General features: G+C 39.0%; 217 protein-coding genes and 2 other annotated features (2 of these 219 running past the window's edge). Of the genes, 43 read left to right on the top strand and 174 right to left on the bottom strand.

Annotated elements, in window-relative coordinates; all coding sequences use genetic code 11:
- Window positions 1-427: the start of a bifunctional folylpolyglutamate synthase/dihydrofolate synthase gene (locus IGL49_RS10450; protein WP_104854158.1), read on the bottom strand. 896 nt of this gene lie to the left of the window's left edge; 427 of the gene's 1,323 nt are visible here — the first part of the coding sequence; it begins with the start codon at window positions 425-427; the stop codon falls past the left edge of the window.
- Window positions 428-675: 248 nt separating this feature from the next.
- On the opposite strand from IGL49_RS10450, the gene IGL49_RS10455 reads away from it, so the two are divergent.
- Both IGL49_RS10455 and IGL49_RS10460 read left to right on the top strand, forming a co-directional pair.
- Entirely contained in the window at window positions 676-3,240 is a 2,565-nt protein-coding gene (locus IGL49_RS10455) for a YfhO family protein (RefSeq protein WP_104854157.1), read from the top strand.
- Window positions 3,233-3,832, top strand: coding sequence for a TVP38/TMEM64 family protein (locus IGL49_RS10460; protein WP_104854156.1), 600 nt, complete (start codon window positions 3,233-3,235; stop codon window positions 3,830-3,832). Before IGL49_RS10455 ends, IGL49_RS10460 begins: the two co-directional genes overlap by 8 nt.
- A gap of 46 nt (window positions 3,833-3,878) precedes the next feature.
- Here the strand turns inward: IGL49_RS10460 and IGL49_RS10465 are convergent, their stop codons facing one another.
- The 7 genes from IGL49_RS10465 to IGL49_RS10495 form a co-directional block, all read right to left on the bottom strand.
- Entirely contained in the window at window positions 3,879-6,521 is a 2,643-nt protein-coding gene (locus tag IGL49_RS10465) for a valine--tRNA ligase (protein WP_104854155.1), read from the bottom strand.
- Between the two features lie 103 nt (window positions 6,522-6,624).
- Window positions 6,625-6,864 (bottom strand) — a binding site (T-box leader).
- A gap of 49 nt (window positions 6,865-6,913) precedes the next feature.
- The gene (gene tpx / locus IGL49_RS10470; RefSeq protein ID WP_104854154.1) at window positions 6,914-7,402 is read right to left on the bottom strand and encodes a thiol peroxidase; all 489 of its coding nucleotides are present in this window, start codon (window positions 7,400-7,402) and stop codon (window positions 6,914-6,916) included.
- A 63-nt stretch (window positions 7,403-7,465) separates the two neighbouring features.
- Window positions 7,466-8,113 carry a redox-sensing transcriptional repressor Rex gene (locus IGL49_RS10475; RefSeq protein WP_002365189.1) on the bottom strand — a complete coding sequence of 216 codons (648 nt, stop codon included), beginning with the start codon at window positions 8,111-8,113 and terminating at the stop codon, window positions 7,466-7,468.
- A 129-nt stretch (window positions 8,114-8,242) separates the two neighbouring features.
- Window positions 8,243-9,457 carry a tRNA uracil 4-sulfurtransferase ThiI gene (thiI, locus tag IGL49_RS10480; protein ID WP_104854153.1) on the bottom strand — a complete coding sequence of 405 codons (1,215 nt, stop codon included), beginning with the start codon at window positions 9,455-9,457 and terminating at the stop codon, window positions 8,243-8,245.
- A gap of 155 nt (window positions 9,458-9,612) precedes the next feature.
- Entirely contained in the window at window positions 9,613-10,926 is a 1,314-nt protein-coding gene (locus IGL49_RS10485; protein ID WP_104854152.1) for an NCS2 family permease, read from the bottom strand.
- A gap of 1,090 nt (window positions 10,927-12,016) precedes the next feature.
- Window positions 12,017-12,754: an SDR family oxidoreductase gene (locus tag IGL49_RS10490; protein ID WP_104854149.1), complete on the bottom strand. Its 738-nt coding sequence runs from the start codon at window positions 12,752-12,754 to the stop codon at window positions 12,017-12,019.
- Complete coding sequence (locus IGL49_RS10495; protein ID WP_104854148.1) at window positions 12,754-13,335, bottom strand: DapH/DapD/GlmU-related protein; 582 nt, start codon at window positions 13,333-13,335, stop codon at window positions 12,754-12,756. Before IGL49_RS10495 ends, IGL49_RS10490 begins: the two co-directional genes overlap by 1 nt.
- 107 nt (window positions 13,336-13,442) lie before the next feature.
- Between IGL49_RS10495 and IGL49_RS10500 the strand changes: the two genes are divergently transcribed.
- Window positions 13,443-14,327: a LysR family transcriptional regulator gene (locus IGL49_RS10500; RefSeq protein WP_104858173.1), complete on the top strand. Its 885-nt coding sequence runs from the start codon at window positions 13,443-13,445 to the stop codon at window positions 14,325-14,327.
- A 19-nt stretch (window positions 14,328-14,346) separates the two neighbouring features.
- On the opposite strand, the gene rbsU is transcribed toward IGL49_RS10500, so the two are convergent.
- The 4 genes from rbsU to rbsR form a co-directional block, all read right to left on the bottom strand.
- Complete coding sequence (gene rbsU / locus IGL49_RS10505; RefSeq protein ID WP_104854146.1) at window positions 14,347-15,234, bottom strand: ribose/proton symporter RbsU; 888 nt, start codon at window positions 15,232-15,234, stop codon at window positions 14,347-14,349.
- 20 nt (window positions 15,235-15,254) lie between these two features.
- Window positions 15,255-15,650 (bottom strand): D-ribose pyranase, encoded by a 396-nt coding sequence (rbsD, locus tag IGL49_RS10510; protein WP_002355102.1) that lies wholly within the window; start codon window positions 15,648-15,650, stop codon window positions 15,255-15,257.
- Between the two features lie 15 nt (window positions 15,651-15,665).
- Window positions 15,666-16,583: a ribokinase gene (gene rbsK, locus IGL49_RS10515; protein ID WP_174108245.1), complete on the bottom strand. Its 918-nt coding sequence runs from the start codon at window positions 16,581-16,583 to the stop codon at window positions 15,666-15,668.
- Window positions 16,584-16,674: 91 nt separating this feature from the next.
- On the bottom strand, window positions 16,675-17,670 hold the full coding sequence (gene rbsR, locus IGL49_RS10520) for a ribose utilization transcriptional repressor RbsR (protein ID WP_104854144.1): 996 nt from the start codon (window positions 17,668-17,670) through the stop codon (window positions 16,675-16,677).
- Window positions 17,671-17,879: 209 nt separating this feature from the next.
- Between rbsR and IGL49_RS10525 the strand changes: the two genes are divergently transcribed.
- Window positions 17,880-18,854 carry an alpha/beta hydrolase gene (locus IGL49_RS10525; RefSeq protein WP_104854143.1) on the top strand — a complete coding sequence of 325 codons (975 nt, stop codon included), beginning with the start codon at window positions 17,880-17,882 and terminating at the stop codon, window positions 18,852-18,854.
- Between the two features lie 62 nt (window positions 18,855-18,916).
- On the opposite strand, the gene IGL49_RS10530 is transcribed toward IGL49_RS10525, so the two are convergent.
- The 26 genes from IGL49_RS10530 to IGL49_RS10655 all read right to left on the bottom strand — a co-directional run bounded on the left by IGL49_RS10530 (window position 18,917) and on the right by IGL49_RS10655 (window position 46,716).
- Complete coding sequence (locus IGL49_RS10530; protein ID WP_104854142.1) at window positions 18,917-20,284, bottom strand: PTS ascorbate transporter subunit IIC; 1,368 nt, start codon at window positions 20,282-20,284, stop codon at window positions 18,917-18,919.
- A 14-nt stretch (window positions 20,285-20,298) separates the two neighbouring features.
- Window positions 20,299-20,598, bottom strand: coding sequence for a PTS sugar transporter subunit IIB (locus IGL49_RS10535; protein WP_104854141.1), 300 nt, complete (start codon window positions 20,596-20,598; stop codon window positions 20,299-20,301).
- A 1-nt stretch (window position 20,599) separates the two neighbouring features.
- Window positions 20,600-22,609: a BglG family transcription antiterminator gene (locus IGL49_RS10540; RefSeq protein ID WP_104854140.1), complete on the bottom strand. Its 2,010-nt coding sequence runs from the start codon at window positions 22,607-22,609 to the stop codon at window positions 20,600-20,602.
- A gap of 164 nt (window positions 22,610-22,773) precedes the next feature.
- Complete coding sequence (locus IGL49_RS10545) at window positions 22,774-22,998, bottom strand: hypothetical protein (RefSeq protein ID WP_104854139.1); 225 nt, start codon at window positions 22,996-22,998, stop codon at window positions 22,774-22,776.
- A gap of 46 nt (window positions 22,999-23,044) precedes the next feature.
- On the bottom strand, window positions 23,045-23,446 hold the full coding sequence (locus IGL49_RS10550) for an LPXTG cell wall anchor domain-containing protein (protein WP_104854138.1): 402 nt from the start codon (window positions 23,444-23,446) through the stop codon (window positions 23,045-23,047).
- On the bottom strand, window positions 23,427-24,560 hold the full coding sequence (locus IGL49_RS10555) for a DUF916 and DUF3324 domain-containing protein (protein WP_104854137.1): 1,134 nt from the start codon (window positions 24,558-24,560) through the stop codon (window positions 23,427-23,429). Before IGL49_RS10555 ends, IGL49_RS10550 begins: the two co-directional genes overlap by 20 nt.
- 87 nt (window positions 24,561-24,647) lie before the next feature.
- On the bottom strand, window positions 24,648-25,340 hold the full coding sequence (locus IGL49_RS10560; protein ID WP_104854136.1) for a WxL domain-containing protein: 693 nt from the start codon (window positions 25,338-25,340) through the stop codon (window positions 24,648-24,650).
- 428 nt (window positions 25,341-25,768) lie between these two features.
- On the bottom strand, window positions 25,769-26,740 hold the full coding sequence (locus IGL49_RS10565) for a dimethylarginine dimethylaminohydrolase family protein (protein ID WP_104854135.1): 972 nt from the start codon (window positions 26,738-26,740) through the stop codon (window positions 25,769-25,771).
- A 124-nt stretch (window positions 26,741-26,864) separates the two neighbouring features.
- Window positions 26,865-28,310: an alkaline phosphatase gene (locus IGL49_RS10570; protein ID WP_162782545.1), complete on the bottom strand. Its 1,446-nt coding sequence runs from the start codon at window positions 28,308-28,310 to the stop codon at window positions 26,865-26,867.
- A gap of 87 nt (window positions 28,311-28,397) precedes the next feature.
- Window positions 28,398-30,311: an endonuclease MutS2 gene (locus IGL49_RS10575; RefSeq protein ID WP_425268200.1), complete on the bottom strand. Its 1,914-nt coding sequence runs from the start codon at window positions 30,309-30,311 to the stop codon at window positions 28,398-28,400.
- A gap of 346 nt (window positions 30,312-30,657) precedes the next feature.
- On the bottom strand, window positions 30,658-31,401 hold the full coding sequence (gene dagF / locus IGL49_RS10580; protein ID WP_104854132.1) for a 2-dehydro-3-deoxy-phosphogluconate aldolase: 744 nt from the start codon (window positions 31,399-31,401) through the stop codon (window positions 30,658-30,660).
- Window positions 31,402-31,404: 3 nt separating this feature from the next.
- On the bottom strand, window positions 31,405-32,508 hold the full coding sequence (locus IGL49_RS10585; RefSeq protein WP_104854131.1) for a DgaE family pyridoxal phosphate-dependent ammonia lyase: 1,104 nt from the start codon (window positions 32,506-32,508) through the stop codon (window positions 31,405-31,407).
- Window positions 32,509-32,519: 11 nt separating this feature from the next.
- Complete coding sequence (locus tag IGL49_RS10590) at window positions 32,520-33,371, bottom strand: PTS system mannose/fructose/sorbose family transporter subunit IID (RefSeq protein ID WP_002359140.1); 852 nt, start codon at window positions 33,369-33,371, stop codon at window positions 32,520-32,522.
- Window positions 33,371-34,120: a PTS mannose/fructose/sorbose/N-acetylgalactosamine transporter subunit IIC gene (locus IGL49_RS10595; RefSeq protein WP_002355079.1), complete on the bottom strand. Its 750-nt coding sequence runs from the start codon at window positions 34,118-34,120 to the stop codon at window positions 33,371-33,373. The genes IGL49_RS10590 and IGL49_RS10595 overlap by 1 nt, the downstream gene beginning before the upstream one ends.
- A gap of 23 nt (window positions 34,121-34,143) precedes the next feature.
- Window positions 34,144-34,638: a PTS system mannose/fructose/N-acetylgalactosamine-transporter subunit IIB gene (locus IGL49_RS10600; RefSeq protein ID WP_104854130.1), complete on the bottom strand. Its 495-nt coding sequence runs from the start codon at window positions 34,636-34,638 to the stop codon at window positions 34,144-34,146.
- A 19-nt stretch (window positions 34,639-34,657) separates the two neighbouring features.
- Window positions 34,658-35,059: a PTS sugar transporter subunit IIA gene (locus IGL49_RS10605; protein WP_002365282.1), complete on the bottom strand. Its 402-nt coding sequence runs from the start codon at window positions 35,057-35,059 to the stop codon at window positions 34,658-34,660.
- A 71-nt stretch (window positions 35,060-35,130) separates the two neighbouring features.
- The gene (locus tag IGL49_RS10610; RefSeq protein WP_104854129.1) at window positions 35,131-37,944 is read right to left on the bottom strand and encodes a sigma 54-interacting transcriptional regulator; all 2,814 of its coding nucleotides are present in this window, start codon (window positions 37,942-37,944) and stop codon (window positions 35,131-35,133) included.
- Window positions 37,945-38,064: 120 nt separating this feature from the next.
- A complete protein-coding gene (locus IGL49_RS10615; RefSeq protein ID WP_104854128.1) occupies window positions 38,065-38,592 on the bottom strand; it encodes a histidine phosphatase family protein in 528 nt (175 codons plus the stop codon).
- Between the two features lie 66 nt (window positions 38,593-38,658).
- The gene (locus tag IGL49_RS10620) at window positions 38,659-40,107 is read right to left on the bottom strand and encodes an amidase (RefSeq protein WP_104858175.1); all 1,449 of its coding nucleotides are present in this window, start codon (window positions 40,105-40,107) and stop codon (window positions 38,659-38,661) included.
- Window positions 40,108-40,203: 96 nt separating this feature from the next.
- On the bottom strand, window positions 40,204-40,869 hold the full coding sequence (locus IGL49_RS10625; RefSeq protein ID WP_104854126.1) for a helix-turn-helix domain-containing protein: 666 nt from the start codon (window positions 40,867-40,869) through the stop codon (window positions 40,204-40,206).
- Between the two features lie 381 nt (window positions 40,870-41,250).
- Entirely contained in the window at window positions 41,251-42,459 is a 1,209-nt protein-coding gene (locus tag IGL49_RS10630; RefSeq protein WP_104854803.1) for an ABC transporter permease, read from the bottom strand.
- A complete protein-coding gene (locus tag IGL49_RS10635) occupies window positions 42,456-43,130 on the bottom strand; it encodes an ABC transporter ATP-binding protein (protein ID WP_104854802.1) in 675 nt (224 codons plus the stop codon). Before IGL49_RS10635 ends, IGL49_RS10630 begins: the two co-directional genes overlap by 4 nt.
- The gene (locus IGL49_RS10640; protein ID WP_104854801.1) at window positions 43,123-44,289 is read right to left on the bottom strand and encodes an efflux RND transporter periplasmic adaptor subunit; all 1,167 of its coding nucleotides are present in this window, start codon (window positions 44,287-44,289) and stop codon (window positions 43,123-43,125) included. The genes IGL49_RS10635 and IGL49_RS10640 overlap by 8 nt, the downstream gene beginning before the upstream one ends.
- 170 nt (window positions 44,290-44,459) lie before the next feature.
- On the bottom strand, window positions 44,460-44,759 hold the full coding sequence (locus tag IGL49_RS10645) for a rhodanese-like domain-containing protein (RefSeq protein WP_104854800.1): 300 nt from the start codon (window positions 44,757-44,759) through the stop codon (window positions 44,460-44,462).
- On the bottom strand, window positions 44,752-46,401 hold the full coding sequence (locus tag IGL49_RS10650) for an FAD-dependent oxidoreductase (RefSeq protein WP_104854799.1): 1,650 nt from the start codon (window positions 46,399-46,401) through the stop codon (window positions 44,752-44,754). Before IGL49_RS10650 ends, IGL49_RS10645 begins: the two co-directional genes overlap by 8 nt.
- Window positions 46,402-46,716: a rhodanese-like domain-containing protein gene (locus IGL49_RS10655; RefSeq protein ID WP_104854798.1), complete on the bottom strand. Its 315-nt coding sequence runs from the start codon at window positions 46,714-46,716 to the stop codon at window positions 46,402-46,404.
- Between the two features lie 168 nt (window positions 46,717-46,884).
- Here IGL49_RS10655 and IGL49_RS10660 point away from each other — a divergent pair, with 168 nt between their 5' ends.
- A complete protein-coding gene (locus tag IGL49_RS10660) occupies window positions 46,885-47,145 on the top strand; it encodes a metal-sensitive transcriptional regulator (protein ID WP_104854797.1) in 261 nt (86 codons plus the stop codon).
- Between the two features lie 45 nt (window positions 47,146-47,190).
- Here IGL49_RS10660 and IGL49_RS10665 read toward each other — a convergent pair whose 3' ends face one another.
- A complete protein-coding gene (locus IGL49_RS10665; RefSeq protein WP_104854796.1) occupies window positions 47,191-48,450 on the bottom strand; it encodes an MFS transporter in 1,260 nt (419 codons plus the stop codon).
- 97 nt (window positions 48,451-48,547) lie between these two features.
- Complete coding sequence (locus IGL49_RS10670) at window positions 48,548-49,756, bottom strand: pyridoxal-phosphate-dependent aminotransferase family protein (protein ID WP_002355061.1); 1,209 nt, start codon at window positions 49,754-49,756, stop codon at window positions 48,548-48,550.
- A 171-nt stretch (window positions 49,757-49,927) separates the two neighbouring features.
- On the opposite strand from IGL49_RS10670, the gene IGL49_RS10675 reads away from it, so the two are divergent.
- Complete coding sequence (locus IGL49_RS10675; RefSeq protein WP_104854795.1) at window positions 49,928-51,553, top strand: PucR family transcriptional regulator; 1,626 nt, start codon at window positions 49,928-49,930, stop codon at window positions 51,551-51,553.
- Window positions 51,554-51,670: 117 nt separating this feature from the next.
- On the opposite strand, the gene allE is transcribed toward IGL49_RS10675, so the two are convergent.
- The 6 genes from allE to sylA all read right to left on the bottom strand — a co-directional run bounded on the left by allE (window position 51,671) and on the right by sylA (window position 58,321).
- A complete protein-coding gene (gene allE / locus IGL49_RS10680) occupies window positions 51,671-52,456 on the bottom strand; it encodes a (S)-ureidoglycine aminohydrolase (RefSeq protein WP_104854794.1) in 786 nt (261 codons plus the stop codon).
- Window positions 52,457-52,477: 21 nt separating this feature from the next.
- Window positions 52,478-53,701: an allantoate deiminase gene (allC, locus tag IGL49_RS10685; protein WP_104854793.1), complete on the bottom strand. Its 1,224-nt coding sequence runs from the start codon at window positions 53,699-53,701 to the stop codon at window positions 52,478-52,480.
- A 181-nt stretch (window positions 53,702-53,882) separates the two neighbouring features.
- Window positions 53,883-55,247, bottom strand: coding sequence for an allantoinase AllB (gene allB / locus IGL49_RS10690; protein ID WP_104854792.1), 1,365 nt, complete (start codon window positions 55,245-55,247; stop codon window positions 53,883-53,885).
- A complete protein-coding gene (gene allW / locus IGL49_RS10695) occupies window positions 55,248-56,744 on the bottom strand; it encodes an allantoin permease (RefSeq protein ID WP_104854791.1) in 1,497 nt (498 codons plus the stop codon).
- Between the two features lie 593 nt (window positions 56,745-57,337).
- Window positions 57,338-57,850, bottom strand: a complete 513-nt coding sequence (locus IGL49_RS10700; protein WP_164982924.1) for a GNAT family N-acetyltransferase — start codon at window positions 57,848-57,850, stop codon at window positions 57,338-57,340.
- A gap of 18 nt (window positions 57,851-57,868) precedes the next feature.
- Window positions 57,869-58,321, bottom strand: a complete 453-nt coding sequence (gene sylA, locus IGL49_RS10705) for a transcriptional regulator SylA (protein WP_104854789.1) — start codon at window positions 58,319-58,321, stop codon at window positions 57,869-57,871.
- A gap of 191 nt (window positions 58,322-58,512) precedes the next feature.
- On the opposite strand from sylA, the gene IGL49_RS10710 reads away from it, so the two are divergent.
- Window positions 58,513-59,205 (top strand): hypothetical protein, encoded by a 693-nt coding sequence (locus IGL49_RS10710; protein WP_104854788.1) that lies wholly within the window; start codon window positions 58,513-58,515, stop codon window positions 59,203-59,205.
- Window positions 59,206-59,368: 163 nt separating this feature from the next.
- On the opposite strand, the gene IGL49_RS10715 is transcribed toward IGL49_RS10710, so the two are convergent.
- From IGL49_RS10715 to IGL49_RS10725, 3 genes are all read right to left on the bottom strand, one after another.
- Window positions 59,369-61,030 (bottom strand): SulP family inorganic anion transporter, encoded by a 1,662-nt coding sequence (locus tag IGL49_RS10715; RefSeq protein WP_164982925.1) that lies wholly within the window; start codon window positions 61,028-61,030, stop codon window positions 59,369-59,371.
- A gap of 119 nt (window positions 61,031-61,149) precedes the next feature.
- Window positions 61,150-61,821: a glucose-6-phosphate 1-dehydrogenase family protein gene (locus IGL49_RS10720; RefSeq protein WP_104855365.1), complete on the bottom strand. Its 672-nt coding sequence runs from the start codon at window positions 61,819-61,821 to the stop codon at window positions 61,150-61,152.
- A gap of 263 nt (window positions 61,822-62,084) precedes the next feature.
- The gene (locus IGL49_RS10725) at window positions 62,085-63,743 is read right to left on the bottom strand and encodes a PucR family transcriptional regulator (RefSeq protein WP_164982926.1); all 1,659 of its coding nucleotides are present in this window, start codon (window positions 63,741-63,743) and stop codon (window positions 62,085-62,087) included.
- A 127-nt stretch (window positions 63,744-63,870) separates the two neighbouring features.
- Here IGL49_RS10725 and IGL49_RS10730 point away from each other — a divergent pair, with 127 nt between their 5' ends.
- From IGL49_RS10730 to IGL49_RS10750, 5 genes are all read left to right on the top strand, one after another.
- Window positions 63,871-64,737 carry a DUF2877 domain-containing protein gene (locus IGL49_RS10730; RefSeq protein WP_104855173.1) on the top strand — a complete coding sequence of 289 codons (867 nt, stop codon included), beginning with the start codon at window positions 63,871-63,873 and terminating at the stop codon, window positions 64,735-64,737.
- Complete coding sequence (gene fdrA / locus IGL49_RS10735; RefSeq protein WP_104855174.1) at window positions 64,715-66,274, top strand: acyl-CoA synthetase FdrA; 1,560 nt, start codon at window positions 64,715-64,717, stop codon at window positions 66,272-66,274. The genes IGL49_RS10730 and fdrA overlap by 23 nt, the downstream gene beginning before the upstream one ends.
- Window positions 66,261-67,685: a DUF1116 domain-containing protein gene (locus IGL49_RS10740; protein ID WP_104855175.1), complete on the top strand. Its 1,425-nt coding sequence runs from the start codon at window positions 66,261-66,263 to the stop codon at window positions 67,683-67,685. The genes fdrA and IGL49_RS10740 overlap by 14 nt, the downstream gene beginning before the upstream one ends.
- 42 nt (window positions 67,686-67,727) lie before the next feature.
- Window positions 67,728-68,909, top strand: a complete 1,182-nt coding sequence (locus IGL49_RS10745) for a hypothetical protein (protein WP_104855176.1) — start codon at window positions 67,728-67,730, stop codon at window positions 68,907-68,909.
- Window positions 68,910-69,009: 100 nt separating this feature from the next.
- Window positions 69,010-70,449 carry a helix-turn-helix domain-containing protein gene (locus tag IGL49_RS10750; RefSeq protein ID WP_174128038.1) on the top strand — a complete coding sequence of 480 codons (1,440 nt, stop codon included), beginning with the start codon at window positions 69,010-69,012 and terminating at the stop codon, window positions 70,447-70,449.
- A 5-nt stretch (window positions 70,450-70,454) separates the two neighbouring features.
- On the opposite strand, the gene IGL49_RS10755 is transcribed toward IGL49_RS10750, so the two are convergent.
- The 8 genes from IGL49_RS10755 to gst all read right to left on the bottom strand — a co-directional run bounded on the left by IGL49_RS10755 (window position 70,455) and on the right by gst (window position 79,860).
- Window positions 70,455-73,007 (bottom strand): cation-transporting P-type ATPase, encoded by a 2,553-nt coding sequence (locus IGL49_RS10755; protein ID WP_104855178.1) that lies wholly within the window; start codon window positions 73,005-73,007, stop codon window positions 70,455-70,457.
- A 150-nt stretch (window positions 73,008-73,157) separates the two neighbouring features.
- A complete protein-coding gene (gene sstT, locus IGL49_RS10760; RefSeq protein ID WP_002355037.1) occupies window positions 73,158-74,420 on the bottom strand; it encodes a serine/threonine transporter SstT in 1,263 nt (420 codons plus the stop codon).
- A 128-nt stretch (window positions 74,421-74,548) separates the two neighbouring features.
- Window positions 74,549-74,932: a potassium channel family protein gene (locus IGL49_RS10765; RefSeq protein ID WP_104855179.1), complete on the bottom strand. Its 384-nt coding sequence runs from the start codon at window positions 74,930-74,932 to the stop codon at window positions 74,549-74,551.
- Between the two features lie 102 nt (window positions 74,933-75,034).
- Entirely contained in the window at window positions 75,035-75,775 is a 741-nt protein-coding gene (truA, locus tag IGL49_RS10770) for a tRNA pseudouridine(38-40) synthase TruA (protein WP_104855180.1), read from the bottom strand.
- 111 nt (window positions 75,776-75,886) lie between these two features.
- Window positions 75,887-77,668, bottom strand: a complete 1,782-nt coding sequence (locus IGL49_RS10775) for a DNA-binding protein (protein ID WP_104855181.1) — start codon at window positions 77,666-77,668, stop codon at window positions 75,887-75,889.
- Between the two features lie 151 nt (window positions 77,669-77,819).
- Entirely contained in the window at window positions 77,820-78,746 is a 927-nt protein-coding gene (locus tag IGL49_RS10780; protein ID WP_104855182.1) for an anti-sigma factor, read from the bottom strand.
- 2 nt (window positions 78,747-78,748) lie between these two features.
- Window positions 78,749-79,213: an RNA polymerase sigma factor gene (locus tag IGL49_RS10785; RefSeq protein ID WP_104855183.1), complete on the bottom strand. Its 465-nt coding sequence runs from the start codon at window positions 79,211-79,213 to the stop codon at window positions 78,749-78,751.
- A 137-nt stretch (window positions 79,214-79,350) separates the two neighbouring features.
- Complete coding sequence (gst, locus tag IGL49_RS10790) at window positions 79,351-79,860, bottom strand: DinB family glutathione transferase (protein ID WP_104855184.1); 510 nt, start codon at window positions 79,858-79,860, stop codon at window positions 79,351-79,353.
- A gap of 331 nt (window positions 79,861-80,191) precedes the next feature.
- On the opposite strand from gst, the gene IGL49_RS10795 reads away from it, so the two are divergent.
- On the top strand, window positions 80,192-81,595 hold the full coding sequence (locus IGL49_RS10795; RefSeq protein ID WP_241690081.1) for a dicarboxylate/amino acid:cation symporter: 1,404 nt from the start codon (window positions 80,192-80,194) through the stop codon (window positions 81,593-81,595).
- A 97-nt stretch (window positions 81,596-81,692) separates the two neighbouring features.
- Here IGL49_RS10795 and IGL49_RS10800 read toward each other — a convergent pair whose 3' ends face one another.
- Both IGL49_RS10800 and rlmH read right to left on the bottom strand, forming a co-directional pair.
- Window positions 81,693-82,535 (bottom strand): LEM-3-like GIY-YIG domain-containing protein, encoded by an 843-nt coding sequence (locus tag IGL49_RS10800; protein ID WP_104858679.1) that lies wholly within the window; start codon window positions 82,533-82,535, stop codon window positions 81,693-81,695.
- Window positions 82,536-82,582: 47 nt separating this feature from the next.
- Window positions 82,583-83,062 (bottom strand): 23S rRNA (pseudouridine(1915)-N(3))-methyltransferase RlmH, encoded by a 480-nt coding sequence (rlmH, locus tag IGL49_RS10805; RefSeq protein WP_104855187.1) that lies wholly within the window; start codon window positions 83,060-83,062, stop codon window positions 82,583-82,585.
- Window positions 83,063-83,462: 400 nt separating this feature from the next.
- Between rlmH and IGL49_RS10810 the strand changes: the two genes are divergently transcribed.
- On the top strand, window positions 83,463-84,761 hold the full coding sequence (locus IGL49_RS10810) for a S1C family serine protease (protein WP_104855188.1): 1,299 nt from the start codon (window positions 83,463-83,465) through the stop codon (window positions 84,759-84,761).
- A gap of 56 nt (window positions 84,762-84,817) precedes the next feature.
- Here IGL49_RS10810 and ytpR read toward each other — a convergent pair whose 3' ends face one another.
- The 4 genes from ytpR to pepA all read right to left on the bottom strand — a co-directional run bounded on the left by ytpR (window position 84,818) and on the right by pepA (window position 87,654).
- Window positions 84,818-85,438 carry a YtpR family tRNA-binding protein gene (gene ytpR / locus IGL49_RS10815; protein WP_104855140.1) on the bottom strand — a complete coding sequence of 207 codons (621 nt, stop codon included), beginning with the start codon at window positions 85,436-85,438 and terminating at the stop codon, window positions 84,818-84,820.
- 210 nt (window positions 85,439-85,648) lie between these two features.
- Window positions 85,649-86,104 (bottom strand): universal stress protein, encoded by a 456-nt coding sequence (locus tag IGL49_RS10820; RefSeq protein WP_104855141.1) that lies wholly within the window; start codon window positions 86,102-86,104, stop codon window positions 85,649-85,651.
- Between the two features lie 147 nt (window positions 86,105-86,251).
- Entirely contained in the window at window positions 86,252-86,566 is a 315-nt protein-coding gene (locus IGL49_RS10825; RefSeq protein ID WP_002355015.1) for a thioredoxin family protein, read from the bottom strand.
- An 11-nt stretch (window positions 86,567-86,577) separates the two neighbouring features.
- The gene (gene pepA, locus IGL49_RS10830; RefSeq protein ID WP_104858270.1) at window positions 86,578-87,654 is read right to left on the bottom strand and encodes a glutamyl aminopeptidase; all 1,077 of its coding nucleotides are present in this window, start codon (window positions 87,652-87,654) and stop codon (window positions 86,578-86,580) included.
- 307 nt (window positions 87,655-87,961) lie between these two features.
- Here pepA and IGL49_RS10835 point away from each other — a divergent pair, with 307 nt between their 5' ends.
- Both IGL49_RS10835 and IGL49_RS10840 read left to right on the top strand, forming a co-directional pair.
- Window positions 87,962-88,303: a PepSY domain-containing protein gene (locus IGL49_RS10835; RefSeq protein ID WP_002355012.1), complete on the top strand. Its 342-nt coding sequence runs from the start codon at window positions 87,962-87,964 to the stop codon at window positions 88,301-88,303.
- Between the two features lie 318 nt (window positions 88,304-88,621).
- Entirely contained in the window at window positions 88,622-90,280 is a 1,659-nt protein-coding gene (locus tag IGL49_RS10840) for a peptide ABC transporter substrate-binding protein (protein ID WP_104854469.1), read from the top strand.
- Window positions 90,281-90,317: 37 nt separating this feature from the next.
- On the opposite strand, the gene IGL49_RS10845 is transcribed toward IGL49_RS10840, so the two are convergent.
- Both IGL49_RS10845 and IGL49_RS10850 read right to left on the bottom strand, forming a co-directional pair.
- Window positions 90,318-90,869 carry a DNA-3-methyladenine glycosylase I gene (locus IGL49_RS10845; RefSeq protein WP_104854468.1) on the bottom strand — a complete coding sequence of 184 codons (552 nt, stop codon included), beginning with the start codon at window positions 90,867-90,869 and terminating at the stop codon, window positions 90,318-90,320.
- 76 nt (window positions 90,870-90,945) lie between these two features.
- Window positions 90,946-91,722, bottom strand: coding sequence for a peptidase C39 family protein (locus IGL49_RS10850; protein ID WP_164982927.1), 777 nt, complete (start codon window positions 91,720-91,722; stop codon window positions 90,946-90,948).
- A 216-nt stretch (window positions 91,723-91,938) separates the two neighbouring features.
- Between IGL49_RS10850 and IGL49_RS10855 the strand changes: the two genes are divergently transcribed.
- Window positions 91,939-92,301, top strand: a complete 363-nt coding sequence (locus tag IGL49_RS10855) for a hypothetical protein (protein ID WP_002354999.1) — start codon at window positions 91,939-91,941, stop codon at window positions 92,299-92,301.
- A 119-nt stretch (window positions 92,302-92,420) separates the two neighbouring features.
- Here the strand turns inward: IGL49_RS10855 and thiT are convergent, their stop codons facing one another.
- From thiT to IGL49_RS10870, 3 genes are all read right to left on the bottom strand, one after another.
- The gene (gene thiT, locus IGL49_RS10860) at window positions 92,421-92,996 is read right to left on the bottom strand and encodes an energy-coupled thiamine transporter ThiT (RefSeq protein WP_002354998.1); all 576 of its coding nucleotides are present in this window, start codon (window positions 92,994-92,996) and stop codon (window positions 92,421-92,423) included.
- A gap of 163 nt (window positions 92,997-93,159) precedes the next feature.
- Window positions 93,160-93,765 (bottom strand): PepSY domain-containing protein, encoded by a 606-nt coding sequence (locus IGL49_RS10865; RefSeq protein ID WP_164982928.1) that lies wholly within the window; start codon window positions 93,763-93,765, stop codon window positions 93,160-93,162.
- Window positions 93,766-93,840: 75 nt separating this feature from the next.
- Entirely contained in the window at window positions 93,841-94,626 is a 786-nt protein-coding gene (locus tag IGL49_RS10870) for a hypothetical protein (RefSeq protein ID WP_104854465.1), read from the bottom strand.
- Between the two features lie 233 nt (window positions 94,627-94,859).
- Between IGL49_RS10870 and IGL49_RS10875 the strand changes: the two genes are divergently transcribed.
- Window positions 94,860-95,594, top strand: coding sequence for a class A sortase (locus IGL49_RS10875; RefSeq protein WP_104854464.1), 735 nt, complete (start codon window positions 94,860-94,862; stop codon window positions 95,592-95,594).
- A gap of 46 nt (window positions 95,595-95,640) precedes the next feature.
- On the opposite strand, the gene IGL49_RS10880 is transcribed toward IGL49_RS10875, so the two are convergent.
- The 8 genes from IGL49_RS10880 to rpsO form a co-directional block, all read right to left on the bottom strand.
- The gene (locus tag IGL49_RS10880) at window positions 95,641-95,871 is read right to left on the bottom strand and encodes a hypothetical protein (RefSeq protein WP_164982929.1); all 231 of its coding nucleotides are present in this window, start codon (window positions 95,869-95,871) and stop codon (window positions 95,641-95,643) included.
- An 88-nt stretch (window positions 95,872-95,959) separates the two neighbouring features.
- On the bottom strand, window positions 95,960-96,430 hold the full coding sequence (locus tag IGL49_RS10885; RefSeq protein ID WP_104854462.1) for a low molecular weight protein-tyrosine-phosphatase: 471 nt from the start codon (window positions 96,428-96,430) through the stop codon (window positions 95,960-95,962).
- 40 nt (window positions 96,431-96,470) lie between these two features.
- Window positions 96,471-97,040 carry a TetR/AcrR family transcriptional regulator gene (locus tag IGL49_RS10890; RefSeq protein ID WP_104854461.1) on the bottom strand — a complete coding sequence of 190 codons (570 nt, stop codon included), beginning with the start codon at window positions 97,038-97,040 and terminating at the stop codon, window positions 96,471-96,473.
- A 177-nt stretch (window positions 97,041-97,217) separates the two neighbouring features.
- Window positions 97,218-98,639 (bottom strand): CHAP domain-containing protein, encoded by a 1,422-nt coding sequence (locus tag IGL49_RS10895; protein ID WP_164982938.1) that lies wholly within the window; start codon window positions 98,637-98,639, stop codon window positions 97,218-97,220.
- Between the two features lie 330 nt (window positions 98,640-98,969).
- Window positions 98,970-99,479, bottom strand: coding sequence for a rod shape-determining protein MreD (gene mreD / locus IGL49_RS10900; protein WP_104854459.1), 510 nt, complete (start codon window positions 99,477-99,479; stop codon window positions 98,970-98,972).
- The gene (mreC, locus tag IGL49_RS10905) at window positions 99,476-100,336 is read right to left on the bottom strand and encodes a rod shape-determining protein MreC (RefSeq protein WP_104854458.1); all 861 of its coding nucleotides are present in this window, start codon (window positions 100,334-100,336) and stop codon (window positions 99,476-99,478) included. The genes mreD and mreC overlap by 4 nt, the downstream gene beginning before the upstream one ends.
- Window positions 100,337-100,517: 181 nt before the next feature.
- Complete coding sequence (gene pnp / locus IGL49_RS10910; RefSeq protein ID WP_002367402.1) at window positions 100,518-102,632, bottom strand: polyribonucleotide nucleotidyltransferase; 2,115 nt, start codon at window positions 102,630-102,632, stop codon at window positions 100,518-100,520.
- A gap of 186 nt (window positions 102,633-102,818) precedes the next feature.
- On the bottom strand, window positions 102,819-103,088 hold the full coding sequence (gene rpsO / locus IGL49_RS10915; RefSeq protein ID WP_002354983.1) for a 30S ribosomal protein S15: 270 nt from the start codon (window positions 103,086-103,088) through the stop codon (window positions 102,819-102,821).
- Window positions 103,089-103,367: 279 nt separating this feature from the next.
- On the opposite strand from rpsO, the gene def (IGL49_RS10920) reads away from it, so the two are divergent.
- Complete coding sequence (def, locus tag IGL49_RS10920; protein ID WP_104854456.1) at window positions 103,368-103,931, top strand: peptide deformylase; 564 nt, start codon at window positions 103,368-103,370, stop codon at window positions 103,929-103,931.
- A 45-nt stretch (window positions 103,932-103,976) separates the two neighbouring features.
- Here def (IGL49_RS10920) and IGL49_RS10925 read toward each other — a convergent pair whose 3' ends face one another.
- The 3 genes from IGL49_RS10925 to IGL49_RS10935 form a co-directional block, all read right to left on the bottom strand.
- Window positions 103,977-104,753 (bottom strand): HAD family hydrolase, encoded by a 777-nt coding sequence (locus tag IGL49_RS10925; protein WP_002361040.1) that lies wholly within the window; start codon window positions 104,751-104,753, stop codon window positions 103,977-103,979.
- Between the two features lie 9 nt (window positions 104,754-104,762).
- Complete coding sequence (locus IGL49_RS10930) at window positions 104,763-105,416, bottom strand: DNA alkylation repair protein (RefSeq protein WP_104854455.1); 654 nt, start codon at window positions 105,414-105,416, stop codon at window positions 104,763-104,765.
- Window positions 105,417-105,487: 71 nt separating this feature from the next.
- Window positions 105,488-106,291 carry a formate/nitrite transporter family protein gene (locus IGL49_RS10935; RefSeq protein ID WP_002365340.1) on the bottom strand — a complete coding sequence of 268 codons (804 nt, stop codon included), beginning with the start codon at window positions 106,289-106,291 and terminating at the stop codon, window positions 105,488-105,490.
- 323 nt (window positions 106,292-106,614) lie between these two features.
- Between IGL49_RS10935 and rpsD the strand changes: the two genes are divergently transcribed.
- The 4 genes from rpsD to IGL49_RS10955 all read left to right on the top strand — a co-directional run bounded on the left by rpsD (window position 106,615) and on the right by IGL49_RS10955 (window position 109,060).
- Window positions 106,615-107,226: a 30S ribosomal protein S4 gene (gene rpsD, locus IGL49_RS10940; protein ID WP_002365342.1), complete on the top strand. Its 612-nt coding sequence runs from the start codon at window positions 106,615-106,617 to the stop codon at window positions 107,224-107,226.
- 159 nt (window positions 107,227-107,385) lie between these two features.
- The gene (locus IGL49_RS10945; RefSeq protein ID WP_104854454.1) at window positions 107,386-107,934 is read left to right on the top strand and encodes a biotin transporter BioY; all 549 of its coding nucleotides are present in this window, start codon (window positions 107,386-107,388) and stop codon (window positions 107,932-107,934) included.
- A gap of 61 nt (window positions 107,935-107,995) precedes the next feature.
- Entirely contained in the window at window positions 107,996-108,532 is a 537-nt protein-coding gene (gene lepB / locus IGL49_RS10950; RefSeq protein ID WP_104854453.1) for a signal peptidase I, read from the top strand.
- 384 nt (window positions 108,533-108,916) lie between these two features.
- Window positions 108,917-109,060 carry a putative holin-like toxin gene (locus tag IGL49_RS10955; protein ID WP_104854452.1) on the top strand — a complete coding sequence of 48 codons (144 nt, stop codon included), beginning with the start codon at window positions 108,917-108,919 and terminating at the stop codon, window positions 109,058-109,060.
- A gap of 460 nt (window positions 109,061-109,520) precedes the next feature.
- Here IGL49_RS10955 and IGL49_RS10960 read toward each other — a convergent pair whose 3' ends face one another.
- The 10 genes from IGL49_RS10960 to IGL49_RS11005 form a co-directional block, all read right to left on the bottom strand.
- Window positions 109,521-113,285, bottom strand: coding sequence for a WxL domain-containing protein (locus IGL49_RS10960; protein ID WP_104854451.1), 3,765 nt, complete (start codon window positions 113,283-113,285; stop codon window positions 109,521-109,523).
- A complete protein-coding gene (locus IGL49_RS10965; protein WP_104854450.1) occupies window positions 113,266-113,643 on the bottom strand; it encodes an LPXTG cell wall anchor domain-containing protein in 378 nt (125 codons plus the stop codon). Before IGL49_RS10965 ends, IGL49_RS10960 begins: the two co-directional genes overlap by 20 nt.
- A gap of 357 nt (window positions 113,644-114,000) precedes the next feature.
- Window positions 114,001-114,612: a YktB family protein gene (locus IGL49_RS10970; RefSeq protein WP_104854449.1), complete on the bottom strand. Its 612-nt coding sequence runs from the start codon at window positions 114,610-114,612 to the stop codon at window positions 114,001-114,003.
- A 34-nt stretch (window positions 114,613-114,646) separates the two neighbouring features.
- Window positions 114,647-115,204: a GNAT family N-acetyltransferase gene (locus IGL49_RS10975; RefSeq protein ID WP_104854448.1), complete on the bottom strand. Its 558-nt coding sequence runs from the start codon at window positions 115,202-115,204 to the stop codon at window positions 114,647-114,649.
- Between the two features lie 85 nt (window positions 115,205-115,289).
- Window positions 115,290-116,510: a peptidase T gene (gene pepT / locus IGL49_RS10980; RefSeq protein WP_104858256.1), complete on the bottom strand. Its 1,221-nt coding sequence runs from the start codon at window positions 116,508-116,510 to the stop codon at window positions 115,290-115,292.
- A gap of 21 nt (window positions 116,511-116,531) precedes the next feature.
- Window positions 116,532-118,175, bottom strand: coding sequence for a peptide ABC transporter substrate-binding protein (locus IGL49_RS10985; protein ID WP_104854447.1), 1,644 nt, complete (start codon window positions 118,173-118,175; stop codon window positions 116,532-116,534).
- Between the two features lie 49 nt (window positions 118,176-118,224).
- Window positions 118,225-118,470, bottom strand: a binding site (T-box leader).
- Between the two features lie 148 nt (window positions 118,471-118,618).
- Window positions 118,619-119,572, bottom strand: a complete 954-nt coding sequence (locus IGL49_RS10990; protein WP_104854446.1) for a siderophore ABC transporter substrate-binding protein — start codon at window positions 119,570-119,572, stop codon at window positions 118,619-118,621.
- A gap of 38 nt (window positions 119,573-119,610) precedes the next feature.
- Entirely contained in the window at window positions 119,611-120,366 is a 756-nt protein-coding gene (locus tag IGL49_RS10995; protein WP_104854445.1) for an iron ABC transporter ATP-binding protein, read from the bottom strand.
- Window positions 120,363-121,328, bottom strand: a complete 966-nt coding sequence (locus IGL49_RS11000; protein WP_104854444.1) for an iron chelate uptake ABC transporter family permease subunit — start codon at window positions 121,326-121,328, stop codon at window positions 120,363-120,365. Before IGL49_RS11000 ends, IGL49_RS10995 begins: the two co-directional genes overlap by 4 nt.
- Window positions 121,325-122,272 (bottom strand): ABC transporter permease, encoded by a 948-nt coding sequence (locus tag IGL49_RS11005; RefSeq protein ID WP_104854443.1) that lies wholly within the window; start codon window positions 122,270-122,272, stop codon window positions 121,325-121,327. The genes IGL49_RS11000 and IGL49_RS11005 overlap by 4 nt, the downstream gene beginning before the upstream one ends.
- 184 nt (window positions 122,273-122,456) lie before the next feature.
- Here IGL49_RS11005 and IGL49_RS11010 point away from each other — a divergent pair, with 184 nt between their 5' ends.
- Entirely contained in the window at window positions 122,457-122,909 is a 453-nt protein-coding gene (locus tag IGL49_RS11010) for a YueI family protein (protein WP_104854442.1), read from the top strand.
- Window positions 122,910-123,232: 323 nt separating this feature from the next.
- Here IGL49_RS11010 and IGL49_RS11015 read toward each other — a convergent pair whose 3' ends face one another.
- Both IGL49_RS11015 and gshAB read right to left on the bottom strand, forming a co-directional pair.
- Window positions 123,233-123,334 (bottom strand): putative holin-like toxin, encoded by a 102-nt coding sequence (locus IGL49_RS11015; RefSeq protein ID WP_021164442.1) that lies wholly within the window; start codon window positions 123,332-123,334, stop codon window positions 123,233-123,235.
- A 186-nt stretch (window positions 123,335-123,520) separates the two neighbouring features.
- Window positions 123,521-125,791: a bifunctional glutamate--cysteine ligase/glutathione synthetase gene (gshAB, locus tag IGL49_RS11020; RefSeq protein WP_104854441.1), complete on the bottom strand. Its 2,271-nt coding sequence runs from the start codon at window positions 125,789-125,791 to the stop codon at window positions 123,521-123,523.
- Window positions 125,792-125,961: 170 nt separating this feature from the next.
- Between gshAB and IGL49_RS11025 the strand changes: the two genes are divergently transcribed.
- Window positions 125,962-126,468, top strand: coding sequence for a cysteine hydrolase family protein (locus IGL49_RS11025; RefSeq protein ID WP_104854440.1), 507 nt, complete (start codon window positions 125,962-125,964; stop codon window positions 126,466-126,468).
- A gap of 189 nt (window positions 126,469-126,657) precedes the next feature.
- Entirely contained in the window at window positions 126,658-127,554 is an 897-nt protein-coding gene (locus tag IGL49_RS11030; RefSeq protein ID WP_002354953.1) for a YitT family protein, read from the top strand.
- A 59-nt stretch (window positions 127,555-127,613) separates the two neighbouring features.
- Here the strand turns inward: IGL49_RS11030 and IGL49_RS11035 are convergent, their stop codons facing one another.
- Window positions 127,614-128,474, bottom strand: a complete 861-nt coding sequence (locus tag IGL49_RS11035; protein ID WP_240185130.1) for a helix-turn-helix domain-containing protein — start codon at window positions 128,472-128,474, stop codon at window positions 127,614-127,616.
- 199 nt (window positions 128,475-128,673) lie between these two features.
- On the opposite strand from IGL49_RS11035, the gene IGL49_RS11040 reads away from it, so the two are divergent.
- The 6 genes from IGL49_RS11040 to IGL49_RS11065 all read left to right on the top strand — a co-directional run bounded on the left by IGL49_RS11040 (window position 128,674) and on the right by IGL49_RS11065 (window position 133,454).
- Entirely contained in the window at window positions 128,674-128,862 is a 189-nt protein-coding gene (locus IGL49_RS11040; protein ID WP_104854439.1) for a hypothetical protein, read from the top strand.
- Window positions 128,863-128,940: 78 nt separating this feature from the next.
- The gene (locus IGL49_RS11045) at window positions 128,941-129,147 is read left to right on the top strand and encodes a hypothetical protein (RefSeq protein WP_241690082.1); all 207 of its coding nucleotides are present in this window, start codon (window positions 128,941-128,943) and stop codon (window positions 129,145-129,147) included.
- Window positions 129,144-130,214 carry a radical SAM/SPASM domain-containing protein gene (locus IGL49_RS11050; RefSeq protein WP_241690083.1) on the top strand — a complete coding sequence of 357 codons (1,071 nt, stop codon included), beginning with the start codon at window positions 129,144-129,146 and terminating at the stop codon, window positions 130,212-130,214. Before IGL49_RS11045 ends, IGL49_RS11050 begins: the two co-directional genes overlap by 4 nt.
- Entirely contained in the window at window positions 130,186-131,007 is an 822-nt protein-coding gene (locus tag IGL49_RS11055; RefSeq protein WP_104854438.1) for a hypothetical protein, read from the top strand. Before IGL49_RS11050 ends, IGL49_RS11055 begins: the two co-directional genes overlap by 29 nt.
- Window positions 130,988-131,905 carry a radical SAM protein gene (locus IGL49_RS11060; RefSeq protein ID WP_104854437.1) on the top strand — a complete coding sequence of 306 codons (918 nt, stop codon included), beginning with the start codon at window positions 130,988-130,990 and terminating at the stop codon, window positions 131,903-131,905. The genes IGL49_RS11055 and IGL49_RS11060 overlap by 20 nt, the downstream gene beginning before the upstream one ends.
- The gene (locus IGL49_RS11065) at window positions 131,898-133,454 is read left to right on the top strand and encodes an ATP-binding cassette domain-containing protein (RefSeq protein WP_104854436.1); all 1,557 of its coding nucleotides are present in this window, start codon (window positions 131,898-131,900) and stop codon (window positions 133,452-133,454) included. Before IGL49_RS11060 ends, IGL49_RS11065 begins: the two co-directional genes overlap by 8 nt.
- A gap of 108 nt (window positions 133,455-133,562) precedes the next feature.
- Here the strand turns inward: IGL49_RS11065 and IGL49_RS11070 are convergent, their stop codons facing one another.
- From IGL49_RS11070 to IGL49_RS11145, 16 genes are all read right to left on the bottom strand, one after another.
- A complete protein-coding gene (locus tag IGL49_RS11070) occupies window positions 133,563-133,961 on the bottom strand; it encodes a VOC family protein (protein WP_104854435.1) in 399 nt (132 codons plus the stop codon).
- 119 nt (window positions 133,962-134,080) lie between these two features.
- Window positions 134,081-134,566 carry a cupin domain-containing protein gene (locus IGL49_RS11075; RefSeq protein WP_104854434.1) on the bottom strand — a complete coding sequence of 162 codons (486 nt, stop codon included), beginning with the start codon at window positions 134,564-134,566 and terminating at the stop codon, window positions 134,081-134,083.
- Between the two features lie 158 nt (window positions 134,567-134,724).
- A complete protein-coding gene (ftsY, locus tag IGL49_RS11080) occupies window positions 134,725-136,056 on the bottom strand; it encodes a signal recognition particle-docking protein FtsY (RefSeq protein WP_104854433.1) in 1,332 nt (443 codons plus the stop codon).
- 2 nt (window positions 136,057-136,058) lie between these two features.
- Window positions 136,059-136,886: a Cof-type HAD-IIB family hydrolase gene (locus IGL49_RS11085; RefSeq protein WP_104854432.1), complete on the bottom strand. Its 828-nt coding sequence runs from the start codon at window positions 136,884-136,886 to the stop codon at window positions 136,059-136,061.
- Between the two features lie 24 nt (window positions 136,887-136,910).
- Entirely contained in the window at window positions 136,911-140,489 is a 3,579-nt protein-coding gene (smc, locus tag IGL49_RS11090) for a chromosome segregation protein SMC (RefSeq protein ID WP_104854431.1), read from the bottom strand.
- A gap of 20 nt (window positions 140,490-140,509) precedes the next feature.
- Window positions 140,510-141,202: a ribonuclease III gene (rnc, locus tag IGL49_RS11095; protein ID WP_002354946.1), complete on the bottom strand. Its 693-nt coding sequence runs from the start codon at window positions 141,200-141,202 to the stop codon at window positions 140,510-140,512.
- Window positions 141,203-141,531: 329 nt separating this feature from the next.
- Window positions 141,532-143,310, bottom strand: a complete 1,779-nt coding sequence (gene opp2A, locus IGL49_RS11100; protein WP_104854430.1) for an oligopeptide ABC transporter substrate-binding protein Opp2A — start codon at window positions 143,308-143,310, stop codon at window positions 141,532-141,534.
- A gap of 28 nt (window positions 143,311-143,338) precedes the next feature.
- Window positions 143,339-144,262 carry an oligopeptide ABC transporter permease Opp2C gene (gene opp2C, locus IGL49_RS11105; RefSeq protein WP_002365358.1) on the bottom strand — a complete coding sequence of 308 codons (924 nt, stop codon included), beginning with the start codon at window positions 144,260-144,262 and terminating at the stop codon, window positions 143,339-143,341.
- A gap of 27 nt (window positions 144,263-144,289) precedes the next feature.
- Complete coding sequence (gene opp2B / locus IGL49_RS11110) at window positions 144,290-145,252, bottom strand: oligopeptide ABC transporter permease Opp2B (RefSeq protein ID WP_002354943.1); 963 nt, start codon at window positions 145,250-145,252, stop codon at window positions 144,290-144,292.
- Window positions 145,252-146,196, bottom strand: coding sequence for an oligopeptide ABC transporter ATP-binding protein Opp2F (gene opp2F / locus IGL49_RS11115; RefSeq protein ID WP_104854429.1), 945 nt, complete (start codon window positions 146,194-146,196; stop codon window positions 145,252-145,254). Before opp2F ends, opp2B begins: the two co-directional genes overlap by 1 nt.
- A complete protein-coding gene (opp2D, locus tag IGL49_RS11120) occupies window positions 146,196-147,236 on the bottom strand; it encodes an oligopeptide ABC transporter ATP-binding protein Opp2D (RefSeq protein WP_002365359.1) in 1,041 nt (346 codons plus the stop codon). The genes opp2F and opp2D overlap by 1 nt, the downstream gene beginning before the upstream one ends.
- Window positions 147,237-147,501: 265 nt before the next feature.
- Entirely contained in the window at window positions 147,502-147,741 is a 240-nt protein-coding gene (acpP, locus tag IGL49_RS11125) for an acyl carrier protein (protein WP_002354939.1), read from the bottom strand.
- 136 nt (window positions 147,742-147,877) lie between these two features.
- Window positions 147,878-148,879, bottom strand: coding sequence for a phosphate acyltransferase PlsX (plsX, locus tag IGL49_RS11130; RefSeq protein WP_002387382.1), 1,002 nt, complete (start codon window positions 148,877-148,879; stop codon window positions 147,878-147,880).
- A gap of 102 nt (window positions 148,880-148,981) precedes the next feature.
- Window positions 148,982-151,018: an ATP-dependent DNA helicase RecG gene (gene recG, locus IGL49_RS11135; protein WP_104854428.1), complete on the bottom strand. Its 2,037-nt coding sequence runs from the start codon at window positions 151,016-151,018 to the stop codon at window positions 148,982-148,984.
- A gap of 115 nt (window positions 151,019-151,133) precedes the next feature.
- Window positions 151,134-152,810 carry a DAK2 domain-containing protein gene (locus IGL49_RS11140; RefSeq protein ID WP_002354936.1) on the bottom strand — a complete coding sequence of 559 codons (1,677 nt, stop codon included), beginning with the start codon at window positions 152,808-152,810 and terminating at the stop codon, window positions 151,134-151,136.
- A gap of 82 nt (window positions 152,811-152,892) precedes the next feature.
- Window positions 152,893-153,255, bottom strand: coding sequence for an Asp23/Gls24 family envelope stress response protein (locus tag IGL49_RS11145; RefSeq protein WP_002354933.1), 363 nt, complete (start codon window positions 153,253-153,255; stop codon window positions 152,893-152,895).
- A 273-nt stretch (window positions 153,256-153,528) separates the two neighbouring features.
- Between IGL49_RS11145 and rpmB the strand changes: the two genes are divergently transcribed.
- A complete protein-coding gene (rpmB, locus tag IGL49_RS11150; protein WP_002354928.1) occupies window positions 153,529-153,717 on the top strand; it encodes a 50S ribosomal protein L28 in 189 nt (62 codons plus the stop codon).
- Window positions 153,718-153,819: 102 nt separating this feature from the next.
- On the opposite strand, the gene IGL49_RS11155 is transcribed toward rpmB, so the two are convergent.
- From IGL49_RS11155 to gmk, 11 genes are all read right to left on the bottom strand, one after another.
- Complete coding sequence (locus IGL49_RS11155; protein WP_002361010.1) at window positions 153,820-154,464, bottom strand: thiamine diphosphokinase; 645 nt, start codon at window positions 154,462-154,464, stop codon at window positions 153,820-153,822.
- Window positions 154,461-155,114, bottom strand: coding sequence for a ribulose-phosphate 3-epimerase (gene rpe, locus IGL49_RS11160; RefSeq protein ID WP_002354925.1), 654 nt, complete (start codon window positions 155,112-155,114; stop codon window positions 154,461-154,463). Before rpe ends, IGL49_RS11155 begins: the two co-directional genes overlap by 4 nt.
- Window positions 155,115-155,137: 23 nt before the next feature.
- Window positions 155,138-156,031, bottom strand: a complete 894-nt coding sequence (gene rsgA / locus IGL49_RS11165; RefSeq protein ID WP_002359046.1) for a ribosome small subunit-dependent GTPase A — start codon at window positions 156,029-156,031, stop codon at window positions 155,138-155,140.
- Between the two features lie 248 nt (window positions 156,032-156,279).
- Complete coding sequence (ireK, locus tag IGL49_RS11170; protein WP_104854427.1) at window positions 156,280-158,436, bottom strand: serine/threonine protein kinase IreK; 2,157 nt, start codon at window positions 158,434-158,436, stop codon at window positions 156,280-156,282.
- Entirely contained in the window at window positions 158,433-159,182 is a 750-nt protein-coding gene (locus tag IGL49_RS11175) for a Stp1/IreP family PP2C-type Ser/Thr phosphatase (RefSeq protein ID WP_104806558.1), read from the bottom strand. The genes ireK and IGL49_RS11175 overlap by 4 nt, the downstream gene beginning before the upstream one ends.
- A gap of 1 nt (window position 159,183) precedes the next feature.
- The gene (gene rsmB, locus IGL49_RS11180) at window positions 159,184-160,563 is read right to left on the bottom strand and encodes a 16S rRNA (cytosine(967)-C(5))-methyltransferase RsmB (RefSeq protein WP_002354921.1); all 1,380 of its coding nucleotides are present in this window, start codon (window positions 160,561-160,563) and stop codon (window positions 159,184-159,186) included.
- Between the two features lie 5 nt (window positions 160,564-160,568).
- The gene (gene fmt, locus IGL49_RS11185; protein WP_104854426.1) at window positions 160,569-161,510 is read right to left on the bottom strand and encodes a methionyl-tRNA formyltransferase; all 942 of its coding nucleotides are present in this window, start codon (window positions 161,508-161,510) and stop codon (window positions 160,569-160,571) included.
- Window positions 161,503-161,997, bottom strand: a complete 495-nt coding sequence (gene def / locus IGL49_RS11190; protein WP_002371656.1) for a peptide deformylase — start codon at window positions 161,995-161,997, stop codon at window positions 161,503-161,505. The genes fmt and def (IGL49_RS11190) overlap by 8 nt, the downstream gene beginning before the upstream one ends.
- Before the next feature lie 26 nt (window positions 161,998-162,023).
- Window positions 162,024-164,456, bottom strand: a complete 2,433-nt coding sequence (gene priA, locus IGL49_RS11195; protein ID WP_104854425.1) for a primosomal protein N' — start codon at window positions 164,454-164,456, stop codon at window positions 162,024-162,026.
- A gap of 154 nt (window positions 164,457-164,610) precedes the next feature.
- Window positions 164,611-164,913, bottom strand: a complete 303-nt coding sequence (gene rpoZ / locus IGL49_RS11200; protein ID WP_002354916.1) for a DNA-directed RNA polymerase subunit omega — start codon at window positions 164,911-164,913, stop codon at window positions 164,611-164,613.
- A 4-nt stretch (window positions 164,914-164,917) separates the two neighbouring features.
- Window positions 164,918-165,532: a guanylate kinase gene (gmk, locus tag IGL49_RS11205; protein ID WP_002354915.1), complete on the bottom strand. Its 615-nt coding sequence runs from the start codon at window positions 165,530-165,532 to the stop codon at window positions 164,918-164,920.
- Between the two features lie 222 nt (window positions 165,533-165,754).
- Here gmk and IGL49_RS11210 point away from each other — a divergent pair, with 222 nt between their 5' ends.
- Window positions 165,755-167,236, top strand: a complete 1,482-nt coding sequence (locus IGL49_RS11210) for a DUF1958 domain-containing protein (RefSeq protein ID WP_104854424.1) — start codon at window positions 165,755-165,757, stop codon at window positions 167,234-167,236.
- 44 nt (window positions 167,237-167,280) lie between these two features.
- Here the strand turns inward: IGL49_RS11210 and IGL49_RS11215 are convergent, their stop codons facing one another.
- The 13 genes from IGL49_RS11215 to gnd form a co-directional block, all read right to left on the bottom strand.
- Complete coding sequence (locus IGL49_RS11215; protein ID WP_002383233.1) at window positions 167,281-167,586, bottom strand: hypothetical protein; 306 nt, start codon at window positions 167,584-167,586, stop codon at window positions 167,281-167,283.
- A 55-nt stretch (window positions 167,587-167,641) separates the two neighbouring features.
- A complete protein-coding gene (locus IGL49_RS11220) occupies window positions 167,642-168,526 on the bottom strand; it encodes a YicC/YloC family endoribonuclease (protein ID WP_104854423.1) in 885 nt (294 codons plus the stop codon).
- Window positions 168,527-168,542: 16 nt separating this feature from the next.
- Window positions 168,543-168,761, bottom strand: a complete 219-nt coding sequence (locus IGL49_RS11225) for a YdbC family protein (RefSeq protein ID WP_002381076.1) — start codon at window positions 168,759-168,761, stop codon at window positions 168,543-168,545.
- A gap of 176 nt (window positions 168,762-168,937) precedes the next feature.
- Complete coding sequence (locus IGL49_RS11230; protein WP_002354908.1) at window positions 168,938-169,408, bottom strand: ASCH domain-containing protein; 471 nt, start codon at window positions 169,406-169,408, stop codon at window positions 168,938-168,940.
- A gap of 163 nt (window positions 169,409-169,571) precedes the next feature.
- A complete protein-coding gene (locus tag IGL49_RS11235; protein WP_104854422.1) occupies window positions 169,572-170,225 on the bottom strand; it encodes a bifunctional 4-hydroxy-2-oxoglutarate aldolase/2-dehydro-3-deoxy-phosphogluconate aldolase in 654 nt (217 codons plus the stop codon).
- 4 nt (window positions 170,226-170,229) lie between these two features.
- Window positions 170,230-171,303, bottom strand: coding sequence for a mannonate dehydratase (uxuA, locus tag IGL49_RS11240; protein ID WP_104854476.1), 1,074 nt, complete (start codon window positions 171,301-171,303; stop codon window positions 170,230-170,232).
- Window positions 171,304-171,326: 23 nt separating this feature from the next.
- A complete protein-coding gene (locus IGL49_RS11245; protein WP_104854421.1) occupies window positions 171,327-171,779 on the bottom strand; it encodes a PTS sugar transporter subunit IIA in 453 nt (150 codons plus the stop codon).
- Window positions 171,780-171,856: 77 nt separating this feature from the next.
- Window positions 171,857-172,363, bottom strand: coding sequence for a PTS system mannose/fructose/N-acetylgalactosamine-transporter subunit IIB (locus IGL49_RS11250; RefSeq protein ID WP_002354904.1), 507 nt, complete (start codon window positions 172,361-172,363; stop codon window positions 171,857-171,859).
- Window positions 172,364-172,384: 21 nt separating this feature from the next.
- Entirely contained in the window at window positions 172,385-173,257 is an 873-nt protein-coding gene (locus IGL49_RS11255) for a PTS system mannose/fructose/sorbose family transporter subunit IID (protein WP_061866711.1), read from the bottom strand.
- A 20-nt stretch (window positions 173,258-173,277) separates the two neighbouring features.
- A complete protein-coding gene (locus IGL49_RS11260; RefSeq protein ID WP_104854420.1) occupies window positions 173,278-174,120 on the bottom strand; it encodes a PTS mannose/fructose/sorbose/N-acetylgalactosamine transporter subunit IIC in 843 nt (280 codons plus the stop codon).
- A gap of 12 nt (window positions 174,121-174,132) precedes the next feature.
- The gene (locus IGL49_RS11265; RefSeq protein WP_104854419.1) at window positions 174,133-175,236 is read right to left on the bottom strand and encodes an iron-containing alcohol dehydrogenase family protein; all 1,104 of its coding nucleotides are present in this window, start codon (window positions 175,234-175,236) and stop codon (window positions 174,133-174,135) included.
- A 14-nt stretch (window positions 175,237-175,250) separates the two neighbouring features.
- Entirely contained in the window at window positions 175,251-176,252 is a 1,002-nt protein-coding gene (locus IGL49_RS11270) for a D-isomer specific 2-hydroxyacid dehydrogenase family protein (protein ID WP_002385197.1), read from the bottom strand.
- A 12-nt stretch (window positions 176,253-176,264) separates the two neighbouring features.
- On the bottom strand, window positions 176,265-177,200 hold the full coding sequence (gnd, locus tag IGL49_RS11275; protein ID WP_162782552.1) for a phosphogluconate dehydrogenase (NAD(+)-dependent, decarboxylating): 936 nt from the start codon (window positions 177,198-177,200) through the stop codon (window positions 176,265-176,267).
- A gap of 373 nt (window positions 177,201-177,573) precedes the next feature.
- Here gnd and IGL49_RS11280 point away from each other — a divergent pair, with 373 nt between their 5' ends.
- On the top strand, window positions 177,574-178,461 hold the full coding sequence (locus IGL49_RS11280) for a MurR/RpiR family transcriptional regulator (protein WP_002383224.1): 888 nt from the start codon (window positions 177,574-177,576) through the stop codon (window positions 178,459-178,461).
- 334 nt (window positions 178,462-178,795) lie between these two features.
- Here the strand turns inward: IGL49_RS11280 and IGL49_RS11285 are convergent, their stop codons facing one another.
- The 6 genes from IGL49_RS11285 to yfmF all read right to left on the bottom strand — a co-directional run bounded on the left by IGL49_RS11285 (window position 178,796) and on the right by yfmF (window position 184,244).
- Complete coding sequence (locus IGL49_RS11285) at window positions 178,796-179,197, bottom strand: hypothetical protein (protein WP_241690084.1); 402 nt, start codon at window positions 179,195-179,197, stop codon at window positions 178,796-178,798.
- A complete protein-coding gene (locus IGL49_RS11290) occupies window positions 179,163-179,591 on the bottom strand; it encodes a hypothetical protein (RefSeq protein ID WP_241690085.1) in 429 nt (142 codons plus the stop codon). Before IGL49_RS11290 ends, IGL49_RS11285 begins: the two co-directional genes overlap by 35 nt.
- 350 nt (window positions 179,592-179,941) lie before the next feature.
- Entirely contained in the window at window positions 179,942-180,520 is a 579-nt protein-coding gene (gene pgsA / locus IGL49_RS11295) for a CDP-diacylglycerol--glycerol-3-phosphate 3-phosphatidyltransferase (RefSeq protein WP_104854417.1), read from the bottom strand.
- Between the two features lie 124 nt (window positions 180,521-180,644).
- The gene (locus IGL49_RS11300; RefSeq protein WP_104854416.1) at window positions 180,645-181,511 is read right to left on the bottom strand and encodes a RodZ domain-containing protein; all 867 of its coding nucleotides are present in this window, start codon (window positions 181,509-181,511) and stop codon (window positions 180,645-180,647) included.
- 167 nt (window positions 181,512-181,678) lie between these two features.
- Window positions 181,679-182,983, bottom strand: coding sequence for an EF-P 5-aminopentanol modification-associated protein YfmH (gene yfmH, locus IGL49_RS11305; RefSeq protein ID WP_002380969.1), 1,305 nt, complete (start codon window positions 182,981-182,983; stop codon window positions 181,679-181,681).
- Window positions 182,976-184,244, bottom strand: a complete 1,269-nt coding sequence (yfmF, locus tag IGL49_RS11310) for an EF-P 5-aminopentanol modification-associated protein YfmF (RefSeq protein ID WP_104854415.1) — start codon at window positions 184,242-184,244, stop codon at window positions 182,976-182,978. The genes yfmH and yfmF overlap by 8 nt, the downstream gene beginning before the upstream one ends.
- A gap of 208 nt (window positions 184,245-184,452) precedes the next feature.
- Between yfmF and mscL the strand changes: the two genes are divergently transcribed.
- Window positions 184,453-184,902, top strand: coding sequence for a large conductance mechanosensitive channel protein MscL (gene mscL / locus IGL49_RS11315; protein ID WP_104854414.1), 450 nt, complete (start codon window positions 184,453-184,455; stop codon window positions 184,900-184,902).
- Window positions 184,903-184,942: 40 nt separating this feature from the next.
- On the opposite strand, the gene IGL49_RS11320 is transcribed toward mscL, so the two are convergent.
- Together IGL49_RS11320 and treR are read right to left on the bottom strand one after the other, a co-directional pair.
- Window positions 184,943-185,662: a WxL domain-containing protein gene (locus IGL49_RS11320; RefSeq protein WP_104854413.1), complete on the bottom strand. Its 720-nt coding sequence runs from the start codon at window positions 185,660-185,662 to the stop codon at window positions 184,943-184,945.
- Between the two features lie 399 nt (window positions 185,663-186,061).
- On the bottom strand, window positions 186,062-186,775 hold the full coding sequence (gene treR, locus IGL49_RS11325) for a trehalose operon repressor (protein ID WP_104854412.1): 714 nt from the start codon (window positions 186,773-186,775) through the stop codon (window positions 186,062-186,064).
- A gap of 261 nt (window positions 186,776-187,036) precedes the next feature.
- Between treR and IGL49_RS11330 the strand changes: the two genes are divergently transcribed.
- Both IGL49_RS11330 and pgmB read left to right on the top strand, forming a co-directional pair.
- Window positions 187,037-189,781: a glycoside hydrolase family 65 protein gene (locus IGL49_RS11330; protein WP_104854411.1), complete on the top strand. Its 2,745-nt coding sequence runs from the start codon at window positions 187,037-187,039 to the stop codon at window positions 189,779-189,781.
- Window positions 189,782-189,795: 14 nt separating this feature from the next.
- A complete protein-coding gene (pgmB, locus tag IGL49_RS11335; protein ID WP_104854410.1) occupies window positions 189,796-190,446 on the top strand; it encodes a beta-phosphoglucomutase in 651 nt (216 codons plus the stop codon).
- Between the two features lie 352 nt (window positions 190,447-190,798).
- Here the strand turns inward: pgmB and pepG1 are convergent, their stop codons facing one another.
- A complete protein-coding gene (gene pepG1 / locus IGL49_RS11340; protein WP_002392696.1) occupies window positions 190,799-190,942 on the bottom strand; it encodes a type I toxin-antitoxin system toxin PepG1 in 144 nt (47 codons plus the stop codon).
- A gap of 344 nt (window positions 190,943-191,286) precedes the next feature.
- A complete protein-coding gene (locus IGL49_RS11345; protein WP_258078332.1) occupies window positions 191,287-191,412 on the bottom strand; it encodes a hypothetical protein in 126 nt (41 codons plus the stop codon).
- A gap of 284 nt (window positions 191,413-191,696) precedes the next feature.
- Here IGL49_RS11345 and IGL49_RS11350 point away from each other — a divergent pair, with 284 nt between their 5' ends.
- Window positions 191,697-192,230 (top strand): CPBP family intramembrane glutamic endopeptidase, encoded by a 534-nt coding sequence (locus tag IGL49_RS11350; protein WP_104854409.1) that lies wholly within the window; start codon window positions 191,697-191,699, stop codon window positions 192,228-192,230.
- Window positions 192,231-192,282: 52 nt separating this feature from the next.
- Here the strand turns inward: IGL49_RS11350 and IGL49_RS11355 are convergent, their stop codons facing one another.
- The 10 genes from IGL49_RS11355 to IGL49_RS11400 all read right to left on the bottom strand — a co-directional run bounded on the left by IGL49_RS11355 (window position 192,283) and on the right by IGL49_RS11400 (window position 205,092).
- On the bottom strand, window positions 192,283-193,254 hold the full coding sequence (locus IGL49_RS11355; RefSeq protein WP_002381060.1) for a ribose-phosphate diphosphokinase: 972 nt from the start codon (window positions 193,252-193,254) through the stop codon (window positions 192,283-192,285).
- Window positions 193,255-193,428: 174 nt separating this feature from the next.
- The gene (msrB, locus tag IGL49_RS11360; RefSeq protein WP_002354871.1) at window positions 193,429-193,866 is read right to left on the bottom strand and encodes a peptide-methionine (R)-S-oxide reductase MsrB; all 438 of its coding nucleotides are present in this window, start codon (window positions 193,864-193,866) and stop codon (window positions 193,429-193,431) included.
- A gap of 132 nt (window positions 193,867-193,998) precedes the next feature.
- On the bottom strand, window positions 193,999-194,553 hold the full coding sequence (locus IGL49_RS11365) for a Maf family protein (protein ID WP_104854408.1): 555 nt from the start codon (window positions 194,551-194,553) through the stop codon (window positions 193,999-194,001).
- A gap of 24 nt (window positions 194,554-194,577) precedes the next feature.
- The gene (gene mutL, locus IGL49_RS11370; protein ID WP_104854407.1) at window positions 194,578-196,710 is read right to left on the bottom strand and encodes a DNA mismatch repair endonuclease MutL; all 2,133 of its coding nucleotides are present in this window, start codon (window positions 196,708-196,710) and stop codon (window positions 194,578-194,580) included.
- 31 nt (window positions 196,711-196,741) lie between these two features.
- Window positions 196,742-199,318 (bottom strand): DNA mismatch repair protein MutS, encoded by a 2,577-nt coding sequence (mutS, locus tag IGL49_RS11375; protein WP_033597607.1) that lies wholly within the window; start codon window positions 199,316-199,318, stop codon window positions 196,742-196,744.
- Window positions 199,319-199,705, bottom strand: a complete 387-nt coding sequence (locus tag IGL49_RS11380) for a RicAFT regulatory complex protein RicA family protein (protein ID WP_002359008.1) — start codon at window positions 199,703-199,705, stop codon at window positions 199,319-199,321.
- A 73-nt stretch (window positions 199,706-199,778) separates the two neighbouring features.
- Complete coding sequence (locus tag IGL49_RS11385) at window positions 199,779-200,576, bottom strand: TIGR00282 family metallophosphoesterase (protein WP_104854406.1); 798 nt, start codon at window positions 200,574-200,576, stop codon at window positions 199,779-199,781.
- A gap of 159 nt (window positions 200,577-200,735) precedes the next feature.
- Window positions 200,736-202,292: a ribonuclease Y gene (gene rny, locus IGL49_RS11390; RefSeq protein ID WP_002354863.1), complete on the bottom strand. Its 1,557-nt coding sequence runs from the start codon at window positions 202,290-202,292 to the stop codon at window positions 200,736-200,738.
- A 395-nt stretch (window positions 202,293-202,687) separates the two neighbouring features.
- Window positions 202,688-203,734, bottom strand: a complete 1,047-nt coding sequence (recA, locus tag IGL49_RS11395) for a recombinase RecA (protein ID WP_104854404.1) — start codon at window positions 203,732-203,734, stop codon at window positions 202,688-202,690.
- A gap of 113 nt (window positions 203,735-203,847) precedes the next feature.
- Window positions 203,848-205,092: a competence/damage-inducible protein A gene (locus IGL49_RS11400; protein ID WP_104854403.1), complete on the bottom strand. Its 1,245-nt coding sequence runs from the start codon at window positions 205,090-205,092 to the stop codon at window positions 203,848-203,850.
- Window positions 205,093-205,282: 190 nt separating this feature from the next.
- On the opposite strand from IGL49_RS11400, the gene IGL49_RS11405 reads away from it, so the two are divergent.
- Complete coding sequence (locus IGL49_RS11405) at window positions 205,283-206,482, top strand: hypothetical protein (protein ID WP_104854402.1); 1,200 nt, start codon at window positions 205,283-205,285, stop codon at window positions 206,480-206,482.
- Between the two features lie 79 nt (window positions 206,483-206,561).
- On the opposite strand, the gene IGL49_RS11410 is transcribed toward IGL49_RS11405, so the two are convergent.
- The 3 genes from IGL49_RS11410 to IGL49_RS11420 form a co-directional block, all read right to left on the bottom strand.
- On the bottom strand, window positions 206,562-207,191 hold the full coding sequence (locus IGL49_RS11410) for an NAD(P)-dependent oxidoreductase (protein ID WP_162782556.1): 630 nt from the start codon (window positions 207,189-207,191) through the stop codon (window positions 206,562-206,564).
- Window positions 207,192-207,249: 58 nt separating this feature from the next.
- On the bottom strand, window positions 207,250-207,675 hold the full coding sequence (locus IGL49_RS11415; RefSeq protein WP_002383201.1) for an Rrf2 family transcriptional regulator: 426 nt from the start codon (window positions 207,673-207,675) through the stop codon (window positions 207,250-207,252).
- An 88-nt stretch (window positions 207,676-207,763) separates the two neighbouring features.
- Complete coding sequence (locus tag IGL49_RS11420) at window positions 207,764-208,147, bottom strand: YccF domain-containing protein (protein WP_002354850.1); 384 nt, start codon at window positions 208,145-208,147, stop codon at window positions 207,764-207,766.
- Between the two features lie 163 nt (window positions 208,148-208,310).
- Between IGL49_RS11420 and IGL49_RS11425 the strand changes: the two genes are divergently transcribed.
- Window positions 208,311-209,102, top strand: coding sequence for a hypothetical protein (locus IGL49_RS11425; RefSeq protein ID WP_104854400.1), 792 nt, complete (start codon window positions 208,311-208,313; stop codon window positions 209,100-209,102).
- Between the two features lie 54 nt (window positions 209,103-209,156).
- Here IGL49_RS11425 and IGL49_RS11430 read toward each other — a convergent pair whose 3' ends face one another.
- The 10 genes from IGL49_RS11430 to IGL49_RS11475 form a co-directional block, all read right to left on the bottom strand.
- Window positions 209,157-210,293, bottom strand: coding sequence for an ArgE/DapE family deacylase (locus IGL49_RS11430; RefSeq protein WP_104854475.1), 1,137 nt, complete (start codon window positions 210,291-210,293; stop codon window positions 209,157-209,159).
- Between the two features lie 129 nt (window positions 210,294-210,422).
- Entirely contained in the window at window positions 210,423-211,307 is an 885-nt protein-coding gene (locus IGL49_RS11435) for an RsiV family protein (protein ID WP_104858167.1), read from the bottom strand.
- Window positions 211,308-211,331: 24 nt separating this feature from the next.
- Window positions 211,332-211,829 (bottom strand): RNA polymerase sigma factor, encoded by a 498-nt coding sequence (locus tag IGL49_RS11440; protein WP_104854398.1) that lies wholly within the window; start codon window positions 211,827-211,829, stop codon window positions 211,332-211,334.
- A gap of 120 nt (window positions 211,830-211,949) precedes the next feature.
- Window positions 211,950-213,410 (bottom strand): helix-turn-helix domain-containing protein, encoded by a 1,461-nt coding sequence (locus IGL49_RS11445; protein ID WP_164982930.1) that lies wholly within the window; start codon window positions 213,408-213,410, stop codon window positions 211,950-211,952.
- Window positions 213,385-213,870, bottom strand: a complete 486-nt coding sequence (locus IGL49_RS11450) for a hypothetical protein (RefSeq protein ID WP_010827848.1) — start codon at window positions 213,868-213,870, stop codon at window positions 213,385-213,387. Before IGL49_RS11450 ends, IGL49_RS11445 begins: the two co-directional genes overlap by 26 nt.
- 101 nt (window positions 213,871-213,971) lie before the next feature.
- Window positions 213,972-215,054: a DUF916 and DUF3324 domain-containing protein gene (locus IGL49_RS11455; protein WP_164982931.1), complete on the bottom strand. Its 1,083-nt coding sequence runs from the start codon at window positions 215,052-215,054 to the stop codon at window positions 213,972-213,974.
- A gap of 106 nt (window positions 215,055-215,160) precedes the next feature.
- Window positions 215,161-215,919 (bottom strand): WxL domain-containing protein, encoded by a 759-nt coding sequence (locus IGL49_RS11460; RefSeq protein ID WP_002383195.1) that lies wholly within the window; start codon window positions 215,917-215,919, stop codon window positions 215,161-215,163.
- Entirely contained in the window at window positions 215,920-216,720 is an 801-nt protein-coding gene (locus tag IGL49_RS11465; protein WP_104854395.1) for a WxL domain-containing protein, read from the bottom strand.
- A 4-nt stretch (window positions 216,721-216,724) separates the two neighbouring features.
- On the bottom strand, window positions 216,725-217,459 hold the full coding sequence (locus tag IGL49_RS11470) for a WxL domain-containing protein (protein WP_104854394.1): 735 nt from the start codon (window positions 217,457-217,459) through the stop codon (window positions 216,725-216,727).
- Window positions 217,416-217,580 (bottom strand): LPXTG cell wall anchor domain-containing protein, encoded by a 165-nt coding sequence (locus tag IGL49_RS11475; protein WP_258078330.1) that lies wholly within the window; start codon window positions 217,578-217,580, stop codon window positions 217,416-217,418. Before IGL49_RS11475 ends, IGL49_RS11470 begins: the two co-directional genes overlap by 44 nt.
- Here IGL49_RS11475 and IGL49_RS11480 point away from each other — a divergent pair.
- The gene (locus IGL49_RS11480) at window positions 217,534-217,698 is read left to right on the top strand and encodes a hypothetical protein (protein ID WP_258078336.1); all 165 of its coding nucleotides are present in this window, start codon (window positions 217,534-217,536) and stop codon (window positions 217,696-217,698) included. The two genes, IGL49_RS11475 and IGL49_RS11480, sit on opposite strands and share 47 nt — an antisense overlap.
- Before the next feature lie 126 nt (window positions 217,699-217,824).
- On the opposite strand, the gene IGL49_RS11485 is transcribed toward IGL49_RS11480, so the two are convergent.
- Window positions 217,825-222,684 (bottom strand): hypothetical protein, encoded by a 4,860-nt coding sequence (locus IGL49_RS11485; protein ID WP_164982932.1) that lies wholly within the window; start codon window positions 222,682-222,684, stop codon window positions 217,825-217,827.
- A gap of 366 nt (window positions 222,685-223,050) precedes the next feature.
- Window positions 223,051-224,064 (bottom strand): alpha/beta hydrolase, encoded by a 1,014-nt coding sequence (locus IGL49_RS11490; protein ID WP_104854392.1) that lies wholly within the window; start codon window positions 224,062-224,064, stop codon window positions 223,051-223,053.
- A gap of 165 nt (window positions 224,065-224,229) precedes the next feature.
- Here IGL49_RS11490 and IGL49_RS11495 point away from each other — a divergent pair, with 165 nt between their 5' ends.
- A complete protein-coding gene (locus IGL49_RS11495; RefSeq protein ID WP_104854391.1) occupies window positions 224,230-224,775 on the top strand; it encodes a cysteine hydrolase family protein in 546 nt (181 codons plus the stop codon).
- 205 nt (window positions 224,776-224,980) lie between these two features.
- Here IGL49_RS11495 and lrgB read toward each other — a convergent pair whose 3' ends face one another.
- From lrgB to IGL49_RS11530, 7 genes are all read right to left on the bottom strand, one after another.
- The gene (gene lrgB / locus IGL49_RS11500; RefSeq protein WP_002372721.1) at window positions 224,981-225,664 is read right to left on the bottom strand and encodes an antiholin-like protein LrgB; all 684 of its coding nucleotides are present in this window, start codon (window positions 225,662-225,664) and stop codon (window positions 224,981-224,983) included.
- A complete protein-coding gene (gene lrgA / locus IGL49_RS11505) occupies window positions 225,661-226,080 on the bottom strand; it encodes an antiholin-like murein hydrolase modulator LrgA (protein WP_002354829.1) in 420 nt (139 codons plus the stop codon). The genes lrgB and lrgA overlap by 4 nt, the downstream gene beginning before the upstream one ends.
- A gap of 151 nt (window positions 226,081-226,231) precedes the next feature.
- A complete protein-coding gene (locus tag IGL49_RS11510; RefSeq protein WP_002367483.1) occupies window positions 226,232-226,960 on the bottom strand; it encodes a LytR/AlgR family response regulator transcription factor in 729 nt (242 codons plus the stop codon).
- Window positions 226,941-228,710: a sensor histidine kinase gene (locus tag IGL49_RS11515; RefSeq protein ID WP_104854390.1), complete on the bottom strand. Its 1,770-nt coding sequence runs from the start codon at window positions 228,708-228,710 to the stop codon at window positions 226,941-226,943. Before IGL49_RS11515 ends, IGL49_RS11510 begins: the two co-directional genes overlap by 20 nt.
- A gap of 91 nt (window positions 228,711-228,801) precedes the next feature.
- Window positions 228,802-229,620, bottom strand: a complete 819-nt coding sequence (locus IGL49_RS11520; protein WP_002375473.1) for a MetQ/NlpA family ABC transporter substrate-binding protein — start codon at window positions 229,618-229,620, stop codon at window positions 228,802-228,804.
- A 12-nt stretch (window positions 229,621-229,632) separates the two neighbouring features.
- Window positions 229,633-230,304 carry a methionine ABC transporter permease gene (locus tag IGL49_RS11525; protein ID WP_104854389.1) on the bottom strand — a complete coding sequence of 224 codons (672 nt, stop codon included), beginning with the start codon at window positions 230,302-230,304 and terminating at the stop codon, window positions 229,633-229,635.
- Window positions 230,301-230,686: the 3' portion of an ATP-binding cassette domain-containing protein gene (locus IGL49_RS11530; protein ID WP_104854388.1), read on the bottom strand. Its footprint extends 337 nt past the window's final position; 386 of the gene's 723 nt are visible here — the last part of the coding sequence; its start codon lies beyond the right edge, outside the window; it ends in the stop codon at window positions 230,301-230,303. Before IGL49_RS11530 ends, IGL49_RS11525 begins: the two co-directional genes overlap by 4 nt.

Consider the following 230,686-nt stretch of genomic DNA (forward strand, 5'->3'; position numbering starts at 1 on the left):
CTGCGATATCCACTTGTTCATTCACGAAATAGTCCAAGGCCATTCCTGTCAATGTTTCGAATTCTGTAATTCCAGCCACTTCAGTGATCTGGTCTAATTCTTTAATGATTGGTTGGTATTTTTCCACATAGGTAATCAATTGTTCGTCTGAAATCGGTTGACCATTTATCGCAATTCTTTCATTAAATGATTCAATATAAGGAGAGGTAAAGGTTCCGACTTTCAAGCCCATTTCTTCTAATAAACAGCGTAAATATGTCACGGTTGAGCCTTTACCATTGGTCCCTGCGATATGAATCGTTGGTACTTTGTTTTCTGGATGATCAATTTTTTCTAATAACGCATTGATCCGATCCAAACCAGGTCTTGAGCCAAAGGGTAACCGGCTATGAATCCATTCAATGGCTTCTTCTATTGTTAATTGCATCTTGTCCAACTCCTTGTCTTCTTCTACATTATAACCAAGTTAGGTGACTTTTTCACTCATAACCAATTGAAACTTTTTATTGAAAAATTTTTGCATTTTTCATGATTTTGCATTATTAGCGGATACATTAATGAACTTATGGTAAACTAACATTCTGGATGGTTCATTCTAGCCAGCCAATTAAAAACTATTTTTAGAGCGTTCAACACGCTTATTCATGATTTTTTTATAAAGGTGGACTTATTTTGATGAAAAACAAATCGAAGCTTTTATGGTTAGGAAGTTTTTTCTTGCCGTTTTTACTTCTGTTGCTTGTATGGATGACATTACAACTTGCGCCTTTTGGTGACAACAACTTATTAGTTAGTGATTTAGGCACACAATACATGCCTTTCTTGAGTTTTTTAAAACGCTCTTTTCATGAGGGAATAACTACATTCTACTCTTTTTCAAATGAGATTGGTGAATCGATTGTTCCTTTGGCAGCCTATTACTTACTAAGCCCTTTTAATGTGTTGGCTTTCTTTTTTCCTTATGAACAATTACCTGTAGCAATTTTATGGATTATTACCTTAAAACTTTCCTTGATGGGTACTACGATGTTTAGTTATTTAAAATACACCTATCAAAAAGTTGATGTCACCACGTTACTTTTTTCAACGTCCTATAGTTTCTGCGGATTTGTCACCGTCTATAGCCAAAATTTTATGTGGTTAGATGCACTGATTCTATTCCCGCTTATCTTATTGGGACTTCAACGTTTATGGGATCAACGAAAATGGGGCTTATATAGTATAACCCTGTTCTTAGCCATTGTGACGAATTACTACATGGGTTACATGATTTGTCTCTTTGCTGTTTTGTACAGTATCTATTGGTTCTTTAAAAAAAATACCCAAGCCCATGCTATTCGGCAATTTTTTAAACAAAGTCCGTTATTCATCCTCGTTTCTTTTTTAACTGGCACCGCAACTAGCTTTTTATTATTACCTGCAGCAGAAGGGATGCTCTATACAAAAAAAGCAGATTTTGATGTCTCGACCTTCTTTTTAACGCCTAAGTTCAACACTTCGTTCTTCTCGCAATTAGGCTTAGGTTCTATTAATTATGAGTTGCGTTTAGACCATTTACCAACCGTTTTTGCTGGATTATTCGTGACACTCCTTTGTGTTGCCTATTTTCAAACGAAACAAATTGCGTTAAAAGAAAGAATGGCTTCAGCGATTCTTTTATTCATTCTCTTTTTAAGCTTTTGGTTAGAAGCCTTTAACACTGTCTGGCACATGTTTCAAAGCCCAGCTGGTTTCCCTTACCGAAATGTCTTCATCTTTAGCTTTTTATTGATTGTCTTTGCCTATGAAGCTTGGCTTAAAAGGGTGACCATTCCTTGGTCTGCACCTATTATTTTTAGTCTGCTGTTAGTCATTGGCTACGGATCTTTGTATTATGGACCACAAAAGAACCTCTTAATTTCAATCAATTATTTATGGCTAAGTTTACTTTTTATTTGGTTGATTTTCTTTTGCTTGCGTTTAGCACACAAAAAGGCCTTAAGAAACTATGTAGTCGTGGCTTTATTCTTACTGGTCAGCACAGAATTAACAACGAATTTCTGGATTTCTTTTAAACACATGCCCTTTGGTAGCCAAGCAACATTTGCCCAAGATTATCGAAAACACAGTCAATTAATCGATGAAAAAACGGCTGCAGCACCAGAACTTTATCGCATGAAACAAGTCATTCCTTCCAAAGAAACAGGGTTCCGTGAAATCAATAACGGCTACAACAATCCTTTACTTTATGGTTATGCTGGCGTTTCTAGCTATACTTCGACTTTAACTGCCACTACCCAAGACACATTAAGTGCGCTAGGTTTATATCGTAAAAATGATCGTCGGATTGCCTATGTCGATAATTCACAACTAACTAATTTACTTTTAAATGTGAAATACGACTTTTTACCAATTGAAAAACCCACAAGTGAAAAATTGCTAAAAACAGTTGGTTCCACGAAAATCATGGAGAATGATGAAGCGATCGGTATGGGCTTTTTGGCGCCAACCGCATTAACCAAGTTAAAATTAGCAAAAAATAATCCTTTAGCTGCCCAAGAAGAACTCCTGCAAACGCTCGTGCCGATTGATAAACCTTATTTTAAAACAGCATCGTTGATAAATGAACCTCACCATACCAATGAAACAATTGAAGCAACCTTTAAAGTGAATAGCACTGGCGACCTGCATCTTTATATTCCGAATTTAAAATGGAAAAAGGTCACACAATTGAAGGTAGACCAACAAGTTATCTCGACGCCGATTTATATTGCAACCAATCAACTGTTCAATTTAGGGCATTTCGAAAAAGGAACTACCGTGACCCTGTCACTAACTGCTGAACAAGTGGTTGATTTAACCAATTGGCAGCTCCAAACTTTAGACCAAACAGCCTTTAATCGTGCGGTTGACAAATTACGCCAACAAGCTCTTCACGTGAACGTAAATAAAAAAGGCCATTTAAATGGTGCACTAAATGTAACTGGAAATGATACTCAGTTACTGTATACGTCCATTCCTTATGACCAAGATTGGCAAGTCAAGTCATCTCTACAAAAAGAACCATTAAAAACACAACGGATTCTAGGTGGCTTTTTAGCTGTTGAAGTTCCAGCTGGCAAACAGCAGTTAACCTTTACCTATCAGCCAAGAATGATTTATCTCGGCACTGCCGTCAGCGGAACGATTTTACTGGGAACGGCTGGTTATCTTGGCTTAAAAAAATACCGTCGAAAACGTCAGGAGGCCACTCATGACTAATCAGAAAAAATTTTTAAATGGACTCATTCGGTGGTTACCCTTGGTTGGACTTGTGATTTTCTTCGGCTTAATTTTATGGGGATATTCCAGAGGAATTTTTCATTCTGTTGCTTCCTTGCAAGCTTTTATTAAACAGTTTGGTAATTATGCAGTTCTTTGTTTCATTCTTTTACAAATCATCCAAGTGATTATTCCTATTCTACCTGGAGGAATCTCTTCTGTTGCGGGAATGTTGATGTTTGGCAACTTGCAAGGACTTTTGTATAGCTATCTTGGATTGATCATTGGTGAATTTATTGGCTTTTTACTGGTTCGTTACTATGGACGTAGCTTTGTAAAAATAATCCTTTCACCCAATAAATACAAAAAATTTGAAGAGATTTTAGACAAAAATGAACACAATGTCAAAAAGCTCTTAATCTTTACTATGTTAGTCCCCTTCGCTCCAGATGATATTGTTTGTTTAGTAGCGGGAATTACAGATATTTCTTTAAAGGAATTCATGAAAATTGTTCTTTTATTGAAATTCTGGTCTGTGGCTACTTATAGCTATTTAATGTTGTATTTGTTTCAATTATTTGGCAAATTATAACAAAAAGACAACAAAACCAACGTTTGGTTTTGTTGTCTTTTCTTTTTTAAATTGAACGTAATTGGGCAATCCGCTCTTTGACAGCCTCTTGTTTTTCAAGGTAGTCTTTTTCTTTTGCACGTTCTGCTTCCACGACTTCATCTGGTGCATTTGACACAAAACGTTCATTTGAAAGTTTGCCTTGCACACGTTTGACTTCTTTTGTCCATTTGTCTAATTCTTTTTCTAAGCGAGCAATTTCTTCCTCGATATTAATCAAACCAGCTAATGGTAGGAATAGTTCTGCGCCTGTTAATACAGCGGACATAGCTAATTCTGGCGCTTCTATTTCACGGCTGATGACTAATTCTTCTGGATTACAGAAGCGTTCTAAGTAGCTAGTATTAGCTGTTAAAAATTCTTCTACTTCTGTATCGTTTGTTTTAATTAACAAGGTGATTGGTTTAGAAAGTGGTGTATTCACTTCTGCTCGAATATTCCGAACCGAACGAATGACTTCTTTCAGAACTTCCATTCCTCGAGCTGCTGCTTCATCGTTAAATTCTTCATGAACAACTGGGTACTCTGCCACAACCAATGACTCACCTTGATGCGGAATTTTCTCCCAAATTTCTTCTGTTACAAACGGCATAATTGGATGCAATAAACGTAAGATTTGGTCCAATGTGTACACCAAGATGCTCCGTGTTGTTTGTTTAGCCGTTTCATTTTCTCCGTAAAGAATCTCTTTACTCATTTCAATGTACCAATCACAGAAATCATCCCAGATGAAGTTGTATAATTGGCGACCTGCTTCACCGAATTCAAAGCGATCAAACAACTCTGTCACACGGGCGACTGTTTCGTTTAAGCGCGTTAAAATCCAACGATCAGCGACAGTCTTTTCACCACTAAAGTCAATATCTGCAGCAGTCATACCTTCTACATTCATGATAACGAAGCGACTTGCATTCCAAATCTTATTGATAAAGTTCCAAGAAGCATCCATTTTTTCATAACTAAAACGAACATCTTGGCCTGGAGCTGAACCATTTGATAAGAACCAACGCAACGCATCTGCGCCGTATTTTTCGATGACATCCATTGGGTCAATCCCATTCCCCAATGATTTACTCATTTTGCGACCTTGCTCATCACGAATTAAGCCATGAATTAAGACATTTTGGAAGGGACGTTCACCTGTAAACTCTAAACTTTGGAAAATCATGCGACTTACCCAGAAGAAGATGATGTCATAGCCAGTAACTAATGTGCTTGTTGGGAAGTAACGTTGGTAATCTTCGCTTGCTTCATCCGGCCAACCCATCGTTGAAAATGGCCATAAAGCAGAACTAAACCATGTATCTAAGACGTCACTATCTTGAACCCAGTTTTCACTGTCGGCTGGTGCTTCCATTCCAACATACATCTCGCCCGTTTCTTTGTGATACCAAGCAGGAATTTGATGGCCCCACCATAATTGTCGCGAAATAACCCAATCATGTACATTTTCCATCCAACGTAAAAACGTTTGATTGAAGCGTGGTGGATAAAACTCTACAGCGTCTTCTGTTTCTTGGTTTTTCATTGCTTTTTCAGCTAGTGGTCCCATTTTTACAAACCATTGGGTCGATAAACGTGGTTCCACGACAACGCCTGTTCGTTCTGAATGGCCCACACTGTGGTTCATTGTTTCGATTTTAATTAAGCGACCTAATTCTTTCAAGTCAGAGACAATCGCTTTACGTGCGGCAAAACGATCCATTCCTTCGTATTTTCCAGCCAGCTCATTCATCGTGCCATCTTCGTTCATAACATTTACTCGAGGTAAGTCATGACGATTACCGACTTCAAAGTCATTTGGATCATGGGCAGGCGTGATTTTTACAACCCCTGTTCCAAATTCCATATCTACGTAGTCATCCGCAATAATTGGAATTTCTTTATCGACTAGTGGCAAGATAACTGTCTTACCAATAAGTTCCTGATACCGTTCATCTTCTGGATGGACCGCAATCGCCGTATCTCCCAACATTGTTTCAGGACGTGTTGTCGCAATTTCAACAACGCCAGAACCATCTGATAATGGGTAGCTCATGTGGTAAAAAGCTCCTTCAATATCTTTATGAATTACTTCGATATCAGACAATGCTGTTTTCGCTTTTGGATCCCAGTTAATGATATATTCACCACGGTAAATCAAATCTTTCTCGTAAAGAGAGACAAACACTTTACGAACGGCCTCAGATAGCCCTTCATCTAAAGTAAAACGTTCACGGCTGTAATCTAAAGAAAGGCCCATTTTTGCCCACTGCTCACGAATATGAGAAGCATATTCTTCTTTCCATTCCCACACTTGATCAACAAATTTTTCACGACCTAAGTCGTAACGTGAAATCCCTTGTTGTGCTAGTTTCTCTTCTACTTTTGCTTGCGTGGCAATTCCGGCATGGTCCATTCCTGGTAGCCATAACGTGTCAAAGCCTTGCATTCTTTTTTGGCGGATAATCATATCTTGTAATGTTGTATCCCAAGCATGCCCTAAGTGTAGTTTCCCTGTTACATTGGGTGGTGGAATAACAATTGAATAGGGCTTCGCTTTTTTGTCGCCGCTTGGTTTAAATAAATCTTGATCTAGCCATTTTTGATAACGGCCAGCTTCGATTTCTGTCGGTTGATATTTCGTTGGTAAGTTTTTTTCTTCTGACATTTTTTCCCCTTCTTTCTTAAAATACGCGATTTGGAGCGGTAATTATTTTACAAATGAGTTTTTTTTGGCTAAACACTAAAATACGCCCTAAAATACTTTCGTATTTTAGGGCGTAGATTTATCTTATTTACGCGGTACCACCTAAATTGCATTTGACTTGAATTCATTCAAATGCCACTCATTCGTGAGATAACGTTCACGAAACGAATCGTTCTACTAACGTACTGTGTTCAAACCATTGACTCACAAGCTACCTTCTCACTGGTTGTGTAAAAGTCTTGCACCTGAACGACTTTTTCTCTAAAACGACGCCAATGATACTCCTCTTGTTCGCTGTCTTTGCTTCATTCTACAATGAAGCGCAAGCAAAGTCAATTTGTAATCTAGAGGGATTACACTTTTTTTGCAGCTTCTAACGCTTGTTGATAATCGGGTTCCGACGAAACTTCTGAGACGATTTCTTCATAAACTAACGTTCCTTCTGGGTCAATCACAAAAATAGCACGTGCTAAACGGCCCATTTCTGGAATATACAAACCATAAGTTGCACCAAATGAGTCTTCAGTATCATGAAGCATCTCCATTTCGACACCCTCAGCGGCACACCAATTTGCTTGTTCTTCGACTGTATTATTGGAAATTGTGATAATCTGAATACCGTCTAATTTCGCCGCTTCTTGATTGAAACGTTTCGTTTGTAGTGAACAAACACGTGTGTCGATATCAGGAACCACACTAATTAAAACCGTTTTACCTTTATAATCTGCCAAGTTGATTTCTTGGTTGTTTAAATTTTTCAAAGAAAAGACGGGAGCTTTTGTGCCAACTTTGGGCTGTTCACCTGTCAATTCTAATACGTGCCCTTTTCTTGTAACATTCATTCTGAAATCCTCCTTTTCCACTTTCAATCATAAGTATAGTAGAGGATTTTTATGAAGACAATTTTATTGCTTTGGGCTATTTGCTAGTGAAAAAGTTTCATTAAAATAAATCAGTGTTTGCAGTTCCGTTGTTAAATCAATATACTGCACACTAACGTTGGCTGGCACACTGACACGGTCTGGCGCAAAATTTAAAATCGCAGTCACACCCGCTTGAACAATTTTATCGATGGCTTTTTGGGCATGGTGACTGGGTACTGTAGAAATGGCTACCGTAACCCCTTCTTGTCGAACGAATGCTTCTAACTCAGACATATCATGAACTAATAATCCATTAATCGTGGTGCCAACTAAAGCTGAATCATTATCAAAAGCACAGACAATATTCAAATTCTCATTGCGTCTAAAATTATTTTTTAGTAATGCCTTGCCTAAATTGCCACAACCAATCAGGGCAATTCTTTTTTCTTCTTGCGTATTTAAAATATTACTAAATACCTCAATTAAATACGGCACATCGTAACCATAACCGCTTCGGCCCAGTTCACCAACGTGGGAAAAATCACGCCGAATCGTTGCAGAAGGAATCTGGATCATTTCACTAAACTCTCGTGATTTAATGCGTTTAACACCAGAATCCCCTAACATTTTTAAATAACGTAAATAAACCGGCAAACGTTTTGCCGTTGCTTTAGGCATTTTTTTCTCCATCCTCTGTCCTCCTTGTTACCTACTTCACATATTCAGTTTATCACGGTTCCTCTCTCCGAGCAACTTGTTTGTGAAATAAGTACAAAATAAATACAGTGACGTCTAAGCGATCATCACTGTATTTATTTCTTATAGGAAATCCGCAAATTCGTCTTCTTGTTTATCTTTCGCTGTTTCTGCTGAAATCTCTGTAATTTTGAGCCCTTCTAAGGCCCGAGCCATTAAACCTTCTAAGTCTAAACGCGCTTCATAATCTTGCGCTTTATCCAAGCGAGGTCGTGTTTTCGGTTGCGGTGGTGCAAAAATTGTACAACAATCTTCAAACGGTTGGATGGCTAATTCAAACGTATCAATTTTTTCGGCAATTTCGATAATTTCTGTCTTATCCATTGAAACAACAGGTCGAATTATCGGTGTTGAGGTAACCTCATTAATTGCTATCATACTTTGAAGTGTTTGCGAAGCTACTTGTCCTAACGATTCACCGTTAATAATGACTAAACCTTTCCGCATTTCACGAATTGCATCTGTTAAGCGTAACATTAAACGTCGGGTAATAGTCATTAAGTAGCCTTGGGGAACGACTCGTTTAATTTCTTCTTGAATTTCTGTAAAGGGCACTTCAATAAATTGAATAGTTCCTACATAAGGGACTAATTTTTCAGCTAAATCTTTGGCCTTTTGTAACGCTTGTTCACTTGTATAAGGCGGACTAGCAAAATGGACAGCTTCCACTTCCACGCCACGTTTCATAGCTAAATAACCAGCAACTGGCGAATCAATGCCTCCTGACAGCATCAACATACCACGACCACTGGTGCCCACTGGTAATCCACCCGCACCACGAATCGTTTCATAAGATAAATACGCCGCATCTTTACGAATTTCAATTCTTAAGTTAATATCAGGTTTTTTCATTTGTACTTGAATTTCCGGAATGGCTTCAATAACAGCGCCACCTAATTCTTGATTCAAGCCATTGGAATCAAGTTCAAATGAATGGTCCGAACGTTTAGCAGTAATTTTAAACGTCTTACCTGGCGTATAAACTTCCCGTACAACCTCTTGAACCATTGCACGAATCGCAGGCATTTCTTTTTCAATACGAATACTTGGCGAAAAATTTTGAATCCCAAACACTTTGCTTAGTTTTGGAATCACTTCTTCGCTGTCTTCCCCATTTAATAAAATATGCATTCTGTCTCGATCTGCATGGATTTTCAATGCTGGAAAATCAGCTAACGCACGTTTCACATTTTGTGCTAACTGCATGATAAACGTTTTACGATTTTTTCCTTTAGTTGATAATTCGCCATAGCGAACCATAATTTCTGTATATTTCACTCAATTAATTCCTCTCTATTCCTGTACCTTCACAGGTCAATGTCTTTGCAAATTATACATCAAATAAGGGGCGTTTTTCTAGTGCTTAGTCGAAAAAATAATTGATTCATAAGTTCATTGTCTTATGAATCAACTATTTGATCAATTTCTCTTACTTATTTCACATTCAATATCCACATAAACCCGATAAAAACAAAGAATAAGCCATACATAATTGGCGAAACTTCTTTGCCACGTTTTGCCGCAATCATTGTAATTGGATAGAAGATAAAGCCTAAGGCAATCCCATCTGAAATGCTGTATGTCAAGGGCATCCCTAATAATATTAAGAATGACGGAATCGCAATTTCCATCTCGTTCCATTTAATTTTGCTTAAGGATTGTGCCATCAAAACGCCAACAATAATCAACGCTGGTGCTGTAACTTGCGAAGTGACAACCGCTAACAAAGGAGAAAATAGTAAGCTGAAAATAAATAAAATCCCTGTTGTAATAGCTGTAATTCCTGAACGACCACCCACAGCGATCCCCGCAGATGATTCAACATATGCACCAACTGGCGAGGTCCCTAATAGAGAACCAGCTAGCATCGCTGTTGAATCAGCCGCTAAAGCTTTCCCCACACGCGGCATTTTATTGTCCTTCATAAAACCTGCTTGATTGGCTAAGCCCACCAACGTACCAGCGGTATCAAAGAATGTTACTAATAGGAACGTTAAAACCACGACCCACATTTGAATCGTATTGATATCTTTCACATGTCCTAACGCCACTAAAAATGTTGGCTCTAAACTTGGCGCGCTTGAAATAATCTTATCGGGCATTGGAATAACGCCTGTCGCTAAACCAACAATCGTAGAAATCGCCATCCCAATAAAAATACCACCAGGTACTCGACGAACTAACAAAATTGCAGTTACGACCAAACCGACAATGGTGACCCATGTTGAGCCAACATTCAAAGGTCCTAAGCCAACGAGTGTCGCATCATTTGCCACAATTAAGCCACCTTGGCTTAAACCAAGAAAAGCAATAAACAACCCAATCCCACCTGAAATTGCAAATTTCAAGTCTGCAGGAATTGCATCAATAATTAGCTCGCGTAATTTAAAAATTGTAATTAAAATAAATATCAATGAAGCCACAAAAACGCCTGCTAATGTCGTTTGCCAAGGAATCCCCATACCAACAGAGACTGAATAAGCAAAGAATGCATTAATTCCTAAAGCTGGTGCTGTCGCAATCGGATATTTTGCCAACACACCCATTAAAATACAACCTAAGGCACTCGCTAAAGCGGTGGCAGTAAAAACAGCTCCTTCGTCCATGCCAGAAGCACCTAGTACGGTTGGATTAACGAACAAAATATACGCCATTGAGATAAATGTTGTGAAACCAGCTAACATTTCTCGTTTCATATTCGTATTCAATTGTTCAAGTTCAAAATATGAACTTATTTTTTCTTTCATGTTCCGTCCTCCTAAAATCCAGACATTTTACAATGTTCGTAAAATATTCAATTTATTAATGAAACAACGTGTTTAATCATATAATAAACCAACAAATAAGTAAATATCAAATTCTAAATTCTGTAAAAAACGAACAATCACGGTCAAAGAGGTCGGGACAGAAGTGTTTAACTCCGAGAACCGAGTAGGTACTATTCAACACTCTCAAAGGCTTAAATACATCGAGGAATCGCAGATGTCATCTATTTGCTTTGCAAATAGTGTTTCTCAGCACTTAAAAAGGCTAAACTACGACGAATGCTCACATAAGAAAGCCAATACGAAAATTGTCATAAAACACAACGAGGAACGAGTTGATGTTGCATGATACACTACACTCCGTTTTGTTCGCATCAATTTCTACGCATGGAACATGCTAGAATTGAAGGACCCGGTGTTCTATGATTTTTGGAGACCAAATAGGTATTGTTCATCACTTTCAAAGGACAAATTGCGACGATTAAACGCAGGAGCACTTGTAAGGATTGAACTACGACGAGTAACCGCAGGAGCACTTGTAAGGATTGAACTGCGACGAGTAACCGCAGGAGCACTTGTAAGGATTGAACTGCGACGAGTAACCGCAGGAGCACTTGTGAGGATTGAACTGCGACGAGTAACCGCAGGAGCACTTGTAAGGATTGAACTGCGACGAGTAACCGCAGGAGCACTTGTAAGGATTGAACTGCGACGAGTAACCGCAGGAGCACTTTCCAAGTTTTCCGTGATTCTCAACACTTGAAAGGGTTAAGATACGCCGAACACTTGTGTGAGAAAGTCAATTTCGGCTTATTGTTTTCTCGCCAAAGGCTCGTCACAGTTTTATCCTTGTAAGTTCCGAAGGGCCTTCACCAAGTAGGTACGATGATTTCATCTGTTCATGCTTCACAGTGAAACATCGCAACTCTTAGAGCTTTAGCTCTTTTGAAGGCTGGACTGTAACGAGACGTATGTCGAGAAAACACCTTAGAAGTTGTTGCTTCTGTTCCCGCCGTTTATCAATTTTTAAGCCTGGAACAAAAATCCAAAGTGATTTTTTTCCCAGGCTCAATTAAATCGTTTGTGTGGTCGGGCGAACAACCATTTCACTGATTGACATACGATCTGGCGTGTCTATGGCAAAGGCCACCGCTTGCGCAATATCTTCCGCCTTTAAGCCCCAGCTTAACTGTTCTAGATGTAACGTTTCGGCTACTACACGATTAGAAATTGTTTGATAAAGTTCTGTTTGTACAGCACCTGGTGAAATAATCGTTGATTTAATGTTATTCTCTCTTTGTTCTTGTCGCAACCCTTCCATAATTGCTCGAACAGCAAACTTCGTTCCACAGTATACAGCCGAATCTGGATAAACGACATGTCCTGCCACAGAATCAGTAGCAATAATCTGCCCTGATTTTTGTTCAACCATAATTGGAAGAACTGCCGCAATGCCATTTAAAACACCCATAATATTAATATCTAGCATTTGACGCCATTCTCCTTTTGGTGCCTCAATAAGAGGTGCCGTGGGCATAACTCCTGCATTGTTAAAAAGAACATCAATTCGTCCATATTTTTCCATTGTAAACTTGATTACACGCTGAACTTCCTCTTCTCTCGTTACATCTACTTGTTGCACGAGAATCGTTGCTTCAGGAAGTTCTTTTTTTATAGCAATTAAACGTTCTTGTCGACGTGCTGCAATGACTAACTTCGCTCCTTTTCTAGCAAGTAAACGGGCTGTTGCCTCACCGATTCCACTGGAAGCACCCATGATAACAATAACTTTTTCTGATAATGATTTCATTATTTCTCCTCCTTATCTTCCTGAATCCAACGAATAATTTTAGCTGGTGTTCCTGCAACAATAGCGTTAGCTGGCACATCTTTAGTTACAGTTGCATTAGCTGCTACGATTGCATTTTCACCAATCGTAATACCTGGTAAAACAGTGACACCCGCGCCTAACCACGCAAATTTTTTAATGGTAATTGGTGCTAGCAATACACCTCGCCGTTTCATTGGCAGTTCCGGATGATTGACACTTAAGAGATTAACGTGCGGACCAATTAAAACATTGTCTTCAATTGTAATGCCTCCTAGATCAACAAACATAGCTGCCCGATTAATAAAAATATTTTTACCAAAATGTATATTGCGTCCAAAATCTGTATAAAAAGGCAATAAAATCGTAACGGTTTCGTCAATTTTGTCTTGGATAATCGTGGCAAGAAGATTCCTTACTTCATTATGTGTATAGGCTTGTTGATTTAATTCTATTAGATAGCGACTATTTTCCTCTTGAATCTGATGAATAAGTTGAAATAGTGGTTCATCTTTGTCAATGCTACCTGTTGCAATTAATTCTTGGAGATTTTTTGTAAGCATTCCTAATCGCCTCCTTTTTCTAAATTTATCGTAATACGTGACAACTCCTCTGTCTAATACTTATAATAAATAGATAAGTATGCGTTTTAGTTATAGGAGGGAAAGTAATGGAATTACGAGTGATTCACTATTTCTTAGCAGTGGTCCAAGAAAAAACGATTAGTGGCGCAGCCAAACAATTGCATGTATCACAACCAACATTATCTAAGCAATTAAAAGAATTAGAGGAAGAATTAGGCGTGACATTATTTATACGAGGAAATCGACAAATACAACTAACACCTGAAGGAGAATATTTAGCTAAACAAGGACAAGATATTTTAAGCTTAGCGAATAAAACAGTCACCAACTTGTCGAAAAATGAATTCATTAATGGCGAAATCACGATTGGTGGCGGCGAAACAAAAGCTATGTCTTTCTTAGCGAACGCACTACAACAAATAACAAGCCAGCAATCAGCCGATATTCACCTGCATTTATACAGTGGGAATGCAGATGATGTAATAGAACGGCTAGACAAAGGGTTATTAGATTTTGGTTTAATTATTGAACCTGCACCTAAACAAAAATATAACTATTTAACATTACCAATTGTAGATACATGGGGCTTAATTACTGTGAAGGACCATCCCTTAGCCACTAAAAATGTTATTACTGCAGCCGATTTAAAAGAAGAACCTTTATTTATTTCTCGACAAGCACAAGTTCCGAGCCAACTCTCTGATTGGCTCGAAGCAAGTCTAGATCAGTTCCGAATCGTCGGAACCTACAACTTACTTTACAACGCTTCACTGATGGTAGAAGCTGGGCTAGGTAGCGCCCTAAGCATTGACGGTATTCTAGAAACAAAGCAAACAAATTTACGTTTTATCCCGCTACATCCTGCTTTAACAGCCAAAATTAGTTTAATCTGGCGAAAAAATACGGTTCTTTCCACAGCTGCTTCATTATTTTTAGAACAAATAAAAAAAAATATTCAACGACCTGAATAATAGGTCGTTGAATACTTTTTTAAATCATCACTGTGATCGTAGCTGCTGCCAAAATCAAAACTAAGCCGATAATCGTTACGGTCATTTCCTTGGCTGTTTTCTTTTGTCCTAAGAACCAAATACCTGTCAACGTTGCAAGGACAACTGATGTTTGGGATAGAATAAAGCCAGTTGCCAAGCCGTTCATATCTGGCTGCGCTGAAATTAAATAAGTTAACGCTGCAAAGGCGAAGAAAAAGCCTGAAAAAACTTGTTTGTAGGAAACAGCTTCTATAAATGGCGATGTTTCCCCACCCTTAACAGTGACAACTGCTGAGTAAATAACTGCAACAATTACCATGCCTATTGCTTGTGGTAAAAAGGCATGCATGCCATCAATTGCCGTCGCTTGGGGCGCTGCAGAGTACGCCCAATAGCCGATTTCACCAACGGCTAATAAAAGAACTGCTTTTTTCATAATCCCAGCACTTTCAGCGGATTCCGTTTCCGACCAGACCGTCATTTTGGCACCAATCATGATTAACACTAAGGCAAATGCGCCTAATAATTTAGCTGTCGCTCCTGGCCAATTTCCTAAGAAAAAGACACCCCAGAGAGAAGCACCTAGAAGTTGGAACGCGGTCGTTACTGGCATGGCACGTGATGAGCCAATCATCGTGAAGCATTTAAACGTAATGATTTGCGCACAAGCCCAACCGACACCAGATAAAATTGAAAAGAATAAATCCATGCCCGCTGGAAAAGCCAAACCATTAATCATTGAAAAAATAGCGGCGAAAATTAATGTTCCTAAACTGGTGCCAAGAATTTGATTCACTGGACGTCCACCAATTTTTGAAGCGATTGTTGGGAAAAGCCCCCAACCTAGAAGCGGTCCTAAACCAATTAATAATGCAGTTGCATTCATCTCTATTTCCCCTCTCTCGTTTAAAAGACAACGTTACTTTCTAATAAAATATTTGCGTAAGGAGTCATTTCTCCTGTCCGAATAAAGGCATGGCAATTGTTTAATTCTTGTTTCATTTCTGTATGAGGAATAAAACTGATAGGGGTTTCGGGTAAACGAGTTTTAATTGCTGTCAACATGTCTGGATTTTCTGTTTTAATTTCTTCTGCTAAATAAATTCGTTGAACTGCCAATTCCTCAAGAACATTGTTTAAAACTTCCATAAAACTAGGGACGCCATTGGTAACTGCTAAATCAATTTTTTCTGTAGTTCGAGGCACAGGCATGCCTGCATCACCAATACTTAATTTATCAAAATGACCCATTTGTGCAATGACGCGGGAAATATCTGAATTAATGACTTTTGTTTTTTTCATGTCGCTCGCTCCTTTTTATTTATCTGCCAATTCGTGTTGATAAGGAATAGAAGGTTGGGCTCCAAAACGTTGCACAGTTAGAGAGGAGGCCTTGTTTCCATAACGAATAGCTTCTTCCAAATTGCTAAAGTCTTTTTCTAATAGACTACTTAATGCGCCAATAAAAGTATCGCCAGCAGCCGTTGTATCAACCGCCTTCACTTTAAAAGCAGGCACAATACCACTTCGACCATTGACGTCATAAAAGGCGCCTTTACTACCTACTGTAATAATTACTGCTTCAATCCCTAATTGATGAAGTGTATCCGCAGCTTTACGCATACTCGCTTCATCTGTGATTTTAATGCCTGTTAAAATTTCGGTTTCTGTTTCATTTGGTACAATCATATCTGTAACGTTTAGTAATTCTTCAGGAACTTGTTCTAACGCAGGTGCAGGATTTAAAATCGTTTTGACGCCTGCTTTTTTAGCAATTTTAAAAGCTGCAATCGTACTGTCAATCGCACTTTCAAATTGGGCAATCACAAAATCACTTTTTTCAATAATTTCTTGATGTTCCTGTACTTGTTTTGGCGTAAAGGCGTTATTGGCCCCCGCATAAATCATAATGCTATTTTCACCAGCATTATCCACCATAATAAAGGCTTGGCCAGTAGCTGTTTTTTCTAAAGTGGTGACCCCAGTTAAATTAATTTCATCTTGACTCATTAAATCAGTCATCATAGCTCCAGCGCCATCATTTCCCACAGCACCAATAAAATATGTTTCTGCACCTGAACGTTTCGCTGCAACTGCTTGGTTTGCTCCTTTACCACCACCCGCTGTAAAATGTTCAATGGCGTGAATTGTTTCGCCTGGTTTTGGCATTTCTTTGACTCTTAATGTCGTGTCTAAATTGATACTTCCAATAATTGTAACCGCGTTCATTTTCATCCACCTCAATAAAATTTATTTTTCCATTCTAATTAAAACGTTTTAGTAAAACGTTTTAATTCCACAACAAAAATATAGCACACCTTGAAAGCTATTTCAAGGGTGCTGTCGAAAATCGTTCAATCAGTTGGACAGGCAAGGTTTGCTCTTCCCAATCTTTTGTAGGCTGATGGATTCTTTCTAATAATAAAGTCGCCGTAGTTTGCCCCAATTGAAAAACAGGTTGAGCAATTGTTGTTAGCGGCGGCGAAACATACTCGCACATGTCAACATTGTCATAACCAATAATACTATAATCCTCAGGAATCTTTTTGCCCGCTTCTGCTAATCCTCGATATAAACCAAAAGCAATTTCATCATTGATAGCAAAAATTCCTGTGCTCTCTGTTTTTAAAATCTCAGGAACAGCTTGGTAGCCACCAATTTTTGATAATTCTGTTTCGATCAACTGGACCTTTTCCGTATAAACAGAACAAAAACCTTTTAACCGTTGCTGAATATTGACTGGCGCATGTGGCGGCATTACCACGATGACCTGTTCATGTCGTTGCTCTTGCAAATGTTTTGCTGCTAGTTGCCCACCTCTGTAATCGTCTGTCAAAACAGCATCACTAAAGCCTTCTGCTTTTTTTTGGTCAAGTACAATAAAAGGAATCTTTTTTGCACGTAGGGTTTCATTAATCGTTTGATTGGAAATTTCAGAACTCGCAATCACAAAACCATCGACACTGCGACGAATCAACTCTGTTAAATATTCATGTTCTCTTGTAACATCTTGGTCCGCATTGCATAACATCAGTATAAAATTTTCTTTGTATAAAACACTTTCAATTCCTCGAATCAATTGCGCAAAAAATGGATTGGTAATATCAGGTACGATTACGCCAATCGTCTTACTTTTTTTCATCACCATACGTTGCGCAAAATAGTCCGGCTGATAGTTTAATCGCTCTTTTGCAGCCAATACTTTTTCGACCGTTTTCCCACTAAATCGTGCCCCGTTCCCGTTTAAAATTTGTGAAACGGTAGTAATGGAGACACCTGAGTCATTGGCAACATCTTTAATTGTAACCTTTTTATTTGTCATCCTACTTCTCTCCTTGCCGTGAACGCGCCCATTCACCAGACCTCTTAATCTCATTTAATTTACTACAATCATTTACTTTACGCAACCACAAATAAATACGTACATTCGTTTAAACCGTCCTTTCCTCCCTTCAACAAATTTCGTTATTCTACTTTTAAAATGTTATACTGTAGAAAAAATGATTTACTTTGCTGAATGGAGGGCCTCAATTGAAAAAGAAAGCGATTGGTTTGTTGTTAGCTAGCGCATATTTGTTCCACGCACGTTCTCGTCAAAAATCCTTAAAAGCTTGTCTTTTTGAAGATTCTTTACGTCTTTCCCAAATTGCTCGACTTGAACGAAATCCGAAAGTTACCAAGGCTTTTTATCATTGGCAACGATCATTAAATGAACAAGTAGCTTTGCCAAAACATTTACGTCATCTTTTTCCTCTTCAAGAAATGACTCAATTTCCTACGATGTATCGTATGTCGAACTCCGTTATTGCGCCTACCAAGAAAGCTATACTGTACCTACATGGTGGGGGCTTTACACTGAATCTCGCCTATAGCCAATTAGACTTTAGTTATAAACTAATTGAAGATCTCCCTTTTGCAACAGATTATTTTATCCCTGTATATCCATTAGCACCAAATAAGTCTTTTGCTGATATTTACAATCATTGCTATGCTGCTTACCAAGAAATTTTACAGCATTATGACCCCAAAGATGTTATTTTATTAGGTGATTCAGCTGGTGGCACATTGGTTTTAAACGTATTGCAGAACTTAGTCACTGATTCCCCTGAATGCTTACCCAAAGCTGCTGTTTTAATTTCTCCTTGGTTAGATGGACACTTAGACATTCCCGTTGCCAAAAGTTATCAAAAAAAGGACAAAATGATTGGCATGAACTATTTACAATTAATTGCTCAAGAGATTGACGACACAGCTAATCACGCCACGCTTTCTTTAAATTGCTTGTCCTTTGATTATCAAAAATTTCCGCCACTTTTTTTCGTGGGCGGCACACATGAAGTTTTTTGCCCTTCCTATCACCAATTTTTAAAACAATTAGGGCCACGACCACAAGATACTTGCCGATTGGTGCCTGGCATGCAACACGTTTTCGCAATGAAACAATACTTGCCAGAAGGACGACAAGCACGGCAACAAATTGCGCAGTTTATCCAAGAACAATTGTAAAAAGCAAATGGGACAGAAGTCGTTTTGACTTCTGTCCCATTTGCTTTTTTAGAACAAAACACTTAGTTTTCTTCAGCGACTTTTTTCTCCCGCATAGTCAAAACAGCGCTAGCCAAAAGAACAACCACTACAAAAGCAATGATTCCTCCTACTAAAAGACTCGGACCTGCCTCACCTAATTTGCCTAAAAATAGGCCTGGGATTAAATAATCTGTATCCGCAAACGTTGAGGATGCTAACTGTAGATCACCCAAGACTGGTAAAATGAATAACGGTAACCAACTAATTAATAGGCCATTAAATGCAGCCCCTAAAATCGCTCCCCGACGTCCCCCTGTGGAATTTCCAAAAACGCCTGCTGCGGCACCACAGAAAAAGTGCCCGACAACACCTGGTATAATCACGGTGGTATTCAGACCAACCATCGCTAACATTGAAATAGTTCCCACGATAAAGCTCACAAAGAACCCAATCAAGACTGCGTTTGGCGCATAAGGAAAGATAATTGGAACATCAAGTGCTGGTTTAGAATTAGGCACTAATTTTTTAGCAATTCCTTGGAAAGCGGGCACAATTTCTCCTAAAACCATGCGCACACCTTGTAAAACCACAACGAAACCAGCCGTAAAGGTTCCTGCTTGAATTAACGAAAAGATGATCGCATTTTCGCCATTACTTAACTCATGCTCGACATAGCCTGTGCCAGCCAACAAAGCCAAAATCACATAGACGATCGACATCAAAATCATAATTGAGATAGTTGAGTCTCTTAAAAAACCAAAACTTTTAGGAATTTTAATGTCTTCCGTTGACTTTTCTCTATTCCCAAAGACTTTTCCAATAAAGCCACTTGCCGCATAGCCAATATTCCCTGTATGACCCATTGCCACTTTATCATTTCCAGTAATTTGTTTCATAAAGGGCTGACAAAGAGCAGGTGTCACTGTTAATAAGGTTCCTTCAAATAAACCACCTAAAAGAATCATTGGCAAACTAACACTGAAACCGGCCCCCACTAGAATAACGGCTGTCAAACATGAAACATACATCATCGCTTGACCTGTCAAAAAGATATATTTAAAACGTGTAAAACGCGCCAACAGAATATTAACAACCATGCCCACCAACATAATCAGAGCGGTTGGTGTCCCATATTGTTGTAAGGCAATCGCTACAACCGCTTCATTACTAGGCACCACGCCTTGTGTATTTAACGCGGTTTGGAACATCTCGGCAAAAGGCGTTAACGAGTTCGCCAATAGCCCTGCTCCACCAATTAAAACTAAGAAGCCGACGAATGTTTTCAACGTTCCTTGAACAACATCAGAAAATTTCTTTTTCTGTAAAACTAATCCCAACAAAGCAATTAATGAAACCAGAATCGCTGGCTGGCTAACAATTGAAACAAATAAATTCAATAAAGTTTCCATGTTTTTCCTCCTTCTTATTGATGTGCAATGCCATTGTCATCTAAAACTTGCAAGACTTTCTCCTTCGTTTCATCGTAATCAATAATCGCATTTAAAGGAATAATTTTTTCATCAGGAATTGACCCTAAAGCATCTTGCAATGTTTTTTCGACAAAGAAGTAATCAGCCATATCGCCACTGGCACTCCCGACATCCGTGTGATCAATTTGAAAATTATCTGTGTCAACACCAACTTCCTCTAAAATTTGTTGGATATTCATTTGCACCATAAAACTTGTTCCTAAACCACTTTGACAAACTGTAAAAATCTTCATCTTATTTCTCTCCTTCTTGGATAATTGATAATATTTCTGGGACGGTTTCAGCCGCCACTAAGCGATGTAATGATTCTTTTTTTGATAGAATTTTTGTCAGGCTAGATAAGGCCCGTAAATGTGTTTCGTTATCTGAAGCAGCTAAACAGATAAAAAGGTGAATTTCATGCTTAGGGTCTTCTAATAAATCGACACTTTTTTGAATTTTTAGTAATGACATGCCTAACTGATTAACGCCATCTTCTGGTCGCGCATGAGGCAATGCTACGTCTGGACAAATATGGATAAACGGCCCAAACGATTCGACTTTTTGAATCATCGCGTCAATGTACTTTTCCGTGATACTGCCATTTTTTAATAACGGCTTGGCAGCTTCTGTAATTCCTGCTCGCCAGTCTGCAACTTCAGTCAAGACTTGGACTGTTTCTGTTGTTAATAGTTCCGATAACATTGGGCGCAGATCCTCCTCTTTTTCTATAATTTTGTTCATTTTACGATGTAAGACACGATATAACTGCGCTTCTGTGACGCCTTTTTTTAAGGAAATATAAGGTTTTAACGCATCTAAAATATCTTTAACATCTGGCATGGAAATACCTGGCAATAGCCAATCTGATTGGACTTGATGCATCAATTGATTTTTTTCCAAAGAGTTCATAATAGGCTTGGTAAGATAAACTTTTTTGGCTGTTTCAATAGGGACCGTTGAGAAAATAATGTCATAGCTTTTTTCAGATACATTCTCTATTTCCCTCACCGCATTTGTTTCTTTAAATTCAATCATTGGAAATAGGCGACGCAATTCCGATTGCAAAATCAACGAAGAACTGATCCCACTGGGACAAACAATTAGCGCTTTTAGCTTTTCTTGTCGCTGCTCATTTTTTTGGCCGAAAATTTCTCCACCAAATAATATGGTAAAAAACCCGATTTCCTCTGACGGAATGGAACGTTTCGTTAATTTTTCTAAAGGAGCTAACGCTTGTTCACAAAGATTATAAAGCGATCGATATGATTGTCGAATATCTTTAATCAAAACATTCGGTAAGTAAAAGCCATAGTTAATCCGAAAATAAGCTGGAACCAGATGATAATACACATTCATGAGCAATTCACGAGGCTGTTCAAATTGAACGACGGCCAATAATTCCATTTTCCGAATAATTTCACCAGAAATATCTAATAAAAACTCTAACTTCGTATCTCGCAATTCTCCTTGCAAGGCTGTCATTAAACAAATCGTTAAAAAAATACTCTCAGTTTCTACATTCGCCACCGGCCCAACTAAATCACTTAAAAGACGACAACTGACAGGATAAGCGCGTAAGGACTGAATCAACTGGTTCTCAGGCCAAGCAACTGTTTCATATTTACCTAATCTTTTTTGAGAAAAAGCAAGAAAATAACTAATTTCATCCAATCTGCTGGGTACTAGTTGAAGCTGTGCTTCTTGGACGGCTAATTGAATGCCGTCACGCATTTTTGCGTACTGGCTCATTTGATGCTGACTGAGCCAGCAAAATAAAGCGAAGGTGCCCGACTTTTTTTGTAAGAGGCGGGCAAGCCATTTTTTGCCGAAACGACGAATCCGAAATTCATCTCCTTCCAGGTAAAACCCTCGTTTCCGCTCGTAAGATAAAGCAATGTTTTCAGTTGCTAGTTGGTGGCGTACTTTTTTGATATCCGCTAAAATAGTGCCTTTCGAAACGTCTAAAAAATTTTGATAATGATAAACCGATAGTTCTTCGATTTCTGAATAAGTGAGTAAAAAAATGAGTGCTTGTCTTTCTGTTTCGCTATAGATCACTTGACGTTGTTGAAACAGTTGTTTCCCCCATTCATTTGCGGAAAGGCTTGGAATGCTGACGGTATTCTGTTGAACTTTTCCGCCTATTGTCGAAAGTTGCGTCACTAATTCTCGTTGTGAAAGATCGGTTACTTGTTGGGCCAAAGAGAGCGTAATCTTTTGGCCTGCATACTCGTCAAGGAGATAACTTATTTTATAATTCACAGCTGTGTCCTCCTCCTGTAATTATCATATAATGGTAGCGCTTTATTTTCTATCTAAGTTGGGTACAAATGTCTACTGTACTTTTTTGATAAATTGTACCGTTCTTTATTTTAGAGTGAATAAAAACCCGTTGCAAGTTTCTAAAAACTTACAACGGGTTGTCTTTATGTTAATTGTGTTTGTAATGCGATATTCAGCAAGATAGCTATTGCTACCCAGCCACCACAAATTAGCAGAAGTAACCAACTATACATTGATTGTTTTACTAAAGACTGCTTAGGCTTTGCCTGATGAACAAAATTCATGCTACTTACTAAGAACAGTAAAAACAAAGCAAAACAAAGGGCAGCTAAGCCGGCACAAATCCAAATCCACATCGTAATTCCCATCTATCTTCCTCCTTCTACAATTGATTTTATTTGTAAAAACGGCAGCTTATTTTTCTTTTTTCCTTTTTTTATTCAAATAATAGAAACTTATTATTACTATGAGCAGACAGACAACACCGAGACTATAAAGCCACCTACTATTTCGTTCACCTGTCCTTGGTAATGACATCTGAGCAGCAGTTGGATTTATTTTAGCAGTGTTTTTCTCGGTCACCTCTTCTTGGGGTTGTGGCTTTTTTTTATCTTTGTTAGTAATTGGCTGTTCTGTCGACTTAGTGATATCTTCCGTTTCTAGCGGTGTCTTTCCTCCATAGAACATCACACCGATATTCGTTTGCCCTGCTTCTTCCGCAAAACTCTCAGAAGAAGCGTTCAGACTCGCGATGCCGACGGTTAAAAATATTCCTAATATCATTAGAAATGAGCATTTATTTTTCGCTGTCATCATAGCGTGCTCCCTGCCTATTTTTCAAGGCTGCCTGTTTTTCTTGTTGTAAATAGACTTGTTGTTTCAGTGCCGCTTTTTGTTGTGTAAAACGCCAAATAGCTAGAATTAGGCTCACAAACGTTACAACTAACAACCCATAAAAAGCTTGATTCCACCAAGTTGGTAGGACCAATTTCACCACCGCTTCTTTGTTTAATTTTTTGGCTTCTTGACTACTGATGGTAAATTCTTGCTTAAACGGCCAAACTTGTTGTTCATCTTCTTTCAAGACTGCTTTCCCTTCAAAAATATAGGTTCCTGGACGAACATCTTCTTTCCCAAAATCTAAGTTAAAGCTCATCGTTGAATTCGGTGCAAAACGAACACTTGGTAAAATCCGTTTAGCATACTCTTTCGTTTCGCCTTTTTTCGTTACTTTTCCTTCTAAACGTACTTCAGGAAAAATAGCTGACGTTGGATTTTGAATAACCGCTTGAACCGATTTATTTCCTAAAGCGATGGTCGGAACTAACTTTGTTAATTGAAGAGTCTCTGCTAGATACATTGGTGTATCTTCTGACGTTCGTAAAGCAACCGCTACATTAAAGCCATAACGACTAGTTAACCCCGTTGATTTCCCCGTCTCTTCTTTGTTATCTTCTGCGAGCGACGCATAAACGCCACCTAAGACTAAGCCTTGGAAACCTTTCTCTGGAATTTCAATAGTCATTTTAGCTGCCACTGTTTTTCTAGCAGGTACTTTTACTTGTTCTGCAGGTAATTTCATTAATGTTGTCAGTGGTGTTTTTAAGCTTGCATCTGGTTTTTTCTCAATATCATTGTAAACAATTAAACCATTATCATTCGTAACGGCATTTGCCAAATTCAACTCAATCATTAATTCTTCATCGGTTTTATTAATTAATGATAATTCGACTTCTTGTTTCTGTCCTGGTTTTACGATGAGATCGTAATAAGATTGCGTATTTTTTGCCTGATTCTCTGGAATCGTTGGTTTAACTGTAAATTTTGTATTCATGTTGTCATCCGCTTCTTCTGCCTGTGCAACAAAAGGGATGGTTAATGCCATCACACACATAAAAACTGTGACGATTAGCCAGCGCATTCTCTTCATTGTTAGTTCCTCCTATGTATCGAAAAGGAGCCGTGCACCTCTGCGCAGCTCCTTTTCTGGTAATACAGTATTCTCGTTAGTAACTGTTTATGGCGCAGCCACTAATGTCCAAGTTACGTTACCTGTATATGCACCTGTTTTAATTTTTGAACTAGGTGTTGTTACGTTTAATTTCACATTTGATAATTCAGAATCCCATGTACCTTGTCCTTTACCCACGGCAGCTGTAGCGATTGATACGGCTGCTCCACCTACTGGAATACTTGTTCCAGCAAATTCAGGACTGCCTGGATCTGTTGCAAATGCCGCCACATCGCGTGAGTATGTTTTTGCTGTTGTATCGTACTTAGCAACCGCACCTGTTTGCGCAAAAGTAATTGAACCTTCTAACGTCGCTGTGCCGTTTTTCATTTCAGCAACACCTGCTGTAACTGACCAACCTGCTTGTGTCCCACGAACATCCCCAACACCATAGCGTTTTGTTTGCGAACCAGCAGCATCTAACGAAATTGCTGAGAAGTCAGAACCAACTTCAGTAGCTGCAAATTTGAATTCTGTTGGAACATATAACAAATCAAAGTTTGTATTTGGGTTCTCTGGATCTGGATCTGTTGTACTTCCGTCGTTATCATCACCTTTTCCATCTGGTAATGAACCATCTGTGACTGACACGCTCGCTGGCGTTGTACCTGTTGTTGTTGCGTGAGCTGCAGCTGGAGCAATGCTCGCACCTAAAATAGCCGTTCCTGCAAATAAAGTTACCAATGTTTTTTTCTTCATTTAAATCTCTCCTTTTTGTTTTGTCGATTAATGAACTGGATAAAAAAGTAAAAACTTTCCTATCGCGGTAGAACGTACTCTAAGTATAACGAAAAAAAGAGCACTTGTGATTTCAAATTTTAAACACCCTAGACGAAAAAAATGAATTTATTATAATACCAGCGTTTCGATGACTTTTATTAAAATTGAAAACGTTGTTTTCAAAGAAAACCTGACTTTTTTTTGTTATTCGTACTGTAAATATCTAAAAAAATAGCAAGAAAACGTCAAAAAGTAAGTAATCAATACTTATATTTTGACGTTTTCTCGCATTTATTAAATCGAAATTCCTTCAATTTTTTTAAAAAAAATAGTGAAAACTAGAATTATATCGTTTTCATAAACAAAATGTGCCTTTTTTCTTACAAATATCGGCAACCAGTCACTGATTATTCTCTAATCAGCGCTTGTGTTGTACATCTGAAGGAGCCACCCAACATTCTGGAAACATGATAGTCAATCGCTTCCACTTTGATGCCTTTTGCCTCTATTTGAGGAATTAGAGTTGTAAAGGATTGATCCGTTATATACGTTTCTTCGTTAAGCGGCAAACCATTCGTCACTAAATAAGCTGCTTCTTGTAAAGTAACATGGATTTTTTCCCAGTTTGCTAATTGTGCAGGAATCCCATCTAAAAAGGCTTCCTCACAAATGATCATCAAACCCTCTCTCAACAAGCTTAACGCACAATCTAAGTGGAGAATATGTGGATGCAACCGAACCGGCACCACTTCATAACCAAAATGACCAATCATTTTGGCTAACCACTGAATCCCCGCTAAATTACTCGCCAAACCAGAATAGCCTACAAAAATTGTTTTGCCTAAAACTAAAACGTCACCACCTTCAATAAAGGGACCTGCTTCACTTAAAGCACCTTCAGAAGTGTCAGGTTGTGGCGCAGCAAAATAATAGCCTTCTGCTTCTTGCACCCATTGCTGAATAATCGGACGAATCGGTAAAATTTCTTGTCGGCGGTGTTGGAATCGTAAGTTTCCTTCTATTAAGAGATTGCCAATTGTAAAAAAGGGATCTCGGGAAAAGAAGTTACTGTACCCTACGCCTAATTCTTTGCCATGTTCTTTTTCATAGTTTGTCAATAAGCGTGGTCGAAAGACTTCTACGCCATAAGATTCTAATAATCCTTGCATAACTTCTTTTTCTTTTTCCCAACGCACTTGATGTTCGGGCGCAAAGTCTGCCAAATCACGTCCTTCGTTATTCTCTGTTAAACGGGCATTTTCCTCTGTTAAAAAAGATGTATCTATTTTATTGCCTCGACTTGGCAAACAAAATTGCGATTGTGCTAATACAACTGAACGTAATGGTGCAAACTCACTTTCCACATGCATTTTTTTCATTATTTTAACCTCACTTTTATACATTTAACTTAATTATAGCAGAGATATAACAGAGACGAAATTTTATGCCCAAAACAAAAAAACAGAACGAGTAGCAATTCTGTTTTTTTGTTTTTTTGTTTTTTTATTTAACGATGCCTTTATCTTTAATCTCGGCTTTTTGCCCTGTGCCATCTACTAAGCCAAAAATAATCTTTGCTTGATCCGTATTATCAATTTGTCCTGAAAAAGCTTCTGCTTGTGGCCCATAAGCATAGACATTTACATCTTCCCCTGTGTGTCCACCAGTAGTCCAACCAGTATTCGAACGTTCATCAAAAATCTTTCTTAATGCCTGAGCGATTTTTTCAACATCTTTTGACTCCGCCGCTGTTTTCACTGCTTTCAATTCAGCCTCACTTAATTGAAAATCAATATACTCAGTCACTATTTTTTCTACATTACCATTTTTAACAATTTCTTCTGCCATAAAATCAGGCGTGCGTTTCGCCGAATGTAAAGGTTCCGTCAACCAATTGTATTGATCTCCTTTACCTAAAGACAAGCCACCAGTAGAATGATCTGCGGTTGTAACCACCAATGTTTCACCATCTTTTTTGGCAAAATCGATAGCCTTTTCAAACGCCGCTTCGAAGTCTTGCATTTCGCTCATCGCGCCAACAATATCATTGCTATGCCCGGCCCAATCAATTTGACTACCTTCAACCATCAAAAAGAAGCCTTTTTCATTTTTATCTAAACGTTGAAGAGCCGCTTCTGTCATATCAGCTAACGAAGGAACTTCCTCCGTTCGGTCTATCATTTTAGGTAGCCCACCTGGTGCAAATAAGCCTAAAATTTTGTCGTCTTGGTTCTCATGTAACGACTTTTTGTCTGTGACATGACCATAACCCGCTTGGGAAAATTCTTTGACTAAATCACGATCTTTCCGTGCAAATAATTCAGAGCCGCCGCCAAGTAACACATCGACTTTGTGTTGTCCGTCGATTTGATCATCAAAATAGTCATCGGCGATTTCTGCCATGTTTTTGCGGGAAACATTATGCGCGCCATATGCAGCAGGGGTTGCATGTGTTATTTCTGATGTTGCTACAAGTCCCGTTGATTTACCCACTTTTTTCGCACGTTCGAGCACGGTTTCTGTTTTGGACTTGTCATTATCGAGTGCAATAGCATTATTGTAGGTTTTCACTCCCGCAGCCATCGCTGTCGCTGCGGAAGCTGAATCGGTGACATTCTCTTCTTCATCTTCTGGATAAGTGGCTTGTTGTCCAACTAAATAGGTATCAAAAGCTGTTTGGGGAACACGCTTGTCTGAGTGATTGGCTTTGAAATATCGATAGCCTGTTGTATACGGATTCCCCATGCCATCTCCAATCATAAAAATAACATTTTTCACTGTTGCTTTTTCGGATTCAGTTGCCTTTGCTTCAGCAACCTCTGTTTGTTTTTCACCGTTTTTCTGTTCAGATAAATTTGTACAACCCGCTAATGTTGTGAATGTTAATAAGGTAATCCCTAGCAAAGCTCTTTTCTTCATTTCCTTGTTTCCTCCTTCATATCTACCCATACATTGACTATAACAAGTCTTAGTTGATTTCTGATAAATAACAAGTAAACAAAGTGTTAAGTTGTTGTATTGCTTCTGTTAAGTCCCTTATTTGTCACGTCTTGCAGCTCTTTTTTCGGCCTCTTTGCGTAATTGTTTCTGCGCTTTTTTTGAGCCGCGTTCAATATCTTTGAGTTTCTTTCGTTCATGGAAATCTGTAAATAAACTTTCTAAATCATAGTCTTGCGGATATAGATCTTGTGCTTTCGCTTGTAATTTCAACCGTCTTCGTGGTACATTTTCAATTTTATCATTCACAAATACTTGGATTTCTTGCTCACCCTCATCTGTAAAAACCAACCCAATTTGTTGTGTTTCTGTCAATAGGACGCGATCACCTTTTTGATAACGATCTGTTTCTTCTACAAATGTAGCAAAGGTCGTTTTTTTTGCTTTCAGGGGTTTAAATAGAATTCGATTAGTAGGGTATTCTTTCCGCTGAATATAATGAGCCGCCTTTTCAATGAGTTGTGGCTCCATCTTCATTTTACGTGCGATCCAAAGCGCCTGGCTATCGCCAACTTCACCAATTTTCAATTGATATTTTGGCGTTAATGTTTCACGATCGAAGGCCATTGCGGCTGGCACAAAATCGTCATGCTCTTGGGCAAAACGTTTTATTTCACCATAATGGGTCGTCGCAACCACCAAGGCGCCCTTTTGATACATCATTTCCATGATAGCAATCGCTAAGCCAGCTCCTTCGTTCGGCTCGGTGCCACTGCCAATTTCATCTAATAAAACAAGCGTGTGTCGGTTAACATTATGCAACATTTCCGCAATATTTTTCATGTGTCCAGAAAAAGTGCTTAACGCATTTTCCAGATTTTGCTGATCACCAATATCGACAAAAATTTCATCTAATACTGGAATCTCTGTGCCAACTTGTGCTGGAATTTGCAACCCAAATTGTGTCATGACAGTCAATAAGCCAACTGTTTTCAAGACAACCGTTTTACCACCAGCATTGGCGCCTGTAATGACAAGTCCTCGATAATCTGCTCCTAAAGAAAAGGTCAATGGTACTGCGTGTTCTAATAAAAGAGGATGTTTTCCTTGAACAATGCGCAAGCGTTCTTCTTTGTTGACTTTTGGCGTGATCCCACCAATTTCGCGACTATACTTTCCTCGTGCAAAAATAATATCTAAGGTTGTCATTGTATCGACGGCTTGATCAACAAGTCGTTCTTGCTCATTGATTAACCCGGTTAGTTCTGCCAAAATTTGATATTCTTCCGCTGTTTCTTCCGCTTTTAAGAGTGTCAATTGTTCATTTAATTTACTAATTGCTACAGGTTCAATAAAGACCGTTTGTCCTTTATTGGATTGCTCAATGATTGTGCCTGAAACCTTATTTTTATAGCTAGCTTTGATTGGTACCGTGTAATGTTCCCCTTTTTTCACCATCATATTTTCTTGAATATACAGTTGATTATTTTTATTGCGTAAAAATTTGGTGACTTTTGTTTCAATGTCTTGTTGGCATTCATTGATTTGACGCCGAATTTTTCGAAGTTGACGGGAAGCATCGGTAGCGACTTTTTGGTTATGGATTTTCGTATAAATTTGTTCTTCAATCGCTCTGAAATCAGCTAAGTGCTGACTGTAACTAAATAAACGCGGCGTTTGGTATTGATTTTTTTCAAAAAACTTCTGGATTCGCTGACTACTTCTTAAAAAGTCAGCCACCTCAATCAATTCGTTGGGTGTAAGAATTAAGCCTTTTTTCACTTGTTGAAGTAAGCGGGTAATTTGACTCAAGCCCATGAAAGGGACGTGTTGTCCGCTATCAATAATTAAGCGGGCCTCAGTTGTTTCCGTTAAGCGGGACTGCACTGTTTCTAAACGTGTCGCAGGGACCATTTTCGCCAACCGTTCTTTACTATACTCGCCAATCGCACGTGTTTGAACTTCTTTAAGAATTGTTGTAAATTGTAATTTTTGCATAGTTTCATGATTCATTTGTTTTTTCTTCCTTTCTATCGCGAAAAGAATACCTGGCGCCTTTAAATAAAAACCAGTTTCTACAAAAAAAAGAGGACAGCGTTCTACCGCTGTCCTCTTTATCATTGGATAAAGGTTACTAAAGAAACCTCTTTTAAATGAGGTATTTAGTAATTGAGATGACTGACAGGTATCACTTTCTAAGCACACCAAATAAACCTTGCTTGGTTCACTGGTTATTCAACTTATCAATTAGATACCTACGACACTCACCAAAATACCCCACATTCATTTGTTGGTTTTTATTTATTCTCCACTTGAGAGTAGCAAATCTGGCGGAGAAAGTCAAATAAAGGTTGGTCCTTTACTTATTCAATGTGTTTTTCATCATGGTTAGTAACGTTTTCACGTCTTCTGTTCTAGTGTCCCCTGTTTCTTGATCGATAATTGAGCTGTAGACATGGGGAATGATTTTTTTGACACCGGCATCCACCGCAATTTGAACAATTTCTTCAAAGTTTTCTAAATCAATGCCCCCTGTTGGTTCTAAATAAAAGTCATACTTGGCACAAGCTGCTGCTACTGCTTGGTATTCTTCTTTGTGAGTCAAGCCTTTCATTGGAAAATATTTAATGGAACTGCCTCCCATGTCTTTCAACAATTTGATGGCGGTTTCGATAGGCACTTCCGCCGCTGGCGCACCAGAGCTTAACGGACCTGTCGCAATGTTGACATAGCCAACTTTTCCTGTGGGTGATACCAAGCCATTAATCACTGTTTCGTCTTGACGAAGTAAGGCCCGCGAAGCGCCGACACCTGTGAAGACTTGGTTCACGTGTTGCGGTTGTAGGACTTCTGATAAGCGAGCTACCATTTGACTTTGATTGGGATCACCAGCTCCTAAGCCGACAGATAAAGCGTTGTTGGTTGCTGCTTGGTATTTTTTCATGTCGTCAATGGCTGCTTCATCGGTTTCATAGTTTTTTGACAGGACGCCTAACACAACATGCCCTTCTGCTGCTTCATAACAGGCTTGAGCATTTTCTACTGAATTGGCTAAGACATTTAAACAAATGCGTTCTTCTAAATAATTAGGTTTTAATGACATGACTTATTTCTCCTTTGAGTCCATAATTTCTTGTAATCGTTGCACGATTTTGTTCATTTCTTCTTGATTGACAGAACGAATGTCAAATTCAATAATGCCATTGTTGGCTTGATATTCTCGCGTATAAATGGCCGGACTTTCTGCTTTTAACGCTTGGATGACTTCCTTGGCGGTTTTTCTGCCGTCCACTTTGACACTGGCGCGATAAATGTCTCGTCCAGCGCCATCTTGGACGATTTTAGCGGTTAAATCTGACAGATTGTTGATGGCTTCAACAAACGGTTTTAAGCGTTCTTGCATCGAAGCCCCTGATTCACTGCCATGCGCCAAGTATTCTTCCACTGCTTGCGTAAAGCCCAGAATATTATCTTTACCAATTTTCATTGCTCGACCAATGCCTTTGCCTTGGAGGCGCACCCAGTCCATGTATTCTTTTTTCCCGACCACTAAACCAGCACTTGGCCCTTCAATGGCTTTGGCGCCGCTGTAAATCACCAAATCAGCGCCTGCTTCAGTGTATTTGAAAAGATCTTCTTCTGCTGCCGCGTCAACAATCAGCGGCACCTTGTGGCGTTGCGCCACTTTGGCCGCTTCGGCCACCGTCAGCATACTTTTTTGCACGGTATGATGGCTTTTGATGTATAGAATGGCCGCTGTTTTTTCGGAAATCATCATTTCTACGTGTTCTGGACTGCACATGTTGGCGTAGCCAGCTTCCACCACTTGGCCGCCGCCTTGCGCTACCATGACTTCTACAGGCGTGCCGTAGTCCACGTTGTGCCCTTTAGGTAAAACAATCTCTCGCTGTTCAATTTTTTCTGTATAGGGATGATACGCGTGGTACAAGCTGCCTTTTCCAATCAAGGCAGCCACCGATTGGGCAATCCCCGCCGAAGCCGAGGAAACGATTTGGGCATCTGCTACCTTCAACAAGTTGGCTAAAAAGGCCCCTGTTTGCACACTAAGTTCACTCATTTCAAAGAAATGTTCGCCGCCGAATCGTTGAGCCGCGAGGACTGCCTCCGAAACTTTGGAGACACCTAGAATGGTCATTTTCCCAGAAGCATTGATAACTTCTTTTAAGTGAAATTTTTCGTAACTATTCATTATTTTCTCCTTTATAACAAACCAAAGAATGAAGTGACCAAACTAACTAAGACAATCGTGCCGATAATGATACCGTAACGTGGGCCTTTTTTTACCATGAAGAAATAAATAGCCATGACGGCTGCTAAAGGAAGTAACCCTTTCATAATTTGATCTAGGATATCTTGTAAAACAATTGTGGCACCGCCAGTAACTTTAAACGTCATCGGACTAGCAATTTTAACATAACTCGCACTTAAAGCACCCATCATCATCATTCCTAAAACATTCGCTGAATAAATGACTTGCTTAATTTTGCCGTCTTTTAACAAACTTAAGATTGAATTACGCCCTAGTGTATAGGACTTATTCACTAACGTCCAACTGATGTATAACGTAATGGCTGTGTAGAGAACCAACGGACCGATACTTCCAATCACGTTACCTCCTTTAGCCATTGGAATAAAAATGGAAATGATTAACGGCATTAATGCTGCCCAAATAATTGAATCGCCAATCCCAGCCAGCGGACCCATCAGCCCAGTTTTAATCGATGTGATCGCCGTATCAGAGATCGCTGCGCCATTGGATTTTTCTTCCTCCATAGCAATTGCAATCCCTTGAATGGAAGCCCCTACTGTTCCTTCAGTATTAAAAAAATTCAAATGACGTTTTAGAGCTTCTCTTTGTTGTTCTTCATCGTCTGCGTAAAGTTTTTTAATTGCAGGAATCATCGATGCACAAAAAACTAAACTTTGAAGACGTTCATAAGAATTTGATAATTCACAGCCTAGTTGATAAATCCAAAAGGCTTTGGATAATTCTTTTTTGGTAATTTTTTTCTGTTCCAATTGTTGTTCATTTGCTTGTGTCATTTGTTCCATTACGCTGCCTCCTCACTCAATGCCTTGTTTCTAACTAAAAAGGCAATACAGATTCCTAAAATAGCGACGGCCATAACTTCTGCGCCAAAATATACTACTGCAACAAAACCAATTAAAAAATAAGGAATCAAATTTTTCTTGCCAATTACCATAATTGTTAAGGCGAATCCTAACGCTGGTAAAATACCACCCATTACTTCAAAGCCATGCATCAGCCAGGCTGGGATAACTTCTAAGACTTTATTCACCACAGATTGACCAAAAAAGTTCGCCGCAAAAACCAACGGAAAGCGAATTAAAAATCCCGCTAAAGCTGGATAAACAAACGCAGCTCGGTAAATCCCCCCATAATTTAACTCTTCCGCATATTTATCAGCCATATGCACCCAAGTCGCATTGATAGTCCGTCGTAATTGATCCATAAAGACGCCTAACACACCGAAAGGAACAGCTAGTGCAACAGCCGCCTCGGCGTTCATTCCCACACCTAAAGCAATTGGAATCGCAATTGCTGAAGCTAAAGCCGGATCACTAGGCACATTGCCGCCCGGTGTGGAGGTGACTCCTAGATAAACAAGTTGAATCCCCGCCCCCACAACCATTGCTTCACTAAGTTTTCCTGTTGCTAAACCAGCCACCAACGCTGCGCCTAATGGCTGAGACAGCATGCCTGAAAATGTGTACCCAAAACGCAAACGTGCAAACCAATAATAAAGTCCCATAATAATTGAAACACCTAAAACGCCCATTTGATTCTCTCCTTTTTCTCTGATTATAGTGATTGATATTTTTCAATTAATTTTTGAATTGGTAGGGGATTTTCTTCGGGAATCGCTTGGAAGAAAACATGGATGCCCTTCGTTAAAAGTTCAGTTAAAATTGCAACATCTTCTTCAGATAAATTGATATTTTTTAAGACATTTTTCCGATTAGGTCCACCACCTAAGCCACCAACTTGAATCTCCTCTTGAATAATTTCTTGGTCCACCATCGCTTTTAAAGTCGTTAAATCTGGCACTAAAAATAACACCTTTTTCTCTTCCTTTTCTTGCGATTCCCAATATTCTTTGGCACTTTCAATCCCTTTAATTACTACAGAAACCCCTGGAGGCGCCGCCATTAAATAAATACTTTGTAAAAACTCATCTTGCTCTAGTTCATCACTCACTACCAAAATTTCATTTGCACCTGATTGTTGTAACCACTTAGTCACTACTTGTCCATGGATTAAACGGCTATCGACTCTTGTTAATACGATTTTTGACATTCTGTTCACCTGTACTTTCTTATTTTGGAATTTCTAAAATTTGACAACTGTCTACTGCTGCTTGTTGAATCATTTCTGCGTCTTGTAAACGAAATCCAGGACCACTTTGTTTCATGACGGATTCTAATAATAACGATGTGCATAGTCCTGACACGATCAGGAGATCATAATCTTTTGATAAACGTAATGCAACATTACTAGGTGTGCCACCTTTAACATCTGTTAAAATTAGCAACTGGTTGTGCCACGTTAATTGGTCTATTTTTTCTGTGACCCGTTCTAAATAATCCCCCAACGAATCCTCTGCTTGTAATGCTACTTCATGTACATTTGTGACTTCTCCAACGATCATCTGGACGCTTTTGACTAATTCCAAGCCCCAACCATTGTGTGTTAAAAGTAAAATTGGTTCATTTTCCATAAACAAACTCCTTTGCTAATTAATCATTTTATTAAAAGCAATAAGTGTGCCAACTTTCATTTCCGTTTGAATTAAGCCTTTTCAAAAAGCAATTCATAAATATAGCGCACTTCCAAAGGTGGAATCAACAGATTATAGGACACTTCAATCGGTCGAAACGCCATTTTTATGACAGATACTGCTTCTGGCAACTCTCGGTATGACACTTCATAAGCTGTCGGGTCATATTCTGGATTTAGCAATTGCCGTTCTAACATACAGGCACAATGAATGATAAAACGAAGTAAAATCTTTTCGTTACTTTTTATTTTGGTTTGCAAGCAGATGTCTGAATAAATCTTAGCTAATTCGATCGTAATGGTTGTAGGATTCAAAACCGTTAGTAAGTCTGTAATAGCTTCGATTGATAATCCTTGAATATATTTAGCTGAAACTTTCTTTAGTAACTCTTGGTTTTGTTTTTCTTCTAAATGATGGCCTAATAATTCGAAAACAAGCTGAATGCCACGCTTCGATAGTAAATCTTGTAAAGAAATAAACGGAATATCTGGTACTTCTGTCTTTACGGTACCAATGATGCCAACGATTTTCTCTTCTTTCCGAACAAAAGAATGCAAGCGATCGATGTCTTCCACTTCTCTTTTCTCTAAAGTAATGATGCGTACATTCGTTAGTAATTCATTAGGAAAAGTTTTTAGTAACAACTGTTCAATTTTAATAGCGGTCCCCATACCAGTTAGACAGGAAATAATGAGAACTTTTGCCTCGTTGAAGCGACCTTTACTGCAAATCAAGGCGCGATGATTTTTTTCTTTTAAGACTGGTAATAGATAATCAAACGCCGTCGATTCATAAATCACTTCTCGGGCCACTTCTAGCAATGTTAAGAGATTGATATTGCTAATTAGTAGCACTTCTATTTGAAACGTTTGACTGATAGCATTACCAAAGTAAACCAGGGAACCGATGTCCACCATTAAAATAATTTTTTTATACTGATTTTGCTTTACAATTGTACGGACTTTTTCTAATGTTTCTTCCACTGATTGATTAATCGGCATATCAACTGCACGCATGACAGTTGATGAGAACAGAAGGTTGGTGTACTCAACCATACTGCTGGCCGTCGCGGCACCATGAGCAACGACGATAACGCCACAGTTTTCTTCAACTGAGTGCGCTCTTTTTTTAGCTGTGACTTTACGAATAAATAGATCGAAAAAGAGAATTTCCGTATCAGCAAAAGAAATGCCAAACAACGTTTGTAAAAAGTCCACCATGGTCTTAGCAGCTTGATACTGGGTTACTTTGCCAGAATAGATATTTTTGGTATCTGAATAAAATGTTTCATTCATTTGTGCAGAATAAAAAACAGCAGAATAAAGGTGGACAATTAAAATATTCTGGAAATCCTCTGTCAATTTTTCTTGGATTAGTTGTTCAAAAAAGACAATGGCTTCTTGAATTTTTGGCTGCAATGTTTCGTCAATGGCCTCTAAGGCTAACGGTTCTTGAGCAAAAATATCCATATCATAAAGTTGCTCGACTTTGTTTTGCATGATTGCTAGCGCATCCTCTGTCGAAAGAGTTAATTTTTTCAAATCTGCATATTCTTTCAATAGAAAATTATAAAAACGATCATTTTTCAGACTTTCTGATTTGAGTAACTCTTGACTGCTTAAATAAAAATGGTTGTATTGAATCGTGAGGCCATCGTTAGGTATCCACTCATTAAAAGCCAGCAGACTTTCTACATCAGGTTGCTCTTTGACTGTTCCCTCGTTTGCTTCAATGCAAATAGTTTCCGTTAATTGATCAAACACCTCTAAATAGGCTTGTGCGCTCATAAATTGAATCGCCGCTTTCAATTCGCCAACGTTGGCTTCAAAATGAGTAAACGTTAATTGTTTCAACGCCTCATAACGAATATGGATATTCTTTTGAATCCGTTGACTTTCTTCTAAGAAAAAGGACAAAATCAATTGAATTTTTTCTTTCAAAGAGCGCTCGGCTAAAGCTGGAATGGCTAATGTCACAGGGATCCTTCTTAAAAACGTTTTCAAAAAATGTTGGTTGACTGCTTCGGTTGTTGCAAAAATAAATTTTATCGATACATTCCTTTGTTTTTCGGCTTCACCCATCCGTGTAAAATAACCTTTATCCAAAACTGTAAACAATTTTTCTTGGCCTTCGCTCGTTAATCGATGGACCTCATCTAAAAATAAAAAACCACCATCTGCCAACTCCACTAAGCCTTTTTGGTCATTAACGGCACCAGTGAAACTGCCTTTTTTATAGCCAAATATATGAGAAGTTAATAATTCTGTATTGTTGAAATATTCTGCACAATTAAAATAAATAAACGGGACTTCTTGGTTCATTTTGACTTGATAAAATTGGTGTAATTGTTCTGCAATTAAGGTTTTACCCACCCCAGATTCTCCAGTAAGTAAAATATTCAAGCCATTAGGCGGATATAAAATAGCGGCTTTCAACTTCTTGATGGCGTCTGCTAAGCTCCCATCAAAACCAATTACGTTCGCAAATGGATTCATTTTCAGTAGCTGCTTTTTCTTATGTATCTGTTCTGTTTGTTGATAAATGTCCTCTTGCAGTGAAGCAAGGGAATCGTAGCACGTGCTACTTTTAAAAAAAGGAAACTGTTCCTCTAAGTAGTTTTTATCAAAAAATAACACCGGTCTTGATTTAACTTTAACGACTTGGTCTTTTCTCACTAATTCTGAAAGCTCTTCACTAACAGCGGTTCGGGTATAGCCAGAGGCCTGACTTAATTGCGAAGCCGTTGCAGGTAACAAGGTTTCTTTGCTACTTGGATTTTGTACGTGAAACTGTTTTAACGCTTGATGAATATTATCAATTCTCATAGTCTTTTCCCCATTTCTTTTTTGATCCAAAAGTTAATTTATTATACATTAAAACGGAAGCGGTTTCTTATTTACCCTAAAAAAATCAAGTCTTTAACCAAAAGATTAAAGACTTGATTTTTATTCTCCGTATTGTACAAGTTGTGTATTTTCACAATGAAAGTCCAAGAAATCTTGGATTTTTTTACCATTGAAGTAGTTATCAATGACTCGCATGACCGCATTGTGGCAAACAAATAGGTAAGTTTCCTCTGAAGCCAAGGCTGCCTCAATCAAAGGATAAATTCGGCCCGCGACATCTAGGACTGATTCCCCTTCCGGAAACGGCAAGGAAATCTCAGAACGATTTTCTTGGAAAGCCGTTGTTTCAATCGGTTCACCATCATAAATGCCAAAATCCATCTCAATTAAACGAGGTTCTGTTTCAATCGTCAACTGATTTCGTTCCGCAATTTTACGGGCTGTTTCTTGCGCTCGTTTTAAAGGAGACGCCAGTAAACGGTCGATTTGAATTCCTTGTTTGGCAATTTTTTCAGCCACCAACTCCGCTTGTTGGTAGCCTTTTTCGGTCAATTGCGCTTCCGCATGACCACAAATTCTACGGGCCACATTATAATCTGTTTCACCATGTCTCACTACGTACAGCATTTTTCCACCTCAGTTTTTTTGTCTTGTGTCTATTTTATCCGAAATTTGGTCACAATAACACCCTATTTAGCGGTAACTTTCTGGTAATTTAAATTTGCCTTCTTGCTCAAACTGTTCGCCTACTTGGAATAAGAGATCTTCACGTCCACGAGCAGCCAGCAATTGAATACCTAAGGGTAACCCCGTTGCCGTAACATGTGTGGGCAAGCTGATGGCTGGTTGTCCTGTCAGGTTCGCTAATTGAGTATAAGGTGTTAGCTGTAAACTTTTATCAAAATAATCGTAGATTAATTCAGCTAGCTCTGCTTCTGTTAATTCTGCTGCTTGCTCCATTCGTTGACGAATGTGCTCACTTTGCAAATCTTCGTTAATTTTTGGTGCTGAAAAAGCCGTTGTTGGTGATAAAAACAGATCAAATTTTTGGAAAAGTTCTTCCATCGTCACTGCGGCTTGATCCCACAATTGTAATGAATGAACATAGGTGGCTGCTGGAATCTTTTGCCCAAATTGATGCATGGTCCATGAAAAAGGTTCGATTTCTTCTTTGCGAATTGGGCGCCCGAGCCCCTGTTGAATGCTGTTCATCATCGCTGTAGTTTCTGCGCCGTTCATTTGATAATAGGAGCGAATCAGCGCTGCGCCATCGACTGGATAAGGAATCTCAATGATTTCATGACCAGCGGCTGCCAGAAAATCAGCCGCTTGTTTCGCCGCTTGGGTTGCTTCTGGCGAAATCAGTGAGCCGATAGGCGAAGCGGTGCACAGAGCAATTTTTAACCGCTGTTTTTTAGGGTGTGTTTGCCATTCTGTTAAAGGCGCTTGGTAGGGGGCACCACTGTGGCTACCACGTAAACCATAAAATAACGCTTTGGTGTCTCTCATAGAAATAGTCAACGCAAAGTCAATCGAGGCACCTTGCCAGCCTCGCCAGCCTTCTGGGCCGACAGGCATAGAGCCACGGCTGGGTTTTAAGCCAATTAAGCCACTAAAAGAGGCGGGAATTCGGATAGAGCCACCGCCATCGCTAGCACCGGCTATAGGAACAATCCCGCTAGCGACAACTGCGGCGGCGCCGCCACTGGAACCGCCTGGCGAATGTTCCAGGTTCCAAGGATTGCGGGCTGGCCCGTAAAGCGCAGGGTCCGTAATATTTTTAAAGCCAAACTCTGGGGCGTTGGTTTGTCCTAAGGGCATCAAACCAATCGTTTCTGCTTGTTTAACAAAGTTAGAGGTCGTTGTCGCAGTACTATTTTTAAAAAGTTGCGAGCCGGCCGTTGCTGACCACCCCGCTTTTTCTTGGCCTAACATTTTCAAAGGAAATGGCAAACCAGCAAATAGTGTGTCCTGCTGTTTATTTTTTTGATAAGTTACTTCTGCTTCTTGGCTGTCAAAAGTTACAAAGCCATTGATCTGAGGATTTAACTTTTGGACTTTTTTCTCAATATCCTTTAAGAGTTCTGTGCTACTTATTTTCTGTTCTTTTAATTGTTGTACCCAATATAGTCCGTCTTTCATACAGACCCACCTCCTATACTATTCAGTGTTAGTATAGCATGGTTTTTAGTGGGTATCCTTTGAGGATGATTTTCATTCGTCAAATGCTTCTCTATTTTAAGCAAATAATTCGCCAATGTAAGGAAGCAACTGCGGATGTAGTTTGTAGCCTTTATACCGCGTATTTTGGATACCTTGTTTTTTAAAGCCCCCTGCTTGAATTTTTTTATTTAATTTTGTCAGTTGTTTGGTCATTTTTTTTCGATTAGTGGCTGTTTCTTCTGTGTCATAGATTAATTTACAAAGGCGCTCCATTGGTAAGTGTTCTTTTGGCGTACTGTACAAGATAGCCAGTAGTGCACGTTCTGTGGCTGTTAGCTTTATTCCCTCTACATCTAACTTTTCATCTTCTCGTTGGCTGGGTTTATTTAATTCTACCAAGAGGAGATTTTCTCTTAAAGTATCCAAGGTCGCATCCAGTCGTAGCCAATTGAGAACGCCATATTGATAACTAATGCTCAATTCTTCTGAGGTAGGAATGTCTTCCGAGCGAAGAAACAACGGCGCTTTAACTCTGGCTAATTCCTTTAGATATAAATATTGTTCTTTGCGAGGAATCGTTTCGCTGAGAATGATTGCATCAAATTTTCGATAAAACAAATGACTTTCCTTAATTTCACCAATCAGACACGTCGTACAAAAAACTTGGTGATTTAAATGCTGTAAGCGATTTTGAAAAGCACTTTCTGATAAGACATTTTTTGTGATGACCATTATTTTCATTCTTGATTCCTCCTTAATTCCTGTTTCAGTTCAAAAATTTCTCAATTTTCGTGTTTTGATTTGATATATTTAGTATACTGGAAATTTTTCGAATTAAAATTTAGAAATTCACAATCAAATCAACCATTAACAGTGATTCCTCTAATCCCAGATTTATAAAGGCTTTCCGATAGTCTTATTTAAAAAATGTTTGTTATTTAATCCTCAACGTGCTATTTTTTCAATTTTTTTCTTTTTTATTTAGCTAACAAACGTCAAAAGGTTAGTAGCTAATATCAACCTTTTGACGTTTGTTAGCTATTTCCTCTTGAAATCTTTGGATTTTTTTCTACTTTTACTAAAAAAAACAGCCAAAAAATGGCTGTTTCTTGCTGTTTATACTTATTTCATAATATCGATCAAGTCTTTTTTCGAAGCTGCCGAAGCAGGAAAATAGCTAAATACAACCCCGATAAAGACAGAAATCCCGATGGCTAATGAAACGGTCATTAAATCTGGACGAACAGAAAATGGTAGTGCCATTGAGGCTAAGTAGGCAATAATCATCCCTAAAAGATAACCAGTAATTCCGCCGATTAAGGTCAAGGCAATCCCTTCTGTTAAGAATTGCTTTTTAATATCACTGGCTGTCCCGCCCAATGCACGTCGGATACCAATTTCCTTAATACGTTCTGAGACCGAAATATACATCATATTCATAACGCCAACTCCAGCAATTACTAGTGAAATAGCCGCAATTGCCGAAATAAACAAGGTTAAATTATTTAATAAAGAGCCCATTTCTTTAATGGTATCTTTAACATTATATTCTTGGTACGTCCCGCTGTTTTTCATAGTGCCTTGTTGAGAGAGAGTTTTTATTGTTTCTTTCAATACTTGATCTGGTTGGTAGCCAGGTGCTACTGTTAGCTTTAACGTAGATGTATCTTTTAGCTTACCGAAATAATGTTCATAGGTCTTTTTGGGAAAATAAAGCAATGAGTTATCATTGCTTGGGCCAATTGGTCCACTCGTATTGGTTGTCACGCCAACAATGGTAAAAAGTTGATCTTTATATGGAAAAGTTCGATTAACTGCTGCAGTCGGGTCTTGGTAGAGTTCTTTGGCAACCAGTTCATCCACCACAACTGTTTTATCTAATTTTGCATTGTCTCCATCATTCAGTTGGCGTCCCACCAACAATTCTTTAGTGGTTTTGGCGGCAAGTTCATAGGTTACGGAAAGATTTTTCGGCCCTGCTTGAAAATTCAGTGTGCCTTTTGGGGCGCCATCAACTTCTCTTTGATCAAAATCAATTTTTTCTACGCCAGGAACCATGCGCACGATCCCTAAATCATTGTCGGTAAACATTGCTTGGTCACTAAACATATCTGAAGTGTTGTAGGCCGAAAAAGATATCTTTTTCACATTTTCTTTTTGTTTTTCAGCGGATAATTTATCGACCATGTCTTCTTTAAAGCCGTTACCGATAGCCACGATGGTAATCACCGAAGCAATCCCGATGACGATCCCTAGCATCGTTAACAAGCTGCGTCGCTTATTTTTCAAAATGGAACGGAAGGCGGTTTTCCAAATAATTGAACGTTTCATGTCAGCACCTCCTCTAAAATCTTTCCATCACGAACTTTAATCAAACGATTGCAGTATTCAATTGTTTCTTCATCATGTGTCACTAAAATAATGGTGACTCCTTCATTGTTTAATTGTTGAAATAACGTTAAAATTTCTTCCGATGTTTTACTATCTAAAGCCCCAGTTGGTTCATCTGCAATAATAAAACTTGGCCGATTGACAATCGCACGCGCAATGGCCACACGTTGTTGTTGTCCTCCCGAAAGTTGTTTTGGATGCTTCTTGCCTTTATCTGGCAAGCCGACTTTTGTCAGAACTTCGTGGACACGATTTTTGGCTTCTTTTGGGGTTAAACCACTATATAAAAGAGGTAATTCAATGTTTTCTTCAACTGTTAGTGTTTCAATTAAACTAAAATTCTGAAAGACAAAGCCGACTGCTTTATTTCTAATTCGGGATAGCTCCTTATCAGAAAAGTCGCCAATTTCACGGTCTTCAAATAAATACGTTCCTTCAAACTTTTTATCAATAAAGCCTAGCAAATTAATCAAAGTCGATTTACCAGAACCCGAAGGCCCCATAATCGCTAAAAATTCTCCAGCATCTACTTGGAGATTAATATCATCTAACACATGCAGTGTTTCTTCTTCGGAATAATAATATTTATGAATATGGGCTAGCTTAATCATTGGCAGCTACCTGAACATCTTGATTATCTTTTAATTCTTTATTGGGATTGGCAATCACTTGGTCTTTCCAGTTCAAGCCACTTTTGACAACTTTACGACCTAAATTTGCTTCTGTTTCAATCGGTGTTTTTTTCGCTTTGCCCGCTTTGTAAACATAGACAAATTCTTTTCCGCCTTCTTTTTGAATTGCTGCTGTTGGTATAATCATTTGCTTTTGCGGCACAGCGATGCTGGTGGACAAGCCTTCTGCCCAAGGAAAATCACCTTCTACTGTAAATTGATAACTCACTACGGGATTGCCTTCATTTTTAGCTATGGGGGTTTGCGCGATAGAAACGATTTTGCCTGGCGCTGATTTACCTGAACCAACGGTCGTCACTGTCACTTCTTCCCCTGTCTGTAATTTATCGTAATCATACTCGGTTACTTTTCCTTGAATATTTTTCTTTTGTGTCGCAATTTTAATGACTGGTTTGTCGGTACTACTCATAGCACTAGCATCAACAGTGACTTGGCCATCAATTGGTGCTGTGACGACCGTGTTAATTTTGCCACGTGTTTGTTCAAGCGTGGTTGCTGCTCCAGCGGCATCACTGTTGGCTAACTGCAGAGCTTGATTAGCTTGGGCGACTTCACTATTCGCAGCACTAACGGCTTCATTCAATTGCTGAATTTCGGCATTTAGCGTTACTTTCTCTTCAGCCTCTTTTGCGGTGTTCAATTTTTGCTTGGCTGCAGCAACTTTGTTTAAGGCTTCATTGTATTTTTGAGTAGCTAAGTTAACGTTCTCTTGTGCTTGTTGGACTTGAAGATTGTTCCGATTAACGGCATTTGCTTGCTCTGTTTCTGTGGCTTGGATTTCTGAGTTATTATACGTTAACAATGGACTATCTTTCTTGACTTCTTTACCATTTTCAACATTTATTTCGGCAATTTTTCCTAAAGAAGGATCAAAGAAAATATCCCGAGTATCTAGAAAACTCACTTGACCATCTAATTTTAATGAGGCCATTTCTGTAATGGTATAAGTTGTATATTCAGGTTCAACTTCTTTTGAAGAAAAAACTGTTTTTGCTCCGATAAATCCGACGACGACCACTGCGGCACCAATACCGAACCACACTTTTTTATTTCGCTTCTTCTGGCCTGACTTTTTCATTTATTTGTTCCTCCTTGATTTCTGTTGACGAGTTTGTCATTTTATTTAGTATATAATGAATAAAAAAACCGGTCCCTTCATCTTCCTATCATTCCTCTTACAGTTTTGACACATCTTCATCTAACAAAAAACGTTTATCCTGCGTAAAAGGATAAACGTTTTTTGTTATTTTATTGTTCTAATTGACCCAACCAGCCAGATGTACCACCTAGAACGTTGGTTACTTGATATCCTTGTTGACTGAGAAACGCACAAGCTTGTTCGGAGCGCGACCCCATTTGACAAATCAGATAATAGGGTTGCTTTTTATCTAATTGCTGATAATTTTCAGTTAAAGTACTTAAAGGTAAATTAATGGCATTAGGTACATGCCCCAATTGGTATTCCATTTCTTCTCGTACATCAATAATCAGTAATTTTTTTTGTTTTGCTTCCTGATAAAATTCAGGCATGCCAATCGTGTTATACATTTTCTAGTTCCTCCGGTCTTACCATTCTATATAGCGCAAACGCACCATCTAAATTTTTGGCTGTGATGCCCGCTTGTTTTAGCATCCGTTCTGCAATATAACTACGCAAACCGCTGTGACAACTAACAATGTACTCCGTTGACTTGTCTAATTCCTCCAAACGTTCTCTTAACTCATTTAAAGGAATAGACACAGCATTTTTAAATTGACCATTGGCTCGTTCGGCGGGATTACGGACATCTAATAAAACAGCTCCATTAGCTAATTTGTTGGATAACTCATACCATTGAACGTTTTCACTCAATCCTTCTACAAGGTTCATCGCTGCATAGCCTAACATGTTCACAGGATCTTTCGCTGAACCAAACGGCGGAGCATAGGTAAACTCTAATTCAGGCAGATCAAAAATAGTTAACTGGCCTTTAATAGCGGTCGCAAGAATATCAATCCGCTTATCTACGCCCTTTGCCCCAATTCCTTGTGCGCCATAAATTTCCCCTGTCGTAGGATGGAAAACTAATTTTAACTGAAGATCTGTTGTGCCAGGATAATACCCTGCATGGTCTTTTCCACTGATATGCACAACAGCTGTTGTTAGTCCAGCAGCTTTAGCAGCCCGTTCGCTTAAACCAGTTGAAGCGGCGGTTAAATCAAAGACTCGCACAATGGCGGTCCCAATGCTCCCTTGATTTTTTCTCTCTAACCCAGCAAGCACATCTGCTACTTGACGTCCTTGGCGATTAGCGGGAGAAGCTAAAGAAATCAGCGCATCTTCTTGAGTGATTTGTTGTTTCACTACAATAGCATCCCCAACCGCATAAATATCGGGTTGATTCGTTTGATAGTGTTCATCAACAATAATGCCGCCACGTAAACCAGTTGCTACACCTGCTTCAACTGCTATGGTATTTTCTGGTTGGACCCCCACCGACAAAATGGTTAAATCAGAAGTTAATGTCTGACCATCTTCTAAGCGAATCACTTGTCCCGCCTTTTCAAAAGCAACCGCAGATTGTCCCGTAATTACTTGAACATTGTTTTTGCTTAATTCAGCTTTGACAAAAGCGGCCATTTCTTCGTCTAATGGCGGTAAAACATGGGGTGCCTTTTCCACGAGAGTGACTTCTAATCCGCGTTTTTGTAAGTTTTCTGCCATTTCCAAGCCAATGAAGCCTGCGCCAATCACGACGGCTCGTTTTGTTTCTGGCGTCAGGGCTGTCATAATTTGATCTAAATCAGGAACATTTCTTAATGAAAAAACATTTTTGGCTTCTGCCAATCCTGTAATTGGTGGCACAAAAGGTTTCGCCCCTGGTGATAAAATTAATTTGTCATAGTGTTCTGTTAAAATTTCTGTTTCATGTTTCACTGTGATCACTTTTTCTATTGGATCAATCGCCACGACTTCATGGTGAGGACGAACATCTAAATTAAACCGGGCCTTTAGCGCTTCGGGTGTTTGAACAAGCAGTTGCTCTCTTTCCGCGATTTCGCCAGAAACGTAGTAAGGCAAACCACAGTTAGCAAAAGAAACAAAAGGGCCTTTTTCCATGACAACAATTTCAGCATCTTCCATTAAACGACGTAAACGTGTCGCTGCTGACATGCCACCCGCCACGCCTCCGATAATTACAATTTTCATTTATTTTCCTCCTTTAATTTGACCAGACCATTGAGACATCCCACCACGAACGTTAATCACGTGATAGTTTTTTCTCGCTAAAATTTTGGCCGCATTTTTGCTGCGCATGCCGGACTGGCAAATCACATAGACCTCATTAACGGGTTTGTTATAGGCGGGGATTTGGTTAAGCGGGACATTAATCGCTTGTGGAATATGCCCTGCGCGGTATTCGCTAGGTGTCCGGACATCTAACAAGGTTATCTCTTTAGATAAACGTGACTGCAATTCCTTTGTTGAAATACTTGGAACTTTCTTAAATAATTGAAATAACATCTTTTTCTCCCTCTCTTATATACCTTATGGGGTATATTTAACATGAAAAAGTTAGACTTGTCAACTGAAGAGCTTTCTGCCATTTTTAGATTCAAAGAAAAGATAGTTGACAAAAATACCTCGTGTAGGTATATTTTAAACCAATCACTACTCTTAAGGAGGGGCAAAATGACTGAAGAAAAAAAGAAAGTGCTGAATCGTTTGCGCCGCACAGAAGGTCAAATTCGCGGGATTCAAAAAATGATTGATGAAGAAAAAGAATGTATCGATGTTATCACTCAGTTGAGTGCGGTCCGTTCTAGTATTGATCGCGTAATGGGGATGATTGTTGCGGAGAATTTAAAGCATTGTTTTGAAAATCCTGAAAAAGATCCTAAAGAACAAGAAGAGCGATTAGCACAAGCGATTAATATGATTATCAAAAAGTAAAACAACGCAAACTTATTCAGCGAAAGATAAGTTTGCGTTGTTTTTTTATTTATTAGACGAATCTGCCGCACGTTTTTTTAAATTGACAAGCATAAAAAGAATCGTGCCAATTAGTAAAATCACGACGGCGATATAAAAGCCCATGACTTTCGAACCCGTTGTGTCAGAAATTTTCCCAGTTAAAGCTGGGGCAATCACAGATGACATCATGCCGAAAAAGTTAAACACGCCCAAAGTAGTGCCAATTCCAATTTTTGGTGCATTTTCACCTAACCAAGAAATAATAATCGGCTCTACAGCTAATTTCCCTAAAAATCCATACATAATTAAAGCAATTAATAACAACGTCGCATTACTTACTTGTACAGTTAACAAAAGCATGGCTGTTGCTAAAAATTCTAAAACAACGATGAATTGAACTTTTTTATGCATGTACTTATCCGCCAACCGACTAAAAAATAACGCTCCTGGAATAGAGGCAAATGCGACCAGCGAAGAGGATAATCCTATCGCCGCTCCTTGGAAGCCACGTTCGGTACTTAAAAAATTAGGTAACCAAGTCACAATCATATAATATGCATAACAAGTGCCAAAATATAAAATATACGCAAATAGCATATGTGGCGCAAACAGTTTTTTAAAGGGCACTTTTTCTTTTACCGCTCCGTTATCTTTTTCATCAACAACGGTTGGCTGAATCAAGGCCATGTCTTCTTTATGATTGCGAATAATCACTTGAAAAGCTACTAACATACAAATAATCATAAAAGCGGAAATGTACATCATCACTTGCCAAGGCAATCCTTTTTGGGCAACTAAATAACTAGATAAAATCATCCCTAAACCTGAACCAACTGCTGAACCACTGTTGACAATAGCTGTTGCAAAACTTTTTTTGGCTTGAGGAATGTTTTGCGACGTCAACGAGTAAGCCGAGCCATAGAAAGAACCACATCCTAAGCCTGCCAATAAGCTACCTAAGTAAATTGTTCCAATCGTTTGGGCTTGGGCAATCAGTAATGCTGCCAACGCAAACAAGATAAAGCCTGGAATTAATACCCGTTTTTTTCCAATTTTGTCTACCAAGAAACCTGCAGGAATCTGCATGACTACGTAACCGAGAAAATAAAAGCTAGAAATGGACCCTAGGGCCGTATCGGAAGCGTTACCATTTAGAGACGCGCGAATTTGTGGATAAACGGGAGAAAGCGCGGAACGATAAATCCAGATTGTTACCCAGCCCATACATAGTAAAATAACGATTTTTTTCCAATAAGCCAATGAACTTTTTGTCTTGTCTGTCATTTTCTTTTCCTCCACCAATCATTTTTTTGTTAACGATTAACAAGGAACAAAAGCACTACGCTTTTTTACGTAGTGACCTTTTGTCCTACCTTCTTTTTTAGTTTAAATACTCAGCCAATGCATGAGTACTACCGCTACCACCTTCAAATTGATAGCCTTGGTGTTTCAATACAGTCTCAAAGGCACTTAAGAAATGCAACACATTGTCTTCGCGACTGCTGTACCCCATATTACCGACCCGCCAAATTTTTCCTTTTAAATCACCGAAGGAAGAGGCAATTTCAACTTTAAAATGATCCAGTAATAAGCTCCGCACTTTTTCACCATCAATTCCTTCTGGAATGACCACAGGAATGACTGTTGGTGTTTTTGTGTCTAACTTCCCAAAAATTTCTAAGCCCATTTTTTGCAGACTTTCAACTAAAATACGATCGTTTTTCCGATGGCGTGCGTAGACATTTTCCATGCCTTCTTGAAGCAACAAACGCAGTCCTTCATGTAACCCATAAATCATTGTAGTCGCTTCTGTATGGTGATTTAAGCGCTCTGGTCCCCAATATTTTTCTAATTGCGATAAATCCAAGTAGTTACTTTGAATGAACCGTTCATTCCGCGCATCCGCGCCAAGTCCTAACTCTTTTTGGTAACGGCCCGCCAGATAGTCGGCCACACGTTGGTTGTAGGTAATCAAAGAAAGGCCTGAAGGGACGCTAACACATTTTTGAGTACCTGCTACCGCAATATCAATCTTCCAATCATCGACCTTTGTTTCGACACCGCCGTAAGTCGCCACCATATCTACTACGAAGAAAATTTCATTTTCCCGACAAAAGGCGCCAATTTGATCCAGCGGTTGCATTTGTGCATTCGCCGTTTCGCCGTGGACCATCGCAACAATTTTTGGTTGATGTTCTTTAATCGCTTCAATCACCGTTGTTTGCTCAAACGGTGCGAGCCAGTCCTTTTCTAAATAAATAACTTCGGCCCGGGCGCGTTCGCAAATTTCACCTAATAAATAAGCAAACCGGCCATACGCAGGCACAAGCACTTTGTCGCCTGGCTCAATCAATGCAAATAATCCCGCTTCCAAACCTGAACGTGACGTGCCATCAATGGCAAAGGCTTGTTGATTCTTTGTGGCAAAAGGTACTTTAATCATTTCCCGAACTTCATCCATAATCTGTAGAAATTCTGGGTCAAATTGCCCTAAAATCGGTTGTCCCATTTGACGAAGTACCGATGGATGCGCTTCGACTGGTCCTGGCGTCATGATTGTTCGCCGTACAAAATTTGGTTGTTGATACATAGTAATCCCTCACTTCATTTTTAATTCTTCTCTTTTATTATCTTTGGAAAAACCCAGAAATTCATTGTTCAATTTGCACTATTTTGACTTTGTTTTTTAGACATATTCAATAACTATCTTTTGTACTCCTTTTTATTCTTCGCTATACTATAAAAAAAGGAGGTTGTTGTGATGAAAATATTAGCTGAGGTCTTGGCTTTACCAAGATTTTCTGACTTACAATTATTATCGTCTCACTCAAACTTAACACAGCCCTTGGAAAGTGTAGAAATAACGGAAACACCTGATGTGGCTGATTTTATCCCTAAAAATGTCATGATTTTAACAACGGCAATGATTTATAAAGATGATCAAGAAAAATTGAAACCTTTTATTGACTCGCTAAAACAAGCAGAATGTACGGCTTTAGGGATCAAAGTTGGGCGGTTCCTTGACGAAATTTCACCAGAAATTGTTGCCTATGCCAGTGCCGTTGATTTGCCCCTGATTAAAATTCCTAGCACACAGCCACTAGGCGGGTTGTTGCATGAAATTGTAGGCTATCTTCGCGATAGCAAAACCGAACAGATGTCTGTGGCATTTGACATCCAAAAGCGTTTTTCAACATTATTAATGCAAGATGTTGATGCTACGCGTTTCATCGCTGAATTTGCGAAAATTTTAAATGCGCCAATTATTTTATTAAGTCCTTGGCAACAGGTGATTGCCCACTCGAATTATTTTTATGGCAATCAAAAATCAGCGGAGTTTTTTATCAAACAATTATCAAAAGACCACTTTCAACAATTGGCACAAGAAAAGAAAATCTTTCGTTTACAGGATGAACGACAAGAAAACATTCAAGTAGCTGGCTTTCCAATTCGTGTGAACGATTATTTTCCCTATTATTTATTGGTCTTATCTCCTGAACAGATTCCTTATCCTATTTCTGAATTTGCCATTGATCAGGCCATTTTAGTTTTGACCTTTATGTTATTTAAAAACCAGAAAATTGCTGAGTCTTTTGAGCATCTCAAAACAGACTTTTTGGACCGCTTGCTCGATACACATCAAGAAGCGCTGAGTAAACATCAAAATTGGTTGGAACTTTGGAAAAATTATCGTTTAATCAACAGTGATTATTATCAATTAGCGATTGTCTACGGCGTGACTAAACCAGAAAACGAAACCCATATTCGTTATCAGCAAGCGGAAGGGCAACTAATTTTCCAATGGCTCAAAGAACAATTGCCGGAAATCCTGCCAGATGTCGCCTTGTTTAAATTAAAAAATCAAAATAAAAGTATCTTGATTTTTCAATCTAAGAAAAATGACCATTTGATGATTTTGCAAAATCTCGCTGAACGTTTGCAACAGGCTTTGCCTATTACCATTCGCTTTGCTTTAGGCAATGCTTATGAAAACCTAGAAGATTTGCCTAATTCTTATATTGAAGCTTCCTCGACTTTAGAGGCCTCCTTACATACTCAAAAACCAGCGACTGTGCAATTGTTCCATCCTAAAGGCTTAGCTGGACTTTTTGAAAAGATTGGCACTGAAGATGTTGAATACTTTTGCCAGCAACAATTGAAAGAGTTGGCCTACCCGACGGAACCGACGTTACAAGAATTACGAAAAACCTTGAAAGTTTTTTTAGATTTTAATTGCGAAATTACTAAAACGGCCAACGCTCTTTATCTTCACAGAAACACCATTAAATATCGCATGAATCAATGTGAAAAATTATTAGGCATCTCTATTCAAGAGCCTGAAACAAGTTTACTCTTACGGGTAGCGCTGGAACTTTCAGAAAAATAATTAACAGGAAAATAGCCGAATAAAAGTAACATCTACCAAGAAAAAGGACTCTACCGTTCACCACTGCGTGTTCAAATCCTATTGTTCCGAGGTCATTACTTTACATTCGGCTTTTCTTTATAATTCTGGTTCACGATTGGCATCTTTGGAATAAACGTACATTAGCGGTTCTTCACGGCCAACCGCATAGGCCGCTTGTGGCACATAGGCGCTCATGAAAATATAGTCCCCTTTTTCCACTGGATACCATTCATTGTCCAAATTGTACATCCCTTGGCCACTAATTAAATATGCACCATGCTCTTGGACATGCGTTTCAATATAGGCATGACTAGCACCTGGTTCAAAAGATAAGATATGCATATTCATATCAAAGTCAAACTCTTTCGGCAATAAACTCCAAAGTAAAACGTCTGTCATTCCTTCATATTCTTCGGGTTGTTGGTCATGAATTGACCCAACCACTTTATAAGGTTGCTGGCCCGCCAACGGCTGATAGCGTTTTTTATATAAGAAAACTTCTGTATCCGCTTCCTGTGCATTCGCTAAATACATTTTCATTTCAGGCGTAAAGTAGGCGTAGCCCCCTGCTTCAAGCTCATGGGTTTCTTGACCATCTGAAACGCGCAAACGACCGTCAATGACATAAACCAACGTTTGAATCCCGTCGCCACCAAAACCAGTTGTTTGTTGACCATTTTTATGAAACGTAGCAATGTAATCCACAAATGTCGCACCTAATTTAGGCGATCCCAAAATGGAAATATCGACATTTTCAAAACCAGGTACTGCATTTTGCACCAAACCATCATGGGGAATAATGGCGTAATTGTCTTTTTTTATCACAGCTCTTGATGTTAACAATTCTTTTTGGTAACCTACTCGATTATTTTTATAACCCATCACAATTCTTCCTTTTCTATCTTATTTATACGCTAATTCATATAAGGTATCTGCTAAAAGCTTGACGCCTTCAACCAAATCTGGAAATGCCGTTGCTTCTGCTGGATTATGACTAATCCCACCAATACTTGGCACAAATATCATCGCTGTCGGGTAATGGGGCGCAATAATTTGCGAATCATGCCCAGCGCCACTATGCATCATACGATACTGATACTTGCCTTCTTTGGCTTTTTGTTCAATAACTTCTACAATTGCTTGATTCATCGGTACGGGTGCTTCATCCATCCAGCGGTCAATCGCAATAGTTAAGCCTAATTCTTGAGCAATTGTCTTTATCCGTTCTTCTAATTCACCGGTAAAATGTCGTAAAAAAGCAGCGTCGGTATGACGGCAGTCAATTGTAAATTCCACTTCTCCAGGCACCACGTTGACTGTATTGGGCTTCGGAATGACTTTGCCAAATGTTAAAACTAACGGATCACCAATTTCGTTCGCACGATCAATGGCTTCTGCACAAATTTTAGCAAAACCATACACCGCATCATGACGGTAACTCATTGGCGTAGTCCCTGCATGATTAGCTTGCCCTTTTAAATTAACCGTGTAGCGACGTTGCCCCACAATACTATGAACAACACCGACTTGGAGCTTTTCGTTCTCTAAAATATTGCCTTGTTCAATATGAATTTCGACAAATGCTTCGATGTCCTCACGTCTTGTTTGCTCCTGCCGAAAATCAAAGCCTTGGCGGTGCATCTCATCAACAAACTTTTTGCCTTCGTTGTCAGAGATGTCGACCACTTCTTCACGTTTGGCTTCACCGACGACATTTTTGCTTCCCCAGAAAACCGTTGGAAACCGGCTCCCTTCTTCTTCAGCCATCGAAAGCACTTCTAAAGAACGCCGTGGCTTCCCATATTTGTCTAATAAATATTGAACAGCCGTCATGGAAGCAATAACACCATATTGACCATCTAAGGTCCCGCCATTAACTACTGTGTCGATATGTGACCCAGTTAAAATCGTTTCCTGAGGAAATTCCGTTCCTGCCACTCGACAAAACAGATTCCCGACTTCGTCAAATTGCGTTTCCAGTCCAAACGCCTCAGTTTGGCTTTGCACATACTTTTGTGCTGCCAACCACGAATCGGTATAAAGTAAGCGTGTCATCCCTCCTGCAGGATCACTCCCAATTGCTGACAACTCTTCGATTCTTTGTTTTAAAACTTTTTCCAAGTCCATCACAAAACCTCCTGACTGATTACACTCTGATTGTAAACGTTTCCCGAATGATCTTCATTGTACTTATCAAACAAAATTAAGTGTTTTTTTGTTCAAAATAACTAATGCATATCCCATAACTCGTGGACAGAGGCGCTAATTCAATCACGCTTCTGTCCCTTTCCATTTCTAAAATAAATGTTTAATTTTTGATAAATACGCCGTTAAACGCCTCGGTTACCCCAGTTTCTTGTGCGTAAATTGTTTTGCCTCTTAAAATTGTTTGAATCACTTGGGCCCCAATTTCACGACCAATGTAAGGACTAATTTTATTTCGATACTCTAAATCTTCTGCTTTTAAAATGTATGGTGCATTAGGTTTGATTAGTACAAAATCGGCATCCTTACCAATACTGATGCGGCCTTTTTGTGCTAAGTGATAACGGTCAGCTGGATTTGCTGCAATCATATCCGCGAATTGTTTCAAGGATAAACCACGTTTTTGGACGGCTTCATCGAATAACACATCGACGTTATTTTGAACACCAGAAATGCCGCCCCAAGCTTCAAAAGCATTAGTTGTATCTTTTAAGTCTGGCGTACAAGGAGAATGGTCAGAGGTTACAAACGCGATGCCGCCTGTTTGCACGTGGTTCCATAAGGCGGCTTGTTGGTCCGCGTCACGAATCGGCGGCGAACATTTGACAACTGGACCAATGGCATCAAGTTCATCCGTGGTAAAAGTTAAATAATGCGTACATGTTTCACAAGTCACATCTACCCCTTCTGCTTGGGCTTTTAAAACTTCTTCCACGCCTTCTTGACAAGCCACATGGCAAATATGAATCCGACAACCTGTTTCTTTGGCAAATAAAATAGCTTTTTGAATCGCTTCAACTTCGGTAAACACAGGACGTGTAGCTACATATGCTGCTAAAGTCGTTTCGCCATTTTGATAAGCTAACGCGCCTAATTTATCCGTAATTGGCGCATTTTCTGCATGGATTGCTAGCACTTTGCCAGTCTTGGCAACTTGTTTCATTCCTTCATATAGCGAATAATCGTCGACATTTTGAAAATCTCCTTCAATTGAACGATCGCCGCACGTTCCTAAAAAGCATTTATAGCCGGAAACGCCTCCTTCATCAAGTTCCTGAATCCCGCCAGCCAAGTTGGTCGGGGCCACGCCGCCAAATGACCCTACATCTACTTTTAGTTTATTTTCTCCTGCCTTGTATTTGATCTCAAGAGAGGTCTTATCCACAGTTGCTGGAATCTGATTTAAAGGCATTTCCATAAAGGTCGTCACGCCCCCTTTGGCACAAGCGGCCGTTCCTGTGACATACCCTTCCCATTCATCGCGGTAACCACCACCAGGATCGGTAATATGAACATGAGCATCCACCATCCCAGGACTAACGACTAAACCCGTCGCATCAATCACACGTTCTCCTGACAAGTCTTGCCCAATCGCTACGATTTTTCCTCCTTGAACGGCGACATCCGTAATGACTTCTCCAGTTTCTAAAATAACTAACCCGTTTTTAATCACTAACTCTGCTTGCATTTATTTTCCCTCCTGATAAGCTGTTTCTTTCACTTTTTTTGAATCCCAAGTCCATTTTTTTAACACTAAGTACAGCACAAAACCTGTGGCAAAGCCCACAAACCACGAAATATCAGCAATGATTTTAACCTGTGGAATAAATTGACCACTTAAGGAAAGAACCAACGCCAGAATAGTAGCGACATACGCCGGCTTGTTTAATCCGTAAAAAGGATTGGCTTCCTCTTTTTTGTGTTTATCTACGTATAAAGCATTTAAATCAATTTGTTGCTTTTGAACAAAATAATAATTCGCAATCATCACACCAGCGACTGGTCCTAAAACAGCCCCAATTGCGTTCAGAAAAATAAAAATACTATCGGCGTTTTCCATCAGTTTCCAAGGCATAATAAGAAAGCTAATAACACTGGCAATCATGACGCCTTTTTTATACGTCATTTTTTTAGGAAACATGGCCGCCAATTGATAACCTGCCGGAATAATGTTCCCCGTTGCATTCGTTGAAATAGTCGTTAATAAGAAAACCGACATGGCTAAGACCACCACCGCCACATTATCTAAACGATCAATAATGTTTAAAATATTCCATTCTTGAATCCCAAAATACAGCGAACCTCCTAACAGAATCACCACACTGGAAAAAGCGAAAATCCCATAACCAACAACTAAACCTGCTGTTTGCCCCACAACCTGAGCACGTGTCGAGCGCGCATTCTTAGTAAAATCCGCCACACTCGCACCAGGCGCTGACCAAACGGCCACAACCGAGTTAAAAATAATCAGATACGCCACCAGTGGATTGACTGAACGAATCGCACCAGAAACTTGATAGGACAAAATTGGTGTTAAACCGCCCCCAGCTCGAATGGCCCAAATCGTTAATCCAATAATAACGACATAAATCAACGGACTTAAAATGGCGGTAAAACGGTTCAAAATTTTGCTACCACCGAAACCTATTGCCACATTTAAGAGCCAGAAAAGAGTAAACGCCATTAATTCAGGTAGCCTGAGACCAAAAAACTGGAATGATCCACCAATTTCTAAAAAGTTCGGCCAAAATTTCCCGAGAATAATTAATAAAGCCAGCGATCCTGTAAATGTTTGCAAGCCAAACCAAGCAATCGCAGCCACACAACCTCTTAAGAACCCTGGCAGTTTTGCCCCAAGACTGCCGTAAGTAGACTGTAAGTGCATCGCAAAAGGAATCCCATATTTAGAGCCAGCCACGCCATTCAGATTCATGAAGGCTGCTACAATGAATGAGCTTAACACAACTGCCAGCATAACTTGCAGCGGCGATAAACCTAAGAAAATAAAGCCACCCACTGCTGCGTAATTCGGGATATTATGAATCGAACCCATCCATAATGTAAAAAAATTGTGCGCGCCCATCGTCCGTTGTTTCGGGTTACTTGGCAACAAATCTTCATTGTAGCCACGTGCTTTCATCGCTGTTTCTTCTTGAGCTGTTACTTGAGACACATTTTTCTCCACGACAAACTCTCCTTTTTATTAAAAATTTTTCTATTAAAACACCCTGCCTTCTCTTTTTTTGTCACTTTTGCACAAGCATGTGCACCTCTCTCACCACATAGATTGTAAGCGCTTTTTATAACAAGAATCATTAGTTACCCCAACTAAATAACAAACGATTCTTTGTTCACTTTGAACGAAAAAATAGCAACCTTTTTTGTATCGTTCTTTCACTCTAGAAAGTAAGAAACAAATCTTTTTATTCACATATTATGTACAACTTCTCTTTTCAAATACTAAAATACACTTATTATTAAAAAAGACACAAATAAATTATATGTTTAAATGAAATAAAACACAACATTTTTTAATCAAACACACACAAATCAGATAAATCAAGGTAGACTTTCAAGAAGAGACCCATTCTGAAAAAAGACGCTGACAAAAGAGTTTTCTCACAAGATCAACATTTTTTCACAGATTTAAAATCTTCTTTTTCAATTTTTACGTTTTAAAAAATAACATTTCTAAAATAAAAAAATACTTAGTTTTAATCAAAAAAATAAACAAAGATTTCTGATAAAATCAGAAATCTTTGTTTAGAAGTTTCCTTACTACAATTCCTTTAACAAAATAAAATCCGTCTGTTCATCGTCTCCCATAAAAAACGAATGTTGACTGTAATAGCGGTAGCCAATGGTTTTATAAAATGCCCGCGCCGCATCATTGTGTTCCCAGACACCTAGCCACAGTGCTTTTTTACCAAATTCACGAGCTTTTTCTTCCGCCAGTTCTAACAATTGTGTTCCCAGCTTCTTTCCTTTAAACGCAGGTAAAATATACAATCGCTCAACCTCGAGCTTCTCTGGCCCCATCGGTTCCGTTTGCGCCGTCTCACGATTTAATTTCATGTAGCCAGCTAATTGATTATCGACAAAGATAAAATAAAAGTCAGAGTAGGGATTAGCCAATTCCTTTTGTAATTTTTCTAAATTGTAGGCTTCTACTAAATAGGCTTGCATATTTTCTGGCGTGTTATACGGTCCAAAAGTATCTGTATATGTTTCAATGCTGATTTCTTGTAACACTGGTGCATCCTCTATTGTTAATTGTTTTATTTCTCCCATCAATCAGTCGTCCTTTCCTTAATAATTTCGGGTATTCCCTTTTTTAACAAATTCCCAATCCGCGCTAACATTTTTACGCATCCGAACTAAGTACTCTGCCAATTGTGAAATTTCCACTTCTGACATACCTTGTAAAGCCACTTGATTCGAGTGTTGATTTTCGCGCACAATGATTGGATAAACGTTTTCCCCTTTTTCTGTGGCATAAATCCGCTTAATTTTTTTGTTGCTTGCATCTTCTTGACGATAAATAAAGCCTTGTTCTTCCAAACGCTTAATCGCCCGCGCCGCTGTGGTTCGATCAACTTTAATCAGTTCGGCGATCTTTTCTTGGATAATCCCAGGATTTTCACAGACCCTGACCAAATAAAGATATTGTCCTCGTGTTAAAGATAATTCCTTAAATTCAATATTACTGATTGAATCTAAGGCGCGCGCAATCATGCCAATTTCTCTTAAAATATCTGTCACTAGGACACTTCCTTTCGCTAATATTTTATGATTGTCATTACTTTAACTTATTTTTGTTGCAAATGCAACAAAAATAAGTTAAAAACTACAGATTTAAACAATTTGAGCATTCGTGAAAATAAAATAATTATTCCTTTTGTTATATTAACAAGTAAGATAAAATTAGTTATGGCGTCTATAGGAGGAATAGTATGAAAAAATTAGTTTGGGTTATTTTAGTTATTTTTTTAACAGGTTGTAGTTCTCAGAAAGCGAATGAACCTAAAAAACAAGAAAATTCTACCAATAGAACAACATCAATGAAAAGCAGTACTAATCATTACAGTTCTAGCACAGAAACAAGCTCTAGTAATAAACTAAAAGAAACTTCTGAAAGTTCCAGTACCACTCAGGCTTCGTCAAAGTCTAAAAATGAAGTATCTACAAATGTCGAAGAAGCAAATTCTTTAGAAGCAATACCTTATGCTGTCGATCTTAGTAGTTTAAACAATCCACTCGTATTCAATTTTAAAGGAATGAATGTGCCAACTTCAATTACGTTAGAGAACTTAAATTCAACACCAACTGCTACCTTCCGAACTAAATTGTTTGGGGCTGAAAATGGTCAATTGAAAGAATCGATTAATAAATATGACCTATCTATAAATACAATTCCTACAAAAGAGATTAGAATATTTTCAGCGGGCGATAACAGTATTCGAACTGTTAAAGTAAATACAGAGTTAATTTTAGGAAATAATATTTCTTCAAACAATGAACAAAATAAATCGGGTACTTTATACTTATTCAACAATAAAAATGGTTCGATATCTTTAATCACTCCTAACTACGCAGGCAATGTTACGGATGATCAAAAAGACGTTATGCTAGAAGTAATTCAATAAATACCCTAAAAAATAATAAAGAGAAACCTTCATACTTAGAAGGTTTCTCTTTATTATTTTTTAGGAACTCCTCTAGAAACTCGTTTTAGTCCCCACTTATTTTTCTTATTTCTTCACCCATTAAGCACGCAATAGAAAATAGAACATTTCATTTGAAAATGACTTATTGTTCTGCAACATGCACTGTTTGTAAAAATTCTGCGACTGAGAAATGGTATTCTTTCTCTTGATTTCCTTGAATGGTTCGAATCATTTTTTCAACTTCTGGTTGCAGAGCGGCAAACTGAACTTGTTGTCCACGTCCTTCTGCTGCAAGACAAAATTCTTCTAAAATATCTAACGCCGTACTGTCAATGCTAGGAACTCCTCGCATTGAAAATACCACGCCACTTTTTGTTTCCAATTGCAGTAACGTTTGTTTCAATCGTTCAGAAGACATGAAAAATAACGGGCCACTCAAATAAACCACCACCCAATTTTCCGTACAATCGGTCGGTACTAGCCCCATTCTTGACCAATCGACTTCCTCGACATTAATTGTAATCACGGCACTTTTCGCAATGAAAAACAGGCAACCAGCTAAGACCCCTAAAACAATCGCTAAACTCAAGTCAAAAATAACGGTCGCTACCATCGTTAAAAAGAATAAACATAAGGCTGTGTGGAAACGTTTCTGGAAGAATTCTTTAATCACCGACCATTCATTCATTCGCCACGCTGTCACCACTAAAACACCAGCTAACGCAGGCATGGGAATTTTAGACATGACTGGCGATAAAAGCAACATCGATAACAATAAAAAGACCGCATGAAAAATACCCGCTAAACGTGTTTGCGCCCCAGATTTAATCACTACGCTCGTGCGGGCAATCGCTGCCGTCGCAGGCACGCCACCGAAAAATGGCAAAATTAAGTTGCCAATTCCTTGTGCCACTAGTTCCTGATTACTGTCTAATGGTTTCCCTGTCATGCGACCAGCCGAAGCGCCACAAAGCAAACTTTCAATCATGCCTAACATAGCAATGCTAATCGAAGGCACCAAAATATCCTGAAACGCACTTAATTGAAGCGAACCAAGTTCCAAACGTGTATCACTAAAAATACTTGTCGGAATTTTCCCTACAGTGGCCACTGGCAGTTGAAAAACCACTGTCGCTAAAGTAGCTAAAATAATCATCACCAATGAAGCTGGTATCATCGCATTCCACTTTTTCGGAAAGAACACTAATCCAAGCACCACTAAAAACGACATAACCGTCGTTGGTACACTTAAATCAAAGCCCAATGAACGATAACTGCTGATTTTCTCAATTAAATTGTGGCCTTCTGAACGAACCCCAAAGAAATTATCAAGCTGCCCCAACGCAATAATAATAGCAATTCCTGAAGTAAACCCAGTAATGACCGGTGACGGAATAAAAGAAGTCAAGCTCCCTAAACGCAAAATCCCTGCCAAAAGCAAGAAAATTCCCGCCAAAAAGGTGGCCAATAAAATCCCTTGCATGCCATGCACTGCCGCAATTGACATTAAAATAGCTGCCATCGCACCTGTTGGTCCTGAAATTTGATAAAACCCACCCGAAAGGCTCCCAATCACAATTCCAGCGATAATCGCCGTGATCATGCCAGCTGCTGCAGTCGCGCCACTAGAAACACCAAACGCTAACGCTAATGGCAACGCGACGGCTGCGACAGTCAAACCTGCCAAAAAATCTTTTTTCAATTTTTTTTGATTATACCCTTTAAACTCATCCCTTATCATTTGTGTGTACTTTTTAAACATTCGCATCCTCTTTTCATGAAATTTCCATTCTAAAGATATCATATTTTCGGAAAGATAATAAGGTGTTTTGTGAAGTGAATCGCAATTTTTTTCGTCTTCTCTCCATTATTAATGAGTTAATTGTTGATGACTAGAAGAAAAAAACTTCTCTGATCAATAAATCAATCAAAGAAGTTTTTTTCTTCATGTAATGCCACGTACAGAGGTACTAATTCTTGAAGCACCTGACAGCTTTTTTCTTCAATCGTTTCAAGCTTTTCCGTCGCAAACCACAACTTACCGATCTGAAATGAGCGATTGTCTATCCGCTCTTCTAGAATTTTCCGTTGTTTTTCATCTGCTAAATAATCTTTTAAAGGCAAATGGTCCACTAGTTCATGCTCCTCCTGCGGCCAAATATAATAGCCTTCGCAGTCGATGGTTTGACTCCAAGCTTCTAAACGATTAAGCAATTGATTGTAAGCGCCGACTGAGCCTGCCCGCTCCTCACTTTTGTAATGTTGAAACATCAAATATACTTGAAATTGCTTTTTATTTAATAACAACGCCAGACAAGCATTTTCCGCTTGGCGTTGCTCACTGCGATACGCAGCCCAGAAATGACTGCGTAAATTCCAGCCGTTGGTCCAGCTTTCGATTTTCGGCTTAGTGATGCCGAGTTCAGCTGGTAAACTTTGGGCGATGACGAGGTTTAAGGCTTTCCACTTTTCCCAATGTTGCTTGTAGGTTTGCTTTAAGGCATCGATTTCTGCTGGTGTTTGTTGCTCTTTGAGTTGTTTGAATGTGAAGATTTCACGGTTGAATAGGTTGAAGTCTTGATGGGTTAGGTTCATTTTTGGGCTTCTTTCTGGGGTGTATTTTGTTAAAATTATTTATTATATCATGATGTAATTTTTGATGATATATAAAACAGATAGTGTATAGAGACGATTGGGAACAGTGTTAGTGTAATGAAATACCCCAACTTTTTCAATAAAAAATGGCATCTTTATTGAAAAGATGCCATTTTTTATTGATTAAATTATCCTTCTTGTATAATCGTTTCTTTTAGCTTTATATATTCCATTAAATTAAAAACCGCCACTTATATTGCTTCTTAAGTTTCCACAAACAACGCCACTTCCAGCGCCAACAAGTCCACTTCCTTATCAAAATCCAACAGCACTAGCTGTTCAATTTTCTCCAATCGTTGTAACAAAGTATTGCGATGAATAAAGAGCTTTTTGGCTGTTTGAGACAAGTTTCGTTTTGATTGAAAATAGACATTCAGTGTATGGACAAAGTCGGTATGTTGCTGTTGATCACTTTTCTGTAATGGTTGAAGATATTTTTTTCTTAGAGTTGCTTGTCCTTCTGCTAAAAAATAACGTTGCAATGTCTGTCTAAGATGAAAATTCGCGTAGGAAGCAATCCTCATTTCAGGTTTTTCTACAACGAATTGGCGTTGAAAGGCTAAAACGTCAATCGCTTGTTGATAAGATTCATGAATCTGGGTCAGACCTTGAATCTTAGGTCCTATTGTTAGGAAAAGTTCCACATCTTCTTGTACTTTCATTAACTGATTTATGCTACTTTGTGCTAGGCGTTGCATCATTTTCAGATAATCGCCTTCTTTTTCAGGTGGATCTTCAACTAATAAGACAAAGGAACTGTCAATTTCAATACAAACAATTTTTTGTTTATCCCCTAAGATAACTTGGTTTAACTGGTTACCTAAAATAGACATTCTTTCTTGCCTTTGGCGTTCATTTAAGGTTAATGAAATTAGCAAAATCGCATAGGGCTTATCTATTGCCAAGCGATAATACTGTTGAAATTGTTGGAAAACAGCTGGGTCCCTCTTTTCATGCGCAATCAGCTTAAAAAATAATTCGTTTCGTTGTTGGTATTCTTCAAATTTCCGTGAGTATTCCAACTGCAATTGTAAAAGTAAGTAATGAGCTGTGATTTTAAAATGCGCCACGTCGACTGGTCGTAATGGGGCCAAGGTGTTCCAGACGAGTAAATAATATAAAATAACATTTTTCTTTTTAATTGGATAAATTTCAATTGGCACCACTTGGTTCTGGAGTTTCAACTGTAAATGAATCGGTTCTTGATAAAAGCGTAATAATGGATGACTTTGTTCAAGTAATTGTTTTTGGAACTCTGAGGTTTCTTGTCTATCTTCCAAAATGCTAGAAATACGAATTGGATTTTTAGGCAAGTCAAAAAAATTAACTCCTTCAAAATGGTCGTTTAATAATAAGACAGGATTTTGAATGGTTTCTGCTAGATCTTGCAGCAAATGAAAACTGCTACTTCCCGTTTCTAAGATTTGATAAATTTTATTATGCAATGCAGTTTCTTGCGCATTCATGTCAAATTGTTCTAACGTGACACGACTTTTCAACACGTCAGCAATTTGCGAAAAGGTGTAATTGTAAGGAATTGCCAAAATAGGTACATTCATTTCATCTGCTAATTTGATTAGGTCTGGTGGAACTTCTTCAAAATAACGTTGGGTTTTAAATCCCAAGGCAGCACAATGGTGTTTGGCTAGTTCTTTCAAAAAATTTTTCTGTAATTTCCGATCATCTTTAAATATGTACCCTGTCGTTAACAGTAGCTCACCTGCTGTTAACCAATCTAAAATATCAGGATTTTCTAAAATATTGACTTTTAAAATCGGTTGGTCCTGATTTTTATGTCCTGCTACTAAGGTAATGCCAGGTAATTCTTCTAACGTTAATAAATCACTCACTTTTAACATCATTTATCCTCCCAATGTACAAATTGTCCATTCAAACTTGTAAATCACTGTCATTTTTAGCAATTGTTTAGCCTGCTGGATTCTTTTATTATGAAGTCGTGAAAGCGCTATAAAAAAGGAGGTCGTTGGAATGACAAAAATTTTAGCTTATGACCAAACGATTTTATCGAAACTCCCTCATCAAACATTGACTAGTTTGCAATGTTTTACGCACGCTATTAATTATGGTCATGTAGACACCCAAGAAATTCTCTTGACCATTTCAACGCATCCCGAACATATAGCACCTAACACGATTATACTCGATGAAAAAAAACTTAGCCATTTCGCTGATTTACCTGTCCAAATTGAGCCCCTGTTTATCCGGTTAGGCCGACGACACTTAACCCTAGCCGATGCCCAAATTTGGCAACCAACGCCACTTTATTTAACACCCAGTAAAACAAAAATAGCTATTTTTTTAACGTATATTCAGCAAACTCGTTTCAATCCTTGGCAAGCGCTTTTTCCTGCTTCGCCGTCAACCTTTCTTTTTGATTCTTATAGTCGGACCCAGATTCAAAAAGAAATGATTTATTTTCAACAAGCTTGGGCGCAAAAATCTTTTAAAATAGCTCTTGATTGTTTAACGAAGATTTTGGGATTGGGGATTGGTTTAACTCCCACTGGCGATGATTTTATCACAGGATTACTTGCTAGTTTTTCTGCATTACAGCAACTTCCCTCGAAATTCCAACAGCTGGCTGTGCTAGCCAAGGAACGAACGAATGCGGTCAGTTATGCGGAAATCCATGAAGCAGTGAACGAGCGATTTTCTCAACTAGTTCAGCGTGTTTTTTTATCAATTGAAAGTGGAAATACAAATGAAATGGCTCAAGCGGTTTCGGCTTTAGAGGAGGTGGGCTCAACTTCAGGAAGCGACATACTTTGCGGCATTATTTTTGGTTTAAAACTATTTTGTGAGGAGAATAATCATGACAATTCAAACAGTAATTAAAGAGAACGCCTATTTTGATTCAGTTACTTTAATGACCATTTCAACACGAGCCAATGAACTGGCTGGAGTTAAAACTGCAATGATTGGGATGGGAACCGACATGAATCTTGAAGTGATTCGGAATGTTGGTTTATATACACCCGCCTTGGATCATGTTACAACGGGTGATTTATTAATTGTTTTAGATCTTGATGACCAAGCGAACTCAGAAGAAATTTTACAGCAAGTCGACGAGTTATTTACGAAGAAAAAGACAACCGCTGCTTCTGAAGTAACCTATAAGACGTTAGATTCAGCCCTTCATGAAGAGCCTGATGCCAACTTAGTTGTAATTTCTGTCAATGGAAAATTTGCTGCACGAGAAGCGCATAAAGCTTTAGATCAGCAAAAACACGTCATGCTCTTTAGTGATAACGTGACGGTTGACGAGGAATTAGCGTTAAAACAAAAAGCACACGAAAAAGAACTGTTTGTGATGGGCCCTGATTGTGGAACAGCGATTATTAATGGCGTTGGGTTATGTTTTGCTAACGAGGTACGTTCAGGAGATATTGGAATTGTCGGCGCGTCTGGTACTGGTAGCCAAGAAGTTAGTGTTCAAATCCATAAATATGGTTATGGGATTTCACAATTAATTGGTACTGGTGGCCGTGATTTGTCTGCTGAAATTGGTGGGCTGATGATGCTTGACGGGCTGGATGCTTTAATGGCTGACGAACAAACTAAGGCAATTTTGCTTATTTCTAAACCGCCTGCTCCAGAAGTCACAGAGAAAATTTTAAAAAAATTAGCTGTTTCAACTAAACCAGTTGTTATTTATTTTATCGGCAGTGAACAAACGGAACGAAAAATAGACAACGTCACTTTTGCTACTTCTTCTCTGGATGCAGTTCAAAAGGTGATTCAATTTAGTCAAACACAGGAAGCGGAAACCAGCCTCTATCAAAATCCGACAGACGCAACGTTAACAGCCATCCAACAACAACAAGCCCCTTCTCAAAAATTTGTTCGTGGGTTGTTCTGTGGTGGCACTCTTTGTGATGAACTTTTATATGCTTTAACAGAAGTCTCTGATGATGTTTATAGTAATATTCATAAAATTCCTGAACGACAATTAGCAAATCCTGACCACAGCCAAGCACATACATTGATTGATTTCGGTGATGATCGTTTCACAGAAGGCCGCCCACATCCAATGATCGATCCGACTTCTCGGATTACTCGCATTCTTCAAGAAGCCAAAGATCCTGAAGTGGCAGTTTTAGCGTTAGATTTTGAATTAGGTTATGGTTCTCACGAAAATCCTGTTGGCGTGTTAGCGGAGGCGTTAAAGGAAGCCAAAGCAATAGCAAAAGCAGATGGTCGTGAGTTAGCCATTATTGGCTATGTTTTAGGGACCGAAGAAGATCCACAAGATATTCATGAACAGCGGAAAATTTTAGAAGATTTAGAGGTTCTCGTTGTCGACAGCAGTCATCAACTTTGCGAAGCCACCAAAACTTTTGTAAAAGGAGCGAACGAACATGAGCAGAAATGATCTTTTTAACCAGCCTTTAGATACGATCAATGTAGGCATTGACTTTATTCATGAAGATATGAAAAAACAAGGGATTCCTTCACATCAAGTAAATTGGGCACCGCCAGCCAATGGTGACCCAGAGCTATTGAAATTATTGGATCAATTAAAAAGTCCAACACTTTATGAAAAAATCCAACAAGCCAACGAAGAAGCGGTTACCCGCATTATTCAATCAAAACCTATTTTAGTGGGATTTGATAAAGCAATTAATGTCATGCCCAAGATGACTGAAACGACCATTTTACATGCTGGGCCGCCCATTACTTATGAAAATATGTGTGGACCGATGAAAGGTGCCGTTCAAGGAGCGCTTGTTTTTGAAGGACTAGCAAAAGATCTAGCTGATGCCGATCGCGTTGCTCGTTCTGGCGCGATTACGTTTTCGCCTTGTCATGAACATGATGCCGTTGGTTCTATGGCCGGCGTGACTTCTCCGAATATGTACGTTCATATTATCAAAAATGAAACGTACGGCAACACGGCTTTTACTAATTTAAGTGAACAATTGGCGAAAGTTTTACGATTTGGTGCAAATGATCAATCCGTCGTGGATCGTCTGATTTGGATGCGCGATGTTTTAGGTCCATTACTTCATGATGCCATGACTTTTTGTCCAGAAGGCATTGATTTACGCTTAATGCTTTCGCAAGCCTTGCATATGGGCGATGAGTGCCATAATCGCAATGTAGCTGGAAGTACGTTGTTAGTCCAAGCATTAACGCCTTACATGGTTCAAACTGATTTTTCTCGTGAACAATTAAAAGAAGTATTTGAATTTCTTGGCAGTTCTGACTATTTTTCTGGTCCAACTTGGATGGGCGCCGCTAAATGTGCGTTAGATGCTGGGCATAATGTGGAGAATAGTACAATTGTCACCACCATGTGTCGCAATGGGGTCGAATTTGGGATTCGTGTCAGTGGAATTGGTGGAAATCACTGGTTTACAGGGCCTGCCCAACGGGTGATTGGTCCAATGTTTGCCGGTTACACACAAGAAGATGCTGGTTTGGATATGGGCGATAGTGCTATTACAGAAACGTATGGTGTTGGCGGATTTGCCATGGCAGCTGCACCAGCAATTGTCCCGTTAGTTGGCGGAACAGTGGCAGAAGCATTGAATTATTCAAAAGAAATGCTGGAAATTACTACGAAAGAAAATCCTAATGTCACGATTCCTGTTTTAGATTTTATGGGGATTCCTTCAGGTATTGATGTCTTAAAAGTCTTAGAAACAGGGATGCTGCCTGTCATTAATACTGCTATTGCTCATAAAGAACCGGGGATCGGTATGATTGGCGCTGGTTTGACTAATCCGCCAGCAAATGTCTTTAACGAGGCACTAAAAGCTTTAGTAGCTACAATAAACTAATTTCAAAAACTTAGTAAAATGTCATTTTTTTGGAGCGATCATATGAAAAATAAATCGATCAATTACAAAGCCGTTTTAGCTCTTGGTGTAAAAATTTTTTTGGGAATGTTCCTGTATTGGATCATGAATGGCTTTCGACATGTATCTAACTTTTTCCCTTACAATGACGTAGTTACCAAAGTAAACCAGCAGGGGTTTTACAAATTTATCTATTTTGTTATGAACTTCACGGAAGGTGAATTTTACGGCGGACTTTTTACAACGCTTTTCTTACTAATCGGCGGTCTGATTGCTTGGCAACTTTATCGAAAAAATTCAAAATGGCAGGGATTTGCAATTGCTGGTGGTTCTGGTATTTGGCCTTGGGTACTTGCTTCTCAGCTACTTTCCCTCTTTTTAACTATTTATGTTTTTGATTTTACACGCTTTTTTACAAAAGAAGTGTTGTGGTTACCAACGTTTATTGTGGTTGTCGGCACGCCGCCAGCTTTAACACTCGTTTACGGTCCTGGCTGGAAAAAATTAGGAACGATTTCTCTGTTGAGTGCGCTTTTCACCTTTCCGTTTGCCAATTGGCTGAATGCGCAATTGATGCCCCTTTTAAATGTACCTGGGACAGTTTCCAACGTTACCACAATGGCTTTTGTTGGCTGGATTGTTTCAGCCATTTGTCATCAACTGCCTTGGATGGTTCCTTCTGTTGCACCAATCGCTCAGAAGCGGCAAAAACAACCTAAAATTGAAAATACGCAAACCTTTCAATGGTCAATACGACGCACTTTTGCTGACTTTTCCGAAGCTTGGTTTTATGGAAATGAGTTAGTTGGAGGTTTGGTAATTCTAGGCGTTTTAACAGATTGGTTTGTCAATATTAATCATATTACAAATGGTTCTGGCTTAGTTCCTGACATTTTAATGGGACAGATGATTGCTTCGGCTGTTGGTGTTTTTCTTTATCGAAAACATTTCGCTGAAGAAGGTTGGTATCCAACGTTTATGCCACTGGTCAGTATTGTTCCTGGTGTGATTTTAATGATGGGTGGTGGCTTTTGGCTTTCCCTGACCATCGCCGTTTTAGCAGGAATCAGTGCGGCCCCTGTCGGTAACTATATTGCTAAACGATTACCTCCCTTTGTTCCTGGTGCTGTCGGCTTTGTATCTGGAATGGCTGTTGTAACTATTTTATTGTCAGCCGTTTTGCATACATTTGATATTTTTGTATAGTGAATAAAAAGAAGCGAATGACGATTCGCTTCTTTTTTTAATTGACCAATCCCCTTTTTATCCGTATTCTTAAGCAAAAGGAGGTTTTGCCATGTACTCCATGTTAAAACGTGTGATAACAGAAAAGGATTTGCTTCGGCAAATTCGTTTGTTGGAACAGTTATTAAATGTTCCCCAGCTGACAGCCAAGCGTTTAGCCACGCAAATCCAGACGACAGAGCGAACCGTTTTTTCGGATTTGCAGTATATTCGCAGTCAATTACCCGCCGACTGGTCCATTGAAACCGATAGCAGTGGTATTCGGTTACGCAATCAGGGGAATGCGCAAACCAACGAGCTTTGGTCATTATTTTTACCTCAATCCATTAGTATTCAGCTATTAAAAGAGCTACTATTTACGAAAGAGTTGGTGACAACTTCTTTTTTGAGCACTAGTGGTATTTCTTATGAAACTTTGAAGCGACATATCAAGAAAATGAATCAGGCCTTACGTGATTTTCATTTAACGATTCAGCTAACCACAACCACCATTCAGCTGATCGGGGCAGAAAGCAATATTCGGATTTTTTATCATCGTTTGTTGGTGCCTTTTACTCACAATAATTATTTTTTTGACGATTATTCTATTCATGAGGAGCATTATTTCCAATTTTTAAAACAAGTTTACAGTAGTGAGTTGACGGTGGAAACGGAAGAAATTTTTGGCGCTTGTTGGTTTTTTCTTAACACGATTCGCAACAAAGCCAACTGCCGAGTGAGTCAATTTTCTTTTGACTCAAAAGATGTCTTATTTCAACTTTATCAACCGTCCTTGGCAAAGCTTTATGCTTCTGAAGGCATCTATTTGCAAGGAGAGGAAAGTTTTTTCGCCTTCTTTTGTTTCTTAGAAAGCTGGAATTACGATAATGTCTATGGCAAAACGTTGGCTTCTGCGCTCCACACTCATTACAGTCAGCTGCGAAAGTCGTTACAGCAGTTTGTCACTAATTTTTCCACTGAAGAAGCCCGACCTGATTTAATCCAAACAAATTTATTAGATAATCTGTTATTGTTATTCATTAAATATACCGAGTCCCCAACACTTTCTGAGCAATTTCAATTGGAATATCAAGAATTAATGACCGAACAAGCCGCGGAGGACCTTGCGTTATCAAAGAGCAACCAAGAACTTTTGGAGATTTTATCTCGCTACACCACGATTGAAGAACCAACTTATTTTCTTAGTTTGGCTTCTTTGTTAGAAAAACAAGCCATTTATTCCATTCAGGCGCAAACGATGACCGCCTATTTCCTCTTTCAAGGGGAACCTGCTTGGAAAGCTTTTTTGCAACAAGAATTAGCCGCTTATTTAGGTACTCGCGTGAAATTACAAGCTATTGAATATGTGGAACTAAGCCAGTTGACGTTAAATGAAGCCGACATAATTATTTCCAATTTCCCCTTGGATCATCTTGATCTTCCTGTCTTTTATCTCTCTTTAATTCCCACAAAAAATGAACTCCGCCGACTAGCAGAGCTCACTCTTCATTCTTATTTTTAAAGGAACTAGCGAGGACATTCGCTAGTTTTTTGGCTTTCTTTCGTCATGAATCGTTTGGTTATATATTTTTCCCCTTCGACAAGGAAGAACAGACTCACAACATGGACGAAAATCATTGCTAATTGAAGGCCATTTAAAGAAGTTGTGCCAATTAATTGCTGCGCTACTGGCAAGTAGACCACTAGTGCTTGTAGTAAAAAGAGGATTCCTAATGAAGCAAACAACACTTTATTTTGGAAAAAGCCTGTGCTTAACGACGGATCAACCAACTTACGACAGTTTATCATATACGCTGCTTGTGCTAAGACGATACTTTGTAAGAGGAACGTTTGCTGTAAGGCTTGTCCCTCGAATTGTAACGCCATGAGGTAACCTGGTACCATAATGAGTACCGACACATAGACGATTCTAAAAATACTGTACTTTGTTAAAATGCCTTCATTGACATCTCTTGGTGGTCGTTTCATGGTATCAGCACTCGCTTTTTCAAAACCTAATGCATAAGACAAAGTAATCGTAGTTACCATGTTTACCCATAATATCTGGACAGGTGTCAACGGGAGAGGATGATTCATTAAAAGCGCCCAGACAACAATTAAGCCTTGTGCCAAAGAGGTTGGCAAGAAGAAGGTAATCGTCTTTTTCAAGTTATCAAAAATGCGGCGCCCTTCTTTCACAGCTTTAGCAATCGTATGGAAATTATCATCTGCCAAAACCATATCTGCGGCTTGTTTTGTTACTTCACTTCCTTTAATTCCCATGGCAATTCCAACATCGGCTTTCTTTAATGCTGGCGCATCGTTCACACCATCGCCGGTCATGCCGACAATTTCGCCATTGTTTTGTAACGCCGTGACAATTCGTAATTTATGTTCTGGCGTCGTTCGTGCAAACACATCGACTTTTTGAACGTGCTTGGCTAATTCTTCATCTGACATAGCATCAATTTCTAGTCCTTCAAGGACTTTTTTCGTATGTTTTAAACCGACCTGCTCGCCAATGGCTTGCGCTGTATCTTTATGGTCTCCGGTAATCATTTTGACGGAAATACCTGCTTCTTGAGATTCTTTGACGGCTTGAATGGCACTTTCTTTTGGCGGATCGATGATGCCTGCCAGTCCAGCAAACGTCAATCCTGACAATGTTTCATGTGTCAGTTCCTGTTGTGACGTAACTGTCTTATAGGCAAAACCTAATACTCGTTGTCCTTTTTGCGCTAATTGCGCAGCTTGTGCTTGCCAAGCACCTTTTTGATTATCAGATAACGTAGAAAGTTGTAACAATACTTCTGGTGCACCTTTGACATAAATAATTGAACCTTCTGCTTGCGGATGGCGAGTGGCCATGTATTTGTAACTTGAACTAAACGGAATTTTCTTTTCTACAGGGCGTAAAGACAGTTGATCCTGATCGATATATTGTAGTAAAGCTAACTCGGTAGGATTCCCTTGCAAGTCGGCGATTTTTTGTTGGTCTTGTAATTTCAATTCTTGACAGTTGGCCATAATCTCTTTGACAATGGTCATTTCTTCAGTCACTACATCCATTACCGTCATTTCATTTTTAGTTAGCGTTCCCGTTTTATCTGAACAGATAACTGTCATTGAACCTAATGTTTCAACGGAAGGCATGCCTTTAATAATCGCATTTTCTCTAGCCATCTCATGAACACCCATCGATAAAATCATCGTTAACACAGCAGGTAAGCCTTCTGGAATCATTGCTACAATTAATGCAATCATCGCAGAAAATAAGAGGCTCCATTCCATGCCATGACGAAAAGTGGTAAAGAAAATCAGAAACACGATCAAGACCATAATCCCTTGGAAAATTTGCTTGTTTAATTGGTGCATTTTCCGTACGAGCGGCGTTGTTTTTTGAGCTACTGACTGCAACGCGTGATTAATTTTTCCAACTTCAGTGGAATCTCCTGTTTCTACTACAACGCCTAAGGCTGAGCCCGCTTGGACAAGTGTTCCTGAAAAAGCCAAATTCTTTTGATCGCCTGTTGGCAATTCTTCATTTAAGGAACCAGTAATTTTCTCCACGGCTTCTGATTCGCCTGTCAAAATTGATTCTTCAATCATCAGATTATGAACATCAAATAAGCGCAAATCTGCTGGGACTACATCGCCAGCTTGTAACGTGACTACATCTCCCAGAACCAATGTTTCAGAAGAAACGGTTGTTTTTTGTCCATCAATTAGAACGACTGCCTCTTGGCCCATCATCTGTTTCAGGCCGTCTAATGATTCTTCTGCTTTACGCTCTTGCCAATAACCGACAAAGCCATTGACAAGTACCACTAGAAAAATGATACTTCCTTCGACCACTTCGCCTGTGGCAAATTTTAGAATTGCGGCAGCGAGTAAGACCACCATTAGTAAATCTGTAAAATGTTTGGCTAGCTTTTGCCACGTTTTCAGTTGTTGTTTTTCTTCAATTTTATTTGGACCATTCGTTTGTAAACGTTGCTGACGTTCTTCGCTAGAAAGACCCGTTTGCTTCGTCTTAGTCTGCTCGATTACTTTTGTTGAGGAAAGTTGATACCATTTCATTTCGTGTACCTCCTATTTACTTGATACCTTTATTATAGAGAGGATTTTCTTCATAAAATGGTCGATAATTTCAGTGGCCCCTGAAAAAAATGGGGCCGAGATTATTAAAAGAAAGGAACAACCCGCATTTTAGCTGGTTGTTCCTTTCTTTTAAATATTCTCTTGTTCGACAACCAATTGGCTTTTGCCAATTAACGCTTTGACATCAATAATTTCACCATTTTTACGTCGGTCTGCTAACTCAACTGAGGTGGTAAACAACAAGTCACTAGAAGAGTTCAACGCTGTTTCAATGGAATCTTGGACTACGCCGACGATAAAGCCAACGCCGACGACTTGCATGGCAATGTCATTGGAAATGCCAAATAAACTACATGCAAGCGGAATTAACAACAAGGAGCCACCAGCAATTCCTGAAGCCCCACAAGCAGAAACAGCGGCGATGATACTCAACAATAGCGCTAAATAGATTGGCACGGACATGCCTAATGTGTGGACTGCTGCCAATGTCATAATAGTAATCGTAATGGCTGCGCCGCCCATATTAATCGTTGCGCCCAGCGGAATAGAGACCGCATAAGATTCTTCATTTAAATCCATTGCTTTCGCCAATTCCATATTAATGGGAATATTGGCCGCGGAACTACGTGTAAAGAATGCGGGAATCGCACTTTCCTTTAATACAAAAAAGACTAACGGATACGGATTTTGTCGAATATTCCAAAAGACAATCGCTGGATAAACGACTAAAGCAACCACGGCCATCGTACCAATTAACAATAATAATAACTGACCATACTTGGCTAACCCTGCAATGCCTGTTGTTGCCACCGAATGAAACACCAGGCCCAGAATTCCAATTGGCGCAATGCCGATAATCATTTGAACGACCGTGGTAATTCCTGTTGAAAGGTTGGCAATCACATCCTTGGTAGCGACCGAACTTTGGCGTAACCCAATGCCGATTAATGAGGACCAAAATAAAACAGATAAATAATTGCCTTCAATCATCGCTTGAATCGGATTTTGGACAACGCTTGTTAACACATTGCTTAAAACATCGCTAAGTTGCGTTGGAGCTGCTTGCGCTTCCTGCGCCGCCTCCAAGACAATCTTAACGGGAAACAGATAGCTTGCCGTCACGGCAACAACAGCTGCCAAAAATGTCGCTAACAGATACACAACTAAAATTGATCCCACATATGTTTTCGCCCCAGCCTTTTGTTGGGCTAGCGACGCAATAATTAAGACAAAAACTAAAATCGGCGCAATTGCTTTTAAGGCACCCACAAACAATTCACCAAGAACGCTGATGAAGGTCCATTCAGGCACCAAGAAACCCAAGGTGGTTCCAATCACAATCCCTATCATGATTTTTTGAATTAACGATAATTTCCGAATCGCTTTGACCATTCACTTCACGCTCCTTTAAAATAAAATACAGTTTGGGACATACTACCATAATTATTAAGATAAAAAAAGAGTGTTTCTCAAAAAACTTTCATTTTTCGAGAAACACTTGGTCAACTAATCAATTTCGTCTATTTTTCTGAAGACTTTTCCGCCGAATGTTCTTTGTTTTTATGGTGATGGTGGTGATGATTTTGTTTAGAATACAGGTAGGATTTTGCTACGACCGAAATAAACATAGCCATAATCCCCAAGCCCACTGTAGCATAAACCATGGTGAAAATTTTTCCCAAGTCAGTGACTGGATGAATATCCCCATAACCAATCGTGGTTAACGTCATGAAACTTAAATATAATGAATCTAATGGCGACAATTTTTCCACTGTTGAATAAAAAATGGTCCCACTCAACAATGTGGTTGCCAGTAAAAAGAACAAGGCGCGAGTGTCTTCTTTTTTTAAGATACCTAAAAAAGATGAAAATAATTTTTTGACAGAAATAAGTAAAGATAGCAAAAAAATGACCTCTTTCTATTGTTAATCTCTTCTTAACGTTAGCACTTTTCAAAAAAAGTTCAACTTTTTAATTGGTGTGGTTAAAGAAAATTTATTTTTTTGTTATTTATAATACACTTCATCTAAAAACAACCCTTGTGCAGGAGCCGTTTCACCTGCGCCTTCTCGGACTTTTATTGCGAATAATTCGTCAATTATCGCTAATTCTTTGGTTCCGGCACCAATTTCTAAAAGTGTCCCAACGAGGATGCGGACCATTTTATGCAAGAAACCATTGCCCACAAAAGTGAACTGTAACATTTCACCGTTTCTTTCAATCGTAATCTTTTCAATCGTTCGAGTGGTCGATTTTTTGGTTTTTTTCAATGCTGAAAAGCCAATAAAATCATGGGTCCCTATTAATTTTTGGCAAGCTTGTTCCATTTTTTCTTGATCCAACGCTTTGGGAAAGTGAAAGCTATGATACCGTTCAAAAGCATTAGGAATTGGGCTATTCCAAACATAGTAGCTATATTGTTTGCCTGTGGCGTTATACCGTGCATGAAAACGTTCAGGCATTTCTGTGACTGCTTTAACAACAATATCGCCAGGTAAATATCGATTTAAAAAGGATAACATTTCGTTCGTTGTCAGTGAACTAGTCGTTTTAAAATTCGCTACTTGACCACGTGCATGTGTGCCAGCATCCGTTCTGCCTGAACCAATAATTTCAATCGATTCACCCGTCATCTGTGTTAAAATACTTTCAATTTTTCCTTGAATCGTTTTATCTGAATTGCCTAGTCGTTGCCAACCTGAGTATCTTTTACCATCATATTCAATGGTTAATTTTATGTTGCGCATGGGCGAAGCTCCTTCGTATTCTTTTTCTCTCTTATCATAGCAGAATTAAGTGGATTTTTCTTCTTTTCCAAGAATAAAACACCTCTTTTTCATAAAAAAGAGGTGTTTTATTTAGTTTAATCCTGCAATTTTCAATTCTTCAACATTCGCTGCTTTAGCATTTTCAGTCACTACGGCTTTAAATGACACTTGGTCGCCCTCTTTTAAGAATAGCGCCAGCGGACTGTTATTAGTTGTTACGCTAAAAATGGTTTTTTCATCTTCTAGTAAAAATGAAACTACCGTTTGCGCTTCCCCAGCTACTACTGAGACACGAGCAACTTTACCTTGCATCGTTTTCAAGTTGGCTTTGTCTGTATTTTCATTGTTGCTTCCTTTGGTTACTAACTCAATTCGGTAAGCGTCCAATGCCCCTTGTGCCGTGTCTGCATCAATCACAATATCATTATCTACAGCGTTTATATAAACATATTTTTTGAAAATCCCTTTACTGTCCATTAACGAAACAATCCACGTTGGCACGCCATCAATGTTATAAAGGACTGGCATACTAGCTTTCCATTTCTTTTCTGGATAAATTTTTGAAGCGATAGAAATGGCGCCATCACTATCCATAATGCCGACTTTAGTATCACGATAATACGTAACTTGACCTGTTCGGGCATTGATTAAGGAGTAACCTAAAGCGGAATCTTGATCTTTTTCACTACTTGTAAAGTCCGTAAAATAAAGCAACTGGTTCCCTTCCTTGTTCATCATCGGCGTAATTTGTCCTGATGCATAAATACCATTTTCAGTTGGAATTTTGACGTCTTTTTTGGCACCAAACATCGTCTGGTTCCACCAGCCTTGACTGTAACGACCAAAGAATTCATTTAAGCTATTCGCCGCTGAACTAGTAATCGGCGCATCAACGAAACTTGGGGCTTTTTGACTGTCATAAACGTTAACTTCTCCTGTTGTAGCATTTAATACTGCCGTTTTAAATTCATTATAGTGCATGCGACCAGAAACGCCATACTCTTTGTAAAGCGTTTGAATATAGTAAGGATTTCCTTGGTCGTCCAGCTCTAAATTGATTGTGCCAGTTGCTGCATAACCTGGATAAGCGGAGTAAATTTTTCGTGCGGCATCTTTGCCAAAGTAAGCTGAGGGAGTGTAAACAATTGGTTTTTCTACAAATTCTGGCTGTGCGTTGATATCTGTCGCACTAATGATGAAATAGCCAGGTACTTCCCCCAGTTTTAGCCATTTAAAGAAGCCATTAAATTCGACTGTTGCTACATAAACATACTCGCCATTGACAACTTGTGCCGTTATACCATCCAAAGTAAACATATTGGAATTGGGAATGACAGAAAATTTCTGTAACATTTTTCGTTTCGCCGTTTGTGGTGCAATCGCAATTGGCGTTTCTTTCGCCGAAGTTAAAACTTCAGCTTTTTCTTCCGTTTTTAAAGGAATCGTTTGATAAATTTCATCAATAGAAGAAATTCTGGTAATACTACTGACAATGGACAACAAAATCATTGCCAAAACGGCAACACCCATAATTTTGCCAGACCAGTCTTTGTTAGCCGTTTTGTTGGTATTCTTCCCTACTTCTTTGCGGAACTTTTGGATACCAGGAACTTCGACTTTACTAGCTAAGCGTGTACCTAATAACACCCCACTAGCAATCACTGCGCCAATCAAATTAATCCACAACACGGTTGAAAGATTTTTACTTGGCAAAGTCACAAATAAAAAGATACCTAACAAGAGCAATTCCATCACCATTAATAGAATGGTCCCCTTACTCTTTTTCCCTTTATTCGCTACAATTTTGGCGCCATTCGCAACTAAGATCCCGATACCAAAAAATAACGTTAACCCAATAAAATTAAAAAACATTCACTTGCCCTCCTCATAGATAAGTAAAAAAAGTGCTCCCACGCATTGTAGAAGCACTTTCTGTGATCCATTCTATTATAACGTTTTCTATTTTTACTGACAATATCGTTGAAGCAAAATCAGTCGGAAGGCTTAGAATTTTGAAGAACGTTTATTTCTCTGGCTGAATATAGGGAACGATAGGTGCCGTCACGCCAATTGAAGCACCACGAACAAAAGGTTCATTTTGTAAGGCTTTGAAATTTTTGGTTTGTCCGGTGAGCATGACTCCCCAAACAGGTAATTTTTCGACTTTTTTATTTTTATTTTGTTGGATAAACTTTTGGCCTTCTTGGTTGTCAGCAAACATGGGGGATTTTTCTAAGGTTTCAAAAAAGTGTTGCTTATCATTTTCAGGATCAAATATTTCGTTGTGATCGTCCATGCTTAATTGAAAACCATAAGGTAGCGTACCTGAAGGACCTTCTGTTTCATTAACCGTTTCGGAGTAAACATAGAGCCAAACTAAGTTGACATTACTTGGCAACATTTTACGGACTTCTTCATATGGATAAGGTTTATCAAAAGAAATCGCCACTTCCGCTACTTGGTTTTCCATTTTGTCTAATTCAGTTAATTCATTTTTGATACCACCATAGTAATTGGTAATCGCTGGGTTATAAAAAGACGCCACTTTCTGCTTAGTTTGGCGGTTGTATTCATAAAAATTCTTAGAAGAATAATAGCTGCCAGGATAGGCTTCATTCCAGTCAATCGAATTTCTGAAAAAGCTATATCTGCTGCGTAAATTACTCCATTCCACCGTGTAACCATCAATATTTTTTGAACGATTGGTCACAACTTCGCCCCCAAAAGGCGAACTATTAGCAATTACTTGGGAGTCTAATTGAGTGTTTGGTGAAGCAATCATTTCTTGATCATTAATTACTTCTAGTAAGGCCTGATAGTTTTTCGTCGAAAGTTTATCCATTCCCACAAAAAAACCGACAAACAATACGACAAAACTAACAACGGTTATTGCACCAATCACGAGAAATTGTTTTCTTTTCGCTTTACGAATACTTTTTTTTAAATCCACTGCTATTCCTCCAGTTCTTTTTTTAGTTTTTGACGTGTGCGATACAATTTTTTGCGAACATTTTCAACAGATACTTCTAAAATTAACGCAATCTCGGCATACGATAATTGATAATAATATTTTAAAAGTAATAGTTCTTGTTCCTCATCTTTTAAGGAATCAATCAATAATAATAACTCTTGACCTTCCATTTTTTCTATTGATTGCACAGGATGACTGTTTGCCACAAAAGTGCGTTCTCGCTTCTTTTTTCGATACATCGTAATGTAGTAATTAAATGTTACTCGGAAAAACCACGGGCGTAGATTTTCGGACGTAATTTCAGGTAATATTGAAAAAATCGTTGTATATGTTTGCGACACTGCATCTTGTGCATCTTCAAGACTTGCTCCTCGGCGAATCAAGACTTGGATGACTTCTTGCCCCAAAGAAAATAGTACTTCGTCAAAATTTGCCTCCTTTTTCATCTGATTGCTCCTTTCACTTATACAACGTTTCAACTAAGGAAAAAGTGGACAGTCCTTCGTTCATTTTTTTATGTATTTTTTCTTTCAATAAAAAATGCTCCTGCTTAGGCAGAAGCATTTTTATTTTTGCTTATTTATCATTTTCCAATAACTAATCTTCGTGTATAAACGGCTTGCCCAGAATGCATCACTGCATCATCAATCGCTGAAACTAAACGTACTTGTCTAGTCACGGGTGGGGTCCAATTTTTATCAATCACGTCTGACAATTGTTCTTCTTTGACTTGGTCTAAATAGCTTTTGGTAAGTGCCACACTAGCAGCCAAATAGTCACTAAGCAATTGCTTTTCTGCCACCACGACTTTCGCCGCTTCTTCTGGTGTGTGATGCCAGTCTTCTGTCTCATCTGGCAAATCCAAGGCAAATTTTTCTGTCCAGTGTTGACTAAGCCATAACGGATCACTATGATTAAGTGCGGAAATTTGTAGGTCTAATTCTCTGGCTGTGTGCCACATCAGCCAAGTAACAGACTTGATTAATGGCGCGGGCATCGTGTTTGCTTCAGCAACAGTCATTTGCGCAAGTGTTTCTTCAAAACGTTCGTGCGCTCGGTCAAGGGTTTCACTAGAAAGTTGAGTGACTTTCATAAAAATACCTCCTTTGTGTTGGTGCCTGTTCTTTCGTTTCTATTTTCTATTATACTGCAAAAGAATCCGTTGTAGTTCTTTTTTGGCTGCTTAATCTTCGGAAAGAGTAAGGTCACTTTCTTTCTTCAAAAATAACACCCTCCTAAGTAAAAAAGAATTGACAATTCTCGTGGTTTCCCTTAGTATGTGGAAAAGTACCTTTAAGATAGTCCGAGAGGCTAACAAGGCAAAGTTCTGTAAAATTCTGTATTTTTGTATAATGAATGATACGAGATGTCTTGCCCTTTTTTTGTGTGCAAGGCTTTTTTTGCGCGGTGCTTAATCAATTTATTTGGGAGGCAACAAAGTGGAAAAGAAAAAACGTGAAGTGAAAGGTATCTCATTTACCAAAAAAATGGTGATTTCATTGGTGGGAGGGTTAATCGTTGGGCTCGGCTTTTTATTTTTAAGAGAGCACCTTACGCGCAGCAATCAAGGCGCCGTGTGGCAGACAATCAATCAGATTCTTTTCCAAGATATTTCAGATCCTGAAAAAGGACAATCTGCGATTGGGCTTTTCTATATTATTGGTCAACTATTTATCAACGGCCTACAATTAGTGATTGTGCCGATGGTCTTTACTTCAATTACTTTAGCCATTTGTCATATTACCGATACGCAAAAATTAGGACGAATTTCTTATAAAACGATTTTTGGCTTTTTATCGATGTCACTGATTGCTCTACTAACAGCAGGAATTGTGGGCTATAGCGTATATTTAACTGGTGCTTTTAATGTGTCGTTATCTGAAACGCTAGCTCCTGTCGAAGTAAGTACAAGCGGCAATCCATTAATGGTGATTGTCAATGCTGTCACGAAAAATATCGGTTCTGCATTTAGCGACAATGGTGCGATTTTAGCAGTTGTTGTGTTAGCAGTGATTACTGGTTTATGTATTAATGCATTAGGGGATAAAATTCGTGTTTTCAAAAAATTAATTGAAGAAGTCAATGCGATGGTCACGTTATTTTTAACCTTTGTAATTACCAAATTTGCTCCTATCGCCGTCTTTATGTTGTTAGTTCGGACGTTTGCTTCTTACGGGATTGATTATTTAAAACCAGCGTTAGTCTATGTCGTAACAACGACAGCGACGCTCTTAGCCTTTTTGATGATCGGCTACCCATTATTTATCTTATTTGCGACAAAATTAAATCCTGTTCCTTTTATTAAAAAGATTATGAAAGTTGTGGTTTTTGGATTTTCTACTTCTTCTTCGGCAGCCACTTTACCGTTAAATACAAAAACGACGGTTGAAGAGTTAGGTGTCGACAGCGATGTTGCCGCCTTTGTCTTGCCGTTAGGAATGACTATCAACATGAACGGCACAGCGATTATGCAAGTAATTGCGGCTATTTTTGTGGCGGGCGTCGCTGGTTATGAAGTGACACCAGCTAATATTGCCTTGATTGCCATTTTAGCTTTGATGTCATCTATTGGTACACCGGCGGCACCTGGCGCTGGCGGGATTATCCTTTTCACTATTTTAACTGGTTTAAACTATAACAATGAGATTGCGATTGCGACGTATTCATTGATTTTAGCCATTAATCGTCCAATCGAAATGCTCGTTACTAGCCTAAACGTGGTTGGTGATAGCGCCACTGCGATTTATGTCGCACATTCGGAAGATTTGTTGGATGAAGCCACTTATCTGACTGATGTCGCTGACTTGGAAAATGCGGAAGCGGAGTAATTAATGAAAAAGCAGACTTCTTGAATGGAAGTCTGCTTTTTTCGTTATTGTTATTTTGAATATATTCATAAAACAATAATTATTTTAAATAAAAATTCTAGTTATTAATATACGCAACAGCACTACCGCTACCAAACTTAATTCCTGGCAAACATTTTTTATATAAATTGAGCTCTTTTAACGTGTCCTTTCTACTTGATAAAGATTGGAATGCATAACGAGTCAGGCCATTCTCAGATATTTTTGATTCTGAATACTTTGAAGAAACTTTGTATGCAGCAACAACAGCATTATCCGCTCCAGTGTTAATGGCTATAATATAGCGAATACGGTGTATTTTATCACGACCAATTACCCAGTTACCCAAGGTTCGCGATTTCAAGTTATCCACATCACGGAATGTATCATCTAATGGATACTCTTTCGTTTCATCCTTACTAAGGCGAAAAGCATCTCTGACTTTCACCGCTAGAATCAACTCATCTGTTGCTATTTCACTTATTGACATAGGTTGAAAACCAAAACATTCTTCAATGTCTTCCACTAACATAGCTTTAGAACCATGCCCTTTTACTAAGTTTGTCAACGGCAGCCTTTGAATAAGCCGTGCATAATTAATCAACGCATTTTCACTTGCAAAAGCCTCAGCTTCAGATAATCCATAACTAAGTATATAGCTTAGTACTTGCAACCCCAATGCATTTATCTCTTGAATCATTTTTATTTTTAATGTTCCCGCTGTTTCATCGTTTTTTAATAAATTTGATTGTCGCAACAAATTTAGCGCAGCTTGTCGATGAGCAAAAACACGATTATCTTTCCCTTTACCAATATAAAAAGGTTGGTTGTTTCTTGTATCAACCAAACAGTATACATAATAAATATGCTGATTATCTTTTTGTAACTTATTTAGTGTTGGGGCAGAAAATTTATCTAACATCTATTTTGACTCCTTCTTTCTAAATTTCCGCTTCTTAAACACCGCCCCTACTTATGATACGGTTCCCCTTTCATAATCCGAAAACCTCGATAAATTTGTTCCACTAATACCAAACGCATTAACTGATGTGGATAAGTCAAGCGGCCAAAAGAAATTTGTTGATTACTTCGCTGAAGGACTGAATCACTGAGACCTAAAGAGCCACCAATGATAAAGGTTAGGTTACTTTTGCCACTAATCCCTAATTGTTCAATTTCTTTTGAAAATTCTTCACTAGATAATTGTTTGCCATTGATGGCTAAAACAAAGACGTATTCGTTGTCATTAATTTTCCCCAAAATACGTTGGCCTTCTTTTTCTTTGACTTGAAGCATTTCAGCGTCACTGAGTTTTTCCGGGGCTTTTTCATCTGGTACTTCGATGATTTCCATCTTGGCATAGCTATTTAAACGTTTCAGATATTCATTAATGCCTTGAATCAGGTATTTTTCTTTCAGTTTTCCGACTGTTACTAGTTTAATTTTCACCTATTTCACTACTTTCTCGTTTTCTTTTCGTTCTTATTTTAGCACGAAGCTTTGCTACTTTCCACAACGTTTCCACATACTTATACACATATACACAGAGTTATCCACAGAACAAACCAGAAAATTACTTTATTTAACAGCTTTTTCAATACAAACACATATTCGCCACTTATTTGTCCACATTATCCACATTCTGTGGATAACTTTCCTAAAAACTGTACACAGACTTATTCCCGATTTGTTCACATTTTTCTGTGTATAACTTTTTCATTCGTATTTTTTCTGTAATTTTTCCCTAAGTTGTTCATAAAAAATTCAAAGCTATTCGATAGACTAAAGGAGTAGGAAACAGATATACTTAATATAGAAAATTCAGATGCACTTATTGGGAGGTTATTTTATGCAACGAAAAGATGTTACACCTAATTCAGATAAAAAAAGTTTATTGCAAAAATTTGGGATTGGTTTAGCTGGCGGCTTACTTGGTGGCGCCCTTATTCTAGGAGGCGCTTATTCTGGGATTATTCCCTCCCCCAACGGCGGAAATAATGCGGCGACGACGACATCCACTAACCACGGCGATACAAAAGTCAGCAATGTGAGTTACAATGTTTCTAGCGATGTCACAAAAGCCGTGAAAAAAGTTCAAAATTCTGTGGTTTCTGTCATTAATATGCAAAGTGCTAACAACAATTCTTCGGCAGATGATCCTTTTGGGGGATTGTTCGGTGGTAATGAAGGTTCGCAAGACTCTTCTGGCAACAATGGTAACGATTTAGAAGCAGCCAGTGAAGGAAGCGGAGTTATTTATAAGAAAGATGGTAAAACGGCGTATGTCGTGACGAATAACCACGTCGTAGATAAAGCACAAGGATTGGAAGTTGTTTTATATGATGGTACCAAAGTGAAAGGCGAACTAGTCGGAACCGATGCTTATACGGATTTAGCCGTGATTAAAATTTCTTCCGACAAGGTTGATCAAGTCGCTGAGTTTGGGAATTCTAGTAAACTCACAGTCGGTGAGCCTGCTATTGCGATTGGTTCCCCTCTAGGTTCTGATTATGCTAACTCTGTCACACAAGGAATCATCTCTTCTGTGAATAGAAATATTACCAATAAAAATGAGTCTGGTGAAACCATCAATATTAATGCCATTCAAACCGATGCTGCAATCAATCCAGGAAATTCTGGGGGCCCACTAATTAATATTGAAGGGCAAGTCATTGGAATTAACTCAGTAAAAATTGTGCAATCAACTAGTCAAGTGAGTGTTGAAGGGATGGGCTTTGCGATTCCAAGTAATGACGTAGTCAACATTATCAACCAATTAGAAAAAGATGGTAAAGTGACGCGGCCGGCTCTAGGGATTACGATGTCTGATTTAACAGGAATCTCTTCACAACAACAAGAACAAATTTTAAAAATTCCGGCTTCCGTAAAAACGGGCGTAGTAGTTCGTGGTGTTGAAGCAGCTACCCCTGCTGAAAAGGCTGGCTTGGAAAAATACGATGTTATCACGAAAGTTGACGGCCAAGACGTAAGCTCTACTACAGATTTACAAAGCGCGCTTTACAAGAAAAAAGTTGGCGACAAAATGGAAGTGACTTATTATCGTGGTTCTAAAGAAATGAAAGCAACCATCGATTTAACCATTGATAAATCAGCTTTAACGCAACAAAATAATCGCAGCAATCAATAAAAGTCAATAAAAGAAAGAAACGACCTGTTGTTCAGACAACAGGTCGTTTCTTTCTTTTATTCTCCTACCGCAAATGCAGAACCAACTTCTGCATCAAAAGGCAACTCTAAGATGCCTTTTTTAGCTGGTGCATTGGGTAAACGTAATTCTTTTGCTGAACAAATCATTCCAAAACTTTCTTCACCACGTAAAACCCCTGGCCAAATCATTAAGCCATCAGGCATCATTGCGCCTGGTTTGGCAACAACTACTTTTTGTCCTGCTTTGATATTCGGTGCGCCACAAACAATTTGTAAAATTTCGCCGTTGTCTACTTCTGTTTGTGTGATAGATAAATGATCTGAATCTGGGTGTTTTTTACATGATTTAACAAAACCGACCACAATTTTAGGGGTGTCGTCTTTTTCAATAGTTTCTGAAAATCCCGCATCTTTAATCGCTGTATTGACTTTTTCAATTTGTTCATCTGTTAAAGTCACTTGGCCTGTGCCATTAATGTCACCTAGAAGTGCTGAAGCGTTGAAAATATGCCAAGCTACCACCGTTTCTGGCGCCTCAACTAAACTTACACGTGCTACATCGCCAACACGTTTTACTTGGTTTTCCGCACCTTGATCGTCCGCAACGATGACAAGTAAAACATCACCAACGTGCTCTTTATTATATGCAAAAATCATTTCTGTTCCTCCTCTGTCGTTTTCCTGTCTTATCTTATCAAAAATTGACCCATTGTGCATACTTTTTTGTCGAAAAACTAAAAGACTTGGAAAATATGTCGCTACGACTTATTCTCCAAGTCCTCAATTTTGAGTGACAAGCCGTTGATCCTTTGGAAAAACCCAAAGAAACATTCGGTCAACTCTCTATTTAATCAATTACTTTTTTACTTATTTTTCTTCAGAGTGAACAATTAAGACATCGCAAGGGGCTTGACGAATAATGTAGCTACTGACGCTTCCCATAACCACACGTTCGACGGCGTTTAATCCTGATTGTCCCACCATAATTAAATCAACATTGTATTTTTCAGGTAATTCATGACTCATGACTTCTTTGGGTGAAGCAAACATGGTAACTGTTTCAACATTATGAAAATCAACGCTTTCCGCATACTTTTTACAATCGGCCATTAATTCTTCTGCAGCAGCTGTTTCTTGATCAATTAATTGATCATTTAACGTCGAATACCCCATCATTGTGTACACTTGATTTTCTAAAATATTTGCAACAATGACTCGGCTTCCGTTTCGACGAGCAACCTCAATTGCACGTTCATAAGCTAAATTGGCTTGATCACTACCGTCTACGCCGACAAGAATATTTTTATACATTTGTTCTTCCATTTTCGTCACCTTCCCGATGGAGGCTGATCTAAAAGGCTTCTTTGACTAATAAACTAGAGTCAAAAACGAATTTAGGACCCTTGTGCAGAACGCCCTTTTGTCCAGCTGATTCTCTCTTAATTTAATGGTTCCTCTGGTTCATGAAAATTAGCCTAAGCTAGTTAAAAATGCACTGATTTCTTCTTTTGTTTTTCGGTCTTTGTTTACTAAGCGTCCTAACTCTTGACCGTTTTCAATTACGACAAAACTCGGAATACCAAAAATATTCCACTCGGCAGCCACGTCAATAAACTGATCACGGTCGACTTCGATAAATTGAAACGCTGGAAATGCTTCTTCAATTTCAGGCATGACTGGTTTAATGAAACGACAGTCTCCGCACCAATCAGCAGTAAAGAAGAAAACATTTTTACCTTTTTCAACATAAGTGGCTAGTTCTTCTAATGAATTGGGATAAATCATTTAAACATCCTCTACTTTCCGTAAACAATTGTATTAACTGTTGATTTATCCAAGCCACGTAATGCTTGTAACAACATTTCCCGCGCTGCTTCATAATCCGCAATACTAAACATTGTTTGATGCGTATGGATGTAACGACCACAAACGCCGATGACTGTACTTGGTACACCATTATTAGTTGTGTGCGCAGCCCCAGCATCCGTTCCGCCTTTAGAAACAAAATATTGATACGGAATATTGTGTGTCGCTGCTGTATCTAATAAATATTCACGTAAGCGAGGCAATGTGATCAAACCTGGGTCGAAAATCCGTAATAACGTTCCTTCACCTAAATGACCATACGTCCCTTTTTTCGTGTGAATATCATCTGCCGCTGAACAATCCACCGCAAAGAAGATATCTGGATTAAATTTATGAACAGATGGTTTAGAACCACGTAAACCAACTTCTTCTTGTACGTTTGCTCCAGCAATTAATGTGTGGCCTAATTCTTCATTTTGTAACGTTTCCAATGCATCTAATACCAACGTACAACCATAGCGGTTATCCCATGATTTACTGATAATATTTTTGCCATTGGCTGTTTTAATCGTTTCTGTTTGTGGAACAATGGAATCCCCTGGACGAACACCAAAGCTTTCAGCTTCTTCTTTTGAAGAGAATCCTGCATCAAATAACACATCAGAGACTTCTAATTGTTTTTGACCACTCGTACCACGTAACAAGTGTGGCGGAATAGATGAAGAAATACATGGATAGTTCCCTTTACTTGTTTTTAACGTAAAACGTTGTGCTGAAACAACATAGGGATTCCAACCACCTAAAGGAACCACTTGGAATAGACCATTATCGTTAATTTGAGTTAACATGAAGCCAACTTCGTCCATGTGGGCTGCTACCATTACGCGGGGCGCTGCTTCCACTTTTGAACGTTTAAGCCCAAAAATACCACCTAAACCATCATATTGAACTTCGTCCACTAAAGGGGTGATATGTTCTTTCATATACGCGCGAATGTCATCTTCAAATCCGCTAGTTCCTTGTAATTCAGTTAATTCCTTAATTCGTTGAAATGTTTTTTCTTCCACAGATGTATGTCCTATTGCTTTTGATTTGTTGGAAATTACGCCAACCAAGCGTCACTTTTCCTCTAAAAAAGTCACTTTATCCTGTCGATAAAAATAGGTACTCCTTTCATATGATTTCACTCTTATTATAACGCAAATACTAGAAAATGCACATCGCTTTCTCTTTTTAAACGTGACAATGAGAATGCCCTAAAAGAATGATTGAAAAACTTTTTTTATTTCTCAGCGGCCCCTTCTCTATGGTAAAATAAGAGTGATACTGACAAAAGTAATAGTAAGCAGAAACCGACCAAGGGAGGTCATACAAATGAACGAAGAAAATGAGTTGACATACTTTAAAGGTGGCTTAGCGCTAGGCGTTGGTCTTGGTTTAGTAGGCGGCATTGCCTCAACCTTGTTCTACCATAAGAAAAAAACAATCTCCGCTGATCTCGTCTTAGAAAATGTAAAAGCTGCTTTTTTAAAAGAAGGACCGATTGAAGGTTCGTGGATTGAGTTTGAGAAAAAACCCTTGCGGAAATTCGCCATCCACTCCAAAACGTATACTGGCGGAATTTGTCGTATTGAAGACGACGGCATTGTTCAATACGAATTCACTGCAGATGCCTACACAGGAACTGTCATTGACATCCAACGATTAAAAGATTAAAAAGATTGTTACAAAAGCACTTATTTGCTTTTGTAACAATCTTTTTTTCTTCTCATTTCTTTTTTGTAAAAGGGATGTTTATTTTATGTCAAAAAAATCAAATCAATGATGAATAAATACTCAAAAATAGAATATTTTCTGCATGGAAATCAGCTTAAATCTTTACTTATCAACGTTTGTCCGCTTTTTTCATAAAAAAGATTAGACATTTTTTAAAAATTGATAAAAGAATAATCATTTCTAACGATTTTTTAATTTCTCCTTTTCATTTTTACATTATACTGAGAGTATTGCTAAAAATGAAAAGGAGCGTGTCAAATGAAGAAATCTGTTTTATTTACTTCATTACTTGTATTATCAAGCTTAGCTTTAGCGGCCTGCGGCGGTGGCAGTGACGATAAAGGAGCAAACAACGGCGGCGGCAGCAACAACCAAGTATTCACAATGGTTGAATCCCAAGAAATGCCTAGTGCCGATCCGTCTCTTGCGACAGACGAAGTGAGTTTTACCACTTTAAATAATGTCTACGAAGGAATCTATCGTTTAGATAAAGACAACAAACCTGCGCCTGCTGGGGCAGCCGAAAAAGCAACTGTTTCAGAAGACGGTTTAGTTTACAAAGTTAAATTGCGTGAAGAATCAAAATGGTCTGATGGCAAACCGGTTACTGCTGCAGATTACGTTTACGGTTGGCAACGAACAGTGGACCCGGCCACTGCTTCAGAATATGCCTACATGTTTGAACCAGTAAAAAATGCTGAAAAAATTTCTAAAGGGGAACTACCTAAAGAAGAATTGGGCATTAAAGCAATCAATGATCATGAATTAGAAATCACCTTAGAAACAGCAACGCCATATTTTGACGATTTATTGGCTTTCCCTTCTTTCTTGCCACAACGTCAAGATATCGTTGAACGTTTTGGTAAAGATTATACAAAGAGTAGCGATAAAGCAGTCTACAATGGTCCATTTACGCTAACTGAGTTTGATGGTCCCGGAACAGATACTAAATGGTCTTTAACTAAAAATGAAGAATATTGGGACAAGGATACAGTTAAGTTAGACAAAGTAGCTATCAACGTGGTGAAAGAAGCCCCAACTGCCTTAAATCTTTATGAAACTGGTGAAGTGGATGATACGTATTTATCTGGCGAACTGGCGCAACAAATGCAAAACTCGCCTGACTTGGTCCAATTAAAAGCCGCTTCTTCTTTCTATTTAGAAATGAATCAAGCAGATGAAAAATCACCATTGACCAATGCAAACTTACGTCGTGCTATGTCTTATGCCATCGATCGCGATTCATTAGCTAAAAACATTTTAGCCAATGGCTCTCTTCCTTCACAAGGCTTCGTCCCTGTGGATGTCGCGAAATCACCAAAAACGGGTGAAGACTTTGTTAAAGAAGCTGGCAGCGACAAATTAGTCAAATACGACAAGAAAAAAGCGGTGGAATACTGGAACAAAGCGAAACAAGAACTTGGTGTTTCCAACTTAACAGTTGATTTAATGGTAGACGACTCTGAAGGCGCTAAAAAAATGGGCGAATATCTTCAAGGATCACTGTCTGATACGTTGGAAGGCTTAAAAGTAACTGTAACGCCCGTCCCTATGGCCGTTCGTTTAGATCGTACCTTAAAAGGAGATTTCCAAATCGCCGTGCGTGGTTGGAGTGCCGACTATTCAGACCCAATTAACTTCTTAGATTTATTAGAAAGCTCAACTTCTAATAACCGTGGACGCTACAGCAATCCTGAATACGACAAATTCATCGCTGCTTCAAAAACCACGGATGTTAACGATCCTGAAAAACGCTGGGAAGATTTAATCAACGCTGAAAAAACAGTAATTGCTGATATGGGCGTTGTGCCAATTTACCAAAAAGCAGAATCACATTTACGTGCACCAAACGTGAAAGAAATTATTTATCATCCAACAGGTGCTAAATACGACTTCAAGTGGGCGTATAAAGAATAAAATAAAAGGCTCCTTCAATTTTGGAAGGAGCCTTTTATTATTTATACTGACACGTTTCTAAATGATCATTCACCAAACCTGCTGCCTGTAAAAAGGAATAGACTGTCGTTGCGCCTAAAAATTTAAACCCTCGTTTTTTTAATGCTCGACTAATCTGTTGCGATAATTCCGTGGAGGCTGGAACCTCTTCTGGCCGTTGCCAGTGATTAACGATTGGTTGCTGATCGACAAAGTTCCAAAGGTAGCGATCAAAGGAGCCAAATTCTGCCTGAATTTCTTGAAAAACTTGCGCATTCGTGATGGTCGCTTGAATTTTTAAACGATGACGAATCACACCAGGATTTGCTAGTAAAGCTAAAATTTTTTCCTCGTCATATCGTGCAATTTCCCGATAATCAAACGCATCATAAGCTGCCCTGAGCGCTTCTCGTTTATTCAAAATAATCGCCCAGCTTAAGCCCGCTTGCATACTTTCCAAGGACAACAACTCAAATAATTTCTGTTCTTCATGAACTGGACGTCCCCATTCATCATCATGATAGGCTTGCATCTCTTCACTTGTATTCATTGCCCAAGTACATCGCTCCATTGTCCTGCCTCCTTTTATTTAATAAAAAAGATGCGAATAAAGGGTCCTGCCTGTTGTTCCACACCTTTTCCTATTCCTAATAAAATGCCCAGAAGTTTAACGCTTCATTCATGACTTCTTCGTCTGTAAATGTCCGTTTTGAATGGCCCTTTTCTTCTGAATCGTTTGGATCATTAATCCAGAAATCGCCTTTTTCATCCACACCACTCATCACCATAATGTGACCCGTTGTAGTGAAATAGCCCGGTTTTACAGAAATAATGACTGGATGACCTTCCTTCAAGAAAGCGGCCACTGTTTCAATATCCCCAATTTCTTGACAGTTATAGCCTTTCATTTCAGCATATGCACCAAAAATAGACCACGCCGTTCCTTGCCCTTCCATAAAGAAGTCATTTTTTGCCCAAGCTAACACATCCAGAGGGGTAACTTCTTGGTGATCCATGTAAGAACCCACCATTGCAAGCGACACAATCGCACAGCCATTAATTTCGATTGTATTCGGCTTATCCACATTGCCAAATCCGTATGCGGTGTCTTTCCATTTAGCATCTGTCTGCAATTCTAACGGCAAATCCAGATGTCCATTATATTGCTTCTTTTCAATTTCTTGATTGACCTGTTGTCCATAGCTTAAAGGTTTGACTTTTTTCTCAATTTTAACTGGTGCTGGTTCTTTTGTTTTACTTGATTCAGCACTAGCTTTGACATATGAATCATCAAACCAACTTGAAAACCCACCCGATTTCATCGGCGAAAACTGCGCTAACAACCCGCCAAAGCCAAACGATACCAACAACACCGTGAGAACTTTTTTTTGGTAACCTGATGGTTTTTTTGACATACTATTCATCCTTTTCTATCTATTGACTACATCCAATAATCTTATGTATTTCTTATATGCTCACACATTATACTACTTTCTTTTTCGAAAAACAGAAACGTTGGTAAATTCTCATAATTATCGAAGGCGAACATATTTTCTTGAATTTTATCACAAAATTAGGTAAAATACAGGTAATTAGTCATTTGAGTTTTATTCTATTTTATTCGTAAAGGAGGCAGAAGAATGGATCAACATAAAGCTACCATCAAGAGCATTTCTAAACTGATTACGCTCTCTTCCCAACATTTCTTTTCGGCATTTTTAGAAGATTCTCAAGATCAAAAGAATAAAGAAAAGGAACGCAGTGCGCTTTTACAAGAGCTCCAAGTCGCTGCCGCCCAAAAATCCTTAGTGGTCTTACAATTGAAAGAAGTCCCTACAGCGCATAAATTCGAAACAGTGATTGGCTGGATTGTCTCAAAAAATATTTCGGACAATATCGTCGTTCGTTTACAAACGGATGAACAACAGTTGCGCATGATTCCGGTTGCTTCTGTAATGAAAGTCAGCACGTTAGCCAATCGTCACCAACGTCAAATTCACTAGAATATTGAAGTCTTTATAAAATAAATGGAAACCACCAACCATGCCAATCGCAGGTTGGTGGTTTCTTTTATTTATGACTTTAGTCAAAAGCCTCTGAAACTTCTGGCTCAGGAGCCTACTTATTTCTTAGGCACAAATAATTGCGGTGCTACTTTTGCCAATAAGCCTAGAACTAGACTCACATACAAACAATTGACGACGGTACTCGTACCGTTTAGAACAAAGGAATAGAGGTAGGGACTCATCCCTTCTGGTGCATACATGCCCCAAACCAATACCCCCGCCCAAAAATGCCAAAACCAGCGGGCGAAGACTGCGACAACACTTCCTAAAATAATCGTACGAATGGCTGATTTTAAGCGATTCGCTTGAAAATACAGTTGAATTTTTCTAGCGAATACGCCACCCATTCCTCCAAACGCAAAAGCAAAGGGATATTCAAAAATAATCTGTGGAACGGACAAGAAATTTTTCATAGCTGTACCGAGAATAATATTTAACATGCCCCAAACAAAGCCTGCTGCAACTCCGGGAAGCAACCCACGACGAAACGAATAAAGAACTAATGGGACCATTCCCAACGATAGGTCCAAGCCACTATTGGCAAATTCAATCGGTAAAAAAGAGAGGGCCATGGCCATTGCTGCGACGACTGTTCCTTCTACCCAAATACGTAAATCCATTTTTCTAGCCAAACAAATTTCCTCCTATGTTCTGACACTCTCAACCACTAATACATCGTTATTTTACCATAGGGACTTGAGAAAAACACGTTTGTCGAACAAGCAAAAAAATAGCTGGATCAGCGTTTAAGGAAATCAGCTCTTACTCAAACGCACGTCAGCTACTTTTTATCAATTAATCATCCCGCTCAGTTGTCAAAATTTTTCCAGAATGGGCATCGATTTTTACTTCTATTTTTTGTTGCCCCTCTTTCACTTTCACTTCCCAGTAGGTGATTCCTAATTCTTTCTCTAACTTCCAATCTGTTGCTTGGCCAACTTTTGCTGCTTTTTCAGCCAAGGTTGTGGCTTGTTCTCTGGAAATGATATTTGTTAAATCAAGTGCCTCTTCTTGCATTTTAACGCCATTTTGTTCATCGGCATCCAAGGTTTCGACTTTTTCTTTTGTGAATTCGCCTGTCTCTGCGTTCACTTCAACTTGATATTCTTTTTGCTGATCCACGCCTTCTATTTCATAAAAATAACGTCCAAAATCTGTATCTAACTGCAGACTTGTTAGTTTAGCTTCTGGATATTTTTTCTCAAATGCTGTCGTGACTTTTTCTAAAGAGACAGCTACCGCAGTTTTCTTCTTTGAGGTAGTCGTTACTTTTTGTTCGTTTTTTGTTGGTTCTGTCGTAGGTGTTTTAGCTGTGCAACCTGCCGTTAATAGCAGGGCCAAAATCACAGATGAACCAAGTAAAATTTTTTTCATGAAACAACCTTCTTTCTCTTTTATCATTTTATTATACTTGATTGCTTAACCAAAGCATAGCTACAAAAAAAGCTCTACTTTATTAATAAAGTTAGAGCTTTTTCAGCCTTCATGGGCCAGCATAAAAATTTCACCGAAATCATTCTCTTGTTCAATGTGCCAAGTGCGTTTTTCACTATTATAGACAAGCGTTGCCAAAATTTCTTCTTTTTGGTAAGACGTATTTTTCATTTTGCTAAGTGAATCTTCCACCAAGTAAATAGGAATCCGATATTCTTCTTTATCCACTTCTGTTTGTTGGAAGCAAAAAATAACACCTTCTTGTAAGATCCCTTTCATATTTTTAAGTAATTCAGGACTTAATTTTTCGACAGGCGTATTTCGTTTAAAGAAGGCCTTTTTCTGATTCACTTTCTCCAAAACAACACGTGTAATTTTATCAGCAAAGATTCGATAAAATTCATCAATATAACGATAATAGACACGCGTCATCTGATCTGCAAATTCAAAAAAGACAAAATCATTTTGTAGCTTATAAAAGAAAGGCGAATGCAAACTATTCTTCATGTGTCCAAAATAAAGAAGTTCCGAAATTTCTAATGGCGTTAGCTCTTTTAGCATTGTCACATCGGAAAAGTCAATCCATTTAATCTCTTCAGTCATCCAACGACGTTGAAGCGATTGAAAATAGCGATTGACGCTTTCTTCTCCACGAATTATTTTCAAACCTGAATGCATATCGTATTCGCCAGCTTCGGCAGAAGGATCTAATAATAGTAAGTTCTGTGGGTGATGCACAATTGAACGAACAAAATCGGAATGGGTAATCCCTTTAGATAAAACCGCGTTGCTGGTTACATCTATATGTACATAAATTAAATCAAGCAAATTCCCATCTCCCCTCTACTAGCCTCCTTACCATTTTACAATATTTTCAAAAGAAAAGCTTGTTTCTTTTACTTTAAAATTCCATTACAAAATGAGGTTTTTTTTGAAAAATCAATCGGTTCAGTTGTTTTTTATTAAATCAAGGTCCGACCCGCTTACCTATTCCCCAAAGAAAATAAATAGGTTTTTCAAATAAATTGTGGTAAACTTGATACATTAAAAGGAGGGAGAATATGCGCCCAAAAGAGAAAAAAAGAGGAAAAAATTGGTTAATCAATAGTTTATTAGTTTTACTATTTATCATTGGCTTGGCCTTAATTTTTAACAATCAGATACGCAGTTGGGTGGTTCAACAAAATAGTCGCTCGTACGCCGTTAGCAAGTTGAAACCAGCCGATGTGAAGAAAAATATGGCTCGTGAAACAACGTTTGACTTTGATTCAGTTGAATCTTTGAGCACAGAAGCAGTGATGAAAGCACAATTTGAAAACAAAAACTTACCTGTAATTGGTGCCATTGCGATACCAAGTGTCGAAATTAATTTGCCCATTTTTAAAGGATTGTCAAATGTCGCTTTATTAACTGGTGCGGGGACCATGAAAGAAGATCAAGTCATGGGGAAAAACAATTATGCCTTGGCTAGTCATCGAACGGAAGATGGCGTTTCCTTATTTTCACCTTTAGAAAGAACTAAAAAAGACGAAGTTATTTATATTACTGATTTATCTACTGTTTATACATACAAAATAACTTCTGTAGAAAAAATCGAACCCACCCGTGTTGAGTTAATTGATGACGTTCCTGGCAAAAATATGATTACCTTAATTACCTGTGGTGATTTACAAGCCACCACGCGAATTGCTGTTCAAGGAACATTGGCAGCAACGACGCCTATTAAAGACGCCAACGACGATATGTTGAAGGCTTTCCAATTGGAGCAAAAAACCTTAGCCGATTGGGTCGCTTAATAAAAAATCCTTGAAAAGTTTTGACACTTTTCAAGGATTTTTTGCTTTATTTCATCGCTTGGCGTTCTTGCTGTTTCAAACGAGCAAAACCATAACGAATACCTGCAAATAATAAAACTAACGGAGATAAGAAGACAGAGATCATTAACCATTCACTTGTATACATACTACTAAAAGATAAATGATACGTGACAGCATACACTAGCGGCAGACTCATTATCAACAATAAATAATACAAACTCAATTCAACAACATAGGATAAATAACGACTGTTCATCTTACTTCCCTCCTGTCTCTTTTTCCCTGAACAATTTGTTAACACTATTGTACCAAGGGGAAACAGAAAGTACTATCGGACTATAGTCCTAATCTTTCAGCTGTGCTTTTATTTTTTTCAACCATTCTGAAGTACCTGTGTCTACTAAGCGGTACGTTTCCTCAAAATCGCCAGTATAATACGGATCAGGCACGTCCATGGTTTCTTTACCAGCCACAACTTCCATAAATAAATGAATCCGTTGTTGCTCTTCTTGCGGGGCTAATGCTTTTAAATCTGCCACATTATTCGCATCCATTCCAATGATATAGTCATATTTTTTAAAATCGCTTGGCTGGATTTGTGTCGCCCGCATTCCTTGATAGGAAATCCCCTGTTCCTCTAAAATTTTTCTGGTTCCTTTATGGGGCTGACTGCCCACTTCCCAGTGACTAGTAGCTGCTGAAAACACTTGAATAGTCGCTTCTAAACCGGCTTGTTGGACTTTCTGACGAAAAATCGCTTCTGCCATCGGCGAGCGACAAATATTGCCTAAGCAAACAAATAAAACAGTTACCACAACGCTTCACTCCTTCATAAAACTTTTTATTCTTAACTTGTTACTCATTGGCTTCTTGTTCATACAAATGATAAGCCATAAATTCTGTATCTTTCGCTAAACGGAATAATTGAGTTGCCATTTCCAGAGGAGTTTGAGGATATTCCTCGAGAATCCATTTCGTTAAGACGCCGCTACATCCATAGGAAAAGAAATTCGCATAAAATTGTTTGTCTTTATCTGTTAAATGATTCTCAACATCGACTTGTTCAAATAATGAAATAAATAAGCGATTGGTCGAAGCAGAAAAAACATTAAGAAGAACTTCTGAATCTGAGGTCACCGTTGTATAGTAGAAATGACTCTTCTCTTTAATTGCTTTTAATAACTTTAGGGCTTGTTCCTCCCAGTTTTCCAAGCAGATATCTGTTTCTAAGTAAATCAATGCATCATGACGATAAATCCAACGTAACAAATCATATTTATCTGTAAAGTGATAATAAAATGTTTGGCGATTCAGACCCACTTTTTGGGTAATATCTTGGACACTTATTTTACGAAATTCCTTTTGTTCACATAATTCTATTAAAGCTGAAGCGATTGCTTGTTTTGTATCGTGCGTTCCGCTCATGCTGATTCCTCCGCTCCTAATATGTATATACCTCTATAATTGCAAAAAAACGGCCAGATTACAATCTTTTCAGATGCTTTTTATGCATATATTTAAAATTAAATGAATAAAAAAAGCGGCAACTAACAGTTTTTGTTAGTTACCACTCCTTGTTATCGATTATTAATAGATGACTATTTAGCCTGGAAAACGCCATACAACAGCGCGGAATCCTGCTGGTGGTGCCGGTGACCAGTTAGAGTTAGAAGAAACATAGCCAGAACCTCCTGGGTTGTTCGCTTCAACGATTTGAACACTTCCACCACTTACACCTGTAACTAAGACAGTATGCACGCCACCAATCCAGCTATCTGGACTATAGGCACTTTCATATTGAACAACATCACCAGGTTGCACGTTACTCCAGCTAACTTGTGTTGCGCCAGAGCCAACATAGCCACTATTTGGACCGCCGTAACCGAAGTTAATGCCGCCTGCCGCTAACCAACGACGAACAGATACTAAACATTCTCCTGGTTGATTCCAACCTGTTGCATAAGAATTACCAACATCTGCTAAAGCCGCATTAATAGCTGCTTGTTTTCCTGAAGTCACGCCACCATTCCCTGGTTTTGCTTCATTGCCTTTTTCAGGAGTCGCTGGGTTAGTTACAGGAACTTCTTTTTCTTTTTCAGGTGCTGATGCCACAGGTGTTGTTACAACACTTTCTGTTTCAGTACTTGAAGTTGTTGTTTCTTGCGTTGTGGTACTTTCAGTAGTTGTTGATGATTCTACAACTGGTGTTGCGGCTTTTTCTTCAGCGGCGGATGCTGCTGCCTCATTGGCTGCTTTTGTTGCTTTCGCTTGCTCTGCTGCCGCTTTTTGTGCTGCGGCTTGGGCTTGCGCTGCCGCTTGTTCTTCCGCTTTTTTAGCAGCTGCACGTTGGCGTGCTTGTTCTTCTGCTAAACGTTTTTCCGCTTCTTTTTTCTGTTTAATGAAGCTGTCTTTTTTCCCTTGTTCTTCAGAACGTTGCGCTTCTAAATCATTTTTAGCCACTTCTTGTTGAATCTTCAATGTTTTTAATGATTCTGTTTTGTCATTTAATTCTTTTGTTGCTGCTTCTAATTCAGCAATTTGCTTTTCAACATTCTTTGTTTTCTTTTCAACAGTCGCTTTGTCTTCTTTTTGTTGTTCTAGTAATTCATTGTTGGCGCTCATCATTGTTGAGACCGCTTGAACGCGACCAATGGCATCTGCTACTGAATCTGCATCTAAAACTGCGTCAATAATTGAATCACTTTGACCATTCACTTGGACATCGCGTGCTTGTTTTGTCATTTGTACTTCACGTTTTTGAATACGGACATTCAAATCGGAAATTTCACTATATAATTTAGATACTTCTGATGATAGCTTGTTCTTTTTAGCTGTTAATGTATCGATTTGTTTGGCCGTTTCAACCATATCATTTTCAATAGCGGCAACTTTTGCTTCTGCATCTGACATTTGGCTAGTTAACGCATTAATTTTTTGATCTTGTTGCTGAATCTTTGTATCGTATTCATCTGCAAATGCTGCGGATGGCAACGCTACGCTTGTTAATGTAATGGAACATACCATTAGAGCCGATAATACACTTTTCTTCAATCTGTTGTCCTCCGAAAATCCTTTTTTGTTAAGCTTTTTCCTTATTTATTAAAATTTGAATAAATTTCTCTTTTTCAACGATAGAGCAATTGTAGCATAGCTGTATGTCACTGAGATAATATGGATGTTACAGTAATATTTCAATTTTCTTCTTGTAAATGACAAAAAAATGATTCACTTTTTTCACAACTTTCTTCAAAAATTCAGGATAATCTTCTCATTGTTTTGTTATTTAAAAAAACAAAAAAAGCGAGAAATGCTACTCAATGAGCACTTCTCGTAAATGAACGAAATTTTCAATTTTTATTTTACGGAAAACAGTTTTTTCAGCGGATAAGATAAAATAACATACCACACCATGTTCAATAGCAGTGTAGGACCCAACACACGCGTAATAAATAAAATTGGGCTAACATCAGCTAAATGAAAGGCCACTTGAATCAGAACTGCAATAAGTTCATACAAGGTGGTAAAAATAACGATCCCAAAAAAACCAGTTAATATATTTGTTTGAATTACTTCTTTAAATGTATACATCAACATAACCGAAATCGTCAGTGCAACTGTATAAATCCCGATAATGCCAATGTAGTAGCTATCGCAAATAAAGCCTAAAATTAACGAAGTAATTAATAAATAACGTTTAGAGAAATTAGGAACGGCAAACATAAACGCAAGTAACAACAGATGAGAACTGGCGAAGTAAACATTACTTGTCCATGTTTCAAAAGACTTTGTTAAATGAGCATCGATTAACATTAAGAAAAACAAGAGAATAGGTGTGACGTATTTTAAATACTCTTTCCGAATCATTCGCTTTCCCCTGCCGATCTTTTCACGACCGTCACAACTGAGATCCCATAGACATCTGCATAAGGTTTCACATACACTTCACGATCTAAACCAAAACTATCTGGTTTCACTTTAATAACTGTCCCCACCGCTAAATCGGCTGGTGAATTACCACCTAAGCCAGAAGTCTGAACGACATCGCCTTCTTTCAGAGTGGCATCGCCAGTTAATTGCGACACAATTAATGCATTCGTCTTATTGTCGTAATTTTTAAGCAAACCAAACGATTCGCCATTTGCGGAAGTTACTCGCACAGGGAAATGGTTTGAGTTGACATTTTTAGACGTTAGTAGTTCCACTTTTGCAGTTGTTGCATTGACTTCAATAACACGCCCCACTAACCCTTTTTGCGCCATGACCGCCATGCCCGCTTCAATGCCGTCATTGGTTCCTTTATCGATAATTAATAAGTCTTGCCAAGTATCAGGCGAACGCGTAATAACATTCGCAGTTACTTTTTCATAATTCGCCAACGTTTCGTTCAGATTCAATTCTTGTTTTAAACTATCAATTTCACGTTTATAGTTATTGTTTTGGACAGCTAATTCATTATAGCTATCAATTTTTTCTTTCAGACGTTCGTTTTCTTTAAACGTGTTAATTAAATTGCCCATTGAAGACAAGCCATTTTCCACCACACGGGCTGGAAAAGAAATCACACGATCCACCATACTAACGCTATTGTTGACGCCACCTTGAACGATATTGGTTTTGCCTTTTTCAGAACGTTGCGCAGCAGTTAAACTAATAATGGTTACTAAAATAATGACTAAAATTAAGGTAATGATTATATTTTTATTTGGATTAAATTTTTTCACAAAGACACCCCAGATATTCTTCAGACTGATAGTATTAATTTTACCACTAATTGACTATAAACAAAAGAGTTGGCGATCGTCTTTAGCTTTTTTTATCATTTCTTTTTTAGGGCTTGCTTTCAACGAAAAAACCAACGAAAAGAAAGGAAGCTTCCTTGGTTTTCGTTGGTTTAAAAAGAAATTATTTTTCTTTGTTTTCTTCGTTTAATAACGCTTTTCTTGACACGTTGACACGGCCTTGTTTGTCAATTTCAGTTACTTTGACAAGGACTTCATCGCCTAATTTCACGACATCTTCAACGTTGTTCACACGTTCGTTTGCTAATTGAGAAATATGGATCAAACCATCTTTGCCTTTAATTAGGTTAACAAACGCACCAAATTTTTCAATGCGGACAACTTTTGCTAAGTAAACTTGACCGACTTCGACTTCTTTGGTTAATTCTTCAATAATCTTGATGGCTTTTTTAATCATTTCAGCATCGGATGAAGCAATACTTACGTTACCGTCTTGATCGATATCAATCTTAACGCCGGTTTCATCAATGATGCTGTTGATTGTTTCGCCGCCTTTACCAATGACATCTTTAATTTTCGCTGGTTTAATTTGAATCATTTCAATTTTCGGTGCATATTGACTTAATTCTTCACGAGGGGCAGCAATCGTTGTTGTTAATTCTTCTAGAATTTCCATCCGTGCTTTCTTCGCTTGGTCTAATGCTTCCGTTAAAATTTGTTCTGTAATTCCTTGGATTTTGATGTCCATTTGTAAAGCAGTGATTCCGTCTTTCGTTCCCGCTACTTTAAAGTCCATGTCGCCTAAGTGATCTTCTAAACCTTGAATATCTGTTAAGATTGTATAGTTTTCGCCATCACTAACAAGACCCATTGCAATACCTGCAACTGGCGCTTTAATTGGCACACCCGCATCCATTAATGCTAATGTTCCCGCGCAAATACTTGCTTGTGAAGAAGAACCATTTGATTCTAACACTTCTGCTACTAAGCGGATTGTGTAAGGGAAGTCTTCTTCTGATGGAATAATTTGTGCTAAAGCACGTTCACCTAACGCACCGTGACCGATTTCACGACGACCTGGTGAGCCCGCGCGTCCTGTTGAACCAACAGAGAATTGCGGGAAGTTATAATGATGGATGAAACGTTTGCTATCTTGGACACCCAACCCATCGATAATTTGATGTTCCCCTAAAGGCGCTAATGTACAAACGGATAAAGCTTGTGTTTGACCCCGAGTAAATAAGCCAGAACCATGCACACGTGGTAAAATACTTACTTCTGATGATAAATGACGAATTTCGTCTAATTTACGGCCATCTGGGCGAATCTTATCAATCGTGATTAACTCACGTACGACATCTTTTTCAAGATCTTCCGCAATTTGTTTCACTTCTTTTAGTAATTGTGCTTCTTCTTCGTGTTCCGCAAATTTTTCAGCGTAAACTTCTTTGACTGTATCTTTTACTTTGTCAATTTCAACTTCACGTGCTAATTTTTCTTCCGTCATTACGGCTGTTTTCATTGTATTGTAGTACGCATCAAAAATTTCTTTTTTAAGATCAGCGTCCACTTGTAATAAGTCCACGTCCATTTTTGGTTTACCTACAGCGGCAACGATTTCTTCTTGGAACGCCACTAGTTCTTTAATGGCATCAAAACCGAAAAGTAAGGCACCTAACATATCTTCTTCTGATACTTCTTTGGCACCACTTTCAACCATATTGATGGCTTCTTTTGTTCCAGCAACAGTTAATTCAATATCTGTTTGTTCCGCTTGTTCTACCGTTGGGTTTAAGACATATTCGCCATTAATACGACCAACGTCAACACCAGCAATTGGTCCGTCAAACGGAATATCTGAAATTGCTAACGCTAAGGAAGACCCAAACATTGCAGCCATTTCTGGTGTACAGTCTTGATCCACACTCATAACGATGTTCGTGATTTGGACTTCGTTACGGAAGCCTTCTGAGAACATTGGGCGAATGGGACGGTCGATTAAACGAGCAGTTAATGTCGCACGTTCACTTGGACGACCTTCACGTTTAATGAAGCCACCAGGAATTTTTCCTACCGCATACATTTTTTCTTCATAGTTTACAGTTAATGGGAAAAAGTCTACATCTTTTGCTTCTTTAGAGGCAACAGCAGCACTTAAAACGACTGTATCGCCGTAGCGTACCAAGACAGCCCCATTGGCTTGTTTGGCTAATTGGCCGATTTCTACTTCTAGCGGGCGGCCGCCCCAAGTTGTTTTAAAGACTTGTTTTTCTGTCATAATTCTTCTCCTTTACTCTTGCTCTTTGGAAAAGTCAGACGGCTACTAAACAAATGAAAAAGTAACAAGTCGTTGCTGCTCTTTCATTTGGTTAGTAGTTCCTAAAAACTTTCCAAAGAGGACCTTCAATAGTGACAATAAGATAAAAAGCGAGATTCTGATTGAACCTCGCTTTATACGTAATGATTAACGACGTAATCCTAAACGTTGGATCAATTCGCGGTAACGTTGGATGTCAGTTTTACGTAAGTAAGCTAACAAGTTACGACGGTGACCGATTTTTTTCATTAAACCACGGTAAGAATGGTGATCTTTTTTGTGTGTACGCGCATGTTCGTTCAATTGGTTAATGTCTTCAGTTAAGACCGCAATTTGTACTTCTGGAGAACCAGTATCTCCTTCATGACGTGCGTATTCTTTAATGATTTCGTTTTTTCTTTCTTGTGAAATTGCCATTTGTTCCACCTCTTTCTCTATTATTCGTCTGATCACTGAGTGAAGCGTTGGTGACTCGCTAAACCAAGTGATAGATGGTGTGTTTCCACACAAGCTTACTTTACAGGAAACACCGCTAAAATGCAAGCTTAATCTCTATTATTCGATAGTTTTTTTAAACAATCTAGCCCCTTTTTTGGTGATTTTGTGATACACTAAATGGTGGTAAACAACTGATTATTTCAGCGCATGAATAAATAAAAGAAGAATTTTTTTATGTTTCAAAGGAGGAACCATTGCATGATTACAATGAAAGATATTATTCGCGAAGGGAATCCGACACTTCGTGCTGTGGCAGAAGAAGTGCCTATCCCTATCACTGAGGAAGACCGTCAATTAGGCGAAGACATGTTGACTTTCTTAAAAAATAGTCAAGATCCAGTTAAAGCTGAAGAATTACAATTACGTGGTGGCGTTGGTTTAGCCGCACCACAATTAGATATTTCTAAACGAATTATCGCTGTTCATGTTCCTAGTAACGACCCAGAAAACGAAACCCCTTCATTAAGTACGGTGATGTACAACCCTAAAATTTTGAGCCATTCTGTGCAAGATGTCTGTTTAGGTGAAGGTGAAGGCTGTTTATCTGTCGATCGGGATGTGCCAGGGTATGTCGTTCGTCATAACAAAATTACCGTAAGTTATTTCGACATGACTGGCGAAAAACACAAAGTTCGTTTAAAAAACTACGAAGCGATTGTGGTGCAACATGAAATTGATCATATTAATGGTATCATGTTCTACGATCACATTAACAAAGAAAATCCCTTTGCTTTAAAAGAGGGCGTTTTAGTCATCGAATAAAGAAAAAAACTGCACCGTTTGTTTTCAGACAAACGGTGCAGTTTTTTAGATGGCCTTCATTTCTTTTAAGGCTTTCCAAATGCCATCATTATCATTGGTATCTGTGACCATTGTGGCCACTTTTTGAATGGAAGGACTCGCATTGCCCATTGCGACGCCAATCCCTGCATGGCTTAACATTTCTCGGTCATTTTCGCCGTCCCCAAAGGCAATGATATTTTTTGCATCAATACCCACACGTTTAGCTAAATACGTTAACGTAGCTGATTTTGAGCCATCTTTAGGCACAACATCTACGCTATGTTGATGCCAGCGAATAAAGCGAAATTCTGGGTATTCTTCTTCAAACGTACACTGATCTTCTGCGTCATAAAATGCCAGCGCTTGATAAATATCATTTTGACGGTAAAAGTGTTCATCATAAGCAGGTGAATGAAAATGAAAAGAGTTCATCGCAATTTCCATTTTTTCAGCACGGTGCTGGTTGCTCTTCTTAATATCATCTAAGCCCACACAAGCAAACCCTAAGCCGCGTTGATCACTATCTTGTGCCAAACGTTCCAACGCTTCAGCATGCAATAAATTTTGATAATATTGCTCATGATCCACAAAAGCCGCGGCGCCATTACATAATACGTAATTGGTAAAATCTAAATCCCAAATCACCTCTTGCGCCATATAACGACTTCTGCCAGTGGCCAGCGTAACTAAGTGTCCTTGCTCCCGCAATTTTGCTAGCGCTTCTCTCGTGCTATCCAATGCTTTCTTCTCCGAATTTAACAACGTCCCATCAATATCAAATGCAAAAAGTTTTCTTTCCATCATTTTTCCTTATTCGCTCGCTTTCGCTAAATATTTACTGCCTTCTCGTTGTGCTAAAGGACTCAACACTAATTCTTTCATCAATTCCGCGACCCATTGCGGATTCGTTTTACTATATTGGCGTAATGACCAGCCAATCGCTTTTTGAATGAAGAACTCCTCTGTAGTTCTATCATAAATAATCGCCTTTTTCAACAGGTCCTGATTGGTCTTTTCTTTTAACATCAACTGTAAATTCAGCGCAACACGCCGATTCCAGAAATTGTCAGCGCCATAAAAAAGTTCAAAAATCGTTGGCAATTCAGTCAGATGCAGCGCCACCCACGACCCAAAAAATTTTCGCCAAGCATCCACACTATCCCACCACGCTTTTTGTGGAACATAGGCTTTAAACGCTACGACCTCTTCTAATGAAAATCTCCGAACATTTTGAAGGGCTAAATCAATAGCGACATACTGATATTCTCGTTCTGTTTTTTGATAGTAGTCCTCAATCTCTTGGCATAATTTTTCCTTTGACCACTTATGACTTTCTTTTAAAAGTTGTTTACTTAAAGCTTGACGTTCTGGGGCGGGGATGCCCGCAAATACAAATTGGTCTTTCATATAAGCAGACATTTTTGCTGCTGTTTCTGGGTTCTTCTGAAATTGAAGTGTGTCCATTCCTTCGCTCCTTATAATAAAAAAACTATACTAAAACAGTGTACCATGTTTTAGTATAGTTGGTTGGTCAATTAATCAAAATACGTTAAGTTTTTGTTGTCTTTATCTAACCAGGCATAGCCGAGACCCATGATTAAGCCACCACCGATAAAGTTACCGATAAAGGCCCAGAACAGATTATGAACAACATTACCAGCTGTGAAAGCTTCAATTGCGCCGTTTGAAGCAAAGTAAGCTAAACTGAAGGCTGGGAAGTTGGCAATCACGTGTTCAAAACCAAGGAACGCAAAGATAAAGATAATGAAAATAATGGCCGCGACTTTGCCGGCGTCATCTTTCATTCGCATACTCACTAATACGGCTGTATTAACTACAATATTGGCGAACATAGCTTCAACTAAAATTTGTAGGGTGGTTTTTTCTAATTTTCCAGCAATCGACGTAAAGAAGAAACTATCTTTTGGCAAATCTTGGAACGGCACCGTAAGTGATACCAAGAAGCCAAACAAGACACCACCAATTAAATTGAATAAGATACAGGTAAATAAAATTTTTGCAGCTAAGGAAAAGTTGACTTTTTTACGATAGACCCCAACAGTCATGTACAACATATTCGAGGTACCAAGTTCGGCATTCATATATAAAATCATCACAAGTGACCAACTGAACATGAAGGCATAAAGCATTTTCCCTAAACCATGAGAAATTCCTTCTCCTTTAATTGCAATTGCAAAAGCAACGGCTGTTCCCAACGTTAAAAATAGACAAGCAAGCATTGCACGAACAGCGTAGCGGGAAAAGCTGTTTGAGAATAAATTCACTTTCTTATCGATAGATTTATCAATTTGTTCAAACAATGGTGAACCAGACTTCATTGTAAACTCCCTTTCATTTCGTTTTCAACTTATATTTTCAAAACATCTTCCCTTATTCTAATGAGGAAAAGTGTTTTTGTCTACCTTTTTTTCAGATTTCACTTTAAAACCTTGACGTTTCCTATCCTATTAAGTATACTAGATTTTGTGTAAAATAATTGCAGCAGAAGAATAATAACTCGTCAACAGTTCATTGCCAAACTTGGTTCAACTGCGTAACCGCGGCTGCAAAGGCGAAGGTTGAAGAATGAACTGAACGAATATGAATTTTTCATCTAATTATTTTACTCCAAAAAAACATTTATTTATTGGAGGAATTTTTAATGTCTCGTTATACTGGACCATCATGGAAAGTATCTCGTCGTCTAGGTATCTCTTTATCAGGTACTGGTAAAGAACTAGCTCGTCGCCCTTACAAACCAGGACAACACGGACCTAACAGCCGTGGTAAAGTTTCTGAATACGGAATGCAATTAACTGAAAAACAAAAATTACGTCATATGTATGGCATGAACGAACGTCAATTCCGTACGTTGTTCATTAAAGCAAGCAAAATCAAAGAAGGTAAACACGGTGTTAACTTCATGGTTTTACTAGAACAACGCTTAGATAACGTTGTTTACCGTTTAGGTCTTGCAACTACTCGTCGTCAAGCACGTCAATTAGTTAACCATGGCCACATCACTGTAGACGGCAAACGTGTTGATATTCCATCATACCACGTTGAAGTTGGTCAAGTGATCGGTGTTCGTGAAAAATCTCAAAACATCTCAACAATTAAAGAAGCGGTTGAAGCAACTGTTGGACGTCCAGCATTCGTAAGCTTTGACACTGAAAAATTAGAAGGTAGCTTCACTCGTTTACCAGAACGTGATGAACTTTACCCAGAAATCGACGAAGCACTTGTCGTTGAATACTACAACCAAAAACTTTAAGATTTCAAAAGGTCGAACTACGGTTCTTACCTTCTTTCAAAACCTTGCCTTTCTTGGCAAGGTTTTTTTCTTTGCCCTCTTTACAAAATTGTTTACTTCCGCTAAACTATTGTTAACCAAATAAAAATAATTGGTTAACAATAGAAAGTGAGGCTTCTTATGAATAAAGCATCGTTACGCTCCTTGATTTTAGCAGCAGAATTCGCTGTGATTATTGCTGTACTTTCACAATTTACAATTCCATTGGGGATTGTCCCCTTAACTGGCCAAACGTTTGCCATTGGCTTAACCGCTACCGTTTTGGGCAAGCGAACGGGGACCTACGCTATTTTAATTTACTTCTTATTAGGATTAATTGGTTTACCCGTTTACGCTGGGATGTCTAGCGGGTTCGGTGTACTCTTTGGACCAACTGGCGGCTATTTAATCGGGTTTATCTTTAACGGCTTATTAACCGGTTATATTTTAGAAAAAACAACCTTTAACTATACTTGGGCCATTATCGCAAATATTGTCGGCGCCTTAGTTACCTTAGTTTTCGGCATGATTTGGTTGAAATATTCTGCGAATCTGCCGTGGCCAAACGCTTTCGCTGGCGGGTTTGCTCCGTTTATTATTCCTGGTGTCATCAAGGCTGTTGCAGCTGCTTATGTGGGTATTTTAATTCGCCAACGCTTTATGAAACGCTTTTTAGCACACCTTTCTTAAGGGGAAAACTTTTTTCTTTGCCTTGTCTGTAGTACACTAAAAGGACAAAGGAGTGAAGTCCATGTCCTCATTATTCAAACGATTGGTTCAGTTGATTTTGTTAGTCGTCGCAGTCTTGCTGATTCGACACTATGTTTTCTCCCCTGCTGCAGTGAACGGCTCTTCGATGGAACCAACACTTCATAACAACGACCGTTTATGGGTGACCTCGATTAAAAAGCCACAGCGCTTTGACATTATTGCTTTCCCCAGTCCTCGTAACGGTCAACGAGTAGCCAAACGTTTAATTGGTTTACCTGGCGAAACAGTCGAGTATCGCGATGATACTCTTTATATCAATGGTGTCTCGCTCAGTGAAGATTACTTAGCAAGTGCTAAAAGAGATGTCTCTAAAAATGAAAATTATACCCAAGATTTTACGCTAGAAACCTTAGAAGCCACCCAATCCCTGACCGTTCCAGAAGGCATGTATTTTGTCTTGGGCGATAATCGCCCGCGCTCAGACGACAGTCGTTACTTTGGCTTTGTTAAACAAGCGAGCGTGGAAGGTGTTTTGACTTTTCGTTATTATCCATTAGATAAAATTGGCTTTCCATAAAAAAATACCCAAACAAAATATAGTGCCCCCAAAAAGTTAGACTTTTTGGGGGCACTACACTGCTTTGATTGTGAAACTGCTTAAAGAAGACAAAAAGAAATGACCGCTGTTTAACTTTGACCAAGTACGGTTATTTTTATAACTTAAACGGTCACCACTACATTAGAGAGGTATGTTGACGCATAGCTCTCTTTTCTATTGTAGCACACTTCCCTGAAAAAAAGTATGGAAAACTAATTATTTTTTAGTTTTACATGGTATAATCTAAGTGTAGAGAAGTTAATGCGGAGGCAAGCGCAAAGGAACATGCGCTTTGCGACGAGCTTCGCAACAAAGTGAGAAGCGTAGGAGCAGAGACTTTCCCCTTTCGGTGAGGTGGTGCTTATGGATGTAAGTGCTAAAATCTATGAAAGGAGAGGCCTTTTGTCTATCGCAGAAGCTTTAGCTCTGATGATTAGTTTCGGTTCTTTTATCGCGACTTTGATCTTCGGAATCCTAAAAGCTGTTAAAGAAGACAATAAAAAATAACCGTCTACTTTGATCGAGTACGGTTATTTTTTATAAAATAATAACGGGTCACCGTCTTAAACGGCTCTACATTAGAGAGGTATGTTAGCGCATAGCTCTCTTTTCGTTTTTATTATAGCATACTCTGCCCAGAAAAACGAATAAATTTACACGCGATAATGATGTTACTTGTAAAATCATGCCCTAACACAACACGCCCCAGAGAGGAAGCCACTCTAGGGCGTGTTTGGTTAGCTATCCTCTCTGAAAGCTGGTTCATTCAAGGAGAGTACTTCTGGATTTCAAGGAACCAGATAGCCAACGCTCTTGTTCTACCCCTCGCTGTCTGGGCCGAGGAAGAACAAGAACTATTAAATAATCTGAGGTTGGTTTCATTTTTAAACTTCGGCCTTTTATCAGCCGCTGAAACCATTCAGAAAATTTCTAATTAAAAGACGTTGTTATTAGTTGCCACTATTTGTTACGGCCCTGTTACTAAATTCCACGTAACAGTGGCATTGTATTGCTCGCCTTTCGTCCCTTGATTGGCAGGAACTTCTAGTTTAACGTTGTTAAAAGCAAAGTCTAAATGGTATACATTGTTTCCTGTGTATTGGTTATTCGCAACAACCGTAGTTGCACTATTATCAGACATCAGGCTTAGTGCCACTGTTGTTCCCACCGGGCTCATTAATTCTGTTGGCAAATTATAATTGTCCACTTTTGAAACAGGTGCTTTTCCAAGCAACAATTTCGTTGCGGTTGGTAAGCTGTCCTTGGTTGATTTCAGTGGTGACAACTGGGCTGTTAATGACCAGTTTGGTTGAGATTTCTTAATTCGTAAGAAAGGATTTCTAGTGCCATTCCCATAGTAATCAGCGGCTTTTTTCAAGCCATGTTGTTGCGTTTGGCTACTAATGTTCACAGTGCCAAAATCAAAGGTTGGGGTACTAATAAAGCCTTCACCGACTGGATCAGTAACTTCTTGATCTGACCCTTGGATTCGAACGGTATCGGAAACAGTCGTCGTTGGCATATTACCTGATAAAGCGACTTCAGCTTGTAATACTTCCATTGGGTTTCCAGTCGCAACGGTTGACATGGCTACTGTCGCTGTAGCGCCAACAGGAATTTCAGTTCCTAAGTCAACACCTTGCGACCATGTCTCAGCGGTCACTGGAATGTTTTTAGCAGCAGCAGTTCCAAGCCGAACAGACAATTGCGCTGGTCTCATTAACCCTTTTGACCAGTTAACAGTTGGTTTAAATTTTAAAGAAGTTAACGGTGCAGTCCCTGTGTTTTTAATGGTCATACGCCAAAGTTGGTTCCCCCCACTTGGTATAATAGTCGCTATCCCTTTCAGAGAAGCCTCGACAGCAGGAACTCCTTCTTCATAGACCACATTCAAGTCATCGTTATCATCATAGGTTACTGGATAAGTTGGTGTCTTCGTTGTTTCTAAAGTCGCTGGTTTAGTTTTCCCTCTGTACCAGCCTTTGAAAATATAGGTCTTGCCATCGGCACCTTTGTACGATTCAGGTAAAGTACCACTTTGTTTAAAGGTGTAGGCGTCGCTATCAATTGCCGTTTGTTTGCCTTGGGTGAAGCCAGTTGGTGCACTTGGTAATTTGGCACCGCTAGCGTCGACGAAGTTCTCGGTGACACGGCGGTTTTCTAAATAGTAATTAACTGTCCCTGTTGCGTAATATTCAGCAAGACCCACCGCAGTATCTGACGGACTGTTATAACTCATTTTATACAAACTAGTAAAAAGTGTTTTCGTTGCTTCGTTTGCCCACCATACCCGCTGAACTTGATAATTTGTTTGAGAATTACTAACTGGAGTCAAACTTAACCGACTTGGTGAATATACGTTAGTAGTACCATTATGAAAGTCCCATACTCCTGTGACCTCTGGATAAGTCGTCCCTTGGTAGTTACTTGAAGGTGTTAAAGTTGGCGTTTTATAATATTTAGGAATGGTTACTATACTATTTAGCGTTCCATAATATATTTGTCCTTGACTTAGCCCCCCAGTTGGATCATACGCAGGAATTGTTAAACTTAAGTAGTTCCCCTTGACGGTACTATTGACGGTTTGTAACTTCGTATAAGTTGCGTCCTTCACGACACCGACATCGGTACTGACATTAAATTTACTGGTTGGTGGAATATACTTTCCTTGTTCATCTACAAAGCCAAATTGAATGGTCTTGTCACCTAGCTTTATCTCATCGTAAACGACGGTGACATCATCTTGATCATCATAGCTGACTGGATACGAAATGTTACGTTTATCGGTGGAAATTTGATTCAGTTTTGCTGGTTTAGCCTTCCCTTTATACCAACCTTTTAAGACATAAGGTTTGTTGTTGACTTTATAAATATAAGGTAAGCTCCCCTCCTGGGTATACGTAAAATTATCACTGTCAATCACGGTTTGTTTGCCTTGGGTAAAACTAGGTGGTGGTGTGATTTTAGTACCTGTGCTATCGACAAAGTTCTCAGTGACACGACGATTTTCTAAGTAGTAATAAACGGTTTTATCTGGTGTTGCTAAGTTGTAGTTATTACCAACCACCCCAGAATAGATGCCCATTGCATACGATGTTTTATTCGAATCCCATGTCCAAATTGATCGCCGAGTCCCAAAAACAATACCATTTGTTGATAAACTATAAGCTGTTGTGCCACTCACTGTGCTGGCAATGTTATTCGGAGCTTCAATACTTTTACGTACTTCATCTGCTACAGGATATTTTGTCTTATCACCTGTATAAGTAGCGGTTGGGGTGATTGACATTGCTTTATAATATTTAGGAATGGTGTGATTCACATAGCGAGTGCCATATGTTTTAATACCACCCTCTGGAATCGTGTATGATTTCCCTGGAATAGCAAGTTTTTTTAGCATGTTACTCGCATCATTCGTACCATAAATTTTTGATAAAACAGTGGTTTCTGTTTCATTGCTTTCGCCTAATTCAGCTTCGATAGTAAAGTCGGCTGGATTGACTAATCCTCCTTTTTCATCAACATAGCCAAAAGAAATTTCTTTACTTGGCAGTGTGTATGCTTTGGTTTTTACTTCTTCATACACCACATTTAAATCATCATTACCATCATAAGTAACTTTATAGCTTGGCGCATCGGTTCTCAACGTACTTGGTTTGGTTTTGCCTTTGTACCAACCTTGCAAGCGATAGGTTTTCCCACCTGCTGTATATGTTGTTGGGAGCGTGCCGCTTTGCTTGTAAGTAAAGTCGTTATTAGTGATGCTCGTTTGCTTACCTTCTGTGAAGCCAGTTGGTGCGGGAATCTTGGCTCCTGTAGTATTCACAAAAAATTCAGTAACTTTACGAGTTCCTGTGTATAAGTACAGGATATTCATATTACTCGTTAAAGCTGTTGCTTGATAAATTGTTTTGCCGTGCGCATTACCAGTATACGCTCTGGCAGTAGTTTGAGTAGTTCCGCTATAGGCCCCTTCTATATTTTCAAAGACAGTGCTTGAAAGTTGGTTAAACTCATTACCAGCAGCTGGCTGAGTATAATACAACAAACTGAAATCTTTTTGCCACTGTTCTATATTCGCTCCTGGAAAATTAGGTCCAGTATAATTAGCTGGCCGTACAAAACTAAGTCCTTCATTTTGACGGGGAATACTCACTCGCAAATTTTTCAGAGAATAAACGAATCTTGGTGTTTCTTCATAAGATAACGAGGGAATAATCAATGAATTATAATTGACGGTTGCTGATCCGTATGTCGTCCCATAATAGTTACCTGTTAAAGATGGTAAAAACGTTGCCCCTCCTGAATTTATCTCTCTAAATAAATTAGAAGTAACGCTCGTCTTAACGGATTTACCTTGCTCATCCATCACCGCAATTCGGATAGTTTCTTGTGGAACCGTTACTGCTGCACGAGGCAAAATTTTATTAATTGGCGGTACTACTATGTTGTTTTCCGCTTTCTCTTTTAATTCTTCCTTTCCCTCTAATACCTCTTGTTCCGTTGATTCCTTTGTTTCTTGCTCTTTTATAACCTCTCGACTTGTTTCGGTCGTTGCTTCACTTGTTTCTGTACTGGCTTTCGTCGTTTCTTCCTTCACACTACTCTCCACCGTCGGACTACTTTCAATCGTCATGGTCTCCGCAACAGCTGTGACCCCTGTTAATGAATTGACTAATAATGAACAACATAAACTGAATGTTGCTAACTGTTTAAATTTGATTTTCTTCATGTCGTCCCTTCTTTCTATGTACCATTCCCACCAAGCCAATTAAGACTAAGCCGAGAATGCTTAGATTTGCCTGACTCTTGCTCCCTGTACGTGGCAGCTGTTTGTCGCCAGTGGTGGTGGCACCTTGACCCCTTACCACACCTTGATTCGTGCCAGTCTGTCCCTGTACTTTGCCCTTGGGACTCGAACCTGGCGCGTCTGTTTTCGGTGAGGGCTCTTTCGGAGCTTCTTGAGAGGGTGCCTGTTTGTAAAATTCGACCCCCACCGAACTAGAACCACCATCAGACGCTTCAACATTTATAAAAAAACTAGGGGAAAATAGTAGGCACGCAAGAAATAAATAACGCTTTTTTTTCATTTAAAAACCTCCTTTTAATGTTCAACATGTCATACAACCTTTTTTCATACCTCTATAATAACAAAGAAAAAGCTTTCCAAAACACCATTATTTTCCATTTGACAAGCCTATTTTTTACAAGTTACTTATATAGCAAGCGCTTTGCACTTTGTTATTTAAAGGTATTCTCTGAAAATGATTGTCGAAACACGTTTATTCTTTAAAAATCGCCTTTAATTTCTTAAGTTTTCGCTACCTAAAATAAAGAAAAGCTCACAATATTAGTATCGAAAACTAACATTGTGAGCTTTTCTCATTTTTGATGAATGGGTAATTCGATAAAATAACACTAAAACACAAAATAACTGTCTATTTCTCTTATTGGGCAACGGCCAATTGATACAATGGTACAAGTTGCTGATAGGTTGCCAACATATAAGCCCGTGCTTTTTCAGGGTTTTGCCACAAAGCACTATCTTTGGGAATGATGCGCCCAATTTCAAACTCCCCTTTTTTGACCTCTCTAAAACGAGTTAAAGCTTTTTCTAGGTCAATTTCCGTCAGTGGCGTGATTTGGGGAACGGTGTGATCCAAGGAAACATAAGTATCTTTGGGTAGTTCTTGGAATAATTGCTGATTCTCTAAAAAGGCTTGCGCAATCTGCTGTTCGTTTTTAGGATTATCAATGAATGACAACCACATAAACACATAGTCGCCCCAAATCCCTAATTGAAAATGCGGCTGCATTTTATAGCCGCGCTTATTCGGACTGAGTGCGGACCACGTATTTTCTGGTGGATACACGGTGCGACGGCGATGTTGCGCAATATGGACAAACAACTCCGTTCCTAGTTCAGGCGCTAATTGTGTGGCAAAGTACGTGCCTAATTCTTGAAAAATAGGTTGAATCTGCGCACGGATAACCGCCATTCGTTCATCTAATCTAGCAACTTCAAAGGCTGCAAATTCTTTTTCTGTAAACATCAACATTTCTCTAATTCCTCTCTCAACTTATCTTTCGCTTCTATTTTTGTCGATTTTGCCATGTTTCCAGTGTCATCCCACGATAAACATCTGTGACAATTTTCCCTTTACTAATTCGGGCATTGGATAATGTTCCTTCGTAGGTAAAACCAATTTTCTCCATGACACGACCAGAAGCTGGATTGTCTTGATCATGTAAAGCAAAGATTCTCATGAGTTTCATTTTTGCAAAACCCAGTTCGACTAACGCCGTCGCGGCTTCAGGCATGTAGCCATTGCCCCAAAAGGCACGGTTCAAAACATAGCCTAATTCTCCAACATTATTGGTTTCATTGACCCGCAAATCAATCGTGCCAATCATTTTGCCCGTTTCTTTCACTTCAATCCCATATTTTCCTAAAGGTTCCCCCATAAAATATTTCGCAATACTGGCTCTTGTTTCTTCTTTGGTTTCATTTTTAGGAAACACAAAACGCGTCGTTTCTTCATCTGAAGCATATTCAAATAAATCATCGGTATCTGCTAATGTCACTGGTCGTAAATGCAATCGTTCCGTTTCCAATTGTTGGTTTTCTGCAAAAATCAAGAGATAATCCATGAGCAAAACTCCCTACTTTTCTACATACTTTACCGAAAAACAGCGAAACACGCAAGGAAAATCGGCATTTCCCTTGCGCGTTTCTTTAATTAGCGTTTAAGCGAATGATGGCAATAATCGTTTGAACAGCTTTGGCCATTGATTCAACAGTAATAAATTCATATTGCCCGTGAAAATTCTCGCCACCTGTAAATAGATTAGGCGTTGGAATGCCCATGAAAGAAATCTTAGAACCATCTGTCCCGCCACGAAAGGGTGTGATGATTGGTTCAATGTCGCAACTTGCCATTGCTTGGACAGCTAATTCCACCGGTGTCCAATCTTTTTCGATGATTTCCTTCATATTATAGTATTGGTCTTGGAAAGTAATTGTTAGTCTGGGTTTATCTGCCGACGCATTTAAACGTTGGACTTGTTTTTCCAAAAATTGCTTTCTCGCTTGAAAGGTTTCTTGATCATGATCCCGAATGATATAGACAAGTTCTGCTTTTTCAATACTTCCTGTAAATTTATTGAGTAAATAAAATCCTTCATTTCCACGCGTTTGTTCTGGCACTTCCTTTTGCGGCAGTGATTGATCAAGCTGTTCGCCTAATTTAATGGCATTTACTAACGAACCATAGGCCGTTCCCGGATGGACACTGGTTCCCTCAATTGTAATCACGGCTTGAGCGGCGTTAAACGTTTCATACTCGAAATGTCCTACACGGCCACTGTCGATCGTATAAGCAAAAGCGACCGGGAAGTTCGGCGCATCAAAGTGATCGGCGCCGCGTCCAATCTCTTCATCTGGACCAAAGGCGAGCCAAACATCGCCCCGCGCTACTTCTGGATGTGCCAAAAAATACTCAACAGCAGCTAAAATCTCGACAATTCCCGCTTTGTCATCTGCTCCTAAAAGTGTGGTTCCGTCTGTAGTAATCAACGTTTCCCCTCGATACTCTTTTAAATTGGGAAACTCAGCAACCGATAAAACGATGCCTTGTTCTTGATTCAAGACGACATCTTGGCCATCATAATTAGTGATGACTTGTGGACAGATATTTTCTGCTGAAAAATCCGCCGTATCCAGATGCGCAATCAACCCGATGCTCTTCGCTGCAGGTTGGTTCCCAGGCAACCGCGCCGTTAAAAAGCCATTTTGTTCGTTATAACGTACATCGGCCAAACCTAATTCACGAAGTTCCTCTTCAATCATCCTGGCTAAAACCACTTGACCGACCGTTGTCGGCGTGGTGTGACTGTTGGCATCTGAACGTGTATTAACTTTGACATAAGTTAAAAATCGTTCGACTAATTTTTCCATTTCTTACTCCTTCTTCTTGAATCATTCTGTTAAATAGGCATTGCGCAAGTGGAAATAATCCCCATACAAGTGATAACTAATGCCTTTCAATTTAGGATTGATTAGATAATTTGAGGCACTTTGATACAGCGGTACTTGAGCAGCATCTTGGTTCAGCAAGATGTCTTCCGCTTCTTTGTATTCGGCAAACTGTTTCTCTGGATTATTGGCATTAATCGTTCGTGCATCTTCTACCAATTGGTCGTATTTGGCATTATGATAATTGCCATAATTGTAACTTGATTCTCCCGCATATAAGTTAAAGTAAGAGTCTAATTCACTACTGCCGGCAATCCATCCTGAAAGAGACAACTCATAATTTTTTTCACGTCGCGATTGGTTCACATTATTACTTGGTTGCGATGAAATGGTAATTTCTAAACCGGGTAGATTTTCTTGTAACTGACTTTGAACATATTCAGCAATTCGTTTGCCTTGATCTGTATCTGACGCCAGCAAGGAAAGTTTCACTTTTTTACCGATATCCGCTTGGGCTTTCGTCCATTCAGCTTGGGCTTTTTTGACGTCATTTTTCAAATATTCGCCACTGTAAGCTCGGAAGTCTTCGTCTGTTTCTGGATTCGCATAAAGTTTACTTGGAATCAATCCGTTGAGCGGTTTTGACCCATCGTTTAAGACACTTTGTGTTAAGGCTTCTTTATCAATTGCTTGACCAATCGCTTTTCGTAAATGAACATTCGCTAATGGTGTTCCTTCTTTTTTGTTGAAATCTAAGAAGTAGTTGGCGACATCTGGATGACTGACATAACCTGGATCATCTTGATATTGTTGAACATATTGTCCGTTAATGCGAACTAAGTCTAGTTCATTCGCTTGGTATAAGTTAATCCCGGTATTATCTTCTTTGATTGTGCTAACCGCAACTTCTGCCAGTTTCACTTGATCCGCATCATAGTATTCTGGATTTTTTTTCAATGTCCAAGTATCTGAAGTCGCATCCCAATTGGCTAGCGTAAACGGCCCGCTATAAAGTAGATGTTCACTATCCAAGGCATAATCTTTGCCTTGCGCTTCGACAAATTTTTGATTTTGTGGCGCTAACCAAGCAATCGAAACGACTGCTAAGAAGGAAGGTTGGGCCTGTTTTAATTCAACAATGAATTCTTTGTCATTAGGGGCCGAAATTCCTAATTCATCGACTGGCTTTTCCCCGTTGCGTATTTCAAAACTATTTTTAACGCTGTCTAGTAAATAAGCATTCGGTCCAATCGTTGCTGGTGTCACTAGTTTTTTCCAAGAATAAACAAAATCTTGGGCCGTGATTGGTTCGCCGTTGCTCCACTTAATCCCCTCCCGCAAGGTAAAGTGGTACTTGCGCCCGTCGTCACTAATCTTGACGTCTTTAGCTAGAGCTGGCACTGTGGCACTATCATCATCAAACCGATAAAGGCCTTCAAATAAATGTTGTGCCATTGTAAAGGTATTTTTATCTGTTGTTTGTGTTGTATCCAATGTTGAGATTGGTGCTGGTGAACTAATACTGATTTTTTGTTCAGCTGCTAAATTTCCCGAATCTACTTTCTCTGCCGCTTCTTTAGTTCCGCCACATGCGGCTAAAAGAAACCCAGTTGCAATCAAACCTACTACTTTTTTCCCCAATTTCATGTTGTTGCCCCCTCATATTTTTTAAACAAATAAAAAAAGCATTCGTCCTAAAAAGGACGAATGCTTATGCAATCGCGGTACCACCTTTGTTGATCTCTTCGCTAAAAAAGATCCGCTCGTTTCCAGTACAATCATACTGTAGCGCTATAACAGGCGCACCTGAATTGGTTTAAGCGAACGGCTTCAACCAACCTGTTCAAAGGCCATTTTCCCCTTTAACGTCACTACCTCTTCTCACCAAACGAGGCTCTCTGCAAGCTATTTTAAAAAGTACTTTCCTTCTCATCACATTTTGTTCTTTTATTTGTTTCATCAATCATACTGATTTACGGATAGTTTAGCAAACATTTTCGAGGCCGTCAACCACATTTTTAATTTAAAACTTTTTTGTTTTTCATTTAAAAAAAGAAAAGAGGTTTCAATCCCTCTTTTCTAAAACAATTTTATTCTAATCCTTTTTTAACATCTTCTATCATCAAATGCATTGATTCTAATCCACCACCGCTTAGATACCAAACATCTGGTTGAAGCATAATGACTTTATCATTTTTTCCAGCATCGGTTTTTTGAATCAATTCGTTTGCTGCAACGTTATCTTTCGAATCATCGCCACCAATTGCTTTGGTGCGATCTATCACAAAGAGAATTCCAGGATTTTTTTCTAAAACATATTCGTAAGAAACACTTTGCCCATGAGTGGAAGCTTCAATCTTATCGTCTGCTGCTTTGAAGCCAAATGTATCATGAATTAAACCGAAACGAGAGCCTTTTCCGTAAGCGGAAAGTTGTCCTTCGTTAACTAACACAACAAGCGCATTATTCGCGCTAGCTTCTGCTTGTTTTTTCACGTCAGCAATTTCTTTTTCTAATTCGGTTATTTTTTCTTTGGCTACCTCTTCTTTATCAAAAATAGTGCCTAACGTTTCGATATTTTGTTTCGTTGATGCCCAAGGATTTTTGGCATCTACAGCTAAGTAAATGGTTGGCGCAATCGCTTTTAATTGTTCTTGATAATCTTGTTGACGACCAGAAATAATAATTAAGTCTGGTTTTAGTTGATTGATTTTTTCTAAATCTGGTTCTTTAATACCACCTGCTGATTCAACTTTTTGGTATTTTTCTAAATATGCAGGGATGTTTTTGGTTGGCGCACCTACCACGCGGTCACCGACACCTAGTGCGTCCATTGTATCCAAGGAACCATTATCAAAAACAACGACTTTCTTAGGATTTTTGGGAACGGTTAATTGACCATTGGTGTCTTTGACTGTGACTTCCGTTTTAGTTGTTGTTTCCGTTGTTGTAGAATCTGCTGTTTTTTTATTTGTTTGACAAGCACTTAACAGCAACAGTCCCATCATTGAAACTGCCATCATTGCTAAAAATTTCTTTTTCATTCTTTTCCTCCAAAAACGTTATTTTTAAATTGCCCGATTTAGTGATAAAGACAAAAGCGTTTTCCTTCAATTTCACAAATCCGGATATTCATTTCATAAAGATCATTTAAAATACTTGTTTGAATAACTTCTTCTGTTGCGCCATGCGCATAAAGCTTTCCGCCTTTCATGGCGACAATTTCATCTGCATAGCTTGCGGCAAAATTAATATCATGTAGAACAATCAGAATCGTTTTTCCTAGTTCATCCACTAAGCGTTTAAGAATCTGCATCATTTGAACCGCATAATTCATGTCGAGGTTATTTAAGGGCTCATCTAATAAAATATAATCGGTATCTTGGGCTAAAATCATGGCAATATACGCCCTTTGTAATTGGCCCCCAGAAAGGGTATCAATGTATTCTTCCGCCATTTCAGTTAAGCCCAATTGTTCCAGTGCTTCTGTTACTTTTTCATGGTCAGCGCTTTTTAAGCGACCTTTGGAATAAGGAAAACGACCAAAATTAACAAGTTCGCGCACGGTTAATTTGAGTTGCACACCGTTGGCTTGTTTTAAAAGAGCAATTTTTTGCGAAAGAGCCGATTGCTTCCAGGTTTTTACTTCTTGCTTGTCCAGATAAATTTCCCCGGTATCTTTGGGAATTAAGCGGCTCATCATGGCTAGCAGCGTGCTTTTCCCAGCGCCATTCGGCCCAATAAAGGCCGTTAATTTGCCTTCAGAAATAGGTAAATCAATGTCTGAAACGACAAATTTATCGCCATATTTTTTTGATACATCACTCATCCGGATCATGTGCGTTGCTTCCTTTCTGCAATAATTTTCCATATAAAATAAACGCCCCCAACAAATTGAATGACCACACTTAGCGGGGTATTCAAATGAAAGACCTGTTCAACCATCAATTGACCAAACACCAGTAAAAAAACTGCTATTAAACTCCCTGCCACAAACAGTTCTCGGTGGCGATAGGTTTTCATGAATTGATAACTCATATTGGCCACGATAAAACCTAAAAATGTAATCGGTCCCACTAATGCTGTTGATAAGCCGACCAGACTACTGATCAAACACAACAACACTAATTGAAACTGATTCACAGCAATCCCCAAATTCTGTGCTTGATGGTTCCCTAAATGTAAAACATCTAAACGGTAACTTTCCCGCCAAAGTATCCCACAAATCATGAGCACCGCCACACCAACGAAAACGAGATACTGACTATTGACGTTACCAAAACTGGCAAACAACTTTCCTTGGAGTAAGTCGTATTCGTTAGGATCCATAATCACTTGTAAAAATGTACTAATACTACTGAAAAAAGTACCTAAAATCATGCCAATCATCAATAATAAGAATAGATCGGATTGATTTTTGCGTAATAGAAAATACGATAAACTAGTGCTTAAAAACACCATTAAAAAGACGTTCATCAAAAACGAGCCAAGGCTTACTTGGCCTAACGCTTGTGCGCCTCCTAAAAGAAAAAATAACACCGTTTGCACAAAGACATACAAGGAATCCATTCCTAAAATAGTTGGCGTTAGGAAATGATTTTGCGTGACCGTTTGAAAACTAATTGTTGAAAAAGCCGCAGCGATTCCGACAAAAATAAAAGCCAATAACTTTTTCCCTCGTAACGCCAAAGCAAAGGACCAATTGCCATACGTGTTATAAGTTAAATAACAAAGACTCACAATTACTACGGCAGCTAAAAGCAAAAGTAATGAAAGCCAATTTTTTAAAGGCCGTTTCATCGTTTGCGCCCCCTTAGTAATAATAAAATAAACAAAATACTCCCTAATGTTCCAACAACCACGCTGACAGGAATTTCATAGGGGGCAATCAATACTCGTGCTAAAATATCACAGATTAACAAGAACAAACTCCCACAAATCCCAGTTAACCATAAGGTATTTTTCATATGATCGCCATAACGTAAAGACACGAGATTGGGAATCACAACCCCTAAAAATGGAATATTCCCCACCATCAATAAAACGATGGCACTTGCTAAAGCAACCAACGTCAAGCCTAAAAACTGAATTCGCTGGTAATGGACACCAAGACTATTTGCAAATGCTTCACCCATACCAACGACAGTGAAATGATAAGCAAATAAATAAATAACAAACCACAAAGGAATCATTAAAAATAACCATTCATAATTCCCTTTCATGACTGTAGAAAAATTTCCTTGTAACCAAGCAGACATATTTTGAACCAATTGGTATTGATAGGCAAAAAATGTGGCAATTGAGCCTAGAATGTTACCAAACATCACGCCCACCAAAGGGACCATCACTTGATTCTTACTTGGTAATAATCGAATGAGCGCTAAGAATAATAAGGTCCCGCCTAACGCAAAAATAAAAGCAATTGCCGTTCGATAGAGAAACGGAGCTGTTGGGAAAAATAACATCGCGACTAAAATACCCAACCTTGCACTATCGGTGGTGCCAGCGACACTAGGAGCGACAAATTTATTTTGTGTGAGTTGCTGCATAATCAATCCAGAAATACTCATCGTACTACCAGCAATGATTAAACTCAACGTGCGGGGAACACGGGTGGTAAATAAAACAAATTGTTGCTGTGCATCTAATTGAAACAACTGAGAAAGTGCAATGTCCTTCACCCCTATCACTAATGACAATAAGCTGAAAAGTAATAGTAGAACAAACAAACCAATCTTTTTCATGAGAAAACTCCATTTTTATTTAATTGAGAATGATTCTCATTCTTAGTTACAGTGTATGAGAAAACCATCACAAATGCAACCACTTTTTTTCCTTTATTAAAAACTTCTTCTCAATCCGACTGCTCAACGACTTATCTAAGATATGCTATAATGGAGGGAAACATGAGGAAAGGAGTGTTACTGAATGGCGAATGATGACTTACAACAACGTCTGGATAAAGGAATGTACGGTACGCCCCTCGTCAATCCTGAAGAACAACACAAATATATGGGCACATTTCGTGAACGCTGCCGTCTCTCCATGACTGTCGCTGAAATGAAAGATGTACAGAACCAACAACATTTGTTAGAAGAATTAGCTAAACATCCTGAAGCTACTGTACTTTTAAACGGCGAGATTTCTTCAGATTTGCAAAATACCTACATTAAATTATTAAATCAACATGGCGCAACGTTTAAAATTGTTAACAACTTTGTGGAGAACACCCCTGACTCTCTCGGCTTACTGTTAGCTGAAAAACACGCAGTCGATGAACCTGTGATTGACGTTGCAGAAAAATATCCTCAAGCTACAGAAACGCCAAAAGAAGAGCCAACAGCTAAAAAAGGCTTTTGGCAAAAGCTATTTCACTTATAAAAAGCTCGAGGAAAGTTACGAGTCATTGGATTGTTTAAACATAAGTTAGGAGCGCTTCCATTTATAATAGAATTGTGCTATTATAAAGATGAAAAAGAGAGGTATGCTACTACATACCTCTCCTTTATACCAACACCAGTTATAAGAACTGGTGGCTTACTGAGTTAAGTTTTTGTTGTTCTTTAACCGTTCGGCAAAAATAAAAAAGAGGCATGCTATAACATGCCTCTCCTTTATACCAACGCCAGTTATAAGAACTGGTGGCTTACTGAGTTAAGTTTTTATTACTGTTTAACCGTTCGGCCTGTCAAGCTTATGAACGGTTATTTTTTATCGTTTTTCGTTGCTTCAAGGATACCGAAAATCAGTAACGCAACAAGGGTTGCAAAACTAATCATCAATTCCAATGTCGCTTCGATTGACAAAAAACGCTCCTTTCGTTAAAGTGCATCGGATACACATAGGCATCACCTGCCTCTCTAACTCAGAGCCACCGTCATACAACTTTCATTGGTAATAGCTTTAGTATACCCTATTAGGTCCGTCAAGAAAACGTTTTTATAAAGAATACCGCCAAAAATCTATTATGAATTTTTTGGCGGTATTCTTTTTTATTGAACCACTTCTGGATACAATAATTTTAAAACATCCATTGTTAAACGGCGTCCTTTTCCAGCGTAAGGGTAAACATGCATATGCATAGCTGGATTAAAGTTTGCTTCAATAATGCCGTACGTTAAGCTATTACGTGTGCCTTTTACGTTTTTGTCAGGAATGATTAAATCAATGCCACAGATTTTCGCGCCTAACGCCGCAACTGCTTCAATGGCGATTTGTTTATAACTATCATCAATGACATCGGTCATATCAATCGAATCCCCGCCCGTGCTAACATTAGAATTTTCTCGCAAGTACACGATTTGCTCTTTTTCTGGCACAGAATAGATAGTTAAACCTTGTTCTTTCAACATTAGTTTTTCTAAATCATTTAACTGGATTAATTCTAGTGGTGCACGGTGATTGGTGCCCCGCAATGGATCACTATTTTTAGCGGCCACCAATTCTTCTACAGTGTGTTTGCCATCCCCGGTAACATTGGCTGGCACGCGCAACATGATGGCTTTTACATCATTATCTAACACAAAGAACCGATATTCTGTTCCAGGTAAAAATTCTTCAATTAAAACCGCTGTGTCCTCTTTAAAAGCAATCCGTAACGCTTCCGTAAAGTCTTCCAACGAAGCGCCTTCTTTAAAAATGGTAATTCCTAGGCCGTAATTTGTTGATTTTGGTTTCACGACAAATGCTTTATTGGCGTAGCGTAAATGTGCTTCTTGTGCCTCAATAAAAGATGAAAATTCTTCACCGCCAGGCACATGGAAACCTGCTGCAGACAAAATTTTCTTGGTCACGGTTTTGTTTTCCATAATCAATGGTACCACGTAGTTATCTTTGCTAGTCATGTTGGCATTTTTGACATATTCAATGTGCTCGCCATGTTGCAGTTTCAAAAATTGCTCTTGTTCATCTAAAATTTCGATTTCCAAACCTTTTTGAATCGCATCAAACAAGAAAATTTGTGTGGATAATTCCATCTCACGGAAACCAGCTAATTGATAAGGGCGTTCAAAGGCCATACTTTGATATTGGTTGCCAAAAATATTCCCCAGTTCACTATTGGAATTCTCTTGAATAATCGTCCACATTTTGCCAGAAACGGTGTCTTGTGGATTCCGCAGTTGTTGATAATACTTACCGACGACTTCTTTGCCTTTACGAATGCCCAAAGCATCTAACATATCAATCATTTCTGAAAAAATCCGATCGCCTTCTGCAATTAACTTAATGGTTTCATGAGGATGACCGAGAGCCACTTGTTCATTAAAAATATCGCCAGTTTTCACCCATTCATCCGCTTCTTCTTTTTCATCTGTCCACAATAAATACAACATGAAATAATGTAAGAAATCCACGGTATCTTCCGTAATTCCCAAACGTGAAAAAGGATTTAAGTCTAAATTACGCAACTCGATATAGCGAATACCTGTTTTAGGCAGATCAGACATTTGTTTCCCACCACGTAAGCGCACAGGCGCATAAAATTCTTTTTCTTCAGAAAGTAAACCATTTTCCACCATGCGATGAATATCTTCTAAATAGCGTTCCAATGAGGCATACGATACTTTCACATTGTCATGATTTCGGTAGCCATACGTACTATTCCGAATGCTGCGAATTGGTTCTTGCGGTTGGTCATCATAGTCTCTAAAGTAGCCGTCTTCACTAACCGGTGAAGCCCCAAAAAGATACGTAATTAACCAGCGATAACGTAAAAAGTTACGGGCAACTTTCATGTACACTTTCGTTTTAAATTGTTTGCAATCTGTCACTTCGGATTGTTCATCATATAACTGCTGAATCAGGGCTTGATCATATTCAAAATTAAAATGAATTCCGCTGACCATTTGTTTTCGTTTGCCATACTCTTTTGCCAAATAACGACGATATAACACTGCATCATATTGATCTAATTTAGCGATTTTAATCTCTTCATCTTTTGTTGGTAATTGTGGTGGCATACTTAATGGCCACAGCATTTCATCTTCTGGAATCGAACGACGAGCCACATCGTGAATGGCATCTAAAAAACGAAGCATTTCTGTGCCGCTATTTGCTACAGGTGTGATTAATTCTAATTGTGTTTCACTAAAATCTGTTTGAATATATGGATGATAAGAACGGTTACCAAAAACCGTTGGATGATCAGTTGTCGCTAAAAGCCCTTCTCGTGTACTACGTTGGTTTTCTTTTTCTAAACCAAAACGAGCCATCAATACGTAAGGACGAACATTTTTCTTTTGCATTAATTCTCTATAATTCATCTTGTCGCCTTTCTTTCTACAAACTATCTGTTTCTCTTACTATTATATAGGAAAACGAGTAAATATGCTGTTTTTTTGAACGTTCGCTTGGGAATTTTCGAGACACTTTTAGAGAGCGCCTTTTTCCGTTATACTGAAAACAACTAGTTTATAGAAAGTGGGGATTGCTCATGAAAAATCGTGCATTACTTTTAATTGACTTTCAAAAAGGCATTGAAAGTCCGACGCAGCAATTGTACCGTCTGCCAGAAGTGTTGGAAAAGGTCAATCAGCGTATTGCTGTTTACCGCCAACACCATGCGCCCATTATTTTTGTTCAACATGAAGAAGCTGAACTACCTTTTGGCTCAGACTCTTGGCAACTTTTTGAAAAACTGGATGCACAACCCACAGACTTTTTCATCCGCAAAACACATGCGAATGCCTTTTACCAAACAAATTTAAATGATTTATTGACGGAACAAGACGTTCAAACGTTAGAAATCGCTGGCGTACAAACCGAGTTTTGTGTGGACACTACAATTCGGATGGCTCATGGTTTAGGCTATACGTGTTTGATGACACCGAAAACCACTTCCACCTTGGATAATGAACATTTAACCGCGGCACAAATTATCCAACACCATGAAGCCATTTGGGCTGGCCGCTTTTTAACTTTTTTGCCTTCAATAAATTGAGGGCTTTTCCAAAAAATTGTTTGTTCACTATGTTTTCTTGTCGTATTTCATGTTAGTATAAGGAAAAAGTGTTCAGTTGATTAGTTGAAGATTTAGAGTGTGGGACATAAGTTGATTAGGCTTGTCTCTCATATTCTGTCTTTTTTTATGTCATCATTCACTAAAATAATAAATAATTGGAGGTATTTTATGAACAAATTTTTTACAGCCCAACGTTTAAAAGACACCGCCTATGTAACAGTCGGTGCATTCATTTTGGCCATTTCAATCAATGCGGTCTTATTGCCAAATAAACTTGTCGCAGGCGGAGCCAATGGCATTAGTATTGTTATTAATTATGTTTTCGGGATTAGTCCCGCCATTGTTCTTTACGCCATCAATATTCCTCTTTTAGTGCTTTGTTTCTTACTTCTTGGGAAAGAGGTCGGTGTCAAAACCATTTATGGTAGTCTTATTTATCCATTTTTTGTAGGAATTACTTCGGGGATGCCTGTGTTAACACATAATATTTTTCTAGCAGCATTATTTGGCGGTATTATTACAGGTGCTGGCCTAGGCTTGGTGTTCCGTGGTAACGCCTCAACTGGTGGGACAGCCATCATTTCACAAATCGTCAATAAATATTTCAAAGTTTCTTTAGGTATTGCCATTTTATTCGTCGATGGTTTAGTCATTTTATCAGCAATGTATGCTTTTAATGCGGATATTGTGTTATTCTCTTTAATTTGTTTATTTACAATTGGTCGTGTCGTTGACATGATTCAAGTTGGTCTGGTTCGCTCGAAGAACGTGATGATTATTTCGCCAAAATATGTCGCTATTCAAGAACGCCTATTACGTGAACTAGATAAAGGTGTGACCTTGGTGCCAATCGAAGGCGGTTACCGAAACGCGAAAGGCATGCTCTTAATGACCGTCATTCGTGAAAAAGATTTTCCCCGCTTAAAAGAAGCTATTCTTGAGATTGATGAAGAAGCCTTTTTAATTTCAATGAGTGCGAGTGAAGTCTACGGAAAAGGATTCAGCTTGAAAAAAGTAGCTGATTCTTATGGTGTTGAAGCTACTAATGCCAATAATTTACAATAGTTTTTTGTAGGAAAAGAGCCGCAAAATCTGTAGAGATTTTGCGGCTCTTAATTTATACTCTATTGTTTAGTCATCTTAAAAAATTCGATTTCTTTATTCAGTTCTTCGATTAATTCGTTTTCATCGGTTAATGTTAAGATTTTCATTCCTCGCTCTATTAGTACACTATTTGTTTCGCAAATTCCCATTCTAACAAAATAAACGCCCAAAAAGTCATATCTTTTTAAATCTAGTGCTAGTTGTTTCATTCGAAGTAAAACAATTTCACACTCAGCCATCTTACAATTTTTCAAATAAATGGTTGATAAATTAGTCAATATAGATATTTCAAGATCTTTAATTTTAGCATATGTACTGTATTTCTTTAAAGAATACAATAACTTATCGGATATGGCTTCGATTGTTTCAAGTGGGAAATAAAACAAAATACCATTAAGTAAGCGAATCTCATTATAATACCATACATCCATTTTCTCTATTCTACTCCAAATTTGACTAATTAGTAGTTTCGATTTACACACATTGCTATTGATTGATTCTAACTGGAAGGCTAACTGAGCTTTTAATAGCATCTGAATATCTTTGATATAATAATCATCCGTTATTTTTAAAAATTTTTCGCATCGTTTTAGCAAGTCCTTGATATTCACTCTGTCTGTATTATTTATTAAAGAATTGAATTCTTCAATGATACACTCTCTTTCCTGGGGCTGATAAACATTACATATATACTCAAATTCAGAAAAACTCATATTTATTTGTTGTAATAAATACTCCATAGTTTGATAACTTGGCATTATTTTACAATTTTCTAATTTGGATAAAGTTGTTCTGGATAATGCTTCATGACAAATTTTTTTCTGCGAAATACCTTTAGACTCTCTGACCTCCTTATAAACTTTCCCAAAATTCCATTTCACCACTATCACTCCTTTTTATAATACTTGTGACTAAAGTGTACAAACTGATTTTTTCTTAATTTTATTTGTTAAGATAATTCTAATCAAAAATTCAGAAAAATACAAATATAGACTGGAGGTGATTATTATTCATATTAATTTTTATATTTTATGGTTTTTCTAATTTTTGATAAAAATTACACAATTAGGAGGACTCTTTATGAAAATCAAAACTAAGAAATACAACGTAGAAGTAAATCATGTACATGTGAACGAGAAAAACAATCTTTTTGGAACGTTAAAAATCACATCTATTAATCCTGCATTTGTATCTGATACAAAAAAACCTACAGAAAATCATATTGTTTGCGGCACATGTCATTGTAGCGCTTCAAACATACGCGCCTAAATTTTGAATGATACATTAAAAAACAAGAGTGGATAGTTTTTCCACTCTTGTTAAGTTATTATGCAAAGGAGTGGTTTTATGAAATTATATTTTAATAATGCTTTTTCTATTGTTAAAGAAGACCAACACTATTTTTTATTTGAGAAAAAAGACCAAAAAAAGACCACTATTAATGAAGATATGTTTCATTTGCTTAATGAAATACAAAAATTAAACGGTATTGATTCAGATAAATATGTAGAAATTTCTTCTTTAATTATGGAACTTAAGGAAAAAATATATTGACTTCCATTTCACAATTATCTTGTGATAATTTTTTTATAAAAAACTATTCAGTAGAGATGCTGTTTATAGAATTAAGTAAAAAATGTAATTTAAAATGTCAGCATTGCTATAATGAATCTTTATATTCTATAAAAGATACTCTAACTACTGCTGAGCTATTTAAACTTATTGATCAAGCCAAATCTTTAGGCATTTTTAAAGTTCAATTAACTGGTGGAGAACCTCTTCTTAGAAAGGACATCGTTGATATTTTGGAATATCTATTTAAATCAGGTTTTTCAATAAAAATATTTACTAATCTAACTCTTCTAAAAGATAAGCATCTTTCTTTAATAAAAAAATATCATATTAGTATTGTTACAAGCTTAGATTTTTTAACAGATAAACAACATGATACATTTAGAGGAAAAGTAGGAGCCTTCAATGCAACATTAACTTCTATCAAATTATTAAAAGAAGAAAGAATTCCTGTCAGAGTGAATTCAATATTAGATGGAAAATCTAACATTGAAATTGAAAACTTCGTTAATTTTTTAAAACAAGAACTTACAGTTGATTATTTGATGGATATTATAATTCCTACAGGTAGAGCTGATTGTGTCGACATTAAAGAGTTTTACAGGTTAGTTGAAGCTTATAAAGTTATTGCAGTAGATCAACAAACTAGTTCTACTCAATTTACATTCGAAAATGAATGCAACATTTCAAAAAATTGTATCTATGCTAATGACTGTGGCATACAAAAGAGTTTTTTATTTATCGATCATTTAGGCAATGTGGGTATTTGTCCCTCATTACGCATAGATCATTCATCTATGTTTTGTTTAGGAAATATCTTACACACTCCCTTGGAAAAAATGTGTGCCTTAATGGAAACTAAAAAAAATGATATAGAATGCCGTCATAAAAAAAATTGTGCCTTTTTTAAAAATTGTCATGGAGGATGTCGCTCAAGAGCGTATCATTTTTCTAATGGAGATATCAATTCCGTAGACCCTGTGATGTGCAATCTATTTGATATATTGGAGGAGCATATTGATGAAGTACACAAATTTAGAGTTCCCTAGCATAACGCTCGCTTCTGGTTTATCAGAAGCCAACGTATTAAATATTATTCAACAAGCATTAGAGCTCAATATTCAAACAATTGTTTTAACCGAGCCTTCTCAAAATTTAGTCTCTACACTACAAACTAAATTTCCATCCGTAAATTTTAATAAGTTGTTCAATCGTTTTATTTGTGATGAATCTCCATTACCAAAAATTTTCCAGTGTTCCTACCGAAGCATTTCTCTATCCTCGTTGAACAAACTGAACAGTTTAAGCGACATTTTGTTTTATAATATTGAAATTGATAAAAGCTTCAGCAAAAGTAAACTTATTAAAGCATTAGATATTTCAAAAAATTTCAATGGTTATACAATATGTAATCCAATCATCTTTCCTGACATAGATAGTCCGTTGAATATATATGATAGTGTTATTCATTTAATTTGTAATCACTCTAATAAATACTTATTACTCGAAAAAAAACATTTAAAAACGAGTTTAATTCAAAACCATCCCTGTAATATACATGTATGTTCGGGTAACTCCTGTCATGAAAAAAAATCTGGATTACCTACACAACTTTTCATAGATAACAAGTTACAATTATATGCTGATAATGAAATTTTTTTAGGTGAATTAACTGACAACCTTTTATATGAGATACTTTTGGACAAGAAAGAATATTATTTAAGTATGTTGAAGTCAGTCTATTCTACTTATGTATTAAATCATTCTTACAATTATTTTCCTTTAGCGTATTATATACATTTACTACACGGGGAGGGATTTTTTGAAAAAAAGACATGCTAATATTATGTTAACTGATAATTGTAATCTAAATTGTTCATTTTGTTATGCAACAGATTCTGAAGTCTCTCATCAAAGCATTCCTTTTGCACATTGTAAAAACATCTTACTTTCTTTAAAAATTCAGGGATGTAACTCTATATCTTTCACTGGTGGGGAACCCCTTCTTTATCAATATAGTAATGAGATATTCTATACTGCTAAACATTTAGGATTTCATACTACGTTATACACAAATGGAACTATTATTGATGAAAATCTTCTGGATTCAAATGTAATTGATTCTTTTATAGTTAGTGTAGATGGTCCCTCAGCTATTCATGATATTTTAAGAAAAAGGCGAGGCAGCTATAAATCAACTATACAAAATATTAATAAAATAATTAAAAAAAACATACCTTTAACCCTAGCTACTACTGTGTCTAGTCAAAATTTTGAAACTTTAGATGAACTTTCTGTTTTGATAAAAAAAATAAAACCAAATTTTTGGAGAATTAATTCTTGCCTGCCTATAGGAAAAGCATTAAACAATATTCTGTTCGCCAATTCAAATAATATTTATAAAAAAATCGTTGCTTACTCTTTAGATAAGGACCTTCCTTTAATAATTACAGATTTACATTCCGTAAAATCACTAAAAATTGATTATCAGAAACAAATAGATAACTTCTTTTCATCTATTTGGATATCTCCTGACACATCAATTTCACTCTATCCAAGGTCATTAGGTGCAAAAACTATCTGTTTGCCATTAGAAAATTTAACTCTCCTTGATTATTTGTATAAGGAGATTTCTCAAGACTTTGATTCTTATTTAAAACAAACAGAAGCAGAGATAATAAATCCATATTTTATATTAGAAAAATTATTCATAGAAAGGACATCCCACCTCGATGCTTAAATTTTTATTCAGTAAAAATCGAAAGTTATTCCTTGCTACATTTCTGATGACATTACTTTTCGCTACCTACAAACCGATTTTTTCGCTACTGATTTTATTCGACTCCAATTATATTAAACAAGAACAAACTTTACCTTTTTACATCTTAGTTTGTATCAACTTAGGAATTCTATTTAGTCTTGTTTTAATTAATTTAGGATCACAAATTGTTCAACAACATTTTTTTGCCAGTTCTTTAAAAAAAATGAATAATCAAATGTACCAAGCTTTGATTCGGTTACCGCTGGCTACTTTAATAAAAAAATATCCTACAGAAAAAGTTGTTAAAATAATGACGATTGACAATCCTTTTGTGATAAAAAAATATCTAGGTGCGCTAATTAGTTTGATTTATTTTATTTGTTCATTTTCTCTAGGTTCGCTATTAATTCTGACAATTAATTGGCATATTTGGCTCTATTTATTAGGCTTAACGTTGATTTCTTTTTTTACAACGAAACATTTTGTCAAAAAAATCGCTATACATCAAAAAAAATTTAATGATTCACAAGCTAATATTGTACAAACATTGCAAGATATTTTTGAAGACTTAGCAGTATTAAAAATTTTTTCTATTGGCAAACGTCTCTTTCCTCGTTTTTCTCAAAAAAACAAAGAAGCTGAAAAACATTTTTTCAAGAATAATTTTTTCCAATCAACGATAACAGTTATTAATGATACTTGTGGGTGGTTTATTCAAATTGGTTTGTTATTAATAGGTATTTTTTTAATTCGCCAGCAAGAATTGACTTTTCCCGAACTATTAGCGATAACACAATCTGTCGAAACAATTACTACTCCTATTTTTTGGCTCTCAACTGTATTAACAGAACTTTATTCTACAAAAGAGATTCGCAAAGTTAATGATGTCTTGCTTTCCAACGAACCTGAACTTCTTCATTCTTCTATAGTTCCCAAAACAATTTTATTTAATAATGTTTTGATTACTTATGAAGAAAAAAATATTGGTCCGATTAATTTAGAATTATATTCAGAAAAAAAGTATATAATCATTGGTAAAAACGGAAGTGGAAAATCATCTTTCCTAAAATTATTGACACAAGAGATAAATCAGTATCAAGGAAAAATATTATTGAATCAACAACAAGAATTACGCACAGTCGACTTCTCGACAATGATTGGCTATGTTTCCCAAAAAGCCAAGCTTTATGATGGGACAGTCGCGGAAAATATTACTTCTTTCAATAAACCTAATAAAGAGAAGTTATATGAAATTGGTAAAAAAGTTTTTGGTGCCAATTTTGAAATAATTTTCAATCAATCTACTGCCACAATCAGCGGTGGTGAGGCCATGTTGGTTTCCTTGGCTCGGGCGCTATATGAAAATCGTCCATTTTTATTGGTAGATGAACCAACTTCTTCAACAGATAAAGAAAATACTGAAAAAGTTTTATCCCTCTTAGCTGAAAGTTCTAAAACAGTCCTTGCTGTTCTTCATCATGTAAACAATGATATTTCGAGTAAATTTGATGAAGTAATTCAAATGTAAAAGAATATACCCCATTTTCAAAGTTAGACTTTTTAATCTAAGTTTGAAGAATGGCGTATATTTTTGTTTGATTATAATATTTTTTCTGTAGAGATTTTGCGGCTCTTTTTACATCTTCATCCAGACTGGTTCTAAGCTATTGCCATCCAAATCTTGCACCTCTAAGCCATACATTTGCTCTTCTGGTATTCCCATATCAACTCGGTAACAGTTGCCTCCGTTAGCTTTGGCAGTTTCGCCAAACTGTTTTACGGCTTCGGCACTCTCTAAACTAAAGGAAATTAATGCTCCACTGGTTGTTTGCGCATCAATAATTTGCTTTTCTTGGATAAATTTTCCATAAAAATCATGGTTCAACAACATAGTCCAAAATTGATCATCCCACATCATCGAACTAGCTTCCTCTGATGAAAATTCCTCGTTCTTTTTGAATCCAAGTTTTTCATAAAATGCTGTAGAACGTTGAACATCCGCTACTGGGAAGTTAACAAAAACCATTGTGCCCATGTGAATCATTCCTTTCTTTTATTCATCTGCGACAGCTAACTGTGCGTTACGACAAAATCAATAAGCTTGTTTGGTTTATACTAGCATATTCATAAAAGAAATGTTACTAAAACGTTTTCTTAAGGTAATTCTCGATAAGCCAAGTGCTGAATGATTTCACTATGTTGTGGATAATCGTTTAACAACTCCGCTTGAGTAAATAATTCGAAGTCTTCAAACTCAAAGCCTGGTGTAACCACGCAACTAACCAACGCAAATCCTGTCGCTACTGTAGAGCCAAAAATTGTGCCGGCAGGAACTGAGAACGAAAGCTGTTGTCCTTGAACCAAATCTTTCCCTAACTGAACAGCTTGATACGTTCCATCAGGAAAAATACAGTGAACGGTTAATGGCTGACCATCGTGAAAAAACCATAATTCATCTGCTTTTAAACGATGAAAATGTGACGGACTTTCTGTATTTAATAGAAACAAAATCGCTGTATGCAGCGCCCGTTCGCCTCGTTCGGTCGGAATCAATTGTTCACTTTTATTGGTTTGTTTAAAATAGCCGCCCTCCGGATGCGCTTCTAATCCTAACTTCTCAATCCACATTTGCTCTGTCATCTTCTCCCTCACTCCTTCATTTTTTTAGAAACGATTTAGGAAGAACTTAGAACATCCGTCCCAATCCTAAAATAAACGGCGGGACAGGAGTAGCTTCTTCATTCTTGAAGCTAAATACTCCTGTCCCACGTTCTTCCCAAACCTGTTATTTTCTACAACTAAACATCTTTTAATAAGCCTTTAAATAAGCCCATTGCGAAATCGTTGGCATTGAATGGTTCTAAATCGTTAATGCCTTCACCTAGACCAACTAATTTCACTGGCAAGTGTAATTCATTCCGAATAGCAATGACAATACCACCTTTGGCTGTTCCGTCTAGTTTGGTTAAAACTAAACCAGTGACATCGGTGGTTTCTTTGAACTGTTTGGCTTGTGTCATCGCATTTTGCCCAGTAGTTGCGTCCACGACTAAGAGAACTTCGTGAGGCGCATCTGGAATTTCTCGTTGGATGACTCGTTTGATTTTTTCTAATTCCTTCATTAAGTTGACTTTATTTTGTAAACGACCTGCTGTATCCACTAATAAAACATCGGCCTGTTCTGCTTTGGCACGTTCCACTGCATCGAAAACGACCGCTGCTGGATCGCCGCCAGCATTCCCACGTACAACTTCAACGCCAGCCCGTTCGCCCCAAACAACTAATTGATCGATGGCGCCCGCTCGGAACGTATCGGCAGCTGCCATTAAAACTTTCTTTCCTTCCAGCTTGTATTGATGCGCCAATTTACCAATGCTGGTTGTTTTACCAACTCCATTAACACCGACAAATAAAATCACGGTTAAGCCATTTGGCTGTAAGTTAATTGCATTATTTTCATTAATTCCTGCTTCTTCATACAAATCAACCATTTTTTCAATGATGGTATTTTGAACTTGAGCTGGTTTTTTCACGTTTCGCAGTTTCACTTCTTGTCGCAAGGCTTCTGTAATTTTTAAGGATGTATCAAAGCCTACGTCTGCACCAATTAATGTTTCTTCTAATTCTTCAAAGAAATCTTCATCGACGCTTCGGAAATTAGCAAACAATTCGTTCAACCGTTGCCCAAATGTTTTACGCGTTTTTTCCAAGCCTTTTTCATATTTTTCTTGGACTTGCTCTTCTTTTGACTCTTCAATTTTTTCTGAACCCTGCGTGTCTGTTGGTTCTGCCAACGGAGTCACGACGCTACTTTCTTCCTCGGGCGCTTCCACAACAACTTCTTGTGTTTCTTCTGTCAGGATTTCTTCTGGCTCTTCTTCTTCTAACGCTTCTTCTACATCAACTAATTTTTCCATTTCAGCGTTGTCTGTTAAATCAACTGTTTCTGTGACTTCTTCCGCTGTCGTTTCTGGCGTTGTTTGCGCCTCTTCTGTTGCGACTTCTTTTGATTCAGCAGGCGCTGATTCATCACTAGTTGTTTCGTCTACTGTTTCTTCAACGATCTCTTGTTTTTCTTCTTCCTTTTTTTCAGCGGAAAAAGCTTTTTTTATTTTATCAAAAAATCCCATTCTTATTGGCCTCCTTCCAACGGCGTTAAAATATATTCTTCGACCGCTTTGGCAACGCCATCTTGGTCATTCGTGTCTGTCACGACATCTGCAGCTTCTTTGACTAATGGAATCGCATTTGCCATTGCGACACCTAAGCCAGCGTATTCAATCATCGGTAAATCATTTTCTTCGTCGCCGAGGGTCATGATTTCTTCCGCACGGATTCCTAAATCTTTGGCTAACAAGGAAATACCATAGGCTTTCGTAATCCCTTTTGGCATAAATTCTAATAAGTTATTTCGCGTTTTAATAATTTCAAAGCGCTCATAAAAAGAGGCCGGAATTTCCTTGATGCGTTCATTTAAATACGCTTCATCAATCGCAACAACAACTTTATTATAAATTCGATTTGGGGTTAATTCTTCTAATTTGTAGGACTCAAAGGTTAATAATTTGTTTAGAGAACTATAAATTGAAGGATAATTTGGTGCAGAAGGCAGTTGCATCACGACCTCATCTGATAAGACATCAAACGGCATGTTGAGTGTGGTTGCTAATTGGTAGAGCTCATGAATTGCTTCCAAAGGCATCAGTGTTTTCTCAATAATGGCCCCTGTATCATTTTTTTGAACCAACCCACCGTTAAAAGTAATGCTATAATCGCCTTCATCTTGTAACCCTAATTCTTCTAAGTAAGGACCAATGGCTGCCAAAGGTCGACCTGTGCAGATAACAACTTTCACTCCTGCTTGTTTCGCAGCCATCAGTGCTTGTTTATTCCGTAAAGAAATCTCTTTTTGGCTATTTAATAATGTTCCATCTAAATCAATAGCAACTAATTTTATCAAACGTTCGCTCCTCCTTGCTTCTGGCTACTTGCTTTTTTCAATTGCGCCACCTTCTTTGACCTCTTCCAAACGAACTGAAACGATTTTTGAAACCCCAGATTCTTGCATAGTCACGCCATATAAAACATCTGCGGCTTCCATTGTTCCTTTACGATGTGTCACTACAATAAACTGTGTGCCATCTTCAAATTCGCTTAAATAATGGCCAAAACGAGCAACGTTGGCTTCATCTAAAGCTGCTTCTACTTCATCTAAAATACAGAACGGAACGGGTCGAACACGAATAATTGAAAAGAGTAATGCAATCGCCGTTAATGCCCGTTCGCCTCCAGACAACAAGCTTAAATGTTGTAATTTTTTCCCTGGTGGTTGCGCCTCAATCTCAATCCCTGTATTCAAGAGATCCTCTGGGTTGGTTAGCACCAGTTCTGCCCGTCCGCCACCAAACATATTAGGAAATACCACTTTAAACTGGCCACGAATTGCTTCAAAGACTTCTTTAAACCGTTCTTTCACTTCTTGGTCCATTTCATCCATGGTTTCAAATAATTGTTCTTTCGCATTTAATAAATCATCACGTTGACTGACTAAAAATTGGTGACGTTCATCGACTTGTTCAAATTGCTCGATGGCACTTAAGTTAACGGGTCCTAACCGCTCAATTTCTTGTTTTAGGCGTTTCACTGTTTGCTGCGCTTGCGCCAAATTATCGATTGGGAAATACGCTTCATAGGCAGCTTCAAAGGTTAAGCTGTATTCTTCCTGTAAGTAACTTAACGAGCTATCTAATTGCATTTCTGCGCGATTTTTTAAGACTTCGATTTGTGTTTTATCTGCTAAATACTGTTGTTGGCGTTTGTTTTCTTCCGCTAATTTTGTATCTAACTCGTCTACTTCTTCTTGTAACGCTTGTCGTTGACTGCGTGCCGTTTGTAAAGATGTTTGCAACGCTGTTTGTTTCTCCGCTAATTGCGCGACTTGTGCCGCTAAGCCTTCTTCGGTTAACTGGTGATCACTAGAATGGCTACTTAGTTGTTGTAGCTGTTGACGGATGGCCGTTTCTCGAATCAACAATTCGTCCAATTGTTCTTGTTTGTCTTGTTTTTGACGAGCAAAATGGGCACATTGTTCCGCCGCTACTGCTTGTTCTGCTTGAACTGTCGTCAAGCGTTCTTGCGCTTGGGCTTTAAAAGTTTCCATTTGGCTAGCTTCTTGTTCCACTTGTTTCATTTCAGCATCTAAACGTTCTTTCGTTGCCGTTAAGCTTGCTTGTTGCTCTGTCAATGTGGCTTTTTTCGTTTGATATTCGGTTAAGAATTGATGCAATTCCCGCGATTCATATTCAAACAGGCGTTTTTCTTTTGTTAAACGAGTAATCGTTTCTGTTTGATTGGCTAATTTATTGTCAATTTCTTGTTGTTTTAAGCGATTTTGTTCACCAGCAGAGCGCAACATTTCTGCACGTTCCGTGGCTGTTTTCACTTCTTGCGAGAGCGCTTGGACTTCTTGTTCCACACTTCTTAGTTGTGTTTCTAATTGAGTCATTTGTTCAGTGATTGTTTGAAGTTCTTGCGCTTGTGAAAATAGACTTCCTTGGTTGCCACGTTTATTGGCTCCCCCAGTCATCGAACCGCCAGGATTCATCACATCGCCTTCCAATGAGACAACGCGATATTGGTAATTGACTAATTTTGCTAACTGGTTGGCACTCGTTAAATCTGCCGCTAAAATCGTAACGCCTAACAAATTTTGAATAACGGTTTGTACCTGTTCTGGATAACGAACTAACTCACTGGCAATCCCTACGAATCCCTGTGCACCGGCCAAACGATTCTGAACCATCGCTGATACAGAGCGCGGCTTAATGGTGGTCAATGGTAAAAAGGTTGCCCGGCCACTGTGTTGTTGTTTTAAGAAGGTAATACCTGCTCGACCATCTTTCTCATTTTCCACAACAATATGTTGCGCCGCGCCACCTAAGGCCGTTTCAATCGCCAACGTATATTCTTTAGGCACTTCAATTAATTCGGCCACTGCACCAACAATCCCAGTTAATTGGTTTTTATGACGCAATACAGCTTTCACGCCTTGATAGAAGCCAGCGTAATTTTCCTGAATTTCTTGCAAACTTTTTTGGCGTGCCTTCGCTTGTTGCACTTGATTCATCGCTTGGTACATATCGTTTTGACGCTGTGCTAATCGTTCACGTTTAGCTTCAAGCGTTGCTTTCAACACTGTGTATTCTTCCAGCTGTTCTTGTAAGCCTTGTTTTGCGACTTTTTGCTCTTTTTCTAGCGTCTCTTTCATTGCGAGAGCTTCAACCATCTGTTCTTCTAGCGCTTCGTGTTTTGCTAGCGATTGTTGATTTTTAGCTGTTTCTTGTTGATATTGTCGTTCTAAATATTTTAAGTCATTGGCTGTATTGGCTTGTTCTTGCATGACTTCAACATATTGACTGCGCAATTCTTCCATCAATTCTTTTGAAGACTTACTATATTTTTCCACATCTTTCGTTGCTAAAGCCAGCGCTTCTTTTAACGTCTGACGTTGTGCCGTTTTTTCTGCGATTGCTGTTTCCAGCGTCTGCAATTCTTCTCGATAACGAACAATTTTTTCGGCCGTTTCTGCCAATGTCTCTTCGTATTCGCTTGCCGTTTGGGAGGTGTGTTTGGAACGTTCAATTAAAACATTTTTTTGTCCTTCTGCTTGTTTCAACGCTTCTGTCACTTGTAATAATTGTTGTTGTTCCGTTTCAATTTGTTCATCTAAACGATTGCGCTTGCTTCGTAAACGTACCAATTTGCCTTCTAGGTCATGGACTTGCTTACTTGCGCCAGCTAACTTTTCTTCAATGGCTGTTAATTCTTGCGTTTTCGTTTCCCAAATAGCTTTTGCTTCTTGAATTTCGGCCACAGTTAAATTGACATCAATTTCGGTAAGTTCTTCTTTCAAAGCTAAATACTTTTTAGCCGCATCTGCTTGGGCGGCTAGAGGAACTAATTGGTCTTCCAACTCGTAAATGATATCTTGGACACGACTTAAGTTGTCCTCGGTTTCAAAAAGTTTTTGTTCAGCCTTTTTCTTCCGTTGTTTGTATTTTAAAACGCCCGCTGCTTCTTCAAAGATCCCACGACGGTCTTCAGGTTTACTATTAAAAATCGCTTCAACTTTCCCTTGCGAAATAATTGAAAAAGATTCTTTGCCTAACCCTGAATCCATAAATAAATCTTGAATATCTTTTAAACGGCACGCTTGTTTATTAATAAAAAAGTCACTTTCGCCCGTTCGTTTTAAACGACGGGTGACACTAATCTCACTATAATCCAATGCTAAATAATGGTCGCTGTTGTCTAACGTCACGGTAACTTCCGCAATATTTAGCGGCTTACGACCTTCCGAACCGGCAAAGATAATGTCGTTCATTTTGCCACCGCGAAGGTTTTTCGCAGATTGTTCACCTAATACCCAGCGAACGGCTTCCGTGATATTACTTTTCCCACTTCCATTCGGACCAACCACTGCTGTCACATCATCTTCAAATTCAATAATGGTTTTATCTGCAAATGATTTAAATCCTGTAATTTCAATTCGTTTTAAATACACGAATATTGCTCCTTCCAGCCTTACTGAGGAATACTTTTCAGTGCCCGCTCAGCGGCATCCTGTTCAGCTAACTTCTTCGATTTTCCTTGGCCTAACCCAATGAGTTCACCATTCATGTAAACTTCAGTGAAAAAGGTGCGGTCATGAGCAGGGCCTTCTTCTTTAATTAAGCGATATTCAATTGAAACATCGCCTTTACGTTGTAAAACTTCTTGTAATTGTGTTTTGTGATCCATCTCATGTGAAAAAGCACCGGCATCAATTTTCGGAAAAATAACGTCTTCAATAAATTTCTTGGCTGCGCCAACTTTTTGGTCTAAGTAGAGGGCACCTAAAAAGGCTTCAAATAAGTCACATAATAATGATGCACGTGTTCGTCCGCCCGATGCTTCTTCTCCTTTACCTAATAAAATGTAGTTGTCGAAGTGACATTCTTTCGCAAATTTGGCTAAACTATCTTCCCGAACGATGGCTGCGCGCATCTTCGTTAATTTTCCTTCTGGAAGTTCTGGGAATTTTAAATACAAATATTGTGAAACAATTAATTCTAAAACTGCATCTCCTAAAAATTCAAGACGTTCATTATCGGATAATTTTAAATAGCGATGCTCATTCACATAGGATGAATGAGTAAAAGCTTGCTCTAATAGATTGACATCATGGAAAACAATGCCGTAACGTTCTTTTAACTCTGTTGTTAACTGATTGTCCATTCTCCACATTCCTTTACATTTATTTACACCTTGTTTCATTATACTTTTTTTTTCACTTTTTTTAAATGGTTCTATTCAGAAAAAGCCTGTTATTTACTGTGTTCTCATTATTTTTTAGAAAAAAATAAATAAATAGAGCTATGACTGAGATAAAAGCGTTTGTTTACGTAAGAGATAGAAAGAGCGTGGGACAAAAATCACTTTGGATTTTTGCGCCACGCTCAAAAACTGATAAACGGCGGGAACAGAAGCAACTCCTCCTTATTTCTCGGAGTTAAACACTTCTGTCCCGACCTCGTTCTATCTCTATTAAATCAGCGGAACGTTGTTTAACGTTTTTCCGCAGTGACACCCACCGTTGCCCATGGATTATCTTTCGTATCAACTGCCCAAGTAAAGTCAACTACACGGTCGTTGACAGGCAAGACTTCATTTCTGTAAAGCGTTGGGATTACAAACGCTTCATCAATAGCATACTCTTGCCAATCGTAGAAGGCTTTTTTACGTTTTTCTTCATCAAATGATGCTTTTGAATCGATCGCATCAAGTAATTTAGTATTTTCTTCTGACTCAAAACGTGTGTAGTTAAAGGCTGAGTTTGGACCATATAAGCCGGTTGGTGAAGGATCTGAACCTGTGCCCCACGCGCCTTGATAGATATCTACTTCTGGGTCATCATTTTTCAATTTATCATAGAATGCTTGGAAATCAATTAAGCGTCCTGTTGTATACGTTACGTTTAAGCCAATTTCTTTCCATTGTTGGACATAGTAATCAGCAAGTGGTTGTGCAGTTTCGCCACCTGACATTGAAGCAAACTTGATTTCTAGTGGTTTGCCTTCTTTGTCTTCGCGAATGCCATCGCCGTCTACGTCTTTATAACCAGCATCATCTAATAATTTTTTCGCTTTGTCTAAATCAAGCGTATAGCCTTTCGCTTCGCTATCATGCAAGCTCTTGAAGACTGGTGGAATTAACGTTGTTGCGCCTGTTCGTAAGCCGTTGTAGAATTTTTGGCCGACTGCATCATTGTCAATTGCATAGCCCATAGCTTGACGTAAGCTTTTATCTGCCATTTTAGCTTTTGGATTGTATTTCACTGTATTTGTTTCTTTGTCAAACGTACCCATTTTAAAGCCAATATACGTGTAGGCTTGTTCGGGACGTCCTAAGATTTGATACCCTTCAGTATCTTTGTAGGTTGGATACGTATCTGTTGGCATCGATAACGCAATATCATATTGTTTCGCTTTCATCGCTTCTACAATGCTCGCAGAAGGAACAGATTTGAACACTAATTTATCTAATTTAGGTTTGCCACCATAGTAATACTCATTTGGTAGGTACTCAACAGACTCACCCGTCACAATATTACTCATGTAGTATGGTCCATATGAAATAGGTTTTTTACGAACTGCATCGCTTGATTCCATGTCTTTGACAGCAATTCCTTCAAAAGCATGTTTTGGTAAGGCCGATGACCAAATACCACCGCCAACCTGTTGCATGCCTGGGTGAACTTCTTTATAAGAAATTTTAACTTCTTTATCATTGATTTTTTCTATACCAGAAATGGTTGGTGATTTACCATCATGGTAGTCTTCCATACCAACAATATTCGTAAAGTTATCATCATAACGAATCCCTGTATAGTCTTTATGTCCAATGACTTCATAAGAGAAAATCACGTCATCTGCCGTCACATCTTTACCGTCGGACCATTTCAAATTATCACGTAATTTAATGGTTGCTGTATTGGCCTCTTCATCTAATTTCAGATCTGCGGGACCACCATCGACAATCTTAAAGTCTGCATCATTGTTGAATAATGACTGCATAGCAGGATCCATGAACTGATAATCGTAGTTGTCTTGATAAAATTCTTTCTGGAAAAGTCCTTGGAATTGTGTATCCATAACTACAGCGACATCTAATGTCCCGCCATCAATTGCTTTTTTATCATTTTTAACAGCGATTGGCATTTTTGAAATATCTTCTGTTTCCGTTGCTTTATTGCCCCCGCCTTTATTGCCGCCACCACATGCAGCTAACCCGAATACTAACACAGAAGCTAACGTGATTGCACCTAAAATCCGTTTCTTGTTCATCTCTTTTCCTCCCTCATTTTTTGGCTAATTAGCCTAATCGTTGTCGTGCATCTGCTGAGCGCTTAAATGCTTGTCCAACATAGTTTATACTTAACATCAAGACTAAAATTAGAATTGATGCAGGTAACCAAACCCATTGTTTATTGACTAAGACATCCCCACTGCTGGCGTAGCCAATTAAGGTTCCTAAACTTGGGACACTTTGTGGTAACCCGAAGCCTAAGAAAGTTAACGTTGTTTCGATCCCGATATTGGCCGCGAAATTAATCGTTAAGTTCGTAATAATTAATGAACTTAAATTCGGCATAATTTCTCGAAACATAATTTTAAAATCGCTTGTTCCCATTGTCTTAGAGGCACTGACGTAATCTCGGCGCCCTTCAGATAACGTTTTACTGCGGAACAACCGCGCTTTTCCAACCCAATAAAACGCACACATAATCCAAATAAAGGACCAGATACTATATTTAGGAATCACGGAAACGAACACAATAATAATTAACATAATTGGCAAAATCATAATAAAATCCACGATACGCATCAAAATATTATCAATCATGCCTCCATAATAACCGGAAATAATCCCTAAACCGACCCCGATAATAGACGTAATAATCGTAATGGCAAAACCGATTAAAATCGAGTTTCTAGCCCCGATAATCAATTGACCTAAAACATCACGACCACCTTCATCAGCACCTAAAATGAACTTGGTTCCATTCATTGTAACGGTACCTGGTTCCGCATATTTATCTAAAATACTTACATGCATAACGGCACTTTGGTCTAACACTAACGAACCGATAAAAACGGCTAATAAGATAATGACCAAAAGGATTAAAGAAAACATCGCCATTTTTTCTTTGACGAATTCTCGCGCAATCATCCGAAAGCCCATTGGCGGAATACTTTCTTGTAAGACTTCTTCTCTTTTTTCTTCTGTCAATTCCATTTTTATCACCCTTTCTTCGTGTTTTTTCTACTGAATTCGAATTCTTGGATCAACAATACTCATTACAATATCAGAAATTAAGGTTCCGATAAGGGTTGCCAATCCCAAAATCAACACGAGAGCGGTAATAACGGAATAGTCACGTTGAATGATACTATCAATAAATAATTTTCCAATTCCTGGGAAAGCAAAAATCTTTTCAATAACGACTGATCCGGCAATCAAAGCAGTAATTTCATAACCTAATTGAGAGGCAATTGGTAATGCTGCATTTCTAAAAATGTGTCGATTAAAAATTTTATTCGTTGGCACTCCTTTTGAACGAGCAGTACGAACAAAGTCCATGTTTTTAACATCAATCACTTCACTGCGCAAATATTGAATAGTGACCGCTGTCCCCAGCAACGCTTGAGTGACCCCTGGTAAAATTAAATGCTTCAGTTTATCTAAATAATACGGCCACGTTCCCTCAGCCAAACCGACAGTCACGGTTCCACTCGTTGGGAACCAGTCTAAGCGATACCCAAAAATAAAGAGCATAATCAAGGCAAAGATGAATAATGGCACAGCAAAACTGAAGAAGTTGTAGATAACCACCATTTTGTCAAACCATGAATTTTGGTAACGGCCAGCAATTAAACCGAAAGGAATGGCGATTAAATACGTGATTATGACTGATACAGCAGCTAATGCAATCGTATTCCCCACCCGACCAGCAATGAGTGTAGACACAGGTAATTTAAAGATAAAACTATGCCCAAAATCCCCATGTAAGGCATTGCCAATCCAACGGAAATATTGTTCGTACCAAGGATCATTTAACCCGGCAGCTTCGCGCATGGCTTCAATCACTTTCGGGTCTTGGTTCGGATTAATCAATCCTGTAAACGGATCACCTGGCATCATTTTAGCCAACAGGAAAATCAAGACACTTAAAATAATCACTTGCGGAATCATCAATAACAAACGGCGTAAAATTGTTTTCCACATTATTCAGCACCTCCATTTTTTAACGCTACTTGGTGGGTTGGACTAATCGCATGTAGGTCATAAACCCGCCCATTTTCATCATAATAGTCTTTATGATTTTCCCGATACTCTTGCTCAACTCTTCTTCGTTCTTCTTTGTGAGCTTCTCGGTTCGCTACGTCAATTTTAGGAATTGCTGAAAGTAAACGTTTGGTATAAATGTGTTGTGGATTAGTGTAAATATCTTGGCGTGTACCGATTTCTACAAAACGGCCTTTGTACATAATAGCAATGTTGTCACACATATGTTTAACTACACCCAAATCATGGGAAATAAATAAGTAACTTAAGCCATACTCCTGTTGAATGTTTTTCATAAAATTCAATACCTGTGCTTGCACAGATAAGTCCAGTGCTGAAACAGGTTCATCCGCAATAATCAATTTGGGGCTAGTAGCCACCGCTCGGGCGACGCCTAAACGTTGGCGTTGCCCACCAGAAAATTCATGAGGATATTTGTACAACGCATCTTCTGGCATCCCCACAATGTCCAACAAACTTTTGACTTTTTTCTTTTCTTCTTGGTCACTTAATCGTTCAAAATTTCGAATTGGTTCGGCGATAATATCTAACACTCTTTTTTTAGGGTTTAAACTTGACATCGAATCTTGGAAAATCATTTGAACATCTTTGTTGTATCCAATCGCTTTTCGACTTCGCGACTTGGTTACATCTTGTCCTTGATAAATAATTTCACCATTTGTAATTTTTTCTAAACCAATAATTGCTTTTCCTGTCGTTGATTTTCCAGAACCCGACTCACCAACTAACCCATACGTTTTACCTTGTTCAATCATGAAATCCACACCATCAACCGCCAAAACATGATCAGTGATTCGATTGAAGAAGCCGCTGCGAATTGGATAATGAACTTTTAAATCTTTAATTTGAATAATTTCTGTCATTACGCTTCCCCTTCCCCGTCTCTAAAATGAAAATGTTTATAACATGTACAACGAACAAAATGATTCGGTGCAACTTCATGTAATGTTGGATTTTCTTCATGTTCCGATGCATCAATCCAAGGAATCCGTGGGGCAAACCGACAACCTTTTCTAGGTAATTTGGTTAACGAAGGAACAATCCCTTCAATCACATGAAGTTCTTCTTCATCGGAATTCTCTTGGGGAATGGACTGAAGTAAGGAACGTGTATATGGATGTTTCGGATGACTAAACAATTCTTCAGCAGTGGCTACTTCTACAAACTGACCCGCATACATAACCGCTACACGATCAGCCATTTCCGCAACTACACCTAAGTCATGGGTAATTAAAATAATGCCGCTTCCCGTTTCTTCTTGTAAATCCTTTAACAAATCGAGAATTTGTGCCTGAATGGTAACGTCTAAGGCCGTTGTTGGTTCATCTGCAATTAAAATCGGTGGTTTACACGCGATTGCAATGGCAATAATCACCCGTTGGCGCATGCCGCCAGACAATTCATGAGGATACTGTTTCCCGACACGCTCTGGGTTGGGAATCCCCACTTGATCTAACAGTTCAATGGCCCGTGCTTGTTTTTGTTGTGCGGTCATTTTGGTATGATACGTGAGACTTTCTTTAATTTGGTCTTCAATTCGCATGAGCGGATTCAGTGCAGACAACGGATCTTGGAAAATCATCCCAATATCGTTTCCTCTGACTTTGTTGTACAATGTTTCATTAAACGTGGTTAAATTTAAATTGTTGTATAAAATTTCCCCAGTAATTTTGGTATGATTGGGATCATGTAAGCCCATAATCGTTGTTGCTAAGGTACTTTTTCCACAACCAGATTCTCCGACGATTGCCAGAATCTCATTTTTCTTCAATTCAAATGAAACATCATCGACGGCATTATAATAATCATCTTTGATTCTAAATGCTGTTTCTAATCCTGAAACCTCTAGTAATTGTTCATTTCCTTGCATCCATACGCACCCCTTACGTCCTTTCAAAAACATTATATAAATTAACTAATATTTAATGATAGCACTTTCTAATTTTTATCAATGTTAATTTACAGCTCATTGTTTTTTCATAATTTTATAGAATTATTCCATAAAAAGCAAGATAAAATAACTTTTTTCGCAGTTATTTTTTTACATGTATGATTTTTTTTACAAAAATATGTGTAAAAATAGTCTTATTGCTTAATAAAAGAACCATTATGTACGCAAAAAAAAAGTCGATTAACAGGACTGTTAATCGACTTTGTCTTATTATTTTTTATGAATTACTCACAATATAATCTACAGCGGCACCAACTGTTTCAATTTTTTCTGCATCTTCATCTGAAATCTCTGTTCCAAATTCATCTTCAAGTTCTAAAACAAACTCCATTACGCTAATTGAGTCAGCGTTCAAATCATCTTTAATGTTTAATTGATCTGTTACTTGATCCGCTTCAATATCAAAGTGGTTTGAGATAATCTTCGCTACTTTTTGAAGTACTTCTTCACGAGTCAACTGTATTCACCTCCACTGCTTTTGAAAAAAGGTTCTTTCTTTTACTAAAACGCTAAGATACATTGTACTCACAATTTAGGTATTTGTCCATCTTTTTTTCATTTGAGTAACAAACTGATGTCAAGACAATTGCAAATTACTCTGCTTTGCCTTCATAATATTCCACTAATTGTGGGACAACTTGGGTTTCTAACATTGTATGAATTTGACGAATGGTATAGCGGACGGCATCAGGACCCGTAGCCCCATGCGTTTTAATGACTGGCGCTTTTAAGCCAAATAAAACCGCCCCCCCATGTTTTGAGTAGTCCATTTCATCTTTCATGCCATGTAGCGCATTCTTTAATAACAAGGCGCCCATTTTTCCTTTGACACCTTCAGAAAGAATCGCTGTTTTCAGTAAGCTCATCATGTTCATAGCGGTGCCTTCAATGGATTTCAAAACGGCATTTCCTGTGAAGCCGTCTGTCACCACCACGTCAGCTACGCCATTTAATAATTCTCGTGCTTCAACGTTTCCGACAAAATTAATCGTTTCATCGGCTGCTAACAATTCGAAGGCTTTTTTCGTTAATTCACTGCCTTTTGTTTCTTCAGTTCCGTTGTTCAATAGACCGACACGAGGATTCTGAACGTTCCGAACTTTTTCAGCATAGAATGAACCTAAAACGGCATACTGAACCAAATGTTCTGGTTTATTGTCTGCATTCGCGCCTAAATCTAACATATCAAACCCTTTGTCTGGTTCTCCCATGACAGGTAAAGTTGACATCAAACCAGGACGTTCCACATTTTTGATGCGGCCGACAATGAACAGCCCCGCTGCTAATAGCGCCCCGGTGTTGCCGGCAGAAAAAATCGCATCGGCTTCTCCATTTTTGACTGCTTGCGCTGCTAAAACCATGGAAGCAGTTTTCTTACGACGGATTGCTTTAACTGGCTCATCGTCACTAGCAATTTTTTCATCGGTATGAATAATCGTAATGTTTTTTTCATCGGTGATGTATTTTTTTATTTCGGCTTCTTTTCCATATAATTGAAATTCAATGTCTGGGAAGTCTTGTTTGGCTAGCATAACCCCTTCAACAATTGCTTGTGGGGCGTTATCTCCACCCATTGCATCTACAGCAATTTTCATGAGTGATTCCCTCCTACTTTTTTGTTTCTTAACAAGTATAACATATTTTTTTTAAAGAAATACGCATTGGCTTTTACTTTCTGGCTTCAAAAATTACCCCTTCTAATCGAAAAATTGGTCCGCCTCATCTTGGGGTTTCACTCGATTGGCTAAGCCTTGATAAGCAGGATATTGCCACCAGTCTTTCACTTGCCATAAGGTACTTGCTTCTTGGCGCGCAACTTCTAAAATGTTAAAGTCCGTCACGATATCGCCTACCGCAAATTGTGGCACCCCTGATTGCCGTGCACCGAACACTTCCCCAGGTCCGCGAAGTTCCAAATCACGCTCACTCAAGACAAAACCATTGGTGGTTTCTGTCATGATTTTCATGCGTTCAACGCCCATTTCATTTTTCGGATTGGCCACTAAAATACAATAAGATGCACTGGAGCCACGCCCCACACGTCCCCGTAACTGATGTAACTGCGCTAACCCAAACCGGTCCGCATCCATAATTAACATCACTGTGGCATTTGGTACATTCACGCCAACTTCAATAACGGTGGTAGAAACCAATAATTGTAGCTGATTGTCTTTGAACTCCTGCATAATGTCATCTTTTTCTTGGTTTTTCATTTTACCATGTAGTAACCCCACTTGATATCTTGGGGAATAAAAGCTTTGCATATGCTCAAAAATTTCTGTTGCGTTTTTCACATCTAAGGCTTCCGATTCTTCAATCAATGGACAAATAATATAGGCTTGATGTCCTCGAGCCAGCTCTTTTTCCATCCATTCTAAAACAGTATCTAACTGCGGTGGCCGAATCCAACGTGTTTCAATTGGAATCCGCCCAGCTGGCATTTCATCAATAATTGACACATCCATTTCGCCATATGCTGTAATTGCCAGCGTTCGAGGAATCGGAGTGGCCGTCATGAATAAAACATCTGGTTTTAAGCCTTTTTCTCTTAAGATTTTTCTCTGATTCACACCAAAACGATGTTGCTCATCGGTGATTACCAAACCTAATTGATGGAAACTGACATCTTGTTGTATCAAAGCATGAGTCCCTACCACAATGTCAATCGCGCCATTGGCCAGTTCTTCGAGAATCAGACGACGTTCTTTCGTTTTGGTGGAACCTGTTAATAAGGCCGTCCGAACTTCTAATGGATCAAACAACTGCTGTAAGCTTTCCATATGCTGCTGCGCTAAAATTTCAGTGGGAACCATTAACGCCCCTTGAAAACCAGCGGTCATGGTGGCATATAGTGCAATCGCAGCCACTACCGTTTTCCCACTCCCCACGTCGCCTTGAAGCAATCGTTGCATATGCTTCGGACTTCGCAAGTCTCGACAAATTTCATTGGTCACTTTTTTTTGGGCACCTGTCAATTCAAAAGGCAGTCCTTGTGTGAATGTTTTTAAGCGATCCACGTCATATTGAATGGCTAAACCATTTTTTTCCGCTTTTTCTTGTTTCTTCAGTCCTTGCATTTTAAGTTGGAAAAGGAAAAACTCTTCAAAGACTACTCGGCGTTTGGCTTGATGGCTTTCCTCTGGATTATTGGGAAAATGCATCGCCCACATTGCCTCTTTTCTAGGCATCAAGCGGTACTTTTCTAATAATTCATTTGGTAAAATCTCTTCAATCAGCGAACCATACTCTTCAAAAGCAGTGCGGATTAACTGAACCAGCGTGCTTTGGCGGACTTTTTTATTCACATGATAAATGGGGGCAAAATCTTCATTGTCTCCTTTAGAAGCTAAGATTTTCATGCCATTCAATGATTTTCTCTTGGCGTCCCATTTGCCATAAACAGCAATTTCTTCGGAAAGAACTACTTTGTCTTTTAAAAAAGGTTGGTTGAAGAAGGAAACATTAATGACCGCATGTTCTTGCATCATTCGAAACGTTAACCGGCTCTTCTTATAACCGTACCGACTAACGACTGCCTCCGAAACCACTAGTCCCTTTAGCGTAACTTTTTCCTGATCCTGAATCTCACTTAAATCCTTTTCTTGGATATCATCGTAGCGGAAGGGATAGTACGTCAATAAGTCTTCAATTGTAGCAATCCCCAGTTCTTGTAAATTTTCAGCACGTTTTGGGCCAACACCGGGCAATACGCTGACTAAATCTGTGATGTTCATAAAATCCCCTCCTCATTAATATACGCAAAAAAATGGATCATTCATTAAATAGGCTGGTTCATTAGCCCTAGCTAATAAACCAGCCTATTTGTTTTTATTTCTTCATCATGAAAACCTATTCTGCTGAGAATAAGTATGGATATACAGGTTGTCCACCTTCATGAAGTTCTGTTTCTAGTTCATCGTTTTCAGAAACTAAAATAGCAATTAGCTTTTCAGCTTCTTCAACCGAACCATCTTCACCGACAATAATTGTCACGATTTCAGTGTCTTCATCAATCATGCGGTTCAACGTGTCTAATGATGCATTAAAACGATCTGCTTCAGATACAACGATTTTACCATCAATCATTCCTAAGAAGTCATCTTTTTTAATTTCAACGTCATCAATTGTTGTGTCACGAACGGCTGTGGTTACTTGACCACTCACAACGCTGTCTAACATTTCCGTCATACTTGCTTTGTTTTCTTCTAATGATTGTTGATCATTGAAAGCTAACATTGCTGTCATCCCTTGAGAAATGGTTTTAGATGGAACAACCGCTACTGGTACATCGGCAACTTCTGCTGCTTGATCAGCCGCCATAAAGATGTTTTTGTTGTTTGGTAAAATAATGACTTGCTCTGCATTCACTTCTTTGACTGCTTTTAAAATATCTTCCGTACTTGGGTTCATTGTTTGGCCACCACTAATAATGTAGCTTGCACCTAAACTTCGGAATAATTCTTGAACGCCTTCACCGGCTGCAATGGCAATCACAGCAAACGGTACGCGAACTTTTTCAGTCAACGCTTCTTGCTGAGCATCTCGTTCAACTAACGTTTCATGTTGTAAACGCATATTGTCTACTTTTATTTTTACTAACGAACCAAATTTTTGGCCGTAGTTCATCACTTCACCTGGATGCTCTGTGTGTACGTGAACTTTGATAATTTCGTCATCGTTAACGACTAATAGAGAATCGCCTAGTTCATTTAAGTAGTTTCTGAATGTTTCATAATCAAAAGCGCTGTCCACGGTTGGGCCTTCGCCGATACGAACCATAATTTCTGTACAATAGCCAAATTTAATGTCTTCTGTCGCAACGTGGCCACTAACACCACGGTGATGTTCAGCATTCACCATTTCGTCCATTTCGGCAGGACTTGGTTCATATGTCTCAGTTGGTAAAAATTCACCACTAAGTGCTTCTAAAAATCCTTCATAGATAAATAGTAGTCCTTGACCTCCACTATCTACAACGCCGACTTCTTTTAGGACAGGTAATAAATCAGGTGTTTTCGCTAAGGCACGTTTGGCACCTGCTACAACAGCTGTCATGACTTCGATACAGTCATCTGTTTCTTTCGCTTTACGTTCACCTGAACGCGCTGCTTCACGAGAAACAGTTAAGATTGTTCCTTCAACGGGTTTCATCACTGCTTTATAAGCTGTTTCTACACCATGTGTAAAGGCAGCGGCCAAGTCTTTGGCATTCAATGTTGTAACCTCAGGAATTTGTTTTGAGAAGCCACGGAATAATTGAGATAAAATAACCCCAGAATTTCCACGAGCCCCCATTAGTAACCCTTTGGATAACGCACCTGCTAATTCTCCTACTTTTTCAGAGCGAGAATCGGCCACAGCCTTTGCACCACTGGTCATTGATAAGTTCATATTTGTTCCTGTATCACCATCGGGTACAGGGAAAACGTTTAATGAGTTGACATATTCTGCGTTTGTATGCAGACGAGTCGCACCTGCCTGGACCATTTCCTGGAACTGACCTGCGCTGATTTCTGTTACATTCACCTAAAAAATCCTCCTTCAGATTTACCGCTAACGGCAACACACGATTTCCTTGTGCAATTGCATCGTTGACAGTACACTACCTCTAATCCGGTAATACACGAACTCCTTGAACAAAAACGTTAACTGAATTCGCAGTGACACCTAATAATGTTTCAAGATTATATTTCACTTTTTCTTGGACGTTACGAGAAACTTCAGAAATTTTTGTACCATAACTAACAATCGTGTAGACATCCACTGCGATTCCGTTGTCTTCTTGACGAACAACGACACCACGTGAGTAATTCTCACGACGTAAAATATCGTTTAAGTTATCTTTAATTTGATTTTTGCTTGCCATTCCGACAATTCCGTAAATATCTGTCGCAGCTCCGCCAACTACTGTAGCGATCACATCATTGGTAATCTCAATGGTACCTGCGGGTGTTTGAATTTTTACAGCCATTGATGAAAGCCTCCTTATAAGAGCACATTCGCCCTATTTTCTTCCATAACATTTTATCATATCCAGCCTTTAATTAAAAGGAAGTTCGTCAGATATTTTCATTCTTCCACTTCTAAGTGAACATTCTAGCAAGATTTCAATTTACTCTTTTTGATTGCTAAAGTCAAATCATAGAAAAAAATCTTCTTGCAAATCAGTGCCTAATATGATAAATTAAGTTAGTATGAGCTGAATATTATCGCTCCAAGATCAAGGCAAAGGAGGAAACTTAAAATGGCAAAAGTATGTTACTTCACTGGTCGTAAGACTTCAAGTGGTAATAACCGTTCACATGCGATGAACTCAACAAAACGCACTGTGAAACCTAACTTACAAAAAGTTCGCGTATTAATCGATGGTAAACCTAAAAAAGTTTGGGTGTCAACTCGTGCTTTGAAATCTGGTAAAATCGAACGTGTTTAATAAACTTAAATAAGCAAAGCTGGACGTTCGTTGTTCGGCTTTTTTTATTGCTTAAAAAAAGAGGTTGGACCTTCAACAAAGTGATGAAGGTCCAACCTCTTTTTACTTGTCTTTACTTTGAATAACCGCAATCATCCCTGCATCGAAGGAAAAAGCAGCGGCTTCTTCGATAAATTCATTACTTGCATACGATGTTGGATAAGGAACATCTTGATTGGTTAATAAATATTTACTGCGTCGTAGCGTCAAGTTTTCTACAGGCGTCAAACAGCAGTAGGCCAGATATTCTTTATCTGGCTCTTTTGGTACGATATACGAACCAGGGGCGTAATACTGGATACTATTTTGACGATCGCATAGACGGATTTGGCGAAGTACGCCTTGAAATCGTGGTTCAAAGGGTAACCAAAGATTGGCTAACAGGTGGTCAATTCTGCCCCCTGTCGCACCGATAATCGTCATCTCTGCTTGTGGAAATCGTTGTAAAGCTTCTTGAAGCGCTAATTGTGTGTCTGTATCATCTTTTTCAGCAGGTGCTTGAATGAGTGTTTCGGCAGTTTCTTGGACAAAATGGTATTCTTCTCGTGATAATGAATCAAAATCGCCCACCGCTAATTGTAACGGTAAATCGGCCTCTAATAAATGGAGACAGCCGCGATCAATACCTACGAAATAATCATACGTAGCTGGTTCAATGGTTGGCCAATCACTTGGATTGCCGCCAGCTACCAGTAAGACACGACTCATTTGTCTAGCACTGCTCTCAGTGCATCGATTCGTTCTTGAGGATTTTCAGCATTATAAATGTAGGAGCCTGCAACAAACACTTCCGCACCGGCTTCTTTACAACGTGCGGCAGTTTCAGGAACAATCCCGCCATCGACTTCAATTTCATAGGTGTACCCTTTTGTTTCTTTCCATTCTTTCAATTGAGCAATTTTTTCTAGTGAGTTTTCAATAAATGATTGTCCGCCAAAGCCTGGATTGACAGTCATTACCAAGACTTGGTCTGCTAAGTCTAATACATTTTCGATCATCGAAAGTGGTGTCCCAGGATTAATAGTTACGCCAGCTTTCACGCCCGCATTTTTAATCATTTGTAAGGCACGATGAATATGGGGTGTTGCTTCTTGATGGACGGTAATAATATCCGCACCAGCTTCCGCAAAAGCATTGATATAATTTTCAGGTTGTACAATCATCAAATGAACATCCAATGGTAGTTTTGTCACTGGACGAATCGCTGAAACGATATTCGGTCCTAAGGTAATGTTGGGCACAAATTGACCGTCCATGACATCAACATGAATATAATCTGCTCCTAATTCTTCTACTAAACGGATATCTCTTTCTAAATTGGCAAAATCGGCACTTAAAATGGATGGTGCTAGTTTCATTTGGCTCGCTCCCTTTATATTTGCTATGATTTTTTCTTATAAACAGGTCGTCGATTCTCGATTTCCATTAAAAACTGTAAATAATTTTCGTAACGACTCGTCGCAATGGTTCCCGCTTCCACTTGGCGTTTCACTTCACAACCAGGTTCTTTGTGGTGCATACATTCACGAAACTTACAGTGAGAGGCCGCGGCAACAAATTCAGGAAATTGCTTTGGTAATTCCACCGCTTCCATCTCCAAGAAATCGATGGCACTAAATCCTGGCGTATCAGCGACCAAACCATCGTATAGCGGAATCAACTCCACGTGACGGGTCGTATGTTTGCCCCGTCCTAAAGATTGGGAAATTTCCGCAGTCGCTAGTTGCAATTCTGGTGAAATTTGATTCAACAATGTTGATTTTCCAGCGCCTGATTGTCCCATAAAAACAGTCAACCGTTCTGGGAAAAAGCGTTCTAATTCTTTGGTGGCTTCTACGTCTTCCGAAGCGATTACCGCATAGCCTAACGCTTCATAAATCTGTTTAATTTCAGTGACTTCTTGACGTTGAGGCTCATCTAATAGATCAACTTTCGTTAAATAAATAACAGGTTCTATATCTTTATACTCTAAGCTGACTAAGAAACGATCCAACAAATTAAACGAAAAATTTGGCGAAACCATACTCATAACAACCACGCCTAGATCCACATTTGCAACAGGCGGGCGCACTAATTCATTTCGTCTTGGTAAAATTTCCAACACATAACCATCTGTTAAATTATCGCTCTCAAAAAGCACTTCATCTCCCACGAGTGGCGTAATTTTGCGATTACGAAAATTCCCTCGCGCTCTTGTTTGATATGTTTCTCCATCTGCGTATACATAATAAAAACCGCTTAACGCTTTTCTGATTTGACCTTTCAGATAAACCACTCCTAACTACTTTCGAATATACAGGATAGTGGCAGAGAAATCAAGGGAGCCTCTCGATTCTATTAATTAAAAAGAGCCTAGGACATAAGTCGAAATGACTTACCTTCCTAGACCTAAATCTTAAGATAAACGGTGGAACAGGATCAGCTTCTTCTTATTGCTGAGAAACACTATTTGAAAAGCAAATAGATGTTAAACAGTACCTACTTGGTTCTTGAAGCTAAACACTCCTGTCCCAACCTCTTGTCTTAATTACTCGTACTACTTTCACTAGTGGTGCTTTTTGAATCATTTGCTTTTGAATAATAAACCGTAACAGAGTCGCCTTTTTTGACTTTGCTGCCAGCGGATGGGCTAGTTCGTTCAACGACTTGGCCATCGCCAGAGCCAGATAATCCTTGTTCATTGATTTTAAGGCCAGCGTTATTGATGCTGTCTTCTGCAGCTTTTGGCGAATAACCTGAAATATCAGGAACAGTTACTGAGTCACTGCCTTTGCTGACATGTAAAGTAATCGTGTCATTTTTCGGATCAACAGCGGTACCAGAAGCTGGTTCTTGACTAATCACGGTATCTTTTTCAACCTTGTCGCTTTCTTCGTCCACTCGTTTAATTTGAGATTCTGGGATACCTAAAGCAATTAAGCGACTTACCGCATTATCGTAAGAAATTCCGCTATAATCAGAAAGTGTCACTTTGTCGCTACCTTTACTTACATATAACGTCACTTGGCCATTTTTAGGTGTCACGGTGCCACCTGGTGCGGGGTCTTGCGTAATGACTAAACCTGGTTCTACCGTATCGCTTGCTTGGTCGACACGCGTAATTTGAGATTCAGAAATACCTAATTGTGCCAGTGCATTTACTGCATTTGTGTAAGAATAACCGGCGTAACTAGGCAAAGTAACCGCTTCTGGTCCTTGACTGACCGTTAAAGTGACGTTGTCTTTTTTCGGATCAACTTTTTTACCTGCAGCTGGTTTTTGTTTAATAATGTTATCTGTAGACACAGAATCACTGTATTCTTTTTTCGTTGTAATTTGGTCTTCTGAAAACCCTAGTTTTTTCAAGGCTTCGACAGCAGATTCATACGATTCGTTTGTATAATCGGCCATCTCAATTTTTTCTGTTCCAGAGCTGATGTACAAAGTAACAGATCGGCCTTTTTTCACAGATGATTTTGCTTCGGGGTCTGTTTTGACCACCTTGCCTTCTTCAATCTTATCGTCGGGAATTTTTTTGGTTTCATTATCGACTTTCAGCCCGGCACTTTGCAGCGCTTGTGAAGCCGCCACTTCCGTTTTCCCCGTAACATCAGGAACTTCAACGTCTTTACCACCCGACATTGCAAAGGCTAAGCCACCTATTGCTAAAGCAATTAATGCCGCAATTGCTAAGCCAATCCACAATTTTTTGCGGTTTTTCTTCGGTGGTTGTTCAGCTAAAATGTCATCTGCGATATCTTCTGGGACTTCGACAGGCGTTGTCTCTTCCGGTTCAGCGATGTCTTCGGGAATCGGAGTTAATACTTTCGTTTCTCCTAATAAAGCCGTTGGTTCCCACGCAGGTTCGTTTAAACGACTGGCTGACAAGGACGTGTATAAGTCTTCTGCCATCTCATTCGCTGTTTTGTAGCGATCGCTTGGGTCTTTTGCGGTTGCGTGACGAACCACATTTTCCAATGATTGAGGAATCCCTGGATCAAACATTTTAACAGAGGGAATTTCTTCTTGAAAATGTTTTAAGGCAATCGTTACGGCTGATTCACCATCAAAAGGTACATTCCCCGTTAACATTTCATAGAGAATAATTCCCACAGCGTAAATATCTGATTGGTTAGTCGCCATGCTTCCGCGTGCTTGTTCTGGCGATAAGTAATGCACCGAACCTAACATTGTGTTCGTTTGCGTAATTGACGTTTCTGACAAGGCAATCGCAATCCCAAAGTCAGTAATTTTGACTGTGCCGTGTTCGTCAATCAGAATGTTTTGCGGTTTTAAATCCCGGTGAATAATTCTATGCTCATGTGCCATTGCGACAGCAGATAAAATTTGTTGCGTAATGTCCACAACTGTGGAATAAGGAATTGGAAAATGCGTTTGGATGTAACGTTTTAAGTCCATTCCTTTCACATATTCCATGACTAAATATTGTAGTCCATCTTCTTCGCCTACATCATACACACTGACGATATTCGGGTGAACCAGCTCAGTTGCGGCTAGTGCTTCACGCTGAAAACGTCGGATGGCGGCTTGATCGTTTTGGAAGTCAAAGCGCAGGACTTTTACTGCAACGTCTCGGTCTAAAATTAAATCGTGTGCTAAATAGACGTTGGCCATGCCGCCGCTTCCGATGCTGCCAATAATGTGATATCGACCATTCAGCTTCTTGCCGATTTCTATCATTGGTTTTCCTCCTTCTGTTCGTCAAAGTGTATCACTAACACGGTAATGTTATCTAAACCACCCGCTTCATTTGCTTGGGCAACGAGTTGGCTTAATTTGGATTCTAAGGAATCTGACGTCTCTAAAATTTCTAAAATTTTTGTCTCAGGAACCATATTGGTTAAACCGTCCGAACATAACAGTAAATAGTCATTAGGCAGCCACTCATGATTGGTTACATCGACTTCGACAGTGCCAGGCATTCCCAAAGAACGTGTTAGGACATTTTTTCGTGGATGATTTGCAGCCATCTCACGAGTAATCTCCCCTGATTTTACTAGTTCATTCACTAAAGAATGATCTTCTGTTAATTGTAACATGTGTTGGTCACGAACTAAATAAGCGCGACTATCCCCCACATTTGCTAAGACAAATGAATCCGGTAAAAGGATGGCACCAACCACGGTTGTCCCCATTCCTAAATACTCTGGTTTCGATTGTCCGCGTTCATAAATTTTTTCATTTTCCTTTTGAATTGCTTGAATTAACCACTGTGCAGATTTTTCAGCTGAGTCGACAGACGCATTGGACCAACTCTCACCTAAATTATTGACTGCCATTTGGCTAGCGACATCACCTGCTTGGTGGCCACCCATGCCATCTGCTAAAACAGCAAAGGTTATGTGTTGTTGGTTCTCAAAAACGTTGGCATAATCTTGGTTCGTATTTCTTTTGCGACCGACATCTGATTGAACGTTGATTTCCAAATTATTTCACCTCATTTGAACTAACTTTCCGCATACAGCAAATAAAGAAGCCATCTGTCATGTATTGATGGGGATACAGAACCAGTTCTTGCTCTTTTACTACTGCTTGGACGTTTTCATTTGCAACAATTTCAATTTTTTCAAATTCAGGGTGTTTGGCTAAAAAGGCTGCCACCACTTCCTGATTTTCTTCTGGCGTAATAGTACAAGTGCTATAGACCATTATACCCCATTGTTTTAATGTTGGGGCAACACTTTCTAAGATTTCTAACTGAATTTTAGGTAAATTTTGAAAATCATTGGCCGTTTTATGGTATTTAATGTCTGGTTTACGGCGCATTAGCCCTAAGCCTGAACATGGTGCATCAACTAAAATCCGATCAAAGGTTTCTGCGGGAAATTCTTCGGCCACTTGTCGCGCATCGAGCTTTTCTGCTTGAACGACATCCGCCACATGGAGGCGTTGCGCATTTTCATTAATTAGCTTAATTTTGTGGGCATGAATATCTAAAGATGTCACACGACCACCTGCTTCAGCCTCTAAAAAAGTTGCGATATGGGTCGTTTTACCACCAGGAGCCGCACAAGCATCCAAGACACGATGATGCGGTTCAATTTGCATCGCTGGAGCCACGAGCATAGAGCTTTCATCTTGAATGGTTAAACAACCGTTAATAAACAGTTCACTGCCAGCTAAGTAGCCTTTTTCAGCGACAACACCATAAGGGGAAAGTTGACTTTCCTTCGCGGCAATCCCTGTTTCTTGTAATTCTTCCAGCGCTTCTTCTCGTGAAATAAACCGTGTGTTTACTCGGCCACTCGCATGGCTTTTTTCAAATAATGACAAACCCAACTGCCGTGTTTCTTCTTCGCCTAATTGGGCAAGTAATTTTTCTGTTAACCAACGTGGCATACTAATTTCCGTTGCTAAACGATCAACTGGATCACTAATTGCTGCCAAACTAGGTGCTCCATTTCGTTGGAACGCCCGCAGCACGCCATTCACGAATTTACCAATCCCAGGATTGCCACGACGTTTGCCAATTTCAACCGCTTCATTAATGACTGCATGATCAGGCACTTTATCTAAATAAAGTAATTGATATAACGATAAAATCAATAAATTTTTCACCCAATTATCGACTTTTTGCGGTTTCTTGACAAATGGTGTTAAGTAGTATTCCAACAATAATTTACGACTAATTGTGCCGTAGACAAGTTCTGTAAACAAGCGGCCATCTTTCTCGCTTAGTTCTGATTTTGTCATCATTTCATTAAGTAAAAGATTGGAGTACGCCCCACCTTTATCCACACGTTCGATGGTCTCTAAAGCCACGTATCGAACAGAACGTTTTAATTTCTTGGGGATTTTTTCAGCCATTTTTGTTAGTCCACCTTATCTTTTTCTGCGACATTTTGACCAACGCCATTTAAAAATTCTTGAATCGTTAATTGACCTTTACCTGCTGGTTGCAGGCGATCAATTTGAAGGACTGTCCCTTCGCCACAAGCAATCCATAGCGCTTTTTTACTACGCTGGATAATCGTTCCTGGGGCGCTGGTTGTTGTTTCAGTCAGTGGTGTCACTGCCCAAATTTTCCAGTTGGTCCCTTGATAGGTTGTGAATGCTGTTGGCCAAGGACGCATACCACGCACTTGGTTGTCAATTGCCTCAGCGTTTTTTTGCCAGTCAATTCGTTCTTGTTCCCGGCTAATATTTGGTGAAAAAGTAGCCGCTTCTTCCACTTGTGGAATAGGCGTGATTTCGCCAGCAATTAGCCTAGGTAACGTTTCTAATAAAAGTTCTTTTCCTAGAACGCTTAATTTTTCAAACATGGTCCCTACATCATCTTGTTTCGTAATCGGAATTGCACGTTGCGATAAAATCGCGCCAGCATCCATTTTTTTCACCATTTCCATAATCGTGACGCCTGTTTCTTTTTCTCCTTCAATAATCGCGTAATGTACAGGTGCGCCGCCACGATATTTTGGTAAAAGTGAAGCATGAACATTAATCGCACCTAGTTTGGGCGCTTTTAAGATTTTCTCTGGTAAAAATTGTCCAAAGGCTGCTGTCACAATTACATCTGGTGCTAAGTCAATCACTTTTTCCATTTCAGGAGAACCTGAAATTTTCTCTGGTTGTAAGACTAATAAGTTATGTTTTAAAGCTGCTTCTTTGACAGGCGTTGGGGTAATCACTTTTTTTCGGCCAACTGGTCGATCTGGTTGCGTGACAACCGCTTGAACGTCATAGCCTGCCTCGATTAAACTTTCTAAAATCGGAACAGAAAAGGCTGGTGTGCCCATAAATACAATTTTAGTCATCAAAATGTTCCTCCATATACGCTTCTAAATCTTCTGGTGCAATTTTCTCAATCATTTTGTCGATAAATAACTCGCCATTCAAATGATCAATTTCGTGTTGAAAAGCTCGAGCTAAATAGCCGTAAGCCGTAACTTCCATTTCTTCACCTTCACGGTCAAAATAACGGACAGTCACTTCATCTGCTCGTTCAACGGTTCCATATGTTTCTGGAATACTTAAACAGCCTTCCACATCAATACTGGTTCCTTTTTTTTCAATAATCACAGGATTAATTAGTTCAAAACGACCAGATTCTTCATCGATTTCAATCACTGCCATTTGCAAATTTTTACCAATTTGCGGGGCTGCTAAGCCAATCCCATCATGGGCCAGCATTGTTTCATACATATCCTCTAGTAACTGCACAATTTCATCGGTAATAATCGTCACAGGTTGAGCCTTCATTTTTAAGTGTTCGTTCGGGTGAATCACAACTGGATAGCGCATAAGTGCTCCTTTCAAAGCTGTATTTTTTAAATAAAATTCATGGGTTCTGCATCAATAGAAAGTTTTAAACCACGAGCCGTTGCTCGTTGTGTATCGGTTAAAATTTCTTTCAATAATGGTTGAAGCATTGGTTCTTGCTTATACTTGATAATCACTTGATAAAAGTAACGATTATTGACACGCATGATTGCGTTGGGCGTTGGTCCCAACAAAATGGCTTGCGGTGATAAACCTTGTTTTAATTTCGTCGCAATTTGAAACATTTGTTTCGCTGCTTCATTTTCTTCAGGATGGCTAGCCGTAATTTGGACCGTAAAATAGTACGGCGGATAATCCCCACGATGACGAATATACATTTCTTTTGTATAAAAATCTTCATAATCTTGGGCTTTTGCCAATTGTATCGCATAATGCTCGGGGTTAAAAGATTGAATGATGACTTCCCCAGGTTTTTCAGCGCGACCAGCTCGGCCGCTGACCTGTGTCAATAATTGGAAGGTCCGTTCACTGGAACGAAAATCGGGTAAATTCAAGGCAGTATCAGCATTTAACACACCGACTAACGTCACATTTGGAAAATCCAGTCCTTTGGCAATCATTTGTGTGCCTAATAAGATATCCGCTTGTCCTTCACCAAACGTTCGCAAAATCTTTTCATGCGCACCTTTGCGACGGGTCGTATCAACATCCATTCGGAGAATACGACTGTCTGGTAATAATGTTTGTAATTCTTCTTCTACTTTTTGTGTGCCTGTTCCGTAGTAGCGAATTTTATCTTGGCCACAGTTGGGACAGCGATAAGGAATCCGTTCTTCATGCCCACAATAATGACATTTCATTGTTTTGCTATCCATATGCAAAGTTAAGGAAATATCACAATTCGGACACGGTAACACATAGCCGCAATCGCGACACATCACAAATGACGAATAGCCACGGCGATTAAGTAGGAGAACACTTTGTTCGTTTTTCTCTAAACGTTCTTGGAGTTTTTCTTGCAACGACATGGAAAAAGAAGAGACATTGCCATTTTCTACTTCTTGCCGCATATCCACTACATCAATCGTGGGCAAGGTTGCCGCTTGATTGGCACGCTGTGTTAATCGTAACCGCTGATAAACATTTTTTTGTGCACGAGCGCGTGATTCTAAGGACGGCGTGGCACTGCCTAAAACAACAGGGCAATGATGGTACTCCGAACGCCAAATCGCTAAATCTCTCGCGTGGTAGCGGGGGGTTTCTTCTTGTTTATAACTTGCCTCGTGTTCTTCATCAATAATGATCACACCGATGTTTTCGATTGGCGCAAAAATGGCAGAACGCGCACCAACCACAACTTCCGCTTCTCCTCGTTCAATCTTCCGCCACTCATCGTATTTTTCACCTTGCGATAAGCCACTGTGCATTACAGCAACATGTTCGCCAAAGCGACTTTTAAAGCGTTGCACCATTTGCGGAGTTAAAGAAATTTCAGGGACAAGCATAATGGCTGTTTTGCCTTGGTTAAGAACTTCTGCAATGACCTGTAGATAAACTTCTGTTTTCCCACTTCCTGTAATACCTTCCAATAAGTAGGTTTGACTTTGCTGTTCTTGGACCGATTGTAAGATTGTTTCCACAGCCACCTGTTGTTCTGCATTCAAAGATAACGCAGTCGTTTTTTCAAACGTCTGATTGGCAAACGGATCACGATACGCTTCTTTTTCAATGAACGTTAACCAGCCGTTTTTGGCCGCTTCATTTAAAAGCGTGGTACTAAAACCTAATTCTTTCATTTCCTTCACGGCGGTGACTTTTTCAGTGCCCAAGCGTTGTAAATAGTAAAGAAGTTGCTCCTTCTTCTTAGCTCCCTTGCGTAAACCCAAACGAATTTCCTCTAATTGTTCAAATTCCTTAGCAGCTTGAATAAAGCGGACCATTTTGACTTTATTTCTCGTCGTGACTTCGTAGCGAATATCGACTTTTTGCTGTTTGCGCAACGCCATTAGTTGAGGTAAAAGTCCACGTTCTTGGGCTTGATCCCACGAAATTTCCTCTAAACCATAAAATAACTGATCTTGTAATTCTTCAGAAAGCTCATCAGTTAAATAAATATATTTTTGGTAATCGGCACGCATTACGCTAGGCAACATAGTTTGCAAACAAGTGATTTTAAAGGCAAACGTTTTTTCCTTCATATAATCAGCTAAAGCCAACATTTCTGTATTTAAGACAGGTTTTAAGTCCAATACCGCCACTAGTTCTTTCAACTGAACGTTGGTTTCGTCAAGAACCGTTTTAGCCATTGGTTCAATGGCTAAAACAAACCCTTGTACATGTCGATTACCATTACCAAAAGGCACTTCTACACGCATGCCGACAGCCAATTGCTCATTTAAATTTTCAGGAACTAAATAAGTGAATGGTTGATCGGTTTGCATCGTTGGTACATCCACAATAACTTTGGCTACTTTTTGCATGGTGCGTCCTCCTTTTTATGTAAATTCTCTTTGCCTATTGTACTAAAGATTGACTGATTTGTCTTGTGTGTCTCGTTGGCACCTTTCAGAATAAACGAAGAGAAAGCCTCTGAAATAGACAGACGGCTTTCTCCATTCGTTGACAATCATTCAATTAATTTTTTTCGTCACGTAAACGGTTTTCTAATTCTTTTTGTTCTTGTTCACGTTGGCGTTTGCGTTCTTCACGTTCAATGCGTAGACGTTCGCGTTTTTCTTCAGGATTTGGATCGCTGATCACTGTTCCTGCTTCGATTTCTTCTAACGCACGACCTACACTTTTTACAGAATCAAAGGATTCAACGGTTGGTTGAACGCCTTCATCTAATTCATGCGCACGTTTGCTTGCTAAAATAACCAAAGAATATTTTGAAGGGACTTCTTTTAATAATGAGTCAATTGACGGTTTTAACATCATAAGGCTACATCTCCTCTAACATTTTAATATATTTTCCAATTACACGGTCAACACGGAAGTGCTCACTCGCGATAATGTCTTTAATTCGTTGCACGGCTAAAGGAACTTCATCATTCACTACCGCATAATCATACAGCGCCATCATTTCGATTTCTTCTCTGGCCACAGCCATTCGTTCTTCAATCACAGACATTTCGTCTGTTCCGCGGCCAATAATTCTTGATTTTAATTCCGCTAAATCGGGGGGTGTCAAAAAGATAAATACGCCATCAGGCACTTTGTCTTTGACTTGTTTAGCCCCTTGGACTTCGATTTCTAAAAAGACGTCTTTGCCTTCATCTAGCGTCTGGTTAACATACGTTAATGGTGTCCCATAATAGTTACCAACATATTCCGCATATTCCAACATTTCACCAGCTTCAATCATCGCTTCAAATTCTTCTCTTGAACGGAAATAGTAATCTACTCCATCCACTTCGCCTTCTCGCTGTTTCCGAGTGGTCATTGAGATTGAATATTGAAAATCATTTTCTTCACTGTCGAAAATAGCCTTTCTTACAGTTCCTTTCCCCACTCCTGAAGGACCTGACAATACGATTAATAACCCGCGCTCTGACATAACGACTTCCTTTCAAAACATAATTTCACAGTATTAGTTCTATTTTGCACTTTTTTTCTGCAATTTTCAAGGCTTTCTTAGAGATTCACTGAAAAAATAACATTTCTTCTTTAATTTGGCTTTCATAACTTGTTCTTTTTTTAAACAAATTATCTAGAATTCCTATACAGACAGCCATTTTTTAAGTAAAATAAAGTGATGACTCCTTTAGGATGAAAAAACGTGAATAAGAAAGGACTGAGAAACATCGCACGAATTAAACCATTTACATTGTTTCTGCTAGGCTTAGTCGTCAGTTGTGGGGCATTTTTCGCCCAACCTACTGTGACTCATGCAGAAGAAGATATTACCGCGATTGCTAAAAAAATGGGGACGACCCTGAAAGCGGATGGCATTCCCAAAGCAGCCATCGTTGTTGATGCCGATTCTGGAGAAATTCTCTGGTCGCAACAACCAGATTTAGCGTGGAATCCTGCCAGTATTGCCAAAGTGATGACTATGTACTTGGCCTTTGAAGCAATGGAACAAGGAAAATTTACAATGGATACCACTGTGACTGCTACGCAAAAAGATGTCGATATTTCTAAAATATATGCCATTAGTAATAACAAAATTACGTTAGGTGTTGCTTACCCAGTCCGCGAACTATTAAAAATGATTGCTGTCCCCTCTTCTAATGTGGCGACTCTCATGTTGGCAAATTTAATTTCAGGGAACCAGCCTACTGAATTTGTTCATTTAATGAATCAAAAAGCGGCCGAATTAGGGATGACAAACACTACCTATTACAACTGCAGTGGAGCGCAAGCAAGTGCCTTTAATGGCCTGTATCAAATGCAGGGAATTGACCCAAATGGCGATAACGTCTCTACAGCTAGGGATTTAGCTTCACTAACTTATCATTTTCTGAAAAATTATCCAGAAATTTTAGAAATCACCAATAAGCCAGTGGTGAAAACAATGGTTGGTACGCCTTACGAGGAAACCTTCGAAGCGTACAATTATTCTTTGCCAGGAGCTAAGTATGGCTACCAAGGCGTGGATGGTTTAAAAACAGGCTCTAGTCCAACAGGCGGGTTTAACTATATTGCGACTGTCAAACAAGGAGATTTCCGTTTAATTGAAGTCATTTTAGGCGTTGGTAATTGGCAAAACCAAGATGGTGAATACGAACGGCATGTGGCTGGGAATGCTTTGCTAGACTATGCCTATACAACGTATGAACGCAAAAAGCTTTTAGACAAAGGACCACAAACCATTGATCACAAAAAAGTCACTTTGGCTAACGATTTATACGGTGTCGTTCCCAAAGGCAGTCAGCCTACTTTTAAATTAGTAGCAGGGCAGGTGCAAGTCGACACGCCCTTGACCTTGTTAAATAGTACTGTTCAAGCGCCAAAAGTGGCTTACCAAGAAGTTAAGCCAAAACAAACAACAGCTGAAGCTGCGGAAGAATCAAACGAACATTCTGGGGATACCACCGTTGCAGAACCGAATCATTTTATTCCCAAATCGATTGCCACAAGTGTTTTAGTCCTTTTCGGGCTGATCTTCTCAGTAATTACCCGTCAGCTTCAAAAACGTTTAGAACGTCAGAAAAAACACGGTAAAGAAAGCAGTAAAACTGCAGCCATGCGGACAATCTTTTTAAGTGCCGCAGTTCTTTCTTTCCTATGCGCCGTTGGCTTGTTTCTTTTATTCTAATTTAAAAAAAATACCACCAAGCGTGAAATGCTTGGTGGTATTTTTTATAAGCCCATATTAGAAAGCGTATTGACCACGTTCATCAATTCATCGCGACGACGAACTTGTTTGTCGACAGGGCCGTCGACTTCTTTCACGTCAATGCGAACAACAAAGTGACGATTTAAGGTTACAAACGTGTCTTCGTTAATTTGGATATTTAATTCTGTTTCAGAATAGCTTGCACAAGCATCTTGCCAGACGTCAAATGGTTCTCTGTCTGAAGCGACTTCTGTTTTTACCACAGAACGACCACTTAATTCTTGAAAGGTTACATCATAAAATTTAGTCATTGCTTTCACCTCTGTCATTTATTCGTTACTTCTATATTATAGCGTTTTCTGGAAAAACACGAAACCATTTTCTCTATTCGACATTTTGAATTTGTTCCCGAATCTTTTCTAAGGTTGTTTTCATTTGAACGACACTATTTTTTATTTCAATTGGACTTGATTTCGAACCAATCGTATTGACTTCACGGTTCATTTCTTGAATTAAGAAGTCTAGTTCTCGTCCCACTGGTTCTGTTTCATCAAGCAACTGATGCAATTTATCAATATGGATATCCAAACGATCCAATTCTTCATGAATATCGCCTTTTTCCAATAAAATGGCCATTTCTGTTAATAAGCGTGTTTCATCCACTTGGCTACCTAACCATTCGTTTAATTTCGCTTCAAAACGCTGACGGTATTCCTGTTCAAAAACGCCCACAAACGCTTGTAGCTCTTGAATTGATTGGGTCAACACTGCTACATAGTCAAACAGGACTTGTTTAATTTGCGTTCCTTCTTGCACCCGACTTTGGTCAAGACTAGCGATGGCTGCTTCAAATACTTGAACAAGAAATGGTTCAAATGTCTGATCAACGATTTCCGCTTCCACTATTTCGACAAAATCATTTTGCTTTAATAAATGGTTGACCGTGATCCCTGCATCAAACGTTGCTTCCGGATAGTTTTTCTTTAAATGTTGATCCACCGATGTTAACAATTGATCAATTAAGTCCCACTGCACCCGCACTTCTTTTTGATTGTTGCCGATTTTTTGGAGATTTACATAGACTTCCACACGTCCACGTTTTAACGTGCGTTTGATTACTTGCCGAATCGCCAGTTCATAGGCATTCAGTTCCTTGGGCATACGCAACTGAATATCTAAAAATCGCTGGTTGACACTTTTGATTTCGACATCTAGTTGATAATTTTCATTTTGAATGGTCTTTTTTCCAAATCCAGTCATACTTTTCATTGACAGGGTGCTCCTTTTACATGGATTTAATTGTTTTGCTTAATTCAGCAAATTCTTCGTTGGTTAAGGTGATGCCTTTACCCATTTTTTCGTGATCAGGGGCCCATTCACGCAAATCAAATTTTGGTGGACGACCATTCCAACTAATTAAATTTAATTCTTTACGCCAGCCACGGGCATTCTCAGATAACACAGCGACTTCTTCTAAAATTTCATATGAAAATTCTTCTTTCATAACATTCACTCCTTGTTAGTATTCCTTAGGTTATTGTACCATCTTTTCCTCGACACTTAAAATACACATCTCTTTTCTATCACCCTGTCTATATAAACATACGCAACTTTTTCAAAAAATCAGTAAAAAAAAGCGGCGACTGCTCGTTTCAATGGTGTCAGTCACCGCTTCTCTGTTTATTCTTTTTCTGTATAAAGATCCACCACTTCAAAACTTTGGCAAACTAACAACATGTCGGGATAAAATTGTAGCTGATAGGGGGCCAGTTCTTCTTTAAAGAACCGCGCATGCTCTTCATACCAATAATCCAACGTCAAATCTCCTTCACCTTCCGCTTGCGCAAAAGATTCTGAGACCTTGTTCATGGGCATAATTTCAACTTTGGTTGTTCGAATAATAGCCAGCGGTTGAGACTGACCATCTAAAATTATGTCGTATTGACCAGCTTTAGGGAGTTGTTCTTCTTCCATCTTATAAATATCTAAAGAAGAACATGTCGCTGTCTTACGACCAGAAACAACCAATTGACCCAAACGATTACCCATCTCAGAAGAGCCATCACCAAACATCCACACATCGGGCATCAACATATCTAATTCATGTTTATCTAAAAAGTTTTGCCAGAACACTTCTACATTTTTTAACATCCTTTGCTCTCCTTTTTATTTTTACTTCACGCAACCTTCTTTCACTAATTATACATAACTGATTGCTTTTCTCCTATACTATTTTTACAAAATGAAAACTAAAATAATGTCAGTAACGTTTGGCCATAAAAAATGGGCTAAGTAACAAAACTTAGCCCATTTTTTATTTTGACTGTCGTTCTTTGATTTTCGTGAGTAAAGTTTGAACATGCTGGCGTGCTGAAGCTTCATCTTCTTGAAGCATCTTTTCCGATAAAATAAAGGAGCCGCCCACTGCTAACACTTCTTTCGCTTCCACATACTCTATAAAGTTTGTTTCATCAATCCCGCCAGTTGGTAAAAATTGAACATCATAAAACGGGCCGCTTAAACTTTTGATAGCTTTTAACCCGCCGTAAATATCGGCTGGGAAAAATTTAACCACTCGTAAGCCATACGCCAGCGCTCGCTGAATCTCCCCAGGCGTAGCTGTTCCTGGAAAAATAGGAACCTCCTTTGCCAGACAAAAATCAATGACTTCCGGAACAATCGCTGGTGAAACAATGAACTGTGCGCCGTTCGCTACTGCCTCTTGGGCTTCTTTCAAGGTTCTAACAGTTCCTGCGCCCACAATTAAATTCCCTGAAGCAGCAAGTTGTTTGATGGCAGGCAAGGCCAGCTGACTCCGAAAAGTGACTTCAATAAACGGTAATTCGTTTTCTACTAAGACTGATTCTACTTGTGGCAAATAGCGTAAATCTGTTGCAGTGTATAGTGGTAAAAGTTTACATGTCGCTAATTGTTGATACAGTTGATTTTTTTCAACTTTTGTTTCCATTCTGTCACTTCCTATTTTGTTTGGCTTTGGTTGCTTCGTACAGTCCTTGAATATAGGTCAACCCCATTGCTCGATCGTATAAACCATAACCAGGCATCGCTGTTTCCTCCCAAATTGCCCGCCCATGGTCAGGGCGGATAACGCCTTCATACCCTACGTCTACCAGTGCTTGCATTAATTCCGCCATATCTAACGAACCAGCGACACTAGGATGCGCCGTTTCTTCAAAACGATGCTCGCCTAAATATTTCACATTGCGGAAATGAACAAAATTAATTCTGTGACCTATTTCACGAATCATAGTAGGCAAATCATTCATCGGGTCCGCACCGAGGGAACCTGTACAAAATGTAAGCCCATTTGCTGGTGAGTCCACTAAGGAAAGGATCCGTTTCAAATCCGCTAAATTTTTGGTGATTCTTGGCAAACCAAAAATTTCCCAAGGCGGATCATCGGGGTGAATCCCCATTTTGATATTTTCTTCTTCACAGACAGGAATCACACGTTCTAAAAAGTACCGCAAATTTTCGACCAAATCTTCTTCCGTTACGCCAGCATACATGGCTTTCAATTCTTGAAATTGTTGCAAACGCTCCTCTTCCCAACCTGGTAACCGGAAGCCTTTTGACTGACTGTGAATTAATTGATACATGTCTTCTGGCTGCATATTCTCTACCACAGCTTGATCAAATAACAACGATAAGCTGCCATCTTCATTCTCATACGCCAAGTCCGTTTTAGCCCAACCAAAAATAGGCTTGAAACTGTAGCACACTAAGTAAATTCCGCATTTCCCCAAGTTACGCAACGTTTGGCGGTAATTATCAATATAGTGGTCTCGTTGATCCGTCCCCGCTTTAATGGCATCGTGAATAGCGACACTTTCAATTCCTAAAAGTGCCAATCCTTCTTGTTCCACCGATTGTTTAAGTGCCTGAATTTCAGCTACTGTCCAAACATCGCCTGGTAGTTTATTTAACAAGGTACCGACAACGCCAGTAATTCCCGGAATCTGTCGAATGTGTTTTAACGGAATGGCATCGCCTGCCGCTCCGTACCATCTAAATCCCCATTTCATTGCTTTCACCCTTTACTACATTCTTAAAAATCATCGTCCTCATCCTCTTCATCCTCAAATGAAGTCATAGAAATATCCCATGCTTGCACACTTTCTTTGCCTTGCGCAACAATCGCTTGCGCCGCTTCAGCAATCGGTGTGCCCAATAATTGATGGTTTATCGCTTCTAAGACCATTGGTAAGTTGGCGCCACTCACCACAAAGATTTTCTTTTGTAGTGCTGGTTCGAGTTCGTTAATCACCAAAACTGCCTGATTGTAAGGACTCGCACTTAATAAGTCAACCATGACCAACACGCCATCCCCTTGTTGGACATTTTCAATCGCTGTTTTAATTTGTCCACCTAGTGCTTGGACATCGTCTCCACTATTTAGATTAACGGTTTCGATATTTTCGGTTGTGCCCATAATCACGGTAGCTGCGTCTTTCGCACCGTCACTTAGTGCACCATGTGTAGCAATCACAATCCCTAACATAAAAGTTCCTCCTTCAATTCAGCGGCTTGAGTCATTACTTCAAACAGTCATGCAATGACTCAAGCGACTGGCCTTTTTTATAAATTAAATTTGCCTAAAACCTCTTTTAAACTAGTTTTTGGTGCAGAAGGCGTTGCTTGGAAATAAATATCTTCTACGCCATACACCTCATGTAGTTCTTTTAATTTTTCAGCATCTTCTTTGTTTAAATAAACAGATTTGGTTACTAATAAATCTTTTTCTGGATTCTTCTGTGCAATACCGCCGATGTTTAACTCCTTCATAGGGACTCCGTGTTTTACTAAGTCATAAATTACAGAGACGGTTTTAGCGATTAAAATACAGTTGTACTCTTTGAATTGGTATTCATCCCAATAAAATTTGGCTTTTTCCGGCGTAATGACAATGGTTTTTTGTCCTGTCCGACTGCCTGCACTTTTGTATAAATCACGCATAAATTTATCCTTTGCCACCACTTCATCGACAACGAAAATGGAATTAACGCCACTTTTTTGGGACAAGGTCACCATCACTTGTCCATGAATTAATCGTTCATCTACTCTTGCTAAATTTACTACGCCCATCTGATTCACGTCCTTTTCTTTTTATAAAATACCGACTGTTGCTAAGACAATTAAAATACCTGTTAACCACAATAATGCTTGCGTAACTTTCAAGCCTTTTTTCGTATAGAACCAATACACACCCATTACGACTGCTAGCGGTAAGAGTCCTGGGACAATCTGATCAAGAATATCTTGGACCACAAACTCACGGCCAGAAAGTTTAAATTGAAGGGTTGAAGAAACTTTTACATAATTACCAGCTAAAATTCCCATCATGAACAACCCTAAAACAGATAACATTTCAATGGCTTTTTGAATCCCCGCACTTTGCATTAAGCCTGTAGCATTCCGCCCCATTTTGAAGGATTGTCTCGCAAAGAACACACCTAACAGTACTTGATAAAGGGCAAACGCGACAAAGGGGAAAATCGCACCTAATGCGCTACCTTGTTGCGCCCACGGCACCGCAATCGCAATAAAAATATATTGAACCGTGCCTGAGTCAATCGCATCACCAATCCCAGCTAACGCGCCCATCAAGCCAGCTTTGGTGTTATACATTAAATCATCTTGCATCATGATTTCGCTGCCTTCATGTTCTTCTTTGGCCCGCTCTTGTTCCATGGAAGCCATCAACCCAGTAATGACCCCGCCGCCCCAACTTAATTGCGTATTGAAAAACAGCAGTTGACGCATATAAGCGGCTTTTAATTGTTCATCGTCTTTATATAATTTCTTTAAAAGTGGCATCATTGCGTACAATAACGAAGGCGCCAAGTAACGTTCAAAGGAATGGGGAATTTCATTGGCAAAATGCCAACGGAGATAGGCTTTTGTAACATCTTTATTGGTAATTTCTTCTGGTGCTAAATTCGTTGTTTTCGGCACGACTTTTTCTGTTGTTTCCGTCATTTCAGTTCCTCCTTTTTCTTTTAAAACCCGTCATCGTAATCGTCATCATCATCATCATCAAAATCAATGGTGGCACTGGCGGAACCAGCACTTTCTGCTACAGGTTTGCCTTTTTGGACTTGCACAAAAATTAACGCAATAATTACGCCAAAGATGGCATACGTTACCATGGTAATTTCCAACGACTTAAAGACGATACTCATGAAGTATGCAAGGAAAAAGAAAACCAAGAAATCTTTTCGACCAATGACATAGACCGTTGTCGCAATCCCAATTGCGGCTAAACCACCACCGACTACTTCTAACACGTGAATCACAACGGTTCCTTCTAATGCTTTAATAATATCGGCAATGACTGGTGCCCCTAGATAAAGAGCAAAAAAGACTAATGGAACGAATAAAATAAATGAGGCAATCGTTGGATACCAGATAATTGAGCGGGCAATTTTTTTAGAATTTAGTTCAGCTACCGCACGATCGGTATACTTCCCTAAAAACGTGTTAATAAAGAAACGGAATTGATATAAATAACTTCCTAAAAGACCGACAGGAACCGCTACGGCGATAGCCGCTTCTGGTTTCAAATTCCCTAGCAACGCAACTGGTACAGCAATCGCTGCCGCAATTGATGGTTCTGCTGGCATAGAGCCACCTGGTGAAAAAACACCCATGTAAATCATTTGTAATGCTGCAGTGACAATCATCGCTTTCGGGACATCGCCCATCACTAAACCTGCTACTAACCCTGTCATTAAGGGCGAGAAACGCAACGTTAACGTTGCTCCTCCTCCGAGCCATCTGGACATAATTGCTGCCACCCAAAGCGCCATTATCAAACTTTGTAAAACACTTAACGTTTCCATAGTTCCTCCTTCTTATCCTTGGTTTTGGATATACTTTTCTAGCTCTTCAATCCCTTGACGTAAACGTTCTTCCGAAATCTCAATAGGAATTAAATGAACCTTTTCTTTTGAATCAATAAATTGAACCATTGCATCGAGTACTGCTTCTTCTGGGTAAAGGCCCATTTGTCGTAACGACATGGGCAAGTTTAGCTCTTGATAAAAGGGGATTAATGCGTCTATGATGGCCCACCTTTTTTCCAATGCTAATTGATAGAAGATGCCGTAAGCTACTTTTTCGCCGTGTAAATAGTCATGACTTTTGGGTAAAAATTTACTCATAGCATCATGCATGGCGTGTGCTGCTGCATTGCGGGCGTATTTGTCGCCGAAGCCGCCGACTAATCCGGAAACAGCGAAAACAATTTCTGAAAGATGGACAAATTCAGGGGTGAGTTTGCCCTCGTCCATCGCTGCTAAGGCTGCTTTCGAGTCCCGCATAATCGCTTCTTGCGAAAGCTTAGCGGTCGCTCCCGCTAATTGTAAAAAGGGTTCCCCTTGCAAATGGGCTTGGCGTAAAATGGTCTCTGATTCATACCATTTCGCTAACGTATCAGCTAAACCAGCGACAAAATAATCACGGGGCGCATCAAGAAGCAACTTAGGATCGGTGATTAAAAACGCAGCTTGGCGAAAGAAATGTTCCGTTTTGCCTACGGCCGCGCCATTTTCTTGATACATCACAGCTAACGGTGTCCACGGCGCACAGTTACTAGCCAAAGTGGGGACCAAGCCAAAATTCAGATTGTTTAAATGGGCGCTGTAGCCCACTAAATCGGCTAACTTACCGCCGCCGACTCCCAGAAGAAAGTCAATCTGGTGTTCCTTTATTAGCTGTGAAATTTGCTTGGCGCCAAAATAACTACATTCTCCTGTGTAAGTGTGATAGAAAAATTGATACTCTGGATCTGTCAAGAATGACAAAAATGGCTGAGCTTTTTCAAAGGATACGGTGCCATGCACCACCAAAATTCGTTGGGCGTGATACTCCTTGAAAAGTGACGGCACAGAAGTTAAGGCGCCTTCGTGGTAACGATAAAATTGCGGTCCAACTTTCACTTTTAAATCAGTTAACATGCTCCTCCTCCTTCTTAACTAACATAACGACTGACTTCTTGCACTGCCCGTTGAGGTAAAATACCTTGCACCACGTCTTCCACATCTTGCACGCATTTTTCTCCCATCGCTTGTAAGCATTCCATGGTATAAGCGGAGGTGTGCGGCGTCATTACTACATTTTCAAACGCAAGATAAGGATGATTTTTCCGACCTGGTTCCTCTTCTAAAACATCTGTCCCAAGCCCAGCAATTTTGCCCGATTGCAAGCCGGCAATCATGGCTTCTTCATCAATCAAGGCGCCTCGTGCGCTATTGGAAAGATAGACGCCATCTTTCATCTTGGCAATTTCCGCCGAGCCAATCATGTGATAACTTTCTTCAGTTAAATTGGCACATAAACAAATGATGTCTGCCGAGGCTAGCAACGTATCCAAGTCTACTTTTTTGGCTCCATAACTTTGCAGATAAGTGGCGGATTTATAGGGATCATACGCCAATACATCACAGCGAAATCCGTTTCGTAACGTCTCAACGACACAACTTCCTGTGTTCCCAACACCAATGACACCCACAGTTTTGTTAAATAACGTCCGACCGACAAAATTCGCTCGTTTTTCCCATTGATCCGCTTTAACGCTGGCATCTGCAGCCACGGTTTGCCGTAAAACAGCTAGTAAATTTGTGACATTGTTTTCCGCCACGGCATCTCGTTCTACTAAAGCTGGGATGATGGAAACAATTGTCTCGTGCTGTTTTGCAGCGTCTAAATCGATGTTGTTATACCCAATGCCATGGCGAGAAATCAGCAGCAATTCATCTTTATGTTCAAAAAACTCTTTCGTGAAAAATGGCGTCACGCTAGCAATAATAATCGTATATCCTTGTAAACATTCCGCTAACTCTTTGCCACCAATTTCACTGTCTACTGTAAAATGCTTCACGGTGCCTATCTTTTCTAAGCGCGTCAAGTGTTCAGGAAAAATTTGACCAAAACTACTGGAATTCACTATGGCAATTTTTTGTTTTTTTAACATGACTAAACTCCTTTACTGACTTTTTACGACTTCATGCCCACCAAATCCTTGTCGCAAAGAAGCGACCACTTTGTTTGAAAAATGATTTGCTAGCATACTTTCATTTCGAGTAAATAAGGACAACGCCGTAGTTGGGACGGGCATCTCCAAACGCAATGCTTCTTCAATCATCCATTTGGCTTCGCCATTTGCTGCAACTTTCCCTTCTAGATTGGCTAACGTAGGATTTTTCGCAAAAACCTCTTTCGCTAAGCCCATCAAGCGAGCTTCAATAATCGAGCCGTGATTCCACACATCGGCTACTTTCTCCAACGCAAAATCATATTCAGCAGCTTCTAATAAATTGAATCCTTCGCCCATGGCTTGCATCATGACGTACTCGATCCCGTTATGCACCATTTTCAAATAGTGACCAGCTCCTGATTTTCCAGCATAAAGATACCCTTGTTCACAAGCTAAATCTTCAAAAAACGGGGTTAACACTTTGACAGCTTCAGGCGCTCCGCCAACCATTAAACAGGCTCCTTCCCGCGCTCCTTTGATGCCACCAGAAGTACCACAATCAATAAAATAAATTCCTTTTTCCTTGGCAAACTGAGCATTTGCGACACTATCATGAAAATTTGAATTGCCACTATCCACAATGATATCCTCTGGTGCTAATTGCTCTACCAATTCTGCCACTAATTGATTGGTAATCTGACCAGCGGGGGTACTTAAAAAAATCACCTTCCTTTTGTTAAGCGCTTTCAATAATTCTGACAACGAATCTACAACGGAAAGCCCCTGTTCTCTAGCAGTCGCTCTTGCTTCCTTTGTTACATCAAAGCCAATAATGGGCCAGCCTTGCTCGTGAACATTTAACGCCATGTTCAAACCCATTTTCCCAAGTCCAATAAAGCCAATGTCCATTTTTCTTTCACCTGCCTCTTTTGATACTTCAATCATAAAGGATAAAAAAAATAATGTAAACGATTACACTAATTAAAAAATATTTTTTATTTTTTAGCAAAAATCTTGCCTAATCAAAAGGTAAAACGTTTTTATTTTTAAGGAGCTTTCATGCAAAAAACGCAAGTAAATCTCTTGGTATCACGTTCTTTTTATAGACGACTTTCTTTAATTGAGAGAAGGATTTTCAAGCCGCCCTCAATTTTCAGAAAAAAGATTATTTATTTTTTTTGGCTTTTTTTAAAGAATTTCTTTTTTGTGGGAAAAAGAGAAATTGTATTTGTCCTCTTTTTCCACTATAATCAGTCTATACCAACAATGAAAAGGCATTCATTCTGTTTTAAAAAAATAAGATTGGAGGAACGTGTTAATGAAAAACCACTATTTGGATCAACGGATTCGGATCAAAAAACCGAATTTGAGCCTCACAGAAAAGAAAATTTCCGATTACTTTGTTCATTCTGAATCATTATTGACACAAATGACGTTAGAAAGTCTGGCCAACGAAATTGGCGTCTCCCAATCTTCCGTGTATCAATTTGTAAAAAAGATTGGCTATTCTGGGTTCCAAGAATTTAAAATTGATATCGCCAGAAATTCTAATTATCAGCCGACTTTTCAAAACGTCAATAGCGTGAATGGCGCCGATGATATTTCACCAGATGATGATAGTATTACGATTGCTAAAAAAGTCTTACAAGCCAATATTTATTCCCTCAGCAACGCCACACAGTTCTTAACAAAAGAGTTGTTAGATAACGTGTTGGCTTTGATGTACTCTGCCAAAACGCTTCATTTTTTTGGGCAAGGTGGCTCTTCGATTGTGGCTTTTGATAGTTTCCATAAATTCATTCGGACCAACTATCGGTGCAACTACATTTTTGATTACCACATGCAGTTAAGTTTTGTCACAAAATTAACCAGTGAAGATTGCGTGTTTATTTTTTCCCATTCAGGCAAAACCAAAGAATCAATCAACCTAGCACGACAAGTTAAAAAAACCAACGCAAAAATGATTACGTTAACCGGCAACAGCGGCTCAGAATTGGCAGGCTTGTCCGATGAAGCAATTATTGTCGTCACCGAAGAAGGTTTGTTTCGTGCGGAATCCTTGGCTTCACGGATTAGTTACTTAACGGTAATGGATATTTTATATACAAATACGATGTATCACAATTTTGATCAAAATGCCGATTCCTTGAAAAAAATCCGTGATAACATTAGCACGACTAAGACCGATCCACATTATTTGTCGTAAAGATCTGAATGGTGCTTCTTTTTGTAATATGGGGCCTCGCAAATTGGCTTGACACCGTGAATCTACATTTTATGAAGCAAGTGAACTCCCATGGAGGTATTTAAAAAGCGACCAATTTTTTGGTCGCTTTTTATCTTGTGGGTAAAAATAAGTTAGAAAAAAGAACTTACATGACTACTTTCATAGCCTTAAATTTTAAGATAAACAACAGTTCCCTATTTATGGAACAATAGATGACATGTATAATTAATCAATGTATTCAAGCCTTTGAGAGTGTTAAACAGTATCAACTCCACAAAGCTCCGTTTTCATTAGTCTCTAGGTATTAAATTAACTATTGTAATTTTTCTCTTTCTTCCCAAATCTTCCTTCTTCGAATCGCTTCTTCAGAATAACTAGGTACAAATTGATCACCCTTTAATTCATATCCTAAAGACTCCAAAAGAATCATCGCATACTCCTGAGAAATATTCAAATTGATTGCTAATTCGTTAAGTTCCCAGTTCCCTTTATTTATAATAAACTCCCTTAGTTGCCTTGAAGATCGTATTCCTTGTTTATTTACCCAATATTCAGCTATTTTTTGAATATCTTTATATTTTAATTTATACTGTAAATTCTTCAAGTTATCTTTTACATAATCAACCGCTAATGCTAAAAAAACTTGAAACATTATGTTACTAAGATTGTTTATTATTACTTCAAGAAAAGAGCCTGACCCTGCCGCTGCCCCCATACCTTTTGGTACATATATATATGACAGAAATATCGTTTCTTATATGTCCTTTTTCCTTCAAATTCTTTAATTCTTTTAGCTTCCAATTATGTTTGACGTTATCAAAAATATCAAGAAATATCACTTCATTTTTTTCGTTAAAATAATAGTTAAGCATACTATCATAAAGATTTTGTCCTTTTATTGGATTAAGAGAAAGATAAACAAATTGGTTGATTATCTTTCCTTTAAAATTACTCATTTTATGTTCAGTACACCTCTTAGCTATATCTCTAGCTATATCTGTTATTGAATCATCATCATCCAGCTCCTTTGTTACTGTATAAAAATCATCCAGACTAAAATTTTTTAGATCAATATCTGGGGCATCGATATAAATAAATGTCATTTCCATGAATACAACTTCTCCTTTACCATATTTATTTACTTGATTCCTTTTTACAATTATCTTACATGTTAATTTTACTATTAAAAATACTGTTACACAAAATTTTATATAAAAAAGAATTAGAGTTATTACATAAGCATAAGCTATTGCAACACTTCTTTAAAAACATAAAAATTATTGCCTCTTCTGTAGGTCTCTTAACTAAATTTTTTGTACGCTACTAGTTACTTTTTTCTTTTTCTTTAGATTTCGCTAAATAAAAATTTTTCCGCTCTGCTTTATTTTGCAACTCATCAATTGGTTCAAAGAAAATACTAAAAAACGCTTGGCATAAGCCAAGCGTTTTGATTCTCTCATTACATCGAACCTTTAAAAACATCTTTATTCTTAGCAAAATAATCAACACCAGAGTAAATGGTGAAAATCAAGCAGACATATAGCATGATTTGATCTAGTGGTAGATGGAGTGCTGAAAATGGAATGTTGTTAATGAACAGCAAAATAATTGCAACCATTTGGGTAGCTGTTTTTACTTTTCCTGGCCAAGCTGCTGCCATCACTTCGCCATGTTCGACTAATAACAACCGTAAACCAGTTACTGCCAATTCACGACAAACAATAATTGCTACAATCCAAGCGGGTACTTTGCCTTGACCAACTAAGACGATAAAAGCGGTCATCACTAGCATTTTGTCCGCTAATGGGTCCGCAAATTTTCCGAAGTTCGTCACCAAGCCTTGCGCACGGGCAATTTTGCCATCCAGCCAGTCTGTAAAACTAGCAACTGCAAAAATAATCGCGCCCACTAATTGGGTAACGGCTAACGTTGTGTCGCCAAAACTAATCGTTCCCCAGTCCATTGGTACTGATACAATAATAATAAAAATCGGAATCATAAATATTCTTAAAACAGTTAATTTATTTGGTAAGTTCACTTCAATTGCCCCTTCCTTCTCCTGTTCTATTTTACGTTATCTTGCTGGCAGTGTCACGAAAAAAAGAAAAGAATCTGGAATAATTGCCGTTTGACAGTTTATCCAGATTCTTCTTACACCATTTCTAACGATACGTAATCCCTAATGTAACATCCTTACGAATTAAAACTGGCGTTTTTTCCAGTGTTAAATCGGCGCCATCGACTTGAATGGCGACGTTATTTGAGGCGCCTAAAATCAGTGTCGCATTGGCGGCATTCGCAGGTAAAGCTGTTGTTTGGGTCTCTCCTGCTTGCAGAGTGTGTTGGTAAGTATAGTTACCATCGACCATCACGCCAATCCAGCAAGAGCCTTCAGTTCCTTTAAAGGTAATATTGATTGGACTATTCGCATCTTTAACCGTTGCAGTTACTTGATTGTTGGCATCACTCACCACAGCCACAGCTGTTTTCTTCTCTGGTTCGCTTGAAGAAGACGGCGGTGTACTACTTTGTGTGCTACTTTCTGGGGCTTGACTTGATTCTTTGGGTTTTTCCACACTGGCACTAGTTGCCGGTGTTTGAATAATCGGTTCGGCTTTTTGATCTTGCCACATAATATACAGCACCACGACCGCAATAGCTAAACCAATTAACGAAAAGGCGATGGCCGGTAAATTACGCAGTAACCAACTGGCTTGCTTTTCTTCGTCATGTAATTGCTTACGTGACCCTTCAAGCTCTTCATACACTGGCTTGGGCTCTTCGACAATTGCTGGTTCTTTGCCATCATAGATATCTACCAATTGATTGCCATCTAAGCCAACCGCACTTGCATATTGGCGGATAAACGACCGCACATAAAAGGTGCCTGGTAAGGACTCAAAATCGTTTTGTTCAATAATTTCTAAATATCTTTTTTGAATTTTTGTCATTTGTTGCAGTTCATCAATTGAGATGTTCTTCTGCAATCTTGCTTCTTTTAGTGTTTCTCCAATATTTACGCTGGCCACTCGTCCATCTTCTCCAGTCTATTTTGTTAATTTATCGATTGTCTCATCAGTCTTTTTCAATTGCCAAGGAAAACATTCCCGTCCTTTAAGAATACCACAAAAGAAGCCAACTGAGGATAACAAAATTGAAAGATTTCAAAGATTTTTCTTTTTCTTAAACAGTTGGTTTATTGCTCGGTTTCTCCTTTAGGATACATGTAGAAACGGCTCAGTCCTTCTTCACGAATAAAGGTCTCTGCTACTTGGCGGACATCTGCTAATTGAATGCTTTCAATGACTTCAATCTTATCAAACAGCGTGGTTTCGCCGAACAATGATTGTGAAAATTGGTTGGCGATATACTCTAAAGAGTTTAAGGATTGGAAGTATTTACCAATCATTTTTTTCTTCAATAAGGACAAATTTTCTTCCGTTAATTCTGGACTTGTTGTGGCAGATAATAAAATAGCTTCAATTCGTTCTGCTAAAACTTCTGGTTGCTCACTATCGCCGCCAATATCCGCAAAATGGAAACTGCGATCTAGATTAAAGTCATAACTAAAACTATCATCTAACAAGCCTTCATCATAAAGAGCCAAATAGTTTTGAGAGGTATTACCAAACAATAATTGTAACAACAAGTTCACGGTGACTTGATATTTCATTAAGTCACGACCCGTTGTTGGTACTTCGTCTAAGCCTTTCAAGCCAACAAGCACTTTTGCCCGTGTGACCGCCATTTCAATGGCGCTCTCTTTGACAATGTCAGCAGCTGTTTCTTCTGGAAAATGCCGACGAATGGGTTGGGCGGCAGGAAACTCTTTCGCCGCTTGGTTTTCACGAATGAAAGCCATTAACGCTTCAGGATCCATTTTCCCTACCACGAATAAGGTCATATTACTTGGATGATAAAACGTATTGTAGCATGTATACAAATCTTCTGCGGTAATCTCCGCAATACTTGCCACTGTACCGGCAATATCAATATGCAATGGATGTTTCGGATAAAGGTTGCCTAAAATACCAAAGAACAAGCGCCAGTTAGGATCATCTAAATACATTTGAATTTCTTGTCCGATGATGCCTTTTTCTTTTTCGACCGTTTCCTTCGTGAAATACGGCGATTGCACAAAATCAAGCAACGTTTCTAGATTTTGTGTCACTTGATCCGTCGTTGAAAACAAATAACTCGTTTTCGTAAAACTGGTAAAGGCATTCGCTGAAGCCCCTTGTTGTCCAAATTTTTGGAAGACATCGCCATCTTCTTTTTCAAACATTTTATGTTCTAAAAAGTGGGCGATTCCGTCAGGTACTTCAATCATTTCCTCTTGCCCAATTGGCACGAACGTATTGTCAATTGAACCATAATCGGTCGTAAACAAGCCATACGTTTTTTGGAAATCATTTTTCGGTAATAGGTAAACTTTTAAACCATTCGCCAGTGTTTCTGTATACAATGTTTCTTTAATTTGTGCATAGTCTTTTTTAATCATTTTCCGTTTCTCCTTCCAAAAAGAAGATTGCTTGAAGTTCCAAGCGTTTGGCTACTTCTTGGATTTCTGAAATGGTTACGGCATTGATCCGTGCAATCCATTCCTCCGCCGTCAGCATCGTCTGCGGCATTAATTGGTTCAAGTATTCTTTTTCCAGCCACGCGCCTGCATTATCTAACGCCAAGATATACTGATTTTTTAGCATTGCTTTCGTTTGTTCAATTTCTAATTCGCTAATCTTACCTAAGCGAATATTTTCCAATTCTGTCGAAATCAAACGCAAGACCTGATTCCGATTTTTTCCATCGATTCCTGTTTGGACCGTCATCAAGCCACGGAAGGTATCGATACTACTAGAAGCATAATACGCTAAATGTTCTTTTTCACGGACATTCATAAATAATTTAGAATGCGGGAAACCGCCAAAAATCCCATTAAACACTTGCAACGCAAAATAATAGCTATCGCCATAATAAATATCCGTATTGTAAGCTAAGTTTAATTTCGATTGGGCTAACACCTCACGCTCGGTCCGTTCTTCAATCACATTGCGAATTGGTTGATTGTAGAAAATCGCAGCTTTGCCTTCTTCACGAGGCGTAAACGGTAATTGCTTGAATAATGGCACTAACTCCGCCTCATTGACATCGCCTAAGACAAAAATATCCACTTGATCTTCCGCAAGCATTTTTTGATAATACGCCGCTAATGATGCCGCTGTTTCCTCAGCTAACGCCGCAACGGTCCCGAAACTAGGGATTTTTTGATCCTCCGATTGATTAAAATAAACACTTTGAAGCGCCAATGAGGCATAGGTTTGCTTATCCTCCACAATACTTTCCAAGTACGCTTTCAAGTTCTCTTTCTCCCGTTGGAAGGTTTCCGCTTCAAATTGGCCCGCTTGAATATTGGGGGCAAAAATAATTTCCTTCAAAAAGTCCACCGCTTCGGCCAGAACCTGACTATCCTGTAAATAATGATCATTGACAATGTTCATAGAAATATTAAACCAATGTTGATTGCCTTTTTTGGAAACGCCAATCCCAAAGCTGGCGCCGTAAAGTTCCGCCAAACGCTCACTTAACTTGACTTGATTCGGGTAATTTAAGCTGTTGGTTTCCATCAAACTGGACAACAGCGTTCTTTTTGTAATGGTTTCATGATTTAATCGTGTATTAAAGCGGACTAAAAGACGCACCGTTTTATATTTTTCTGTAGGAATGACGTGTAAATTCACGCCTTTAACTAATTGAACAGACATTGCCGCATCGCTCCTTCATTTGCTTCATCTTACCTAAAGAATGCTGTGAAATATATGTATCGTGTAAATTCTAAAGCATTTTTTAATGTTTTTTCCAATAGCTCCATTATAACACAGCTTCAGGTGCTTTCTGAATGATAAGAGTTTTTCAGTTCAAATTTTCAAGAAGATTCGGTATACTGTTTTTAAAGTGAGGAGGGAAACAGGAATGATTAAAGAATTTAAAGAGTTTATCATGCGCGGAAGTGTCTTAGACCTAGCCGTCGGTGTTGTCATTGGTAGTGCGTTTACGGCAATTGTGACACAAGTGGTGGAAGGCTTGATTACCCCGTTAATTAGTCTGATTTTTGTCTTGACGACTGGGAAAAAGAGCGCTGACGATGCATTGGGTGCCCTTGTCTATAAAGTCGAAGGCGTTGAATTCAATATTGGTAGCGTGATTAGTGCACTTATTACATTTTTAATTACGGCCTTCGTCCTCTTCTTGATTGTCAAAGCGGCCAACAAAATGAAAAACCGTGGCAAAAAAGAAGAAGCGGCAGAAGAAGAAGTGGTACCAACCAGCGAAGATTACTTAAAAGAAATTCGCGACTTATTAGCAGCACAAACACCGCCTGCTGAAACTGTCAAAACAGACAACACCTTCACAGAGAAATAAGCAAAAAGTCATCCTGAGAGGATGACTTTTTTGTTTTGTCTTAGAGAGAGGGTCCTGCGACGAGGTTCCAGGTGATGTTGCCGGTGTAGGCGCCTGCTGCTAGTTGAGGTGTAGGTGTGGTAATGTTCAAACTAATTTTACTCAATTCTCCTGTCCAAAGCCCTTGCCCTTTACCCGCGCCCGCATTTGCCATTAGTGATGCATCTGTACCAATAGTTATACTGGTACCTGAAAAAATTGGTGCAGATGGATCTGAAGAAAAACCGGGTCTAGACTGTTGATAGACTTTCGTTTCAGAGTTATATACAGCATACCCTCCTGTTTGAGTAAAGTTAATAGCACCTTGTAATGTATCAGTTTTACTGGTCATACTGGGAATTTGAGCAGTAACATGCCATCCTTCTTTCGTTCCTCGCACGTCACCAATACTAAAAAAACGACTATAAGTATGAGCTGGTCCAGTAGGTGAGGTATACTCCCATGCCCTAATTGGAATGGCTGATGTATCATCTGTAATTTTTTTAGTACTAAAGGTCATATCTGTAGGAATATTTAGTAAATCAAAATCGGTATTTGATTCATTTGGATCAGGATTACTTGTCCCATTGCCATTATCTTCCTGATTTTCTAAAGATCCCCCTTCAATCCCCACCGTCACCGGTGTTTTCCCTGTCGTAGTTGCCTGTGCCGAAAGAGGTGATAAACTAGCGCCAACGACCGCACTACCAACCAATAAACTTGCTAAGATTTTCTTTTTCATTCTATGTACGTCTCCTTTAACTATTATGAATTTCCAGAGAGCGCTGATCATTTCTTCGGTACTTCTGAAGCTATAGCCTTATTATACAAGAATCTGCCCTCGTCGTAATTTTAAATATTTAACAGCCATCTGTAAAAATCGATGATTCCTTTAAAAACAAGCATTTCTACTGATTTCAAGCTTTAATTTCAGCATTTTTTGATATTTACAAATGTTATTTAATGATTTTTTCGTCAAATTCGTTTAAAAAACAAGGAGAAAACGTCAAAAAGTAAGAGTTGGACCTCTACTTTTTGACGTTTTCTCCTAAAATCTTATACATTTACCGGCGGTTCTTGCGAAAAAATCGTCAATTTCCATTTAATGACAGCCGTTTTTGTATTTGTTCGTCACTAAGACTTACAATTTACGGCGACGCGCAAATTCTACAAACTTAAATTTGTTTAAGCGATGACGGGATTCCGTATAACCAAAACAGCGGGTATCTTCTAAGTTCATGATACTGCGGACCACGACGACATGATTGCCTTCGACTTCACCAATCAGCTGCTTGTCCATTTCTGTGAGCGGTTCCACGGTAATTTCTTTCTGGGCGTAACTAATCGCTAAGCCAAGGTCGTTTTCCAAATAATCAAAAATTGAATCTTCGGCACGCTGCTTCGGCAGTTCAGGGACAATCGCTTTAATTAAGTAATCAATGTCTAAAATATCGACTTCCCCTTCAATCTCCCGTTGCCGGACTAAGCGCCAAACAGGGGCCCCTTCCGTCCAACCAGTCAATTGAGCCAAGTTGCGCTCCACAGGAATTTCTTCTAAGGAAACCACATGGGTATGACTTTCAATATGTTGCGTTTGTTGTAACTCCTTGTAACTGGTCACTCCTGAAATAGGAAAATTAAATTTTTTAAAGTTTAAGACAATCGAGCCTTTGCCTTGTTTTTTCTGAATGTAGCCAGCGTTAATCAGTAAATTTAAGGCTTTCCGAATTGTTTCACGGGAAACATTGTAGGTTTCCACTAATTGATTTTCACTAGGTAATAAATCGCCCGGCTGATACTCACCTTGGACAATTTGTTGTTCTAATTCTAAAAATATGTCATGAAACTTGTTCATGCCGATCCTCCTCTACCAACAATTTCTTTTCTAAAAGCATAGCATATTCCCTCCGAAAAACCTAGAGCTGGTCAGAAAAATCCCCCGCACTTTCTGCTCTTCTTACACTACTGACTTCTACAGTCAAACCGCGGATTTATAGCCTTTTTTTCGAAACTAGCGCAGTCTGTTACAGCGCTCTTCTGGAAAACTTTTCTTAAGAATCTAGGGAAAATCCTTGTAATTCTGATTCGTTCATACTATACTGTAGTCAAACGCAACATGTCTATACAAGTTCACAAGGAGGCGCCAAACATGACCATTTTAGAATTATCATTTGCAACGAACCAACTAACGACGACTTTTTTTAACCATAAATTGGAACCGCTTCACCAAAAAACGTTCCCTTTTGAAGCCTTAACCATCGAAGAAACAGTTCCTGAATTGTGTCAATTGATTTTGGCAGAGGCTGCGCCGATTCTGGGGGGGATTGTGGCTGATTTCCCAGCGGACTTCTTTTCGCCAGAGGAAACGTTGGCGCTGGTTCCGCAAGCGGTGATTCAAGCGTTCGCAGAACAGTTGAACACGCCACTTTTAACAGCAGCTGAACAAGCGGCGGCACCGAATTTGCTGGAAGCATTTGAAGAAAAACGGCAGTATCTGGCTTGGCATTTAGATTATTATGGCTACGTACCTGGGAAAAATGAATATGCGGTGGAGTCCCTGTTAACTGTCGGCAATGGCTTTTTAGGCTTGCGCGGCACGACCCCTGAGATGACGATTTCTGATGATCATTATCCAGCGACCTACATTGCGGGGCTTTATAATACAGCGGCTTCGGAAGTTGCGGGTCAAGTAGTGGAAAATGAAGATTTCGTCAATGCTCCTGACAACCAACACATCGCTTTAAAAATTGGCGATGCCACTGACTGGTTAACGATTTCTCCAGACACGCTACAGCAATTACATCGTCAATTGAACTTGAAAACGGGATTGTTTGTCGCAGAAATGATTTTGAAAGATGCGGACAATCAGCAAATTAAATTAACGACGAAAAAAATTGCCAATATGGCGCAACCGAATGACTATCATCTGCAATATACGTTTGAGCCGTTAAACTTTTCAGCCCCGATTACTTTGAAAACCGTCACTGATGGCAGTGTCTACAACTATAACGTGGCGCGATATCGCAACTTAACGGCGAAACATTTTCAAGTGACAGAATTAAGCGCTCAGGAAAACAAAACCGTGATTGAGGTTTGTACCAAGCAATCCAACTTGACCGTCCGAGAAACGGCTTTAATAACCGGTGATTTTTTTGAAAAAGAAGCCATTACGATTCAAGAAGAAACAGAAAAAATCGCCCAAGTGGTGACAGTGATGGCGCATCAAGGAACGCGCTATACGCTAGAAAAACAAGTCTATGTGCAAGCCAGCCATGCCGAACAAAGTTGGCAGGTACCGTTTACGCCAAAGGGCTCTTTTGCGGCCGCCGCTCAGGAAAGCGCCCGCGCTTGGCAAACCCTTTGGCAACAAGCCAACATTACCGTGACAGGCGATTTGATGTCTCAAAAACTTTTACGGATTCACAGTTATCACTTGCTGGCTTCAGCTTCGCCTTTTAGTAACCAAGCGCAAGCATTGGACGTCTCGATTACCGCCCGAGGCTTGCATGGTGAAGCGTATCGTGGACATATTTTCTGGGATGAAATTTTTATTTTACCTTTTTATATTCAACATTATCCCGACACGGCGAAACAGTTGTTGTTGTATCGCTACCATCGATTAGAGAAGGCGAAGGAAAATGCGGCGGCCAGCCAGTATCGTGGCGCAATGTATCCGTGGCAATCAGGACGTGACGGGCGTGAAACCACGCAAAAACTTCACTTAAATCCGTTGAATGGACATTGGGGCGAGGATCATAGTATTTTGCAACGCCATGTGTCCCTAGCGATTGCTTACAATGCTTGGTTGTATTGGCATAGTACACAGGATCATGAATTTATGAAAAAATATGGCGGCGAAATGTTGTTAGAGATTGCTCAATTTTGGAACAGCGCCGCTACGTTAGATGAAGCAACAGGACGGTTCTTTATTGATAAAGTGATGGGACCTGATGAGTTTCACGAGGGCTATCCAGACCAAGCGGAAAGCGGCTTGAAAAACAACGCCTATACGAATTTGATGGTGGTTTGGCTATTCGAAGAATTAACCAACATCTTGGCACTTTTCTCTGAGGAAGAACAGGCACAACTTTTTGCCAAAACTCAGACCACTTCCGCTGATCTAGCCCGCATGCAACAAATTCAAAATTCACTGGAAATTGAAGTTAATTCTGACGGCATTATTGCGCAATATGAAGGGTATTTCGGTTTAAAAGAGATTGACTGGGCGGCGATGAAAGAGAAATACGGCAATATTTACCGCATGGATCGGATTTTAAAAGCTGAAGGAGAATCCCCTGATGATTACAAAGTGGCGAAACAAGCCGACACGTTAATGTTGTTCTACAACTTAGACAAAACTCGGGTGGATCAAATTTTAGAAGATTTAGGGTATCAATTGCCTGCGGATTATTTGGAAAAAAATCTTTTGTATTATCTAAAACGGACGTCTCATGGTTCGACTTTGTCACGAATTGTTCATGCCCAATTGGCAGAAATGGCGCAATTCCATGAGCTATCTTGGCAACTTTATCAAGAAGCGTTGTATTCCGATTATCGTGACATTCAAGGTGGCACGACCGCTGAAGGGATTCATACAGGGGTCATGGCTGCGACGATTCACGTTACTTTAGCGACATATGCAGGCGTTGACACGCGCCAAAACGAGTTATCAATTTGTCCAAACTTACCTGAACATTGGCAATCGCTGGCGTTCCAGTTTATTCATCAAGGCGTAACCTATCAATTTTCATTAACACAAACCAGTGTCACGATTACAGCAGATAAAGACACACAATTATTGGTTCAGGGCGCGTTGATTCCGTTAACCGCCGAACGACCAAAAGAAGTACATTATCAATAAAGGAGCGAACCACAATGACGATTGGATTTATTTTTGATTTGGATGGTGTCATTACTGACACCGCCAAATTTCATTATCAAGCTTGGAAAGCGTTGGCCGATTCGCTAGGTATCCCCATTGACGAAACCTTCAACGAAACATTAAAAGGCATTAGTCGGATGAATTCCTTGGACCGCATTTTAGCCCATGGCCACCGTGAAAATGCGTTTACTCCAGCAGAAAAAGAAGCCTTAGCTCAGCAAAAAAATGACCACTACGTTCAATTATTAGAACATTTAACAACAGAAGATGTTTTACCTGGTGTCGTGCCATTGCTACAGCAAGCCCAAGCACGTCACATTCCCTGTGCCGTGGCTTCGGCTTCAAAAAACGCGCCCCTGATTTTGGAAAAATTAGGCGTGCGCGCGTACTTCGCCACAATTGTCGATCCCGACTCGTTAAGCAAAGGCAAACCTGATCCTGAAATCTTTTTAGCCGCCGCTGACAGTATTGGCGTGCTACCGCAAAACGCCATTGGCTTTGAAGATGCACAATCAGGTATTGACGGCTTGAAAGCCGCGGGCATCTATGCCGTCGGCTTGTCGGCCAGCCAACCCTTAATCGGAGCCGACATGCAAGTCTCTGAAATGACTGAACTAAGCGTTGATACACTGCTCAATCGCTAAAGAATGACAAGAACCTTTAGCAGCAGATACCTCTTTTCATCTACATTGTATCTATAGAATGTAGATGAAAAGAGAGAGATGCGTCAACATACCTCTCTGATGTAGAGCCGTTTATGACGGTGACCGATTGTATTATTTAAAAATAACCGTGCTGGTCAAAGTTGACGGTTATTTTTCACAGCTTTTAGAATTTCACGGATTAACGATAAATTTATTCGTGCTTTTCGGGAAAATGTGCTATAATGAAAACGAAAAGAGAGATATGCGTTAACATACCTCTCTGATGTAGAGCCGTTTAAGACGGTGACCAATTTAGTTATAAAAAATAACCGTACTCGATCAAAGTTGACGGTTATTTTTTATTGTCATTTTTAAGCAATTTCACAATCAGCGCAATCAAAGCAATGGTAAACATACCAAACCCTAGGATCGTCTGAATTGTTTCATATGCTGACAAAAGGCCTCTCCTTTCTGTAAATTTTGGAAGTACGCTCATACGCACCACCTCACTTTCAGATTAGATAGCCACCGCCATAACTTCTCTACACTTAGATTATACCATGTAAAACTAAAAAATAATTAGTTTAAAATATATTTTTTTAGGAAAATGTGCTATAATAAAAACGAAAAGAGAGCTATGGGTCAACATGCCTCTCTGATGTAGAGCCGTTTAAGACGGTGACCGATTTTGTTACAAAAAATAACCGTACTCGATCAACGTTGACGGTTATTTTTTATTGTCATTTTTAACAGCTTTTTAGTTTCCAAGGACCAATACTTTACTATTAGCAACGAAGTTCACGGTCCTTTGTGCTTGTCTCCACATTCATTTTTTTTTGCTTATTGTTTAAATCCTACTAACGGAAAAATGAAATCAACGAATTTTATCCCCGCATAAAAACATAAGACAAACATCAAAATCTTAATTAAGATTTTGACAATTGGTCGTTCGATTATCTTTTTCATTTGTATACTCCTTTCCAATATTTTTTAAAGCTTCAACCTTTTTAATCTTTTTGACACCTATATTTTATCTAATTATAATAAAACTCGCAATAGAGGAAGCATCGTTTTTTCATTTCCTTTTTATTCCTTGATTAGTAGTTCAATTTGTAAACATATCATTCTGACAAAATAGAAAAGGTGGTCGTTGTAGTATCGAGACAAAATTATCTACAAAGAAAAAAACACTTCTTTATCTCCTGTTCACTTTTTTGACAGCCCTACCCAGCATAGAAGCATTAACTGGAATGAGCTTAATAGCTATAAAAAATAACGAAAAAGCCTTGATTATCTTTGATAGTGTACTATCTTTAATTATTATTATCGTGCTGTCAGTTTTCTATAAAAAAATAGTAAAGAAAAAAAAGCAAGCTATCTTTAAAAGTCTATTACTAGCTATTGGCATGTTCTTATTTTCTATTATTCTAAATTTACTTTTCTCACGCATGTCTACTCCAGAAAATCAACATTATATTAATGAAGTCCGAAATGTAGCACCTGTTTTAATGGCCCTTCATACTAGACTCTTTTCACCTATAATAGAAGAACTCCTGACTCGTGGCATTTTTATGAACTTATTTTTTATAAAAAACACCTCTCGAAGTGTCTTATGTAAAATATTTTTTTCTGGTCTTTTTTTTGGTCTTAGCCATGGACTATTACCATCAATTTCCATGCTTTTTTATTGTGGAATGGGCTGGGTTTTAGCCTCTACCTATTATTTCTGTAATAACAATCTCACGTATCCTCTTGCTATTCATTTGCTATTAAATAATTTATAATACACAAAAAAAACCGCCCACATCAGAAAAATGATGTGGGCGGTTTTTATAATTATTTATTTTTTGTTTCAAATAACGGGCTAACTGGTTTGTTTTCGTGGATACGTTTAATCGCATCTCCGATTAATTCACCAACGCTGACTTCGTCAATTTTAGCAATTTTACGATCATCAGATAGGTAAATAGAGTCTGTTACAACTAAGCGTTCAATTGCTGAATCTTCAATACGTTGTAAGGCTGGTCCTGATAAAACGGGATGTGTACAAGAAGCGTAAACGTCTTTTGCTCCGGCTTCTTTCAATGCGTTTGCGGCAAGAGAAATTGTCCCCGCTGTGTCAATCATGTCATCAATTAAGACACAGGTTTTGCCTTCCACATGACCAATGATATTCATTACTTCTGCTACGTTCGCTTTTGGACGTCGTTTGTCAATAATCGCAATTGGTGCTTTTAAGAATTCTGCCAATTTACGCGCACGCGTTACACCACCATGGTCAGGGGAAACAACAACGACGTCATCGCCTTGAATGCCGTGTTCGATGAAGTAATCGGCAATTAATGGTGCACCCATCAAATGATCCACTGGAATATCAAAGAAGCCTTGAATTTGGACCGCATGTAAGTCCAATGTCAACATTCTTGTTGCGCCAGCTTTTTCAATCATGTTTGCAACAAGTTTAGCAGTGATTGGTTCCCGGGCACGTGCTTTACGGTCTTGACGTGCATATCCATAATAAGGCATAACCACGTTAATTGTTTTAGCACTCGCACGTTTTAACGCATCAATCATGATTAATAGTTCCATTAAATTATCGTTAACAGGGCTACTTGTTGATTGAATGACATAAACATGTGCACCACGAATACTTTCTTCAATATTCACTTGAATTTCGCCATCACTAAATTGTGTTACAGAGCACTTTCCTAGCTCCACACCCACAGCATCCGCAATTTTTTCTGCTAAGGGACGATTAGAGTTCAAAGAAAAGATTTTCAATCTTGGATCAAAATAATGTTTCGACATTAGAACCTCCACTTTCTATTTCAGCCAATTCGTTAAAACTGAACAATACTTTCCTTCTAAAATAATAGTAGTCCTAGCCAAATAAATCAAGAGATTTTCTGTATTTCATACAAGATATTCATCAAAAGTCACTTTCTTCTAACTATTTTATCGTATTTGTCTAAAAAATGAGGATTATTTGAATAAAGAAAGGTACTCGCCATAGCCTTCTTTTTCTAAATCTGCCACTGGCACAAATCTCAAAGCTGCCGCATTAATGCAATAACGTAAGCCGCCTTCTTGGAGCGGACCATCAGTGAAAACATGCCCTAAGTGTGAATCCGCTTCTTGACTGCGAACTTCTACGCGGTGCATACCATGACTAAAATCAGCTTTTTCTTTGACGCCACGTTTTTCAATTGGTTTTGTAAAGGATGGCCAGCCGCAACCAGCATCGTATTTGTCTAGAGAGCTAAACAACGGTTCGCCACTAACAATGTCTACATAGATTCCGTCTTGGTAAAAGTCATCATATTCTCCTGAAAAAGGGCGTTCTGTTGCGTTTTCTTGTGTGACGGCATATTGAAGATCCGTCAAGGTTTGTTTTAATTCTTCTTCTGTTGGTTTTGTCATTCTGTCCACTCCTTTTCTTCTGTTCAATTTATTGGGTTCAATGATACCACGTTTGGCAAACCGGTACCTAATAGTTTGCATAGTAAAAGACAGTCCTTTCTCTTTTTGACGAATGAAAAGGACTGTCTTTTATTAGTTAAATTCTTTTAGTAGTCGGGCTACTTTGGTAATTGGCAAGCCCATAATGGCATAATAATCGCCGGCGATTGCTTCAATTAGTAATGCTCCTTGTCCTTGGATTCCATAAGCGCCTGCTTTGTCGGCATATTCTGCGGTATCTAAGTACGCATGGATTTCCGTGTCTGTCAGTGGATAAAACGTCACGGTTGAATGAACTGTCGCGGAGCGCTCTTTTTCCCCTTTTTTCAACGTCACACTTGTATACACGTCATGTGTTTTGCCACTTAGGAGGCGCAACATGCGATAACCGTCTTCCCGAGAAGTCGGTTTGCCGAGGATTTCTCCCGCCAATGCCACAATTGTATCGCAGCCAATGACTAGTGCTTCGGGGGATTGTTCTGCAATAGCCGTTGCTTTTTGGGCAGCCATTTGCGCCACATATTCTGCTGGTAAGCCGTCTTTGCCAACAGTTTCATCGATATCGGCTGGTACAATCGTAAAAGTTGGGACCACACGCTTTAATAACTCCTGACGGCGAGGAGATTGGGATGCTAAAATAATTTGCATAAATTGATGACGCCTCTTTTCTTTTTAATGGGGGTCTTGAATGCGTTTAAACATTCGTTCCATATCTGAATTCGTAAAATGAATCAGCACCGGACGTCCATGCGGACAATTAAACGGATTTTCGCACAAGGCCAAATCTTTTAATAGCACACGTGCTTGTTGCTCATTGAGGTAATGATTGGCTTTGATGGATCGCTTACAGCTCATCATAATGGCAGTTGCTTCACGGAATTTTTTCACGCTGACCGAGCCAGTTGTTAGCAACATGTCAATCATCTCGCGAACAATGCTTTCCTCTTCGCCTGCAGGATACCAAGTTGGGTGCGCCCGCACAATGAAACTATTTTGTCCAAAGTCTTCCAAATGGATGCCGACTTCCGCAAGGGTTTCTTTCTGCTCTTTAATTTTCAAGGCATCGCTATTTGGATAATCAAGAACTATTGGTACCAATAGTTCTTGTAAATCATCACTGACTTCGCCAATTTTTTCACGGAAGTACTCGTATTTAATTCGTTCTTGGGCAGCGTGTTGGTCGATAATAAACAGACCATCTTTGCTTTGTGCGAATAAATAAGTTCCGTGCATTTGACCGAAGTATTCTAACTCAGGAAAACGTTCTGTCGGTCGTTCTTCTTCCAACTTATTCAATGCTTGTTTCAGCTCTCTTTGGCTCGCAGCGCTATTGGCATTGAATTCTGGGTGAAGTTTCATTTCTTCTTGGAAAACTTCGTCAGCAGCCTCTGACGAACGCAGAGAAGGTTCTGAATCGGGCGCTTCAGTTATTTTTGTTTCTTCGGCTATTATCTGTTGCTCGTTACGAGATGTTTCCCAATGATTTTCGGAAACATCAGCTGCCGAAGAAGTCTCGTAAGCCGATGTTTCTTCCGCTACATTCGTTGATTCTGGCACTGGCGGCGCAAATGGATCGTCCATTGGGTCCACTGCTCTTTCTGTCTGATTGACAGCTTCAGGCGCGCTTGAGACTGATGTTTCGTCTGTCGCATGTTCCGCATAGAAGCGACCCGTTGCGGGGTTATAGCTTAAGCTGCCCGGCCGTTGTTTTACCGCAGGTTGTTCAGCCGATAAAGGAATTTCCATTTGTTCAGCTTTAGGTTCTGGCGGTAGTTTCTTTTTAAAACGCAAATTGTCGGCCGCATTGGGAATCAACTGTTCTTGGCTCAACACTCCTTGAATCGCCTGTTCAATTAATGCCATTAAATCTTTTTCTTTACTTAAACGAACTTCTTGCTTAGTAGGATGGACATTGACATCAACTAACAGCGGATCCATTTCAATTTCTAACACAGCAATTGGAAAACGCCCCACCATTAGTTTCGAACCATAGCCGGCTACAATTGCTTTATTTAACGCGAAATTTTTAATATAACGACCATTGATAATCGTTGATAAATAGTTACGGCTGGCCCGTGTGACTTCCGGCAATGAGACATAACCTGTCAAAGTAAAATCAAGGTCTTTCCCTTCAATTTTCAACATTTTCTTTGCGGTGCTAATGCCATAAATCCCCGCAATTGTTTGTTTTAAATCACCATTGCCTGTTGTACTCATCATTTTGTGGCCGTCATGAACCAAGCGAAAAGCGACTTTAGGGTGGCTTAACGCCAGACGATTGACAATATCACCGATATTAGCCAATTCCGTTTGGATCGTTTTGACGTATTTCAAACGAGCGGGCGTATTATAAAATAAATTAGAAACGGTCATTTTTGTGCCTTTACGGAGTGCTGCTGGTCGGTTTTCTTCGACCTTGCCCCCTTTTAGAATCACATAGCTGCCTTCTTCTTCCTCAGCTGTGGCAGTTTCGACGATCATTTCAGAAACTGAAGCAATACTTGGTAAGGCTTCGCCTCGGAACCCCAAGCTGCGAATTCGGAACAAGTCATCTCTTGTATGAATTTTGCTTGTGGCATGGCGTTTGAAGGCATTCAGTACATCTTCTTTGGCAATTCCTTCACCATTATCAATAATTTGAATGGTTTTCAAGCCAGCTTCTTCAATAAAAATATCAATTTGAGTGCTTCCTGCATCCAGTGCATTTTCCACCAATTCTTTGACGACAGAAGCGGGACGTTCAACAACTTCACCAGCAGCAATCTGGTTGGCTAGTTGTTCGGATAGTTCTTGAATTTTCCCCATTTCACGACCTCCTAACCGGTTCGGTTCCTAATTAGATACGTTTTTGCAATTGATGGAGCATGTTTAACGCATCTAGTGGTGTCATTTCTAATAGATTCATTTTCTTCAACGTGTCAATGACACTTAATTCTTCTGTTGAAACTTCTTTAAATAATGAAAGTTGCTCGGTTTCTTCATGGACTTCTGAAACTTCTTCATGATGAACTGAACTTGGAATCGTTGTTTCTTCCGCTTCTAAAGCGGATAAAATGGTGGCTGCTCGTTCTAAAAGCGGGCTTGGCAAACCAGCGATTTTAGCAACGTGTATCCCATAGCTCTTATCAGCAGGTCCTTCCATCATTTTATGAAGAAAGACCACTTCGCCATCTTTTTCGACAGCGCCCACGTGAATATTCTTCAAGCCTTTTAAAGTTTCATCTAGAACAGTTAGTTCATGATAATGTGTAGAGAATAGCGTTTTGGCTTGTACTTCACGATGGATATATTCAATGATGGCTTGCGCTAGCGCCATTCCATCATAGGTTGCCGTGCCGCGTCCTAATTCATCAAATAAAATTAGGCTATTAGGCGTGGCATGCCGCAGTGCTTGGTTAGCCTCCATCATTTCTACCATAAAGGTACTTTGCCCTGCAATTAGATCATCAGAGGCCCCAATCCGTGTAAAAATTTGATCGAAAATTGGCATTTCAGCACTTTCCGCTGGTACAAAACAGCCAATTTGCGCCATGACCACCGTCAAAGCCAATTGACGCATGTAGGTACTTTTCCCTGACATGTTTGGTCCAGTAATCAAGAGAATATCTGTTTCTGGGTTCATGCGGATACTGTTTGGAATGTATTCTTGGTGCCCTAAAACTTTTTCCACGACTGGGTGTCGTCCTTCGACAATCGCCAAATTTTTCGTGTTACTTCTTAACGTTGGTCGAACGTATTGATACCGTTCACTAATTGTTGCAAAAGATTGTAAAACATCAACCGCACTAATGGTTTTAGCCAGTGTTTGCAATCGATCAATATTCGTTTTCACTTGTTCTCTCACGGCCAAGAACAATTGATATTCTAGTTCAACTGATTTTTCTTCAGCTTCTAAGATTAAACGTTCTAATTCTTTTAGTTCTGGCGTAATAAAGCGCTCCGCATTGGCTAATGTTTGCTTACGCTCGTATTTTCCTTCTTCTAAATTCGCTAAATTTGACTTAGTGATTTCAATGAAATAACCAAAGACCCGATTGTAACCAATCTTCAAGTTTTTAATCCCTGTTTCTTGGCGTTCTTTCGCTTCTAACTCCGCTAACCATTGCTTACCATTGCGCATGGCATCACGGTATTCATCTAATTGGTCGTTATAGCCGTCCTTAATAACATTTCCTTCAGTAATTTGCAAAGGGGCTTCTTCATTAATCGCCGTCGCAATCAATGCCACTAAATCTTCAACAGGGTTTAAGTCGACTAACAAATCATCCCATTCCCCTTGATTGATCCCGACAATTAATTGTCGAATCGTTGGTACTTGTTCTAAAGAGGTCCGTAATTGAATTAAATCACGCCCATTCACACTGCCGAATGCCACGCGTCCTGCTAACCGCTCTAAATCATAAACGTTCGTCAATGCTGCTTGCAAATCTAAGCGTTCAAAATAGGCATTTAATAGGGATTGCACCATTTCTTGACGCACCTTAATTTGACGTTCCTGAATCAGCGGACGATCCAACCATTGTTTTAATAAACGGCCGCCCATAGCTGTTTTCGTTTCATCTAATAGCCACAAAAGAGTTCCTTTTTTCTGTCCTGTTCGAATCGACTGACTCAATTCTAAATTGAATTTAGAATAATGATCCATTTTTAAAAAATGATCTGGCTGATATTCCACAGCTTTCTGAATATGGGACAAGCTCCGCTTTTGGGTAACGGATAAATAAGATAATAATTTGCCTGTAATTTCAATTTCTAATGGATTAATCAGCTCATTGGTTAAAAAACTAAACTCGGCATTTTCTTCCACCGTTTCTTGTGTCGAAAAAATGATATTTAAACGTAAACTTAAGTTTTCTTTTAACGATTCAGGAATCCCTGAACCTAGGACCATTTCTTTTGTTTGCAACGCAGAAGCTTCGTTCAAAACGCCCTCTTCATCAGCCAAGACTGCTGTTTTTAATTCGCCTGTACTCAAATCTACATAGGCAAAACCGAACTGATTACCATCTGTTAGCACAGCGGTTAAGTAATTATTGTCTTTGGCTTCCAAGCCTTTACTATTCATCACCGTTCCTGGCGTTACCAACTGGACCACTTCTCGTTTGACCATGCCCTTGGTAGTCTTTGGATCTTCCACTTGCTCACAAATCGCTACTTTATAGCCTTGCTCAATCAACGTATCAATGTATCCTTGCGCGGCATGATAAGGAACGCCACACATAGGAATCGGATCATCCGCATTGCGGTTACGACTGGTTAACGTCAATTCTAAGATTTGCGCTGCATTGATAGCATCTTCATAAAATAATTCATAAAAATCACCTAAGCGATAAAATAAAAACGCATCCTTGTATTGGGCCTTAATGGATAAATATTGTTCCATCATGGGTGTATTTTTTGTCTTTTGTGGCATTTAATTCCCTTCCTTCTCTAGCTCTTCGTTCACGCGGTATTGAATGAGCGCCGTGACATGTTGGACTAAGTCATTGGCTTCGATCAGTTGTTCGCGGTAGGCTACAACGAGTGGGTGCTCATCAAATTCTTTTGTTTTCGCATCGGCTCGTTGAATGGCTTCTTTTTCAGCAGTTGGTTTGCCATAGTGAGCAAATTGAACCGCATCTTTTTGCGCAGCTTTAATTTCTTCCACTAATTCTGTCAGCTTTTTGTTTTTCTTTACCTTTTCTTCAATCGCTTGGTAGCGCTGAATGACTTCATCTTGTCCAATTAAATGTAACAATTTTTCTAATTCTTTATTGCTTTGTGCATCTAAATTCAACGGCTCCATTTTTTTCACCTTCATCTTTCACCGGCACTTTTTCTATAAGAGCAGAAAAAGTTAACCTCTTAATGATCCGAGATTAACTTTTCTTCTATTATTCTTGAAACGGGCGATCTTCACTAATCTGAATCGGCTCAATCATCTTCGCTTGGCCCGTTTGGTCATCAATCTCTAAAATACAGGCAGATAAAATTGTCCGCCCTGTTTCGACTACCTCAAAGCGCTTCGGCAATGCTGTCATAAACTTCTCAATAATCGGTTCACGCTTCATTCCTAGAATCCCATCATAAGGTCCGGTCATACCGACATCACTTAAGAAGGCTGTCCCTTTCGGTAAAATTCGGGCGTCATTTGTTTGAACATGCGTATGTGTTCCAACAACGGCTGAAACTTGGCCATCTAAAAACCAGCTCATGGCTTGTTTTTCACTTGTCGTTTCGCCATGAAAATCCACAAAAATGAGCGGTGTTCGTTTGCGAGCGATAGTCACTAGCTCGGCGGCTTTCTTGAAAGGATCTTCCAATGGCACCATAAATGTGCGGGCCTGTAAATTAATCACCGCTAGTTCCAATTGATTGACTTTCACAAAAACCATTCCTTGACCAGGCACATCTTCTGGAAAGTTCGCTGGACGAACCATTTTCTTGGCATCATCAATGAATTCAAAGATATCCTTGTTGTCCCACGTATGGTTGCCCATCGTAACAACATCGACACCATCTTGCAAAAATTTCTTATAAATCTTGCCAGTAATTCCCCGACCAGATGCCGCATTTTCACCATTGGCAATGGTCACTTGTGGACGATATTTCTTCTTTAATTTAGGGACATACGTTGCTAGGGCTTCTCTTCCTAAAGAACCGACAACATCTCCTATAAATAATATACGCAAAAAGGTTCCTCTTCTCTTTTTAACATCTCTTGTTTATTATAGTTGTTTTCGCTTTGAAAAGAAAGTTTTGGTTTTAAAAGATTAAAAAAAGTGTCTCAACGAACAATCCTTGCAATTGTTCGTTGAGACACTACACGCGATACTTATTCGCTTTTTATTTTATTTCGCATAGTCAACGGCACGTGTTTCACGGATAACCGTTACTTTGATATGTCCTGGATAATCCAAGTCATCTTCAATTTTCTTCCGAATGTCTCGAACTAAACGAACAGATTCTAAATCAGAAATTTCTTCTGGTTTCACCATGACACGAACTTCACGTCCTGCTTGAACAGCAAAACTTGAATCCACGCCTTCAAAACTATTAGAAATATTTTCTAAGTTTTCTAAGCGGCGAATGTAGTTTTCTAACGATTCACTACGTGCACCTGGACGGGCTGCAGATAACGCATCTGCGGCTGCCACTAAAACAGAAATAACTGAGGTTGCTTCCACATCACCATGATGCGAGGCAATGGCATTAATAACTACTGAATTTTCTTTATATTTCGCAGCTAATTCTGCGCCAATCTCAACGTGAGAACCTTCAATTTCATGATCTAATGCTTTCCCAATATCGTGTAGTAAACCTGCCCGTTTGGCTAATTGAACATCTTCGCCCAATTCGGCGGCTAAAACGCCAGCCAGTTTTGCTACTTCGATTGAGTGGTTCAAGACATTTTGACCATAACTTGTTCTGAAACGTAAACGGCCTAAAATTTTAATTAAATCAGGATGTAACGTATGAGCACCTACTTCAAAGGCTGCTTGTTCTCCGTATTCACGAATCCGTTCATCCATTTCTTTACGTGATTTTTCTACCATTTCTTCGATACGAGCTGGATGAATCCGACCATCTTGGATTAATTTTTCCAAGGTCATTCGAGCAATTTCTCGTCTGATTGGATCAAATCCTGATAACACAACCGCTTCTGGCGTATCATCAATGATTAAGTCAATCCCTGTTAAAGTTTCCAATGTACGAATATTACGTCCTTCACGACCAATAATGCGACCTTTCATCTCATCATTTGGTAAAGTGACCACGGAAACAGTTGTTTCAGAAACAGAATCGGCGGCGCAACGTTGAATTGCTAGGGAAAGCAAGTTCTTCGCTTTGCGATCAGATTCTTCTTTGGCACGTTGTTCTGACTCCTTGACCATCAAGGTTAGTTCATGATTCAACTCTTCTTCTGTTGACTTCATAATAATCGATTTTGCTTCTTCTTTTGAAAGGGAAGCAATTCGTTCTAATTCTTGATGTTGCTGATTAATTAAGTTTTCTACTTCTTTTTCTCGCTCATCAATTAATTGCTGTCTAGCACCAAGTTTCTCTTCTTTTTCTTCCAGTGAGCCTTCACGTTTTTCAAGAGAGTCATCTTTACGATCCAACGTTTGTTCCCGTTGAATTAAACGATTTTCTTGAGATTTAAGTTCTAATCTGCTTTCTTTCAACTCACTTTCAATTTCTGAACGATACTTCTGGTTCTCTTCCTTAGCTTCTAGCAATGCTTCTTTTTTCAGTGTTTCTGATTCTTTCCGAGCGTTCTCGAGAATACTCGACGCTGAAATTTTTGCACCATTTATTGCTTTATCATGACGTGACTTTGCAATAACAAATCCTAAACCAAGACCGACAATCAAACCGACGATAGCGAGGAGAATATTTAAAACCATATTTCCACCTCCATACTATCTTTTTGTTAATTCATATCTTGTAGTTTTTTGATAAACTAAAATCAATTATCAATATGCCTACTTGCATATTTGTGCATACACACAATTTTATTCTAATGTTTGTCGCTAAAGGTGTCAACTTAAAAAAGCCCTTTCTTTTGGAAAGGGCAGCAAATATTAGACAACGTCACATTTTTAGGTTTCTGCCGTCACGAATTGTTTAAATTTTAGAACAAACGCCGCATAGTCTGCTGTTTGACTAAGCTGCTTGATGTGGATGGGTTCGGACATAGACAACAGCCTACTTAACAATTTAGTTCTAAATCAAAAAGACAACACCTGTCCTGTTCAGTAAGTGTTGTCTTTTTTCTTAACGAGTCGTATTCACTCGTTATTTATTCATCTAAGGGTAGTTCTTCTTGAGCTTCTGCTTCTTCTGTAATGGTAGAACCATCACCGATGCCATATGCATCCCGAACCAATTTAGACACTTCTGCCATCATTTCAGGATGATCCGCCATGTATTGTTTGGCATTTTCACGCCCTTGGCCAATTCGTTCTTCTTTGTAGCCATACCAAGCACCACTTTTGCTGATAAGGTCTTTTTCCACAGCCATATCTAGTAATTCGCCTTCTTGGGAAATCCCTTGGCCATACATGATATCAACTTCTGCCACTTTAAATGGTGGCGCCACTTTATTTTTAACGACTTTAATTTTTGTGCGGTTACCGACGATGTCTGTCCCTTGTTTTAACTGTTCTGCACGACGGACTTCTAAACGAACCGTTGCGTAGAATTTCAATGCACGTCCGCCAGGAGTTGTTTCAGGATTTCCGAACATCACGCCAACTTTTTCACGAATTTGGTTAATGAAAATAGCAATTGTTTTTGTCTTATTAATTGAGCCTGATAATTTACGTAGTGCTTGAGACATTAGTCGAGCTTGTAAGCCGACATGACTCGCCCCCATCTCACCATCAATCTCTGCACGAGGAACTAACGCAGCAACCGAGTCGATGACAACGATGTCAATCGCACCACTTGAAACTAAGGCATCGGCAATCTCTAAGCCTTGCTCACCCGTATCTGGTTGAGATAAAAGTAATTCATCAATGTTAACGCCTAGTTTCTCCGCATATTGAGGATCCAATGCATGCTCAGCATCGATAAAAGCGGCTGTTCCACCATTTCGTTGCACTTCTGCAATTGCGTGTAAAGAAACAGTTGTTTTACCAGAACTTTCAGGACCATATACTTCAATAATTCGGCCACGTGGATACCCACCTACGCCCAATGCAACATCTAACGCTAAAGAACCACTAGGGATAGTTGAAATTTTTTGATCAGCTTTTTCGCCTAATTTCATAATAGAGCCTTTCCCAAAGTTCTTTTCAATTTTTTTCAGTGCGGCATCTAAAGCCACTTTACGATCATCTGCCAATGGATAATCCTCCTTTAATTTATATAAACTTATTTTTCATTTCCTGTTAGTAGGTCTATCATATCTCTTTTGTATCAAAAAAGCAAGAAAAAACCGAACAAACATTCGCATATTTATTTTTTATTAATGATTCGGCGCCGCAAAAGATCTAATCCTCGCATCATAGCACTCTGTCTAATAGAATTTCGGTCACGGTTAAAATGGAAACATTCGGCAACGGTTGGTTGGCCTTCTTCCGCCAGCCCAATCCAAACAGTGCCTGTCGGTTGACCTTCAATTGGGTCACCAGCGACCCCAGTAAATGATACGCCATAGTTAGATTTAGCTAACTGACGTGCTTTCTCTGCCATTTCTTTGGCACATGCTTCACTTACCGTGCCATGTTCTTCTAAAAGTTCATGAGAAATTCCTAAAAAGTTCTCTTTTGTTTCTTGCGAATAAGTCACAAAGCCTCCTTTAAAGATCTTCGAAGCACCCGCAATTTCCCCCAGTGTACTTTGGAATAGGCCAGCGGTGAGGCTTTCAGCGGCCGTGACGGTTTGGCCGTTTTGTAATAACAAATCCACTGTTACCTTGGCTAAATTATTGTCATCACCATAACCATAAAAATAGCCCCCCACTTTAGCTAAAATCTTTTCTTCCGTTGCTGTTAATAATTCCTCGCCAGCTACTAAGTCTTTGGTTTTAACCGTTAAACGAAGCGTCACTTCGTGAGGCTTAGCATAAGGCGCAATGGTTGGGTTCGTTTGGTGCGCAATTAACTCTTGAATCTCGGTCACCAGTTGGGATTCACCAATGCCATAAAAGCGCAAGACTCTCGAAATCAATTGTTCTTCTTGCGGAAACGCACCAATCAATAAAGGTCGTGCCGCTTGTTGGAACATCGGAATTAATTCATTGGGCGGCCCTGGTAAGAGCAAATAGCTCGTTGTGCCTTCTGTCACGAAAGAACCAACAGCTAATCCTGTCGGGTTTTGAAGAACTTGCCCACCTTCAATGGCTAACACTTGTCGTAGATTATTTTCCGTCATTGGTCGCTTAGACTGTTGGAAAAATTGGTGTAAGCGATTCAATCCTTCTTGATCTTCTATTAATGATTTATGGAGATGTTGTGCGACCACTTGCTTGGTTAAATCATCTTCTGTAGGTCCTAATCCTCCACAAAGGACAATTAAATCACTTCTTTGTTCTGCTTCTGTTAATAACGTTTCTAAGCGGCCGCCGTTATCGCCAACAACGGTCTGATAGTAAACATCGATGCCTAACGCAGCTAACTCTTCTGATAAAAAGGTGGCGTTGGTATTCACTACTTGTCCCAGTAATAACTCTGTTCCGACTGCAATGATTTCTGCTTTCATTGATTTCCCCTTCTCTAATAACATACGTAGTTAAACTCACTTTCATTTTATCACAACAAAATTTTTACAAAAGAATTTGAGCTTCAGGAAATAATTTTTTTATCAGGAAATTTATTAATTATTACGAAAAAAATGTTCATTTTCTCACAATCCATTGTATAATAATGTTATATTGAAAGGAGAGAAATGAATGAGTGTAGTATTAGTACTTTTGGGTCTATTAGGTTTACTTGTCAGCGGGGGACTGACTATCAAAGCATTAATTAAGAAACAACCGAAAAAACAATATGGCTATGCCGCATTAGCAAGTGCCGCTCTATTTATTGGTGGAGTTGCCACGACAGATTCTTCCCCAACGCTTTCACTTGATGCAGAGAGTGTTGAAACCGATGCCAATGGCTCAGCCACCATCAAAGGAGAATATGATGGCAATAGCAAATTAACGGCCGATGGCAAGGAAGTAAAGACGAAAGACAAGACATTTTCTTACAAAGTAAAACTATCAGATGAAAAAACGCAAAAAATTACCTTTGTTGCTGAGAAGAAAGATACCAAAGTTGAAAAATCAGTCGAAGTTACACCATCAAAAGAATTTATTGCGAGCATCACAGATTCTGAGCAAGAATTGGCCAAAACAGAAAAAGCCTTAGCTTACGCTGAAAAGCAACCTTCTCAGAAAAACTATGATGAAGCCGCAACCTTAGTTTCTTCATTAAGTCAAGAATACGAGGAATACAATAATCGCCTTGAAAAAATCAAAGAGGCAGTACCTGTTGATAAAGCAGTTACAACCGCAGAAAAATCCAAAAACAAAAGCGATTATCAAGCAGCTGAAAAACTAGTAGCTGCTGCGCCAGTTGGCAAAGAAGGTTTTCAACAACGTTTAACGACTGTTCAAACCGCTATCGCTGAAAAAGAAAAAAATGAACAATTAGTCGCCAGTGCGACAGCCGCTGTTGAAAAAGCTGAACAAGAACCAACTAATGAAGCTTACTATAATGAAGCGATCAAACAAATTGACGCTTTAAATTCCCCAAACCAATCGTTAACAAAACGGGTAGCCGTTGTTAAAACTCAATTAGATGCCCACAAAGAAAAACAACGAAAAGAAGCAGAAGCTCAGAAACTAGCCGCTGAAAAAGCGCAAAAAGAACAAGCCGAAGCGGCAGCAAAAGCGCAAGCTGAAGCAGAGGCGCAACAAGCCGCACAGGCACCGGCGGCAGTCGAGACGGCTGCTGCAGAAGCTGGTCCAGAAACAAGTGCAACTGTCCTAGTGACACCAACTGGCAGTAAATACCATGCACGCAAATGTGGAAACGGAACCTATACGGAAACTACGTTAGCGGATGCTCAAGCAAGAGGCTTAACTCCTTGTTCTAAATGTTATTAATTTTTGTGTAAATAAAGAAAGAAGCGAGAGATAAAACATTTTATCTCTCACTTCTTTCTTTATTTATGATTTTTTTCTTTTATTGATACACACTGATTCGTTGATTTGGGTGTGCATTACTTTCCACTTCATCTAACATGGCAACGGCGTAGTCTGCGTAACTAATGTAGCTGTCACCTTGACTATTGGTTGTTAATTCTTCGCCAGCGACTTCATAATGGCCTGTCGCAGGACCTTCAGCATCAAACATGGCTGCAGGACTAATATAGGTCCAGTGGATGTCTTGAGCTTCTTTCAATAAGTTTAAAGCTTCGCCCATCGCTGAAGCTAATGGCTGAATTTCTGCTGGGAATGATGGTGTATCTTTTAATTGAGTTGTATGTTCTGGGTCCACATACAAGGTTCCAGCGCCTCCAACGACAAACAAACGCGTTTTTTGGTTGGTTAAAATCTCAATCAAATGTTGGGTAGATTTAGGGAAATCTTGCACATCTGGGAATCCTAAAGCGCTAATTAATACATCAAACGCTTGAATATCTTCTGTTGTTAATTGATAAACATCTTTTTCAATGGTCGGTGTCCCATCTGTTATTTTTGAGGCATTACGAACGATGGCTGTCACGTCCATCCCGCGACGTTTCGCTTCTGCTAAAAGTAATTGTCCTTCTTTTCCGGTTGCTCCTAATACTGCTACTTTCATGTAAATCATCCTTTCATTTTCAAATAGAACTAAAATAGTTACATTTAATACTTTAAAAGTAGAGAGATTACTTATCTCTCTTAACTTCTATTTCATGAATCACATCTGCTAAGGTGATGCTTTTCAATTCTTCTTCCATTTTTTGTTGCACTTTAGTAAATTCAGTTTCTAGTACCGATTGGATATTTGCCCCAACGGAACAGTTTGGATTAGGATTTTGATGAATATTGAAAATCTCTCGTTCCAATTCAACCGCTGTATAAATTTCATACAGTGAGATTTCTTCTGGTTTCTTTAATAAGGTATTTTTATTGGCTCCACGCATGGAATGAATCAAGCCGGCTTTTTTTAACTGGCTCATTAGTCGTCGAACAACGACTGGATTCGTATTCACGCTCGAAGCAATGTATTCAGAAGTCACTTGTTCTTGAGGACCTGTTTCAATCAAACTTAAAATATGAATCGCAACACTTAATTTCGTTGACATGGCCATGTCTAATCACTCCAAACTAAATGTAACGTTATTTGTTACATTTACAGAATACGCTGTTTCGTTTTATTTGTCAATGAGAAACCTCTGACTATTCAAAATAAAAATCAGTTGTTGAAACAACACGTGCCCCAAACGGCATTAACGCTAGTTTTGCCAATTTAAAGGATTGTTGCCCAAACGGAATGCCGATGATTGTCAGACAAAGCAACAAACCACTAATACAGTGTCCAATTGCTAATGGTAGTCCACTGATAATCAGCCAAATAATGTTTACCACCAAAGATACGCCGCTATCGCTATACACAACTCGCTTTTTAAACGGCCAAAAACTCAACCCCGCTAATTTAAAACATTGTAAACCAATCGGAATCCCAATAATTGTAATGCACCATATCACGCCTGCGAATAGCCAAGATAAGCCACCAAAAAAGCCGCCAAAGATGAACCATAAAATATTGCCAAGTGTTTTCATTCTTATTCCTCTACTTTCCTCATTAAAAATTATGTATGTGAGTAAGTATACCATGAAAGCTTCTTTTTGTTTCAAACAATATTGTAAGGTTGCTGACTCGTTAAAAGACGAAGACTTTGTTTCATGATACAATGAAGAAACTAACGATAAAGGAGCAGACTTCATGGACTTACATTTAACCGTTGATCTAAAAAAAACAAAGACACTCATTGAATTAGCCGATCAGGCCCACTTAATCATTGAACAAACAACTAAATTACCGCAAAAAGAGGCAGCGATTCTTTTCTTGCTAAGAGACAACCAACTAGTTGCTTTAGGACTTGCTGAAGAAAAAGCTACATACAAAGAAGTTTCTTTTGATCACTCGATTTTATTGAAACCGACTTGGGACACAGAACTTGCCTATTTAGTGCAAGCTTTCCTGGATGATGCGAAAGAAAGTGGTTTAACATTAGAAGCAACCCCGGCGCCAGTCAAAATTCCGAAAAGTGCGGTGGCGACAGTGACTAACTATAAAGAAACAGTCACCTTTATCTTGGAACGGTTTGGCTACTCTCTGTTTAAAAAACCGGCGCCGAAGAAAGCCAGACCAGCCAAAGCACGCCACAAATGGACAAAAGAAGTCAGCCAAATTCCTTTTTATATTGATACTCGACAAAGCAAAGCAACAGTTTTTTGGCAAAAGCGCAATGAAATGCTTATTAAAGCTGGCGCGACAATGATGCCAGAAGCCCCTTTAAATAAAGACGGGTCTGTCGGTTTCTCCGCCAGATTTGGTGAAAAACTTCGTGATGAACGCAAGGGCCAATTTAAAGACTTTGTCACAACGGAAGATATCGTCTTAAAAAGCGTTAATGAAGTCGGCTTGTTTCTCTATTTTGCTGGGACAAACAGCTGGTTAGAACTAGTTGATGAGAACGGCAAAACCTTAAATGAATGGACTGTGGTGGAATAACCCTTATAAAAAAATGTCACGCCTGATTTTTTATGATTCAGGCGCGACATTTTTTTAATTTAAATAACTTTTTGCTATCGCTTGATACTTATCAATCATATCTAAGTAATTATCAATTTCGACATATTCGTCGACTTGGTGTGGCAAAGTTGGAACGCCTGGACCAAAGACAACGCAATCAAATTTATTTTTTGATTTAGTGAATTCCGCTAAATCTGTTGTTCCTGCTGCTGTTATCAATGGCAACGGTTGATCAAATTGAGCTTGAATGGCTTGAATTAACGCAGAATCTTTCTCAGCTTTTACAGGAATTTTATTGTAATCAATCGTTAATTCTAACTGATGTTTTTCTTTTTTGTTCAATTCATCGACAATTTTTTGTAACAATGCAATGACTTGGTCGTTGCTGAATTCTGGAATTGAACGGATATTCCCTTGCAAGGCTGCTTGACCTGGAATACTGTTCACTTGTGTGCCACCTTTAATGACGGTTACATTGTGAATCGTTCGACCCAATTCAGGATTTTCATAGTTTGTTGTGACTTCCGCCATTTGTTGGTTCGCTTCTGTAATAAATTCGTTCAAATTATTAATCGCATTAATGCCTTCTTCTGGCATGGAACTGTGGGCTTCTTTTCCGTGTGAAACAACAGAATAGTTAATTGAACCCATGTGCGCGTACATCAAGTTATAATTAGTTGGTTCTCCAATCACTAAGGCACTTAAATCGTCAGCATAGCCTTTTTCAGTTAATTGGCCAGCACCTAGCTCACCAACTTCTTCGCCAACTGTACCTAAAAATTTAACCGCTCCATTTAATGGGACTTTCTTTTCTTTTAATTCAATCATTGCTAAAACCATTGCGACTAAGCCGCTTTTCATGTCCGTTGCACCACGTCCATACAATTTATTTCCTTCAATGTGGGCCGCAAATGGTGGGAAAGTCCATTGACTTTCGTCTCCCTCAGAAACCACGTCCATGTGACCACTAAACCCTAAGACTTTTTCTCGGTTTTCACCTAAGTAAGCAACCAAACTACTACGATTTGGTGCATAAGAAACGAGTTCAGAAGGGATCTCATATTTTTTCAAAAGATTTTGTAAATAGATTGCCACTTCTTCTTCGTTTCCGTTTACAGAGTTAATTTTCACAACATCTTGTAAAATACTAATTTTTTCTGATTTTTCCATTGCCATTCGCCCTTTCTTATTATGCTTAATTCTAGTGTACGCCTCTCTTAGTAAAACAGCAACTGACTTGGTTAGACCAGCAAAAAACACGCGACAGTTTTAAGAAATATCGCGTGTTTTTTGCTAAGTTTATTTAAAATAATTAGGCGCTGCCAATTCATTCTCAATGACTTGATTAGGAATCACAAATTCGGGGGTACCCATATAATAAGGCGCAATCTCTCCTTGAGGGAACACAATCACTAATTGGTGTTTTTCATTGATATAGAAAGGTTGGTCCTTTTTAATTTTTTTGAAGGGTTGAACATCGCTGCGGGCATCCTCTTTTTCGGACCAGTATATTTTATTGCTATCGTTCTTCATTTGGTCTGCGATTTGTTGTTTAATTTCACTACTAATGACATCAATGTAAAAATCATTTTTAAAAATTAGGGGTAGTGAGACGACAACATTGGCTCGTTTGTCAATGGTGTCATATTTCGTTGTTGTCGCAGAGCTGCCTTTAATTTCTGTAAAAGTTCGTTTGACTACTAGGAAGCGACGGTCGTCCACGACTTTTTCATAATCTCCGGTGACTGAAACACGAGAGCCATCAAACAATTGTCCTTTGACTTGTTGGAATTCTGTTTGCGCTTCTTTCAAGTATTTTTTGTTAAGCATGTCGGCTACTGAAGATTCTTGGGATGTTTGGATTTTAGGAACATCGATTTTCACTTCACTTTCCTGCTTTTTCGCTGTCAACGTTTTGAAGGTCACTAATTGAACAATTTTATCTAACACAGGAATGTTGCGGGCCGCTTCACTAAAACCTGGAAACAAATTGACTGATAAAACAAAGCCGCAGGCCACCACTAGACTACTTTGCAGTGTGCGGTTTCTAAAACGAAGCCAGGTATAACGCTTCTTCTCTTTATAAAAACGTGCTTTAACTTCCGTTTGCAAGTCAGTTGGTAACGGTTGTTGGCGGTATTCTTTTGAAAAGTTTTTAACAACACTTTTTACAAAATCTTCCATTATTTTTTCGCTTCCTTTCTTTTACTAATTCAGCAGACTTCGGAGTTCATTCAAACTTCGATACATCTTCGTTTTAATCGTGTTTTCGTTAATATCCAGAATCAATGCGATTTCTTTTAACGTAAAGCCTTCAAAAAATTTCAACAGAATAATTTCACGATTGGGACTATCTAATTGATTAATAATTTCTTCAATCTCTAAAAAACTGCGTTGTGGATTATTCAATAAGTCTAAAACGTGTTCACCTTTTTCAATATGAACAGCTTCTCGTTTCTTTTTGCGCCAATAATCTGTCGCTACAGAAATCAGAATTCGAAAGAACCATGCATCAAACTCCTTAATATCTGGTCCTTTTTGGATGGCCTTCAGTGCCTTTTCAAAACTTTCTTGAATCACATCTAAGGCATCCTCTTTTGAATGCGTATAGCTAAAGGCGATGCGATACATTTTTTCATATTTGGTATCTATAAGCATTTCTAATGCGCGAATTTGTTTTTTTCTTTTCCAACCATCAAAAACCATCGATTTCTGGAACCTCCTTTCCTGTACACTTATATAGACGAATCACAAGCATAAAAAGTTTCAACATTTTTATTATTTTTAATTTTTATATTCTAAAAGAAAAAGAAATCACCGTCTAGCCTACGATGATTTCTTTTTCTCTTCTCCCGAGTGCGGTCTTAGTGCGCTCAGCGTTTTAATAAAATGCGACCAATCAACAGGACGTGGTGGCGCTAGCCAAATGATTTGGGTTATCTCAGGCCAATCGACAAAATGAATATCCGATAAAATTAATTGTACACTTTCATCTACATGTGATTTAAAAATGATATTCCATTCTGTAATTTTTTCAATATTTTTTTGTATCATACGGTTGTAGGCTTCACCAAAGGAAAAATCGACACACAGTGTAATCGGAGCCAAAACTTTTTTCAATGGTAACGCATCCACCATTAACAACAGATACCGATAAAATAAAAACTGTCTGGCATCCCAAACAAGGGGCTTCGTTTTTTGTTCTTGAATAAATTGTCGACTAGCAGAAAAATACTCTGTATACGTTTCTGCAAAGTAGGTTACATCCATTTTGCGATAACTATAGTTTGCTTCTATTGGAAAATGTAACAGTTTAAAATGAACGATTGTTACTTTTTGTTCAAAACCTTGCAGGACTTCCGCAGAAAGCTGAAATTGCATTTTTAAATAAGTTAATAAGTCACGATTCAATTGTTGAATTTCTGCAAATCTTTGACAAAGTGCTGTTGGAGCTACTTGCAGCCACTCTTCAGCAATTAAAAATACGAGTAAATAATTGCCTTCGTTTGTTCGTTGTGGTTCTGGGATTTGAAGACTCTCTAACCAATTGAAAACATTCTGCTGACTGTCATCGGCTAATTGTTTTAACACCTGCGGATCCACTTTTTTCTCTACATAAAACTGTTGCTGCGTTCGTACTAAAGAAATCGCCAAAAAATGGAAACATTTGGCTTGTGCATAGCCCGCACGCTGATTAAGATGAACCTTCTCAGAAAAAAATAGTTCAAAGTTCCGAATCTGCTCTAAAACTTTTTTACCGTACAATGAAAAATCACGTTGGTATAATTGTAAAAAAACCAGCGTTGTGACTTCGCGTAAATTGGTTTCATGTCCCACCAAGTGAAATTCTTTATTAATTGTAATTTGATAATTTTCCAGCATTTTCTTTAATTCCTTGAACTCCTTATAAGCCAATGTGTGACTAACAAAGTGTTCTAGAGCAAACTCATTCACTGAATCAAAACGCTGAAAAAAGAAATCTTGAAACATAGCAAAACGCAAAGACTCTTTAATGTAGCAGTCAATCAAAGTAGCGGAAGTTTCCGTTCCTGATTCATTAAGAGTTAAGAAAATGCCATCGCTCACAATTTGAAAATCCTCTGATAAACCAAATTCAATAAAATCGGCATTTAATTCAGCGACCGTTTTGTTCACGATAAATTCAGATAATTCTAACTCCTGCATTACGGTTTCTTTTGACTCTGTTAACATCGGTGCATTTTCCAGTAACTGAAATAAGGCGATTTTTCTTTTATCCACTTTATTTAAAAACATCATCAATATCATAGACTTCTCTCACATCCATTTTTTTCCCATACAATCCATTTCCTGAAAGAAAGTACCCAACCGCTGCTAAATAGCTTTCAGATTCTTCATCGCCGCCTGCACCAAGTCCATTAGGAAAGACAAAATCTTTATTCACTTGTAGGGGATGAGCCGTTGTTTCTTTTGTTTGTTTCTTTTTTTCTTTTGACATTGCCGGTTTCTCCACAGGTTTGTCTTTTTTCTTGGGTGAAGGCTTTTTTTCTTCAGAAGGAACCGTATTTTTTTGATCTTCCGGTGGGGTTGGCGCAGGTTGTTCCTGTTCTGACTTTTCCTGAGGGGTGATTGATTCTGGTTTTGGTTGAATTTCTTCCGTTGGTTCTAAGGGATTATAAATAGGTGTCGCCAATGTTTGAATTGGTTCTATTTCGACAGCCGTAAAAATTAGCAAAGAACTAAATAAAAAAAGATACTTTTTTCTCATGGCTTCTCACTCTCTCTATCTCTACTTTACAGGAAGCAATTCCTTGTAAAAGTACCTTTACTTTTACAAGGAACCCCTCTTTTGTCAATAGATAGCCCTTTTTATTGCTCAGATTGTTGTTCTTCCTCTTTTTTCTTTTTACGATATAAGAAGAAAATTAATAATAGCAGAGCTAGAATGATTAATGCAATCAGCAGATACAACCACCAATTGGTTCCTTTAATGGTTACGTCTTTTTCATTTAATTCTTTAGCTACGTCACCAGAGATGGTAAATTCTTTTGTGAATTCCCATTTGTACAGATACCGCTCTTCACCATTGGCACCTTTGACTTGATAGGTGCCCTTGTCATCTTTTACAGCATAGGCCGTTGATTTCAAGACATATTTCCCTGGTGTTAATCGTTCTCCTTTTAAAGAAATTGGATAACTAAAGTTAGAGTTTGGCGCCACTTGCATATCCTCAGTATCGGATTGGTAAAGCGTTTCGCCTCCTTTTGAAACAGTGTTGATTAAATGTAATTGGTTTAAATAGGCTGCTTGTGGGTTTTGTAAAGAAACATTGATGACATTGCGAGCGTTGACTTGACCTGGTTTAACCCCCAGTAATTTTAAATCTGGTTGAACCTTTGTCTCATTTTGTTGAAGAATAATGGCCACAACATAGGAGTATTCATTATTAATAGCTAACCCTTTTGATTGGTCCGCAGAAGTCGTTGTTTCTTTCTTTTTCTCTTTGAGTGTTATGCCGCCAGCCATCACGCCATCAAAAGAATCTTTGGGCATCGTGATAGTTAAAGGTAAAGTCTTTTGGGAATGCTTCGGCAAGATGATTTCTTTCGGTGCTTCCACATAATCTTTTAAGTTAAAACGTAATGTTTTGTCGGGTTTGATCCCGTTTTGGCCATATTCTACTACGCCATTTAAATTCGTTGTCGCTGAGTTCACCGTGTTTTCAATGGTAATGTCTTCATCTGTATCATTGCGTAACTGAATTTCTACGGTTTGTTTAGCGCCTGGCGCCATTTTTAAGTCAAAGTAGGTTTTTGATTTATCCACTTGATTTTCGGGAATTGTTGGTGTGACCGCAAAATTAAATTCAGAAGCGTGCGCCTCCACGCCAATCCAGCCAAATAACATACAAGCAATCACCGTTGCATATACTTTCCATCTGTTCATATTCATTCTCCTATGTCTTTCATTCTTTGTTGTATTATAAGCACCAAAAGACCGAAAGATAAGCCAAAAAAATTTTGACTTATATCCCGATCTTGCGTGTATGATGTCGTTCTTAGTTTCCTGTGTTAGCAGGTGTATCTGTCAAAGTCCAAGTAAATGTTGTCGTGTATTTTTTCGCATATTTTGTGGTTGAACCAGGTACTTCTAATGAAATACTTGTTTTAGCGGCATCTACGCTATCGCCCCAGCTCATTAAGTACGTACCCGCACCTTCTTTATCGCCAGCAGCCATGACCACGGATTCAGCACCAGTTGGGTTTAATTCAATCGTAGCTGGCGCTGTCGTTGGTTTTGCCGATTGTGAAGCTGAAACAACGCGTCCGTTGCTTAAAGTTACTTTGGCCGCTGTTAGTTCTTGGTTGGCTTCGGTTTTGAATTGACCATTTTGCTTTACTTTTAACGTCCAACCTGTTTCAGTTCCACGATTATCTGAGACTTGAACAAAGTTTGGGCCTTCTTGATCGGCACCAGCGTTATCTTTATATTTTTGTGTTTCTGCATAGTAGGTCATATTTTTTGAGGTAATCGTTTGTTCCCCAAAAGATAAACTAGATGCATAGTCAATGGATAACGGACCTGCTGTCCCTGGCTTAGGACCTGTCGGATCAGTTGGATCAACTGGCGTAATTGGTTTATCTGGGTCTGGATTCGTCGGATCAACTGGATTCGTTGGGTTCGTATTTGGTGCAAATTGAATCGCTCCGTTTGTTTGGTATTCACCACCGTCGACCGCTAATGCACTCATTGGTACAAGTGCCAATGCGCCTAAAGTTGTGGTTGCCATCAATGTCATTACTTTTGTCTTTTTCATTTATTTCCCTCCATTATTTACTGGTACATCTGAAAGTAGCCAAGTCAATGTTGTTTTATATTGTACTGCATCCTTAGGGGTTTTCCCGGGAACAGTTAGTGAGATTGCCCGTGTGATTGTGGCATTTACTTGCTGTCCTTGTTGATTTTTTTCGGTCACTTTTTCTGCTTGCCCCCACAGTGTGATCCACGTTCCGGCGCCTGTCTTTTCTGGGGCTTGCATGACAACAGATTCTGCGCCCGCAGCATCTAATTGAATGTTTGCGGTAGCAGTTGGCGGCAATACGTCCGTCGCGTTTGAGCGAACACTGGGCTCAGTAAAGGCGACGGTGGCGCCTGTTAATTCTTTGTGTAATGTTTCTGCATTACGAAATTGACCATTTTGTTTCACTTTTAAAACCCAGCCAGCATTGGTTCCCCGTAAATCACTTACTTGTACATAATTAGCTGTTGCCAATTCACTTGCTGAACCATCTGGATTTTTATAGGTTTGCGCTCTGGCAAAATACGTTTGATCTTTATTTGATATCTCATTACTCCCAAAATCCAAACTTGAGGCATAATCGATGGAAAGTGGCCCAGGGGTACCTGGATTAGGTCCATCAGGATTCGTTGGATCGACTGGTCGAACTGGTTTTTCTGGATCGGGATTTTCTGGATTCACTGGATCCGTCCCATCTGTGCTTGGGGTAAAAACAATCGACTGTTCGCTATCAAAAACGACCGTCGCCGCTTCAGCAGGAACAGTGGCGCCAAGCAACATTGTTCCGAATAACAAGGAGTAGACGACTGTTTTTTTCATTTACTTAGCCTCCAACATTCGTTGGCACAGATTTCAATGTCCACGTTAATGTCGTACGATATTCTTTTGCTAATTTAATCGCTTTACCTGGGACATTTAATTTCACGGCAGTAGCACCTTCTGTCGCATCTTGCCCGAAACGATAGACCCAAGTTCCCATTCCTTTGCCCTCTTCTGCTTTGACTAATTCTACTTCTGTTCCAGGAACAAAGGTATGTGCTGCCGTTGGTGTTGGTGCGTATGCGGCATCAACAATCGATGTCACACCTGCATTGGCAATCGATAAAGCGGCCCCAACTAATTCTTCATTTTGTGCTGTTTTGAATTGCGCATTTTGTACAGCGCTTAATGTCCAGCCTTCTTGTGTCCCACGTTTATCCGTTACCTGAACATAGTTCGGACCTGTTGTCCCATCTTTAAATGTTTGAATTTGTGCGTAATAATCTTTCGTATCGGAAGTGATTTTTTGGGCGCCAAATTGAAAGCTTGAAGCATAGTCAATTGATAAGGGGCCTGCAGTCCCTGGTTTTGGTCCAGTTGGGTCAGTTGGATCTTCTGGTTCAACTTTTTCATCTGGATTAGTTGGGTTCACTGGCTTCGTTGGATCTGTATCTGGTTCAAATGTAATGGCTCCATTACTTGTATAGTTCACATTAATATCTTCCGCAAATGCTTGTTGTGTCGCTAGTACACCGCTAAATCCCACAATCCCTACTACTGCTAATACTGTTTTTTTCATCTTCTCTTCTCCTTTTAATAAATAATATGCCTATAGTGATAAGGCTGATTCCTAAATAAATAAATGGTCCTTGATTGGTGGTACCTGTCGCCGGTAATCTTCCTTGTCGCGACCCATACACGCCAGAAGAATGGACGGATGAAGTACCTCCGTCAGTTGGCTTGGTGGGTTCGGTCGTTGTAGAAGAATTACTTGTCGCTGTTGTCGACTCTTCTGTGGGATATTCATACGTTCCATAAAAGGAGACAACACCACTATTTTCATAAGCTGCTTCCCCAAACGCAGTGTCTGAATGACAGAAGCTGAAAAGACCTAAAAAACAACTAAGCAAAAGGTATTTTTTCATCTCACTTCTCTCCTCCTTGTTATGGTGCCATGACTAATGACCATGACAATGTCCCTTTGAATTCGCCAACTTTTTGTTTCTCGACTGGCACAGATAGTTTAAGTCCGCGTTGGTTTGCCGCACCCCAACCTTGGTTAATTGTATAACTACCTGAACCGGAGCCTTCATTTTCTGTAACAACCGTATCTCCTTTATTGAGTAAAAATTCTCCTTTGTCTGTAACCAATGACAAATCTTCCAATTGATCTGTGCCGTTCGTTAAGGGATTAGTTACCTGAACATTCAGTTTCCAAGGCGTACTTTCTGTCCCGCGTGTGTCTTGAACGACTAAATCATCTGAAAGAGTTGGCCAGTAAACTTCTGGCTTGGCAGAAATTTTTTGTTTGCCAAAATCAATTGTTTTAGGTACTTTTTCTAACGTTAATTCACCTGAAATAGACACATTGACTTTTTTACTTAACGTTTCACCAGCTTCTGTAAATTGATAATTGGCTGGCACCGTTTTGGCTAATTCTTCTGGTTTCGCTTGCTGAATAGCTTGGAAGGTTGCGGCATCAAGACTTGGTGTTTGATTGGCCCGACCATCTGCGAAAATCACCGTTGCTTGTGTCCATTGTGCCAACTCATCTGACTTCGCTAAGCCATTTGCTTCTTTTAACTTCAAATGCGCACTTGTCGCATACAAGGCAAACGAACGATCTTTGGCAAGCACACTTTCATTTTTCACAACGACTAAATGAACCGTTTTGTTTTGCAAATTATCCCCTGACGTCCCTGCTTCTAATTGAATATCATGTGTCCGCGATAGGTTTTTTTCTGCTAACGGCGCTTGAATTTGTGGTAAATCCGTCTCTTTTAATGAAGTCTTGAAAAACGGTCGACCTTTTGCGCCGAGCATTTCCATTACTTTATCAACAGTCGTTAGTTGCGCTGCTTCGTCCTCTGTGACAATCACCGATTGCCCTGAAAGTTCCACTTTATTTGAAAATTGAACTTTCACTTGATAACTGTAGTTCGTATTCGTCGCTTTCCATGAAAGCGGGGTGGTATCTTTCTGCTCTGGAATTTGCTCTATCGCGCTCCCAACTTCACTAGACTTAACCGTTCCTTGGTGCAACCAAGAACCTGTTACTTCGTCAGGAAGGAAGCTTAGGGTTGGTGTTAAAGTACTTGAGGTCGGAATCATCAAACGCCCTTTTTGAACTTTTTGTCCAGCTACTTCGGTGCCCCACGCTTGTAAGGTTAACGGCGCATTGCCGGCTTTGACCTCTTTTACATCATGAGAAATAGTTCCTGCACCTGCCACAATTCCAGGCGTTTCCACTTCGTAATCGATGATGGAGCCAGGAATTGCTATCCCATAGCCATTGGCGCCCTTGGTCACATCGTTATCGCCAATAAATGTTTTTCCAGTCGCTTTTTCAATCCCACGGAACGTTGTTGGCGTAAGTTTTGTGGCATTATTGACCGTTGGATTAATCGTTAAGACCTGATAGGCTTTGACATTTCCAAACCAAGTCCCTGTACTATCCACTAAAGCAGTTGTATCTGTCGTTGGTTTAATCCATAAAAGTTCGTCTTTTGTTGGATCGACAGCTTCAAAATCCGCAATGTTTACCTTACCTGTACCAGGAATTGTTTCTAATGTTGCATGATCCTGAACCGTTAGTTTGCTAGCTGAAATTAAATTGGCCGTGTTGGTAATCCCAATTCCAGCATTTTTAGATAGATGAATTGAACCGAATTCATTGTAAGTCGTACTATGATTCGCGGCAGTAGCAGAAACGCCATTTTTGATGTTCCCACCATTAGCCATTAATTTAATGCCGTTGGTGACATTTAATTCCGTAAAATTGACAACGCCTAAGCCTGTCGCATTTAGGGGTTCTGTTTGATAATTATTGGTGCCATCAACGTTGGCCCCAAAGTTAAAGACCACTTTGTTTGAACTAGCATTCACAATTGCATTAGTAAAATTATCTGTTGATGAGCCACCGGATAAACCATTAATACTAACTGCTCCTTGAACATTTGCAGTAACATCACGTAAGATTTTTCCGCCACTGATATTGGAATACTGCGTCGCATATAAATTTCCAATACTAGAACCTGTTGCTTGAATATTCATTGTAATCTTACCGTTCTTGGTATACGCAGCATTGGTTCCACCATCACCGTAAATGCTGGCCCCATTTAGAGATTCCACACCTGTTTTAGTGAAAATATTTAAAGTAATTGTATTTGACTCATCCGTTCCTAATGTCGTATTTTGACCATAGGGCCGACCACCAGTAATGTAGGTATTACCAGGCAACTTAAACTCTCCGTTGTAGTTTCTTAAATCAATTAAGAGGCTAGCATTTCCAAGAAGTGAACCAGCATTGGTAATCCCACCTGAAAAGCCGTTTGCGCCTGTCCGAGGAGTTCCTGAGAAATCCCCTCCGTAGATGCGGTTATCTGAATTACCAGTAATTGTATGGCCACCGCTTGCTCCATAAGAAGCGCCCATCGAAGCATTAATTACTCCTTCATAAACCGTTACGCCGACATTCCCGACGTTTTTGGCATCATTCCAGCCACCGCCTGAAAGAAACCAATCGACTTGACCATTATTAACGATTGTTTGACCGTTTCCATAAACTCGAGCTGCTTGATAGCCTGTTCCTTCTAATGTATCAGCAATCCCGCCATTCAATGTGTTAGAAGTGTTGCCTTCAACGACACCTGAAAAAGAGCCACCATATGTCCAGCGAGCAATGGTATTATTTAAAACAGTTTTAGTATCTCCTTTTATATAGATATCCCAAGTATCATTACTAGCAGGATAGCCGCCGCCACCAACAATATCCCAACCTGAACTATACCCACGACTTTTATTGGTCGTTGAATAATCTAAGCTTGTCGGTTTTGCACCTGAGTAAGCCATACCATCGCCACCTAAAGACCCGTCACCATTCGCTGTTCCCACTTCAATTGTTGTGTTTCCTTCGATATAACCGCCGCGGCCAGCTGCAGTTGAGTAAATTGCACCATTATTAAACGAACCGCTGACTAATTTAGAAGAAATATTTCCGAAAACTTTAAAAGCTGCTGCTGATTTGGCTAATTCTGCTCTTTGTTGTGGTGTATAAGCATCATACGTTGCTTCATTTGAGGCTCCAATTTGACTCTTGTTAAATTTCGAAACATTGTTACCAGCACCGCCGTTAAAATCATTAATACCACCAGCGGTATTCGTTCCTGCTGTAACTACATTCGTAATATCTCCGATAATCGTTCCAGAATATTGGTTGCCTCCTTCAAAATCTGCACGACCCGCACTATATAACTGTGTATTTAAATTTGTAGTAATTCCATCAGTCGCACGATTCGTTCCTATATCGCCACGGGAAGAGCCACCAATAAAACGTTGACCAGCTGTGTACCAACGGCCATATCCTGAAATATCGTTTGTTACTTTTCCACCAATATTTCCGTATTGAACACCGCCATAATACGTACTTAGTTGGAAACCTGTAGCAGCATTCGTAATTGCAACCTTTGTTGAGACGTTACCAGTAACATTCGCTGTGTTGGTTGCGTTGGTCCCATAACCGCCCCCATAAATTGAAGCAATTCTGCCACCAGAATCATTGACAACCAATGAAGTATTCCCAGTCACTGTCCCAATATTGGCGCCCCCACTTAATGTATTTAGTCCGCTCCGTGTATTGTTAATAACAATCGTAGGATTTCCAGCTAAATTACCACCATTTTGGTTTCCACCATAGAAATTCCATGTCCCTGTACCTGTACTATTTACTGTTAAAGTTGGGTTTCCTGAAACATCTCCTGTATCCGTTCCACCGTATACGGTCAGACCGTTTCCACTAGAACCGCCATTCAAGTTCAAACTGTAACCATTTAAATACATATTCGTACCTGTATAGCTTAGATTTCTCAAAGTGATGTTTGAGCCAAAAAAGATATTTTGATTAAACCCTAAAGTCTTAGAACCAGTTGGTGCTGTTTGATCCATACTAATCGGATCCGCACTATTTCCAGTAATCACTAAATGATTGACCTTGCCTTGCAAGGCGTAAAAAGTCATATTACTTGCCGTAACGGTGTCAGGAATCACTTTTGCGGTAGTCGCCGTACTCGTTGTAATATTGGTTCCTATATAAAGAGTGAAATCGCCATTGTTCCCCTGTTGATATAAATCAAACAAGGCTTCTTTCAAGCCAGCCTCTGTCGATGCATATTCTTTGTACGCTGCTCCGTCTCCTACTGGACTTGGCACAACAATCACTTTTGTTTTATCCGCAGTGGCAATTGTGTCCGCAATTGATTGATCAACTGAGACGGCTCGGGCCATACGAGTCAATTTCTGTTTAAAGACAGCCGTAAGTTGTGTATCTTCTGAAAACTCTAGTTGAAGAAGTTCTTCATTTGTATATGTTTTCCCTTGGTAAGACCAACCAACGAAAGTGGAGTTTTCCTCACGATTCGCCCATTTTGGTAGTTCTTCTGCCCGAAGTGGCTGATTTTTTTCTTTTACCACTTGATAACTTTTGGCATCATTTAGAAACAATGCTTGATCCGTTGTTTCAAAGGTCAACGTGATTTGCTTCTGCTCTTCGCTTGGTTTTGTTTCTGTGGAAGAGGTGGTTACTTTTTCTGTGATAGCACTAGATGCCGTCATTGATGGTTGTTCTATAGAATGTGTGCTGCTTTCTTTTGGTGCTTCACTTGTACTGCTTTCTGCTGTTTTTGGCTGTGTCTGCGTACGTTCCGTTTGTTGCTCCCCTTCAATCGCCCACGCTGAAACAGATAAAAATGGTTGTACAAGTAAACAAGTTGCCAATAAAACAGCGATTTTCTTTTTCATTAACTTCATCACTCCTCCCTCGAAGTAAACTTTCCACAACCAACCTATGGCTCAAGTATACGAAGTTTTCTTCTGATTTTTTTAAAGATATTTTCTTAATTTCAAAAAAAAAATTTATTTTTTAATTTTCTTTTTGTTAACTAAACGAATTTTTTACTGTTTTTCGTAAGATAAAATGTTAATTTATTCACAAAAATAACAAAAATGCTATTTTTTAACATTAAAATTAACAAACGAGTTCGTAGTATAGCACGGATTTTTTCTCATGTAAACATCATTAAATAAACATTTTTGTTTAATTTATAATTGTTTTTCTGCTAAAAAAATGACAAAACAAATAAACAGCGGCCTTAGAAATATTTCTAAGGCCGCTGTTTATTTATACGTGTTCACAAACTGGGCTGTTTCTTGGTAACATTGTTTAGCTTCTTTTGTTTGATAGTCGAATTGATATTCATGGGTGATTGTTGCTTTCTTATCTTTGAAAAAGAGAGCTGAAACTGGAACATTTAAAGTTTTTAACCGCTGAACCAAGGCTAGTCCTTGATCTTGGAATGAAAAACTATTGCCATCTGTTAGATAAGTCGGGGGAAATTCTTTGGTGACTTTATCCACTAAACTCACTTCTTGTAGCTCTGCGCTCGTTTGCCAGTCTTTAGTGCCGAGCAAGGACCAAGCCACTGTTTTGACGAAAAATTTCATGAAACGATCATCACTTTGTTGGTTGGCCATTTGTTTCAAATCCACTGGACCACAATACGAGAGCACGCCTTTTAAATGGTTAGCCGGCAATGCTGCAGTCATGCCTAGTTCTTTCGCGTAGTTGGCATTGGTTTGAACTGTTGCATATTGTAGAGCAATCTGCGCGCCCGCACTATCACCGCCAATAAAGAGTTTAGATAAATCTAACATGGGATACGCTTGTTTCTTTTCTAATAAAAATTGAACAAGTTCATTGACCTGCTGGAGCTGGCTTGGATAAGGTGCATCTGGCGCTAATTCATAATTCATTGAAATAAAGGCAACTGCAGAATCAGCCACTAAACGTGTCGCAAACTCTTTCATCCCAGACTTATCTCCTCCCACATAGCCGCCCCCATGGACCCATAAGACGACTGGCACCGCTTGTTTTGATGCTTGGGGATAATACAAATCAAACGTATTCTTTTTTCTTGAAGACGGGTATGTTTGATTTTCTTGCAATTGGACATTGGGTAATGCTTTATCATAGGAAGCTGAATCTTTTATTTCAACTTCTCCTGCGAATAACTGATTGATGACCCAAGCACCAGGCTTAGGGGATAATTGAAAGGCGAGAAACACACCTAAGCAAATAACCACAATGATTCCTAACAACCAAAGGACAAAACGTACGAATTTTCTTTTCACTCTATTCACCTGCTTTAATTTGTAGCAAAATTATAGCATGTTTTTCAGCCAAAGCGTTTATTTTGAAACAGTTTTTTTAGAATTTGATGCACTTTTATCATTTGAAATGCCCTCTTAAAAGCTGTAAAATGAACAAAATGACTTTAACCTTTAGGAGGTTGCCAAATGAAAGCTCTGATTTCCATTGATTATACGAATGATTTTGTCGCTACAGACGGAAAACTAACCACTGGTGCCGCTGGGCAAGCCATTGAAACAGCCCTTGTGCAACAAACAAAGCACTATTTTGACAATGGCGATTTTGTGGTTTTTGCCATTGATGGGCATGACCCCATGGATCACTATCATCCTGAAAATAAACTTTTCCCGCCGCACAATGTCTTAGGAACTGATGGACGCAATCTGTTTGGTTCGCTAGCTGATTTTTATCAAGCCCACAAAAATGAGCCAACCGTTTATTGGATGGACAAACGACACTATTCTGCTTTTAGCGGCACAGATTTGGACATTCGGTTACGAGAACGAGGAATTACAGAGCTTTGTTTAACTGGTGTTTGTACAGATATTTGTGTGTTGCATACGGCTGTCGATGCCTATAATTTAGGCTATCAATTAATGATTCCCGAGCATGCCGTTGCTAGTTTTGATGAACAAGGACACGAATGGGCGTTACGCCACTTTAAACACACTTTAGGCGCAACCATTCTATAAAAAGACTGGCCAGTCCGACCTATCTATATTCAAAAAATCGTGCAAACAACACAAAAGCCAACCTTACTATGGATAAGGTTGGCTTTTTTTCACTCATTTTAACTCCGAGCCTGCGGATTAGCGATAACTAGCATTCACAGAATAAGAAGAGACCGCTAGTTGATAAAAATTAGCTGTTCATAAAAGAGTGGGGAAGCCCACTTTTTTATAGACCAATGACCGTTGCAAAGAAAGGAACCACTAAAACGGTAACTACACCAACCACTACGACAGAAATACTAGCCATAGCAGCCTCTGTTTCGCCCATTTCCATGCCAACTGCTACACCTAGGGCATGTCCGGCCGCACCTAAAGCTAAACCTTTCGCGATTGGATTGTTAATCTTAAACCACTTCAATGCAATTCGGCCCAAGGCATAAGTTAGTACACCATTGAAGATTACAGTAAACGCCGTAATGGAAGCAATGCCGCCAACAGTTTGAGAAATAGGTACGGCAATCGCTGTTGTAGCTGCTTGTGGTAAGATTGAGGCCACTAAATGATTATCCATGCCAATCACTTTTCCTGCAAAATAAACAGCCACTAGTGAACCAAAAGAACCAATTGTTAACGCCGTTAAAATTTCTAACCAATAGTTTTTCAACACGTCTCTCTTTTTATATAAAGGAATCGCAAACGCCACTGTCGCAGGTTCTAGAAAGAAGCTGATATATTTGCCACCTTCATTGTATTGCTCGTAACTAATTCCTGTCACTTTTAAAACGACAACGCCTAAAATCATCGCAACGAATAATGGCGTAAATAAGAAGAAACCTTTGCTTTTTTTAAACAACCAAGTACCTATGCCAAATACAGCTAATGAAATAATAATGCCAACATACGGATTCATGCGCGAACCTCTCCTTTCGCTTTCTTCGTTGCTGCGGGTTCTTTTTCTTTTCGAGCATCTTTCATATGCAATAAAAAGGCGCCCGTCCAACCAGTTGTTGCTAGTAATGCTAGTGTTGCTACTAAAATAACAAAAACAATTTGAACGCCAAATTGTTGCATAATCCCTAAAGAATTAACTAAGGAAATCCCTGAAGGAACAAATAAAAATGTAATAACCGTCGATAAGCTATTACCCAGCCCTTCCACTTGCTCCAATTTAACAACTTTTGTACATAAACCAATGAACAATAACACCATGCCAATTACTGAAGCAGGCATTGGTATTGGGGAAATGAACGCCAAACCGTTGGCGATTAACATAATAATGGCAAAAACTGCTGCTTGTTGTAAAAATGAATATACTTTCTTTTCCATTCTTCTTCGCTCCCTTTTGTCTGTTTTCTATGGGTTAAGTATATAAAGAAAACGTTTTTTTAAGGGCTTTTTTTCATGAAATGCCAGAATTTCTTCACCAAATGCAAAAATCATCACTTGAAATGCATTCGACATTTCAAGTGATGATTTTTTAACTTAAGCCAAGTTTTTCTTTAAATTCTTTGACGTATGAACGGCTAACAGGTACTTTTGAGCCGTTGGTTAAAATTACTTGCAACGTGTTATTAAACCACGGCTGGATTTCTTGAATTTTTGTTCGATTCAAGATGAAACTTCGATGCGTTTTAATAAAGAGCGTGGCAGGTAGTTTTTGTTCGATACTATTGAGTGTCCCTGTCATCTTATAAACTTGTTGATCCACAAAAATGCTCAGTTGCCGTTCTTCGACAGAAACGAGGTAAATATCTTCTGGCGCAACAAGATAAATGCGGTCTTCCCCTTGAATAGGTATTGCTTCAGACTTTGGTCCTTTTTCGGCAGTGTTTTCTGGGACAGCTTGACCCATTTCTTTCGATGCTTTTTCAATGACTTGTGTTATTTTTTCTTCCTCAAAAGGTTTCAAAATATAATCTTTTGCATTCACTTGAAACGCCTTTAACGCATATTGATCATAGGCGGTTGCAAAGACCAAATAGGGCGCTTTTTTAAGATGGGTTAGTTTTTCCGCTAAATCAAACCCACTTTCATCGGTCAAATGAATATCTAAAAATAACAAATCTGGCTTTTGATCCATCATCTCTTCCATTGCCTCCGCCACAGAATCCGCCTCTGCAACGCTAGTTACTTGCGGATGTTGGGAAACAAGATAGCTCAATTCTTCTCGTGCTAAAGGTTCATCATCAACGATTAATACGTGCATCTAACTCCTCCTGTTCCATCGAGATTTCTAAATGAACATGGCTCCCGCCTGTCTCTAAATTTTCAATTAAAAAACAACCTTCCGATCCATAAAGGTTCGCCATTCTGCGGGACAGATTTTCCAGTGCCGTACCGGTTCCTTTTTCCGAAGTCACTGTCGTCTTTCCTAATAGCAAGCGGCGTTCTTCGGGAATCCCTTGCCCATTGTCATACACATCCACATGTAATTTGTGTTGTTTTGCTTTGACCACTACCCGGACTTGATTGTTCTCCTTCCGACTGCCGAATGCATGCTTGATGGTATTTTCTACTAACACCTGAATCGCATACGGCGGTACTTTTTCTGAAGCAACCGCTTCTTCAACGTCAAATGTTACTTGATAACGATTCGGAAACCGTGCTTGTTCTAATGATAAATAGGCTTTTACTTGTTCTAGTTCTTGTGAAACTGGGATCGTAGTTTGCACGGCTCCCTGCAAGTTGCCTCGAAAGTATTTACTTAATTGGAGCAATAGTTTCCGCGCTTTTTCGCTGTCTTTCCGCATTAATGCGGAAATAGTATTGATGGCATTAAAGAAGAAATGCGGGTTCACTTGCGCTTGTAAGGATTTAATTTCAGCTTCTTTAAGTAATTTTGATTGTACTTCCGCTTCACCTAATTCAATTTGTGAAGAAAAAATTGTCCCAAGACCTTCTGCCAACTGTTCCTCAACATGCGTTAACTGCGCTGGATCCGTAAAGTACATTTTTAAGGTGCCAACAATTTGCTGATGGGAAAATAATGGAATCACAATCGCCGCTTGCAACGGACAATTAGGGTCCGAACAACCGACTTCTTCTTTGGCATGCGCGATAGTCATTTGGCCCGTCCGTAACACTTCTCGAGAAAGCTCCGTGATGACTTCTAGCTCTGGAATATGATGATCGCTTCCTGCGCCAACATGAGCTAAAATTTGATGACTGTTTGTCATGCTAATCGCACTGACTTTTGTATAATGCTTAATAATCTCCGCGACTTTTTTGCTGGAATTTTTATTGAGGCCTTCTCGAAAATAAGGCAGTGTTTCCGCTGCTAATTCCAAAACATCGTGCGTCTGAACCGCTTTGGCCTGCTCTTCTTGTTTCAATGTTGTCGTTAGAATCGACATAAAAATAAACGTTCCTACGCTATTTAACAAAATCATCGGCAGCGCAATAAAACGAACCAACGTGGCCCCGTCCGCTAGATTACCGCTAAAAAAGAAAATAAAAATCATCTGAATCATTTCCATACACGCCCCGACAATGGCAGAAAAGCCCGCAGACGGAAAAACGGTTTGCTTTGCCATGCGGCTCCCTAAAAAACCAGCAATTAAACCAACAATTAAAGAAGCAGGCACATAAAAGAAACTATGGCCTCCGCCTTGAATAACCCGATGAAAGCCAGCAATTAACCCAACCGTACTGCCGACAATCGGGCCACCCACTAATCCAGAAACGCCAATTACTAACGTACGCGTATTCGCAATGGAAGCATTGCTACTTAAATAGGTTAACAAATTATTTGGAACAATCTGATTCTTAGCGATTTCGATACCTGTAAAATTAGAAATAATAGCAAATAAACCAAAAATCAAAATCAACTGAACTTTTGAAGACATTTTTTCACGACTTAATAAAACCCGCTTAAAATAAGGGACATTCACTAAAAGAAAGGCCAGTAAAATAATTAAGCCCACCCGTTCCATCATTAAAATAAATAATTCGACCACACCGGCACCCCCTTCCTATTAACTATACTATAAATCAAGGAAAAGAAAAAAATGAAGCTTCTCAAAAAAGAGGCTTCATTTTTTCTTTTCATTAAAACGCAGGAATATTGGCGCCTTTAGAATTTTTCTTGATGTATTCAGCAACTTCTTTTGTTGTCATCGCTTCTTTTAAAACCTTGATCTTTTCGCTATCTTTTTCGCCTTTACGTGTCACAACTTGTAATGCGTAATGTTTACTTGCTTCTTCATCTTCTAACAAAATCGCATCTTTCGTTGTTAAACCAGCAGGTTCTAAGTAGGCTGGGTAGCAGAACACCATAGCAATGTCTTTTTCATCATAGGCTTTAGCTAAATTCAGTAAATCAATGCTTTCAAAAGTGATGTTTTTAGGATTTTCCACGACATCTGCAACCGTACCGTTAAAGCCGACACCTTCTTTTAATTTAATCACGCCGTTTGCATTTAAAATTGCTAAAGCCCGACCTTCATTGGTTGGATCGCTAGGAATCCCCACCTTGGCATTTTCAGGTAAATCTTTCGCATCTTGGTATTCTTTTGAATAGAAACCACCTGCAAAATAATAAATCGGTTGAACAGCCACTAAATCAGCTTTTTTCTCTTTGTTAAACATTTCCATAAATGGTTCATGTTGGGCAAAATTGGCATCCGCTTCGTCATGTTGCACGGCATCATTGTAGGCAACGTTGTCGCTCACTTCCATAATGTTAATTTTGTACCCTTTTTTCTCAGCTTCTTTCTTGGCAATCTCCAAGATATCTTTTGAAGATTCCAATTGTACAGCAACGGTAATCTCCTTGTCTTCTTTCTGGTCTGCTTGTTTATTTCCCCCACAGGCAGCTAAAATGACTGTTGCAATAACAGCGAATGTTGCTAAATAAAACTTCTTCATTCTTTTGTCCTCCTACTTTCTTTTGTCTAGTTTTTGGGCAATGAAGTTCCCAAGCATTTGTAAAATGAAGACCAGTGCAATCATAATCACAATGGCAACATACATAATACCGTATTCATACCGTTGATACCCGACACGAACTGCGAAATCGCCAATCCCGCCGCCACCAACAACACCCATCACCGTGGAATATGAAACCATACTCACTGTCGTGGTTGTGTAAGCAAGGACTAATCCGCTACGTGCTTCCACCAATAAAAAGTGCCAAATGTATTGGACTTTCGAGGTACCTAACGAATTAGCTAAAAAATAAATTTCTTCTGGAACATCCAACAGCACTTGTTCAACCAAGCGAGCAAAAATCGCGATCGCAACAATACTCAATGGCACAGATGAAGGAATTGGGCCAAACGCCTTTCCTAAAACAGAACGAGTAACTGGAATCAACGCAATCACAAATAATAAATAAGGAAACGAGCGAATAACAGTTACAATGAAATTTAAAACCCAGTACAGCCAAGGTTGATGCCCTTTGACTTTCGGATTAGCCAAAAATAGTCCCAAGCCTAAAGGCAAGCCGATAAGCAAACAGATAGCCATCGAAATCGACATCATAATCCCTGTTTCTTTTAAGCCGACCAGCATAGATGGCCAATATTCGGCAAAGGTTTCTGAAAAAGTCATGGGCGCAAACTCCTTTCCACTTTTTCTAAATAGGAAAGCGGTTCTTCCTCATATTGCTGAGGATTATTCAGAAATTCGCCAATTAACTGACCTTTTTCCATCACTAAGATACGATTACATAAGCGCTTCACGGTTTCTAATTCATGACTGACAAAGAAAATAGTCGGTCGGAATTCCTGATGCGTCTTATGTAATAGTCGAACGACACTTTCTGTATTTTCTTCATCTAATGAACTCGTTGCCTCGTCACATAATAACCATTTGGGATTACGACTCAATGCTCGGGCAATAGAGACACGCTGTTTTTCCCCACCAGAAAGCTGAGCAGGATACGCCTCTGCCTTATGAGCCATATCAACAAACGTTAATAAACGCTCAATTT

This window comes from Enterococcus sp. DIV1337a (genome assembly GCF_051712285.1).
GTDB classification, from domain to species: domain Bacteria; phylum Bacillota; class Bacilli; order Lactobacillales; family Enterococcaceae; genus Enterococcus; species Enterococcus faecalis.

Excerpts from the sequence above, each read along its gene's own strand:
- IGL49_RS10455 (WP_104854157.1), top strand. The coding sequence starts at position 676 with ATGAAAAACAAATCGAAGCTTTTATGGTTAGGAAGTTTTTTCTTGCCG.
- IGL49_RS10460 (WP_104854156.1), top strand. The coding sequence starts at position 3,233 with ATGACTAATCAGAAAAAATTTTTAAATGGACTCATTCGGTGGTTACCC.
- IGL49_RS10465 (WP_104854155.1), bottom strand. The coding sequence starts at position 6,521 with ATGTCAGAAGAAAAAAACTTACCAACGAAATATCAACCGACAGAAATC.
- tpx (WP_104854154.1), bottom strand. The coding sequence starts at position 7,402 with ATGAATGTTACAAGAAAAGGGCACGTATTAGAATTGACAGGTGAACAG.
- IGL49_RS10475 (WP_002365189.1), bottom strand. The coding sequence starts at position 8,113 with ATGGAGAAAAAAATGCCTAAAGCAACGGCAAAACGTTTGCCGGTTTAT.
- IGL49_RS10485 (WP_104854152.1), bottom strand. The coding sequence starts at position 10,926 with ATGAAAGAAAAAATAAGTTCATATTTTGAACTTGAACAATTGAATACG.
- IGL49_RS10490 (WP_104854149.1), bottom strand. The coding sequence starts at position 12,754 with ATGAAATCATTATCAGAAAAAGTTATTGTTATCATGGGTGCTTCCAGT.
- IGL49_RS10495 (WP_104854148.1), bottom strand. The coding sequence starts at position 13,335 with ATGCTTACAAAAAATCTCCAAGAATTAATTGCAACAGGTAGCATTGAC.
- IGL49_RS10500 (WP_104858173.1), top strand. The coding sequence starts at position 13,443 with ATGGAATTACGAGTGATTCACTATTTCTTAGCAGTGGTCCAAGAAAAA.
- rbsU (WP_104854146.1), bottom strand. The coding sequence starts at position 15,234 with ATGAATGCAACTGCATTATTAATTGGTTTAGGACCGCTTCTAGGTTGG.
- rbsD (WP_002355102.1), bottom strand. The coding sequence starts at position 15,650 with ATGAAAAAAACAAAAGTCATTAATTCAGATATTTCCCGCGTCATTGCA.
- rbsK (WP_174108245.1), bottom strand. The coding sequence starts at position 16,583 with ATGAAAATGAACGCGGTTACAATTATTGGAAGTATCAATTTAGACACG.
- rbsR (WP_104854144.1), bottom strand. The coding sequence starts at position 17,670 with ATGACAAATAAAAAGGTTACAATTAAAGATGTTGCCAATGACTCAGGT.
- IGL49_RS10530 (WP_104854142.1), bottom strand. The coding sequence starts at position 20,284 with ATGGAAACTTTATTGAATTTATTTGTTTCAATTGTTAGCCAGCCAGCG.
- IGL49_RS10535 (WP_104854141.1), bottom strand. The coding sequence starts at position 20,598 with ATGAAGATTTTTACAGTTTGTCAAAGTGGTTTAGGAACAAGTTTTATG.
- IGL49_RS10545 (WP_104854139.1), bottom strand. The coding sequence starts at position 22,998 with ATGGGAATTACGATGTGGATTTGGATTTGTGCCGGCTTAGCTGCCCTT.
- IGL49_RS10550 (WP_104854138.1), bottom strand. The coding sequence starts at position 23,446 with ATGATGACAGCGAAAAATAAATGCTCATTTCTAATGATATTAGGAATA.
- IGL49_RS10555 (WP_104854137.1), bottom strand. The coding sequence starts at position 24,560 with ATGAAGAGAATGCGCTGGCTAATCGTCACAGTTTTTATGTGTGTGATG.
- IGL49_RS10560 (WP_104854136.1), bottom strand. The coding sequence starts at position 25,340 with ATGAAGAAAAAAACATTGGTAACTTTATTTGCAGGAACGGCTATTTTA.
- IGL49_RS10565 (WP_104854135.1), bottom strand. The coding sequence starts at position 26,740 with ATGAAAAAAATGCATGTGGAAAGTGAGTTTGCACCATTACGTTCAGTT.
- IGL49_RS10570 (WP_162782545.1), bottom strand. The coding sequence starts at position 28,310 with ATGGGTAGATATGAAGGAGGAAACAAGGAAATGAAGAAAAGAGCTTTG.
- IGL49_RS10575 (WP_425268200.1), bottom strand. The coding sequence starts at position 30,311 with ATGAATCATGAAACTATGCAAAAATTACAATTTACAACAATTCTTAAA.
- dagF (WP_104854132.1), bottom strand. The coding sequence starts at position 31,401 with ATGTCATTAAAACCTAATTATTTAGAAGAACGCATTTGTTTAAATGTC.
- IGL49_RS10585 (WP_104854131.1), bottom strand. The coding sequence starts at position 32,508 with ATGAATAGTTACGAAAAATTTCACTTAAAAGAAGTTATCAATGCTTCT.
- IGL49_RS10590 (WP_002359140.1), bottom strand. The coding sequence starts at position 33,371 with ATGGAACAAATGACACAAGCAAATGAACAACAATTGGAACAGAAAAAA.
- IGL49_RS10595 (WP_002355079.1), bottom strand. The coding sequence starts at position 34,120 with ATGGGCGTTTTAGGTGTTTCAATTATTATGGGACTTTATTATTGGTTT.
- IGL49_RS10600 (WP_104854130.1), bottom strand. The coding sequence starts at position 34,638 with ATGTCAAAAATCGTATTAACAAGAGTCGATAGCCGTTTAATCCATGGA.
- IGL49_RS10605 (WP_002365282.1), bottom strand. The coding sequence starts at position 35,059 with ATGGAAAATGAACCAATTTTACTTTTAACACACAATGGTTGGGGCTTG.
- IGL49_RS10610 (WP_104854129.1), bottom strand. The coding sequence starts at position 37,944 with ATGAGAATTGATAATATTCATCAAGCGTTAAAACAGTTTCACGTACAA.
- IGL49_RS10615 (WP_104854128.1), bottom strand. The coding sequence starts at position 38,592 with ATGCTGTACGTAGTGAGACATGGTGAAACAGATTATAATGTGGCCCGT.
- IGL49_RS10620 (WP_104858175.1), bottom strand. The coding sequence starts at position 40,107 with ATGAAAGACGGACTATATTGGGTACAACAATTAAAAGAACAGAAAATA.
- IGL49_RS10625 (WP_104854126.1), bottom strand. The coding sequence starts at position 40,869 with ATGAAAATAATGGTCATCACAAAAAATGTCTTATCAGAAAGTGCTTTT.
- IGL49_RS10630 (WP_104854803.1), bottom strand. The coding sequence starts at position 42,459 with ATGAAACGTTCAATTATTTGGAAAACCGCCTTCCGTTCCATTTTGAAA.
- IGL49_RS10635 (WP_104854802.1), bottom strand. The coding sequence starts at position 43,130 with ATGATTAAGCTAGCCCATATTCATAAATATTATTATTCCGAAGAAGAA.
- IGL49_RS10640 (WP_104854801.1), bottom strand. The coding sequence starts at position 44,289 with ATGAAAAAGTCAGGCCAGAAGAAGCGAAATAAAAAAGTGTGGTTCGGT.
- IGL49_RS10645 (WP_104854800.1), bottom strand. The coding sequence starts at position 44,759 with ATGTATAACACGATTGGCATGCCTGAATTTTATCAGGAAGCAAAACAA.
- IGL49_RS10650 (WP_104854799.1), bottom strand. The coding sequence starts at position 46,401 with ATGAAAATTGTAATTATCGGAGGCGTGGCGGGTGGCATGTCAGCAGCG.
- IGL49_RS10655 (WP_104854798.1), bottom strand. The coding sequence starts at position 46,716 with ATGTTATTTCAATTATTTAAGAAAGTTCCAAGTATTTCAACAAAGGAA.
- IGL49_RS10660 (WP_104854797.1), top strand. The coding sequence starts at position 46,885 with ATGACTGAAGAAAAAAAGAAAGTGCTGAATCGTTTGCGCCGCACAGAA.
- IGL49_RS10665 (WP_104854796.1), bottom strand. The coding sequence starts at position 48,450 with ATGACAGACAAGACAAAAAGTTCATTGGCTTATTGGAAAAAAATCGTT.
- IGL49_RS10670 (WP_002355061.1), bottom strand. The coding sequence starts at position 49,756 with ATGTATCAACAACCAAATTTTGTACGGCGAACAATCATGACGCCAGGA.
- IGL49_RS10675 (WP_104854795.1), top strand. The coding sequence starts at position 49,928 with ATGAAAATATTAGCTGAGGTCTTGGCTTTACCAAGATTTTCTGACTTA.
- allE (WP_104854794.1), bottom strand. The coding sequence starts at position 52,456 with ATGGGTTATAAAAATAATCGAGTAGGTTACCAAAAAGAATTGTTAACA.
- allC (WP_104854793.1), bottom strand. The coding sequence starts at position 53,701 with ATGGACTTGGAAAAAGTTTTAAAACAAAGAATCGAAGAGTTGTCAGCA.
- allB (WP_104854792.1), bottom strand. The coding sequence starts at position 55,247 with ATGCAAGCAGAGTTAGTGATTAAAAACGGGTTAGTTATTTTAGAAACT.
- IGL49_RS10700 (WP_164982924.1), bottom strand. The coding sequence starts at position 57,850 with ATGGGAGAAATAAAACAATTAACAATAGAGGATGCACCAGTGTTACAA.
- IGL49_RS10710 (WP_104854788.1), top strand. The coding sequence starts at position 58,513 with ATGAAAAAATTAGTTTGGGTTATTTTAGTTATTTTTTTAACAGGTTGT.
- IGL49_RS10715 (WP_164982925.1), bottom strand. The coding sequence starts at position 61,030 with ATGATATCTTTAGAATGGAAATTTCATGAAAAGAGGATGCGAATGTTT.
- IGL49_RS10720 (WP_104855365.1), bottom strand. The coding sequence starts at position 61,821 with ATGAACCTAACCCATCAAGACTTCAACCTATTCAACCGTGAAATCTTC.
- IGL49_RS10725 (WP_164982926.1), bottom strand. The coding sequence starts at position 63,743 with ATGATGTTAAAAGTGAGTGATTTATTAACGTTAGAAGAATTACCTGGC.
- IGL49_RS10730 (WP_104855173.1), top strand. The coding sequence starts at position 63,871 with ATGACAAAAATTTTAGCTTATGACCAAACGATTTTATCGAAACTCCCT.
- fdrA (WP_104855174.1), top strand. The coding sequence starts at position 64,715 with ATGACAATTCAAACAGTAATTAAAGAGAACGCCTATTTTGATTCAGTT.
- IGL49_RS10740 (WP_104855175.1), top strand. The coding sequence starts at position 66,261 with ATGAGCAGAAATGATCTTTTTAACCAGCCTTTAGATACGATCAATGTA.
- IGL49_RS10745 (WP_104855176.1), top strand. The coding sequence starts at position 67,728 with ATGAAAAATAAATCGATCAATTACAAAGCCGTTTTAGCTCTTGGTGTA.
- IGL49_RS10750 (WP_174128038.1), top strand. The coding sequence starts at position 69,010 with ATGTTAAAACGTGTGATAACAGAAAAGGATTTGCTTCGGCAAATTCGT.
- IGL49_RS10755 (WP_104855178.1), bottom strand. The coding sequence starts at position 73,007 with ATGAAATGGTATCAACTTTCCTCAACAAAAGTAATCGAGCAGACTAAG.
- sstT (WP_002355037.1), bottom strand. The coding sequence starts at position 74,420 with ATGGTCAAAGCGATTCGGAAATTATCGTTAATTCAAAAAATCATGATA.
- truA (WP_104855180.1), bottom strand. The coding sequence starts at position 75,775 with ATGCGCAACATAAAATTAACCATTGAATATGATGGTAAAAGATACTCA.
- IGL49_RS10775 (WP_104855181.1), bottom strand. The coding sequence starts at position 77,668 with ATGTTTTTTAATTTTATTGGGTTAACGTTATTTTTTGGTATCGGGATC.
- IGL49_RS10785 (WP_104855183.1), bottom strand. The coding sequence starts at position 79,213 with ATGAAAAAGGAGGCAAATTTTGACGAAGTACTATTTTCTTTGGGGCAA.
- gst (WP_104855184.1), bottom strand. The coding sequence starts at position 79,860 with ATGAAAGTCACTCAACTTTCTAGTGAAACCCTTGACCGAGCGCACGAA.
- IGL49_RS10800 (WP_104858679.1), bottom strand. The coding sequence starts at position 82,535 with ATGTTAGATAAATTTTCTGCCCCAACACTAAATAAGTTACAAAAAGAT.
- IGL49_RS10810 (WP_104855188.1), top strand. The coding sequence starts at position 83,463 with ATGCAACGAAAAGATGTTACACCTAATTCAGATAAAAAAAGTTTATTG.
- ytpR (WP_104855140.1), bottom strand. The coding sequence starts at position 85,438 with ATGATTTTTGCATATAATAAAGAGCACGTTGGTGATGTTTTACTTGTC.
- IGL49_RS10820 (WP_104855141.1), bottom strand. The coding sequence starts at position 86,104 with ATGGAAGAACAAATGTATAAAAATATTCTTGTCGGCGTAGACGGTAGT.
- IGL49_RS10825 (WP_002355015.1), bottom strand. The coding sequence starts at position 86,566 with ATGATTTATCCCAATTCATTAGAAGAACTAGCCACTTATGTTGAAAAA.
- IGL49_RS10835 (WP_002355012.1), top strand. The coding sequence starts at position 87,962 with ATGAACGAAGAAAATGAGTTGACATACTTTAAAGGTGGCTTAGCGCTA.
- IGL49_RS10840 (WP_104854469.1), top strand. The coding sequence starts at position 88,622 with ATGAAGAAATCTGTTTTATTTACTTCATTACTTGTATTATCAAGCTTA.
- IGL49_RS10845 (WP_104854468.1), bottom strand. The coding sequence starts at position 90,869 with ATGGAGCGATGTACTTGGGCAATGAATACAAGTGAAGAGATGCAAGCC.
- IGL49_RS10850 (WP_164982927.1), bottom strand. The coding sequence starts at position 91,722 with ATGAATAGTATGTCAAAAAAACCATCAGGTTACCAAAAAAAAGTTCTC.
- IGL49_RS10855 (WP_002354999.1), top strand. The coding sequence starts at position 91,939 with ATGGATCAACATAAAGCTACCATCAAGAGCATTTCTAAACTGATTACG.
- IGL49_RS10865 (WP_164982928.1), bottom strand. The coding sequence starts at position 93,765 with ATGATAAAAGAGAAAGAAGGTTGTTTCATGAAAAAAATTTTACTTGGT.
- IGL49_RS10875 (WP_104854464.1), top strand. The coding sequence starts at position 94,860 with ATGCGCCCAAAAGAGAAAAAAAGAGGAAAAAATTGGTTAATCAATAGT.
- IGL49_RS10880 (WP_164982929.1), bottom strand. The coding sequence starts at position 95,871 with ATGAACAGTCGTTATTTATCCTATGTTGTTGAATTGAGTTTGTATTAT.
- IGL49_RS10890 (WP_104854461.1), bottom strand. The coding sequence starts at position 97,040 with ATGAGCGGAACGCACGATACAAAACAAGCAATCGCTTCAGCTTTAATA.
- IGL49_RS10895 (WP_164982938.1), bottom strand. The coding sequence starts at position 98,639 with ATGGTATGTTCCATTACATTAACAAGCGTAGCGTTGCCATCCGCAGCA.
- mreD (WP_104854459.1), bottom strand. The coding sequence starts at position 99,479 with ATGATTCGGAAAGAGTATTTAAAATACGTCACACCTATTCTCTTGTTT.
- pnp (WP_002367402.1), bottom strand. The coding sequence starts at position 102,632 with ATGACAGAAAAACAAGTCTTTAAAACAACTTGGGGCGGCCGCCCGCTA.
- rpsO (WP_002354983.1), bottom strand. The coding sequence starts at position 103,088 with ATGGCAATTTCACAAGAAAGAAAAAACGAAATCATTAAAGAATACGCA.
- def (WP_104854456.1), top strand. The coding sequence starts at position 103,368 with ATGATTACAATGAAAGATATTATTCGCGAAGGGAATCCGACACTTCGT.
- IGL49_RS10925 (WP_002361040.1), bottom strand. The coding sequence starts at position 104,753 with ATGGAAAGAAAACTTTTTGCATTTGATATTGATGGGACGTTGTTAAAT.
- IGL49_RS10930 (WP_104854455.1), bottom strand. The coding sequence starts at position 105,416 with ATGGACACACTTCAATTTCAGAAGAACCCAGAAACAGCAGCAAAAATG.
- IGL49_RS10935 (WP_002365340.1), bottom strand. The coding sequence starts at position 106,291 with ATGAAGTCTGGTTCACCATTGTTTGAACAAATTGATAAATCTATCGAT.
- rpsD (WP_002365342.1), top strand. The coding sequence starts at position 106,615 with ATGTCTCGTTATACTGGACCATCATGGAAAGTATCTCGTCGTCTAGGT.
- IGL49_RS10945 (WP_104854454.1), top strand. The coding sequence starts at position 107,386 with ATGAATAAAGCATCGTTACGCTCCTTGATTTTAGCAGCAGAATTCGCT.
- lepB (WP_104854453.1), top strand. The coding sequence starts at position 107,996 with ATGTCCTCATTATTCAAACGATTGGTTCAGTTGATTTTGTTAGTCGTC.
- IGL49_RS10955 (WP_104854452.1), top strand. The coding sequence starts at position 108,917 with ATGGATGTAAGTGCTAAAATCTATGAAAGGAGAGGCCTTTTGTCTATC.
- IGL49_RS10960 (WP_104854451.1), bottom strand. The coding sequence starts at position 113,285 with ATGAAGAAAATCAAATTTAAACAGTTAGCAACATTCAGTTTATGTTGT.
- IGL49_RS10965 (WP_104854450.1), bottom strand. The coding sequence starts at position 113,643 with ATGAAAAAAAAGCGTTATTTATTTCTTGCGTGCCTACTATTTTCCCCT.
- IGL49_RS10970 (WP_104854449.1), bottom strand. The coding sequence starts at position 114,612 with ATGTTGATGTTTACAGAAAAAGAATTTGCAGCCTTTGAAGTTGCTAGA.
- IGL49_RS10975 (WP_104854448.1), bottom strand. The coding sequence starts at position 115,204 with ATGGATTATCTCTTGATTTTTGCAGAAAACCAACAATTGGAAACGGAA.
- pepT (WP_104858256.1), bottom strand. The coding sequence starts at position 116,510 with ATGGAAAAATTAGTCGAACGATTTTTAACTTATGTCAAAGTTAATACA.
- IGL49_RS10985 (WP_104854447.1), bottom strand. The coding sequence starts at position 118,175 with ATGAAATTGGGGAAAAAAGTAGTAGGTTTGATTGCAACTGGGTTTCTT.
- IGL49_RS10990 (WP_104854446.1), bottom strand. The coding sequence starts at position 119,572 with ATGAAAAAGAAATTTTTAGCAATGATGGCAGTTTCAATGATGGGACTG.
- IGL49_RS10995 (WP_104854445.1), bottom strand. The coding sequence starts at position 120,366 with ATGATCCGGATGAGTGATGTATCAAAAAAATATGGCGATAAATTTGTC.
- IGL49_RS11000 (WP_104854444.1), bottom strand. The coding sequence starts at position 121,328 with ATGAAACGGCCTTTAAAAAATTGGCTTTCATTACTTTTGCTTTTAGCT.
- IGL49_RS11005 (WP_104854443.1), bottom strand. The coding sequence starts at position 122,272 with ATGAAAAAGATTGGTTTGTTTGTTCTACTATTACTTTTCAGCTTATTG.
- IGL49_RS11010 (WP_104854442.1), top strand. The coding sequence starts at position 122,457 with ATGGCGAATGATGACTTACAACAACGTCTGGATAAAGGAATGTACGGT.
- gshAB (WP_104854441.1), bottom strand. The coding sequence starts at position 125,791 with ATGAATTATAGAGAATTAATGCAAAAGAAAAATGTTCGTCCTTACGTA.
- IGL49_RS11025 (WP_104854440.1), top strand. The coding sequence starts at position 125,962 with ATGAAAAATCGTGCATTACTTTTAATTGACTTTCAAAAAGGCATTGAA.
- IGL49_RS11030 (WP_002354953.1), top strand. The coding sequence starts at position 126,658 with ATGAACAAATTTTTTACAGCCCAACGTTTAAAAGACACCGCCTATGTA.
- IGL49_RS11040 (WP_104854439.1), top strand. The coding sequence starts at position 128,674 with ATGAAAATCAAAACTAAGAAATACAACGTAGAAGTAAATCATGTACAT.
- IGL49_RS11045 (WP_241690082.1), top strand. The coding sequence starts at position 128,941 with ATGAAATTATATTTTAATAATGCTTTTTCTATTGTTAAAGAAGACCAA.
- IGL49_RS11055 (WP_104854438.1), top strand. The coding sequence starts at position 130,186 with ATGAAGTACACAAATTTAGAGTTCCCTAGCATAACGCTCGCTTCTGGT.
- IGL49_RS11065 (WP_104854436.1), top strand. The coding sequence starts at position 131,898 with ATGCTTAAATTTTTATTCAGTAAAAATCGAAAGTTATTCCTTGCTACA.
- IGL49_RS11070 (WP_104854435.1), bottom strand. The coding sequence starts at position 133,961 with ATGGGCACAATGGTTTTTGTTAACTTCCCAGTAGCGGATGTTCAACGT.
- IGL49_RS11075 (WP_104854434.1), bottom strand. The coding sequence starts at position 134,566 with ATGACAGAGCAAATGTGGATTGAGAAGTTAGGATTAGAAGCGCATCCG.
- ftsY (WP_104854433.1), bottom strand. The coding sequence starts at position 136,056 with ATGGGATTTTTTGATAAAATAAAAAAAGCTTTTTCCGCTGAAAAAAAG.
- rnc (WP_002354946.1), bottom strand. The coding sequence starts at position 141,202 with ATGGACAATCAGTTAACAACAGAGTTAAAAGAACGTTACGGCATTGTT.
- opp2A (WP_104854430.1), bottom strand. The coding sequence starts at position 143,310 with ATGAACAAGAAACGGATTTTAGGTGCAATCACGTTAGCTTCTGTGTTA.
- opp2C (WP_002365358.1), bottom strand. The coding sequence starts at position 144,262 with ATGGAATTGACAGAAGAAAAAAGAGAAGAAGTCTTACAAGAAAGTATT.
- opp2B (WP_002354943.1), bottom strand. The coding sequence starts at position 145,252 with ATGTGGAAAACAATTTTACGCCGTTTGTTATTGATGATTCCGCAAGTG.
- opp2F (WP_104854429.1), bottom strand. The coding sequence starts at position 146,196 with ATGACAGAAATTATTCAAATTAAAGATTTAAAAGTTCATTATCCAATT.
- opp2D (WP_002365359.1), bottom strand. The coding sequence starts at position 147,236 with ATGTTTTTGAAAGGACGTAAGGGGTGCGTATGGATGCAAGGAAATGAA.
- plsX (WP_002387382.1), bottom strand. The coding sequence starts at position 148,879 with ATGAAAATTGCTGTAGATGCAATGGGTGGAGATAACGCCCCACAAGCA.
- recG (WP_104854428.1), bottom strand. The coding sequence starts at position 151,018 with ATGAACATCACAGATTTAGTCAGCGTATTGCCCGGTGTTGGCCCAAAA.
- IGL49_RS11145 (WP_002354933.1), bottom strand. The coding sequence starts at position 153,255 with ATGGCTGTAAAAATTCAAACACCCGCAGGTACCATTGAGATTACCAAT.
- rpmB (WP_002354928.1), top strand. The coding sequence starts at position 153,529 with ATGGCAAAAGTATGTTACTTCACTGGTCGTAAGACTTCAAGTGGTAAT.
- IGL49_RS11155 (WP_002361010.1), bottom strand. The coding sequence starts at position 154,464 with ATGAGTCGTGTCTTACTGGTAGCTGGCGGCAATCCAAGTGATTGGCCA.
- rpe (WP_002354925.1), bottom strand. The coding sequence starts at position 155,114 with ATGAAACTAGCACCATCCATTTTAAGTGCCGATTTTGCCAATTTAGAA.
- ireK (WP_104854427.1), bottom strand. The coding sequence starts at position 158,436 with ATGATAGAAATCGGCAAGAAGCTGAATGGTCGATATCACATTATTGGC.
- rsmB (WP_002354921.1), bottom strand. The coding sequence starts at position 160,563 with ATGGCTGAAAAAATCCCCAAGAAATTAAAACGTTCTGTTCGATACGTG.
- fmt (WP_104854426.1), bottom strand. The coding sequence starts at position 161,510 with ATGACTAAAATTGTATTTATGGGCACACCAGCCTTTTCTGTTCCGATT.
- def (WP_002371656.1), bottom strand. The coding sequence starts at position 161,997 with ATGCGCTATCCAGTTGTGATTCACCCGAACGAACACTTAAAAATGAAG.
- priA (WP_104854425.1), bottom strand. The coding sequence starts at position 164,456 with ATGCAAAAAGTAGCCAAAGTTATTGTGGATGTACCAACGATGCAAACC.
- rpoZ (WP_002354916.1), bottom strand. The coding sequence starts at position 164,913 with ATGATGTTAAAACCGTCAATTGACTCATTATTAAAAGAAGTCCCTTCA.
- gmk (WP_002354915.1), bottom strand. The coding sequence starts at position 165,532 with ATGTCAGAGCGCGGGTTATTAATCGTATTGTCAGGTCCTTCAGGAGTG.
- IGL49_RS11215 (WP_002383233.1), bottom strand. The coding sequence starts at position 167,586 with ATGACAGAGGTGAAAGCAATGACTAAATTTTATGATGTAACCTTTCAA.
- IGL49_RS11220 (WP_104854423.1), bottom strand. The coding sequence starts at position 168,526 with ATGAAAAGTATGACTGGATTTGGAAAAAAGACCATTCAAAATGAAAAT.
- IGL49_RS11225 (WP_002381076.1), bottom strand. The coding sequence starts at position 168,761 with ATGAAAGAAGAATTTTCATATGAAATTTTAGAAGAAGTCGCTGTGTTA.
- IGL49_RS11230 (WP_002354908.1), bottom strand. The coding sequence starts at position 169,408 with ATGTTAAAAAATGTAGAAGTGTTCTGGCAAAACTTTTTAGATAAACAT.
- IGL49_RS11235 (WP_104854422.1), bottom strand. The coding sequence starts at position 170,225 with ATGGAAACAAAAGTTGAAAAAAATCAACTGTATCAACAATTAGCGACA.
- uxuA (WP_104854476.1), bottom strand. The coding sequence starts at position 171,303 with ATGAAATGGGGATTTAGATGGTACGGAGCGGCAGGCGATGCCATTCCG.
- IGL49_RS11245 (WP_104854421.1), bottom strand. The coding sequence starts at position 171,779 with ATGTTAGGGATTGTGATTGCTACACATGGTGCACTAAGTGACGGTGCG.
- IGL49_RS11250 (WP_002354904.1), bottom strand. The coding sequence starts at position 172,363 with ATGGGCGTAGTAAATTTAGCAAGAGTAGATGAACGATTAATTCATGGA.
- IGL49_RS11255 (WP_061866711.1), bottom strand. The coding sequence starts at position 173,257 with ATGACGGAAACAACAGAAAAAGTCGTGCCGAAAACAACGAATTTAGCA.
- IGL49_RS11260 (WP_104854420.1), bottom strand. The coding sequence starts at position 174,120 with ATGGAAACGTTAAGTGTTTTACAAAGTTTGATAATGGCGCTTTGGGTG.
- IGL49_RS11265 (WP_104854419.1), bottom strand. The coding sequence starts at position 175,236 with ATGTTAACTGATTTAAAAGTGAAAGTTGGACCGCAATTTTATCGTTAC.
- IGL49_RS11270 (WP_002385197.1), bottom strand. The coding sequence starts at position 176,252 with ATGTTAAAAAAACAAAAAATTGCCATAGTGAATTCCAGTAGTTTTGGT.
- gnd (WP_162782552.1), bottom strand. The coding sequence starts at position 177,200 with ATGATTGAAGTATCAAAAGAGGCAGGTGAAAGAAAAATGGACATTGGC.
- IGL49_RS11280 (WP_002383224.1), top strand. The coding sequence starts at position 177,574 with ATGAAAAACCACTATTTGGATCAACGGATTCGGATCAAAAAACCGAAT.
- IGL49_RS11285 (WP_241690084.1), bottom strand. The coding sequence starts at position 179,197 with ATGGGGGCAGCGGCAGGGTCAGGCTCTTTTCTTGAAGTAATAATAAAC.
- IGL49_RS11290 (WP_241690085.1), bottom strand. The coding sequence starts at position 179,591 with ATGGAAATGACATTTATTTATATCGATGCCCCAGATATTGATCTAAAA.
- yfmH (WP_002380969.1), bottom strand. The coding sequence starts at position 182,983 with ATGATTAAAAAAGACTATGCACAAATTAAAGAAACATTGTATACAGAA.
- yfmF (WP_104854415.1), bottom strand. The coding sequence starts at position 184,244 with ATGTCTGTTCAATTAGTTAAAGGCGTGAATTTACACGTCATTCCTACA.
- mscL (WP_104854414.1), top strand. The coding sequence starts at position 184,453 with ATGATTAAAGAATTTAAAGAGTTTATCATGCGCGGAAGTGTCTTAGAC.
- IGL49_RS11320 (WP_104854413.1), bottom strand. The coding sequence starts at position 185,662 with ATGAAAAAGAAAATCTTAGCAAGTTTATTGGTTGGTAGTGCGGTCGTT.
- treR (WP_104854412.1), bottom strand. The coding sequence starts at position 186,775 with ATGAACAAGTTTCATGACATATTTTTAGAATTAGAACAACAAATTGTC.
- IGL49_RS11330 (WP_104854411.1), top strand. The coding sequence starts at position 187,037 with ATGTCTATACAAGTTCACAAGGAGGCGCCAAACATGACCATTTTAGAA.
- pgmB (WP_104854410.1), top strand. The coding sequence starts at position 189,796 with ATGACGATTGGATTTATTTTTGATTTGGATGGTGTCATTACTGACACC.
- pepG1 (WP_002392696.1), bottom strand. The coding sequence starts at position 190,942 with ATGAGCGTACTTCCAAAATTTACAGAAAGGAGAGGCCTTTTGTCAGCA.
- IGL49_RS11345 (WP_258078332.1), bottom strand. The coding sequence starts at position 191,412 with ATGAAAAAGATAATCGAACGACCAATTGTCAAAATCTTAATTAAGATT.
- IGL49_RS11350 (WP_104854409.1), top strand. The coding sequence starts at position 191,697 with ATGAGCTTAATAGCTATAAAAAATAACGAAAAAGCCTTGATTATCTTT.
- IGL49_RS11355 (WP_002381060.1), bottom strand. The coding sequence starts at position 193,254 with ATGTCGAAACATTATTTTGATCCAAGATTGAAAATCTTTTCTTTGAAC.
- msrB (WP_002354871.1), bottom strand. The coding sequence starts at position 193,866 with ATGACAAAACCAACAGAAGAAGAATTAAAACAAACCTTGACGGATCTT.
- IGL49_RS11365 (WP_104854408.1), bottom strand. The coding sequence starts at position 194,553 with ATGCAAATTATTTTAGCATCCCAATCTCCTCGCCGTCAGGAGTTATTA.
- mutL (WP_104854407.1), bottom strand. The coding sequence starts at position 196,710 with ATGGGGAAAATTCAAGAACTATCCGAACAACTAGCCAACCAGATTGCT.
- mutS (WP_033597607.1), bottom strand. The coding sequence starts at position 199,318 with ATGCCACAAAAGACAAAAAATACACCCATGATGGAACAATATTTATCC.
- IGL49_RS11380 (WP_002359008.1), bottom strand. The coding sequence starts at position 199,705 with ATGAAGGTGAAAAAAATGGAGCCGTTGAATTTAGATGCACAAAGCAAT.
- rny (WP_002354863.1), bottom strand. The coding sequence starts at position 202,292 with ATGGTTTTAAATATTCTCCTCGCTATCGTCGGTTTGATTGTCGGTCTT.
- IGL49_RS11400 (WP_104854403.1), bottom strand. The coding sequence starts at position 205,092 with ATGAAAGCAGAAATCATTGCAGTCGGAACAGAGTTATTACTGGGACAA.
- IGL49_RS11405 (WP_104854402.1), top strand. The coding sequence starts at position 205,283 with ATGAGTGTAGTATTAGTACTTTTGGGTCTATTAGGTTTACTTGTCAGC.
- IGL49_RS11410 (WP_162782556.1), bottom strand. The coding sequence starts at position 207,191 with ATGATTTACATGAAAGTAGCAGTATTAGGAGCAACCGGAAAAGAAGGA.
- IGL49_RS11415 (WP_002383201.1), bottom strand. The coding sequence starts at position 207,675 with ATGGCCATGTCAACGAAATTAAGTGTTGCGATTCATATTTTAAGTTTG.
- IGL49_RS11420 (WP_002354850.1), bottom strand. The coding sequence starts at position 208,147 with ATGAAAACACTTGGCAATATTTTATGGTTCATCTTTGGCGGCTTTTTT.
- IGL49_RS11425 (WP_104854400.1), top strand. The coding sequence starts at position 208,311 with ATGGACTTACATTTAACCGTTGATCTAAAAAAAACAAAGACACTCATT.
- IGL49_RS11430 (WP_104854475.1), bottom strand. The coding sequence starts at position 210,293 with ATGGAAAAATCAGAAAAAATTAGTATTTTACAAGATGTTGTGAAAATT.
- IGL49_RS11435 (WP_104858167.1), bottom strand. The coding sequence starts at position 211,307 with ATGGAAGATTTTGTAAAAAGTGTTGTTAAAAACTTTTCAAAAGAATAC.
- IGL49_RS11440 (WP_104854398.1), bottom strand. The coding sequence starts at position 211,829 with ATGGTTTTTGATGGTTGGAAAAGAAAAAAACAAATTCGCGCATTAGAA.
- IGL49_RS11445 (WP_164982930.1), bottom strand. The coding sequence starts at position 213,410 with ATGATATTGATGATGTTTTTAAATAAAGTGGATAAAAGAAAAATCGCC.
- IGL49_RS11450 (WP_010827848.1), bottom strand. The coding sequence starts at position 213,870 with ATGAGAAAAAAGTATCTTTTTTTATTTAGTTCTTTGCTAATTTTTACG.
- IGL49_RS11455 (WP_164982931.1), bottom strand. The coding sequence starts at position 215,054 with ATGAATATGAACAGATGGAAAGTATATGCAACGGTGATTGCTTGTATG.
- IGL49_RS11460 (WP_002383195.1), bottom strand. The coding sequence starts at position 215,919 with ATGAAAAAGACAAAAGTAATGACATTGATGGCAACCACAACTTTAGGC.
- IGL49_RS11465 (WP_104854395.1), bottom strand. The coding sequence starts at position 216,720 with ATGAAAAAAACAGTCGTCTACTCCTTGTTATTCGGAACAATGTTGCTT.
- IGL49_RS11470 (WP_104854394.1), bottom strand. The coding sequence starts at position 217,459 with ATGAAAAAAACAGTATTAGCAGTAGTAGGGATTGTGGGATTTAGCGGT.
- IGL49_RS11485 (WP_164982932.1), bottom strand. The coding sequence starts at position 222,684 with ATGAAGTTAATGAAAAAGAAAATCGCTGTTTTATTGGCAACTTGTTTA.
- IGL49_RS11495 (WP_104854391.1), top strand. The coding sequence starts at position 224,230 with ATGAAAGCTCTGATTTCCATTGATTATACGAATGATTTTGTCGCTACA.
- lrgB (WP_002372721.1), bottom strand. The coding sequence starts at position 225,664 with ATGAATCCGTATGTTGGCATTATTATTTCATTAGCTGTATTTGGCATA.
- lrgA (WP_002354829.1), bottom strand. The coding sequence starts at position 226,080 with ATGGAAAAGAAAGTATATTCATTTTTACAACAAGCAGCAGTTTTTGCC.
- IGL49_RS11510 (WP_002367483.1), bottom strand. The coding sequence starts at position 226,960 with ATGCACGTATTAATCGTTGATGATGAACCTTTAGCACGAGAAGAATTG.
- IGL49_RS11520 (WP_002375473.1), bottom strand. The coding sequence starts at position 229,620 with ATGAAGAAGTTTTATTTAGCAACATTCGCTGTTATTGCAACAGTCATT.
- IGL49_RS11525 (WP_104854389.1), bottom strand. The coding sequence starts at position 230,304 with ATGACTTTTTCAGAAACCTTTGCCGAATATTGGCCATCTATGCTGGTC.